Here is a 230,686-nt window from a genome sequence, read left to right as displayed (position 1 = left end):
CTAGCGCGTTCCCAATTGCGAAGCCTAAAGGCTGATCCATATCGCTAATAACAGCAGCCGTATTTCGGCCGACCTCTGTTCCAATGTTAACCATCGCCTGTGCGAGCAGCTCTGAATCCTCCAGCGTCTTCATAAACGCGCCGCTGCCCGTTTTGACATCAAGCACGATCGCATCCGCGCCTGCTGCAATTTTTTTGCTCATGACCGAGCTCGCAATAAGTGGAATGGACTCTACAGTAGCGGTAACATCGCGCAGTGCATAAAGCTTCTTATCCGCTGGCGCAAGATTTCCGCTTTGGCCGATAACGGCGAGTCCAATTTCATTTACTTGGTTCATAAACTTTTCGCGTGAGAGCTCTGTACGAAAGCCTTCGATCGATTCAAGCTTATCGATTGTGCCGCCGGTATGGCCTAAGCCGCGTCCGGACATTTTCGCTACGGGAATTCCTACAGAAGCTACTAAAGGCGCAAGAATTAACGTCGTTTTATCACCAACGCCGCCCGTACTATGTTTATCTACTTTAATCCCGCTAATAGGTCCAAGATCAACCTGATCGCCTGAGTTCGCCATTGCAAGCGTCAGCGCAGCTGTCTCCCGAGGAGTCATTCCTTGAAAAAACACAGCCATCGCCCATGCTGACAGCTGATAATCGGGTATATCACCGCGAGAGTATCCGTCTATCAAAAATGTTAACTCCGACGCGGTCAGCTCGCCGCCATCTCTTTTCTTCTGTATAAGATCTACCGACCGCATAGTTCCCTCTCCATTCGCCAAACCGTTATTGATCTGTTTATAACGCACGTCGTTCTCTTTGCACCTGGACAATAATCTCGTCAAGCGATTGGCTTAGCACGAGCACGTCCAAATGCTGAAGGCTTTCATTCAACAGAGCTGTTTCAATCATCTTTTTACGCAACTGCTCCATCTGTGTGAGTAATTGCTTGTCCATGTTTTTTTCCACTCCATCTTTCTTTAATCATGGACATTATACGACGAATCACAAAAAAAACACTGTCATATTGAGTCGACGCAAATATTACAATTGTGTTACAAAAAACCTTAAACTGCTGCGATTAAAGCAGTTACTAGTCCCAAAAATTGGGACTTTACGCGTTCCGTCGTTTCCATAACTTCAGCATGCGACAACGGTTGATCCAAAATACCCGCTGCCATATTGCTAATACAGGAAATGCCAACGACTTCGATTCCCGAATGACGAGCGGCTATCACTTCGGCAACAGTCGACATTCCGACAGCATCAGCGCCAATGACTCTCAGCATTCGAATTTCTGCTGGCGTTTCATACGTAGGTCCAAGCAGACCCGCATAAACGCCTTCACGAAGCGTAATTCCTTGTGCTGCTGCAATATCGCGAGCGATAGCGCGTAGACGTTTGCTGTAAGCTTCCGACATATCAGGGAATCGAACGCCCAGCTCATTGTCATTTGGACCAATCAGCGGATTTTTGCCGGTCATATTCAGATGGTCGGAAATAAGCATCAAATTGCCCGCTTCATAATCGGTATTCACGCCGCCGGCAGCGTTTGTAACAAGCAATGTTTTGACGCCGAGCGCCTTCATCACGCGAACCGGAAATGCGGTTAGCTCCGGACCGTAGCCTTCATACATGTGAAAACGGCCGCGCATCAGGATAGCCGTTTTGCCCAATAACGTTCCGATCAACAGCTCTCCTGCGTGACCTTCGACTGTAGAGATGGGAAAGTGCGGAATGTCGTGATACTGAATCGTCACCGCATTTTCCAAATAATCTCCCAGTACACCAAGCCCCGAACCCATAATCAATCCGATTTCCGGTCTTTGCTCCGTTTGTGCCGTAATAAACTTTGCAGCTTCTTTAATATGCGCTGCCGTAAGACCCGCTGCTGTTATCGTACTCATCATAATTCCTCCTAAATTAAATTTAAAAACGATTTAATATGAAAGGCTGCTGCTCTTCATTAAAGCTCAGACAGAAAGCTTGTACCATTCGGAGGCGCTTGAATCCCGAAATTATCGGCGATGGTCGCTCCAAGATCAGAGAAGGTCGAACGTGTGCTGAGCTGTTTAGGCTGCTTAAAGGATGGGCTATACAATAAAATAGGGACGTATTCACGGGTATGATCAGTTCCTGGATGTACGGGATCATTTCCGTGATCAGCTGTAATAATCAGCAAGTCCCTCTCGCCAAGCTGGCGCTCCAAATCGGGAACAGCTCGATCAAACTCTTCCAATGCAGCTGCATAGCCAATAGGATCACGGCGATGGCCGTAAAGCGAATCAAATTCCACGAGATTAGTAAACAGCAATCCTTTAAATGGCTGCTTTAGCTGCTCAATCGTTTTTTCGATGCCATCTGCATTGCTTTTTGTTGGCAAGGATGCTGTAATTCCTTCTCCGTCGAATATATCGTTGATTTTTCCAACGGCAATCGAATCAAAGCCAGCGTCCTTCAAAGCATTCAGAACGGTTGGCTGCGGAGGCTTCACAGCGTAATCATGCCGATTCGGCGTACGTTTGAAATCGCCCGGCTGGCCAAGATAAGGCCTTGCAATAACCCGGCCTACGGTAAAGCGTTCATCCATCGTTAGCTCTCTCGCAATTTCACAAGCACGGTACAGCTCCTCGAGCGGAATGACATCCTCATGCGCCGCGATTTGAAATACGCTATCTGCTGACGTATAAACGATCCACGCGCCTGTTTCCATTTGCTCTGCTCCGAGCTCATCCAAAATGTCGGTGCCGCTAGCCGGCTTGTTCCCGATCACTTTGCGGCCGGTGCGCTCCTCGAATGGGCCAAGCAGTTCAGGCGGAAAGCCCTCGGGAAACGTTTGGAAAGGTACGGTCAGCTCCAAACCCATCAGCTCCCAATGGCCAGTCATCGTATCCTTGCCTACTGACACCTCGGCCATTTTCCCATAATAAGCTGCTGGAGCTTCCTTAGACGGCTGCCAATCATGAATAGACGCTATACGATCAAGACCCCATCTACGCAAATGGGGAAGCTTTGTTCCAGGCACTCTCTCCACAATATGTCCAAGCGTGTGCGAGCCTACATCACCAAATGCTGCTGCATCAGGCAGCTCGCCTATCCCTACGCTGTCAAGGACGATAACGGCAATACGATCAAATTTCATATGTATAACTCCCTCCTGTATCATTGGATGCATCTCGCCATGCCGTTAGGCGCGCGGATGCGCGCGGTTGTAAGCTTCCTTCATGCGCGTTTTGGGAACCTGTGTATATTTGAGCGTAGTCGAAATGTCCGCATGCCCTAGCAGTTCCTGAACGGCACGAATGTCCGCGCCATTGTCCAATAAATGTGCCGCAACCGAATGCCTAAGCGTATGAGGCGTAATCTCCTCAGCAATCCCGGCTTCCTTTGCGTACTTCTTTATCGTCTTCCAAAATCCTTGCCTTGTCAATCGCGTGCCTAAATGATTTAGAAATAACGCCGACTGAGACTCTCTCTGCGTGAGCAATTCATCTCTGCCCGTATGCATATAATCCGTCAACGCCTCAGCTGCCAGCCGTCCGAATGGAACGAGCCTCTCCTTCTGATTTGATCCGATGCATTGCACAAATCCGAGCTGCATATTAACATGCTCTACATTAAGCGATACTAGCTCCGTAACTCGTATGCCTGTTGCATAAATAAGCTCCAGCATCGCTCTATCGCGCTTGCCGGCGGCACTTTCACGGTTTGGCGTTTCAAGCAGCGTGCTTGTGGCATCGACACTCAATATGCTTGGCGGCTTTTTCTCTTGCTTCGGCGCCTCCATATAAATGGTCGGATTATTCGCGATTATCCCTTCCGTTAGCAAATAGTGAAAAAAAGCACGAACAGAAACGATATGACGCGAAAGCGTCGCAGCCTTCCTTCCCTGTTCCTTCAAATGAAGCATATACCTTGAAATATGATGCCTTTGCACGTCGGCAGGCTCCGATAGGCCATGATCTTGCATATATATGATAAATTGATTCAAATCCCTTTCGTATGATGTTAGTGTATTTGCCGACAACGCTCTCTCCAAGCTTAGATATTGAATATATCGAATTAAATGATCTTTCATTGGGCTTCCTTTCACTTATGGCACGTTTCTGCTGGCTTATTCTACAAAACCATTCAACATTCGACGCTTAAAATCCTGCTTGCCCCCATTATTCCCCGTACCAGTAAAACCAGCGCAATCGATCAGCAGCGTTTTTGCTGTCAGGCGAGTTCGGATCGTTAACAAAAACTTTTAAGGCAGCACCTCTAGGCTCCCTATAAGGATGGATTGGAGATATTGCATCGGCAAGCCAGCGATAGCCGCCTGTAACGACAAACAGCAATACGGTAAACACAACAATAAAAACGATGCGGCTCGTCCATCTCCGAATCGAGAAAACCATACAAACCAGCCTCCTTATGATGCCAATACGATTGTCCATCCGTATCACCATATGAGGAGGCTTATCCGAATATGCCATCAACCCTGAAGACTGTCGTAGGATACGCTGTCCAACCATTTCTCAAGCGAAGTGTATGGCAATTGCACAGCGCTCGCGACCGGCTCGTAAGTTACATGGCCTGCATGCGTGTTGACTCCTTTTTGAAGAGGAATGCTTTTGCGTACAGCTTCCATGCCGTGATTCGCCAGGTCTAGTGCATATGGTATCGTGACATTGGTCAAAGCAAATGTTGAAGTGCGAGGCACGGCACCCGGAATATTGGCAACTGCATAGTGAACGACTCCGTGCTTCACATAGATCGGGTCTTTATGGGTAGTTGGCCGGTCAACGGTTGCGATTGAACCGCCTTGATCAACGGCAACGTCTACGATAACCGATCCTTTCTTCATATTTTGAACCATCTGTTCAGTCACCAAATGCGGGGCTCTCGCACCTGGAATGAGAACAGCTCCGATCAGCAAATCCGCTCTGGAGACGGCTTCGGCTATATGATAAGGACTCGACATCAGCGTCCGGACTCTTCCTCCGAAAATATCGTCCAAATATCTCATGCGATCCGCGCTTCTCTCTAAAATGATGACATTGGCTCCCATGCCAAGCGCAATTTTCGCAGCATTCGTACCGACTATGCCCCCGCCAATGATAACTACCTCCGCAGGGGGAACGCCCGGCACGCCGCCAAGCAGGACGCCTCTACCGCCGTTAAATGCTTCTAGAAATTGCGCGCCTACCTGTACGGACATTCTGCCGGCAACCTCGCTCATCGGGGTAAGCAGCGGCAAACTGCCGTTTGCAAGCTGAATTGTCTCGTAAGCAATGCCTGTTACTCCCTTATCAACCAATGCCTTCGTCAGATCAGGAGCTGCTGCCAGATGCAGATACGTAAACAGCAGCAACCCATCGCGAAAATATCCAAACTCCTCGGACAGCGGCTCCTTAACCTTCAAAATCATTTCCGCCCTTGCCCATACCTCCGCAGCCGTACTAATTAACTCAGCGCCCTCGCGCTCATAATCACTATCCTCGAAGCCGCTCCCGTTCCCTGCTCCCGACTCAATGAGCACCTTATGACCTGCCGCTACCAGCATCGTAACGCCTGCAGGAGTTAATGCAACTCGGTATTCGCTTTGTTTAATTTCCTTCGGTACTCCTACGATCATGACCATTTCCTCCTCCTTCGCATTTTTCGCCTTCGCTTCATAAACATTGTCTTTCTATGTTGTATGAACGATCGGAGTGGAATGATCGTCCTTTTTTGTATCTTTTTACGGTGAAAACAACCCAAATGCAAGCATCCTTTTTATGCTTTGTTATATTTCAAAAAATATGTGCGATTCTGGCTACCACCCATACGGAAACGTCGTTCCTGCCATAAACTGGTTGAGAAAAATGCTGGTGTAGGAGGTTCTTAGTCCATTGTCTAATCTCAGAGCCATATTAAAAAGCTGTGCGACTTGCAAACCTTCTAAGCATACTTATCGAAAGCTCATCACGTTTCGCTCAGCGAAAGCCTATAAGCGCTGCTTAAAGCAATTGAAAGTAATAGGAATTAAACCATTCAAAACCGTTTCACGCAGCCGGATCATCGGTTGCCATTTTCATAAGAGCATGTCATGGCAAGACTTAGCTAACCATCCTGAGGTTAAGCTAATTGAAAAAGACTTCAAAATCCGCGCTCATGGCGCAGTCCGATACAAGCCTGTCAAGCTGGGCGGCAGGTCACTCCCCTTGCTGACGCCCGCAACCTCGCCTGCTTTCGCGACATGGAATATAAGACGCGTTAAAGCGCCTGAGGCGTGGTCGACTACACGAGGAAAATCAATAAAAGTCGCCATCATCGATTCCGGTATTGCCAATCATCCAGATTTGCGAATTGCAGGAGGAATCAACACCATTAACGGAGGCTCTTACGCCGATGATAATGGACATGGTACCCACGTAGCGGGAATTATAGCCGCTGCCGGCAATGGCGGAAAAGTAATAGGCACTGCCCCAGAGGTGAGTTTGTATGCGGTCAAGGCGTTGGATCAATTCGGAGATGGATTTGTATCAGACATCGTTGATGGCATCAATTGGTGCATCGCAAACCGAATGCATGTCATAAACATGAGCTTTGGCATTCTCGACTCCAACAGCAGCGGTACTTTGCATGAAGCAATCAAACGGGCTGCGAAGCAAGGCATAGTCTTGGTCGCGTCAGCCGGTAATTCTGGAAAAACCAGCAAGCAAATCGATGTTCCTGCTACATTTAAAGAGACGATCGCCGTTGCTGCTTCCACTAAAGCGAATAAAGTGGCTGACTTTAGCAGCAGAGGCAGAGGAATAGAACTTACCGCACCAGGTGACGGCATTTTGTCTACATGGCTGAATGGCATGTATCAGCGGCTTTCCGGCACAAGCATGGCATCTCCGCATGTTGCGGGCGGTGCCGCATTGCTGCTGGCAGGAAAACCCGGCTTAAGTCCAAGAGCGGTCAAAAAAAGGCTGAAGAGGCGTGCGCTCAAGCTGAAAAAATTCAAATCACGAGCACAAGGCGCAGGACTGATACAGCTGGCTCGCATTTTTAAAGCCAAATAGAACCTAAAAATGCCAAAACGGCTTTGCCGTCCAGTTATGCTGGGCAGCCAAGCCGTTTATGATTGATTTTCAGTTGGGTTTGCGATATCGTTCTTCTCTTTGCAGCGGCGGCATATGCCTTGAAAATCAAGGCGATGATCGACTACAAAAAATCCATATTCCTGCTCAAGCCGCTCTTCTAATGGCAAAAGCCAGTCTTCCTTAATCTCATCCATTGATCCGCATTGGACACATATTAAGTGATGATGATGATGCTTGTTGCTATCCGTACGAAGATCGTACCGTGCTACTCCGTCGCCGAAATTCAATTTTTCGACAACATGCATTTCGCTTAGCAATTCCAATGTCCGATAAACCGTTGCAAGCCCGATTTCTGGAGCTTTATCCTTAACTAGCATAAATACATCCTCAGCGCTTAAGTGGTCATCTTCATTCTCTAGCAAAACACGTACCGTTGCTTCCCGCTGCGGGGTTAATTTGTAGCCCTGCGACTGCAACTGTTGTTTTATCTTCTCAATCCGGGCTTCCATGATTTCCCCCCTACCACATGACTGCGCCTTTTTCAGGAAACGTTTGCTTTCATTATAGGTGCTAACCTGTAATAAAGTCAAACATTTTGGTGTCATATTGTGGCGTTAGCAGACGAAAGAAGCGGGGAAACCCAGCCGATTAGAGTCGGGGAAATATAGGCTTCAAACAGCGCTGCACCTGCAAAAAGAATCAGCATTAGCATGGCGGTCGACGTGAAGGAACCTAGCTGAGGCGCAAGCTCTCCTGTCTGCCGAAGCAGCCTGTTTTTGATCACAAAAAGGGAGAAGGAAATGGCCGCTGCACTCGTAATAATCATCGCCGGAACTGCAATGATATTTTGAGGTGCGATGGACACCAGCGAGAAAAGCACTCCCTTCCATGCATATTGATTGATCAGCGTTCCAACCGAAAAGCCAACCAACGCTCCCTTTAAGAAATTAAGCGCAAGCACACCCGGTATTCCAACGACCGTAATGCCAAGCAGCCATAAAACGAGCAGCCATTTGCTGTGGAAAAAGAATCGCTCCCAGAACGAATGCGCTTCTCCCGAGCCGATTCCCTCGTTCATTAGCTGAACGTATTGATCCACGTCCTGTGCCAGCTCCTGCTGCTGCTCCAGCGTAAGTGCATTAACCATGAGTGCCCCGAATATGGCGCCAACTACAAATAAGACCGATACGAATACATATAGTGATAATTGATTTTTGATCATCGTCACTCATCCTTTCAGCTGCTGCAGCCCGAGCCCTTGATATGAAGGGTTTCTACCATGCCTTCAAAGGTTTATTTTTAATGGCAACTTTTAAAACCAAAAGCTATTTTTAACAAACCGTATCCCTTATTCTACAAACCATAACCCACGAACCCCTTAAGGGATTTTCGAACCCTCCCAAACCCTCCCTTCCAAGGGAGGGCCCCAAGGGTTGCACCCTCTGGACACCCGCAAATAGACTAACGTATCAGGAACAGAGGTGGATGTGAGAAACACCTTCGTTAAGGAGCGCTTTCGTCCCTTCGGGACACGCTGGAAGTCTGAGCACCCGGGTTACCTCCTCAATATCTGAGTACCGTTGGCGATCTAGAGTCGGTTTTTGTTTGGTTTGCTTAGGAGCGCTTTCGTCCCTTCGGGACACGCTGGAAGCTTGAGCACCTGGGTTACCTCCTACATATCTGAGAAACGCTATATCCGAGATGCGTTGGCGATCATTCTGGTTGATTAAGGAATAGTTTGTTAAACTTTTATGGCTTTTGAATAGAGCTAAAAAATAGATCTATTTAGCTTTTTCACATGAAGTTCAATGGAATAAATCTATTTTCTAGTTCTATTACAGCTGTTACATATAAAAATGCGTCGAATAACTCTTGAACTGACAAATTGATCTTATAATTAGATTTATTTAACAAGGATGTTTAAATGTTGACAATATAGGTTTAAAAAATAGATCAATGCAAAATTAATCAATTCATGCAGTTTACTTATTTAAACAGATCATTTCGATGTGGCGCTTCCATAATTAGGGTTGTCTTACTCTTGTATTGTATGAGGAGTTTCAAAGAGGTATGACGGCTATGTTGGGGGAAGACAGGGCCGGCTAAAGCCGGCCTGTCAGAATATATAGTTTCCATGCGTAGACGGCTAGAATGGTTTTGGCGTCGCTGATGCGACCTTCTTGTATGTAGGCTTCAGCCTGTTCGAGGGTAATCGCTTCTACCTTTAGATCCTCATCCTCATCAGGATTTTGTACGCCCTGCTCAACTTTGTCGGTGAAGTAGATGTAGAGCTTTTCATCGGCAAAACCAGGCGAAGTGTAAAAAGCGCTTAGAAGCTTAAGATCGTTTGAGCGATATCCGGTTTCTTCCTCCAGCTCGCGTGCTGCCGCGGTTAGCGGGTCCTCACCGGGATCGAGCTTTCCAGCCGGAATTTCAATTTGAAATTTTTCGAGGGGCTTGCGGAATTGCTCCACGACAAGCAGCTTGCCATCTAGCAATGCCATAACTGCAGCGGCACCCGGATGCTTCACTATTTCTCTAGTAGCGGTTCTACCATCTGCCAGAGCAACGGTATCTACTTGCAGCGTTATCATTTTACCTTCGAAGATCGGTTCAGTCTTAATCGTTTCCTCACGCCATAGCGCAGCTGGTTGTTGTTCTTCCAATCGTGATCGCTCCTTTTAATATTGCATGCTTACCCTCGCATAACTTGTCCTGCACCTGCATAACTATCATTATATCAAAACGACAGGGGCGAATAATATGAAACAATATGTTGCGGTTAATCATTTGCGATTAGTAGGTAAAGGCTGGGAAATCCGTCATCAGCTGCGCAAGTTGTCTGCTTCCACTCTTTCCAGAACTCCAATGTCCGAATATACGAACGTCATCAGCGTGCGCCGCTTACCCTTAGATAAAACGAATTAACCGCGTTCATATAAACCTTCAATATTCAGACAAAAACCCTCCATCCACCTTCAGCTTATGCTGAAAGATCGGATTGAAGGGCTTTCTGTCATCCAGCGGCAATCCATGCCGTTACAGCATCAACTTGATTACTCTACTGTCGCCGCTTGTTTGATGATTTCTACGACAAGCTCTGTCGTTTTGACCAAATCCTCCACTTTAATCTGTTCTTTGGTCGTATGAATATGCTCATAGCCAACAGCCAAATTGACGGTAGGAATGCCTAAGCCGTTAAAAATATTCGCATCGCTGCCGCCGCCGGAATGGAACGTGCGAGGCGTGCGTCCGATTGCGACGATCGCTTTTTTCGCCAGCTGTACGACGGAATCCTCATCATCATACTGATAGGCTGGGTAAATAACTTCGCTCTCCAGCTCGCCGCGCGCTCCAAATTCCTCAGCTGCGCTTTCCACTGCCTTGCGCATCGCCTCGATTTGATTGTCCAGCTTATGCTGAACAATACTTCTTGCTTCTGCATCCAGCTTCACGAAGTCGCAAACGATATTGGTAGCGCCGCCGCCCTCAAACCGCCCGATATTAGCAGTAGTTTCATTATCAATGCGTCCTAGCGGCATTCTCGCAATCGCTTTGGCTGCTACTTGGATCGCACTGATGCCATCCTCGGGATTGACGCCTGCATGCGCGGAACGACCGTACATTTTGATCGTTACCTTCGCTTGCGTTGGGGCTGCTACTGCAATGTCGCCGATCGCACCATTTGAATCCAGCGCATAACCAAACTTCGCCTCCAGCTTCGATGCATCAAGCGAACGCGCCCCAAGAAGACCCGATTCCTCGCCAACCGTAATGACGAATTGAATGCGGCCATGTGGAATGGATTGCTCCTTCACGACACGAATAGCTTCAAATATAGCCGAAATGCCTGCTTTGTCATCAGCGCCAAGTATAGTCGTGCCGTCGCTTCTTATATAACCATCTGCATCAAGCTGTGGCTTAATGCCAACGCCAGGCGTTACGGTATCCATATGGCAGGTGAAAAAAATCGTAGGCGCTGCAGCGTCCGCACCCTCTGCTTCCCAAATGGCAAACAGATTTCCCGCTCCATGCCCCGTCTTAGCTGCCGCATCATCCTCGCTGATTTGCAAGCCAAGCGCTTCGAACTTTTGCTTTAGCACGCGGCTTATTTCCTGCTCATGCTTCGTTTCGCTATCGACCTTCACCAATTCCATAAATTCATTTACTAAACGATCTTTTTCAATCATTAACGTTTCCTCCGTCCATTACTTTCGTATACAATAGAGTAAATGACAAGCTCTCAGCGAGCTGTGATGTTCCAACTCATGAAAGGGGTTTTCCATATGCGCAGACAACGATTGATTCGAATTGTTGCCATTTTACTCGTATCCGCACTCGTTTTATCGTCCTTGTTGGCTGGTCTTGGATCGCTATTTCTATACTAGGTCCAGCTCACAATTAAATTCCTTCACAAAATGAGGGAGCAGCTCCTTTGCCGCTTCCTCAACCGATAGCTCAAGCCCGGTCAAATCATTGAAGGAGGTCACGCCGAATTGCTGAATGCCGCAAGGGACGATTCCGCTAAAGCCTTCCGCAGCTATTCCTGATTTGATATTAAGCGCAAATCCATGACTCGTTATAAAGCCCCGGCGATGCCGGGCTTTATTAAATTTCACCCCGATGGCCGCAATCTTCTGATCGCCTACCCATACTCCAGTATATTCTGGTTTTCTGCCCGCTTCTATACTATACTCGGCTAGCCAATTCATAATGACCTGCTCCAAGCTGCGCAAATAAGCATGCAAATCAAGTCCCTCTGCTTCCAAATACAATAGCGGATAGCCCACGAGCTGTCCAGGCCCATGATAGGTAATATCACCGCCGCGATCGATTTGGAACAGCGTAATGCCGCGTTCCTTAAGCTCCGCTTCATCCAAAAGCAAATGCTCTGGATGCTTGTCAGAGCCCATCGTATAGGTTGGCGGATGCTGAAGAAGGAGAAGCGACTGTTTGCGCTCCTCCTGATCAATTTGCTTTACGTATGCTTTTTGCAGCTCCCACGCCTGCGCGTAATCGAGCATGCCTATATAGTGGGCGTCCAGCCGTCTTAAGCCATTTGCGTTTACCGCTTCAGCCATGATGGTGTTCCCCTTTTCTAATACAATTTGCTTTCTAGATTAAAGCTCTCCAAATTATCCTTCACGCGCTGCAAGAAGCGTCCGCATATAACGCCGTCCAAAATCCGGTGATCAAGCGATAGGCATAAATTGGCCATCGAGCGAACAGCGATCATATCGTTAATAACTACAGGACGCTTCACGATGGATTCAAAGGTGAGAATAGCAGCCTGCGGGTAGTTAATAATCGGATATGACAAAATCGAACCGAAGGACCCGGTATTATTGACCGTGAAGGTTCCGCCTTGCATATCGGACAGCGTCAGCTTGCCTTCTCTTGTCTTGCGGGCAAGCTCTTCGATTTCTTTGGCAAGTCCGGCAACGTTTTTGTGATCGGCGTTCTTGATGACCGGTGTAAGCACGGAATCTTCCGTACCGACAGCAAGCGCGATGTTGATATCCCGCTTCACGATAATTTTGTCTACTGCCCACATGGAATTCATAATCGGCACATCTTTGATCGCATTGACCACAGCCTTGAGAAGGAAAGCCAAATAGGTCAAATTAATGCCCTCGCGCTTCATGAAATCATCCTTAAGCTTGTTGCGAAGAAGAACCAGATTCGTTACATCCACTTCAATCATCGTCCATGCATGCGGAATCTCGGTTACGCTCTGCTTCATATTGCGGGCAATCGTATTCCGAATTGGCGTCACATCAATAAAGTTGTCGCCTCGTCCAGCTCCCGTAGCGCCTTCCACCTCAATTTTTGGAAATCTAGGCGTTTCCGTCAAATGAAGGCCGGAGGAACGTACTTGCGCTGCCGCATCCACCCTATGTGGCGCTGGCACAGCCGCGTTGCCGCCAGATGTATTGCTAGCTTTAACCGCACCTAATGCAACGTAAGCTAGCACATCCTTGCGCGTGATGCGTCCGCCAAGACCTGTTCCGGGAACATCGGTTAAGCGAATAGCATGCTCTGCCGCAAGCTGCTGTACTGCCGGCGAGAAACGATTGCGCATAGGAGCGTCTTCCGATACGCTCTCGGCTTCTGGTGTAGCGGCAGCAGCTCCCGCGGATTGGGATTGTGCAGGTGCGTCTCCAGAAGGAGCCGCTGAGCCTTCAACCTCGATAATACAGATTGGCGTACCGACTGGAACAGTCTCACCTTTGCCAACCAAAATTTGAACAAGCTTGCCCGCTACTGTCGAAGGCAATTCCGCATTAACTTTATCTGTAATAATTTCACAGACAGGCTCGTAAATATCAACCCAATCACCTGGCTGCTTCAGCCATTTATCAATGGTGGCCGATACGAGTGATTCCGCAAGCTGCGGTACGACGATTTCCGTCATTGTTTTCATAGTTCACATCTCCCTACTGGCCCAAGGCGTAAACGGCTACCGCCGTCCTCTGGCGGCGCAGCATACGTTTCGCGGTGACATATCAGCCTCGTATAAAATCAACTCTTATACTTACTTATATTAATAAAGTGCTAATTGCCGCATGGCTTCTTTCACTTTTTCTTTGTTGAGCATAAAAAATTTCTCGCCCGGCGGGTTAATCGGCATAGCCGGTACATCCGGACCGCATAGACGCATGATCGGAGCATCAAGCTCATAAAGCAGCTCTTCTGCGATAATCGCCGACACTTCGGCTCCAACGCCGCCTGTTTTGTTATCCTCGTGTATGATAAGCACCTTGCCCGTTTTGCGAACCGCCTCAAGAATACCCTTCTTATCAAGCGGCTGAAGCGTCCTTAGGTCTAGAATATGTGCGCTTATGCCCTCGCCTTCAAGCTCAGCTGCTGCCTGCTCGACAAAGTGAAGCGGAAGACTATAGCCGATAACGGTGATGTCTTCTCCCTCGCGCAGCACGTTTGCAACTCCGATCGGAACGATATAATCGTCATCCGGAACCTCGCCCGTAACGAGCTTATAGCATTTTTTATTTTCAAAATACAGCACAGGATCTGGATCGCGCACGGCAGCCTTCAAGAGGCCCTTCGCATCGTAAGCCCGATAAGGAGCAACGATCTTTAAGCCTGGCGTGCCGAAAAACACGGATTCTGGGCATTGTGAATGATACAAACCGCCAAATACACCGCCGCCGATTGGCGCGCGTATAACGAGCGGGCATGTCCAGTCATTGTTCGAGCGGTAACGGATTTTGGCCGCCTCGCTAATGATTTGATTGGTAGCAGGGAACATAAAGTCTGAATATTGCATCTCAGCGATCGGCTTCATGCCAACCATCGCCGCTCCGATTGCAACACCTGCTATCGCAGATTCTGCAAGTGGCGTATCCATTGCGCGAAGCTCGCCGAATTGCTCTTGAAGACCCTTCGTTGTCGTGAACACGCCGCCTTTGAGACCTACGTCCTCGCCAAGCACGAAGACGTCTTCATCACGTTCCATCTCTTCCTTCATCGCCTGGCGAATAGCATCAATGTATTCGATTACTGCCATTATTCCGTTCCTCCTTGCTCAGCATCATCCGCATATACGTGCAGCAATGTTGATTCCGGCGTCGGGAATGGCGCTTTATCGCCATATTCGGTAGCCTCGTCAAGCAGCTTGCGTATTTTAGCTTGCAGCTCTACTTCTAGCTCTTCGGACCATATACCGCAATCGATCAGATACTGCTTATATTTAGGTATGCCGTCCTTCGCACGATTGGAATCAACCTCTTCCTTCGTACGATAAGCGAGATCGTTATCTGAAGTGGAGTGAGGCGAAATGCGGTACATAAGCGCTTCGATAAGCGTTGGTCCCTCACCTGCTATTGCGCGCTCACGCGCTTCCTTCACCACTCGGAACACTTCAAGCGCATCGTTGCCGTCAACCTGATAGCCAGGGAAGCCATAACCGAGCGCACGATCAGCAACCGTACCAGCCAGCTGCTTATGGATAGGCACGGAAATAGCATATTGATTATTTTCACACATAAAAATAACTGGCAGCTTATGTACGCCCGCAAAGTTACAGCCCTCATGGAAGTCTCCCTGATTGCTCGATCCTTCACCGAATGTGACAAAGCTGACTAGTGGCTTATTTTTCATTCGCGCCGCAAGCGCAATACCTACCGCATGTGGAACCTGAGTCGTTACCGGGCTTGAACCCGTTACGATCCGCAGCTTCTTTGAGCCGAAATGGCCTGGCATTTGGCGTCCGCCAGAATTCGGGTCCTCCGCCTTCGCGAACACCGACAATAGCAAGTCGCGCAGCGTCATGCCTACTGAGAGCACAAAGCCGTAGTCTCGATAGTAAGGCAGGAAATAATCATTTTCGCGATCAAGCGCATAAGCTGCCGCTACCTGAGCGACCTCTTGGCCGACGCCAGAAACGTGGAAGTTTATTTTGCCTGCGCGCTGCAGAAGCAGCATTCGCTCGTCAAACTTGCGTGCAGTCACCATCGTTGCATACATATCAATTGCTTGCTCGTTGCTAAGCCCGAGTTCCAAATGACGAACATTTTGCCCAGTAGAAGCAGGTTGGGTCATAAGGTGTTCCTCCTTTTTTTACGCACTATTATAACCTGGTACTAAGACTTGATCATATACATTATAACTCCAATTGTTCCAAAAAGAAAACTGTCTTGCTTAGAACGAAATTGCTTTGCCGTCAACTGCAAGCATCGCTTCGCCCAGCGCCTCTGCAAGCGTCGGATGCGGATGGATCATTTGGCCGACTTCCCAAGGTGTAGCATTAAGCACGCCTGCCAGCGCAGCTTCAGAAATAAGATCCGTCGCATGGGCTCCAATCATATGAACGCCAACGATATCATTGGTCTTCCGATCGGCAATAACCTTCACGAAGCCGTCCTTCTCGCCTAGCACGAGCGCTTTGCCAATCGCTTGGAACGGAATTTTCCCCGTCTTGATGTCATGCCCCTTCGCGCGCGCCCCGTCCTCAGTCAGCCCGTAAGATGCAATCTCGGGGCGGGAATAGATGCACCTAGGAATCAAATGCGGCTCAATGGCAGCAGGCTTCCCACCGCTAATATGCTCAGCAGCAATTAATCCTTCATGTGCGGCTGCATGCGCGAGCTGAACGCCCCCGATTACATCGCCTATCGCATAAATATGAGGCTCGCTCGTTTGGCCGAATGCATTAACCTCAATTGCTCCGTTAATTGTGCGAATATCTGTATTTTCAAGACCGATGCCTTCCACGTTCGGCTCGCGCCCTACGGAAACAAGCAGCTTCTCTGCTGTCAGAACAACATCACCGTCTGTCGTTACGGCTACGATAGAAACCTCACCGTTTTCTCCCTTATATTGATCCGTTTGAAGCTGAACGCCTGTCAGAACGCGTACGCCGCGCCCTCGCAGCACTCTTGTCAGCTCAGCGGAAACCTCTGTGTCTTCACCAGGCAGCAAGCGGGAGCCCGCTTCCACCAGCGTTACCTGAACGCCAAAATCATGCAGCAGCGATGCCCACTCTACCCCAATTACGCCGCCGCCTACAATAATGATAGAGCTTGGCAGCTTGTCCATTACAAGCGCTTCATCGCTAGTCAAAATATATTCGCCATCCGGCGTCAACCCCGGCAATAGGCGAGGTCTCGAGCCTGTGGCAATGATCAAGTTGGTTGAAACCACGGACTCCATTTCCCCATCTGGCAATTCAACGGCAAGCGAGCCGCTCTTTGGTGAGAAAATCGAAGGACCGATCACTCTGCCCTTGCCTTGAATGATCTGAATGCCATTTTTTTTCATTAAGCCTTGAAGTCCTCGGTAAAGCTGTTCTACCGTTTGATCCTTGCGCTGCTGCACTTTATCGTAATCGAGCGAAATAGCCCCTTCAGCAACCTGAATGCCATAGGAGCTTGCATGTAGAAGCGTTGAGTATACCTCTGCGCTGCGAAGCAATGATTTGCTTGGAATGCAGCCTTTGTGCAAGCATGTGCCGCCGAGCTTATCCATTTCGATAATCGCAACCTTTTTGCCTAGCTGAGCAGCCCGTATAGCCGCCGTATAGCCGCCAGGGCCGCCCCCGAGTACCGCTATGTCCACTTGTATAGCCATAAATATCATTCCTTCCGTAATTGCCCTCAATATATGCTGGTAAAGCCTATTCATTCGAGTCTCAAGCTTGACCATTCGCATTGTAACATGACATTCATACCTATTGTACCTGTTTTTACCGATGATGGCATCGTCCATTTACGAAATAGACACTCCACTCTTAAAAAGGTATGATAGAGCTAACTGTATATTTTGACCGATAAGGAGACACCGTATTTATGAAATTAGTTGCTGCCCGTTTTATCGCGATTCTCATGCTTGTCATACCAGGCCTGCTCGCTTGCTTCGGCTTTCTCAAAATGAAAGATTCCGTCTTTGTCTATTTTTCAGATTTTGGAAATGAAACGATTACTCCCGACTTCGATTGGTTGAAATTTCTGCTTGGATTTATTATGTTCGCCGCTGGCGCAGGCTTCATTGCAGGTTGGACCTTTTTCCGCGACCGCAAGCGTAATTATGTCGCACCGCGCTTTAAAGAAAAACGCCCGCGCCCGCCAAAGCCGCAAAGCTAGCCTGTACATTTCCATTCCTATTTACTCAGCATACATAACCGCAGCGCAGTGAATCAAACCCGATTCACGCTCTGCGGTTTATTTCATTATTCCCCGTGCATCCATGCAGCTTATTCCTCATATTCGAGCATTTTCATATAAGCCTTCGGCACCATGTAGGTAGCAGCCAGCTCTGTCTTATCGGACATTAGAAACATTCTGACAAGCGAGCTGCTCGTTTGCATGTAATGCGTATAAGGAGATAAATAGATCGTATCAGCCATCGTCGTATTGCGAATATATTGCTCAAGCTGAAGCTCGTATTCAAGATCCGTTGCATTTCGAATTCCCCGTATGACCACGTTAATATCATGCTCATTAATGTAATCCGCAACAATACCCCCATAAGGAATAATTTTAATTTTTTCATCCTGCTGAATCGATAAAGAGACAAGCTCCGTTCGTTGTTCTATCGTAAAATGGTGCTTCTTTGATCGATTATTGGCGACGATAATATGTACCTCGTTAAACAAATGGAACGCTCTCTCGATAACAGATACATGTCCAAGCGTAATGGGGTCAAAGCTGCCTGCATATACGGCTTTCATCCTGCCACCTCAAATCGTTTATTTTACATTGCGATAACGCTTTTGATATAAAATTACATTCATCCTGATCTTATTTTATCATTCCATAATACAACTTCACTATGATTAAAACATCAAAAGAAAAGAGGTGCGCACTTGAAAATCGTTTTTGACGTTACCGTAGATGGAAAAGTAAAAGAGACGATCCAGCCGCAAAGCCAACGCCTGAAAGAAATTCGCAGCTTTATCCAAACAGAAGCTTCTGGATTAATCGAGAAATATGGCAGCAACGTTTATTTAAACCGCAGAGTGGTTTACAACTGAGGCATCCAATGATGGCCTTTTTTTGTTTCAGATCAATTCAATACAAGCCAGCAAGCTCCGCCCTCTCCTCATATGATCAACCTTCCTTACCATGTGACTAGGCTTATAAAGTCAATTTCTCTTTTCACCAACCCAAATAGAACGAAAAAAATAAGTTAAATTACACCCTTTCAACCTCTTCTCTGACCTGATTTGTTCGCATTCCAGCAGCATGGTAAACTATTGGAAATGTTCGAATAAATGGGGGGAGACATCCATGAGTCGCAGGAAATTGCAGGATAGACTCAAATTAAAAAAAGTTGAGACGCAGCATGGCGAGCAATTTAACAATTTATTGCGTTATGTATTTCAAGTAACCAATCGCGACTTGCAAACCTTTGGGTGGGAAAATAGGGAGATCGCGAAATCCAAGCTGCCGGTTCTTGTCCATGCCGACGTCCTAGGCTGGTTTGACGGCGAGAAGCTCATTTCTCAGCTTGCCGTTTACCCGTTTCAAGTTAACATTTTTGGTCATATTTATGAAATGGGCGGACTAACCGGAGTTGGAACCTATCCCGAATATGCTAATTTAGGATTAATGAATAAACTGATGCTAACGGCTTTAAGTAAAATGAGGGATCGGAAGCAATCCATCTCGTACTTGTATCCGTATTCGATTCCCTATTATAGACGTAAAGGCTGGGAAATCATTTCAGATAAAATTTCTTTTGAAGTTCCTGATACCCAGCTGCCTAAGCTCAAAAACGTGCCTGGCAATGTGGAACGAGTAACGATAGAGCATCCGGATATAAAAACGATCTATAAGCAGTTTGCTTTGCTGCATCACGGAGCTATGCTGCGGAACGAGCTGGCTTGGGAAGAGTATTTGCGCTGGGATTTGGATGATATGACCGTGGCTATTTATTATGATAGCAGCGATTCCCCTATGGGCTACTTGCTGTATTGGATCGCAGAGGAAGTATTTTATATAAAAGAGATGGTATACATCAATGAAGAGGCCCGGACTGGGCTATGGAACTTTGTCAGTGCCCATTTCTCCATGATTACGCTTGTCAAAGGGGACATCTATAAAGATGAGCGGCTTGCTTTCATGTTAGATGATGGCGATATTAAGGAAACGATTGCGCCTTACTATATGGCCCGAATTGTCGATATCGTTTTATTCATCGAGCAATATCCGTTTTTAAGCCCGGCGAAAGAATGCCGGCTAGTTATTAATCTGCATGATCCGATGCTGGAGTGGAATCAAGGCATATTCACTTTAACTGTAGATGCATCCGGAAAAGGAACCTTAAAGCAAGGCGGCTTCGAGCCGAGTGTTGTCATTGACATTCCTACACTTACGACGATGTTAATGGGTTATAAACGTCCGGCTTATCTTGCTCGCATCGGCCGTATTCAATCCGACAACGATTCTATATGTATGCTTGAACAATTGATCCATCAAGAGAAGCCATATTTTTCAGATTATTTCTGATAAAAAATACCACTTATTTTAAGGTTTGAAGCACCCATTAAAATAAGTGGTAGGCATGGAGTGATTGTACAGTACAGTTGACCATCGGGTAGAAAAAACGAATCCGTTAATCTTCCCCCTTTCAGCTAACCTTATGCTCGATCCGCAGCTTATCAGCAACCATCGCGATAAACTCGCTATTAGTAGGCTTCGATTTGCTAATGTTGATTGTATAGCCGAACAGGTGAGAGATGCTGTCAATGTTGCCGCGTGTCCATGCCACTTCGATGGCGTGGCGGATCGCGCGCTCAACACGGGATGGCGTTGTTTTGAATTTTTCGGCAATGGCCGGGTAAAGGGTTTTTGTAATCGCACCCAAAATTTCGATGTTGTTATATACCATCGTGATTGCCTCACGCAGGTATTGATAACCTTTAATATGAGCAGGCACTCCGATTTCATGGATGATACTCGTAATATTAGCATCCAGGTTTTTGCCTTTGGCAATCGGCACGACATTCGATTTGAGCGATGAGGAGCCAGATGTGAAGCTGCCAGTTGAGGAATACGTCGGGTTTCCAACAAGCTGACGAATACGATTTGCTAAAATATCCATATCAAATGGCTTCAAAATATAATAAGAAGCGCCAAGCTGTACCGCTTTTTGAGTGATGTTTTCTTGGCCAAATGCAGTCAGCATAATGATTTTGGGCATTGGCGATATGTTCATTTCTTTCAGACGCTCAAGAACACCTAGTCCGTCTAAATGAGGCATAATAATATCAAGGATAAGTACATCTGGAACCTTTCTTGTTTCTTCCAAATGTCTTAGAACCTCTTCTCCATTATACGCGACTCCACTTACACTCATATCACTTTGTTCTGATATGTATTCCGATAACAGGTTGGTAAATTCACGGTTGTCATCTGCCAATAATACTTCGATCTTATGCAAGTTGTAGTCCTCCCTTAAATGTGTTGATGTTTTTCGCTCACTAGTTGTCTGCTTAAAGTTTTCGACATGTGGAGTTGAATTCCTTCTGTCGAAAATTATTTTTATAGATTTTTTTACGGCATTTCGATATAATTAAAAATTTGTTACATGTAACGATCCCATTCGTTCTTCTTCGACAAAATTCATCGCTCTTTTACTGAGCTGCGCGTTTTTTAGTTTTTATCAAAAAAAAAACGTCTGCTCCAGCCTCACATTCAGCTTAAGCAGACATTTCTCTATGGCTAGCTCTTAACTTTAAGCAGCATCCCCTAATCGGCCATTTGCCGATTTCAGTAATACGCCTGCATCCTGAAGCATCCACTCGATAAAGCATCCATAACCCGAGGATGGATCATTAACGAAAACATGAGTTACAGCTCCGACTAATTTGCCGTCCTGGATAATCGGACTTCCTGACATGCCTTGAACGATGCCTCCGGTTTTGCTCAATAAACGCTTATCTGTTATTTTAATGACCATACCCTTCGTTGCTGGCCCAGATTGCTTCGATACGTGAACAATCTGAATATCAAATCGTTCAACCTTCTGTCCATTCACAACAGTCAAAATTTGCGCTGGCCCTTCTTTGACATCTTCGGCAAATGCTACCGGCAAAGATTTATCACTATAGCTATGCGTAGGAACTTCATTCATTTTGCCGAAAATGCCAAAAGGAGTATTACGCTCAACATTTCCTAATATTTTGCTTTCTTTCACAAAATGCGCTCTTTTTTCTCCTGGCTCACCATTTTGACTCTTGTTAATGGACGTTACGCTTGACTGCAAAATCTGCCCTTCGCCTACATCGATCGGAGTCTGGGTGTCCATGTCAGTAATAACATGTCCAAGTGCTCCGTATACACCTTGATCAGGAGCATAAAATGTTAATGTACCAACACCTGCTGCTGAATCGCGAATGTACAAGCCGAGCCGCCAAGCTTTATCCTCTGCATCAAAGACAGGATTTAGCTGCGTCTTGTTCAATTGTCCGTCTCGTTTATAAATAACTTCAAGCGGCTTCTTATCGTTGCCAGCCTTCTCACTTAGCTCTGCAACCCTGTGTACTTGGTTGATGCTCGTTCCATTGATCTTGACGATCAAATCGCCTAGCCGCAGTCCTGCGGCTTCACCGGGCGATTGCTTCAAGCCATCGCTGCCAGCGACCTGATGATGTCCGACAACTAGGATGCCTGATGATTTAACCTTGACTCCAATCGTTTGACCGCCTGGAATAACACGAAGATCAGGCACAACATTTACTTTAACTGTCTTGAATGGAATTTTACCAAATAATTTCACTTTCATCTTGGTTTGACCGCTTTGACTTGACTGCAGTGACAATGGTTCGTTCAAATTTACGGATAATGAATGACTTGTTGATCCGTTAATCTGAAGCATTTGAGGATCGACCGTTACTTCTGCATGAACGGGCACTCCGTATTGTAGTCGTTTCAGTTGCCCGGAGAATAAACGAAGTTCATTCGGGATTGCGGCAAAGTGTTGAAACGGGGTGGAGCTTCCGATCATGCAAATGAAGAAAACGAGAACTAGGCCAAACCATCGCTTCCTTTTACTGGAGTTCAATGATTTCACGCTCCCTGTTATTCCATCGCATGACGTAGAAGGCTATGTCGCCATTGGCGTACCTTTAAGTTACCCTCACCCGGTCGTTTTATGTCCGCAAAAACATTCCCTAATTGGCTTCCATTACGCTCCCTTCTGCCTGTGCGCCAAATCAAGCATTTCTTGTGCATGGTGCCTCGTTTTTTCTGTAACTTCCACCCCGCCAAGCATACGCGCAAGCTCTTCGATCCGTACTGTTCCCAACAGCTCAGAGACAGACGTTGACGTTCTAGCTCCAATAACCTGTTTCCGTATTTCATAATGATGGTCAGCCATGCATGCTACCTGAGGCAAATGCGTGATGGAGAACACTTGGCACTTCAAAGCAAGCTTTGACATCTTCTCTGCAATAGCTTGTGCTGCGCGGCCGCTTACGCCGGTATCAACCTCATCAAATATAAGAACAGGAACTTGATCGATTTCCGCGAAGATGCTTTTAAGTGCTAGCATGATCCTTGACATTTCGCCTCCGGAAGCAATTTTGCTAAGCGGCTTTAACGGTTCTCCCGGATTGGTGGAGAGCATAAATATGGCTTCATCCATACCATTTATGTGCAGTCGAATTTGCTTCGTGCTGTCGGCTCCTCCGACCGTCGTATCGATTTGAACACGGAACTTGGCCGAAGGCATTTGAAGCTGAACGAGCTCATTCTCGATAGCTTCAGACAGTTTTGTAGCCGCATGCTCGCGCAGCTGCGATAGCTCCTGCGCGAGCTGCAAAGCCTGGTCATACAGCTGTATTTCTTCATTTCGAAGCTCTTCGAGCAATTGATCGCGATTTTCAATTTTGTCCCGATCTGAAATCGTTCGATCCAAATAAGCTAAAATCTCAGGAATGGATTCCCCGTATTTGCGCTTCAAGCCATTGATCAAATCTAATCTGTCATCAACCTGCGACAGCTGGTCTGGGTCAGATTCGATTCCGTCGCGGTAATCACGAAGCTGGAATGCCGCGTCCTCCGCTTGATAAAAGGCCGATTGCAGCTGCTCCAGTAAAGGACCTAACTTTGCTGCATCGTAGGATTGAATGTCAATTAGCTTTGCAACCGCTTTGCTGACCATATCAAGCCCCTTTCCTCCGTACAACAGCGAATACGCTTCAGACACTGCATCCATTCTTTTCCCCGCATACATTAGCTTGCGCCGCTGTTCAGTCAGTAATTCATCCTCCATCGGCTTAAGCTGGGCGTTCGTAATTTCTTCAATTTGAAAACGGTACAAATCAAGCATCTGCACATTTTGCCTCGTTGAATTTTCCAGCTCCCGCAGTGATGTTCTAACCTGCTGCAGCTGGCTAAATATCGATCGATAATTTTGCTTGCGCTCAATTAGCAGATCGCCTGCGAACAAGTCCAGCCACTCCAAATGCTGCTCTGTCCGAAGCAAAGATTGATGCTCGTGCTGACCATGAATGTTAACGAGACATTCGCCAATTTCTCGAAGCATCGTCATCGTTACAAGCTGTCCGTTCACTCGGCTGCTGCTCTTCCCATGCGAAGAAAGCTCGCGCCTAATGACGAGCATCTCCTCGGAGGAGGCATGTACACCAAGCCTGCTTAACACATGCCAGACAGGATGGCTGACGGAAAGATCGAACATTGCCTCCATCTCGGCTTTGTCACATCCGTACCGTACCATGTCTGCGGAGCCTCTGCCACCGACCAGCAAGCTTAGCGCATCAATTAGTATTGATTTACCTGCACCTGTTTCTCCTGTCAAAACATGAAATCCATGATGAAATGTAACGTTTACTTCTTCGATTACCGCTAAATTCCTAATAGACAACTCACGCAGCATGGTTTAATACCCTCCCTAATTCAATAGCTCGAGCAATCGCTCAACAATTTCACCGCTTTGCTTCTTCGTGCGACAGATCATTAGGATCGTATCATCGCCGCAGATTGTTCCCATTACCTCTGACCATTCCATATTATCGACCAATGCACATATTGTATTAGCCGTTCCTGGAAAACATTTCATTACGACCAGATTATCGGTAAAGTCGATATGTACAAAATGGTCAAGCAGCGCTCGCTTAAGCTTGTGGATCGGGTTCGGACGCTGTTGTTCCTGCGGGATCGAATATTTGTACTTCCCTTCGCCTGCAGGTATCTTAATGAGCATTAACTCCTTCATATCGCGTGATACCGTTGCCTGCGTAACCTGCATGCCTGAATCACGAAGCGCCTCCACAAGATCCTCCTGCGTCTCGATCACTCGGTTCGTAATTATTTCCTTGATTCGAAATTGGCGAATCCCTTTCATGAAAAAAAACCTCCATTAGATATTAGTCTGAGATGTGAAACGTAATTTTACGGATGATCTTTTCCCTCGCGTCTACAAACAACACGCCTTCGCATTCAGGCAAAAGCAGTGAATAGACGAGCAATCGATCTCTAACTCCGCTGGCCGTCCAATCCATCGGCATCCGATCACGTGCTGTTTTCACGATATACGTACTATTATCCATTACCGCAATGTAATCAATATATAACCGACTTCCCTTACCAAGGGGCACATCGTCCAGCTTGATTGGAATCGGTACCAAATGTTTTCCTGAGCTTACCTCATATCCCGCCTGCTCCAGCAATCGAATGTTCTCATCATCTGCAGCGAGCACGCCTCCTTTGCCAAGCTTCAGGCGGTTAACACTTGCCGGCTCATGCAGCCACCGATGAAACAGCCTAAACATCCAAAATACAAACAAGCAAGCTGCAACCAGCATAATGAACCAGTCTCCGTACGTACCCACCAGCATCCCCCATTCGCAAATGGATTGTTTCTTTAATCGTTCGCTATGCTGGGGGCATATTCCTGTTTGTCGGACTTACCGAACGTTTGTTTGCTTTTCTATAGTTTATCAAAACGTGCTGCCCGCTGTAAAGAAAAAAAGATGCCGGGCAGCTACAACTCTGCTCGGCACCTTTCTGGTTTCACCATTTATTTGTTTGTCGTAAAGGTTTCGTTCGCTTGTTTGACCAATTCCGCTAACGCTGCGTCATCTGGAAATGCTGCATTCGGTTCCGCTGCCCATTTCCAATAGGCCAAAAACTCGATATTGCCTTCTCCGCCCGTAATTGGAGAGAACGTAATATCCTGCAGCGAATATCCAAGCTCTGCGGCCGCACTGAGAACGGTCCTAAGCACATCCCTATGCACGGCAGGATCACGAACAACGCCTGATTTGCCTACCTTTTCGCGGCCAGCCTCGAATTGCGGCTTTATGAGAGCGACAATTCCAGAGTCAACTGCAAGCAAATGAGATAATGCAGGCAAAATAAGCTTCAACGAGATGAACGATACGTCAATGGAAGCAAAGGTTGGCGAAGGACCTACCAAATCAGCCGGCTGTGTGTAGCGAAAATTTGTGCGCTCCATGACATGAACGCGCTCATCCTGTCTAAGCGACCAGTCAAGTTGATTGTACCCGACATCAATCGCATATACATAGGATGCGCCGTTTTGAAGCGCGCAATCGGTAAAGCCGCCCGTTGACGCGCCAATATCGAGCATGACACGTCCCTTCAAATCGATATCGAATTTCCGTATGGCCTTCTCAAGCTTCAAGCCGCCGCGGCTGACATAAGGATGCAGAGCTCCTTTAACTTTAATATCTGCCGTACGCGGCACTTTCATTCCGCTTTTGTCAACCGGCTCGTCATTCACAAGCACTAAACCCGCCATCAAAGCCGCCTTTGCTTTTTCTCTGCTTTCATAAAACCCGCGCTCCACAAGCAGCACGTCAATTCGTTCTTTCGGTGTTGTTGTCATCTTTCTCCCTCAAAACGTTACTGTTTTCCAGTAACCCGTTTCATACGCTTCGGTTGCATGGCTTTCATCTCGGATGCCACTCTCTCCGCTGTCAAACCAATTTCTTGCCGTTGCTCCTTAATCGTACCATGCTCCACAAATATATCCGGCACGCCGATAATGCGAATCGATAAGCCAAAGATGCTTTTGAGCGAATAGAACTCAAGCACAGAGCTTCCTAATCCGCCGAGCTCCGATCCTTCCTCAAGCACAATCATATGCTTTCCTTCAGAAGCGAGGGATACCAGCATCTCCTCGTCTAACGGCTTTATAAACCGCGCATTCACGATCTGAATGCTGAGACCTTCGCGCTTCAGCAGATCAGCCGCTTCCTCAGCAACCTGAAGCATAGGGCCGATAGCCAAAATAACGCCCGAATCGCCTTCGCGAACCGTTTCCCATGAACCGATTGGCAGAGCTTGCGGATTAGCTTCCATCTCAACGCCTAAGCCTGCAATCCGTGGATATCGAACGGCAATAGGCCCGTCGTCATAATCAACTGCGGTTTTAAGCATTTGTCGAAGCTCATTCTCATCCTTTGGCATCATAATAACCAAATTTGGAATATGTCTTAAAAATGCTATATCATAAACCCCATGATGGGTCTCACCATCCGGGCCAACAAAGCCCGCACGGTCGATTGCAAAAATAACGTTTAAATTTTGACGACAAATGTCATGCACGACTTGATCGTATGCCCGCTGCAGGAAGGTTGAATAAACCGCAAAAACGGGCTTCATCCCTTCAATTGCAAGCGCTGCAGACATTGTTGCAGCATGCTGCTCGGCAATTCCCACATCAATCATTCGGTTAGGGAACCTCGCGGCAAATTTGAGCAAGCCAGATCCACCCGGCATAGCAGGAGTGACTGCGATGATCCGATCATCCTTCTCAGCTAATTCAATCAGCGTTTCGCCGAATACATCCGTATATACTGGAGGACCGACCGCTTTCAGCACTTGACCGGATTCAATCTTGTATGGCGTAATGCCATGCCATTTGAACGAATCCGCTTCGGCTGGCGAGTAGCCTTTCCCTTTCACGGTAAGCACATGAACGAGAACAGGACCCGGCATCGAATCCGCCTGGCGCATAATATCAATAACTTGCTCGATATCATGGCCGTCAACGGGACCAAGGTACGTAAGTCCAAACTGCTCGAACAGAATGCCGCTTACGAGCAAATATTTCAAGCTATCCTTGAAGCGCTCAGCCGTCTTGGCAAGCTTGCCGCCAATAGCCGGTACTTTGTTCAACAATTGTTGAAGCTCGTCTTTAGCCTTATGATAATGTCGATCAGTACGAATTTTTCCTAAATAATGATGCAAAGCGCCAACATTCGGAGCGATAGACATTTCATTATCATTCAAAACGACTATCAAATCTTTTTTCTCATGTCCGATATGATTTAATGCTTCCAGTGCCATTCCGCCCGTTAGCGCGCCATCACCGATAACCGCTACCACACGATTGCTCTCGCCTTTAAGATCACGGGCAAGCGCCATCCCCATGGCAGCTGATAAGGAGGTGCTGCTATGTCCGGCTTCCCAAACGTCATGCTCGCTTTCCGCTCGCTTGACGAAACCGCATAGCCCTTTGTATTGCCTTAGCGAATCGAACCGGTCCATGCGGCCGGTTAAAATTTTGTGTACATATGATTGATGCCCGACGTCAAAAATAAACTTATCCTCGGGGCTGTTGAATAAATAATGCATGGCTAGGGTCAGTTCTACAACTCCTAGGTTAGGAGCGAGATGACCACCCGTAACGGAAAGCTTCTCAATAAGGAACTGACGGATTTCACCAGCCAGTTGCTCTAGCTGAGCGGTTGTCAAAGCTTTCAAATCTTGAGGTCCGTTAATCTGGTCAAGCAGCACGTTACTTTCCTCGCTTTCGCGGACAGCCTTAAACTGCCGTCCCATGTACATCTACATTTTTCCTATTATAGCATACTGAACTTTGTTTCCCAACCAAAATGGAAAAAGCATTGCATTCTCAATGATCGCGCCCAACGAGATAGTCCGCAATTTCAAGCAATCGATCTGGTGCAGTAAACCCTGCTTCCAGCACGGCCGACTTTGCTTCCTGTGTCAATCGTTCAACCTGAGCCTTGCTCTCTTCTATTCCGATAAGGAAAGGATACGTAACTTTATTTTGCTCTACATCGCTGTTTGTTTTCTTGCCAAGCTTTTGCTCATCGCCGATCAAGTCTAAAATATCATCCTGGATTTGAAAAGCAAGACCGATATTCCGTCCATAACGGGCCAGAAGCTCAAGCTGCCTATCGTTTGCTCCACCGATTCTGCCGCCTGCTGTTACAGAGAAAACAATCAAATCGCTTGTTTTGTGAAGATGGATATATTCAAGCTCAGCGATGGAAGTAATTCCTTGTTCGCCAAGCATATCGGCGACCTGCCCGCCAACCATCCCAGGAGCGCCTGCAAGTTTAGCCAAATCCTCAACGATAGCAAGTGCGACCTCGGCTGAAATTCCGCCCTGACGAGCCGCCTGAGGGATCAAATGGAAGGCGTGAGTGAGCAGCGCATCACCAGCTAGTATCGCCATTGCCTCACCAAACACTTTATGGTTGGTTAGCTTGCCTCTGCGATAATCGTCATTATCCATAGCAGGCAAATCATCATGAACTAATGAATAGGTGTGTATAAATTCGACAGCACTGGCAACCGGCAAAGCAGCATCGAAGGCTGACGATTTGCCAAGTACAGCTTCGGCAGCCGATAATACGAGCGTCGGTCTCAGACGTTTGCCGCCAGCTTCAAGCGAGTACTGCATCGCCTCGCGCAGTCGCACAGGAACATCCCATGAGCTCGGAAGCGATTGTTTAAGCGAAGCTTCGATAAGCCCCGCGCATTGCGATAAATACGCTTTTATTGCCGCCCTCTCGTTCAAGCTTATTCCCCTTTATCTTCGTTCACATCCGCAAACGGTTTTTTCTGGAAGCCTTGCTCCGTTTCGATCAACAATTCAATTTTGCGCTCGACTTGCTCAAGCTTGCCGCCGCATAGCTGGGATAGCTTCATGCCTTCCTGAAACAACTCAATAGCCGTCTCAAGCGGCACATCGCCATTCTCAAGCTTAGTTACGATGGAATCTAGCCGCTCCATTGCCTGTTCAAAAGTAAGCTCAGGCTCCGTTTTTTTTGTTGCTGCCATCGATTTGATCTCCTCTCAATGAATCTACATGACAGTCAAGCTGACCGTCTGCTACCTTCACCTTAACGATGTCGCCTATCTTCACATCGTGAATCGATTTAATTAATCGTTGTTCTTGCTCGTCATAGGCTAGGCTGTAGCCTCGTGACATCACCTTTAATGGACTTAAAGCATCCAGCTGTCTAATCGTGCTGTGCAGCTTATGCTTTCGTTCTTTGACATTCATATTCATCGCTTGCTCAAGCTGCTTATTAGCCGACTGCAAACGCTTTGCCGCGAATGCCACTCGATCGCCGGGATGATGGCCGGCTAGCGTCGTCTGCAACCTTGCAAGACGCGTATGCCCACGTTCCGCGATTCGTTTTGTCCGCTGCTCAAGCTGCTCTGACAGCCGGTCAAGCCGCTCTGCCTGCTCTAGCAAGTATTTTCGCGGATACAGGAAGAACGGCGAACGCCGAAGGCGCTGAAGCTTCTTATTCTCATCTTGAACGCGGTACCGAATGCTTTGAACTAAGCGCCGTTGCTGGCGTTGCAGCTGTTGCTGTAACTCGGTGATGCTTGGAACAGCAAGCTCAGCTGCTGCAGTTGGAGTTGCAGCACGCAAATCAGCTGCAAAATCAGCAATCGTGAAATCCGTCTCATGCCCAACTGCGCTTATTATCGGGATGCCAGAGGCAGCTATGCTTCGAGCGACCGCTTCCTCGTTGAACGCCCATAGCTCTTCGAGCGATCCGCCGCCTCGCCCAACAATTAATACGTCAGCTTCGCCGAATCGGTTCATTGCTTCTATCGCTTTAACAATAGCAGGTGCTGCTTGCGTGCCTTGAACAAGTACGGGATAAACATAAATAGGGATTAACGGATAACGCCTTTGCAAGGTAATGATAATATCCCTCACCGCTGCTCCAGTTGGTGAAGTAATGACACCAATGGCTCGCGGAAAAAGCGGTATTGCGCGTTTGCGTGACTCGGCGAACAGCCCCTCTGCACTGAGCTTGCTCTTGAGCTGCTCGAATGCAAGATACAAGCTCCCGATACCGTCAGGCTGCATGGAGTTGACATAGAATTGATAATTGCCATCTCGTTCATAGACCGATATATTCCCTCTAGCTATTACTTTAGCGCCTTCTTTCGGGATGAATGGAAGGCGCTGGTTATGGGATGCAAACATAATCGACTTTATTCGGCTGTCGCTGTCCTTCAGGGTAAAATACATATGCCCGCTGGAATGATGCGTGAAATTAGATATCTCGCCGCGCAGCCAAACATCGCCTAGCAGTGAATCCGACTCCATCTTCATTCGAATATAACGATTAAGTTCTTTTATGGAATAAATGCGAGGCTGATCCGCCATGCCTGTCCTCACTCCTTACTTCCGTTTGCCCTTTTTGCAGCTGTAATCGTATTTTTCATGAGCAGCGTAATCGTCATGGGTCCAACTCCGCCCGGTACCGGTGTAATGTAGCCGGCCGTATCCAGGCAATCGTCAAAATCAACGTCCCCCGCAAGCTTGCCGTCAGGAAGACGGTTAATGCCTACGTCTATGACAATCGCGCCTGGCTTGACGAATTTGCTGTCAATCGCTTTTGCTTTTCCAATTGCGACGACAAGAATATCTGCTTGCTTCGCGATCTCTTCCATATTGGCCGTACGCGAATGGCAGATGGTGACCGTCGCATTCTCGCGCAAAAGCAGCATCGCTACCGGTTTGCCGACGATGTTGCTTCTGCCGATAACCACAGCATGCTTCCCAGAGATGTCAACACCGCTTCGCTTGATAAGCTCAATGACGCCGGCTGGCGTACATGGCAGCAGGCTGTCATCGCCGATAACCAAATTGCCGACGCTTTCCGGATGGAAGCCGTCCACATCTTTATCTACATGAATGGCATCGATAACCGCCTTCTCGTTAATATGCTTAGGCAGCGGCAATTGTACGAGAATACCGTTAATCGTTGCTTGCTTGTTCAAACGATCAATAACAGCAAGCAGTTCTTCTTCGCTGGTGTCAGCCGAAAGACGGTGCACCTCGGAATAGAAGCCAAGCTGCTGGCACGCTTTTTCCTTAGAGCCTACATAAACCTTAGAAGCAGGATCTTCGCCTACGAGTACTACAGCCAATCCGGGAATAATTCCTTTTTCTTTTAAGGCTGCAGTTTCCGTAATCATTTCCTCACGGATCAGGTCGGATATTTTCTTTCCTTCAATGATTTGTGCGCACATAGCTCCAGTCTCCTTTTACATCTTTGAATGTTTGGGTTGCTTATGATCTAACGCTATTAAGATTTCAATTCTTCAATCTCAAGCAGCAATTTACCGAGTACGCCGTTAACGAATTTGCCGGATTCCTCTGTGCCAAAATGTTTGGCAAGCTCAATCGCTTCGTTAATGGTTGCTTTTGGCGGTACATCATCACGGAATACCATCTCATAGCAAGCCAGTCGCAGAACTTGACGGTCAACCCGCGATAACCGATCGATATGCCAGCCTGTCAAAAACTGCTGCAGCATGCCGTCAATGGCTTGCTTATGCTCCATTACGCCTGAAACAATCTCACGAACGAATTCGTCCGTACTGCCGATATCCGATGGGTCAGCACCTATTTCGTTTTCTTGACGAAGCTCGTCCATTAGCATATCAACCGCTTCTGTTGCCGAAACCTCATTCATTTCCATTTGGTATAAGCTTGATACCGCAATTTCTCGTGCTAATCTACGTTTCATGTGACCTCCGCGGCAGCTTTCTGCCGATAAAATGGTTAAATTCTTGTTTACTTGTCATTCCAAAAAAAACCTATGATCTCCTCCCTGCCCCGAATTAGCGGCTTTCCGAAATCCGGAGAACGGAGGAGACCACAGGATCATTTAAACGGTCGAAATCTTTCTAGCAATGCATACCAAAGCCGCTGCCACGGAAAAATAGGCCCATTGCTTGTTTCCTTCTGCAAGCCGATCCAATAACCTATGGAGACAAGCAGCCCTACAAAGAGCATGTCCCAAAAACCGACAAAACAATATAGCAACCCAAAAAACAATCCTATCGCAGCGCCAGCAGCGCGCTTCCCATAGATGGCTAAGAACTCCCTCCACATGAGCAAACTCACCTCTATTCCACGCGGCTCTTAAATGTCCCCGTTTGAATGATGTTCGCAACATAGACCGCAACATTCGTTACCGGAATGCCGGCGATATCCTCGACATGCTCTTTCACGGCGCGCTGAATTTCCTCAGTCAGCACGGGTATGGAGCTTTCGCCGTCAACAACCGCGCGAATAACGATATCGAGCCCGGCATCCGTCGCACGAATGCGAGCGCGTAAATCTTTCACTCCGCGCTGGCGGGAAGCCGCCTTCAATGCCAAATTCTCGATGGTTTCAAGCGAAATGCGAATGTCGCCGAAGTCCGTTCTTTGGTCAATAGACGGAGCAGAAGCCGAACCGCGATGAAGCGATACAATGATAAATCTTAAGCTGAGTATGAAGAAGATGACAGCCGTAACAATAAGCGTGATTTGGAAAGGATCATTGCTGTATAGATCGCTAATCCAATCGCCTAATAGATCTTCTGTTATCCCGCCAAATCCAATGGCTAGCAGAAATATAGAAAAACAACCAATTACGATGCTGTACAAAAACAAAAGCAGCTTGTCCACGACTTTAACCAACGTAGCGCCTCCTCCTGCCAAGCCGAATGAAAACCCCCTTGCGCCGAGCGGCATGCCCATTCACGAGGGGGTTGTACGGAATTAGATTAATCAATCTTATATTTATTTTACGCGGTTTTGAATCTCTTCTTCTTCCGGTTTATCTGGCGTCTTGAAATGTACATCGTGAATATGTACGTTCACTTCAACAACGTGGAGTCCCGTCATCATTTCGATAGAACGTTTCACATTGCGTTGAATCTCCGAAGCGATCTCGGGAATACGGTTACCGTACTCTACGATAATAGACACATCTACCGCAGCTTCACGCTGACCGACTTCAACCTTGACACCTTTGGATAAATTTTTGCGGCCAAGAAGCTCAACGATGCCTCCTGCAAAACCGCCGCTCATTCCAGCAACTCCATCCACTTCAATCGTCGCTAGTCCAGCGATTACCTCGATGACTTCAGGTGCAATTTGAATTGTGCCAATATCCGTTCTCTCATACTCCGCAGCGATTGTACTCATGATAGCTGTACACCTCCTTAAAGTTGCGCGTACTTGACATTAAGCCAAGCAATAAACCGCATCTTGTTAATATACTATAACATTCGGCAAGAATTATGACAAACGCTAGTACTTGTTCACATCTTTGTCGTAATTCTATTCCGGAGCATTGATATCATGCTCTTCAAGGAACTTAATGTCGAAGTCTCCGCTTACAAATTTGGGATGATTCAGCAGCTTCAAGTGGAACGGAATCGTTGTCCGAATACCTTCGATAGCAAACTCAGACAAAGCCCGTTTCATTCTTGCGATCGCTTCCTCGCGAGTTGCTCCCCAAACGATAAGCTTCGCAATCATCGAATCATAATGCGGTGAAATAGTATAACCCGGATATACCGCGCTATCGATACGTACTCCCGCGCCGCCTGGCGGTAAGTAAAACGGAATATGGCCTGGCGACGGCATGAAATTCCGCTCGGAATCCTCCGCGTTAATTCGGCATTCGATGGACCAGCCGTTGATTTTCAGGTCGCTTTGCGCAAAGGAAAGCGGATTGCCTTCCGCAACGGATATCATTTCTTTTATCAAATCCACATTCGTGATCATCTCGGTTACGGGATGCTCAACTTGAATGCGCGTATTCATTTCCATGAAATAAAAGTTTTCGTCAGGTCCAAGCAAAAACTCCAATGTTCCTGCGCCGGAGTAATTGACGGCCAGCGCTGCACGGACAGCTGCCTGTCCCATTCGCTCGCGGAGCTCGGGAGTGAGGACCGAGCAAGGCGCCTCTTCAACCAGCTTTTGGCGTCTGCGCTGAACCGAGCAGTCGCGTTCGAACAGATGAACTGCATTGCCGTGCTTGTCGGCCATAATCTGAATTTCAACATGCTTCATGCCCGTCAAATACTTCTCTAGATATACGCCGGCGTTGCCGAATGCCTTCTGGGCCTCCTGCTGAGCCGTCGTAATTTGCGCGACAAGCGTCGTCTCGTCATCCGCGATTCGGATGCCCTTGCCACCGCCGCCTGCAGTCGCTTTAATAATGACGGGATAGCCGATTTCCCTTGCAACGCTGATCGCTTCATCCATGCTCTCGACAAGACCGTCGGAGCCAGGAATGATTGGCACGTCAGCCGTTTTCATCGTCAGCTTGGCAACCGCTTTATCGCCCATTTTATTAATCGCTTCTGGGGATGGACCGATAAAGGTGATGTTGCATGACTCGCAAATTTCTGCGAAATCAGCGTTTTCAGCGAGGAACCCGTATCCCGGATGAATCGCATCACATTCGGTTATTGTAGCGACACTCATAATATTCGTTAGATTTAAATAGCTGTCTTTCGATGCAGTCGGCCCGATGCAATAAGCTTCATCGGCTAGACGCACATGAAGCGAATCGCGATCCGCTTCCGAATATACAGCGACAGTGCTTATACCAAGCTCGCGGCAAGCGCGAATAATTCGAACCGCAATTTCGCCGCGGTTTGCAATTAATATTTTGTGAAATTTCACGTAGGAACCCCTTTCAAACGACAGTTTCCCTGTTCGGACGTTAACTCACTACATTATTCAGGTTTAACAAGAAACAAAGGCTGGCCGTACTCGACAAGTTGTCCGTTAGAAACCAAAATTTCCACGATCTCCCCGCGAACTTCTGCTTCAAGCTCATTCATCAGCTTCATCGCTTCCAAAATACATACGACGCTTTTATCGCTGACGCGATCGCCGATTTTGACGAATGCAGCTGCCTCCGGTGTTGGCGAGCTGTAGAAAGTGCCTACCATAGGCGAAACGATTTGATGCAGATGATCTGTCGAAGGACGTGCTGGCGCCGCTTCTTGCGCGGCTTGCGGCTGCGCTGCAGGAGCAGACGGCTGAGCTTGCAGTGGTGCAGGCGCGTATGTATGCGTAATTGGGGCTGCTTGCATATTCACCACTTCTGTTTTGCCGGGCTTGCGGATGAGCAGGCGAGTCCCTTCGTTTTCGATTTCCAGCTCATGAACGGAAGTTTGATCAACCAATTTGATCAACTCTTTGATCTCGCTCAATTTGAACATGAATATTTTCACTCCTTAAATTTGCGATAGCTCGATGGCTTCCATAGCGTGAAAGCATAAGTAGTTTCCATACTAATATAAACAATTCTTTCACATAACGTTTAACATTATATCATAAACAAGGCTGAACACGAATCATTTTTTGTACAACCGTCTGGGCCGGCATAAATAAAGACCCTGCCGCCCCCCGCTTGCATGCAGGGAACGACAGGGCCACAATGAAGGGCTAGCGCATTTTTATCCTTTAGGAATATAGCGTACGGATACTTGATCCGCATCCACATCAAGCGTGCTCATCACCAATTTAATGATCTCAGCCGCTTGCTTCTTCTCCAGCTTTTCGCTTGATACGACGACATTGAACTTGTCGTTAGCCTCATCGATGACTACATTTTCATATTGCTTCTGCAGCTCTGATTCAATGCCGGTCAGTTTCGAATATTTCTCCTCCAGCATATCAAGCTCGGCAACTGCAGCCACAGATTCCTCGTCTTTTGTTGGCGTTTCAGCAATCGCCGCCATTATCCGATTTTCTTCCTCCGTATTTTTCATTTCCCGCTTCGCCAGCAGCTCGCTGAACAATCCGCCTGCCGCAAGTCCCTGCTCCTCAACTAGGTTCAGCGCCTCTTTATCAGCTTCGCTGAGAACAGCGCCATCAGCTGGCTGCTCCACTTCATTTACGACAAGCGCATCGCCATTTGTAGCCGCCTCCGTCGCATTTTGCGCCGCTTGCTCCGTTTGGGTGCCGTCAGTCAGCACTTCCGGCGTTTCCACATCCTGCGTAAATAAGTAGTAGGCGGACAATACCACCATCAAGCTGAGCATTGATACGAGCCATACCGTTTGTCTTTTCGTGTTCATGTGAACACCCTCCCCAACAATTGAATTTGGTTTATTGCTTGCTTGGCACTACCGAAATTCGATTAACCGGCACATTGATGCCCTTTTCGACTGCATTGACGATGAGACGCCTGACCGTCGCATTTTCAGCTCCTTTGGCGACGATCAAAATACCGCGGATGCGCGGGTTAATCGTTTTGGTCACGATGGGCTTCTGGTCACCCGAAACCTCATACAACACGACCCGTCCGTCTTTCGTTATCGAGGTAATATGCCGCCTGCCGCCATTAGGATCATTCTCGTCGGTTACCTGCTGCGAATCCTGGCCTTCCTTCTCTACGACAATTTCTTCCGTAGAATCGACCGTGATGAGCACGTCAACCGTACCAACGCCAACGATTTTCTCCAAAATCTCTTTCAGCCTAGTCTCCATCGAATGCTCGATCACGGCAAACACCGATCCTGACGACGAAACCGAACCGCTCCAAGCTTCTTCCGTTTGAGGCGGCGGATTCGGGTCCTGAGCCGAGGGTTCAACTTGCTTATAAGTTAAAAATGAATTCATAATCATTAGCGCCGCGCCAATCCCCCCAACGATTAGCAAAATTCGCAGCGTCCGCACACGCTTCGGACCACTGGGACCGCCGCCAACCGCTGATTCTATGCCTTCCAGCCATTTGGCCACCGCGCCTTACCTCCTCTCCATGCCTAGCCTCTCACTTCGCCGCTGCACCGGCTGTCTTACGACGATCTGATCCGCATCAACACCCCACCCTTTCGTAATCAGGCTGCTGATTGAGGAAGCTGTGGCAGGGTCTGCTCTCGACCATTTGCCCTCCGCTTGCGCTGCTTCCTCAGCCTTTCCGGTTTCGCCATTTGAATTGTCGCCGCCTTGGGGTGTAAGCTCACCACTAATCGGATCGATCTCCACATCAACGATAACCGGCTGGACTGCTTCTACAGCTGAATCGTTTGCAGATCCGCCTTGGTCGTCCAATGCTTTGAGGGTGACTACAACTTGACTGATGTAAGGCGTCTGCTCCCCCGATACCGTCACCCATTTCAGCACCGCGTCTACCTCTGCCACCGGCGCTTCCGTACGCTCATTCAGCTCATTTTGGATCGATGCCTCCAGCGTTCGCTCCGTTAGCCTTGCGGCATCGAGGCTGCGCTTCTGGCGCATCGCTTCAGCATCCCGCGTAATTTGGTTCAATCCGGTCATCTGCACTTCCCTCGACATAGCGGTTTCACTCCAGCTCTTCATTCCTTCATCCAGCTTCGCTCCTATATCGCTTTGAATGAGCTTCAATATCGGAGAGAGTATCGTCAGCAAGATGAACAAGCCGACAACGAGCCGCGCATAACGCTGCATCGCTTTGTTTGGGAGCAGCAGTTCGACGAACACCGCCAGCAATATGATAGCGATGATGTCTCTCAGCCAGTCGCTTAACCAAGCCATCACAGCTCTCGTCTCCTTCCTTACCTCACCATCAAAGCCGCATTTCCTGCAGTCAAAATGATCGTAACCGCAAGGAAAAACATGAGACTGACAGCAGCCAAGGCTGCAAAAACATAGATCATCGTCTTGCCAATCGTCGTGAGACAGGTTACTATCGGCGAATCTCCCAGCGGCTGCATGACTGCAGCGGCAATGTTGTAAATAAGCGCCAGCGTCAATATTTTAATTGCAGGGAACGCGCTGATGAAGAGCAATATAATAACGCCTGCGAGGCCGATCGCGTTTTTGGCGAGCATGGATGCCGAGATGACCGTATCCGCCGCATCGGAGAACATCCTTCCTACGACGGGGACAAAATTGCCTGTCACAAACTTGGCCGTTCGAAGCGTAACCCCGTCCGTGACCGCGCCGGTTGCCCCTTGTACCGATATGACTCCGAGAAAAACGGTCAGCAGAACACCCAACACGCCTACCCCAATATTACGAAGCAGATTTGCAAGCTGCGTGACCTTGAATTTCTCCGATAGCGCACTCGCGATATGGAGCACCGCCGAGAAAAAAAGCAGCGGAAATACGAGCGTATAAATGAGCGTGCCGACTGCGTGGATCATAAATATGATGAGCGGATGCAGGACGGATACCGTTACGACGTTGCCCATTGAGGCAAGGAGCGTTAAGAGTAGAGGCACCATCGCCAGCATGAACTGAATCATGCTTTCTATGGCTCCCTTGGCATAGCCCATTGCGACGTGAAAGCTGTTGACTGCGATTATGATGAGTACCATATACGTGATGGAATAGGCAACCTTGCTGACTGCATTTCGCTCGAAGGCGTTTTGCATGGTCTCCAGCACCATGCTGAACACCGTCAGCATGACGATGGTGACGAGCAGCTTTCCATTGTAAAGCACCTCATGCCACAAGTACTTTACTATTCCTTGCAGCATATCCGTAAACTTTAGCCCTTCGCCGCCCGGAACGATCATCTCCATAAAGCTAGGAATACGCTCTTCTGGAAAAAAACCGCCATATTCGCTCCGAAGCTTGTTCCAGTAAGACTCGACTGCTTCCGTCTCCAGGCCGCCCAATTGCTCGGCTGCCAGCTCCTTGGATAGCTGGTCCGCTCTTGCTTGGTCGTCCGCAGCGGGGATTTCGCTAGTCCCGCTTAATGCGTATGCGATATTTGGAGCAAAGGAGAATAGAATCGTTGCTGCAAGGATGAAGAGCAGCAGCTTGGCCCGGTCACTAGCAGGAGTGAGCTTGATCATACGCTTCACCCCCCCTCCGGCAGCAGCCCGATAACCGTCTCGACAATTACGCTAATAATCGGAACCGCCATGACGAGAATAAATACTTTTCCGGCAAATTCAATTTTTGATGCGATGCTCTCTTGGCCTGCGTCTCTGACAATTTGCGCCCCAAACTCCGCAATGTACGCTATCCCGATTATTTTCAAGATCGTCTTCAAGTAAATGGAAGGGATGCCCGATCGATTAGCCAGATCCTCTAGCACCGAAATGACGATTTCGATTTTGCCGATCAAATACAGGAAGATGAACAAGCCCGTAAATGCGGCGAGCAAAAAAGCGAACATCGGCTTCTGCTCCCGAACGACAAGTATGAGTACTGTAGCCATCAGACCAAGGCCGACGATTTGAATCATTTCCAATTCGCTCACCTGCTTGCCCGCACGTCCGACTGAAGACGTCTACTGGAACAAAAAAATCGTTTTTATTTCCTGAAACAATTCATTCAGGAGCCGAACAACCATAAATAACACGACGACAAAACCAATGACCGTAACCCAATGCGCCATATCTTCCTTTCCCATTTGCTTAAGCACCGAATGTATCATCGCGATAACAATTCCGATTCCGGCAATTTGGAAAATGGCGCTCACATCCATGTCCATCTATGCGGCACCCCACTACACCATCAAAATGACGACCAGCACAGCGATCAAAATACCGAGACTTTTCCACATCTTCTCGTAACGCCCCTGATCGTCTCTCGCTGCGTCCTCCTCTGCCTTCAACTGCAATAACGCTAAATGTATGTGCTTCATTTGATCTTCCTTGTCGCTGATACCAAGCGTTGAGCCTAGCCTCATAAGAATGGCCTGCTCGTTTTTCCGCATCGATGTCGCATCCCATTGCGATTGAATGGCCGACTCCCAGCTATCGCGGAAGGTGAAGCTCTCTGTCTCCCAAATGCCGCTTGCCGCCTTGCGAAAAATCGTCGCGAGCGGCTCAGGCGTTGCCGATGCGGTTCTCTCTAGCGCCTCCGGCAATGGGGTGTGTCCGTAACCGATTTCCGTCTCCAGCCGCTGCAGCGCATGCGCAAGCTGTCTTAGCTGCCTAGGTCGCTCTGCGAATTTCGCCGCTTGCTGGAAGCCGATCATCGTACCTGCAAACAAGACCAATACAGCGCCCAGCAGCTTGATCACGGATCATCAGCTCGATGCCGACCAGCGATAGCATGCGCCGTATCCGCGCGATGAGGAGAGGAATGTTCTCGGGCTGTCCGTAAAGCGATCGCTTCAGCAGGCACAACACGGTGCATAATGCCTTGATCCGTGCGCTTTAGTTCAACAACGTACGTAAAAGCACCTTCTTCCAGCAGCTTGAGCAGCACGGGCCTGCCTCTAGCATCCTGCAAATCGTAGGCATGCGCAGTGGCAACGACACTGATGCCGGCATGGCTTGCCTCGCGAATCGCTTCCCCATCCTCCGGCCTGCCGATCTCATCGGCGATCAGCACCTCTGGCGACATCGACCGCAAAAGCATCATCATGCCCTCCGCCTTCGGACAGGCATCCATCACATCCGTTCTCGGACCTACGTCGAATGTCGGGATGCCGCGGACGCATGCCGCAATCTCTGATCGCTCGTCAACGATGCCAACCTTTCTTCCTTGCCAGCCGCTTGCTTCAAGCGTAGGCCACAAGCCATAGCTGACGGATCTTGCAATGTCACGCACAAGCGTTGTTTTACCCTGCTGCGGTGGTGCGAGTATAAGCGTGGAATGCAGTGTTTTTCTCGTCTTGTCCATCAGCTTGGGAAGCAAATGGGTGCTTGCGCCAATCACTTCCCTGGCTACCCGAATATTAAAGGCGCCAATATCGCGAATGCCGCGGACCACTCCGCTGTCCAAGATCGTTCTGCCAGCCAGTCCAATCCGATGGCCTCCCGAAACGGTTATAAATCCTCTGCGCAGCTCCTCCTCCATTGCGTACAACGAATAGTTGGTAATGCGCTCGAGAAGCTTGCGGCAAGTGTCTGCCGATGGCTTGTATGCTCCGTCGGCAGCTTGGTGCAGCGACCCGTCAATCATCATAAATCGAGACTGGCCGCGAAAGCAGATTTCAAGCGGCCGCCCCTCTCGAATCCGAATTTCTTCAAGCTGCTCCTGCATGTGTTCAGGAAGGCGCTCCAGCAGCGTCTTCAGCTCTAGAGGCAATAAATGCGCTACGCGTGCCAGCATGTCATCATCACTCCCGGATGTTTGTCCTTCGTAGTTCCTATTTGTATGCTTGCGAGATAAAAATATGACTGCTTCACTTCACAATTGCTAGAGTTAAATCTATTATTTTTTCAAAATGCCTATCATCAAACAAATGACGCCCGCTCCTACCCATAGAAACTTAGACGGAGACAGCTTGTCAGACATCCCGACGAGTCCTACCGTTGTTGTAGCGATCAGAATGAGCGGACCAACCAAAGCAAGCGATGAGTTAACGACCAGCGCTTTGTCGATTTGGTTTAAGCGAAGCATCAGCAGAGCAGCGCAGATTTCTATCGTTCCCGAAGTAAGGCGCAGCGACGCCATAGTCAAAACGATTTTGTTCAGCATGATGATATGACCTCCCTTCAAAATTCAAATAGCTGCTTATTTATATGCACGCTTGTCTACCTTTCATGACGGCACCTGCCCATAGGCATTCGCATATAGTAATGCATGGAATGAGAGAAGGGCGGAATATCGAGCATGCAAGTACAGGTTATTTCAAGTGTGAATGAAGCCAGTTCAGCGCGATTTCATCATAAAACGGCCATCATTATCGACGTGCTGAGGGCAACTAGTACGATCGTCACAGCGATCGCTGCAGGCGCATCATGCATCATCCCTGCTGAAACCGTTATGGAAGCGCGTGCGCTGCAGCGTCCGGGGGATTTGCTCGGAGGCGAGCGCTTCTGCCGGAAAATCGCCGGATTTGACTTAGGCAACTCGCCGGATGAGTATACAGAGCAGGTCGTTGCAGGTAAAAGAATCGTGCTGACAACGACAAACGGCACGAGGGCTATCCATAAATCCATGCGTGCGGACCATGTGCTGACCGCTTCGCTACTTAATGCAGAGGCATGTGCCCGAGTGGCTGTCGAGCTGCGGAGGGATATCGTTATTTTGTGCGCGGGCAGCCATGATGAGTTTGCGATTGAGGACGGCTTATGCGCGGGTCTTGTGCTTGATAAGCTTCATGCATTAAGTCACATTACAGTTGAAATGGATGACTTTGGATCAGCGATGCTGGCTCTATATCGGAATCGCTCGAATCATGTCAAAGATACGATTATGAATGGAATGACGGGAAAAAAACTACTGAAGCTGGGGATGAGGAAAGATATTGATGCTTGCTCTGCGATTGACATTTATAATGAGGTACCTCGATTGAATGGTGATCAATTAACGAGAATTTGATGGTAGTGCAGTGCATACAAAAAAAGGCATGCTCCGAAATAACGGAACATGCCTTTTGCCTTTGTAAGAACCAAATCTATTAACGGCGATCTTGAGGGCCGCCCACGAATGCTTGCTCAGCGGTATCGAGAGCGTATGCAGTATGAAGCGCGCGCACAACATCGTTCAGCGGCTCAGACGTAATGACGCATGAGCATTTGATTTCCGAGGTGCTTACCATCTTGATGCTTACGCCAAGCTTAGAAATCGTTTCGAACATTTTTGCGGCTACGCCAGGATTGCTAACCATGCCTGCACCTACGATGGATACCTTCACAAGGTTCGATTCCGAAGTCGTTTCACGATATGGAACAGTGCTGCGGATACCTTCGATAACCGAGATCGATTTATCCACGTCATCGCCGGAAACGGTAAAGGAGAAGTCGGCTTTTCCATCCTTCACGCCGCTTTGTACGATGATGTCGACGTCGATGCCGTTGCTTGCCAACGCGCCAAACACATTAGCGAGCACACCCGGCACATCCTCAACACCCATAATGCTTATTCTAGCTACATTTTTGTCAAACGCGATGCCGCGAACGACCACGCCTTGCTCCATGACCGCTTCCTCCTTCACACTTGTACCTTCGTTTTGGGTAAAGCTCGAACGCACGACAAGCTTTACATTGTTGTGCTTGGCATATTCCACCGCACGCGGATGCAATACGGCAGCGCCCAAATTAGCGAGCTCTAGCATTTCATCATATGAAATTTCGCTCAGCTTGCGAGCGTTTTTGACGACGCGGGGATCGGTTGAATAAATGCCGTCCACATCCGTATAAATCTCACAAACATCCGCGTTCATCGCTGCTGCCATAGCGACAGCTGTCGTATCGGAGCCGCCACGGCCAAGAGTCGTAATTTCTCCGTCTTCTGTCATCCCTTGAAAGCCTGCAATAATAGCTACATTGCCCTGCTCCAGCGCTTTGAACACACGCTCAGGATGAATATTCGTCATCTTCGCCTTGCCGTGCACCGCTTCTGTGCGAATGCCTGCTTGCCAGCCGGTAAAGGATACAGCTTTAGCTCCAAGCTGATGAACGGTCATCGACAGCAAAGCGATCGAAATCTGCTCGCCAACCGTTAATAGCATATCCATTTCCCGCGCCGGCGGATTCGGATTAAGCTGTTTGGACTGATCGATTAAATCGTCAGTCGTATCTCCCATGGCAGAAACGACGACAACGATATCGTTGCCCTCCTGCTGCCGATCAATTATACGTTTTGCTACACGCTGCATCCGCTCCGGCGTACCAACGGAGCTGCCGCCAAACTTCATCACGATTAACGACAAAGCTGATTCACTCCCAACCCTGACATATACATACAAGTCAATATTATACCACAACAGGCGAACTTATGGGTATATCCGCCTGCAAAAAAACCGTCCGAATGAATCGGACGGTTCAATCAAGCAGCCTGCTAAGCGCGCGAGATGTATTTGCCTTCACGAGTATCGATTAGCAAAACGTCGCCTTCGTTAATGAACAGTGGAACTTGAACGTTAAGGCCAGTTTCAACCTTAGCTGTTTTTGTTGCGCCTTGCGCCGTGTTGCCCTTCACGCCTGGCTCCGTTTCAATTACTTTCAGCTCAACGCTGTTTTGCATTTGAATACCAAGAATTTCGCCTTGGTAGCTTGAAATGTTGACGTTCATGTTCTCTTTCAGGAAGTTAAGCTCCCATTCAAGCTGCTTCTTGTCCAAGTTGAATTGGTCAAACGTTTCATTATCCATGAATGTGTACTCCGAGCCGGAGTTGTACAGGTACTGTACTTCACGGTTCTCGATAATGGCACGGCCGATGCTCTCGCCCGCACGGAACGTTTTCTCAACAACGTTGCCGTTGCGAAGGTTTTTCAGCTTGGAGCGAACAAATGCAGCGCCTTTACCCGGCTTAACGTGTTGAAAGTCAAGAACGGTGAAAATATCGGAGTCAACTTGCACGGTCAAGCCTGTTTTAAAATCGTTTACTGAAATCATTGCTGATTCCCTCCTGAATGAATAGTCCTTACCCCAGAGTGATTAGATCCTTCGGGGATGAGGTTAATATTTTAATACCGGTTTCCGTAATAACGATATCATCCTCAATGCGTACGCCGCCAAAGCCTGGTACGTAAATGCCGGGTTCAACCGTGACCGTCATGCCGGGGGTTAAAATCGTTTCGCTTAATTTGGACAATCTAGGCGCTTCGTGGATTTCCATGCCAAGGCCATGTCCAGTGCCATGTCCGAACAGATCGCCATATCCGTACTTCGTAATAATATCGCGGCACAATGCGTCAGCCTCGCGACCAGTCATGCCCGGCTTAATATGCGCAAGCGCGTGCAGCTGTGCTTCGAGAACGATATTATAAATTTCCAGATGCTTAGCTGTTGGTGTCCCTACTACGACTGTTCTCGTCAAATCAGAGCAATAGCCATTATAGTAGGCGCCAAAATCAAGCTTCACAAATTCGTTATCGCCGATGATACGATCGCTCGCTACACCATGCGGCAATGCGGAGCGCTCGCCCGATGCAACGATGGTGTCGAAGGAAGAGGATGTTGCGCCATGACTGCGCATATACACTTCCATTTCAAGCGCGATATCGGTTTCACGAACGCCTGGGCGAATGATCTTCAAAATATGGTTGAAGGTGCTGTCCGCAAGGTCAGCGGCCTCTTGCATAATTTGCAGCTCTGCCGCGTCTTTAATGATGCGAAGCTTTTCGACCAAGCCCGATGCAGGCTCCAGCGTAATGCCGCTCAACGTTTTTGACCACGCGGTGAATTCACTGTATACAACATGATCCTGCTCGAAAGCCAGCTTAGTCAGCTTTTCTTGCTTCAGCAGCTCGTGCACGTTCTCAAGCGGGCTTGGCCCATGCTCGATAATTTGAAAGCCTGCAGCTTGCAGCGGCGCTTGCGTACGATAGCGGAAATCAGTAAGCAAATAGCTATCGCTTTGCGTAATCAACACCATGCCTGACGAGCCAGTGAAGCCGCTTATGTAGCGACGATTATGCTCGCTCCCAATTAATATCGCTTCAAAGTGATGTTCTTCCATCAGCTTTCGCAATCGCTTTACTCTAGCGTTTGGCATAACCGCTTCACCCTTTCTTTAACAACCGTTTACGATTTTTGCAAATGACGTGCCAGCGCAGTTAGGCCGAGCTCGTAGCTCTGAGAGCCAAAGCCGGCAATTTGTCCGACCGCGATCGCGGCGACGACGGATACATGCCGAAACGATTCTCTCTTATGAATGTTCGACATATGCACCTCGACAATCGGCAGCCCTACGGTGCTGAGCGCATCGCGCAGCGCATAGCTGTAATGCGTCCAAGCGCCAGGGTTTATGAGAATACCGTCTGCCTTTCCGTAAGCACTATGTATGCGATCAATCATATCGCCCTCATGATTCGTTTGGAAAAACTCAACGGAGACGCCAAGCGCCTCGGCTTTATCCCTCAAGAGCGATTCAATGAAACCAAGCGTTTCTGTCCCGTACACACCAGGCTCGCGGATACCGAGCATGTTAAGGTTCGGTCCGTTCAAAACAACGATTTTGTGCATGAATGCACCTCCCAAGCAACCGAATCCATCATAGGTTCAAAGATCAATAGCCATTTTACCACAAATGTCCGCCGCTTGAGAAGTAGAACTCATTAATGTGCGTTTATCGGCTCCCGTGAAGCTTCATCCGTAAACTCAAAGGCAATCGAATAACCGATAAATACCCCCCATAGCAAAAAGACGCAAAGCTCGGTGTAAAGCGTATTCCAGCCAGCTTTCCTTATGCCCTCCATAATGCCAAGCATCGGGCCGACAACTGCAAAGAGAATTGCCCACCACGCTGCGCCATACAAAATACCTGGCCACGGCCCTCGCAAACGGCCGAGCGCAACCTTATAAATTAATGCTGCAGCTATTGAAAAAAGGACGAAAACAGCAACACCTACTACTTCTCCCCATGCTGTTTTCAGAAAGGAGGCTTTGAAGAAAGGATCAGCCGCAAAGCCGGGAAGGATGCTCGTAAACTTCATCTCATAGAACATCCAGCGAACGATGCCCCAGATTAAGCCAGCGAAGAAGCCGATTTTGATCGAAAAAAGCCACGGGTTCGTATGATGGTCCTCATATTCGTTTTTCTGTTTCTGTTTTCCCATGTTGATGCCTCCATTCTTGTATCGATCGTTGCCTAGCTTAGTATGCGAAATAAATCCGATCCATAACCGCCGACTTCCATTAAAGCATTCCGTTTCCAACATGCTAGCGTTGGCAATTAGCCAATAGATAAAGTACAATAGACTTACAAAGTTTCAGGTACATTCGTCGGCTCAACTAAGACGATATTCCACTCAAGGAAGGTGACAAGCTCTTGCCGCAAGACTCCCGAAGCATATATGGCGGACAAGCGGTTATTGAAGGCGTAATGTTTGCTGGCAAACACGTTAATGTAACAGCTGTCCGACGCAAAAATGATGAAATCGTATTTTATGAGGTGCCCCGCACATCCAAGAGCTGGATTCAAGCCTTAAAAAAAATTCCGCTCGTTCGAGGCGTAGTCGGCATTTTGGAATCCAGCGCCAAAGGCTCGCAGCATTTGAACTTTTCAATGGAGACCTATGCAGAGGATGAAGCCGGCGAGGAGAAAGATGCCGCTTCGGCTGACCAACCGGTCAAGGCGAAGGATGAAAAAAAACAAGGCTGGAGCCTTAGCATGCTGGTTGGCGTAGCCGTAGCGGGTGTGCTTTCGTTTATTTTCGGAAAGCTTATATTTACGGCAGCTCCTGCTGCACTTGAAGAATTGCTATTCTCAGGGGTATTTGAGAACAAGATCGGTCATAATTTGTTAGAGGGACTTATCAAAATTATTTTATTGCTTGCTTATTTATATTTCATATCCATGACACCGCTTATCAAGCGTTTGTTCCAATATCATGGTGCTGAGCATAAAGTAATTAGCGCCTATGAAGCGGGCGAGGAACTTAGCATAAGCAATGTACAGAAATACAGCCGTCTGCACTATCGCTGCGGCTCTAGCTTTATCGTATTTACGGTTATCGTAGGCGTTGTCGTCTATTCGCTACCGTTCTTCACTTGGGATTCCATTTGGGAACGTGTCTACATCCGTATTCTCCTGCTTCCGCTCGTGCTTGGCATTTCTTACGAGGTGCTGCGCTGGACAAATGCTTTGCGTGAGATTCCTTTTCTCCGCTACCTCGGTTATCCGGGATTGTGGCTGCAATTGCTTACGACAAAAGAGCCGCGCGATGAGCAAGTAGCCGTTTCCATCGCTTCCTTCAAACGGATGCTAGAGCTTGATAAACAAATGAAATAAACGATATTTAAACAAGGAAAGGCGGTATTACAATGAGCAGAGTACCGAGCAAATGGAATATTTGGTCCATCACTTTACTCGCGTTGCTGGCAATTGGCCTCGTGTATAGTGTAGTTCAAAGCCCAGCAGCATTTATTATTCCGATCGTGGTGCTTGGCGGTATTTTCCTGCTTTATAAATATCCGCCTGCCTTCTTAAGAGGAGCCAGCACACAGCGTGGCCGAACCGAGGTCAAGCAAAGCCGAGCTACCGCTGCCAAAATGAAAGCCAATAAACCTCGCTCAAAAACCGTGCCCTTCCGTGTAATCGAAGGCGGCAAGGATGACGATGATTTGCCAAAATATCATTAGCAAACAAAAAGAAGGTCTGCGGCATAATAGCTGCAGACCTTCTTTTTGTTTGTTAGAACCTACACCTTATGTATTACTCGCTGTCCATTTCCGCACGAACAGCGCGAAGCTCGTCCATTCTTTGAGAGTCGCGGCGAAAATATTCAACCAGCGTCTCAATGCAAGTAATTGAATCCCAGCTTAAATGGTGCTCGATGCCTTCAACATCCTGATAAATATTTTCATCCTGTACGCCGATTGTGGTAAGGAACGATTCCAGCAGCTGATGCCGGTCGACTAGCCTTTTCCCCATCTTCTTGCCTTTATTGGTCAGGACAAGCCCGCGATACTTTTCATAAATCAAATAATTATCTTTGTCGAGCTTTTGAATCATTTTGGTGACCGACGAAGGATGCACCTCTAGTCCTTCCGCGATGTCCGAAACGCGCGCATAACCTTTTTCATCAATCAGCTTATAAATTCTTTCCAAGTAGTCTTCCATGCTCGGTGTCGGCACTGAAGAACCCCCTAACCATACTTCTTCACCTTGTCTCTTAGGCGTTACTCTATGTATCATACACTGTTCATTATGCTCACTGCAACCTGTTCGCGATTCGATAACCGATTAAGAAGCGTAAACCACGCTTGAACTTACCAGTTTGAGCCGCTCTTCTCCTTCACACAATAAGTTGATTTGATTGCGATTTATGAACAGGAGGAATGACTGATGAGTACAGCCATTATTGATCGGCCCAAACCGGATCGTTCCACCCTCTCCTTCGTTCCAGAGCTCGTTTATTTTGAACCGTCTGCGCTCGATTATCCAAAAGGTCAGCGAATTTTCGAATGGGTCAAGAAGGAGGGCATTCCATACCGAATGACGACCTCCCACAACCGCATTACGAATCTGCCCGGCGATACCGAGCTCGAGCAATATAAAATCGCAAAGCGCACGCTAGTCGTCGGCATTCGCAAAACATTGAAGTTTGACACCTCCAAGCCTTCGGCCGAATATGCGATTCCCATTGCAACCGGCTGTATGGCTCATTGTCACTATTGTTATTTGCAGACGACTTTGGGAGCCAAGCCTTATATTCGAGTATACGTCAATATGGACGATATTTTGGAAGCAGCGCGAGGCTATATTGACGAACGAGCCCCGGAAATTACCCGCTTTGAAGCGGCTTGTACGTCTGATCCCGTTGGACTTGAGCCCATCTCGGGAAGCCTGCGCGAGCTCATCGAATTTATGGGGGCACAAGAGCATGGCAGGCTGCGTTTCGTAACCAAATTTCATCATGTGGATTCCCTGCTTGACGCAAAGCACAACGGCCATACGCGCATACGCTTCAGTGTCAATGATAAATACGTTATTAAACATTTTGAGCCTGCTACGTCAAAATTCGAACAACGGATTGAGGCCGCCGCTAAGGTAGCTAAGGCAGGTTATCCAATGGGCTTCATCATTGCCCCGATTATTTGGCATGAAGGCTGGGAGGAAGGCTATGGCGAGCTTATATCGTCGCTTGCAGCAGCACTCCCGCTAGAGGCAACGAAGGAGCTCACCTTTGAACTGATCCAGCATCGGTTTACCAAAACGGCTAAAGCGGTAATCGAAAAACGCTATCCGCGTACAAAGCTTGAAATGGATATCGAAAAACGAAAATACAAATGGGGCCGCTGGGGACAAGGGAAATATGTATACCCTGATGAACAAGCAAATGCGCTCCGCATGTATTTATCGGAGCGCATCTTTGAGCATTTTCCAGATGCGAAAATTGAATATTTTACGTAAAATCGTTGTTTTTAAAAAGCGAGCCATTCCGGCGTAATGACATTCAGCCAAATCGTTATTTTGGTCATTTGATCGGTAAACAGCAAAATACCCATCAGTATCATTACGGCTCCGCCGATCTTCATGACGGTTGCGGAGTATTTCAATATCCATCTCGCCGTTCCAAGGAAAAAGGCAAGGACAAAAAAAGGAATGGCGAAGCCGAGCGCATAGGCAGACGTCAATCGAAACCATGTTCCGGGCTCCGTCGCCGCTAGACCTAATATAGCTGTAAGTGCAGGACCCATGCATGGCGACCAGCCTGCCGAAAAACCGATTCCAAAAATAAAGGAGCTGATATAGCTCGCTTTCTTCGGGATAAGGTTCATTCTCCGATCTTTCATAAGCAGCTGCGGTTGGAATAATCCAATAAGAAAAAGTCCCATTAAAATGATTAAAATAGCAGATATCTGCCTAATCAGCTGCCTGTACTCACTAAAAAACTCGGCAAACACATTCGTTCCGTAGCCCAAAGCGTAATACACGGTACAGAAGCCCAAAATGAAAAACAGCGTATGCGACATCGTGAGCATACGTTTTTGTTTTGCATTCGTATTTCCTTTGAGGTCCGCTACCGATATGCCCGTTATGTATGATAAATAAGAGGGATATAGCGGCAAGCAGCAAGGTGAAATAAACGATGCAAAGCCGGCACCGAATGCCAGCCAAATGTTAATATCAGACATGCGTGTTCACCCCAATTCGAATCAACTGCCTGCTCGAACACCGCGGCGGAAGACGAGCAGCAAAAGCAATACCGCGATAAGCAATAAAACAATCGTGCCGCCCGGCGCTAGATTCCATACGCCTGCCATGAGCAGTCCGATAATGACAGCCAGCTCGCCAACGATCACGACCGTAATGACGCTTTGCCGGAAGCTTCTGGCAATGATCAAGCTGCATGCAGCAGGTATCGTAAGCAAGGCGGATACGAGCAGCGCGCCCACAATTTTGATAGAAACGCTAATAATAAGTGCGGTAAGCACGCTAATCATAACATTATAAAATTTTACGGGCAAGCCGCTTACCGCAGCCGCATCCTCGTCAAACGTAATGAGAAACAGCTCCTTGACCTGCAGCCATATTGCAGCAAGAACGATAAGCGTAACGCCTCCTATTACATAAAGATCGTTGCTGTTTAGCGTGTAAATGCTGCCGAACAAATAACTGTCCACATTTTTAAACCCTTTCCCCATTGTGAAAAACAGCGAGGCAAGGGCAACGCCGCCCGACATAATAATAGCGATGGACAGCTCCGCATAAGATTTGTAGGCTTTCCTAAGCTTCTCTATCGCAAAGGATGCTGCGATGGCGAACAAGAGCCCTACCGCAATCGGATACACGCCAATCAAAAATCCGAGCGCTACGCCGGCAATGGAGACGTGAGATAAGGTGTCCCCAATCATGGACAGTCTGCGCAGCACAAGAAATAAGCCCATTAGCGGGGCAGTTACGCCGATGAGCAACCCGCCAATAAGGGCTCGTTGAAAAAATTCGCTAGTTACGATCTCCAATCAAAACAACCTCTTTCCTGCTCTCCATTTGCTTCCGCAGCCCTTTTAAGCTGTGCGCCAGGTCATTTTCCACGCAGTCCTGCGTTTCATGCGAATGCTTAATGTGAAACTTAAGCTTCCCGTTTTTTGCAGCCGGCTCTTGGCCTAGGTAGGAGCGAATCATATCCAGGTCGTGGGAAACCATCAGAAACGTAATATTATGATGCTGATGCATATGCTTGATCATATGGAAGAAGCTCTCCTGCGTCTCCGTATCAATCCCAACCGTAGGCTCATCCAAAATGAGCAATGACGGACTATTGATCAGCGCCCTTGCTAGAAATACACGCTGCTGCTGACCGCCTGACAGCTGGCCGATTCGCTTATCCTTCAAGTCCTCGATGCCCATCGCGTGAAGCGCATCCTCGCACTTGATGAAATCCGCTTTGTTCATTTTCTTAAACAGCTTGCTCCGTCCATAAAGCCCGGATAGCACAACCTCTCGCACAGTAGCCGGGAACAGCGGATTTAATGCATTTTTTTGCGGAACGTATCCGATACGCTCCCATTGCTTAAACTTGTCTATTCGTTCTCCAAATAAACGGATCGTGCCGCTTGTAGGCTTCAGCAAGCCAACAATCATACGCAGCAGCGTCGTTTTTCCAGCGCCATTCGTACCAATTAAGCCAATGAAGTCCCGTTCCTTCACCGCAAAGCTTAAATCCGAGATGACCGTTTGCTGCTGGAAAGAAAAGGAGACGTCCTCCAATGAGATAACCTCTTGGTGGCAGCTAGCGTCGGCAATAGTTATTCGATTCGATTGCGCCATAACTTCTCTCCTCACAGCAATACAGAGCTGCAGCAGCTCTGTAGGATTGCCTTTTGTTCTATTGTAATGCTTGCACAAGATTTTGCAAGTTGCGTTCCATCAGTGTTAAGTAGGTTTGGTCATCCTTTTCTTGCTCTGGCGTCAAGCCCTCCAGCGGGTTAAGCACCATCGTCTCGACATCAGCTTCACTTGCTAGCGTCTGTGCAAGCTGATCGGACACCAGCTCTTCGAAGAAAATATATTTGACGTTGTTTGCTTTAACAAACTTCGCGATGTCCAGCAAATCCTGCGCGCGCGGCTCTGCATCCGGGTTAAGCCCCATGATGGATACTTGCTTCAAGCCATAATCGCGAGCTAAGTAACCAAATGCTTCATGGGAAGTAACGATGTTTTTATTTGGTACTTGAGAAAGCTTGGCGGTATAGTCAGCATCGATGGCTTCCAGCTTCGTAAGCAATGCCTCATAGTTTTTCTCATAGTCTGCTTGGTTTGCGCTATCGACTTCAATCAAACTATTTTTAATATTTTCAGCTAGCTTAAGCGCTGATTTTGGGCTAACCCACGTATGCGGATCAGCACTGCCATGCTCATGCGCTTCTTCATCGGCATGTTCTTCTTCATGCTCTTCTTCATGCTCTTCCTCAGAGCTTTCGATAAGGGTTATGCCTTTACTAATCTCTTTGGTAGCAACCGCGCTGTCCTTGGACAAGCCCTTCAGAAAATCATCTACCCAACCCTCAAGGCCTGCTCCATGATACAGGAATAGCTGTGCCTTCGAGGCGGTGCTCAAATCACGGCTCTTCGGGGTCCAGTCATGCGGCTCTACGCCGGCAGCGATTAGATTTACTGCCTTAATATGCTCTCCGCCGATTTCCGATGCTAGAAAGTATAAAGGATAAAAGCTAGTAACGACGCTGATCTGATCAGTATCAGACTTGTTCGTTGCAGCCGTGTTATCATTCGCTGAATCAGCTGGCGTGCCCGCATTGTTGTTATTGCCGCAAGCTGCCATCACAAACAGCATAGCGATCAGCAGCAGGCTTAGCGCCGATAAACGTATCGATGATTTCCATTTTGAATCTTTCATTGGTGTTCTCTCCATTCTGTTTCTCTCTCTTCTTCGTAATCGTTATGATTACGTTTTGTATTATACGATGCCTTTAAATAGACTGTCAACCTTATTTCAAAGGAAAAGTTTCGCTAATATGCAGACATGATTGCTATCGATTACTTGTATTGACGAAATTTAAGCGAAATATGACAAATCACATTCGTCAAAGGTGAAACAGTAGATTCATAGGCTATAAAAATAAGGGTGCCCAGGAAGTCATCGAGACTTCTGGAGCACCCTCTTTTACTCAGCTAATCCTAAATCATTTATTTGACAACCGCGCCATTTGGCATGTCTTCTGGCACTGTAGCCAGCGTCAATTGATCGCCATGCGAAGCGGCAAGAATCATGCCTTGCGACCATTCGCCGCGCAGCTTGACCGGCTTCAAGTTCGTTACGCAAATAACTTTACGCCCAACCATTTGCTCCGGTGTATAAAACTTGGCAATGCCGGAGACGACCTGACGCTGCTCATAACCTAGATCCAGCTGCAGCTTAAGCAGCTTATCGGCTTTGTTAACAGGCTCTGCCGCAATCACCTGAGCAACGCGGAGCTCCACTTTCGCAAAGTCATCGATCGCTATTTCTTCCTTCGACTCACCAGCAGCTTGCGGCGATTCAACTGCCTTCGCGTCCGCAGCAGCCGGTTGATCCGCCGCTTGCTCTGGCTTCGCTCCGCCGCCCATTTCATTCGCGATAAAGGCTGCTTCTTCCGTCGTATCCAGACGAGGGAACAATGGCGTGCCTTTGCTCACTTTCGTTCCTCCAGGCAGCGAACCGAATTGCTTGGTGCTCTCCCATGACGTCAGCTCGCCTTCCGCAAGGCCCAGCTGCTTCCACATTTCACGCGGAGCATGCGTTAAGAACGGCTGAAGAAGGATCGAAACGATGCGAAGCGATTCTGCCAAATGGTACATAACGGATGCAAGCTCTCCGCTCTTAGCCTCATCCTTGGCAAGAGTCCACGGCTGCGTTTCATCGATATATTTGTTTGTGCGGCTTACTAGCTGCCACAACGTTGCCAGCGCCACTGAAAACTCCATCGTTTCGAGTGCAGATTCCACCTGAACGATCGTTTCACTCGCAAGCTTCTGCAAGGAATCGTCGAAAGCAGTTACTGTGCCTGAGAAATTTGGAACGACGCCTTCAAAATATTTGTCAATCATTGCGATTGTCCGATTAAGCAGATTCCCAAGGTCATTGGCGAGATCAAAGTTAATCCGCTCGACGAAGTTTTCCGGCGTAAATGTACCGTCTGCTCCGAACGGCACCTCGCGCAATAAATAATAACGAAGCGCGTCCAATCCGTAACGTTCGATCAGCATAACCGGATCAACGACATTGCCCTTCGACTTCGACATTTTGCCATCCTTCATCAGCAGCCAGCCGTGCGCAAATACCTTCTTAGGAAGCGGCAGCTCAAGCGCCATCAGCATAATTGGCCAATAAATCGTATGGAAACGGACGATTTCCTTACCGACCAAATGGACGTCTGCAGGCCAGAAATCTTGGAACTTCTGATCCTTGCCCTCATTGCCGTAGCCGAGCGCAGTAATGTAGTTCGACAATGCGTCGATCCATACATAAACGACATGCTTCGGATCTCCTGGCACTTTAACGCCCCAATCAAACGTCGTGCGCGATACAGCCAAATCCTCAAGGCCAGGTTTGATGAAATTGTTGATCATCTCGTTTTTGCGTGATTCCGGCTGTATGAAGTCCGGGTTGTCCTCATAGTACTTAAGCAAGCGGTCCGCATATTTGCTCATCCGGAAGAAATAGCTTTCCTCCTTAACGAGCTCAACAGGACGTCCGCAGTCCGGACAATTGCCGTCAACGAGCTGGCGCTCAAGGAAAAAGGATTCGCATGGCGTACAATACCAGCCTTCGTAAGTGCTCTTGTAAATATCGTCCTGCTCCAAAAACTTGGCGAATATTTTCTCGACAACACGCTTATGTCGATCTTCCGTCGTACGAATGAAATCGTCATTGGAGATTTCAAGCTTTGCCCATAGATCCTTAATGCCAACGACGATATCATCGACGAATTGCTGCGGCGATTGATCCTTTTCCTTCGCTTTCCGTTCGATCTTCTGTCCATGCTCGTCCGTACCTGTCAAATACCATACGTCATAGCCGCGAAGGCGTTTATAACGCGCCATTGCATCACCCGCAACCGTCGTATACGCATGGCCGATATGAAGCTTATCGCTCGGATAATAAATCGGCGTCGTAATATAAAACGTATTTTTGCTTGTCATGTGAATCCCCCTATTTCATTTTTTTTAACCTAAAAAAACGCAAAAAACTCCCGTCCATCATGGGACGAGAGTTTGAACTCACGCGGTACCACCCAAATTTCAATCTTGAAGCAGCCGGTTAGACTGGTCTCCTCAAGAAAGCTTCGTGTGCCGCCTACATGGCGGCTATCGCCGTTAACGCCAGCTTCGCGCCGCTCCCTTACCCAGCCCTTGCTTCAGCTGCAGCTTGAAAGCGAATCCTCCCGGACCATTTTCCAATAGTGTCTCCTGCCGGCTTCCACCATCAATCCCGGCTCTCTGCGAAAGTTCTTCTATTGTACTTATCCATTCCTCGGACATATGGAGAAAACTAGAAAACTTGATTAGTTTATAAATCAAAATATACCGAAATAGATCCCTCTCTGTCAAGGAGCATCTATCGCGTCGTTTTTTGCTGGCGGCACAGGATCGTACCCTCCAGCGTTAAACGGATGGCAGCGCGCGATTCGCTTCACCGCGAGCCACGAGCCTTTAGCAGCTCCATGCTTCTCGATCGCCTCCAGCGCATACATTGAGCACGTCGGATAAAAACGGCATGAGGGCGGGGTAAGCGGAGAAATGACCTTGCGGTAAAAATGAATCGGCGCCTGCGTCACCCGTCGCATCATTCGTTGTTTCGACATTAGGCTTCGCTTGCAGCCGGCTCATCCTGAACACATTCCTTGCAGTAGCCGAACACCTCGAATTTATGCTTTACGACCCGGAAATCCTCAGGAACGTTAGTTTGCTCCATCGGGCAGAAAGTAATCGGATAGGTCATGCCGCACTGCAAGCAGATCATATGGTGGTGATGGTCATTCTCTCTGCAATGAAGCTTGAACTTGCCGCCATCCTCGAAAATAACCTGCTCCAGCACGCCCAGCTCTTCCATAACACGAAGGTTTCGATAGACGGTGTCAAAGCTAAGGCCCGTATAGGATCTTCCCATATATTCATAAACTTCCTTCGGAGCCAAATAGCCCTGCGTCTCCGAAAACAGCTTCGCAAGCGTCTTTCTTTGATCCGTTATCCGCAACCCTTGACTAGACATGCGTCTTATAATGTCTTCCATTGTATGCATATGTCGAACCTCCGGACTCTATATTGTCTATCTCCATAATGACGAAAAAAAAAGCTCTCGTCAATGAGAGCCTCTTAACCGTTTAAACGCATGTTAATCATAAAGCTTGCCGACATCGCGATGAACAGCACGATACTAAGTAAGCCAACCAGCTTGCGCCTAGCATTCAGCCTTTTGATGAGGGCAGCATCACTTGATTGCCGCTTCGTTTCCGAATACGAGCGTTGCATAAACAAAAAAGTAATAATAGAAGTGACAAACAGCATGTTGACGATAAACCAAATGACTGTCCAGAACAAGCCATTACCTCCGGTCGTGATCAGCTATAGAGATGCTATAGATACCACTTGTTTAGTATAAACATAAATACGATGAAGCTGACGACCGCCCCGCCGAAGCTGAACCAGCCTGTACGAAACCGCTGCTGAAACATGCGTAAAATCCCGAAGCTGAGCAATCCGAATACGAGCATTATGAAAACGATACCGAGTATGAATAACGAAGCAGACACGCTGCTTACATCGACTAGTGACACCGAACACACTCCCTTTTTTGCTAATATGTACATGTTCACTAGACATTATAAGGGATAGACGCGCCATTAGCCAGTCGCAAACCCTGTCGATTTCGTGACAAAAAGAGCACACCTTTCTTCGAAGTGTGCCCTTCCTGCTTCAACGCCATCTATTAAAAACGCACGATTGCCTCATGATAAGTACGATTGGTCGGCCGCTTCTGCAGCTTAACGTGAAGGACGGATTCCTTCACAAGCGTTTTGCAGATGCGCGGCTTTACCAGCTTCGGCAGCTTGATCGTCTCGCTCTTGCCGCCCGGCAGGCCATCCAAACGCATCCGGTCCTCGCGCACGAACAATCTCAGCAGCTCTTTGTCATAACCATCAGGCAAATTTATTTTAACCTGAATAAAATGGCGTGTTTCAGAGAACGTTGCCGAACCTCCTCCAATTAATACGCCCGCTGCTTCGGGCAGCGCCTTTGTCATCATTTTGCGAACATATTGCTCTACCCATTCCGGCTCGCGAAGCAGCTCAAACCCTTTAGGAAGCTGCTGCCTCTCCATCCATTTCTCCATATCATCCCATTTGGATGCCACAAGCAAACACCCGCCTTCCAGCACTTCTACCATCATATGCGCCTAGCTTCACTCGGGATACTTTCGCTTTGGGAACCTCTGGGCGAATGCCGCATAAGATATTGTACGCTCAGCTAGTTGATTTATAAATGCTTACGAAGAAGGAGGCTGCTTATGCCAGCTGTCGTCGGTTTTGTCAAAATTGTTAGCGTCGGTTCCGGCTCCATCGTTCAATTCGGTGACACTTTGGAAGTGTCTCCGAACAGTAGTTCCAAGACATATGCGGGATCAGGCTCGTTCCTAACTGGCAGCTTAACAAACTCTAATAATGCCGTCAGTGCTACGAATACCCTTGATCCGGATGTGCAGGACGCTTCGAATAATCAAGTGAGTGCGTTATGAGCTTAACGATCCATCAGCAAATCACCATTCACCTGCTGCGCGTTGACAGCGTATCGAACAGCTCCGTCCTGCAGGTCGGAAGCGCAGGCTCGATCCGCTCCTTATCACAAATGTTTAATACCGGCGGGTTCACTGAGCCCGCTCCGGAGCTAGGAGGCGATAATCCGCTTTCCTTCGTGCCTCTGCCGAATCCTTCCTAGAAGGCATGAATGAACTCATTACAAGAAGGAGGAGCAGTCTCATGCAGCAGCCTAATCCGCTATCCCCTTGGCAAATGTGGTCACTTGAAGTGCAGCATAAGCTCAAAGAGCAGCAAGAGCAGCTCGAAGCGCTTGAAGCGAAGGTATCCGCTTTGTGTGAGCAGGTAAAGCAGCTTGAAGCACGCCCTACTTACAATATAGAAAGCATTGAATACCATTTTGACCAATTGAAGGTTGAAAAGCTGGACGGGACGCTGAATATCGGCATGACTGCTCCAGGTACGGGAGATGATGCTTTTCCAGGCAGCATTGAACAAATATCGGTATCAAAGCCGCAGGTTTTTCCTTCTGCCGGTCCAACGATCACGCCTCCAAGCGGGGTGTACAATGATATTTCCGCCGATATGAATCGTTATTTGGATGACGAGGCTCCGCAAAGACTGCTTTCTTTCGAGAATGAGCTATGTATTCCACTCGACCCCTATCATAGACGCATTATCATAGAGGATATCCGTAAGCAGATGCCCACCCGCATTAATTATTATATGCACGAAGCTGAAAAAGGCACCGCGGATCAGCTTTCCGCAACCGATGATGCATCGGTTGCAGCTAACGTACTTGCAAAAACAAGAAGGGATGCCGACGCAGCGCTGCTTGCATATATGCGGCAGCTGCAGAGCGGCACGCCTTCGTCAGGAGGAATGGCATAAATGCTGCAATTCAAGGTGATAAATCATAATTTGAACGTTGGCAAGATCGAAATTCTCGGCGTATCCAGCGCATCCATGATGCAGGTAGGCGATACCGATACGGTTTCCTTATATTCCGTATTCGACACGCCGCCAGAGTCGGTCATCGTTGGGCCGTCGGTTCCTCTCCCGCTGCCAGATACGGTTGACGAAACGTAGGCATAAAATGACAAACACATACCCGATACGAACGGCAAATGTTGGCGGAATTTGTATAATCGACGTCTCCATTGCAGGTATTGTACAGCTCGGAGATCGAGCAGAGACAAATGCCCGTTTAAAGGCTCTGGCTGTTCAGAGGCAAGAGGACCATACAACGGCTGGTGACGTGTTTTTTGAATCTTATAATATGTTCTACCGCCCTCGGCCTGTTCTCAACGACCCTGATTTTGACAACGGACAGGTCATCCAATTAATTCGAGACAATCGCTGCCCTTCTATTACGGTCGGAAGCATTCATGTTATTGCAGTCGGTGCTTCCTCCAGTCTACAAATCGGCAATGGAATGTGCTTAACGAACGAATCACGGATTAAGCATATCCGGCAATATCCTCGGCGGAAAGCTTTACCTCCCATTGGCTGTTGATCTGCGTAGCGCTTGTAAGCTTACATGTAAGGCCGCATGGACGTTTGTTTGCATGCGGTCTTATTCCGTCCTGCCAAGATTACGCCAAATGAAAGCCGTATATGAGCAGCAATCCTAGAACGCTTAACAATAGTGAACCAATCAAACCCGCAACAAACGTTTTTTTGCCGAGCCGTTTAAACAGGACAAGATCAACTCCAAGGCCAAGTCCAGCCATGGCCATAGCAATCAGCATGTAAGCCGCAGCGATAAGCTGCTCGGCTATCGCTTCCGGTAGAATACCTGCCGTATTAATGGCGCTCATAGCCAGAAATCCAACAATAAACCATGGAATTGAAACATTTTTTAAGCGCTGTTTCTTCGAATGGCTTACCTGGCGGTTATTCCATAGGCCAATGATTATAGCGACTGGGACAAGCATCGCAACCCGCGTCATTTTGACAATTACGGCAAGATCCACCGCCTCTCGCCCGCCTGGAGCGGCTGCGGCAATGACATGGGCGATTTCGTGGAGCGTTGCACCTGAGAATATTCCGTATCCACCTTCACTCAAATGCAGGACGGGATAGAGAAATGTATAGATCAGCGTAAACAGCGTTCCGAGAATAGCAACAGTTGTAGCGCTGATCGCCGTTTCATTATCGCTTGCCTTCAATTGTGGAGCGATAGCAACCACAGCGGCTGCACCGCAGATTGCCGTTCCGCAAGCCGTCAAAATGCCTAGCTTTTTATCGATTTTCAGCCATCTGCTTAGTCCATAAACAACAAATATCGTAACAGTGATATTGATTATGGCAATGGCTAACACCTTTGGACCGGCGATGGCAATGTCGAACAAATTTAGGCGCAAGCCCAGCAAAATAATACCGAAGCGCAGCAGCCTTTTGCTCGAGAATGCAATTCCGCCTACCGCATGCTCCGGTACGCCCGCAACTCTTTTGTATGCGATCCCGAGCAGGATGGCAATGACAAGCTGCCCCATTACGCTTAAAAACGGGAGCATCGCGATATATTTGGCTGCAACGGCAATAACCATTGTTATGACTACGCCTAGCAAGAAGCCCGCACCCTTATATGAATGGACGGTTGTCGCATTTTTTATAATCATTCTCTTCACCTCAGCTATTCGAATAAAACGTTTGACGTAAGTTATGAATTCACTATACGGCTTGAGCAGCAGGAAGAGAAATACTTAATCGCTATCCTTATCATTACAATAACTTATGATTGAAATTGTAAAACATCGATATGTACGCTACTATTGAGTAAAATGAAACTATTTCACATCCAATAATGAGGGATTGTAATGATAATTGAGGCACTTCGTGTTTTCGTTACCGTAGCGGAACAAAGCCATTTTTCAAGAGCGGCCGAACTATTGAATATTTCTCAGCCAGGGGTAAGCCAGCATATTCGCAATTTGGAGAATGAGCTTGATGCCAAGCTTCTTCACCGCTCACCTAAGCATGTCCGTCTTACCGAGGCCGGTGAAATGATGTACAAAACAGCAAAGCAGATTTTAGCTTTATACGAAGGAACGATACAGGACATTCATCGGCTGCAGGATAAAGTGACGGGAATGATTCAGATTGGAGCGAGCTTTACTATCGGGGAATACGTTCTTCCTAAACGGCTGGCGGAATTTGCTGCACAATACCCGCTCGTTGCGATGCAGGTCACCATCGGAAATACAGAGGAAATAGTCCAAGCGGTTCGAGCCAATGAATTGGATATCGGACTCATTGAAGGAGATGCAAATGCCGCTGACCTGGTCATCACGCCATTTATGAAGGATGAAATGATTTTAATTGCTCCCTCTGCCCACCCGCTTGCCGCTGCTCACTTCGTCGATGCGGATATGCTGCAGAACCAGGTATGGGTGCTGAGAGAAAGCGGATCGGGTACGCGTGCTTATAGCGATCAGTTTATTCAGGACGCCAAAATAGCCCAAAAGCGTTCTTACGTATTCAATAGCAGCCAAAGCGTCAAAGAGGCCGTGATTGCTGGACTTGGAATCGCCATGCTATCGCGCTGGGCCGTCCGAAGAGAGCTGGAATCCGGCGAAATGAGCGAGTTGCGACTGAATAAGGATCGTTTTGAGCGCAGCTTCTCTATCATTCGTCATAAAGAAGGCTCGTCTACGATGGCAAGCGATGTATTTGTTCAAAGGCTGTTCATGGCAGCCGATTAAGGTTCATGCTCAATCTATCGCTGCACCTCGACTGTTAACGATTACCAGAGCATATACATATAGCAACTAAGGTTGCAAAGGATGAATAAGCCAAATGGATATGAATCGAATTCGTGCACGAATAGATGAAATGACCGCTGATTTGCTTAGGCAGCAGTCACGGGACGGCGCTTGGCGATTGTGCTTTGATTCTGGTACGGCTACCGACAGCTATCTTATTATTTTGCTGCGTCTGCTGGAGTGGCCGGATGAACACCTAATCCGAATGCTTGCAGCTCGGATAGCATCGATGCAGCAGCCAAATGGTGCTTGGAAAGTTTATCCGGACGAAACCGAAGGCAATTTAGAGGCTACTGCGGAAGCCTACTATGCTTTGCTGAGCGCGGGATTCTATCATGCAGCCGATCTGAGAATGGTAAGAGCCAAGCAGTTTATTTTGAAGCAAGGCGGTTTAGCTGAGGCGAAAAACCTGCTCACTCAAGTCATCTTTGCCGCTACGGGTCAGGCGGAATGGCCACGATTATTGCGAATTCCGCTCGAAGCCTTTTTCTCTGATCTTGGAATCGGATTAGATCTGTTCTCGCTCTCCGGCCACGCACGCGTTCATTTAGTGCCGACATTAATTATGGCGAATAAGCAATTTGCACGCCGCACGGCTTCGATGCCTCTTTTATCCGATTTATTTGCCGGCCCATCGCGTGCCTTCACGAATGATACGACTTGGATATCGGCATTGAATGGCTTTATTGCCAGCTTGCCCTTAACCAGCCTGCTTCCGGCAAGCTCGCCAACCGCTTTAGAGCGGGCTGAGGCATTTATGTTCGAGCGAATAGAGCCCAATGGCACGCTGCTCACCTTCTCAACCGCAACGATTTTGATGATTTTATCGCTGCTTGCACTCGATTATTCACCTCAATCGCCTGCTGTCAATCAGCTGCTGTCAGGTACGATTTCATTGATTTGCGTCGATCGGCCGCATCTTCAAGTAGCATCCTCGGAAGTGTGGGATACTGCTATGCTTAGCTACGCTCTACGGGAAGCAGGATTGACGCCAAACCACAACGCATTGGAGCGGGCAGGCCGCTATTTGTTAGAAAGGCAGCAAATCCGTTTTGGCGATTGGGCTCGTCGGCTGCCCGATACGCCTGCTGGAGGCTGGGGCTTCTCTGACGTGAATACGCTGTATCCCGATGTCGATGACAGTGTAGCGGCGCTTCGTGCCATACGACCCTATGCAACAGAAGAAAACGGTTTTTACGCCAATTGGCAAAGAGGCTTGAACTGGGTGTTAGCGATGCGCAACGACGATGGCGGCTGGCCTGCTTTTGAAAGGGAAGGCATGCAGCTGCCAGCCAGCTTCTTTACATTCGAAGGCTCTGCCGATATTTCAACCGATCCTTCAACGGTAGATTTGGCCAGCCGGGTTCTGGGCTTTCTCGGCAATGAGCTCGATATGACGATCGGCAACCAGTGGCTCGATGACAGCGTGCAATGGGTGCTCTCGCAGCAAACGAGGGACGGAAGCTGGTATGGCCGCTGGGGAATTTCTTTCATCCATGGCACCGGTGCTGCCATTCAAGGAATGACTGCCGTTGGCATGCCTAACGACCATCCTGCCATCAAGAAAGGAATCAAGTGGCTGCTGGATATCCAAAATGAAGACGGCGGCTGGGGAGAATCCTGCCATAGCGATAAAGCGAAGCATTACGTTCCTCTCCATGCCAGCACACCCTCACAAACCGCATGGGCGCTTGATGCGCTGATGGCTGCTAACGCAAAACCGACAGCTGCGATTGAGCGGGGAGTTGAAGCGCTCCTGCAAACGCTTGAGAGACGGGATTGGACCTATTTCTATCCAACAGGTGCCGCACAGCCAGGCAGCATGTACGTCTTTTATCCGAGCAACAACTATATATGGCCTTTGCTCACCCTATCGACTATTTTGAAAAAATACGGCTCATAAAGTTCACTGCGCATACATGAAAAAAACAGCCTGCATGCTCGGCTGTTTTTTCATATATGCTATACCCATTTTTGCTGAAAAGCTGCAATATTCGCGTATTCCTCCGTTAACAAACGAGAAACACGGATATAAATCCGCATGAGCTCGGCGTAGATTTCGGCGTTTTGCTTATTCGGCAAATGAAAATGCGATCCCCCGACCATGTCGGCAACGACATCGAGCGAATCTATCTCGCCCAAGCTGTACAACCCAAGAATGACAGCACCGAGGCAAGAGCTTTCAATGCTTTCCGGCACATGCAGCTCCTGGTCAAAAATATCAGCCATCATTTGGCGCCACAACTCAGATCTTGCAAAGCCGCCTGTCGCTTGAATTTTTGTAGGCTTGCCCGTTAATTCCTCCAGCGCCATAAGCACGCTGTACAAATTATAAATAACGCCTTCTAGCGCCGCGCGAATAAGATGCTCCTTCTTATGATGCAGACCAAGCCCAAAATAAGAGCCTCGCGCATTTGCATCCCATAGCGGAGCTCGCTCTCCGGCTAAATACGGATGGAAAATGAGTCCGTCTGAGCCCGGCTTCGCTTTCGCTGCAAGCTCCGTGAGCAGCTCATACGGATCGATGCCAAGCTGCTTGGCTGAGGCAATCTCCTCCGTACCGATCTGATCGCGCACCCATCTGAAGATCATGCCTCCGTTATTGACTGGACCGCCGATAACCCAGTGATTCTCCGTCAGCGCGTAACAAAAAATTCTGCCCTTCGGGTCTGTGACCGGCTTGTCCGTTACCGCTCGAATAGCGCCGCTAGTGCCGATGGTGACCGCGACAACGCCTGGCTGGATCGCATTGACGCCAAGATTGGAAAGCACGCCATCGCTAGCGCCAATTACGAACGGTGTGGAAGGAAGCAAATTCATTTGCTTCGCAAAGTGCTCCTCCAATCCCTCCAGCTTGTACGTTGTAGGAACCAGCTCCGACAGCCGATCTGCCGTTACTCCGGCAACATTTAGCGCTTCCTCGTCCCATTGCAAATTTTCCAGGTTAAACATGCCAGTAGCAGAGGCAATCGAATAATCGATGACATAACGACCGAACAGCTTGAAAAACACATATTCTTTGATGGAAATAAATTTATAAGCACGGTCGAACAGCTCCTTATGGTCATAACGCAGCCAAGTGAGCTTTGACAAAGGAGACATCGGATGGATTGGCGTGCCCGTACGCAAATAAATGTCATGGCCATTCCATTCGTTTTTAATTTTATTGGTCCATTCCATGCTCCGATTGTCAGCCCATGTAATGCATTTTGTAAGCGGCTTTCCATCCAAATCCACAGCAATGACGCTGTGCATCGCTGAGCTGAAGGACACGCACAAAATATCGTTTGCCTGTACGTTGCTTTTCGTAATGGCTTGTCCAATCGTTGCAAGCACGGCGTTAAAAATTTCATCCGGGTCCTGCTCTGCTACTGCTGGAGATGGCGAGTGAAGCGGGTATTCAATGCCATGGCTGGCTACGATTTCGCCTTTGGAAGTGAAGAGCACCGACTTCGTGCTCGTCGTTCCGATATCAACACCGATTACATATTTTGTATTCATCCTTGTACCTCCACATACATTTGCCAATCAACATAGCTGGCTCGTATTCGTACACCCTGCTTTTCTAACAATACCTCTCTTCCAGCATTTATTCAATCAGTCGGAAGAAGAGCTTACTACGCTATGACCCCCGAATTCATTGCGCAGTGCCGCAACGACCTTGCCGGAGAACGTATTCTCCTCTAGCGAGCGGTATCTCATCATTAGCGACAACGCGATAACCGGCGTTGCCGTTTGCAGATCCAGCGCTGTTTCCAGCGTCCATTTGCCTTCGCCAGAGGAATGCATGATGCCCTTTAGGCCATCCAGACGAGCATCCTTAGCGAATGCATTTTCCGTCAGCTCCATCAGCCACGATCTGATAACCGACCCGTTATTCCACACCCGCGCGACCTTCTCAAAGTCAAAATCGTACGCGCTTTTTTCCAGCAGCTCAAACCCTTCCGCAATCGCCTGCATCATGCCGTATTCCACGCCGTTATGGACCATTTTCAGAAAATGTCCGCTGCCGCTTTCGCCAGCATGCAAGTAACCATCCTTAACGCAAATATCCTTAAACAGCTGCTCGACCGATTCGAAGGCCGCTTTATCTCCTCCAATCATCGTGCATGCGCCGGATCTGGCACCGGAGGTACCGCCGCTCGTGCCAACATCCAGAAAGTGAATGCCCTTCTCAACAAGCTGAGCCGCTCGCCTTGTCGTATCCTTATAGTTAGAATTGCCGCCGTCTATCAATATATCCCCGGATTCCATACAGCCGGCTGCCTGCTCAATAACGGCTTCTGTCAGCTCGCCTGCCGGAACCATCATCCAAATGACGCGTGGCGTATCTAGCGATTGCACCAATTGCTCAATGGATTTTGCCCCTTGTGCCCCATCCGCTTCGGCTTTCACAATCGCCTCGGTATTGACATCGTAAACAACTGCTTTGTGATCATGCTCCATCGCATTCAGCATCAAGTTATAACCCATTTTCCCTAAACCAATAATACCCATTTGCATCGTTTTCCATCTCCCAATCCATTTTGTAAACTAAGTTTTTATTTAAGTACAGAAGCAAGAATATAGGATCAACATTCCATTTATGTTATACTTCTCGTGAAATAAGCTGCTACGCGAGGGGAAGCAACGAACATGGTGCAAAACATGCTTGGAAAAATCCGTTCATATTATGCTAGATTCAGTGAAAAGGAAAAAAAAATTGCGACTTATATTTTAAATAATCCCGAAAAAATCATTCATAGCACCATCAATGAGGTGGCCGACGATTTGAATGTCGCAGAAGCAACCGTGTTTCGTTTCTGCAAGCATATCGGCTACAAAGGATACCAAGCGATGAAGATCGCGCTTGCCTCTGAAATTATGACGCCGACTCAACAGATTTATGAAGAAATCAATGAGCATGACGATGTGAAGACAATTGCCGAAAAAGTGTTTAAATCCAACATTCGAACGCTCGAAAATACGTTTCAAATTTTAAACGGCGAGGGCTTCGCCAAAGCAGTAGCTGTCATTGCCGCTGCGAACCGTGTTCATTTTTACGGTATCGGCGGCTCTGGTGTCATTGCGATGGATGCGTTTCATAAGTTCATTCGATCTGGAAAGCAAGCTTTTGCTTTTACGGATGCGCATTTCCAGCTCATGTCGGCCGCTCAGTTGACCAAGGACGATGTCGCTGTCGTCATCTCCCACTCGGGAACGAATAAAGATACGATTCGTATTTTGCAAACAGCAAGGGCCAATGGCGCAAAAACGATTGCGATAACCGGCTTTCCAAAATCGCCGATCAGCCAGCATGCCGACGTATCGCTCCACACAAGCTCCGACGAGACGGAATACCGATCTGAAGCGCTGGCTTCTCGAATCGGACAGCTGAGCTTAATTGATGCCCTCTATGTCAATGTCATGATCATGAACAAAGAGAAGGCGAAGGCATCGCTCGAAAAAGTACGTGAAGCCATCTCGGAAACACGAATTTAATCGTATTTCATCTTATCGAAGAAAGGTGAGCCATTGACTGCGAGGTCATCGGTTCACCTTTCTTTTGTTTCATTACACGAAAATATCGACGACAAGAATAAGGGCCAGCGCTACAACAGAAATAATCGTTTCCAGCGCTGTCCATGTCAGGAGCGTTTCTTTGACCGACATCCCAAAGTACTCCTTGATCATCCAAAAGCCTGAGTCGTTGACATGAGACAAAATGAGCGATCCTGCTCCCGTTGCGAGAACGAGAAGCTCAAGATTGGCTCCAGGCACGATCGCTGCGATCGGCGCAACAATGCCGGCCGCTGTCATCATCGAGACGGTAGCTGACCCGGTCGCAACCCGAATGAGTGCAGCAATCCCCCATCCCAGCATAATCGGGGAAACATTTGAAGAAGTGGCAAGTTCGGCGATATACTCGCCAATGCCGGAATCAAGCAGTACGCGGTTGAATGCTCCGCCTGCCCCAATAACAAGCAAAATCGTCGCTGTAGGCGCTAAGCAATCATTCGAAAACTTCAGCACCTTTTCTCTGCTGAGGCCGCGGAAGTAGCCTAAGCTGAAGAAGGAATACACGGTGGCGATCAGCAAAGCGGTTACCGGATCACCGATGAAGCGCAGCGCTTGATACAAGGAGCTCTCCTTCGCAAGAAACAGCTCTGCAATGGAAGCTGTCAGCATGAGAATGACCGGCACTAATACGGTAATTACCGTATTAAAGAAGCCTGGCAGCTTCCTGTTAGGGTCAGCCTCTGTCAGCTGTTCCCCGATTTCCTTCGGTACCGATTTGTGAATTCGCTTGCCAATCCACTGCCCATATAATGGACCCGCGATGATGGCCGTCGGAAGACCGACGATAATTGCATACAAAATGGTTAATCCAACATCGGCGTTAAAAATGCCTACCGCTGCCATAGCAGCCGGATGCGGCGGCACTAATCCATGCACAACCGATAGTCCAGCGACAAGCGGCACGCCGATTTTGACAAGCGACACGCCCGTTTGCCGAGCGATCGTAAATACCAGCGGAATCAATAACACGAAGCCGACCTGGAAAAAGACCGGAATACCAACGATGAAGGCTACGAACATCATTGCCCAATGCACATTTTTTTCGCCAAAACGTTTAATTAACGTTTGAGCGATTTTCTCTGCACCGCCGGACTCCGCCATCATTTTGCCGAGCATCGTACCTAAAGCTAGTACAATGGCCAAGAAGCCAAGCGTATTGCCCATTCCTGTCTTAATGGAATCGATAATGCCCGTCCCGCCTGTTTCTGTTGTGAACAAAGGCATTCCTGTTGCAAGTCCCACACCGATCGCCGTTACGATCAGCGATACGAACGGGTTAAGCTTTGCCACTGTAATGAGCAGCAACAGCACTACAATTGCTGCTAATACGATAAGTAATAACATGGTTTGCCCTCCTAAGTTGTGTGTTCATAGCGTGCTGAGCAGCTTTTCAATTATATGAAAAAATTTTTCTCAAATCAATATCAATGACAGAAAAATATTTTATTATAACTTTCTCATATTCGTTTATTTATTATGAGTATTAATTTCCATTTCATGCGGACGTCCGTTTATTTCGTTAAAACACAAAAAACCTGTACGCTCAATGAGAGCGTACAGGTTTTTTCTAGTCCTTTTCACTTATGCAGAAACTTATAATAAACCGTTTGCCTCTGCTTCCAGTCGAAGCCGCTTATACTTCTCCGCATACTTGCTCACGCTGTGCACAACCGTTGCATGAGACCACGTAAGCGGCGCCACAGATAAAGGCGAGCCGTCATATGGATTTAGCTGCTCCGGCAGCAAGCCGCTCTGAAGCGCATGATCCGATACCCATTGCAGCGTCCGCCGCGGGCCTTCCAGCTCTTCAAGCGTCTTAGCTGAATCAATCTCAAAGTTAGCTACCCAAAGGGTGCAAATAATCCATGGGTTGCCGGGAACCTTATCGATTTCACCAGATTGCTGGAAGTAATAATCGTTCGTATAACGAGCGACGCCTCCAATATGAGTTTTTACCTGCAAGCCTTCCTTAATCGCCAGCATCGTTTGCACGACGCGGTAATCGTCAACAGGCAGCACGCCAAACTCAAGAACGCCAAACAAGCTGCTCTCAAGCGTCATATCCTTCACCCAGCGATTGTCCTTCTGAATTAGGCCTCGTGCAAAGCGGCCAGCTTCTTCATCCCACAGGTGAGTAACAATGCCGTGTTTTATCATTTCTGCAGTGCTTTTGTAATGATCGCTGCGCTCATAATCACCGAACAGATCGGTGAAGAAGGAAGCCGCCATCAAACCGCCGTAGACTGAAGCTGCCGTATACGTCCAAATGCCATAGCGCTCTTCCCACAAGTCGTAGCTGGGCTTAGGCAGCGACAAGGAGGGCTCCATATAGGAGCTTAAGAAAGTAGCAGCCTTGCGTATTAAATTGCTGTACAACGACTGAGGGAGCTCAATGACCTGATTTCGCGAGTAATCCTTCCACAAGGCAAACAGGACAAGGGCTGTCTCATCCTCTTGTATCGGCAATCGCCTGCTTCCCTGTACAATATACGGATGCCAGCTGGAGCCTACCGTGCCGTCCGGATTGTATTTGTGGTACAGGTATCCTTCTGGCGATAGGGCTTGCGCGCAGAAATTAAAAAATGGAGCAATCACGCTTTGATACCCGGCCATCGACATGGCGTCTGCAATTAGTGCGCCGTCACGCGGCCACATATAGCTGTAATGGTCGCGGTTGTACTGCAAAATATCGGTATCATTCGCAGCCAATATGGCTCCGCGTTCATCGACCTGCGTTCTGACGAGCAGTAAGCTTAGCTTGAACATCTTCACGACATCATACGGCAAATCGCCAAGATCGGATTCTGCGCGGCGAAGCCAGTGCTTCCAGTAAATGACCATTCGGCTGAGAAGCTTCTCCGGGTGATTGTCCTGCACGTATTGGTTCAGCTCTTTTACTTCCTCGAGATTTTGGCCGATCGACATCCAATAATATACCGTCTTGTCGTTATTCGGCTGAACGACCGTACGGAAGCTGATCGTGCTGTCTACGGAGCCTTGCGCAATCGAATTGCCCATCAGCACGCCATCCTCCGCATCGCGCCAAGTTCCCTCTGCAGATTGAAATCGCTTAATGCCTGTCGAGTACTGTGTCATGCCGCCTTCATCGGAGAAGCCGTTGAACATAAAATAATTGTTCCGTTTGTAATGATAAAGCGTATGATTCTCTGGATAATAAACGGCGGTATCGCCAACCTCCGTCCCATCGATCATCAGATCCTGATGGAAGAACAAGCGAACCTCTTTTTGATCGTTTGTCTTGTTGCGGATGACAACCCGTTTGATGTAAATGCACTCGCGTTGATGAATGCCGTCATTCATATGAAGCTCGATCCCTAGCCCATCATGTTTCGCCGTGATATTGGTGACTAAGGAATCCTCGATATAATCCAGATCGATTTTCCAATCCGGCTCATCCAGCCAGCTAAAAGCGCCTTCTACCCAAACACCTAAACGACAATACTGTCCGCCCACATGATTTAACTGTCCAACGAACGGATAATAAATATCGCGAATGAAACAATGCTGATCCAAATTAAGAAGCATCTTTCCGTTGCCGATTACAAGATGACGGGCCATGATTCCTTCTCCTTTCGATGCGCTGCAAGTTGTGAGTAAACGGATATATATGCTTTGGCGGAACGGTTCCAGCTATAATCCTCCTTGTTGCCGTTAAACACAATTTGCTTCCAAGCTTCCTCATTACGAAATAGAGCTAACGCTCTGCGTACGGTATACATATAATCGTGCGCATTGTAATTAGTAAAGCTGAAGCCGTTACCTTCGCCAGTATATTCGTTATAGGCTTGTACCGTGTCCTTTAGTCCTCCTGTCTCGCGAACAATCGGGACGGTACGGTAGCGCAGCGCAATCAATTGGCTCAGACCGCAGGGCTCGAACTGAGAAGGCATAGCAAACATATCCGAGCCTGCATAAATGCGGCGTGCAAGCCTGTCATCATAGCCTATCCACACGGCAACCTTATCAGGATGGTGATAAGCCGCATCATTTAGAAAGTGCTCATATCGCCCTTCTCCGGCACCTAAAACAACAAATTGAACATCCTCTTGCAGCAGCTCCTCGAAGGTAGCGGCGATAAGATCAAAGCCCTTCTGCTCGACCAGCCGCGATACAATTCCGATGAGAGGAATCTCTTCGGATTGTGGGAGTCCCAGCTCGCGCTGAAGCTCTACTTTATTTTTTCGCTTGCGGCTAATCGAATTTCGATAGGGCACTTCTAGCGCGCTATCATTCATCGGATCAAACAGCTCGTCATCGATGCCGTTCACGATGCCGATCAAATCTCCCGAACGGTATCTAAGCAGCGAGTCCAGCCTCTCTCCAAAGTACTCGGTTTGAATTTCCTGTGCGTAGGTGCCGCTGACCGTTGTGAGCTTATCTGCATATACGAGACCGCCCTTCATGCAGCTGCCGGCACCATGAAACTCCAAGCTGTCGGTAAGAAACATATCATCTCCCGCTCCAAGCAAATCCTTCAACAAATCGATGCCGAACAAGCCTTGATATTTCAAGTTGTGAATGGTGAATACCGATTTGGTATAGGCCCAAGCCGGATCGTGATAGTATCGAGTCTTTAGCAAAAACGGGATAATGCCGGTTTGCCAATCATGGCAATGGACGATATCAGGGTGAAATTCCATGTAGCGGACGGCTTCCATCACTGCAAAGCAAAAAAATACAAACCGTTCCGCATCGTCCCCGTAACCGTAAAGCCCTTTTCGCTTAAAATAAAACTCGTTATCGATTAAATAATAAATCGTGCCGTCAAACTCGGCTTTTAGCAGCCCGCAATATTGATTGCGCCAGCCAAACGATACGGTGAAATGAGCGATCAGCTCGAACTGCGAGCTAAGCGCAGCAGGAATTTCTTCATATTTTGGCAATACGACTCTGGTATCAACGCCCCGCTTATTCAGCGCCTTAGGGAGCGCCCCTGCAACGTCTGCGAGACCACCAGTCTTCGCAAGCGGCACCGCTTCAGAGGTTGCGAACAGTATGTTCATAGGATTCTCCTTTCTTATTGACGCCGCCTTCTCGCGGCTTCCGATTGCATGAAAGCTATAGTTACGAGGCATACGCATTTGGTAAATAAACGGATGGCTTAATAAGCCTATTGAATTAAATAATTTTTCTCTTGCCTGCTAAAAATGGCGAGCTCGCAGCGCCTCTAATGTCTCGATCCGCTTCGACGCGAACATCTTTATCCAAAATGCTGTGCTGCAGGAAGCTATTTTCCCCGATAACGCCGTTTTGCATAACGATGCTGTTGCTCACGACTGCGCCTTTTTGAACGTGTACGCCGCGGAACAAAATGCTGTTGGTAACCGTTCCTTCAATGCGGCAGCCGTTCGCGATTAGAGAGTTTGTAACCTTGGAGCCTCCTAGATAACGAGCCGGAGGTTCATCCTTAACCTTTGTAAAGATCGGACCCGGCTGGTAGAAGAGCTCCTTCCAAACGTCCGGATCGAGCAAATTCATATTGTTGCGGTAATAGCTGCTTACCGTATTTACTACACCTAAATAGCCTTCGTACATATAGCCATAAACGTTCAGCTTGTCGAGTCTGGATAAAATCGCGTGCCGAACCAAATGGTCCTGGCCTTGCGCAAGCGAGGTTTCAACCAGCTCCATAAGCAGATCCTTACGCATGACGTACATTTCCATGGAGCTGATGTCGCTGGACATGCGGCCATAGTGGTCTTGGATGGAGGTGATTCGGCCTTCATCATTCATGCGCACCTTGCGGGCTTTGCCCGTGAGCAAATCCTCCTGCTGCTTGCACACAACCGTAATATCGGCTTCTTTCTCCAAATGAAATTGAATGACCTTCTCAAAATCTATATTACACACCATGTGGCTGCGAGTAATGACAACGTATTCCAACGACGAGCGATTAAAATAATCGCGCTGCTGATAGAAGTGATACAAATCGCCCCGACTTATCTCTTGGATATCGTCTGTTGCCGGCGGTAGCACAAATAATCCGCTTTGACGGTGCTGCAAATCCCAATGCTTGCCTGAACCAAGATGATCCATTAGCGAACGGTATTTTGTATGGGCAAATACGGCTACCTTCGAGATGCCTGAATTAACCATGCTAGACAATACAAAATCGATTAAGCGATAACGCGCGCCAAAGGGTACCGTTGCGAGGCACCGTCCCTGCGTAAGTCGTTCAAGCTCATCGGTCTCATGAATTAGATTGATGACGCCCATGACTTTGTGCTTCATGAGTGCTCCACCTCCTGCAGCAAATGATCGTTCGTCACGTATTGATCAACAGCAATGACAGTAATCGCATCATCATCCGGGCTTCCAATCGTAACACCCGCTTGAATGACTGCTCCTTCACCGATAATAGCTCTATAAATGCGCGCACCTTCACCTATGCGGACGTTAGGCATAACTACGGACTCGGTTATAATTGTATCTTTGTCAGCTTTGACGCCATAGAACAAAACAGAACGGTCCACAATGCCTTCAATCATGCAGCCTTCCGTTATCAGGGAAGCAGATACCTCTGCGGAGGACCCGATATGCTGTGCCGGTTGATTGGGGCTAACCGAGTAGATTCGCCAGTCGGCATCAGCGAGCTCAAGCGGCGGCTCCTCCGCAATGAGATCCATGTTCGCTTCCCATAAGCTCTCGATCGTGCCGACATCCTTCCAATAGCCCTTGAACGGATAAGAATGGAGTCGTTTGCCGTCCCTCATCATGGCAGGAATAAGGTCCTTGCCAAAGTCATGGCTGGAGCTGCGGCTTGCCTCATCATAGATCAAATATTTCTGAAGCTCGGACCATGTGAAAATATAAACACCCATCGATGCGATGTTGCTGGTCGGATTTTTAGGTTTTTCCTCAAAGGCAGTTATGCGATCTTCATCGTCGATATGCATGACGCCAAAGCGGCTTGCTTCTTTCCAATCCACCTCAATGCCGGCGATTGTCACATCGGCGCCGGAGCGCTTGTGATGCTGCAGCATGAGCTCGTAATCCATTTTATAGATGTGATCACCCGAAATGATAAGGACGTATTCCGGATTATAAGGCTCAATGAACGACATGTTCTGATAAATGGCATTCGCCGTTCCCTTGTACCAAACGCCGCCCTTCTGTTTCATGAACGGTGGCAAAATCGTCATGCCGCCATCACGGCGGTCAAGTCCCCAAGGACTGCCGATTCCAAGATAGCGATTCAGCTCTAGCGGCTGATATTGCGTTAACACGCCCACCGTATCAATTCCCGAGTGCGCGCAATTACTTAATGTAAAATCAATAATTCTGTATTTCCCTCCAAAATAGACAGCTGGCTTTGCTAAATCCTTCGTGAGTACGCCTAGCCTTTTCCCCTCGCCTCCTGCAAGCAGCATAGCGATCATTTCTTTTCGGCCCATGGACACCAACTCCCTCTCTAATGTGTGTTCCCCAGATCTAAGGTGATGAACTGGAATGTAAAGGGGGCTAAATGAAGCGAAATGCTCTGATTGTGACCATGCCAAGCGACGTTTTCGCTGCTATAGCAAAGCTGTGTTTGTGTTCCTGTTCCACCAAATTGCTTGTCATTGCTATTTATGAAAGAGCGATAAGAACCTGGCTCTGGAACACCGATACGAAACGGCTTATAGTCGTTTCTTGAGAAATTGGCAATGATGATAGAAAAGTCAGATTTACCGCGGCGGATAAAGGATATGACAGATTGAGCCGCATTATGTACATCGATCCATTCAAAGCAAGACGGATCGCTGTCTTTATCCCAGAGAGAAGGTTGTTTCACATACATGTGATTAAGCGACTTCACATAATGGTGCATGCTGCGATGCATATCGTAATCAAGCAGCATCCAATCGAGCATGTCGCCGTCTTTCCACTCGTCGAACTGCCCCCATTCACTGCCCATAAATAGCAGCTTCTTGCCGGGATGCGTCATCCAAAATCCATAAAACAAGCGTAATTGAGCAAATTTCTCTTCATAGCTTCCAGGCATTTTATTTAGGAGCGAGCGTTTGCCGTGTACAACTTCGTCGTGCGATAGAGGTAGGACATAGTTTTCAGAAAAAGCGTAAAGGAGCGAAAATGTGATGAGATGGTGGTGGTGCGAGCGTTCGGGCGGATCCAGCGCCATATAGCGCAGCATATCGTTCATCCAGCCCATATTCCATTTAAAATTAAATCCAAGGCCGCCTTTGTAGGTTGGTGCTGTGACTGCGGGCCAAGCGGAAGAATCTTCAGCTAGCATAAGGGTATCGGGGTAATAATGAAACACCGTTTCATTGAGCTTCTTGATGAAGCGAAGAGCATCTAGGTTGTCAGGGCCGCCAAGGTAGTTGTAGGTATGCATTTCTGGCGGTTTGTCCATATGTAAATTGATCATGCTGGCGACAGCATCGACTCTTAAACCATCGATGTGATAGAGATCCATCCAATACATGGCATTGGAAATAAGAAAGCTTACGACTTCATTTTTGCTGAAATCAAAGGAAAGTGTTCCCCAGAGCGGCTTCTCGGCTCGCTTTGCATCAGCACCCTCGAAGATCGGCGTTCCGTCAAATAGCCGCAAGCCATGATCATCCTTGCAGAAATGTCCCGGCACCCAGTCCAAAATAACGCCGATTCCGCTCTGATGGCATTTGTCAACAAAACGCATCAGTTGCTTTGGTGTTCCATAACGGCTTGTTACGCCATAGAAGCCTGTTATTTGGTAGCCCCAGGATTGATCCAGAGGATGCTCGGAGATAGGCATCAGCTCGATATGGGTATATCCCATTTCAGCTGTGTACGGAATTAAATCATCTGCCAATTCATCGAATGTAAAAAAATCTTCTTTGCCCTTAATCTTCCAGGAACCGGCGTGAACCTCATAAATCAGGAGCGGGTTGGAGTATGCTGGTAGCTTGCGTTTCTCGAGCTGCCATTTTTCATCCTCCCATTCATAGCCTCTTAGTTCCGTTACGATAGATGCTGTTCGAGGCCGACGCTCGGCATAGAAGGCATACGGATCAGCCTTTCGAATAATGCTCCCATCGGCAGTTACGATCTCGTATTTGTACAATTCTCCTTCACTGATATTCGCAACGAATAAGGTGAAGAGGCCTGTCGTACCGATTCGTTTCATAGGATGAAGCTTCCCATCCCATTTGTTGAAACCACCGATAACACGAACTTTTGCTGCGTTAGGAGCCCATACTGTAAATCGGACGCCGTCATTTCCGTCCACACGAACGAGGTGCGCACCCATAAAACGGTAGCTGTGATAGGAGCTGCCTTCATTGAATAAATATAAGTCCTTGTGCGATAATCCGTTAGGTGTCGTTTGAACCATTGGTGGTTTCACCTCCCTGTTGGATGATCTATGAGCAATCAAAATCAACTGTGCCTGATTTACTGTAACCACATTATACATGGTTTGATGAAAAAAACACAGTTGTTTTCATAGATTTCGACAGCTTAATTTTTAACTCATGTCAGATTTCGTAACATCAACATTACCTGAGCCCAAAACGCGCTGAATGTAGTAATGCTTGGAGCAAAAACCTTTCGTAATCGAAATTTTAGCGCAATTTACCCATTTGCAATTTGGGACTTGCTTCTCTCTACGCGGCCTTACGGTATGAGGATCTCCGTGACGCAACAATCGCTGATGATGCATTGCGCACAAATCCTTTGCTTTAATCGGCTTCATACAGTTTTCTATGCTGCAATGATTCATAATTCGTCTCCCCTGTGCGTTTGCCTGATAGCTCATACCTATTTGATAAAAGATGTCTGCTATCCATATTATCGGGAAAGTGGATTAGAATAAAGCCTGCTGTACGTTTATTAGGAGCGATTAAGAACAATTATGACCCCAAATACACGTGATAGGTATGGATTAAGCTATCGAGTTTAATTAATTAAACTTAATTCGCTCATTTGAATCACTGCAACAATCAAACTGTCAAAATCATGGACTTGTTTGTTCACCATCAGCTATTTTATACTTTTACTTGATTGCTTGGTGCCGGAATGGAAATCAGAGGAGTGTTTGTTTTTGTCGATTTATAGTCAAATCTTTCAAATCATGGGTCAACCGATGATCCTATTGAGCCAAAATGATCGCGAAGTACGGATTGAAGATGCCAATCAAGCCTTCCTGCGCTTAACCGGTTACACACTAGCAGAGCTGCAATCCAAAAAAAGCAGCTATCTGCTTAAAAAATATAGGATTGATAATGCAAGACAAGTGTTAAAAAGTGAAGTAGGAATCTATACGAAGCTGGAGCGTCAAATTTCGGTACGAATTGATCAGCAGCCCTTGCCAACATGCAGCCAAGACGGTACGATTCGCGCAGTTATTACGTTCGAGGATTTGAGCCCGTATAAATGGATTGATCAGCAGGCGGAAAAAAACAAAGTGATGATCAGCGGGATCGTAGACAGCCATCAGCATGTCCGATTTTTGAGGGATGGGCTCGCCCCCCTGCTATTTGAACCTGACCGCAAGCTAAATGACGAAACGCTGATGCAATTCATTGCCGATACGGATCATGGATTAATGAGGGATGTTATACAGGAAACTTATCTGCATAAGAAAGAGAAAAGCATAAAGCTAAAGACAAGCAAGCAAAGCGGCATTGAGCTTGAGATGTCGGTCACGTTTGCCCCCATCCTCGACGGTTATGGTGAAGTGTCGGAGTTTGCTTTCGTCATCTGGGATTTGCGTCCGGTAGACGAAAAAATCGAAGCCTCCGTAAAGCTGCGCATATGGATGGCCAAAAGAGACGTAACGGCCGGCCACCTTTCTGCTTCAACCGGCATTTCCATTCAAACGATCTCGAAGCTGCGAAACGGAAAAATTTTAAAGCCCCAAAGACTCACAGCAGAGCTGATCGCTTCGGAGCTTCAAATTGAGGTTCATGAAATATGGTCAGAAACTAGAAAATAAGACTACTGGATAAATGACGTGAGCTCATCGGTATAAAACAGATGCAGCTCATGCATCGCTCTCGTGCATGCAGTATAAAACAGCTTTCTCTCGCTTTCTTGCCCATAGCAATTTTGGCTTGCATTGCTAATCAGCACAGCATCAAATTCGACACCTTTCGCAAGATACGAGGGAATGACAATAATACCTTTTTCAAAAGTAACCGTTTCTTTCTCGACAAGTCGAAGCTTTGGAAGATAGATCTGCAAGGCTGCATGCACGCGGTTGCTTTCGGCAGCCGTTTTACATATGACCGCTATCGATTGATAACCCGATCTCACCAATTGATCGATTCGTTCCTTCATCTGCTGCACAAGCTGCGAATCATCTTCTGCCTTCGTTATTGTTGGCTCTTCGCCATCTCGGTTGAAAGGCTCGATCTGGTCGCCCCCTTCAATCATTCGGCTCGTGAAGGCTACGATTGGCCGAGTTGAGCGATAGCTTCTTGTAAGAACAATCTTCTCCGTTTCTTCCTCGCTATAAAGCTCCGACAACGGTTCAAATCCATTGCCAGCGACAGCATGTGCGAATATCGACTGATTTAAATCGCCAAGCACGGTCATTTTACAGTTAGGAAAAATCCGCTTAAGGTAATGATACTGAAACGGCGAATAATCCTGAGCCTCATCAATAAATAGATGCTTTACCGACGTGTTGGTATGAAAGCCTTCCAGCTTTTCTTTTAAGTACAAGTACGGCGTAGCATCCTCATAGAAAATATTGCCGCTGCTCAGCATGGCGATCGTTTGCTTGCTTATTTCCTTCCACTTATCTGGAAGCTGATGCTCGCTTGCCTGCAAGCGATCCAATAATATTTGATTATTGTCGAACAAACGCCGATAGATTGCCGGAACGTCAAGAAATGACAAACGCTTCACTCTTCTGCGCAGCTTTTTGAATTTCGCCTGCACGACCATAGCAGCCAAATAATCATGCTCCGCATCAAAATCATCGAAGGAATTGCCCGCAAACCGATTTTTTCGCTGCAGCTCTTCAAAGGCTTTGGCATACGCCTCTTGATCGAGCAGCTCAATCTGCTCCTTCACCCAATCCTGCTCACGTTCCAGCCGGCTAAGCTTAGTCAGCTCCTTCAGCATCCATTCCGCCGTTAAGCGCATGCGGTTGCCGATCGAAATCGAATGATCGCATTTATAAAATTGCTCTGCAATATCCGACTGAGAAATCAACGTGCGTCCTTTAAATGTAACAGCTTTAAACACCAGGCCTTCATGACCGAGCGCTGCTGCATAACCATCGATCAGATGCATGAAGGCTGCACTGGACTTGTAAGTAATCGCTGCAATTCGAGCTTCATATTCGTTATCGCGGTCAGCAGCCAGCGTGTATTCCATCTGCGAAAAAGGATCTTCAAGCGCAAACGTGTCACCGAGTCTATGCTCTAGGTATTGCTGGTAGGTCGTTTGCTGCATATTTTGCTCGCCAAGCTCAGGCAGTACCGTTGCAACATAGCTGTTGAACATCGGATTGGGGGAAAACAAAACGATTTGGTCGGCGTTCAGCCAGCCCCTATACCGATACAGCAGATAGGCTACGCGCTGCAGAGCGGCTGACGTTTTACCGCTTCCCGCAGCTCCCTGTACGATGAGCAGCCGGGCCCGTTCGTTACGAATGATGCGGTTCTGCTCCCGCTGGATCGTCGCAACGATACTTTTCATCTGAGCGTCGGATTGCTTTCCTAATACCTCTTGAAGCAGCTCGTCGCCTATGGTGACGCCTGTATCGAACATGCTGCGAATTTGTCCATCGCGAATAATATATTGACGTTTGAGCGACATCTCGCCGTTAATCGATCCGCTCGGCGTCTCATATTGTGCCGGACCCGGGCCGTAATCATAATAAAGGCTGGAGACTGGCGCACGCCAGTCGTAGATTAAGTAATCATAACCGCTCTCATCAAGCAGCGATCCGACACCTAAATAAATCGGTTCCGGCTTCGCTTGCCCTTGCTCTACAAAATCGATTCGGCCGAAATACGGGGAATGCTCCAGCTTTAACAGCGTTTTGAGCTGCTCCTCCGCATGCCGGTGGCTTCTTTCACGTTCAGACAGTACTTCTGCCTGCTGCTTCATGCTTGCGTGCGACTCGGCAGATTCTGCCGCATCCTCGAAATTAAGCGTTACATCGTCCCAAAAATTACGGCGTATATCGACAATATCCTCACGCATACCGCCAACCTGTTTTTGAAATTCCTCTATACGTGAGCGGATGATTCCCGTCACATCATTTACACGCTGCTGTTCCTGCTGCAACTGTTCATTTGGATTCGTCATGACAACACTCCTTAGCTATTTAGTAAGGTTGACCAGTTCATAATCATACCATGCTTAAAACGGAACATCCATTCTACCATCTTCTGGCGCTCAAGTGAAACGCCTATGAAAATCTATTGCCGCACTCATAAGAAGCGTTTATAATGACAAAGGCAGAAAAACAAGTCAATAGTTACACTATTCTTGCAATCCGCGGTTCGAAAACTCCCGCGTTATCAAAACTAGGAGGTTATTTGCAGTATGTTTAATTTGTGGTTCGGCGCGATCTTTATGCTCGTGCATTTTTCATTATTCCTTCTGTCCTATCGTTTTTTTGGGCGAATAGGCATATACGCTTGGATCGGCATGGCCACCGTGCTAGCTAATATTCAAGTTGTAAAAACAATCGACATCCACGCATTCGGTATCGTAATAGCGATTACGCTTGGGAATACCATGTACGGAACGATTTATTTGGCCTCTGACCTATTGAATGAGAAATATGGAGAAAAAGCTGCAAAAAAGGCCGTGTGGTTCGGTTTCTTCACGCTCATTGCCACTACTATTATTATGCAAATGGCACTTCTCTTTAATCCGCTGAATGAACCATTTCCGCTTGAGGTGCAGGGCGCGCTGGAAACGTTGTTCGGTCTAATGCCCCGGATTGCTTTAGGCAGCTTATGCGCATATTTTGTCAGTCAGTTTCTTGACGTTAAAATCTATTCTGTATTAAAGCGTCTATGTCCTGCCCCGAATCAGCTATGGATTCGCAACAACGGAAGCACTGCCGTAAGCCAGCTAGTTGATACGTTCATCTTTTGTACGATCGCCTTTGCCGGCGCAGACGGCTATGATCATAAGCTTTGGCTTTCGATTTTCTTGTCGACTTACGTCATAAAATTTATCGTATCGCTTTGTTCGACACCATTTTTGTATGCGGCAAGAAGCTTCACCTTTAAAGCGGATGAGGCAGGTACGGGCAGTTAAGCCAAATCAGGATACAAAAGCGGGACTGCCTTCTGCCAGGCATCCCGCTTTTTTTTCGTACTTATGGCATAAACCCAATATCATCGAGCATCACTTTTCCAGGACCATTAACAAATCGGAACGTAATCCGGCTTATTTCCTGAACAGCAATTGCTTTCTCCTCTGTGCCGAATTCCTCAATGGGCAGCACATAGGTTTGAAACACAGGCTCGGTAGATTCCTTGTACTTCTCTTCCTTCATTCGCTCTTCAAGCCATGACAGAGACATAAAGGCCGTGTAAGAAGGAGGCGAAACCGGCATAATATCGGCTAGTTCCAGCTCCCTGCTTTCTCCATCCTCTGTTATTAGCTCGATTTCAACTTCCGGCAGCGGCGGCAGCACTACATCCTCTTCCGTATCATTAGTCACCTCTGCCTTGCCAGCTGCTTCCGCTTGTGAGATGAGATCACGCTCTAGGTTCGCCATGGAGAAGACAAAATTGCCTTCTGCAATGCCATCCGCTTCTGTTCTCATGCTAAGAGGAATTTCCAGCTCATACTCTGCACCAGGCTTACTCCACTCCAATTCCATTCCTTTTGTGCCCTTGTTTTTTCGGTCCCGGTCCTCTGCAGATACGATCTGCCACTCCTTCATTCCGGTCGCACTTGCCTTTCCGCCGTCCTTTAAAACCGTTTTTCGTTTGCCATCGTCGTAACGAGCGATTTCGGTAAATGACGCTTTCTCATACCGATTCGTATATAGGGTATCCGGCAGCCATGCCAGTCCGGTCCGATAATCTCTAAACAAAGGCTCGTAGCGCTCATCGCCAAGCAATGTCGCCTGCAGAAATGCCGACACATAAACCTTGGATATTTGACGCTGCTCCTCCGCTTCCAATAGATTTTGGCGATTCAAAAACAAGCCGCCCGGCGGACGCTCGTCCATTCTTCCCCAGTCTGAATTGAATTGGCTATGGTTTGCATCTCCAATATATAAGGCTGCTTTAAACTTGCCTAATTGCCCCATGAAGGTTGTTCGGCTATATTGTCGGTCACCGTAAAAATTGTTGACATCGGCATCTCTGGCTCCTTGAAGCGTCAAGTAGTTAACATCGGTTAACCGTGCCGATTTATCGTCAACCTGCTTGTCCGTCGGCGCTATCGCAATAACGGATTTAATAGCTATGCCTTTTAGGCTGTCCATCGTTTTATCTTCATTAAACCATCGTTCTGCATCCGCAGCCATCGCAACGGCCTGACCGCCTCGTGAATGTCCAATCAGAGCCACCTGCTCAAAATCTACTCGATCCGAAAAAAGGTTTCCTGTTGCTTCGTTTAACTGCTTAATTTGCTGCAGATGCTTCAGCAGGAGCCATGCCCGCACCTTCATATCATTATTCGGAATGCCTGACCACACGGAATAATTGAGAAAGTTCTCATCTACAGAAACCGCAATTATGCCTTTGCTTGCAAGCATTTCACCAAGGTAGCCATATCCGCCATCTGAGAAATATTCCATAAGATGATTGCCATGAACGATTAGCGCAATTGGAAAAGGGCCAACACCCTCAGGCATCCATACCCGGCCATTTAAAGGAAGATCATGCTCATCGAAGCCCCAAAACCGCGTCTTGAGTGATGACCATTTCGTAATATAAGTTGACGCATCGACGGCTGCAGACAGCACATCGGCCCCATCCGCAAAAATCGCTCGATGCTTGTCCTTTCCACTTCCATAAGTAAAAGCTTGAAAGGCGAACTTTCCTGGTTCGGCTGGATTAGGCGCCTCCAATGCAGCAACGCTGTCGGCTGAAGCTTGATCGTTTTGAACGCTCTCTCTTTGCGGCAAAGGAGCCGGCCCCGCCCAATCCATAGTTGCGAAGGCAACAGCAATAATACAGGCAAAACAAAATGCAAGAATGGCCTTGCTCCCTGATCTTATTTTCATTTTGATTAAGATGCCAAGCAAGCAGCCAGCGAGAGCGCCCGTTAGCGAGAACGCCAATGAGACAATAATCGACATAAGAATGCCGAGCTCTGCAAAATATAAAATAAGATAGGTCTCGACCGACACGTAAAGCAAAACTGATGTGAATCTAAGCGGCAAAGACAAATACATAAGATTAAGAAGGAAGGATAGCAATACGGCAGCTAAACTCATAGCAGCAGTGTTAATGGCCAAGAATACGATAATGTCTATTGCAGTACCTAATCCTGTCGGCATCCCGAGCACAGCAGCCAGCATCGATAAGGATCCGAATAATGCGGTGCTGCCTGTAGCGATTCGCCATACAAAATGATCATGGGCGTTCCTTGTCGAATAGCGGAGGCTTAGCCAAATCTTCATTTTTTCCCATTTGCTTGGCTCGGGCAGCTGCTGCTCCGTATCTTGTATGCCTAATTCCATAAATCCCCCTTCACAGACAGCCAATTCCTCCCGTCTCGGCTCTGAATATCTACCGGCACCTCAAAAAAATCACTCATTAATGTCGAAGTCAGTACGTCTTTTGTCTCGTCGGCCGCAAAGACTTGTCCATCCTTAATTAAGAGCGTTTTCGTAAACACGGGCAAAATCTCCTCGACATGATGCGTTACATAAATAATTGTGGGTGCATTCTTCTCCGCTGCAACGGCGGCAACCATCTGCAGCAGCTGCTCGCGGGCAAATACATCAAGACCGGTGCAAGGCTCATCTAAAATCAGAAGCTTTGGCGATGCCATAAGCGCCCTTGCAATTAACACCCGCTGTCGTTCGCCTTGAGACATTGTATCATAGGTTCTTTCCATCAAAGCTGTACAGCCCAGCGCCTTCATCAAAGCTTCAGCTCGCTTCATATCCTCGGTATCGGTCTGATCGTATAAACCAATTGTAGCAAACTTGCCGCTTAGCACAATCTTTATCGCGGTTTCGCTGCCGTACAGCTTCTGCTGCAGCGATGTGCTGACCCAGCCGATGTTTTTGCGAAGCTCACGCAAATCAAATTCGCCAAATGTTTTGCCGAGCACCGCCATGCTGCCTTCAGTTGGCCAAATATAACCGTTAATCATATTCAGAAGGGTCGTTTTTCCAGAGCCATTCAGCCCAAGCAGGCACCAATGCTCACCTTCGTTTACTTGCCAGTTAATATTTTGCAAAATCTGTATTTGGTTTCGATCCCATGATACGTTTTGGATGTCTATAATCATCGTTAACTCTCCTATCTGTTGACAGCACCGTTTCCCTTAAATTTGACTTGGCCAATAATATCGACCATTATAAGCATATACATAAATGTTAGTTCAGGAGTGATCTGCAATGAAAACCAATCAGCTAAAGCAATGGGCTCATTTTTTTCTTACCTATAAATTTGCGCTGGATGCCGTAGAAACGAAACTTAACATTTTAAACGAGGAATTTCAATTTATTCATGACTACAATCCGATCGAGCATATGAAGACTAGAATTAAAGCGCCGGAAAGCGTCATGCAGAAGCTTCAACGCAAAGGGCTGGAAATAACGCTTGAAGATGCTAAAGAGCATATTCGCGATATTGCAGGTGTACGCGTCATCTGCTCCTTCTCAACCGACATTTATCAAATCGTCGATATGATCAGCAAGCAAAGCGACGTACGAGTCGTTGAGGTTAAGGATTACGTCATCAATCCAAAGCCTAACGGCTACCAGAGCATTCATTTGCTAATCGAAATCCCTGTCTTCCTGACCGATCGGACAGAAAACGTTCTCGTCGAAATTCAGATTCGCACAATTGCGATGGATTTCTGGGCGAGCTTGGAGCACAAGATCTATTATAAATTTAATGAACAAATTCCGCCACATATTCAGGAGCAGCTCAAGGGCTCGGCCGATATGATCCATTTGCTCGACAGACAAATGCTAGCCTTGAATGTAGAGGTGCAGAAGCATCGCGAGCAAGCCTTGAAATAAACAAATAAGCTCCCTCCCATTTACTGGGAAGGAGCTTATTTGTTTATTCCATTTAGGTAATCGCGTAGTAAAAGGGCACGATAATTAAATTTAAAGCAAGAGCAATAAGTCCGATCGCCATAGCCCAACCACCGAGTCCGCGAGCGCCTTGTCGATATGCAATGAAACCAAGCACTGCTGCTGTAGCTCCCATCAATATCGGCCAAATAAACCATGACGCAATCGCAAATACGAGCGACACCCAACCAAGCGCATATCCGCCTGTACGGGCATCTGCACGTTCCGTTCGTTCAACGTACCGGTCTTCTCTCCGCTCCGTGTGCACAGCTGGATTGCTAACAGCAAAATCTGCTGCCATTTCTTCATTTACATCAGGCAAGCTATCCGTCCCCATAACAGGATGGCTTGTTTCTGCTGAGTGATCCCGATCATCCAACAGCTTCCTATAATCGTCTTCATATTTACCCATCGACCATCACTCCTTTGGTTTAAAGGTAAGGCAGCACGTTGATTTGGATTTATCAGCTTCATCCTGATGTAGTCGTCCCAGCTCTTCGCCAGCAAATTCTTCATTGATATTGGCACCTGCATGCTGATCAATTTCGATATTGATTGCACTTGCTCCGCAATTGTTGCCTTCCTTCCAGAAGCTGCAGTTAGCGACGCTACAAGTTACGCCTTTTGGCATAAAAAAAATCACCTCCACTATCAAGTTTCCCTGACCGGAGGTGATTCATTCTGCCTTATTTTTGTCCTTGCATGCGGCGCTGCGTCATGTAATCATTTTCGTAGTAAGCCAACTCGTCACGCAGTTCCTCGAAAATTTTTGAAATGTTAAGTACGATATCGCGGGAATCGCGGCTCGGCTTAAAGCGGAAGCGAATCGCATCCTGTCCCGTATAGGCGTAGCGACCGTCCTCGGAGTAGCATTCGTTTTTCGGATAGAAAAACGCGCTTACGCATTGATGGTAAACCTCATACAGCACGCGTTCCGCATAATCTGTATCAAAATTGGGCCGTCTGAGCAAAACTCCCAGCTTTTCAACTGCGACTTCAGAAAACACCAATAAATGTCTCAAATCGGATAATAGTCCTTTATAGAACGTTTGTGCTTCTTCACCTTGATCTTCATTCGTTAATGTGAGCAATGAATTGTTATTCAGAAACGGTTCAAGCTGATTTACCGCATCCTTTAGCTTCGTGCGGGTTGAATCGGTTAGCGCTTTGACGTTAGCAGATGGCATATAGGTAGTTCCCCTTTCATAGTCCAAACACGCGTAAAAACTACAATCATCATTATCGTACCACAAATTACATGGAAGTGGTACTGGCGATTCACTCTTTTGTCCGCATATTTTCCGCTTTGAAACCCGAACCTACAGATTAGACTTAGCTCAAATTAGAACGATCAATGGAGGTCTCAAGCATGTCTAGAAAATGGATAGGTGCCCTAACAATTTTAGCCTTAGTCGCCTTGCTTATACCTACATCACGTATTATTGCTCCAAAGGATGTTAAAAAAGCGCCTCAAACATCAAGCTTTTCCGCCAAGCGCGAGCATACGCTCAAATTAGCAACCCTTCAGGATGACATGAAGGCAACAGCTATGCTTTGCTCAACGGAATGCTCCAAAGATTTTCAAAAGCTTATGAGCGTGAGCATGGGCTCAAAAACAGCTGCCGATCAACAGATCAAGCATATGATGCATGAGCATATGCACATGTCCTATATTAGCTGGATATCCGGCAAGCGGAGCGTTAACCGCGGCACCCTGCCATCAACTGATAAGGGTCTAGCCGAAGCTTATGTCGCAGAAGCCAAAGCTCAGGTAAGCAAAGGAGCGAAATATGAGTCGCCAGCCTTTTCTGCAAAGAATGGCAGCCGGTATATGGTTCTTGGAGTACCTGATTCCAAGCATGTCAGTATCGGTGTTGTTGGTGTCATCAAGCAGGATATCGTAAAATCAGTCGAGAAGCACCAAATGCGCAATCTTCGGCTCATTCCCTATCCGGCAGAAGGCAACTACAAAATTGAATCCGTAAAGCCGAATTCAACGATTGATACGACCGTTCGTAACGGCGAGGACAACGGCAACGCAAGCCATTATCATGTACGCGATGTTGTCGTCCATTTCACTAAGCCACTGACGCCGGACGAGATGGATCGCGTAAAGAAGGACATCCAAGCTGAGTCGGTCAAGCAAATCGGAGATACGTTCGTATTCCGTTCCAAAAGCATTGAAGCCGATAAGCTTGTCCATTATTTCAAGCAATCTTGGAATACAGAGTATACGGAGCCGCATTACTTGTATTTGACGAATGAAACAGATTCCATCATTCCAAATGATGCTCTTTATTCGGAGTATCAATGGAATTTGCCGTCTATCGAAACGGAGAAGGGCTGGAATGTATCGAAGGGCAGTGACCAAGTCGTAATAGCTGTGCTTGATACGGGTGTACAAAGCAACCATCCCGATTTGAAAGGCAAACTCACTGAAGGGACAAACATAGTAAATGAAGGTACAGATCCAGATGATGATGTAGGACATGGTACGCATGTATCTGGCATTATCGGCGCGTCAGTTAACAATGGCGAGGGAGTAGCCGGATTGTCTTGGTATAACAAAATTATGCCCGTCAAGGTGCTCGACAGCAGCGGTGCAGGTTCCACCTACTCCGTTGCTCAAGGTATTATCTGGGCAGTTGACCATGGCGCCAAAGTCATTAATATGAGCTTGGGCAATTACGCACAAGCAGATTTCCTGCATGATGCCATCAAGTATGCTTACGAGCATGACGTCGTTATGATCGCAGCCAGCGGCAACGACAATACCGATCGGCCAGGCTACCCAGCTGCCTATCCTGAGGTGTTCGCAGTAGCAGCAACGAACAGCAGCAAAGAAAAGGCTTCCTTCTCCAACTACGGTGACTACATTGACGTTGCAGCGCCTGGGGACAGCATCGCAAGCACCTATCCCGGCAGTCAATATGCAGCATTGTCAGGCACATCTATGGCAAGTCCGCATGTCGCTGCGCTAGCTGGCTTGATCCGTTCCGTCAATCCAGAGCTATCAAACGTCGAGGTTATGGAAATTATGAGGAAATCAGCCATTGATTTGGGCGACAAGGGCAAGGACAATTATTTCGGTTACGGTGAAATTGACGTCGACAAGGCGCTTCACGCCGCTTCAAAATTCGGAGGCGCTCTTCAAACGTATCCAGATCAAGTTAAACGCAGACTAGATCGGATCGCTTCCAAATACGACAAATAATAAATCAGATAAACACAATAAAGCACCCATCGCATGCGATGGGTGCTCTTTGTTGTTGTAGTTTGTCGTGCGGAAAGTTTGCCGTAAGCCGGGTTCTGTACTTCTGGTGGTCCAAACGGGAACGACCCTCCCACGATGAAGCGACAATCATCTATCTAGGCCGTACATTGCTGCACGGCTCCAGCAACCAACCCGGACGCGCCTCAGGCTAAGGCTGCAGCTTAGGGGCTGCGGCGTCCTCTCGGTCTTGCTCCAGATGGGGTTTACCAGGAACATAGTCACCTATGCTCCTCGTGGTCTCTTACACCACGGTTCCACCCTTACCTGTACCGGCTGTAAAGCCGGCCATCGGCGGTCCATTTCTGTGGCACTATCCTTCAGCTCGCGCTGACTGGACGTTATCCAGCATCCTGCCCTGCGGAGCCCGGACTTTCCTCTCGCGGCAACAAGGCCGCCAGCGATTGTCTGTCAAACTTTCCGTGGCATCGTTAAGTATACAAGGTATTTCGCAAAAGCTCAACCCTGAAGTAAATGCCAACTTATCCATCCAACCATTTATTTATTTTTATACAAAGGTAAAGGGCTCTGTATTCAGTGATGAAGGTATCGCTTCCGTTTCGGATTTGCTGCTGGCAAGCTGCTTATTCAGCCAATCGGCGACCTGCTGCTTCATTACCTTCTCGATGTTGTGGCCAGGATCAATAATGGTCATGCCCGCAGCGAGCGCATCATGGGCCGTATGGTAATCAATATCCCCGGTAATAAGCACATCCGCTCCGGCAAATACCGCATGACGAACATATTTGGCACCCGCGCCTCCAAGCACGGCAGCCTTCCGTACGACGCGATCGAGCGAACCGACTACACGAACGGTTGGTACATCAAATATTTGCTTAGCACGCTCAGCAAGCTCGCCTAAAGTGACAGGCTGCGCTAGCTTGCCTGCTCTGCCGAGACCAAATGACCGTCCCTTCAAATCAATCGGATATAGATCATAAGCAACCTCTTCGTAAGGATGCGCTTTAAGCATGGCTTGTACCGTTTTGCGGTGAACGCTATAAGGCACGATCGTTTCAATGCGAATTTCGTCAACCTTTTCAAGTTTGCCTTGCGCTCCTATATAAGGGGTCGTGCCAGCACCTGGAACAAAAGTACCCGTTCCTTTTATATTGAAGCTGCAGTTGCTGTAGTTGCCGATCTCGCCTGCGCCAGCGCGCCAAATCGCCTCATGCACTTGCTCTTGGTGGCTCTCCGGTACGAATACGACAAGCTTATAAAGCTTGTCCGTATGTACCTCTTCCAAGCATTGACGACCATCCGGTACGATACCGATAAGATCAGCAAGCCAATCATTGATGCCCCCGTCGGCAACATCGAGATTCGTATGCGAAATGTAGACGGCAATGTCATTTTTAATAAGCTTCTCATATAATCGGCCGGCAGCCGTTGATGTATCCAGCTTCGCAAGCGGCCGATAAATAATCGCATGATGAGCGATGATCAGTTCAGCGCCATGCTCAATTGCCTCGTCAACTACGGCGTCCGTTACGTCCAAAGCAACAAGTATCTTCGTAATCGACTTATTTAGCGTACCGAGCTGAAGTCCGATTTTATCATTTTCCACCGCATAATGCTTTGGGGCAAGCTGCTCCATCAATTGAATGACGGTTTGTCCGTGGGCAAACATAACAATACCTCCTCAATCACATGCTTCTCCGCTTGGAATTGCTCACGCTTGCTTGCCGATTCCGGCAGCTCTGAGCCAGCAAGCTGCTCGCAAATGCGTTCTAGCTTACTCAGCTCATGACGCCACTTTTTGAATAGCTCAGGCTTTGGATGACGGAGCAAATGCGGCCCCATCTGCTTCAACACTTTAAATGCCGTATCCGCATCAAGCTTGAGTTTCAAAAAGCTCCCATCATACAGCTCGCTATTGCTGGATTTGGCGTCCGAAGCTCGAATGGCATGCATAACCTCATAAATTTTTCCGTCTTCCTCAAGGATACTCTCCGCGGTTAAATGCCAGTCATGCTTTAGCAGCCATTCACGCACCGCTTCTTCTCCTACATTCGGCTGCAGCACAAGCTCCTTGACGCCTTCCAGCTTCCCTGCTGCTCGTCCAGCCTCAAGAATGCTGCTCATTAAACTGCCGCCCATTCCGGCAATTGTGACCGTATCGGCTTCGCCGGGCTGCAGCACATTTAAACCATCGCCTTGACGAACCGTCAGTCGAGCGGTAAGTCCAGCATCGGCACCTTGCTTTTTTGCCGCCTCGAAGGGACCAAGATTCAGCTCGCCTGCAATCGCAGTAGGGCATTTATCAACCTGAAGCAAATATACGGGAAGCATCGCATGATCGGAGCCGATGTCAGCGACTCGCGAGCCCTCAGTTACATAATTTGCAATTTGCTGCAGACGTCTAGAAAGTTTTAACATTATACAACCCACACCATCCATTTTTTTCGCATAGAAAATAATAATGCGCCGCCTACTGCAATCTTCACAATAAGCTGCACCTGAAGCCAAATCGCGTCATCTACGAACATCATCGCATACAGCTCGGGCATAAACCAAACCAGCGCACAGGTTAAAAACAGAATTGCCGATACCTGCTTCGACCATCGATTGATGAACCAGCTGCTCCAACCGAACAAGCAAGCAATTGGAAGCCAGTAAAGCTGGACCTCATACCATTTTGAATCCACCATAAATTGCGACAACAGCCAAGCATACACGAGTATCGCCGCCAGCCAGCCGCAAAGATGAAGCACAGGAATGCGGGCAGCTATCCCATAAATAATCCAAAAGAGTGAGCACAAAGCGAGCAGCCCTGTTTTCCAGCCCCATTGATCGAGGCTATGAATATTGAGCATATACAATCCGCCGCCTAGAAGCAGCAGCATGCCCGTGCTGGTTATTGCCAATCCAGCCGCTTCATTTCGCTTGCGAAGCCGCTGTCCGATTTTGAGAAAAACACCCGCACCGCCTACCACGACGGCCATTTGCAATAACGGATGAAATTCGTTAAAATAAAGCACAACAAAGGAAATTAAGGTAAAAGTTCCAAATGTAAGCAGCCATTGCATGCCTGTAGCCCGTGAAACGGCAGCAATCGCTTTTCCTACTGTATGATGCTGTTCTTTGGTCGTTTGGATCGCATCCTGATCAGCATATAAATTCATCAGAAAATCACAATATTGATCAGGCAGCAGCTTGCTTCTTCGCCAATGATCAATTTCTTTCACGATAATTTGCCGACGATCCTGATTCATTGAATTCCGCTATCCTTTCGGTCACTCGCTTGTCGGCAAGTCTTATGTATAAGGTCTGTTTCTTAGAAAAAAGACCTCGCTGCACGTGCAGAAAGGTCACATATTTGTCTTACATCTAAGTTTTATTCGAGGAAATCCTTCAATCGTTTGCTGCGGCTTGGATGGCGCAGCTTGCGCAGAGCCTTGGCTTCGATTTGACGGATACGCTCACGCGTAACACCAAATACTTTGCCAACCTCTTCGAGCGTTCTCGTGCGGCCATCATCGAGCCCGAAGCGAAGACGCAATACGTTCTCTTCTCTTTCGGTCAATGTGTCAAGCACGTCTTCAAGCTGTTCCTTAAGCAGTTCATATGCAGCTGCGTCAGCTGGAGCAAGCGCTTCTTGGTCTTCAATGAAATCTCCAAGATGAGAGTCATCTTCTTCCCCAATCGGAGTTTCGAGCGATACCGGCTCTTGAGCGATTTTCATAATCTCGCGAACCTTCTCGGTGCTAAGCTCCATTTCAGCGGCAATTTCCTCCGGTGTCGGTTCGCGGCCAAGCTCTTGAAGCAACTGACGGGATACGCGAATCAGCTTGTTAATCGTCTCGACCATATGAACCGGAATCCGGATCGTCCGAGCTTGGTCAGCAATCGCGCGTGTAATGGCTTGACGAATCCACCATGTCGCGTACGTACTGAATTTAAAGCCCTTCTGGTGGTCAAACTTCTCAACCGCTTTGATAAGACCCATGTTCCCCTCTTGAATCAAATCAAGGAACAACATCCCTCTACCGACATAACGCTTCGCGATACTGACAACTAGGCGCAGGTTCGCTTCCGCAAGTCTCCGCTTTGCTTCCTCATCGCCATTCTCAATACGCTGTGCAAGCTCTACCTCATCATCCGCAGAAAGAAGCGGAACTCGGCCGATTTCCTTTAAGTACATCCGTACCGGATCATTAATCTTAATGCCCGGCGGCAATGCAAGATCATCATCGAAGTTGAAGTCGTCTTGTTCGCGCTCCTGCTCTTCCCCTTGGGCTGCGAGTGGATTTTCTTCATCGTTTTCGTTCAGTACCTCAATCCCAAAATCATCGAGCTGTTCGAAAAATTCATCAATTTGTTCCGGGTCTTGATCGAACGGAGCCAACTTATCCATAATTTCTTTATACGTCAAAGAAGATCTCTTTTTGCCTTGCTCGATCAATTGATCCTTCACATGATCCAGTTTTTGTTCGGTATCTAGTTCAGTATGTTGATCATTCGCCATGTTCCGACTCCCTCCCCCCTAGAAACGATCTTCCTGTCGCCCTTTAAGCTGTCTCTCTAGGGTTATAATCTCACTTGCTATTTGTGCTGCTGCCAAAAAATCGCCGGTACGCTCAGCACGTACCATTTCTTCTTTCTTGCGCTCAATATCCCGATATTGCGGTACTTTAATAATATCCTGGATATAAGCGTCCATCGTCGTGTCGTCGAACGGGAAGTCACCATCCATCATCAGTATAGATGCAGCTGCGCGTTCTAATCGATCATCGTGCAGTGTTGCAATAAATCGGCTGACATCCGGATCGTAGCCCTGTGCAAAATAAGCGTATAAATAAGCAGCAAGCGCTGCATGATCCTCAACATTAAACGCATCGCCCAATCTCTCGTGAACCGCTTGCGCCACTTCCCTGTCTCGCATCATTACATGCAGCAACCTTCGTTCGGCATGCGTGTATGCAGGCATAAGTGTGGGCGGTCCAGATTTTCTGGGCTTTTCATTCCTACCATTATTCCACGAATTGTCGTTATTATCCCCTTGCGGTTTCTTTTTTTGCAGCTCCTGCCTGATTTGATGACAGTCCTGCTTCAAGGCGTCAAGGGAGATATCGAACTCTCGGGATATTTCCTTTAAGTAGACCTCGCGTTCCGTTGAAGAATCAAGCTCGGCAACAATTTGTACTGCTTCAAGCAGATAATTTTTTCTACCTTCTTCTTTTAGCAGTATATGGTTTTTCCGTGAATATATAAGCTTAAATTTTGTTACAGATACCGGCTGGTCCATCGTCTCTCTCAAGAAAGCTTCCGGTCCGTATTCGCTTATATAATCATCGGGATCCTTTCCTTTCGGAAGCATCGCCACCGACACTTTTAAGCCTGCGCTTTCAAGCATCGGAATTGATTTGAATGCTGCTGCTTGTCCGGCGTCGTCTCCGTCATAACAAACGATGACCTCCTCGGCCTGCCGTTTAAGAATAGCGCAATGCTCATCGGTCAATGCCGTCCCCATCGTCGCGATTCCGTTTTTCACGCCTGCGCTCCATGATTTGATGACGTCCATGTAGCCTTCAAACAATACGACTTGCTTGCTCTTGCGGATGGCTGGCCGCGCATAATGCAAGTTATATAGCGTTCTGCTCTTCGTAAAAAGCATCGTCTCCGAGGTGTTCAAGTATTTCGGCTGTCCTTCGCCTATTATGCGACCCGCAAACGCGGTAGCTTTGCCGTCTCGATCCCATATCGGAAACATAATGCGATTGCGAAACCGATCCACATACCCGCTCCCGTCTGATTTAGCCGAAAGCAAACCGCCTTTTTCCATTAACGCTAAATCAAAGCCGCGATTCGTTAAAAACCGAGCCAACAAGTCCCATTCCTCAGGAGCATAACCGATCATAAAATGATCAATCAGCTTATCGCTGAGTCCACGCTCTCGCAAATATTGCTTTGCCGTCTGTCCTTGTTTGGTGTTATTGAGCACATGGTGATAAAGCTTAATGGTCAGCTCATGCGCTTCAATGATCTTGGCTCGATCCGCATCATGCGGCGTCGATTTGCCTCCGTCGGGCGTAGCCCAAGTGACGGGCATTCCTGCATCCGAAGCCAGCACGCGAACCGCTTCAGGAAAGGAATACCCTTCCATTTCCTCGACGAAGCGAATCACATTGCCGCCTTTGCCGCAGCCATAGCAATGGTAAATTTGGAGCTCCGGCGTAACCGTAAACGAGGGAGTCTTCTCCGAGTGGAACGGACATAACCCCTTCATATATTTGCCGTGCTTCGTGAGATGAACATATTTCCCGACCGTCTCTACGATGTCATAATGCTTGCGAACCGCATCAATGACCTCTTCCGGTATTTTATTACCGTATGTCATCGTTCATCACCTTCATCCTAGTAACACGTAAATAATATTCGCTATACGTCATGGTTCTCCTGCTCATTTCGTAAAACTTTTGTCAACTTTTGTTGAAAACGATCACGATCGTCATTATTCATCGCTTTCGGACCTCTAGTTTTGCCTCCGGTTCGGCGACGCTTTGCAAGCTCATGTCTCCGCTCCATCAAATAATCGATGTTTTCGTCCGAGTATTGCTCTCCCCTAGGAGACAACACGATGGCGCCTTTGCCGATTGCGATGCATGCCAGTCCAAAATCCTGCGTAACGACAATATCTCCGCGTACAATATGGTTGACAATATACAGATCAACCGATTGATTGCTCCGATCCACTTGAACAATTTCTACGCCTGGCTGCGGCTCAAGTCGATGGTCATGAGAGGCCACCATCAGCACGCGAACAGAGAAAAGTCTAGCCGTTTCGCCTATTTCAGCTTTTACCGGACATGCGTCCGCATCGACCACAATGGTTGGTTGCATTAGTCGAATATGAGATCACCGCTCGATTTCAATTTCTTATCCTGTACTATTATATACGGCATAACTATAAAAAATCCTGCCTCCTGCCGCTAAGGCATTCGCACATATTCCATTATTAAGCTTGCCGTTTCTTCAACAGCTCGATGTGATACGTCAATAACAACGCAGCCGAGCTGCTTCATAATTGTATCCGCATAATGGAGCTCCTTCTCTATACGATCAGGAGTGGCATAGGATGCATTATTCGGCAAGCCAAGTGCCTTAAGGCGCTCCTTACGAATCGTGTTTAGATAAGGCACTCCGATTGTAAGTCCAATTATTTTGCGTTTTGGAATCTTAAACAATTCATCAGGCGGCTTCAATTCCGGAACCAGCGGAACATTCGCCACTTTAAACTTCTGATGAGCAAGGTACATGGACAAAGGTGTCTTTGATGTTCTCGATACGCCTACAAGTACAATATCAGCTTTTAGAACGCCGGATGTATCTCTTGCATCATCATACTTAACGGCAAACTCGACAGCTTCCACCTTTCGGAAGTAATCCGCGTCAAGAACATGGTTAAGACCAGGCTCCTGACGGGATTTGCGTCCTGTTCGCTGCTCCAGCGTTTCGATAAAAGAGCCCAACAGATCGATGGCGACGATGGCGTAAGTCTCAGCCAGCTTCCGCATGCTATCACGAAGATGCGGCATAACTAACGTAAATAACACAATTGCATCGGCTTGCTTAGCCTGCTCGGCGATTCGCTGTAGACTGGCCTCATCCGTAATAAAAGGAGCTCTGCGGATATCCGCATTAATCGGGTGAAACTGGGCGATCGCCGCGCGTACGACAAGCTCCCCTGTATCTCCTGCGGCATCCGATACAACATATACAATCACTTCCGGATTAGAGCGAGACATGATCCATCATCCTCCTAACTGGGCATATTACCAAACGAGCTTCGAGAAATCTGCAACAATCGCAATATCCTCTGCGATTCCGGCAAGGGTAGACAAGCGGTTAGCCCGTACAGCCTCATCCGGCGCCATAACCATCACATTTTCAAAATAAGTATGAATATAAAGCTTCAATGATGATAAGCTTTCTACTGCTTTAGCCATATCGCCATCCTCAATTGCCGCTCTAAACGCCGGGCGCTGCTGCAGCCATTTCTCATAGAGCTCTGCTTCTACTGGCTCTGCAAACAAAGCGGAATCGACCGTCGTATCGGCGGCTTTCGACCCCAAATTGCTAACGCGGTTAAATTGTTCCACCGTCTGCTTGAACGACGAACGGTCCTCGCTTGCAGCTAGAGCTTGCACTACGGAAGCACGTTCGATAGTCGATTTCAGATCGGCAAAGCCTGAAGCCATAACCGCGTCAATGACATCATAACGAACGCCTTGCTCAGACAGTACATTTTTGACGCGGAGCGCGAAGAAGTCGGAAAGATCCTTGCGAATATCTGCGGCGTCGCGCTTAAGACCGCGTGCTTCGTGCACAGACAAGGCCGCATCGTACAATTCGTTTAGTTGAAGCTTCAAGCCATGCGCCAAAATGATCTGTACAATACCAGCCGCTTGTCTGCGAAGCGCGTATGGATCCTGAGAGCCAGTCGGAATAATGCCGATGGAGAAGCAGCCTACGATCGTATCTATTTTGTCCGCTAAGCTTACGATAGCACCCGTTATTTCGGAAGGCGCTAGATCGCCGGCAAAGCGTGGTTGATAGTGCTCATTAATGGCTTTCGCCACTGATTTGCTCTCTCCTGCTCTAAGGGCATAATCTTCGCCCATAATGCCTTGTAGCTCTGGGAATTCATAAACCATTTGCGACACGAGGTCGAATTTGCAAATGTCTGCGGAACGGCTAATTTCTTTGGAAACCTGCTCATCTAATAGCAATTGCTTGCTTAACAAGTCGGAAGTGGCGCGAATCCGTCTGACCTTGTCGGCTACGGAGCCAATTTCTTCATGGTAAACGATATTTTCCAGCTTCGAGAGCGCATGCTCGATCGTGAGCTTATGGTCTTCCTCATAGAAAAACTTCGCATCGGACAGTCTTGCGCGAAGAACCTTCTCATTGCCTTTCGCAACAAGCTCGATCGATTTCAAGTCGCCGTTTCGAACGGTTACGAAGAAAGGCTGAAGCTGACCTTCGCCGTCAAACACTGGGAAGTATCTTTGGTGCTCGCGCATCGAGGTGATAAGCACTTCTTGCGGAATGTGAAGGAATGCCGGATCGAAGCCGCCAAACAATACATTCGGATATTCAACTAAGAAAAGCACCTCTTCAAGCAAATCTTCCTTGATCGCGATCTCCCAGCCTTTTTCTTTCGCTAAGCGATCAATCTGCGAAACGATCAGCTGCTCACGCTCAGAAACGTCTGCGATGACATGCTGTTCACGCAAGCGTTCCACATATTCAGCGGGCTCCTGTACATTTGCATCATTGCCAAGAAAGCGATGTCCGCGGGATACTTTCCCAGTCTTCACGCCCGTAATTTCAAATGGAATTACGTCTTGGCCAAACAATGCCACCAGCCATCGGATCGGTCTTACGAATTTTAGCTCATGGCTTCCCCAGCGCATATTTTTCGGGAATGACATCGACGTAATAAGGGAAAGCAAGCCATCAGGCAGTACAGCTGCTGTTTCAGCGCCGATGCTGCTTTTATTCGCATATACATACTCAACGCCTGCAAGCTCTTGGAAATAAAGCTGTTCAGGCTCGACGCCTTGGCTGCGGGCGAATCCGAGCGCTGCCTTGCTCCAGTTGCCTTGATCGTCTTGTGCGATTTTGCGCGAAGGTCCTTTGGCTTCCTCATTCATATCGGACTGCTTCTCAGCCACTTGATGAATCAGTACCGCAATCCGGCGAGGAGTGGCGTATACATGAACATCTCCATGCTCAATGCGGGAATCCGATAGCCACTTCACCATTTTATCCTTAAGCTGATTCATAGCGCCGCGCACGAAACGAGCCGGCACTTCCTCTAGTCCAATCTCAAGCAACAAATCTCTAGTCATGCTGCTCCACTCCTTTCTTCAGCAACGGGAATCCAAGACGTTCTCTTTCTTCAAAATAAGTCGATGCGCAGGCACGCGCCAAATTTCTTACCCTTGTAATGTAGCCCGTTCTTTCCGTTACGCTGATCGCGCCGCGCGCATCGAGCAGGTTGAAGGTATGCGAGCATTTCAAAACGTAGTCGTAAGCCGGAAATACGAGATGATGCTCCATCGTTTTTTTGGCTTCTTCCTCATACATGTTGAATAGGGAGAATAGCATCGCCGTATCCGAAGTTTCAAACGTATATTTGGAATGCTCGTACTCTGGCTGCTTGAAGACATCTCCGTATGTTACGCCCTCTACCCATTCCAAATCGAATACATTCTCTTTTTGCTGAATGTATGAAGCTAGACGCTCCATGCCGTATGTGATCTCGACTGCAACAGGGTTAGCATCGATGCCGCCAACCTGTTGGAAGTACGTAAACTGCGTAATTTCCATGCCGTCGAGCCATACTTCCCAGCCTAGACCCCATGCGCCAAGCGTAGGAGACTCCCAGTTATCCTCAACGAAGCGGATGTCATGATCGTTTGCATCAATGCCAAGCTGCTTCAAGCTCTCCAGATACAGCTCTTGAATGTTGTCTGGCGATGGCTTCAAAATAACCTGAAATTGATGATGCTGATAAAGACGGTTCGGGTTTTCACCATAACGGCCGTCTGCCGGACGACGGGAAGGCTCCACATAAGCGACATTCCAAGGCTCCGGTCCAATAGAACGAAGGAACGTCATCGGGTTCATCGTTCCTGCACCCTTCTCCACGTCATAAGGCTGTACTAAAATACAGTTTTGTTCCGCCCAAAATTGCTGCAGCGTCAAAATCATTTTTTGAAAATTCATTTTTGACCCTCTCCTTTTTCCTTTTATTTTGTCCGTATCCAGACATTCTCTCGGCAAAGGCGAAGACATGCAAAAAACTCCCGTCTCTACGCCTGCTGCCAGACGTAGGGACGAGAGTTATAATCCCGCGGTTCCACCCTACTTGGTTCGCTCCATATGAGCAAACCCTCTTTGTTCGATACGGCTCCGGAGTGCCCTTTCACCGCTATGTCCATCCGGGCTTTCACTTTTCCCGGCTCGCTAAAGTTGTCGACATGAAGCGATTACTTTCTCCATCACTGCCCAATATTCATATTGCATCATTTTATGCTTCTTTATGGCAATTGTCAAACCCGATGTTCAGTCTTCTTGACCTATAGCTTAGTGGCCGCGAATCTCCTCGGCAGGAATTGCTTTGACGGATTGCTTGCCGATGATGTCCTTCATGCCCGCATTGCCCATCATAAGGACACAAACTAAAGCTAAACCTGCTGGAACGATCGACCATAGGAAAGTAACGGATACCGATTCAGACAAGGCTGCGACGATTTTTTCCATGATAGGCGGCGGAATTTCCGCACGCTTCTCAGGGGATAACAGCTCGCGGGCATTTTCCGTCATCGGGCTTGCTCCTTCGCTTCCAGCAAATGCATCCGCCATTCCGCTCGTAAAATGATTGCGTTGAATGATGCCGAATATCGTAATACCGACAGTCATTCCTAGCGAACGAACGAATGACATCGTCGAGGTCGCGCTTCCCCGCTGCCTCATGTCAAATCCATGTATGGACGACATGCCAAGGACAGAGAAGGAGAAGCCGATACCGAAGCCTGTTAGAAACATATACACAGACAGCATAAAACGGGTTGTATCTGGCGTGATCGTCGATAGCAATACAATGCCGGCGATGAAAATGACAGCGGATAGCGTCATGACGTTGCGATACGGCATTTTGTTTGCTAGCACGCCGCCTAGCTGCGCGGCGATAACGGAGCCCAGCGTCATAGGCAGTAGCGTCAAGCCTGCGCTAACCGCTGTTCCGCCAAATACACCCTGCACGAACATCGGGATGTACAAAGCTGCCGTAATAAATGCCGCACCATAAAATAATCCTGCTCCCGTACTCGAAGCAAATAGTCTCTGCTTAAACATGCTGAAGGAAATAATCGGCTCTGCTGCTTTCGTTTCCACGAACAAGAATACGCCAAGCAATACGGCAAAGCCGGCAAACAAGCCAATAATTTGCGCAGAATCCCATGCGAATTCCGAACCTCCAAGCTCGAGAGCGAACATGAGGCAGACGATTGAACCAACAAGCGTCGAAGCGCCCCACCAGTCGATTTTTTGCTTGGAGTGCGCATGCGATTCCTTGTAATAAATAATGATAAAAGCAAGCGCGACCAGCCCAATCGGAACATTGATATAAAATATCCAGCGCCAATTGATGTATTCCGTTAAGTATGCCCCGGCAAGCGGTCCGAACAAGCTTGAGGTGCCGAACACGGCCCCAAACAAGCCTCCCATCTTTCCGCGCTTCTCTGGAGGAAAAATATCGAACACGATAGCAAAAGCAATTGGCATCATTGCGCCGCCGCCGATGCCTTGAATGGCACGGTAAATCGTTAGCTGCGTAATCGACTCAGCCGTACCGCAAAGCACGGAACCAAGCAAAAACAATGAAATGCCCAATACGAAAAAACGTTTTCTTCCGTACATATCCGATAGCTTCCCGAAAATAGGCATACCCGCCATTTCCGTTACGAGATATGCAGATGTAACCCACACATATTTGTCCAAACCGCCTAGATCGGAAACGATAGTAGCCATGGCAGTCGATACGATCGTGTTATCGATCGAAGCGACCAAAATGCCAAGTAGAAGTCCGGCGACTACGAACCCCAGTCTATTTTGCCCTGTAGACATCAGGTAAATCCCTCCAATTAATTACTAGTCTCAAACGACATCATTTAGCATAAATCAATCCTTCCATTCATGTAAACATGCAAAAGTAGGAGCATGATCTAAGACCTCAGATGTAGAAAAAAACCATATAAATCCATATACTATGTCTTACATCAGCTTATCCAACTGATCAAGAAAATTACGCGATTTTAGCTGCAAGCCAAGATGGGTGTCCATTAGCTTGCGCATGGCTAGCTTAAGCTCTTCCTTAGTCTCCGGTTTAACTTGAATGGAGCCAAGCCTTCTCATATCCATTCTGCGAAATAGTCTTAGCAGCTTATATGCGCCTTCTCCAAGCAATACCGCATGCGGGTCTTTGCCTGAGCATCTAGAGCATAATATCCCTCCCGCATAAGGCGAGAGCTTAAAGGGACCTACAACATTGCCGCAGCTTACGCATTCATCTAGCGCCGGCGCATAGCCAGACAAGTCCAAAATACGCATTTCGTACAAATGAGTCACGATTTGCGGATCTTTCCCCTCTTGGAATGCTGATAGACATGCCTTCAGCTGTTCAAAATGAAAGCCGGTCGCCTCATCATCCTGTAAAGAGCGATCAGTCAGCTCCGCTACATAAGAGGAATATGCCGCCAAATCAAGCTTCTCACGCAAAACATGGTGAGATTCAATAATCTCACCATGATTCAGCGTGCCGAGTCCGCTGCTGCGGAAATAAGCGAACTCTCCATATGTAAACGGCTGCGCGAGCGAAGAGTGCTTGCTCTTCACTTTTTTCGCGCCGCGTATAAGTACTCCCGCTTTGCCGTTTGTCTTCGTGAGCAGTGTAACAATTTTGTTGCCTTCCCCATAATCCATGCTTCGAATGACGATTCCCTCGACACGATACAGCATTTTGCAAACTCTCCCCTGAAAGCAAAAGCGTGAGGTTCGCCGTCCCATGGCAGCGAACATCCGCTTAGCGGTTAAAAATAAGCATAGCAAAGGCTGTGAATATAGGCCCGCTTATCTTTTCAAACCTTTTATTCGTGATATCCGATTCAATAATACCTTCGATTCATTAGCCCGATGTGTCTTCCAACTCCATCATGGCAAGCTCGTCTTGCTCCAAAGCTAAAGCATTGGAGTCATCGGCTCCAAATTGATTGATTTCCTTGTAAAGCATGAAGGACTCGACATCCCCGGTCAACGTAAAATACTTCCACGAAAAATTTCGCATACGTATTCATCCCTTTCCGTCCCAAGAAATGCTGCTCCAGACGGTAATAGGATGCGATAATCCGATTCAATCTATCCTTAACAAAAAACGTCAATTTGTATTAATCGTGTCGATAGCCAAGATCCTTCAGTACGCGCTCTTGATTGCGCCAGTCCTTCTTCACCTTCACCCACAGCTCAAGATAAATGCGTGAGCCCAGGAGCGCTTCTATATCCTTACGCGCTTGTTTTCCGACTTCTTTGAGCAGCTCGCCTTTTTTGCCGATGATGATTCCTTTTTGTGAGTCTCGCTCGACAAATATGACCGCTCCGATATATACCACGCCATTTTCCTTTACGCGCATATCCTCAATCGTAACCGCAATGGAGTGCGGAATCTCTTCGCGTGTCATATGCAGTATTTTCTCGCGAATAAGCTCCGAGCATACGAATTGCTCGGGGTGATCTGTAATCTGATCCGCTGGATAGTACTGCGGGCCTTCCGGCAAATAACGGGAGAGCTGCTCAAGCAGCGTTTCTACATTATTCCCTTTGAGCGCCGAGATCGGAATAATTTCCGCAAAATCATGAAGCTCATTGTATTGCGTAATCATCGGCAGCAACTGCTCCGGCTCTACCTTGTCAATCTTGTTCATAACGAGAAAGACAGGTGTTTTTACTTTTTTGAGCTGCTCGATAATGAAGCGGTCGCCGCCGCCAAGCCCCTCGGATGCATCGATCAAAAATAACGCCGCCTCAACCTCGCGTAGCGCACTTTCTGCTGTTTGCATCATGTAGTTCCCAAGCTTTGATTGCGGCTTGTGAATGCCCGGCGTATCAAGAAACACAATTTGCTTTTCATTCGTCGTGTATACGCCGTGAATTTTATTCCGTGTCGTCTGAGGCTTATCTGACATGATGGCAATTTTTTGACCGATCAGATGGTTCATCAGCGTGGATTTGCCGACATTTGGTCTTCCTATAATAGCGACGAACCCCGAACGGAATTTTTTGCTGTCACGTTCATTTGATGTTGTACGATTCATATGTTATTTAACGCTCCCCATTTTCTGCTAGTGAAGCCGGTGTGAAAGCACCCGGCAATATGTCTGCTACGGTCGAAATCGTCCATTGACCGTTTAAATTCCCCATGATGACGGGCATGTCTGGCGCACATAGCTCAACCATCACCTGACGGCAAACGCCGCAAGGCGCAATTGGTCCATCCGTGCTTCCAATAACGGCAATGGCCTGGAATTGCCCCGGACGCTTACCGTCTGCAATTGCGCGATGCAGAGCGGTACGTTCCGCGCAGTTCGTAGGGCTGTAAGCTGCGTTTTCTACATTGCAGCCGTAATGGACATGACCCTCGTCGTCGAGCAGCGCTGCTCCAACTTGAAAATTGGAGTAAGGCACATATGCACGAGACATCGCTTCCTTAGCTGCAAGCATCAGCTTCGTGTAAGACTCCGACAACCCTTCGTATACCATTCAGACCATCCTCCTCAATAAAATTCAGCTTATTTCGCAATTAAATGCCATAAGGGCGGCCCAAGGATGAGCAGCCCTATAATAGCTGAGATTGCTGCCGCAACTAAAACGGCTCCTGCCGCAACGTCCTTCGCAACTTTCGCTACCGGATGAATGTCCGGGCTAGCTAGATTGACGGCTTGTTCGACAGCCGTATTAATCATTTCCGCACTTACAACAACAGCGATGGCAAGCAGAATAATGGCCCATTCAAGCGGCTTAAGCGATACGATTAGCCCTAAGCAGCATGCGATCAACCCCGCAATGGCATGAAATCGCATATGGCTTTGTGTACGAAGAGCGAAGCCGATCCCATATATCGCAACGGCGAAGCTGTGGATAAACTTTCTCATTACCGAGAGAGGCCGGCTTGCTGCAAAATCGCTTCCTGTTTCGCGGTCATTTCCGCTTCCGCAGCGTCGTCCTGATGATCATAGCCGATCAGATGCAGAAAGCCATGTACAAACAAAAAGCCGATTTCGCGCTCCAAAGAGTGACCATACTCCTCGCTTTGTGCTTCAGCCGTGTCGACACTAATAATAATGTCGCCAAGCATACCGGAAATCGGATCAACCTCGTCCTCGCTTTCAACCTCGAAGATGATGTCCAGCTCTTCTACCCCGTCATCTTGCATAGCAAACGACAGGACGTCCGTTGGACGGTCGATGCCGCGATATTCGCGGTTCAGCTGATGAATCTCCTCATCGTTCGTAAACGTCAGCGATACCTCGCCACCAGTAATACCCTCTGCTTCGCCTGCAAGCTGCAGCAGCTGTTCTAATTTTGTTATCCAATGCTCAGGTATTTCCAGTCTCTCCTGCTCGTTGCTCCATCCCAGCTGCAAGCTCATGCCAAGCGCTCCTTTGTTTTCACATCATCCGGATACTCAATACGTGAATGGAATATGCCAATTACGCTTTCCTTAAGAGATTGCGCAATTTTGTCCAGCTCCTTCAACGTCAAATCACATTCATTGTACTGATTGTCGTCCAGCCTGCTCTTAATAATTTTGTGGATCATCGCCTCCACCTGCTCCACAGTCGGGTTACGCAAGCTGCGCACCGCCGCCTCCACGCAATCGGCAATACCGACGACTGCCGCTTCCTTCGATTGCGCCTTCGGACCTGGATAACGGAAATCATCCTCGGTAAATGCGGGCTCAATTCCTTGCTCCTCCGCCTGCTTAACCGCTTTGTAATAAAAAAACTTCAGCGACGTTGTCCCATGGTGCTGCTCGGCTATATCCCGAATCGGCTTAGGAATATTATGTCCCTTAAGCATATCGACACCATCTCTCGCATGCGCTACAATGATCGATTTGCTAAGCTTCGGATCGATCGTGTCATGCGGATTTTCAATATTGGTCTGATTTTCGATAAAATAATTTGGCCTTTTCGTTTTCCCGATATCATGGTAAAACGAGCCCACGCGGCATAGCAGACCGTCGGCCCCAATGGCCTCGGCCGCCGCTTCGGACAAATTGCCGACCATTACGCTGTGGTGATAGGTTCCAGGCGTTTCCGTAAGCAGCTTGCGCAGCAGTGGATGGTTCGGATTCGACAGCTCCACAAGCTTAAGCGCCGATAAAATGCCAAACGTAACTTCAAAGAATGGCATCAAGCCGATCACGAGCACGGCTGTTATTAGTCCGCTGGCGAATGCGAAGGCAACGGAATAAATGAATGGCACGCGATCCATCTGCTCAGACAGCAGCAGAATCGTAATGACGGATAACGAGCCGAACAAGCTTACCATTATGCCGGCCTTCAAGATGGTAGACCGCTGGCTCGCTCTGTGTATCGAGAAAATTGCGGCAAACGATACGACAATAATGACGAAGCCGTATTGGAAATCGAAAATTTGATGCTGGCCGGTATTTAATATAATGCTTCCCATAATCGCAAATAATATGGAGCTGATCATCGCTAAATGCATATCAAGCAGCAAAGTGATAAGCATCGTTCCAAGCGCAGCAGGCGCCAAGTAGCCCGCATAGGGCGCCGCATCCGTCTGCGTCAATGAAATGATTTGCATCGTAATAATATTTATCAAGAAGATGAGCCAAAGCATAAGGAGCGATGCATTGTTGTATTTGGGCTTAATTCCATTGATGCTCCCTGACTGATGCAAGTAAGCGTACAGCACGACGATGAACATCAAGGACATGATCAAAAGCCCAAGCTGCGGCCAATAATTTTTTTTATCCTGCAGCAGCGAAGAATCAACCAGCAGCTTGTACAAGTCAGGCGTTATCGTCTGACCGCGCTTTACGATCAACTCGCCTTCTTTAATGATGACTGCCGGCGTGTTTTGCTTCGCCTGCACCTTAGCCTCGTCCGTCGCCTCTTTATCCAAAAACTTATTCGGCATAATAACGAATCGCGCCAGCTCCTGCACGATCTCTCTGCTTGTCCTGCTGGATAGCGAGCTAGCATTCACGAGCTCGGCAACCTGCGTTCTCGCGGTCTCCGCCTCGCGAAGCTGCTCTACGGTAAGCTTACGCACAATATCCCGAGCTACTTTGCGCATCTCGGTTAAGGTTTCGGAAGTTAAGTTCGGCATTTTGTAGAAGGTTTCTTCCGGAATCGTATATTGCTGCTCTTTGGTAATGAGCGACATTTCATCCAACAGCGCATCATTGTAGGTGCCTTTACCCTTGTTCAGCTTCACGAAGTTGTCAACGTATTCGGAATACCGACCCGGAATTTCATTGCGATAAATATCGATCTTATTTTGAACGGTGACTTGATCGTCCAAATTCAACTGCTCGATCCGCACAAAAATTTGCTCGACCAGCGCATCGTTGCGCAGCGGCACGATCGAATAGATATCGTCGACCTTTTCAGCGGCATCCTCTTCCGCCTGCCTTGTCGCCTTCTCGTCTTTTATTTGGAAGGGCGCTTTAATATCCTTCTCGCTTATCGCGCCCTCCTCAATATCATAGGTCTCGGGAACAAGATGCGGAGCCAAGCTGAAATAGAACAGCAGCACAAACATAAACATCAGCACCCAGCGAACGGCTGCGCTTTGCTTCCACCCCGTCATCTTAGACGGCCGCAAGCTCTCCTGTTTTCCGGACTGGTTTTGGTTCATGCAGCAGACATTCCTTTCTAGGCTTTGTTTTCAGCATCCCAGTTGTAGGCTACAATTATTTTTTGCACTAACGAGTGACGCACAACATCCTGCTCAGAGAAAAGGATGATGCCGATTTCCTCTATGTTTTTCAAAATACGCTGCGCTTCGATCAAGCCCGAGTTTTTGCCGCGAGGCAAATCGATCTGCGTAACGTCGCCTGTAATAACCATTTTAGATCCGAAGCCAAGTCTTGTCAGAAACATTTTCATTTGCTCCGGCGTAGTGTTTTGCGCTTCATCCAAAATAATAAATGCATCATCGAGGGTACGCCCGCGCATATAAGCAAGCGGTGCGATCTCGATCATGCCGCGCTCAATCGCTTTGACCGTTTGATCAGGACCAAGCACTTCATGCAGCGCATCATATAATGGACGCAGGTATGGATCCACCTTTTCCTGAAGGTCGCCCGGCAAAAATCCGAGATTTTCTCCCGCTTCCACAGCAGGCCTCGTCAATACGATCCGCTTCACAGAGCCTTCCTTCAGGGCTGCAACGGCCAGTACGACAGCAAGATACGTCTTGCCCGTACCGGCAGGCCCTATTCCGAATACGATATCACGTTTGCGAATCGTCTTCACATAATGGCGCTGCCCAATCGTTTTCACGCGAATCGGCTTGCCGCGGTACGTAGTCGTAATTTCTTTCTTAAACAAGTCTAGCAGCTCTTCGGCCTGCATAGACCTCGCGAGTTCAAGTGCATATGCTACATCTCTCTCAGAAGGCTGATAACCCCCGCGTACGAGCTGTATGAGCACATTGTAAAGCTGTTCTAATGAATCAACCTCTTCCGATGGACCTGAAATGACAATTTCAGCTTCGCGTGATGTAACAGATGATTCTACTTGAGCTTGTATTAATCGCAAGTAATTGTCCTGGGGGCCGAATACAGCCAGTCCCTCCGCTGCGTTGCCTAGAGGTATTTTTACTATTTTCGTCTCAATTTGCAACAATCCTCATTCTCCCTGCATCTGGACTAGTGGCATTTCATTTACGATAGATTGCTCGACCTCAAAAAGAACTTTCATATAAACTTTACCATTGTCCGCCTTTTCATGCAAAACAATTTCATCTCGGATGACCGCATCGCTGCCTGCTTTTATAAGCACATCGGCTTTTGCCTGCAGGATGCCTGTGCTCTTCGCCTCTTCCTCCGTCAGTGTCCTCTCCTCCATGCGCGTCTCCATGATGGTTTCCTTCATGCGTCCGATTGGCAGCGACCAATTGCGCCAGGATGCCTTCTCCTCATGGCGAATTGCTTCAGAGGCGCTGTATGGATTATCGCCATATCCGCTTACTTGAAGCGCGCGCGAGCCTATCACCGCAAACCATTTTGTCTTCTTTTCGCCTGTGTATACTTTTACGTGCTGAACCAAAGGTGAAGATATTTCGAACTCATACCAGACGAGCCCTCTGACTTTGCCTTTTGCAACGATTGTCCGTGAAAATTCTTCTCCGCCGATTGTTCCTGAGATCAGCGTCTGGCCTTTCTTCACCTTTGTATTTTTCCTGACGACGGGCCTTCCCGCCTCTGCAATAATTTCAGTAACGACGGCATCTGCCGAGGCTATCAAATGACGTGGCGTCTGCAAGGACGCCTGCTCGGGAATAGTCGATTCCACTACTTGAATGATTACCTTCGTGCCCTTCTTCTCTACGCCTACCCAGGTCGAACCAGGCAGCTTTTGAACGAGCTGCTTGGACATCTTGTCCGCATCGGCAAGGCGAAATGACCACTGCATCGGATATAACCCTTCCTGCTTGGCTGCAAGGCGGATTTGCTCCTCGGACAGCTTCACATTGCCTTGTACCTCGATGCTCCACACCAAAGAGGAAAGCATAAATATAATCGCAAAGAACAATACGATGCCGGCTGCAAATAGCTTCCTGCGCTCCGCCTTTACGAGCAAAAACGGCAAGCCTTTGCGCTTCGTAACATGGGCTCGGCAGCCTGTCTCCTTTAAATACGGACGAAGGCCAAAGAAGTCGCTTACCGAAAGCTCAAACTCAAGCAGGCCGCTGCTTGTCCATCTTATAGAAGACAGCTGCAAGCCCCCAGAGAGCGCGCGGTTGACGAGCTGCTCTGGTTGTCCTCCCCTTATGTGAACGGTAACCATTCCCTTTAACCAATCCGCACCTTGTCCGCTCATTCCGTTCGCCTCCAATACTTTTTTGTTTTTGCAAAGCAAGCTAGCTTCCTTTTATATTAGGGGATCAGTTGAATGTTCGAGATTTGACCCTCTACAAACACTTCCTCCGTCCATATTGTACGAATGACGAGCGAGCTGCCTGTAACCTCCAGCTCTCCTTTGCTTAAAGCGAGTCGCAAGCGCTCGCTGGAGAAATGAACGACTCCTCGATGATTTTCAATATATAATTGGCAATCGCCGATCATCGTTAGACGCGGCAAATCAAATATGACATCATGCGGCATATCCAGTAGCTCTGCTGTCACTTTGCGAAATTTCTTTTTTATACGGCGCATGGAAGAATCTTTGCCTCCTTCAAGGTTTGTTGAGCAAACCTGCTATGTAAGCAAGCAGACGCTAAGCCTTGCCAGAGCAAAGCAAAGGAGTGGCGGTTTTCATGTACTGTACCAAAATATGCGAACGGTAAAGCTTTTATGAGATGAATCTAGCCGCTAGCGTTTATAACGGGGGAAAAACAAAAAAACCGCCGAAGCGGTATGCTCGGCGGTTCATTGTTTATTTTCGATAGTGCCTCTTGGCGCGGGGTGGACCTAAAATTTCTGCCCATATGACCGCTTTGCGCAAATCATCAGCTTGCACAGTTGCAGCAATCGCACTCTGGCCTGCTGGTTTGCGTTCTGCTGCGGCCGGAGCCATTGCTTTACTTGTCGCTGCCCTCTCAAGCGAACGTTGAAGAGCGGCTATCTGAGGCGCTCCTGGGAGCAACTCGGATTCACTTGTCGGTAAGGTCGGATTCGCAGCGTGCTGACGCTCCTGCTCGGGTTGGGAACGATAGACAGGCTGACCCTCCGTCCGCTCCTGCAAGGGACGGTCTTCGCGTGGTTCTCTCTCGCTTGCTTGAGGGTATAAGTTACGCGGGAGCCCTCCGCCGCCAAAGTCCGGCATTTGACTTGGCTTCTTCTTCGAGCCTGCTTTGCCAAACAGCGAAGCAAGCGCTCCGAAAATAATGACAACGATAAAGATGTTATTCATCAAAAACTCAATAATTTTCAAAATGCCTTCACCTCCAAGGAGCGGTCAATCTAGTCGCAGCAATTGATTGGATCAATGGCACTAGCGGCCTTCTTTGTTGTCAGAGGAATTATCCTGCTTGCCAATGGTGCTGCGCATTTGCGTATCGGCCTCGATGTTTTTTAAGTTCATATAATCCATAACGCCGATTTTTCCGCTTCTGAGCGCTTCAGCCATCGCAAGCGGCACCTGTGATTCCGACTCGACTACTCGAGCTTCCATCTCGACGACCTTCGCTTTCATTTCCTGCTCTTGCGCGACAGCCATTGCACGGCGCTCCTCCGCTTTCGCCTGAGCGATCTTCTTATCCGCTTCGGCTTGCTCGGTTTGAAGATGTGCGCCAATGTTTTTGCCAACGTCTACGTCCGCAATATCGATTGATAAAATTTCAAACGCTGTTCCAGCGTCGAGCCCTTTGCCAAGTACCGTACGCGAAATCATATCTGGATTCTCAAGCACATCCTTGTGGGAATTCGCCGAGCCTACTGTCGTTACGATCCCTTCACCGACACGCGCAATGATCGTTTCTTCACCCGCACCGCCGACTAGACGGTCGATATTCGCACGAACGGTTACGCGAGCCTTTACCTTTACTTCGATACCGTCCTTCGCTACCGCAGCAACGATTGGCGTCTCAATAACACGCGGGTTAACGCTCATTTGAACCGCTTGCAGCACGTCGCGACCAGCCAGGTCGATGGCAGCCGCACGTTCGAAAATGAGTGGAATGTTCGCGCGCTGCGCGGCAATCAGAGCGTTGACAACACGGTCAACGTTACCTCCAGCTAAGAAGTGGCTCTCTAGCTGATTAATGTTAAGCCCAAGACCCGCTTTTGTCGCTTTAATTAGCGGATTCACGATTCTGCTCGGTACAACCCGGCGAAGGCGCATTGCAACGAGCGTAATAATACCTACTCTTACGCCTGATGCCAATGCCGAAATCCATAGCATAATCGGGAAAAAGCTTAGAAATACAGACAGTACGATTATAACGACGACAGCCAAAATTAAAATGGACACCAATGGATCCAATTGCATTTGTTCCAACCTCCATGTATTTATATTGTCAGCACTATTTTACGATTTCTTTGACGACAACCCAAGTCCCCTCAGCCTTAACGACTTTAACGGAACGATTTGTGTCAATAAATTCGCCCGAGGTGACTACATCTACGCGGTTATCGCCGATTAGAACAGTTCCTGCCGGGCGCAGCGGCGTAATCGTCGTGCCCTCCAGCCCAAGCAGCGAATCCTTCACATCCGCTGACAAGTAGCCTTGCTCCGTTGTCAGCTTATCGCGCAAAATAAACTTGTTCCAGATGCCGCGCTTTTTGTTCATTCTTACGAATATGGTGATCAGAATGATCGCTGCGACTAGCGCGATGACGATTGAGATGAACGCCGTCATCGGATCAGATGCTGCCATAACCACACCTGTTATTAATGCCGCGCTTCCAAGTATGCCTAGAATACCGAAGCTCGGCACAAATACCTCGATAATGAGCAGGGCAATTCCGATTACGAACAGGACAACCGATTCCATCCCCGCAAATCCAGCCACGTAGTGACCGAAGAAATAAAGGCCAAATGACAGTAGGCCAATGATCCCTGGTGCGCCAAAGCCCGGCACAAGCATTTCAATGACGATGCCTGCAATACCGAGGATGAGCAGCACCGTCATGACGACTGGATTGATGAGCCATCTGGCTGCATTTTCCGCCAGTGATGGTACCACTTCAATCTGCGCCCGTCCTTCAAGGTCCAGCCATTTGACCACTTCGTCAACGGATGCAGCCGTATGCTCGGAATAGCCGACCTTCTCCGCCTCGCTCGCCGTCAATGTGAGGATTTCGCCCTTCAGCTTGTCTCTGCCGATCTTATCCTTTAATGACAATTCCACATTCGGATCAACCATAGCTACAGCAATGCTTTTGTCGCGTCCCTGCAAGGCTGCCGACTCGCTCATTTCGGAAGTCCAGAATGAGATCGTTTTCGGATTTTCGATGAGATTTCCCGAGCCGTCTACAACCGCAGCCGCACCAATCGTGCTGCCGGGCTGCATAACGATGTTATCCGCATTAAGCGCAATATACGTGCCGGCAGATACCGCCTTGCCCTCAACAAATGCCGTTGTCGGAATTTTATTTTCCCGAATAAAATGGCCGATGCTCTCTGCGTTCACCACCTTGCCGCCAAGCGTATTGATAACGAGTATGACATGCTCTGCTTTCGCTTCCTCAGCCTCTTTATAGGCTCTTTCCAGAAACGATTGCAGCCCGGATTCAACCGTCTGCTTTACCGGTATGACATAAACGGCAGGGCCTGCTTCACTCGCTGCCCTCGCTTGCTCCATCCGGGGGCCGAACAAGCCTGCAAGCGTAACCAGCAATAATGCCGCAAGCAAGGCAATAGGAGTAGCGGACAACCTTCTTCGCCATCGGTTCATGTGCAAGAAGCTCCCTCCTTCTTTTCGTGTATTGTTCCCTACTACGTGCAGCAAGCTCAAATGTTTCAAGTAACGTAATCCATACTATACCATTTGAACCATCGCCTACAAAAAAACACCCCGGTTAAGGGGTGTTTTGTGAGTCCGAATGTTTAGTTAGTTGAGATGTTGCTGTACGAGCTGATTTACTAGTTTACCGTCAGCGCGTCCTTTTGTTTTAGGCAAAAGGGCACTCATAACTTTTCCCATATCGGCTTTGGAAGAAGCACCGAGTTCATGGATGGTCTGCGTTACTATCTCTTGAATCTCTTCTTCAGTCAGCTGTTCGGGAAGGTATTGACTAATAATTTCAATTTCGACCTCAAGACCCGCTACTAAATCATCACGGCCGGCTTTTTTAAATTCTTGGAGGGAATCTTTACGTTGTTTGATTTCGCGACTCAATATATCAAGCACTTCGTTATCGTCCAAAGGACGCTTGAGATCGATTTCCAAGTTTTTCACTGACGCGCGCATCATACGAATTACGGAAAGCTTAAACTTGTCCTGATTCTTCATGGCTTGCTTCATATCGTCGGTCAATCTTTCGCTCAGGTTCATTATGGAAGGATCCTCCTAAAACTTTCTCTTGCGCGCAGCCTCAGACTTCTTCTTGCGCTTCACACTTGGCTTTTCATAATGCTTGCGTTTTTTCACCTCAGCTAGAACTCCATCTTTAGCGATGGAACGTTTAAAGCGGCGAAGCGCAGCATCAATAGTTTCGTTTTTGCGAACTTTAGTTTCAGACACCAGTTTTCCCTCCCTCCGAAACAGACCGTCCAGAGCTATAACACGGTTTATCAAATTTCATTATATGTCAAACCAAAAGGCAGTGTCAACTTTGGATATCTACGAGCAGCGGAGAAAGTTTTGTTCCCCCTAGCAAATGGATATGCAGGTGATAAACGATCTGTCCGCCATCGGAATTTACATTGTTAACTAGTCGGTAGCCAGACTCCGCAATTCCTTGCTCCTTGGCAATTTGGCGGGCTACCGAGAACAGCTCGGCTACGACCGGATCATCCTCATCGGTTACGTCATTCATGGTTGGAATATGTTTCTTCGGAATGATGAGAATATGTACCGGAGCAGCTGGCTGTATGTCGTGAAATGCGAGAATTCTGTCGTTCTCAAATACCTTCTTCGACGGAATAGCGCCTTCGATTATTTTGCAAAAAATACAGTCCATGTGATTCACCCCCTGTCCACTCATCTTCTCTTATCATAACGAAAAAATGAGTGCTAGTCCAATGGAATACCAGAGAGCTGATTCTGCTTTATTTAGAGGTGCTCGTCATCGTCTGCTGAAGCTCAGCGGCAAGATCAATCCACTCGAGACCGCTCGACAAGCGGATTAAAGCGATACGGTTATCGGCGATATTGGTATTGAAGCCTTTCAAAATGCCAGACATCGCTTCAAAAGTACCTTTTATTTTGAGAATATAGGCATGCTCCTCATCGTTTAATGGCTTATCGTAACCACCAATCGTTTTTAAGCTCTTCTCATTCTCGCTTAAGTATTGCGATACCAATTCCGAATTCAATTTCTCCGGTTGAGCAGAAATGCTTGCCGCTTCATCTATGAGCTGGACTAACGCCTCTCCATTAGCGGCTGCCTTACCGGCTGCAAATTTAAAGTCTAGGCGCTCCTCCAAGCTTTTGCTTTGAAGCATAGCATCAAGCACCGGAATCATTTCGTCCACATATTGCTTCGACTCTGAGGCAGCCGCAAAAATTCTCTGACCCTTTACAAATTTCTTCTCTTGCTTATGCTGTAAAAATTGCGAGTACAAAAAAACATTGCCGATTAAGCTGAATACGAGAATAACAAGTGTAATCGGCAGTGCGATCGAGCGCTTGCCCGTTTGCTGCTGTTCCAACTTCGCAGCCTCCTTTTATGCTTTGTTCATTTGTTTCAGCTCAACCGATTGCCCGCCGTCGAAGAAGAAGACATGGCATTCATCCACTTTGCGGCCGAGCACTGATTCGATCGCTTCCGCGTATAGCTCCAGTTGAAACCGATGTCTCTCTGCCGCTTCAGCCCACTGCTGCTTGTTGATCCGGTCGGTCTTATAATCGAGCAAGACGACGCCCTGCTCATCCTCAAACAAGCAATCGATAACGCCCTGAATTAAGATCGGTTCCTGCATCAGCGCCTCTCCGGAATCCGGATATACGCGACTCGCGGGGAACATGCAGCTGAACGGGACTTCCCTTCGGACCCATTCCGAGCTGAGCAGACGCTGGCCAAGCCCGCTTTTGAAGAAAGCGGCTACGGCTGGCAGATCAATCGCTTCCGACTGCTTAGCCGTCAACAAGCGGCGTTCGATCATGCTATCGAGCGTATGCTTCAGCATCGCTTCATCAGCAGGCTCAGTGAGGGATACATGCTGCATCAGCAAATGATTGACGGAGCCTTTCTCCGCTGCTGTAAGCGACTTCTCCTCCATGAAGGCAGGACGGCGAAGGCGCATAGTGTAGTTAGCCGCTAGTGCGGCGATAGGGTCCTCTTGGTCCGCAAACTCCTTATTCATCGGCTCCTCCAAAGGAACCGCATCCTCCATGACCTCCGCATGCAGCCTCTTCATCTCTGTTACCGAAGTTTTGGCTGCCAGCCTTGCTGCCGCATGATGCGGATATTGCCATTCCAACCGGGACCTGAGCTGTTCATCCTCCTCAATTTGCTCGAGAAGCGACAAGGAGGTTATCGCTTGCAGTCTTTCTTCTTTAGCCAAATCCTGCTGATCCGGCTCCTCGGCTGCAGCAGCAGCTTCTATGCCGAATAAGGATGCCGAAACGATGCCAGCATGCCACTGCGGAGCGTTCTCGTCTGCATTTTGCTTATCCGCGATTTGCCTTGCGGCGAGCGGCCCAAGCCAGTCGATAAAGGATCTGGCGGATGCTACGCGGAAATCCGGCATTCTGCCGTTCGCATCGACAGAAGCCAGCCAGCGTCTCAGCTTTGCTTCCGCATCCGCTACCGTCGCGACAAGATACATTTTTTCCTTTGGCCTTGTCAAAGCAACGTAAAGAATCCGCATTTCCTCGGCGAGCATCTCCCTTCGCATCACCCTCCGAATAGCCAAATAAGGAAGCGTTGGATAACTGATTCGGAGAGCCGGATCTACAAAGCGCGGCCCGAAGCCAAGCTCCTTATGCTTCAAGAAGGCGCTCCGAACGTCCTGCTGATTGAACAGCTTACCGAGGCCTGCTACGAATACGACCGGAAATTCTAGCCCCTTGCTCTTATGAATGGACATGATGCGCACGACATCCTCTTGTTCGCCGAGCGCTCTCGCCGTCCCTAGATCGCCGCCGCTATCGCGCATCCGCTCGATAAAGCGCAGGAACCTGAACAGTCCGCGAAACGATGTCGCCTCATATTGCCGCGCACGGTCATGCAGCGCGCGCAAGTTCGCTTGTCTTTGCGTCCCGCCTGGCAAACCGCCTACAAAATCGTAATAGCCCGTTTCGCGATAGATCTCCCAAAGCAAATTCGCAAGCGAGCCTTGCCTTGCCTCCTCGCGCCAACGATCCAAGCTTTCCAAAAATAAAGAAAGCTTTCTGCGGGTATCCTCCCCCAGGAGCAAATCGCCTGCCGCTAACTGTACCGCATCGTAATAAGTCGATTTTGCCGATTGAATGCGAATACGCGCCAGCTCTTCCCCGTTCAGTGCGAATAATGGCGAGCGCAGGGCAGATGCGAGCGGGATATCCTGATACGGATTGTCGATGACACGAAGGAGCGACAGCATAGACTCTACTTCAACCGCGTCGAAGTACCCGCTGCTCAGCTCTGCGTATGCCGGAATGCCGCTCCCTTGCAGCTCCTCGATAATGATTGGCGCCCACTGCTGCGTCGCGCGCAGCAAAATGACGACATCCCGCCACTGCATAGGCCGGTTTTCGCGCCGCTTCCCATCATAAACCTGAAAGCCGCTGTCGATTAAAGCTTTCAGCTGCTGGGCAATCCAGCGAGCCTCGAGCTGCGCAGCTTTAAGCTCTGATGGCGATTCAGCTTGCGCCGCAGCATCTCCATGCTCGCGATCATCCGCAGGCTCGGAGGAGTCCACATCCGCATTTTCTGCGCCATCTTCCTCTACGTCGTCCATATCGCCTTTATTCAGCACGGCGAACTCGACTTGACAGCGGTCCGCCGGCACAGGTGTGGGATAAGACGCTCCGCATACGAGCTCCGCGCGCTCGTCATAGTCCATCTCTGCCACATTCTCGCGCATAATGGCACGGAACACGGCATTTACCCCATCGACAACCTCCGATCGGCTGCGGAAGTTTCGCGCCAAATCTATGCGCAGAGCATGAGGCGTATCCGAATCAGGCAGCTTGCCAGCATCCTTGCGCGAGAGGTAGGATTTATACTTTTGCAGGAAAAGCTTAGGCTCCGCAAGGCGGAAGCCGTAAATGCTCTGCTTGACATCGCCTACCATAAACCGGTTACCTGCACCTGGCCGCTCGATTAACGATACGATGGCCTCCTGCACCATATTGGTATCCTGATATTCGTCCAGCAAGATCTCATCGAATTGCTGCTGGAATTCAATCGCTGCAATAGAAGGAGACATGCGATCCGGCGTCGATGCAGGATCACGCAATATACGCAGGCAATAATGCTCCAAATCGCCAAAATCAAGCAGCCCTTTCGCACGCTTCGCCGCTTCGTAGCCTTGTCCAAATTCAATGACAAGCTCGGCTAGTGCGCGCATCAGCGGCGCCAGCTCTTGAAGCTCCTCCAGAAATTGCTCGGCATCTCGGCCGAACAATTCCTCGGCAAGCGATGTGGTCAGCTTCTTCGCTTGATCGCGAAGCTCCTTCGCCTGCTCTTGCAGCGACTTATCATATTCATCGCCGCGCATCATCTTCAGCTTTCCGAATTGAATCGCTTGAAAAGATTGTATCCAGTTCTCCCAAGGCTGCGAATGAATGATATCCGCAAGGCCGCCAACCACTTGCAAATCCTCATCAAAGGTTGCTGCATAAGGCGCAGGCCCGGCAGGCTGACGCGTCAATTCAAGCGCTTGATGGAGAAGCGAGCCCGCTCCTTCCAAAGCGAGCTGAATATCCCTCTTCAGGCTGGCTACCCATTCGCTGCTCTGAAGAGCTGATACGTCAGCAACGTCAAAAGCTCCAGCTGTTTGTCGCAGCCAATGTTCCGGCCAAGGATGGCTTTGCGCAAAATCGTACAATTGCTGAACGAGCCGGTATAACGGTTCATCGCCGCGTTCGCCGCCGTAGCGGTCAGCTAAACGGAGAAACGCGCCGTCATCGCCAGCACCCTCGTACTTTTGTTCAAACAACTGATCGAGCACATCAAGCCGCATGAGCTCGCTCTCCGTCTCGTTCGCAATTCGAAAGCCGGGATCGAGTCCGATTAAAGGATAGTAGCGTCGAATGACATCCAGGCAAAAGGAGTGCAGCGTCGTAATGGATGCACGGTTCATCAGTGCCAGCTGGCGGCGCAAATGCTCGGAATCAGGCTCCCGTTCTAGCTCCAGCTCAAGGGCAAGCCGAATCCGGTCCTTCATCTCTGCTGCCGCGGCCTTGGTAAAGGTCGCTACGAGCAGGCGGTCGACGTCGGTATTCGCCGATATTTTCCGAATAATCCGTTCAACCAGCACCGCTGTTTTCCCGGAGCCAGCTGCCGCAGCGACGAGAATGTTGGAGCCGCTCGTGACGATGGCATCCCACTGATCATCGGTCCATGTGCTATTTTCCGGCTTCGGGGTATCCTTTGCAGTGTGCATACTCATCACTCCTTCTCCAGCTGCTGCCAAATCTCTTCCTTAGATGGCTTGCCCAGTTTTCTATATTCATTTCCATCGAACTGCGCATCAAACTGGCAGACCGCTTTGTAGTCACAATATTGACATGGCGTTTTTGTACCCATGCGATAAGGCTCAATGGATACCTCTCCCGCTTGAATCGAGCTGCCGATCCGGCTGATCGTGCTTCTGACGGAATGCCTAAGCACATCCCACTGCTCATTCGTAACGACCGACGAGCTGCTGTAGAAGCTTCCGTCGCGCTTCAGCGCAACCGGGAGCAGCTCTGAATACCCAGTCTCTAATTCATCATCCATCAGCCTGACGGTTTCCGAATCCGCCGTAACGAGCCCGCGCATTTTGAAACGCTTCAGAAGCTGACCGCTGACCTCGGCTGGCGTGATGCTGTTCGTCAGCGCCAGCAACGGATTATGAACGTGAAAATAGAGAACGCCAGCCGGAGAAGCGGGCTGCCCCAGCCATGCGGATGCATGCGTGACGAGAACATCGAGATAGGTCAGCATTTGCAGGGAAAGCCCAAATGCAACCTCCTCGAGCCGCAGCTGCGTTGAGCTTGATTTGTAATCGAGCACGCGCAGCAGGAGCCCCTCCTCCGTCTCAGCCGCATCAACCCGGTCGATCCTCCCGATAATTTCCATAACCCCGCCGTCCTCAAGCGGAATGTGCAGGGAAGGCAGCGTGCCGTCCGGACCAAAATCAACCTCTGTTCCGACAGGGTGAAATTGCGCTCTGCGCGCGTGCTCGCCCAGCATGAGCGCGGCTTGTCCAACAATTTCCTTCAGCTTGCGGGCGATATATTGGAAGCGGCTGCTGCTGAGCAAAATTTGCGATTGAAGCTTTGGAGCCAGCTCATCGACCGTTTGCGAGGCGACTGCTTTCAGTTCAGACTCAGGCATCTTGCCCCAACGCTCTCCTAGACCCGTTGCCATGCGGCTGAGAGCGGCGTGGAACAGCTGCCCGACATCAGGCGCTTCCAGCCGGTAAAGCTTTCTCTCGCGCAGCTTTAAGCCATGTATCGCAAAATGCTGAAATGGACAAGATACAAATCGTTCCATCCGCGATACACTGACCTGCAGCCGAGCTCCGTATAGCTGCCTTGCCGTATCCTTCGAAAGAAGCTGCTCCTGATTCTCATAAGTCAAAGAGCCGGTTAGAAGCTGCAGCTTATGCTGCCATTCCGGTCGAACCGCAAACCAATTGTACATATCCCACCAAAAAGGGGGGATTGAAGCGCCTTGCTGCCATTTCCGAATAGCCGCAATTAAATAAGAAAGCGTTCGTTGAGGCTGCGACACGAACATTCTCTGCTCCGAGACCGGCAAGCTTGGGGACGGCTCTGCCGGGGCGCTTTGAACAGGAATGCCGGGAAAGAGCTGTCGAACATGCCTTACAATCTCTGAGGGAAGCAGGCTTTTGCCTTCCTCATCGGCTTGGGCCCAGCTTAACCATAAATGCCTGCTTGGCGTCGTCAAGGCGTTATAAATCATAAACCGCTCATCGAGCAAGCGGCGGCGAACGCCCGGCGCCATAGCCATCCCATCCTCGGCAAGCTTTTCCCGCTCAGGCTCGGTTAAAATGCCGTCTTCCTTCACCCTCATCGGCATAATACCGTCATTGGCGCCAAGCACATAACAGACCTGAACGTGTCCGGATCTCGTCCGGTCCATGCTTCCGATCAGCACTTGATCAAGCGCAGGCGGCACTGCCGCAAGCTTCAAACTGTCTAGCCCTGCCTCGACCATGCCTGCGAAGAGCTCCGGGGACACCGTTTGCTTGCCAGCCAGCTCAACTAACTGATCAAGCAGCTGCATTACGCTGTCCCACAGCTGCCTATGGCTTCTGGCTCGCTGCGTTTTTCCAGCCTGTGTGTCTTGCAGGCTCCAGCGCTCCAGACGATCTGCCGCATCCGATTGATCGAGCAGGCGATAGAGCGCCTCGCACATTTCTTGTACGTTTTCCGCTTTCTTCAGCGCATCGCCAAAGCGGCGGAGCGGCGGAACGACAGCTTCTCGTGCAGCTAGTACGATATCGAATTCCCGCTGCGCCTTGTCGCTGATTTTTGTATCCATTTCCTCATCATCATCAAGCGAAATAGGAACTAATGGATGCCAGCGCTTCTTATCAAGCCATTTCCAGCCGTCGATCCCTGCCGCTAAAGCAAAGTTTTCCAGCATATCGAACCATTCCCGCAGCAGGCTGCCATCCATCGGAAACAGCATCTCCGTCTTCACGCAGCGGAACACCGCGTCGTAACGCCAACCGAAAAGCACCGTTTCGAGCGCGGACCTTATAAATTCAACAAGCGGATGATGGAGAGCCTTCTCCTTCTGATCGACAAAGAAAGGTATGCCGTAATCGGCAAATACGAGTCCGATATAGTCGGTATAATCTTCGCTATTTCTAACCATAACCGCGATATCTCGCCAGCGGAGCTCGTCCTTCTGCGCTCTGCGAACGATATCGCGCGCGACTGCCTCAACCTCGGCGCGCCGATTCGCGGCGGCATGCAGCGACACCCCGCACCGCCTATCTTCATGATTCATCGTAGCCTTATCCGCAATCAGCATCGGTACCCGCTCGCTGTAATGCTTCTCAAGATGTGCAAGCATCGGGCTGTGCTTAAAGCGGATTGGCGGATCTTCTGCCAGCATCGTTGGCGCCAGCACTTCTACATCGTACTTGGCTGCCAGCTCCATCAGCTTATTGTAAGTTTCTGCCGTCGGATGAAAAAGCTCTAGCTCATGCGGCAGCTCTCCTGCTTCGTAGGCTCGGTTAAGCGTCAGCGTTACCGTAACCTGCGCAGAAGAGGCGATTAACGCCCCTAATGCCTCGTATTCGGTCGGCGTAAAGCCAAAAAAGCCATCCACCCATATTTGAGCGCCTTGCATGGAGGCAGCATCCGCGAACCCATTTTGCAAATAACGCAAATAATCCTCGGCGTCGATGTACATGCCCGCGAGTTCCTGCTCCATCTGGCTATAAATGAGCTGCAAATCATGAAGCTTGCGCTTTAATAACGTGGATTGGTCAGCACCTCCATCTGCCGCCGCTCGCCTTTCCTGAAGCAGCTCCGAATCGATGCCATACCGTTTCCACTCCGTCAACAGCTCCGCGAGCCTGTCAATGAATCCAGGCTGCTCTGCCCCGCTTTGAAACAGCTCTAGCTGGGTGCCCAGCCGGTGAACGATCTTATAGAGAAGCATATGCTTGCCTGTATCGCCGATAGGAACAAGCGCCGTTCCGCCTGTTTCCTGCATGACCCGAAAAGCCAGACGCCGAAAGCTAAGCGCCTGAGCCCTAATCGTGCCATTTAAATCGCCGCTTTGAAGCAGCGCATATTCCGTTTGAAAGGTAGCCTGCTCCGGCACGAGCATGACGAGCGGCGGCCCGTCCGGTTGAACGCGCAGCTGCTCCCTTATTTCATTCAAGCAGTAGGATGTTTTACCGGTTCCCGAGCGCCCGATGACAAAGCGAAGCGACATGTGCAACTCTCCCGTCTATTCGTAAATTGTCGTTTATTTGCTTCTTACTTCAAAGATCGCGAATTTTAAATAATGGCCTTCATTAACGCCAAGCAGCTCTGGATGATCTTTGCCCGCCGCGCGCCATTCGACTAAACGGAGCATCTTGCCTGCATCCACAGCCGCTTCTTGTATCGTCTCCAAAAATAATTCAGGCTTCATATGGTACGAGCAGCTAGCCGTAACAAGATATCCGCCTTCATTAACTAGCTTTAGCCCTTGCAGGTTAATATCCTTATAGCCTCGGCATGCACCAGCCACAGCGCTCTTCGTCTTGGCGAATGCGGGCGGATCAAGAATGACGACATCCCATGTCCGTCCTGCGGCGACTTCCAGCTTCTTCGACGTATCCACGCCGCCAAGGCCGCGCTGCTTCCGCTCGTCGATTCCTTTTACCTGTGCGCGTAAATATTCAAAAGCATCCGCAACCACAAATTCGACGCGGTCTGAAAAACCATTGCGCTCGACGTTGCGCTTCGCGGTTTCGATGGCATGCTCGGAGACATCAAGGCAAGTTACCTTCTTAGCTCCGTATTTGCAGGCATGCAGCGTGAAGCTTCCGGTATGGGCGAAGCATTCTAGCACCGATGCGCCATCCCAATACGGGAAGGTAACGATCTTGCCGTTTGCATTAACCGGTACAAGGTTGGCTGAATCTGCAGCCTTATTTGCTGTATTCTCGCCCGACCCTGCCGATCCTGACTCCGCATCTGCGCGATCTATTAGTCGAATGCCGCTGCGTTCACCCCAGCCGTTCATAAGCGGCGCGATAGCTGCGCGATTCTCCCGTTGATCGAAGAAATAGCCCGTCTTTTGGCCTTCCACTATATCAACCTCTAGCTTCAAACCGTTCTCCTCGATTTCTATGATTGAAGGACAGTCGCCATATAGCACGCCCGTACGCTCCTCCAACCCTTCAAGCGCACGAACGCTGACATCGCTGCGCTCATAGATGCCTTGCGGCTGGAACACTTCGACAAGCGCTTCAATTAACGCTTCTCTTCTCGCATCCATGCCCAGTGTCAATAGCTGCAGCACCAGCACATTGTCGAACCGGTCTACGACAAGACCTGGCAGGAAGTCCGCTTCACCATAAACCATGCGGCAATCGGCATCTTTCACGAAACGGCGACGGTGCTTCTGACACTTACGAAGCCGATCACGGAAAAAAGCAGCGTCCATCGCTTCAATCGGCTGATAGGAAACGACTCTCACCGTAATCTGCGATTTGGGATTCCAATAACCCGTTGCCAAATACCGTCCTTGATGGGTAACGATATCAACCAAATCACCCGGCTGCGCCTCGCCTTCCAGCCGATCGATCTCGGTAGCATAGACCCAAGGATGACCTTGCTCCAGCCTTTTCTTTCTCGCTTTTAGAAGAACTATTTTTGGATTACTCACGTTTGTCTCTTCCCCTCATTGAGCTTGCTTGTCATGCTTGTCTGCTTGGCGGCATATGTATACTTACGAAACGAACTTCTCACTAACAAATAAGGAGACCGTCTAATGGTTCATACGATTCTTATTCCAATGCTGCTCGGTTTCGCCGTTTTCATGTGCGGCATGAAGCTGATGGAGCTGGCGCTCCACCGATTGGCGGGTCCCTATTTGACCCGCTTCCTTGCTCGTTCAACAGCAACGCCGATCCATGGGCTCGCAATCGGCACAGTTTCGACTGCTTTTTTGCAGAGCAGTACGGCTGTAACGGTTATTGCGATCGGCATGGTCAATGCCGGCTTGCTTACTTTCCCGCGGACGCTCGGCATCATACTCGGCACGAATATCGGAACCTGTATAACGACAGAGCTGATCGGCTTAAATTTAAATAAACTCGCCATGCCTTTGCTAATCGCAGCGGTAGGAATGTGGCTGATTACAGCGTTGGTTGGCGAAATCCGGCTGTTCCCTGCCATACGCGGAGCGCGCTGGCTGGATACGCTTCGGTCATCCTCGGTCGTGCTTTGCGGCTTCGCCTTGCTCCTGACTGGCATCACCATGATGCAGGGCGTAGGCCCTGCCGTACAGGAGAGCTCCATGTTCGGCTGGTTTCTAGCTAAAGCAGACGATAGCTTATGGTGGGGACTAGCAGCTGGTGCTATTCTTACCGCCGTTGTTCACAGCAGTGCTGCTGTAATTGGCATCATCATGGGCTTTGTCTCTATCGGCGCTATGCCAATCGAGCTCGGAATCGCCGTCGTGCTTGGCGCAAATATCGGCACCTGCGCAACCGCTCTGCTTGCATCCATCGGAGGCACGAAGGCCGGACAGTACGTGGCATGGTCTCATGTCGTTCTGAACGCAGGAGGCGCATTGCTGTTTATGCCATTTCTAGGCGAGCTTTCTCTATTGTCTGAATGGGTATCCTCGTCTGCAGCGGGACAAATTGCCCATACGCAAACGATATTCAACATTCTCAGCTCCTTGCTTGCACTGCCCTTCTGCTACCTCGGCAAATTTCGCAGGCTAGACCCGGTCACTTAGGCTTACGTTTATTCTGTAGGCAGTCCTAGCAATTGGAACGCTCCGGCTACGATGCGATGATTGTTGTCATATCCCGATTGCTTCTGGCGCTTCCACGCTTCTTGAGGATCAAACCAATCGACGCCGCGGATTTCTTCAACCTGCGCCTGCAGCGAGCCGCCAACAGCCTCAACTAAGTAGTAATGAACCTCTTTATCTACCGTTCCTAAGGCTTCATGCTCATATTTATATTTGATTTGGTCTATCGGAGCAATGATAACTCCTTCAAGGCCGGTTTCTTCTACAATTTCCCGCAACGCGGTTTGTTCTACGGTTTCGCCAGCCTCCATCTTCCCTTTTGGCAGCGATACTTTTCCATAACGATCTTGAATGAGCTGAATTTGCAGCTTGCCTTCCTCGGTGCGGCGGTAAACGACACCGCCTGCTGAAATTTCCTTCATGTCCGATTCCCCCTTGCAGCGTTTAATGATTGGTATATGCAGCAAAGGATTCCTCCATCTTTTCCATAAAAGGAATCGATAAGCAAAGGAATCCCCGCATTCGTTAAGCTTATGCTATGCTCTTATTGCTTCTGGACGCTCCAGCACGAAGCTGTGCAGCTCCATTTCGTTCGACTCAGCAGTCTGGTCATCCATTACGCGAACGAATTTAGCACGACACTCATTAACGCCTGCTTCCGTAATTTTGACGCGGCATAATTTGCCGATCAAAGCTTCCGAGCCGTCAAATACTACTTGGATGTAGTTGTCCGTGTAACCCATAACGAGACCCGTTCCCGGTGCGCCCTTGTAATCGCGCTCTGGAATGACGTCAAGCACCTCGCCTACATATTGCTTCGCGTATGCGAGCTGCATCTTCTCGGACAAGTCAATCAGCTTATGGACGCGTTCGTTCTTGATCTCTTCATCCACTTGCTCCTCCATCCGCGCTGCAGGCGTGCCTGTACGCTTGGAGTATGGAAAGACGTGCATTTCCGCGAATTTCAGCTCTTCCATAAAGCGGAAGCCGCTCTCGAACATTTCTTCCGTTTCACCCGGAAAACCAACGATGACGTCCGTTGTAATCGCAACGCCAGGCATCGCCTCATGCAGACGTTTGATCTTGGCAGCAAACTCTGCTGTCGTATATTTACGGCGCATCCGCTTAAGTACCGAATCCTCGCCGGCTTGCAGAGGAATATGAAGGTGACGGCACATTTTGCTGGAACGGTTCAGCACGTCGATCATCGCATCGTCAATTTGACTCGCTTCGATAGAGCTGATCCGAATGCGCTCTAGGCCCTCAATCTTGTCCAAATCCCACAGCAAGCTTGTTAGATTATAATTTTCCATATCGTCGCCGTAACCGCCGGTATGAATGCCGGTAAGGACGATTTCCTTATAGCCCGAAGCGACGAGCTGCTTGGCCTGCTCCAATACGCTTTCCGCGGAACGGCTGCGGGAAAGCCCGCGTGACCAAGGGATAATGCAGAACGTGCAGAAGTTGTTGCAGCCCTCTTGGATTTTTAGGAAAGCACGCGTACGCTCGGAGAAGTCAGGAACGTCAAGCTCCTCGAAATCACGTGTTTTCATAATGTTTCTTACGGCATTTACCGGCATGCGGTCGCCTTGGATTTGATTAATGAAGGTCATGATCTTCTCGCGGTCTTGTGTGCCGATAACGAGATCGACCCCTTCAATCGCCATAATCTCTGCAGGAGAGGTTTGAGCGTAACAGCCCGTCACCGCAATGACTGCATCGGGATTGCGACGTACAGCCCGCCTAATGATCTGGCGGCTTTTTTTGTCTCCCGTATTGGTTACCGTACATGTGTTGATTAAATAAACATCTGCAGTCGATTCGAAATCGACCTGCTCGTAGCCTTCGTTTTTGAATAACTGCCAAATCGCTTCTGTGTCATAGAAGTTTACTTTGCAGCCTAGCGTATAAAATGCGACTGTTGGCATAGTAGTTACGCTCCTCCCATTTCTCCGGATTCATATAATAAGCAGGTTAACCCTACAATACCCGCTGTTTCCGTTCTTAATATTCTTCGGCCTAATCCGACCATAACGGCGCCAGCCGCTTCTGCTTCATTTGCTTCTCGATCCGTGAAGCCGCCCTCTGATCCTACGATGAGCAGCACGCTTGGCTCGCTTGCCGAATCCGAACGCTCGATCCACTCGCGAACTGCTGAGCGGATGCCTCTGCCATGGGCGGCATGCCCTTCGCGCTCAAAGCAAAACAGAACCAAATCATAAGAGCCAAACGACTGGATAAGCTCTCTCCAGCTATGTACCGGCTCAATGCTTGGGATGCGGTTGCGATGCGCCTGCTCGGCTGCTTCCTTCGCTATTTTGGTCCAGCGTTCGATTCGCTTCGCTTCTTTCTTGCCATCGTACTGAACGATCATTCGCTCAGATTGAAACGGCATGAACGCATAAGCGCCAATCTCAGTCCCCTTTTGTATAACCAGCTCCATCTTATCGCCCTTCGGCAAGCTTTGCGCAATGGTGATCGCCCAGCTTGGCTCGGTGTCCGCGCTAAGCATCTCCAAGATTTCAGCCCTAATTAGCATTGGAGTAGCTTCCCGAACAGCGACAAGCGCTGTTCGGGATTGTCCGTCGCTAACGATAAACTTATCGCCTGGCTTCGTGCGCATGACCCGGACCGCATGATGCGCGTCCTCGCCAATGATGCGGATATCGGAGTTGCCAAACTGCTCCGCCGCTACAAAATATCGTTGCATGTTTGCTGCCTACCACCCTTAAACAAATTCCATCCTTCATAATAGCATGTTTAACTTCATGAAATCTATCAGAAACCGTTGCCAGTCATGCTTGACCGGAAAGCATATCAAAACACTTCTTGCATTTAGAAAAAAATCTGGTACACCAAAGCGAAGGTATTGTTCATTAGATCTGCGCCTAAGCCTAATATCGGATCAAGCGTTACTCTGCGAAGCGGTGGGATAAAGACGATCAACAAGAAGATGAACATCCCCCATTGCACATTCTGATCCATTTTGTACCGAAGCTTAAGCGGCATTAAATCAGCGATAATCCGGTAGCCGTCAAGCGGCGGCAGCGGAATTAAATTAAAGATAAACAATAAAAAATTATACCAAATGAAATAATCAAAAAACCGGTCTACCGCCGCGCTGACGCCAACGGAAGCTCCATCCAGAGCGCCGGTGGCGATAAGCGCAACATATATAATAATGCCAAGCGTACCGATAATCAAATTGCTGAGCGGGCCGACAAGCGTCACGATAATGCTCATAATCCTTGGACTGCTGAACTTGCTTGGATTAACCGGAACTGGCTTCGCCCATCCAAAGCCAGCAAATAAAATCAAGAGTGTTCCAAGAACATCTAGATGCACGCGCGGGTTCAGCGTTACTCTTCCCGCATTATAAGCGGTGTCGTCGCCGAATTTATAAGCGCTATAGGCATGAGCGAACTCATGCACCGTAAACGCAATAATTAAAGCTAATACGATAAACGGCAAATCCTCAAGCGGAAATCGAAAAAAGCTTTGTAAGTCCATTAACTCACCTGCGGCTTTCTCGCGACGAATGCGATCCATTCCTCATCGCGGCGCTTCTCGACAATTTCAAAGCCAGAACGGATTAACCCTTCTTCCACATCGGTTTCTTTGTTTTTGTAAACGCCCGATGCGATATATATGCCGTTAGGCTTGAGCGCAGCGTACACATCATCAACAAAGAGAAGAATGATTTCCGCCAAAATATTCGCTACAACAAGATCGACCGGAACGGTTACGGCAGTCGCTTCATGACCCGCATCTGCTCCTTTAATTACACCTAGCAAGTCGCTTAGGCGCACTTCAACTTGCTGCGATAGATCGTTGAGCCTTACATTCTCTGTTGCGCTGGTTACGGCAATCGGGTCAAGGTCAAGCGCTAGCACGCTCTTCGCCCCAAGTCTGCAAGCGCCGATTGCGAGTATGCCTGAGCCCGTACCGACGTCGATGATTTCTTCTCCGCCTTGAATGACTGACTCAAGTGTCTGCAAGCATAGCGCCGTCGTTGGATGAGTGCCCGTTCCGAATGCCATACCTGGGTCAAGCTCAATAATACGTTCATCAGGTCCCGCCTCATACACTTCCCAAGTCGGTTTAATAGTAAGCTTATCCGAAACACGGAGCGGCTTAAAGTATTGCTTCCACGCCGTTGCCCAATCCTCTTCATCTACGACACGCGCCGAATATTCAACGCTTCCGGGATCAATATCAAATTCGCGAAGCTCCTCGACGCGAGGCTTAATCGCAGCTATTAGCTCATCCGTATTTGTGTCTTCGCCAAAATAGCCCTTAATGACAGCTTGGCCTTCCGGAATATCGTTAAGCGGAAGCTCATACCATTGTCCAAGCGACGTATCCCGCTGCTTGCTCAGTGTACCCGATTCTTCAATGGATACGCCGCCTGCTCCCATTTCATGCAAAAAGTTCGATATCATCTCCTGCGCCTCTTCGGTTGTCGAGATCGTAATTTCATGCCATTTCATATGTATTATCCTCCAATGCCAATCGTAAACGGCTATCGCCGACCTCCAGTCGGCTAGACAAACGTTTCGCTATAAAAACCTAACATCTATTGTACACCAGAGTAGTACCTTTGCACAAAAAAATGACGCAAACGACCTATTGCTGCATTTATGCTAAATTCGGCCTGCAACGCAAAAGAGACTGCAGGCTCCTATGCCTGCAGTCTCTTTCGATTAAAAACTCGTCGTATCCACATTACCGCCTATTTGCTGGATTAGATGCAGTGCCCGTTCAGCGACAGCTTCATCTACGGTCGCTGTCAGCAAGCCGCTATCGAACAATCCGTTCACTTCAATCACACGAAGCGCTTGAAGCTTACGAGAAGCTTCGAGTGCAGCACCTTCGTCTTCGAAGGTTGCCTGGATTTCAATCTGACTCATTATTCCTGCTCGTTGCGAGCGTCAGCTGCAGCTGCACGTTGAGCTGCATTGCGATCTGCTTCGTCTGCAAGCTCCTCGGAAAATTCAACGTCCTCGTTTTTCCCTACAGGCAGGATGCCAAAGTTTTGTTTCTCCAGGTTGTTTTGATTGTTTTCATTGTTTTCATTGTTTTGATTGTTTTGATTAGTCATGGTTTAATTCCCTCCGGTTGTTTGTTGATGTATGGTTTTCCTACCCGAATAGAATATGTTTGTCCGCCAAAATCTATACAGCGATAAAAAGAAAAAAAGACGTGCCGGGTTATTCACCGCGGAACGCCTTTTTCATTTTGTCGAATATAGATTCATGATGCTCATGTTCATTAGTTGCAGAATCGCCGCTTAGCCCGCCAAATTGACGAAGAAGCTCCTTCTGATCGTCCGTTAAGCTGGTAGGCGTAACGATTGTAACCTTCACATGCTGGTCGCCTTGACCGTAACCGCGCAGCTTAGGTACACCCTTGCCTTTAAGCCTGAAGTAAGTACCCGTTTGCGTGCCTGCCGGTACTTTCAGCTTCACCTTCTCGGTTAGCGTAGGAATCTCGATCTCATCGCCTAGCGCCGCCTGAACGAACGTTAGCGGAACCTCGCAATAGATATCGTCATTCTCGCGCTCGAAAAACTCATGAGGCTTCACGCGAATGACAATATACAAATCGCCTGCCGGACCGCCGCGAAGACCGCCTTCGCCCTCACCCGTCATTCGGATTTGTGCGCCGTCATCTACGCCGGCTGGAATGCGGATATTGATTTTGCGTTGGCGCTTAACTTTGCCCGCGCCATGACAAGTCGAACATTTGTCTTTAATTACGCGGCCTGTGCCGCTGCAATTCGTACAAGCCCGGCGGTTGACCATACGGCCAAACGGCGTATTTTGTACAACCTCCTGCTGTCCGCTGCCCTTACATACCGAACAGGTTTCCGGTTTAGTTCCCGGCTTCGCACCGTCGCCGTGACAAGTGTCACAGGTCTCCGTACGCGGTATCGTAATTTCCGTTTCTTTGCCGAATACCGCTTCCTTGAACTCGACTGTCATCGTATATTGCAGATCGTTGCCGCGCTGTGGCGCGTTCGGATCGCGGCGACCGCCGCCGCCTCCAAAGAACATATCGAAAATATCGCCGAAGCCGCCGCCAAAATCAGCACCGCCTCCGCCGCCCATGCCTTGATTCGGATCAACATGGCCGAACCGGTCATACGTGGAGCGTTTGCCATCATCGCTTAGTACGTCATAAGCTTCCTTAACTTCCTTGAACTTCGTCTCTGCATCCGCAGCCTTGTTCACATCGGGATGATATTGACGTGCTAGCTGACGGTAAGATTTTTTAATTTCATCTGCTGATGCGTCCTTGCCGACACCAAGCACCTCGTAATAATCGCGTTTGCTTGCCACCTGTTCTCACCTCCGCTATCTATCATATGATTCCATGTGCATATGCGCACGAAAGGAGGTCAAAGCCAGGTAGCGCCTGTCTTTGACCTCTCGCTCGCTACACTTTATTTATTATCGTCAACAACTTCGTAGTCGGCATCTACTACATTGTCTTTTCCTTTAGCTGCGCCAGCGCCCGCATCCGGGCCTGCACCTTCAGCTTGTTGCGCCGCTTGCTCGTAAAGCTTAACGGAAAGCTGCTGAACGATTTCTGTCAGCTCAGCCGCCGCTGCGTTGATTTGCTCAAGATCGTCAGTCGCAAGCGCTGCTGTAACTTTCTCTTTCGCAACGTTCGCTTTTTCGATTTCAGCAGGGTCAACTTTATCGCCAAGATCTTTAATCGTTTTATCAACGGAGTAGATCAGTTGGTCAGCGCTGTTTTTTGCTTCTACAAGATCACGGCGTTTGCGATCTTCTTCAGCGTTAAGCTCAGCGTCCTTCATCATTTGGTTGATTTCATCCTCGCTCAAGCCGCTTGAAGATGTAATCGTAATTTTTTGGCTTTTGCCTGTACCTTTGTCAAGCGCGGATACGTTAACGATACCGTTCGCATCGATATCGAAAGTAACTTCGATTTGCGGTACGCCGCGTGGAGCAAGAGGAATATCGTTCAATGTGAAACGACCAAGCGTTTTGTTGCCGGCAGCCATCGAGCGTTCACCTTGCAGGACGTGAATCTCAACACCTGGCTGATTGTCCGCATAAGTCGAGTACACTTGGGATTTGCTTGTAGGAATCGTTGTGTTGCGGTCGATCATTTTTGTAAACACGCCGCCTGCAGTCTCGATACCAAGCGACAATGGCGTAACGTCAAGCAATACTACGTCTTTCACGTCGCCAGTAAGAACGCCCGCTTGTACGGCAGCGCCAAGAGCAACGACCTCATCCGGGTTAACGCCTTTGTGCGGATCTTTGCCGATCAATTTTTTAACCGCTTCTTGTACCGCAGGAATACGTGTAGATCCGCCTACAAGTACAACTTTATCGATATCGCTGGAAGACATGCCAGCATCGCTAAGCGCTTGACGAGTAGGTCCAAGCGTACGCTCAACTAGCCCTGCAGCTAGCTCTTCAAATTTCGCGCGAGTAAGGCTAAGCTCCAAATGCTGAGGAACGCCGTCAACCATTGTAATAAACGGAAGCGAAATGGCAGATGTTAATGTGCCGGACAGCTCTTTTTTCGCTTTCTCAGCAGCATCCTTCAAACGTTGAACCGCTGCTTTATCTTTGGAGAGATCGATTCCTTGATCTTTCTTGAATTCAGCAACGAGGTGATCGATGATCACTTGGTCAAAGTCATCGCCGCCCAGCTTGTTGTCGCCGCTTGTCGCTTTAACTTCAAAGAAGCCGTCGCCAAGCTCAAGGATGGATACGTCAAACGTACCGCCGCCAAGGTCGTAAACAAGAATGGTTTGGTCTTCTGTTTTCTCAAGGCCGTATGCAAGTGCAGCAGCCGTCGGCTCATTCACGATACGAAGCACTTCAAGACCAGCGATTTTACCAGCATCTTTTGTCGCTTGGCGCTGGCTGTCATTGAAGTAAGCTGGAACCGTAATAACCGCTTGAGTTACCGTTTGACCTAAGTATGCTTCCGCATCAGCTTTCAATTTTTGCAAAATGATTGCTGAAATTTCTTGAGGCGTATAATCTTTATCGTCGATTTTTTCTTTGTGATTCGTACCGATGTGGCGTTTGATCGAGCTGATCGTACGATCCGGATTCGTGATCGCTTGACGTTTTGCCGTTTCACCGACAACGCGCTCGCCGTCTTTCTTAAAACCTACAACCGATGGGGTTGTACGGTTACCTTCCGGGTTAGGAATAACGACAGCTTCGCCGCCTTCCATTACTGCTACGCAAGAGTTTGTTGTACCAAGGTCAATACCAATTACTTTACTCATAGCTATAGTTCCTCCTACATTCATTTGTATTTTAACGCGAGTGCTAGCTTTCTTTGTCTTATCTATATAATGAAGTCATAAGGCTTAGCTGCTAACTTTAACCATGGCAGGACGCAGAACCTTATCTTTCAAAATATATCCCTTCTGCACTTCCTCCACGATAATGCCTTCCTCATGCTCGTCAGATTCAACCTGCATAATGGCTTGGTGGAAATCAGGGTTAAACGGTTCGCCAACAACGTTCATTGCTTTAAGGCCTTCCTGCTCGAGCGTTTGTTCCAGCTGGCGGAAGATCATGTCCACGCCTTTAGCCAGCGATTCAAAATCGCCATTTACCGACGCCGCAGCAACTGCGCGTTCAAAATTATCTACAACCGGCAGAAGCTGACCGATCAGCTTCATCGATGCGTATTGTCCAAGTTCCTCTTTTTCCTTCAAGGTACGGCGACGGAAATTATCGAAATCCGCTTGCGCGCGCAGGAAGCGCTGCTGGTTCTCGTCAGCTAGCTTCACAAGCTCCGCATAACGAGCATCTTCCTCTACAGACTCGCTTACCGATTCCTCGTGAGCCTGCTCTGATTGCTCAGCAGATACTACCTCTTCTACAGCCTCAGCCGCTTCATTTTGTTGCTCCTTCGTACTCATGCAATCACCTCCTTAAAAAGTTTACGAAGTAAACTTGGCATCGTAAGCTTCGGTATAAAACTATTTATACCAGCGGCTTAGAAGAACCGCCATATCCTTGGATATAATATCCAACAGGCTAATGACTTTGCCGTATTCCATTCGTGTTGGTCCTAGAATGCCGATCGTTCCCAGCGATTGGCCATCAATGGCATAGGTTGCTGTTATGAGACTGCAATCGCTAATTGCCTTATGGTCATTTTCTGTCCCGATACGCACTTGTATACCTGACGGAAGGCCGGTAAACATTTTCATAATGGCTGGTGTCTCGTCAAGCAAATCCAAAATCGTCTTCACTTTATCAACATCTTTAAATTCAGGCTGCGTCAGCATATTTGTTGTACCGCCGAGGAATATCCGATGTTCATCCTCATTCTGCAGCGCATGATCCAGCACCTGAAGCAGCTGTTCATAATGATCAACATGCCGCTCAAGCTCTTGCCCAACTTCAGTGTAAAGCTTCGACCTTAGACGAATTAGCGGAACGCCAACGAGTCTCGTGTTCAAAATGTTAACGACCTTTTCCATATCCGCCATTTTGAGGCCTTCCGGAATCGAAATCGTCCGATTCTCAACATGTCCGGTGTTCGTCACGATAATGGCGACTGCCGATGTTTGATCCAGCGGCACTAGTCCAAAATGCTTAAGTGACGTGCTGAACATTTCCGGTCCAAGCAAAATGGATGTATAATTGGTCAAATTAGACAGGATCATCGCGGTTTGCTGAATAACCTGCTCCATTTGATTCATTTTGTCCGTAACGAAAGAGCGGACCATGCCAATGTCGTTCTCATCCACTTCATTAAGCTTTACTAAATGGTCGACATAATAACGGTAGCCTTTCGTGGATGGGACACGCCCTGCTGACGTATGCGGCTGCTCTAAGAAGCCAAGCTCCTCAAGATCCGCCATTTCATTCCGGATAGTCGCCGGACTGAAGCCAACGTCGCCGCGCTTCGAAATACTGCGTGAGCCGACCGGTTCAGCCGAGCGAATATAATCATCCACTATTGCATGCAAAATCATCCGTTGTCGTTCCGTCAGCATTCGAATTCCCCCTACGTAATTGTTAAATCCGTTATTTCGGTTTACCATCGTTAGCACTCAATACAATCGAGTGCTAATCATTACTACAAAAATACCAAACCAGCTTGTCGATTGTCAAGTCGGTTCGGCATTTTTGTGCCCTATTTTCTAATCACCGCATTATACTTTATGCACTCTGCCTGCTTCATCGACTGCAAACTTCTCTCTTCTGACTCGGTTGTCGCCTTGATATAATTCGACAATTCGATTCGGAGAAACGGAGTCATCTATCGTTACTTTCCAGCCATTCGTATTTAGCAAAGCAAACACTTCGTCGAACTCCATCGCTTTAAAACCATAAAAACCGCTTAATCCTGCCCATTTTTTAAGCAGCACCGTCGTGACATGCTTGAGCTTATCTTCTACTGCTACGATTTGATCTTTTCTTTGGCTCATTTTTATTTCTCCTCTATATAACAATAAACATCTACCTTGACTATATACCAAAACGCACGGCATTACTATCAACGAGTTCGGACAAAGTGCCTAAATGCCCTATATGCCGCATAAAACCACTACCCCTTAGCCATAAGCAATCGCTAAAGGAGAGTGGTTTTATTTTTCAGCCGAATGAAGCTTCTTATACCCGATCTAGATTTAGAACAGCATCTTTAATACAGCGATTTCGTCGCAAGCGAGCTGTTTTGGACAGTTGACGCAATCCTTCCAAACCTTTTCAGGGAATATTTCCTTGTCTACAACCTTGAATCCATTTTTCTCAAAAAAGGATACGGCATAAGTTAAAGCCATAATCTTCGGAATTTGCTGCTCTCTAGCCTGTTCGATCAAAGCCTCAACCAGCTTGCTCCCGATTCCGACGCCTTTGTATCCCTCAGACATGCCTAGCGACCGGATCTCTACTAGATCCTGGCCTAGTCTGGTAAGGGAACCGCAGCCTACAACCTCGTCCCCAATCTCCGCTACGACGAATGTATCTATCATATATTCGAGCGCTTCCCGAGTGCGAGGCAGCATAATGCCTTTCTCGGCATAACCTTTAATTAACTGAAATAATGTCTCGATATCGCTTGATGTCGCTTTTCTACATACGACCTGCAATGCCTGCATTTGTGCCTTCGCCTCCACCCGGTGCAAGTTCAAAATCAATATGAATAAATATACACTAGATTGAATATTTTCTCAAGAGTATTTTAGCTGTTATATCCGATAAAAGCACCAAACACTTCATTCCCGAGAAGCACGCCTTTATCCGTCAGACGGTAAATCGTATCACCCTCGGTTTGCTCCGACTCTAGCAGGCCGTCATTGGTTAACTTATCAATAATCTCGCCAAACTTGCCTTCGAGCGTTTGTCCTGGGAATTGCTTAGAAAAACGGGATGCAGGCACCCCTTCCAGCAGCCGAAGCCCCACCATCATCAAATCCTCCATCGCCTCCGCCTCAGGCACCTCAAACGTTTCTAGGCGCGGAAGCTTCTCCGCTGCAGCATCAATGTATGGTGTAATCCCCTTCAAGTTGACATGGCGCATACGGTCCGTGTAGCCATGAGCACCTGCTCCCAAGCCATAATAAGGCTCGTTGCGCCAATAGGTGGAATTATGGCGGCTTTCATAGCCCGGCTTAGCGAAATTGCTAATTTCATAGTGCGCATAGCCGTTTTCCTTCAGCATGTCCATCAGTAATATAAACATATTAAACTCCTCTTCTTCCGGAGGCAAAGGCAGCTCATTGCGTTCATACAGCTTATGGAACAGCGTATTTTCTTCAACCTTTAGGCTATAGATCGAGTAGTGTGGCAGTCCTAGCTCCATTGCACGGCTAACGCTGTCACGCAAGAGCTCAACCGTCTGACCGGGCAAGCCAAACATTAAATCGATTGACAAATTGGTGAAGCCTACTGTACGAGCGTTTTCGATGCTGCGATAAACATCGTCAACGTTGTGTATACGGCCGATCCGCTCAAGCAATCCGTTATCAAAGGACTGAACCCCGAAGCTGATCCGATTTACGCCGCCTGCCTTCATCGCTGTCAGCTTATCAATATCCGTCGTTCCCGGATTCGCTTCCATCGTAAATTCCACATTCGGCGCCAGCGGAAAATAGGTCTGAACAGCCTTCAGAAATCTTTCCATCTGCGGCGGAGTCAATACGGTTGGCGTGCCGCCTCCGACAAAAACAGTGTCGATTTCTACTGGCGGCCATTGCGCAACCGTACGCTGCATTTCCAGCTCCAGCGCATCCAGGTACTGGTCGACCGGCTGCCCTTTCAATACATATGAAGTAAAATCGCAATAGTGACATTTGTTTGTACAAAAAGGGATGTGTATATATAAAGCGCGCGGTGATTGCGTTATAGTCATCGTTAGCATTCTCCTTCAAGCGCAAACGGCTAATACCGATCTTGCGCGGCTTTGCGTTTCGCATTGAAAATATAATTCGTAATTTCTTCCCCTTGCAATAGAAAAGAGGGAGAGCAGCGCCCTCCCTCATCCTCGTACGTCTTAATCCTCGCCGATTTTGAGCACCGCCATGAACGCTTCCTGCGGCACCTCTACACTGCCTACCTGCTTCATCCGCTTCTTGCCTTCCTTCTGCTTCTCAAGCAGCTTACGCTTCCGGCTGATGTCACCGCCGTAGCATTTGGCAAGAACGTTTTTGCGCATCGCTTTAACCGTCTCACGAGAAATAACCTTGTTGCCGATGGATGCCTGAATCGGAACCTCGAACATTTGACGCGGTATCAGCTCTTTCAGCTTCTCGCAAATCACTTTGCCGCGCTGGTATGCACGGTCGCGGTGAACGATAACTGACAAGGCATCAACCTGCTCGTTGTTAAGCATAATGTCCATTTTGACCAAATTGGATCTACGGTAGCCGGTTACCTCGTAATCGAACGAAGCATAACCCTTCGTGCTCGATTTGAGCTGATCGAAGAAATCGTATACGATCTCCGACAGCGGCACTTGGTACGTAATCGTAACGCGATTCGTGTCCAAATATTCCATATTAACGAATTCGCCGCGTTTGTTCTGGCAAAGCTCCATAATCGCACCGACATAATCATTCGGTACAATAATTGCCGCCTTCACAAAAGGCTCTTCGACAAAGTCAAGCTTGCCGGCTTCCGGGTAGTTCGATGGATTATCGATCTCCATGGTTTCGCCATTCGTCAGCGTTATTTTGTAGATAACGCTTGGTGCTGTTGTAATGAGCGGAATGTTGAATTCCCGTTCAATTCGCTCTTGAATGATTTCCATATGCAGCAAGCCAAGGAATCCGCAGCGGAAACCAAAACCTAGGGCAGTAGACGACTCCGGCTCATATCGAAGTGATGCATCGTTAAGCTCAAGCTTCTCAAGCGCCTCGCGCAAATCGTTATAATCCTGTGTTTCGATCGGATACAATCCGCAGAATACCATCGGATTGATTTGGCGGTAGCCTGGCAGACGCTCCGGCGCAGGCCGCTTCGCTTCCGTAACGGTGTCACCGACGCGCGTATCCTTCACGTTCTTGATACCGGCTACAACAAAACCAACGTCGCCTACCGCAAGCTCCTTCACAATCGACATGCGCGGCATGAAGGCTCCAACCTCGATAACCTCAAATTCTGCTCCCGTTGCCATGAAGCGAATTTTTTTGCCCGCTTTAATGCTTCCGTCCATTACCCGCACATAGACGATAACGCCTTTGTATGGATCGTAATGGGAGTCGAAAATAAGCGCTTTAAGCGGCTCGTCCGGATCGCCAGTCGGCGATGGCATCTTGGCCACTACTTGTTCCAATATTTCTTTGATGCCGATGCCGGCTTTAGCCGAAGCAAGAACCGCGTCGCTTGCATCAAGTCCTATGACATCTTCGATCTCCTGCTTCACCCGTTCAGGCTCTGCGCTGGGCAAATCGATTTTGTTGATGACGGGAACGATCTCCAAATTGTTGTCCAGTGCCAAGTATACGTTGGCAAGCGTCTGCGCTTCGATACCTTGCGCAGCATCAACTACGAGCAAAGCGCCTTCGCAAGCTGCCAGCGAGCGAGAGACCTCGTATGTAAAGTCGACGTGTCCTGGCGTATCGATCAAGTTCAGTATATACTCCACGCCATCATCTGCCGTATAAGCCAATCGAACCGCTTGCAGCTTAATGGTTATTCCGCGTTCCCGCTCCAAATCCATTTGGTCAAGAACCTGCTCCTGCATCTCGCGGGATGTCAAAGCGCCGGTAAATTCTAATATCCGGTCAGCAAGCGTTGATTTTCCGTGGTCTATATGCGCGATAATGGAAAAATTCCTAATTCTCTTTTGCCGGTCACGTACGTCAGTCATGCCTAACCCCCACAATTTCCAATAATGCTAATCATTCCTCCTATTATATCAGTTAAGGAGAAGACCAGCAATGTTCATTATCACTTGGTTAAGCCGTCAAATATCGATACGACCATTCGAATGCCTTCGCTTGACATATTTTGGAGCAAACCGGACGTCGAATCAGCGATCCGGTTAACGGCCGGCTGTTCGTTTTCAAGCGGTACACCCGGCAACCGTTCGTTTTCAACCGGCAAGCCTTCATCATGCTCAGAAGCATTTTCAGCTCCCTTAGCTGCAAGCCGCTTCAGCTCCTCAAGCTCCTTCTCGAGCTGGGCAATTTTTTGCTGCTGTACAGTCGCGAGCTCTTTAACCGGGTCAGCCTTCTCCTCCGGCTGAACATTCTCGGTATATTCGTTTCCGCCTTCCATTGGGCCGTAAATACGCTCAATGCCCGCGGAAGACATATCGATGCCGTACATGACGATAATCGCGATGACACCGCCGAGCAATACCCATTTCAGCGTATTTCGTTTCATATGTACATCGTTCCTCTCTTTGGCAAAATGTTAATCGCTAGCTCGCATCGCCCTTGCTTGTTGAAGCTTTCTCCTCAGCCCAATACAAATCCGAAATGACTTCCGCAAGCGCATCCGCTGTGCGGTAACATTCCTCCAGCGTATTGTCTACGCCCCCAACCTCGATCAATACGCTGTCTGCTGCAAGCGACTGATTATATTCCGCATTTCCCGAAGCGGCCGTCTTGCCCCAAATGCCGCGCGAAATGCCTGGATATTGCTTATCAAGCGCCTCATGAATTTTAGTTGCGAACGCTTCGTTTTTCTCCCAATTCGGGTTTTTATGACCAATGATGAAATAAACCTGCGCGTAGCTTTTTCCATTAATATCGACCGTCGTAAATTTACGTTTCTGGGAATCGCGGTGGAGATCGAAGAAAAACTTCAATTCCTTGCTGCTCGCAATCGCTTCCTTCACCGTTTTCATCGAATATTTATAGGATAATTCCCATCTGTAATCTTTTATAGCGGTCGGATAGTCTGTATTGGAATGCTGCGCTCCGACACCGTTCTCCTCCAGCTTTTGCGCAAGCCGCTTGCCAACTAGCGTTATATTTTTTGTGCTTGAGTTCGGGTCCTTTGATTTATCCGTCAGCACGGGATACCAAGATTCCCGATTATGGGAGTGATAAATAAAGGCTACCTTCGATCCGCCTGTTGTCGGTTTCACCGGCTCGCCGTTATCGACTGTTCCATCTGGCTCGTTTGCCTCGGTAGGCTGCGGTTCCGGGTCATTCACAGTCTCGTCCGTTACATCGGTCCCGTCTCCCTCGTGAAGACCGCCTATCGGATCATATGTAATTGGCGCATTGTCCTCCGGCCCCACATCCGTATCTGTGCCAATGCCTTTGCGTATGAGAAAAGCGTCGTTCGCGCTCATGCCCGGCAGCTCGCCTGCAAGCAGGCTTTTCGGATCATTCGGATTGATATCCGTTAATGCTCGCATCAAAAGCGCGCTTATTTGCTTTGAAGTAAACGATTCGGTTTCTTTGCTGCTTTGAAACGCAGGCATCTCCATCTCTAGCATATCCCCAAAAAATCCGCTGGATACAGCAGCAGCGAATCCTTTCATCGAATTAACCGGCGATGCAGTCGTTTGCTTATGCGCCATTCCCGCAACGCCCAGCACGACAAAAAACAGCATGGAGCAAAAAGAGAGCAACGCGAACGTACGTCCCGTTACTAGCAATTGTCTCATCCGTTTACTTTCTCTTCCGATATCCAGCAGCATAATTCTTCGTTTCATTGGCTTTGATACCTCCCGCTTCTTTGCACCAGTGGCTTTTGTTACTACTAAACTATGAGAGTGATAGAGTTCATAGAACCTTATGAATGTGAAAGATTCGTTTATAATAGAGTTTGCTCGTTGAAAAATAGAGTGCCGAGCGGAGGGCGTTCTGAAGGGCGCGCTCAACCATAAGTCTGTTTTCTAGACCTAATCTACTAAACAGGAACCATTCCGCGGTGCAAAAAAAGGAGCTGATCTTCGAGGTCGATAACCTCGAGAGACAGCTCCTCGGTGGAGATATGAATGGCTTGCGCTTAATGGGTGTAGGCTGCTACATTGCTTGTATCAACGGCTTCGTGCAGCGAAGCGTTAAGTCCGCTAGCAATAATGTTGGCAATATCCTCAATAAATTCGTCAATTTCTTTCGGCGTAACAAGTAGATCATGACCGAGCGGGCTCAGCACCTCTCTAACAAGCTGCAAGCGCTCGTTCTCCTCCATCTGATTCACAAGGCCCATAATTTGATCGGAATTGGCGCTTTGCTGCTTGAAGTGGCTGCTCATCATTTCCAGCGTGTTATTGACAATCGTCGAGGCGTACACAACAGTTGGAACGCCGATCGCAATGACGGGCACGCCTAAAATCTCCCGTGTCAGCCCTTTGCGTTTATTGCCGATGCCAGAGCCAGGATGAATGCCCGTATCCGCGATTTGGATCGTCGTATTGACGCGCTCTACCGCTTTGGAGGCAAGCGCATCTATCGCAATGACAAGATCCGGCTTCGTTTTTTCTACGATGCCGTGTACAATTTCACTGGACTCTATTCCCGTTATGCCAAGCACCCCTGGCGCAACTGCGCTTACTGGCCGGTAGCCGGGTGCGACTTGATCAGGCATAAGCTCAAAATAATGGCGCGTTACCATTACGTTTTCTACGACGATGGGCCCGAGCGCGTCCGGCGTAACATTCCAGTTGCCCAAGCCGACAATGAGAACGCGAGCCGTCTTGCTGATTGACAAACGTTCAAGAAAGGCTTCAAAATGCTTGGCAAATTGCGTCGCCACACGGTCCTGAAGGCCTGTATCGCCATTTCGCAGACCCGGCACCTCGATGGTCACATAATTCCCCTGCATTTTGCCGATTGCCTGCGAGCCCTGCTCATTTTGCACTTGGAGCTGTGTAATGGTAATGCCGTTATCCTCTGTTGTTTCCGATTGAATGCCTGGTATTGGCCCGCCGTTTGGCGCTTCTGCCATCTCCTTGGCCTCAAGCGCCAAATCGGTTCTAACATTGTATTTCTGCAAATCAAGCTCGTTTTCCACTGCTCATTCTCCCTTCATACGGATGTTCTAACGTTATTGTTCGCAGATGGTCTTTTTTCATACTCTCCGGCGCTTCTTCCCTTGTAAGGAGGACAGTTGCAACATGACTCTTCCTGCTATTGCTTTTTGGGCATCGGCATGATAATATATTTTAAGTTGTGTTGTCTAGGTTTATTATGTATATGAACCGTTGTAAACAGTTTAGGAGGTGAATTCCATGCCAAACATTAAATCCGCGATTAAACGCGTTAAAACAAGTGAAAAGCGTCGTGCTTTGAATGCATCCCAAAAATCCGCACTTCGTTCGGCCGTTAAATCTGCTGACCAAGCTATCGCTGGCACTGATGTAGATGCTGCTAAAGCAGCTCTTATCGCTGCAACGAAAAAGTTGGACAAAGCAGCAACTAAAGGCCTGATTCATAAAAATGCGGCTTCCCGCAAAAAATCACGTCTTGCTAAAAGACTTAATGCCCTTTCGGCTCAAGCCTAAGCATGATACCGCATAAACGGCTTCTTTCGTCCTTCGACGAAAGAAGCACGTTTTGCACTGAAAAAAAGCTTCACGCTCTCTGAGCAGTGAAGCTTTTTTTTGTATCTATAAACAAAAAAACGGCTCTGGAGATAGCGCTATGCGCCCTTCTCCATGCCGAGTGAAAGTAAATATAGCTCTAAGCCTAATGTTTTGTCGATAGCGCCTGTTTTCATTTGGTAATCGAGATCTGCGAGCGAAGCAAGCAGCCTGCCGAGCCTTGCTGCTTGAAACTTCCTGCTCTTCTCCGCAGCAAGCTTAACAGCATAAGGGTGCAAGCCTAACTGACCGGCCATTTGCTGCGGTGAATAGTGATGCTGCTCCAGCTCTTTGATTTGCAGCATGATTCTTAATTGCCTTGCGATAAGCGCTGCGATCTTAATTGGCTCTTCCCGGCGCACAAGAAGCTCTCTGTACAGTCGAATCGCACGATCAATACGCAGCTCAGCAATCGCATCTACAAGAGCAAATACGTCCTCCTCGACGGTAGCAGCTGTAAGAAGCGAAGCCGTTTCCACATCAATAGTGCCGCCTGCGCCCGCATGCAAACAAAGCTTGTCCACCTCTTGCGATAGCTGCTGCATATTCGCTCCTGCACGAGAGAGCAGCAGATCCGCGGCATCTGCGGTCATCGAGCGATTTTGCTCCGTTGCACGCTTGATCATCCATTGCTTGAGCTGTGCGGCATCCAGCTCTGGAAAAGGCACCAACGAATTACGTTCCTTTAATGTCTTAACGAGCTTTCGTCTCTCATCCAGCTTTTCCGCATTTACGGAAATGACGATGATCGACGATTCGGATGGATACTCCATGTACTGGATAAGCTTCTCAGGGCGATGCTCAAGCTTTCCCCCTTCTTTCCCTCCTGCACAAAGCACGGTTGCATCCCTTATTAGAATAAGCTTGCGCTGCACGAAAAAAGGCGATGTCTCCGCTTCAAGAACAGCTTCATCAATTGAAGTTTCTGCCGTATCAAATTTAACGATGCCGAGCTCGCGTTCTTCTGAAGTAAACATCGCTTCTGTCAGGACGTTAATAAACTGCTGCAGCCGGTAACGGTCCTTGCCGTACAGCACATAGATTGGTCGAAAGCGGCCGCCCTTTATTTCCTTTAATGCTTCTTTCGCATCCATACCTTCACCTCGTTACCAGTAAATTCATTTAAACGGCAACAAAGGGATGAGCCGTTTCTAGGCTTCATCCCTTTGCCGAACATCTATATAAACATTCGCAGGCAGGCCCATGGTGCCGCCCTGCGGATGGTCATACGACGCTATGGCTTCGTCGCAGACACTCTCGTTGCTTATAAGATACGCAATAGCGGAAGAATGTGTGCGAATTATTCTTGTAAAAAACGGCTGGTGTACGTTTTTATTTATCGTCTAAATCAATGAGCTGCCTTCTGCTCCGTAAGGGAAGCCACGTCAATGACATACTTCTCAATTGCACCGTTCTCCACTTGAACCTCATAGGTCAGCTTCAAGCTGTCCTCTGACCAGCTCAAATTCGCCAGCTTGCCGTTTTTGCGCGGCGTTTCATACAAAAGAGACTGATCTGACTTGTCGAACAATTTGATGCTAAAGCCAACTGCTTCCCCGCTATATTTGCCATCGGGAGAATCTACTGCAGAATCCGTGGCTGCGATGCCGAAGCTAGGTTTTTCGTGTTCGCCGACGGAGCCCTCTGACGAATTCGATTCGCCGCCTCCAACGCCGCCGTTCGTATTGTCTTCCGGTTTATCAGCGATAGAAGGAGAACTTCCAGTATTAGAACTTCCAGCATCCGAACTGCCGCCATCAGAACTGCCAGCATCGGAATCCGAATCTTCAGCGGGAGTTGAACGGTTCCCTGTCGATTCATTTTGATACTGATTGATCGAATTCTCCTCCAAAATATCCTGCTTCTTTATGGCTTCCGTACTTACATCCGGTGCGGCTGCCTTGTCGGGTGTAATTGCTTTTAACGAACGCTCTTGAGTCGCTTCGCCCGCCATATCGGCCGCAGCGTTGCTCGATTCATTAGCAGCAAACTTAGAAGTAAGGCTTAAGTCTGGCGCTGAGCCAGGCTTATACGTAACAAGAAACAGTCCTGCAACGATTCCCGCTGCGATTACTCCGCTCATGATGCGCATGGACGGCCAACGTCGATCACGCTTGGCACGGCGAGGCATGGATTCTGTTGATTGTGCGGCAGAATTCGGTTCAATATTAGCCTCAGCTTGACCAAAGAGCTCGATACGTTCCAATTGCGGCATAATCGCATCAACCAAGCTGTAGCTTGGTATTACTTTGGGTAAACTGGTAAGCTCGGCGGATAACAGCTGTAACCGCTCGAACATAGCTGCACAGTCCGGACACTGTCTAGTATGGCTCATCAAGACTTCTTTCTCGTTTTCATCGAGATCGTCGTCTAGCTGTCTTTGCATTAATTCCATCACCTCTTGACAATTCATCCCCGGACACCACCTTTCTGATAATCATGGAGTAACGACTGCAGCTGTTGCCTAGCTCTGAACAAATAAGATTTCACCGTGTTGAGCGGCAGATCAAGCGAATCTGCAATTTCATTGTAAGAGAAATCCTGTAAATACCGAAGGACGACAACCGCACGATGATGCTCAGGAAGCTTGTCGATAGCGGCTTGAATGTCTTTAACAGCATAAGCTGACATTACCTCGTCCTCCACATTCTGTTTCTCGTGGAATACCATGTCATGCTCATCTATTGAGACGGTCGGTTTATTTCTCCGAAACTTGTCAATGCAAATGTTTGTTACAATACGCTGAATCCATGTTTTAAACTGTGCTTTTTCCTCGTACGAGCCTATTTTCGTATAGATGCGAATGAGCGCTTCCTGCGCTGCATCGAGGGCATCCTGTTCGTTATTTAATATATAATAGGCTGTCCGATAAACATGCGTTTCAATCTCTCGCAATAGAGTAATTAAAGCGTCGCGATCTCCCGACTGAGCGGCTCTTATAAGCTCCGGCTCCACCACGAAGGATCCCCCTCTCTTGCAACCATTCTGACGAACTGGTTGCGGTAAAAGTTGCAGATTAGTTAGAAAAATGACTATATTTTTTTTAGTAACAATTGTAAGTGGAAACCATTGTCCCCTTGTGGGACCGAATACGATTCGTTTTGCAAGTAAACAAATATAAAATAATAAGCATGTTCTTAAATAAAGAAGACGTAAAAGCGAAATAAACTCCACATCAAAGGATACCAAATTTCTAGTACCTCGTATATAGAAACTGATCGAATACTGCACGAAGAAGGCAGACCATTGATCTATTTCTCCTGAATCTATACCAAGAGTACCTAAACAGATGAATTAATATCTATTATAGCAGCACGATTGTACCCGTTGAATTAGTGTTTATTGTAAGCATATAGTCCTTTGTCCGTTATGGTAAAACGAACCTCGCCATCTATATCCGTCCGCCAAATGGCCGTGCCTGCATACGCAAGTCTGGATAGAACATCCGGATGCGGATGCCCATAGCTATTTGTTCCACCTACTGAGACCACCGAACCGATCGGCTTCCAATAGTTCAACCACTCCTCGCTCGTCGAAAACCGGCTGCCATGATGCGCAGCTTTCATGACCGATATCGCATTTTGCTCTGCGGCTCGATTAGATCGCTTCTGATCATTACGAATAATGGTGCGTTCCGTTACGGAATTAATATCGCCGGAGAACAGGAAGGTCGAATGGTATAACCTTACGGTCATCACGAGGCTGCTCTCATTCTGTTCCTCGAGCTTTTGAACTTCAGAATCTGTACTAGCGGGCGGCCACAAAACGTTGATCGCAGTTTCATGATCGATCTGATGTTCCAAGCCTGCCTTCACGCCATACATCGGTATTTGCAGCGCCAGCGCCTTGCTAAGCAGCTTCTGCGCATCTTCCGCTTCCTTAACGGTACCATTCCACCATATGCTGCGAACCGGTATGGTGTCCAAAACCGCCAGCAAACCGCGGATATGATCGCTGTCCAAATGCGAGATTACGAGAATATCGATCTCCCTTACGCCTCTTTTCATTAATAAAGGAACAAGCAGCTTTTGGCCAACTTCAAAAGGGTCGCTTCGTTCCCTCCATTCCTCGCCCTTCTTGCGAAAGGATAGCGTCCCCCCGCCATCGATCAATATTTGTTTCCCGCTAGCCGTTCGGATATGTATGGCATCGCCTTGACCGACATCGATAAAGCTAACGGCAGCATGATTGTTGAATGCATCAGGCTTATACGCATAGAGGAGCAGAATAAAAGCAAGGAACAGCAGAGAATAAAGGGCTGCCTTCACCCCTCTATTATTAGGCGGAGGCGTTATCGTTGCAGAAACAGCACCTATCGGGGCTGTTTCTTCCAATACAGCTGCTGCAGCGGCACGAGAATCAGCCAATCGCCCTGTCCAAACGCTGACGACATGAAATAGAGTGCCAAGCAGCAGCAGCCAAGCCGCTACCCACCAGAGCGGCGGGGTAGCCCAAATCGTTCGAAGCGAATCGACCCCGGATAACCGCTCGACAAGCGCAAACGTCCAATCATTCGCATATTGCGAGCCATAGGCGAGCAGCTTGCCTCCTGCCTCCCATGGCACCCCAAGCAAGAGCGCGGCAGCTCCAAGCGGCATGACAATAAAACTTATGAACGGAACGAGCACAAAATTAGCTATCATCGATAAAGCATGAAATTGATTAAAATAATAGATCGTGAGCGGAAAGGATACGAGCTGGGCAACAAGCGTAACAGCAGCCAAATCCAGCAGGTATTTGCCTCTTCGCCATTGCGGCATCGCATGTCTTACGGGCTTTACGCCAACGATTAGACCGATCGTTACAATAAACGATAGCTGAAAGCTTACATTTTCGAGTAAAAAAGGGTCGAATATAAGCATAAGCACTGCGGCGGCGGCTAGCAGATGCAGGCCGTCCTTCAGCTTTCCGATGCGCGCAGCAAGCAATGCCAAAACCGCCATTAGCCCGGCTCGTATGACAGATGGGGAAGCGCCGGCAAGCAGCACATAAAGGGGTACGGAAACGGTGAGAATGAGCAGTATTCTCTCACGGCTTATCCGTGCCGCCCGAAGCAAGCCGCCGAGCGCGTAAATAAAAACGGCGACGTGAAGGCCTGAAATAGCAAGTATATGCGTAAGGCCAAGCCGCGAAAACTGCTGGAATTGCTCGGGGTCGAGGTCCTCGCGGATTCCGAGGACGAGACCTTTCATGTACCCGGACTGCGTGGACGGGTACAGTTCGTCCATTCGCGCGCCAAGCCATGCGCGCGCGGTGTCGACGCGGCCGAGCAAAGCGGCCGCGGTCCACCGGGGGCCAGGCGCTGCCAAGGCGGCGCCTGTGCCCTGCACCTTCAGCAGCCAGTGGATTCTCTGGCTGCTGAGGTAGCGGCGGTAATCGAATCCGCCGCTATTGGATGCGCCAGCCGGCCGCGTCAGCTCGCCGGCGAGGCGCACTTTGTCGCCGCGCTGCCACGCCGCGGCGATCAATTGCTGCGGCTGCGCATCCAGCCGCACATGCACAAGCAGCCGCTCGCGCACGACCCGCGCGGCTGCTTCCCCCTGCACGTGGACGCTATGCGCCTCCACGCGAAAAATCGCCCGGTCGCCGTCAACCTCGACCGGCGACACAATCGTGCCGACCGCTTCCGCCGCATACGCAGCTCGCGGTCCATCCGCCCATGCTGCGGCGAGCAGGGCCGGCAGCTCGGTCACGTTGCGGGCATCCGCCCATATCCGCTCCCCGGCGGCAAGGCCCACTGCTGCCATGCAGGCTGCCGCGAGCTGCCACGACGCCTGCCTGCACAGCACAGCAGCCAGCGCAAGCAGCGCAGCAGAGCCAGCCGCAAGCAAAGCGCCGCGGCTGCTCAGACCCGCAGCCGCAGCGCTCCCAAAAACCCAGCAAATCGCAAACCAAATCAAAGGCCGCCGATTCATCCTTCTCTCTCCACTCCTCGCAATTGCACTCCAAACCATCTAAAGCCGCCGATTCATCCTTTTCTCTCCATTCATCACAATTGCACGCCAAACCCAAAAAAAAGAAACCTCTGACGCATCCTTAGATGCAATCAGAGGTTCCTCCCCCAACTTACTATTTTTAATTGCTCCATACTACGATGTCACATTCATATGCGCCTGAGCTGGCGGTTCAAAATGATCCAAACAGCGGAATTTGATGCCCTTTTGTTCCATGAGATTGCTCACCTTATCGCTATCCTTCGGATAGCTTCGATGATAGACGATTTCAATGACACCGCTATTGGCAAGCATATTGGCGCAGGTCCAGCAAGGCTGGTCAGTGACGTATACCGTTGAACCCTCTCGGTCGGCGCGATCCGTAAACAGGAGCAAATTTTGCTCAGCATGAATCGTTCGAATGCAGCGCTGCTTTTTGAACAGCTGCTCCTTGCCGTCGATTTGCTTCATCTCAACTTCCTCCGATATCATGCAGCCTGCCTCAAGACAATCCTGCACCCCCATCGGCGCTCCGTTATACGCTGTACCGAGCAATTTTTTCCCTTGCACCAGAACGGCGCCGACATGTCTTCGCGGACAACGCGACCGCGTCGATACCATATAAGCGATATCCATAAAGTAGGTGTCCCAATCCTTCCGGACGGCATCCTGCGTTTGGGTATTCATGAATCCAACTTCCCCTCTCATGCTGCATCTGATGTTCTAGCTGCTATTCAGTATATGATTTAGATCTGTTGGCTGGCCGTAATCGCTTGCTCCAAATCAGCCAAAATATCTTCAATGCCTTCTGTACCGATCGACAGGCGAATCATGCCTGGCGATACGCCTGCATTCGTTTGCTGCTCTGCAGACAGTTGAAGATGGGTCGTGCTTGCCGGGTGAATAATAAGCGACTTCGAATCGCCGACATTCGCCAAATGCGAGAACAGCTCCACGGAATTAATCACTTTCTTGCCCGCTTCGACGCCGCCTTTAATGCCGAATGTCAAAATCGCGCCCTTGCCTTTAGGCAAATACTTTTGCGCCAGCTCATAAGTCGGATGGCTCGGAAGACCTGGGTAATTGACCCACTCAACCGCTTCATGCCCTTCCAAAAACTCCGCAACCTTTTGCGCATTCGAGCTATGGCGTTCCATCCGCAGATGAAGCGTCTCAAGACCCTGCAGCAGCAGGAAAGAGTTAAACGGAGATATCGCAGCTCCCATATCACGCAGCAATTGTACGCGTGCTTTAATAATATAAGCGATTGGACCAACCGCATCCGTGTAAACAACGCCATTGTAGCTTGGGTCTGGCTCAGTCAAGCCTGGGAATTTGCCGCTCGCTTTCCAGTCGAACTTGCCACCGTCCACAATTATACCGCCAATCGACGTACCGTGACCGCCAATAAACTTTGTGGCAGAATGGACAACGATATCGGCGCCATGCTCGATCGGTCTGCACAAATATGGGCTTGGGAACGTGTTATCCACGATAAATGGAATGCCGTTCTCATGCGCGATTGCGGCAACAGCTTCCAAATTAATGACATCGCCTTTCGGATTTCCGATCGTTTCTGCGTAAACCGCTTTTGTACGCTCGTTAATGGCGCTGCGGAAATTTTCCGGGTCCGATGGATCTACAAACCTTACGGTAATGCCCAGCTTAGCTAAAGTGATGGAAAATAAGTTGAACGTTCCGCCATATAGGCTTGTTGCAGAAACGATTTCATCGCCTGCGCCCGCAATGTTCAGTATCGCATATGTAATTGCCGATTGGCCAGATGCAACTGCCAAGGCTGCCGGAGCGCCTTCCAGCTCAGCTACGCGTTTCTCAAAAACGTCCGAGGTCGGGTTCATAATTCTGGAATAAATGTTCCCGAATTCTTGCAGTGAAAATAGATTTGCAGCATGATCCGTATCTTTGAATCCGTAAGATGTCGTCTGGTAAATAGGCACCGCGCGCGACAACGTTGTCGGATCGATTTGTTGGCCTCCGTGGACGGATAGCGTATCAAGAGAAAGCTTGCGTTGTTCTGACATTTCCTCGACTCCTTCTAATAATGAAATAATAATGGCTGATGCTAAAATAGAAGCGGTATCAATGACAGCCCGCTTCCTTCCATTCTCTCACAATTATGGACGAGCTACAATGCTCTCTTCAATACCTTGCAGCAATTTCTCTCCTATTCCCTTGACTCGGAGCAAATCATCTACGGAGTTGAATTTTCCATTTTGATCTCTATCCTGAACAATGGCCTTCGCCTTTGCAGGACCAATTCCTTTCAATGCATCAAGCTCTTCGGCGGTCGCGCGATTAATGTCAAGCTTGCTGTCCTCTCCTGCTTGCTCCAAAGCCATCTGCCCATTTTGCCCGACTGTAAGTTCAGCTTCTTTTCCATCTTCTTTTTCATCTTTACTTCCATCTATATTTCCAGCTGTTTTCTCATCGGTATTCTCATCGGTTTTTTCAGTTGTTTTCTCCTCAGCGGCCGCCAGCTCTTCTTCCTTATCATTTGATTGATCAAAAGCAGCAATCGCTGTTTCTACTTTAGCGTTTAACGGTACCCATTCCCCGGTGATCTCACTTTTAGGCTCCAGCAGCGCTGCGGCTAGAAGAATAACGGCTGTTATTATAAGCGTTGCGGCAAACCATAACGGTTTCGAAGAAAGCTTCATTTCGTACCAACCTTTCTGCAAACGACATAATGTTTGGCATATAGTGACATATAAAACAAGTACTACGGAATAAGGTAAGAGAGCAAACGAAAAAATAACGGAAATTTTGACTCGGGATTTGCTCGCGCATGCCTTTAACACTATTTGATTCCGGTTATGCACGCGCCAAACCTATAGGAGGGTTCAGCATGAATGTCGGATTTATCGGGACTGGCACGATGGGAAGTCTGCTCATTGAAGCATTTATTGCATCAGGCGCATTATCGCCAGCACAAATTGCCGTCAGCAACCGCACCTTTGCAAAAGCTCAAGCCTTGGCCAGCCGTTATTCCGGCATGAGAGCCGAATACACGAATGCCGGAGCAGCCTGCGGCTGCGATATCATTTTTTTATGCGTCAAGCCGTTAGAATTCAAAAAGGTCGTCGATGATTTGAAGCCCGTCATTAGACCCAACCAAATGGTCGTTTCCATTACTAGTCCTGTTCTCATCTCTCATCTGGAGGGTGAACTCGATTGCAAGATCGCAAAAATGATTCCGAGCATCACCAACTATGTGTGGAGCGGAGCATCGCTTTGCATTTACGGCCAGTCGATCGATGAGGAAGACAAAGCGCGGCTTGAAAATTTGTTGTCCAACATAAGCGAGCCGCTTCGAATAGATGAAAGCTATACGCGCATCGTATCGGATCTCTCAAGCTGCGGACCTGCCTTCATTTCCTTCCTGCTCGAGCAGTTTGTCGATGCAGCCGTTGAGGAAACGGGAATCGGACGCGAAGAAGCTCTTCGAGTAGCAAGCGCCATGCTGCTTGGCACAGGATTGCTGCTAACCGAAGGCGGGCTTACTCCAGCAGACGTTCAGGAAAGGGTGGCTGTGCCTGGAGGCATTACTGCCAAAGCATTAAATCTGCTGCGCCAAGAGACGGACGGCATCTTCAACCAGCTCATCCGCACGACGCACGACAAGTTCGACGAAGATGTAATCAAAGTTTCGACCGCCTTCATAGGCGAAGAGGTGAACGGTCAATAGCTGTTCTTCAGCTAAAGCCCGTTCACCTCTTTATATTGCATGTTTATATTAATTAGCGACGATGTTGACTAGCTTGCCTTTGACAGCAATCACTTTGCGGATCGTTTTGCCGGCAATCAGCTCTTGAACTTTCTCAAGCTCCTTCGCCAAGCTTTCCATTTCAGCAACGTCCATATCCGCTGCAATGGAAACGCGGTCCGCGATTTTTCCGTTGACTTGAACGACGATCTCTACTTCCTGATCGACAGTCCATGCTTCCTCGAATGTTGGGAACGAAGCATACGTAAGCGAATCCTTGCGTCCTAGCTTCTCCCACAGCTCTTCCGCGATATGCGGAGCGATCGGAGAAATCAATTGCACAAATTGCTCCATGGCCGCAAGCGGCAGCACTTCCGTTTTGTAAGCTTCGTTTACGAAAATCATCAGTTGGCTAATGACGGTATTGAAGCGCAATGCTTCATAATCTTCTGTAATTTTCTTAATGGAACGATGCCAAGTGCGCTTGAAAGCATCGCTTGTGTCGCCATCACCGATTTTAGCGTTTAGGCTGCCATCCTCGTTTACGAACAAACGCCATACGCGGCTAAGGAAACGGTACGTTCCCTCCACGCCGTTTGTGTTCCAAGGCTTGGTCGCTTCAAGCGGCCCCATAAACATTTCGTACATACGGAGCGTATCTGCACCGAATTCATTTACGATATCATCCGGGTTAATGACGTTGCCGCGTGATTTTGACATTTTTTCGTTGTTATTTCCTAGAATCATCCCTTGATTGACAAGCTTGTGGAACGGCTCCTTCGTATCGACTACCCCGATATCGTAAAGCACCTTATGCCAGAACCGTGCGTAAAGCAAATGAAGCACCGCATGCTCGGCGCCGCCGATGTAAAGGTCAACCGGCAGCCATTCCTTTTGCTTCTCTGGAGAGCAGAGCTGCTTGTCGTTTTTCGGATCGATGAAACGCAGGTAATACCAGCAGCTTCCTGCCCATTGCGGCATCGTATTCGTCTCGCGGCGAGCTTTCATACCTGTCTCCGGATCAATAGTATTTACCCATTCCGTAACGCTTGCAAGCGGAGACTCGCCGGTTCCTGAAGGTGTAATTGCATCAACATCAGGCAGCAAGAGCGGCAGCTGGTCCTCAGGAACGGTTTTCATCGTGCCGTCCTCTAGATGAATAATCGGAATCGGCTCGCCCCAATAGCGTTGGCGGCTGAACAGCCAGTCGCGCAAACGGTACGTAATTTTGCCTGCGCCTTTTCCAGAAGCATCCAAATGCTCGATCATTTTTGCAATAGCGTCCACATTAGTCAAGCCGTTTAAGAAGTCGGAATTCACATGCGGTCCATCGCCTGCATAGGCTTCCTTCGTCACGTCTCCGCCTTGGACAACCTCAACGATTGGAAGGTCGAATTGCTTCGCGAACTCCCAGTCACGAGCGTCGTGACCTGGTACGGCCATAATAGCGCCTGTGCCATAGCCGGCGAGCACGTAATCTGCTATCCAAATTGGCGTTTTTACGCCGTTCACAGGATTGATCGCATAAGCGCCTGTAAATACGCCTGATTTATCTTTTGCCAAATCGGTACGCTCTAGGTCGCTTTTGCGCGCTGCAGCTTCTTGGTAAGCTTCGACTGCCGCTTTTTGCTCCGACGTTACGATTTGCGCAACAAGCTCATGCTCTGGCGCCAATACGCAATACGTCGCGCCAAACAAGGTATCAGGACGAGTCGTAAATACGACTAATGCCGAGTCATGACCGTCGATCTCGAACGTAACCTCAGCGCCCTTCGATTTTCCGATCCAGTTGCGCTGCATATCCTTGATGCTCTCCGACCAATCGAGCTCTTCCAGATCATCCAGCAAACGATCCGCGTATTCGGTAATTTTCAAAATCCATTGGCGCATCGGTTTGCGCACAACCGGATGGTTGCCGCGCTCGCTAAGGCCATTGATTACTTCTTCATTCGCAAGAACTGTTCCAAGCGCTTCGCACCAGTTAACCGAAACCTCGGCAACGTATGCAAGTCCTCTATTGTACAATTGGATAAAAATCCATTGCGTCCATTTGTAATATTCGGGATCAGTCGTGCTGATCTCGCGGTCCCAGTCGTAGGAGAAGCCAAGCGATTTAATTTGGCGTCGGAAATTATCGATATTTTTGAACGTAATATCGCGCGGATGCTGACCTGTATCGAGCGCATGCTGCTCAGCAGGCAAGCCAAACGCGTCCCAACCCATCGGATGAAGCACATTATAGCCCTTCATTCTTTTGTAACGGGATACGATGTCCGTAGCGGTATAGCCCTCTGGATGGCCTACATGCAAACCCGCTCCGGATGGATACGGAAACATATCGAGCGCGTAAAACTTCGGTTTGTCCGCGTCTTCTGTCGTTTGAAACGTCTTGTTCTTATCCCAGTATTGCTGCCACTTCGGCTCGACAACAAGCGGATTGTAGCCGTGAAATTGCTGTTCTTGACTCATTTGTTGATATCCTCCTAAAAAATATGTGCTGTACGTATGCATGTTCAAAAAAACATAAAACCTCCCGCCCCTAGCGATTAACGCTAGGGACGAGAGGTTGTTCTCCCGTGGTACCACCCTAGTTAGCGGCAGGCATGCTTTGCCTATCGCTCACTTGTCGCCCTTATCGCAGGCCAGACGGTGCTTTTTTGCAATCGATGCCTCGGCATCGACCTCTTATTCGCACAGCTCCAAGGCGAGCTTCATTTCGCAGCAGGTCCGGCTTGCACCTTAAAAAACGCCGGCTCTCTAGTCCTTGCTTTCGAAATTACTGTTCCTCTTCAACGCTCCATATGCATAAAATGGTTAGTTTCGATTATAAAGATCGCGCGGTACGGTGTCAAGAGATCCCATTATTCATCTCTCTTTTCCGCGTTGTACCGGCATCACTCTATTCGCGCCAGCAACAAGTTGTCAAACCTATGGACAATCTTTGAAATAGATAAATGTTAAAAAATAGTCGGCACCATTCCCCCATCCATACGAATTGGAGAACCTTTAAATGCGGATGCAAAAGGACTGCATACGAATGTAGTTAGTCTACCTATTTCAATAGGCTTAATAAATCGCTGTATTTCAGATTGAGGTAGGTTTTTAGTCATAAAATCTTTCTCTTTTTCTAAAAAAGCCATATTTTTATTAGGGTAAATACCCTCAATGATCTGATGCACATTTTCAGAGAGTGTCGGTCCTGGCAAGATCGTATTGACTGTAACTTCTGTTCCTATTGTTAATTTAGATAAGCTTTTTGACAACGATAATAGCATTGATTTGGTCATTCCATACTGTGGCATTTGGCCTGAAGGCATAATTGCTTCCTCACTCGCAATAAAGATTATGCGGCCATAATCATTTTTCAACATTTTAGGTAAATAAAATTTAGACAAGCCATTTGCAGCGAGAACATTAGTACGGAAGTATTTTACCCACACTTCATCGTCAACGTCCTCATATTGCATAATTTCATAAATGCCCATATTGTTAACCAAAATATCAATATTGGGGTATTTTTCAAATAAAGCTTCTCTTTGCCCAATATCTACAATATCGGCTGCAGCATTTTGAGGAGAGGTATCCGGAAAATCTGATTTAATTTCATTTACAGTTCGTTCTACCTCTTCATAACTTCGCCCATTAATGAGTACATGAACACCTTCTTTGGCAAGCTCAATGGCAATTGCTTTACCTATGCCTTTCGTTGATCCTGTAACCAAAGCTGTTTTATCGTTTAATCCCATATCCATCATACCGTTCTCCTTTTCATTTACTTATAATGACTATAAAAAGTTAAAAACGTTCCTATTCTTCTATAGGTCCGGATAGTGATTATATTACTTTGTCAGGATTGATCAGTAACTAGCCTATTGCGCCAAACTTCTTGTTAAACACGCCAGATGATATAGCTCACTAAATACTAGCTCTGTAGAGTTGGTAGATTGGGAATTCTATTCATGAAAAGCCGGCATTCGATGCCGTCCTTCTGATTTCGAGTTTGTACCAAAATGTTCTGTACGCCAATTTGATGGAGTAACACCTTCCCAAAGGCGGAAGGCGCGATAGAACGAGTTCTGGTCTTCATATCCAATCAAGAAAGCCACTTCCTTAATATCGAGCGAGGGGTCTGCCAAGTACTCTCGAGCCTGCTCATGTCTAGCTTGTGTTAACAGATTCTTGAAGCTTGTGTTTTCTTCAGTAAGCCGGCGCTGCAAGGTGCGATCGCTCAGACTAAGCTCCTTCGCGACAGCCTGAATGTCGGGTCGCCCTCCTGTGAGGCTGCGCTTCATGATCCATTTGACCATATCGGAAATCGAGCGGCTACGCTGCTGATCAACCAACGATTGGTCCAGAACGGGAGTGAGGATCTCCAGCAACTCTTCGTTGTACGAGACAAAAGGACGGTCCAGATCTCTTCGATGCAGCGTTAGCCGGTTACATGTAGCACCAATCTTGATACGGCAGCCGAAGTAAGCTTCAAGGGCCTGTACATCGCCCATTGCGTGTGAAAATTCGACGAACCGCGCCGTTAAAGGTTGACCTGTGCCCCGTCGTCCAAGCTCCAGAAGAAATGCCAGCGTGATACCAACCAGTAACGGCGGACCGGGTTGCTCATTATACAGCCAATCCAGTTCGATTGTACTTTGCTCGCCCTCCTCGGTGATACGTAAGCTTTCGGGGGGACACAGTTTTTTGTACCGAGCCATTCGGTTTAGAGCGTCACGGTAGTCACGAGCGTGGTAAGTCGCTAAGACGGTCGGTGGGTACTTCGCTGTTTCATACACAGTCGCAAGCTTGATGATTCCATTGGCAGTATCGCCAATGAGATCGGAATAAGCCTGCCAGATCGCGAAATATTGGGCGGTGGTGACTAATGGTTCTGTAATAATGGTGAGCGGCAGTTGTGCTTTGCGAGCTACGTCGTGGGGGGCAATCCCTAATTGACGTAATCCTGCCCAAAATCCTGGCGGGAATTTAATACGGTCAGAGGTATGATACTTCATACATATGGACCTCCTTTAGCTACTTACATATTCGTTCGTTTGGTTGTGATGGGACTAGGGGTACTGTTATGTTAATGGGATAGCGGTTATCGTTCGCTTCCCATGTCGGTCTTTAACTAGCAGAATGTGACAAATCACTTCCTTATTACGCCGATTTTTAAGTACACATAAGAATACTCTTAAGTCCGCTAAGGTGTCTATATTAACGTAATAAGCGGTGCAGCTGCATTAAAAAAGTCATAAATAAACGAAGTTTTGTAGTTGTGTTGATCCTCGTCCGTTTAGCCTAATCTGCCCTTTCGGTTTAACAAAAAAAACAGCCACAATAGCTGGCTGCCTCTAAGTCAATATTCCATTTCTCCTTATATTAACGCCCATGCTGATAGGCGTACATAGCAAAGCGCATGCCGATGTCGGCATGCGCTTCTAAGGCTAAGAAAGTTTCTTATTCTACTTTAGCCGTTTCCGCATATTTTTTGAAGTTGTCTAAAATCGCTTGCCATCCGGCTTGCTGCATCTCGATGGCGTTGGTCTCTTCCGCTTCGAACGATTCGATGATTTTCGTGTCATTCTCTTGGCGAATAAAAGCGATTTTTACTTTTCTACCGTCGCCGATCGTATAGGAGATGCTCTCGTTAAAGCTCACCTCGTCGTATACTCCGCCGAAATCAAATCCAAAGCTGCCGTCTTTGGCTTCCATTCTCGAGACGAATTTACCGCCGACCTTCAGATCATTCTCGGCAAATGGTGTGTGCCAGTCATCGGAAGCCTTATTCCATTGCTTGATATGCTTCGGTTCCGTCCAATACTTCCACACGCTTTCGACGGGGGAATGAACGATCGTTTCTACTGTTATCATTACCGGATTACCTGTTCCCATTTGATAACCTCCAATTATGAATATATTATTCTCACAAATAATACCATCATCATTCACTAGAAGTCGATATGAATGAGGTGCCATGACTAAGGTTTCTTCGAAATTCAAACTTTTATGTCGTTAGCAGCCAATCTTGGTAAAGTCGGGTAACGATTGGCTTAATAGGCCAATCGTAATCAGATTTCGAGTATCGTACCCGAATTCAACGCCATCCTCCATATCGTAACGCTCCAGTACGGACGGCACGTAAAGACCAAAAGGCACGAAACGGGCCAAGCTTTCAAGCTTTGCGTTGACTTCTTTTCCATCGATCGTCATTCTCCTCTCGAGCAAACAGACGAAGCGCATGAGGGATATGTTTCTCCATCATCTATTAATGGCGAAAACAAACAGAAGCCGCATTTTGCAAGCATGCTGTTCTTCTATGTTGATAAGTTTTCCATGAGTCAAACTTTATATAAGTCCCATACCTGCCTTATTGTTGTTTCTGACTCACGCGGTACCAATATTCATACTGCGGCACAAAACCAATTTTATCGTAAAGCCGATTGGCGGGCGCATTGTTTTTCACCACGAGCAAATAACCTTCCTTCGATCCCCGTCCTTTGCCCCATTGCAGCAAATGCAAAATAAGCTGCTCCCCATACCCTCTGCTCCGATTGCCAGGGTCTGTGACGATATCATAAAGTCCAACATAGCCGTCTTCCATAACAGCGAACCCGCAAGCGACCGGAATTCCGTTGTCATGCAAAAGAGCAAAGCATTGGTCAAGCGGCGATTGATCAAGCATTTTCCGAGTAATCGCCCTTTGCTTGTCCGTTAATCCGCTGAACACCGTTATTGCATCCAGCCATGCTTCTGTCGGCTTGCTTTCGAGCCAGACATCTGCATGAGAGGGAGACAGCACATCGGATAAGTGAACCGTCTTAACAACCGTATGATCGATAAGCGCGTAGCCGCGCGAAGACAGTTCTTCATCCAGTGAGGCTGGCTGGCTGAAGGGCGTAATTTTGAATGTTGTACGAATGCCCTCTTTCTCATACCGCTTCTCGCAGGCGCGTATTTTGGCATCCAGCTCCAACGTATGGCTGTAGATCGGATTAATGGAGTTTGACCGCTTCGTATAGCCGTCCGCAAATCGAAGCAGCCATCCGTCATATACGACCGTTTGCAAGGCAGGCCATCCGTTCAAGCTCATTTCCTCGATACGAAAGTGCAGCAGCCTTTTAATGGGCTGAATATGATGCTGATCATGCCAAATAAAATCGTTCATATACTGCGACATCTGGAAAGGATGCCCATCCGCATCTATATAGGATGCATCATATTGCTCATTCGACAGCTTACCAATCGTATCTATTATACGCTTACGACTCTGCACCGCTTGATGGGTTAGCTCTGCGATCGATGTCGTCTTTCCGTAAGCCTTCGCATTTTCGTTGAACTGATCATAGTCGAGATGTTTTACTGTAAGCGGCATGCCTTCGGCTGCCTTGGCAATCGCTTCTTCATAGAAATAATCATCCCATCGCCAAATATGCGCCACGACCTCGCGAACGGACCATTTTCCAGCTGCTACGCTTTGATTCCAAATCCGCTCACTAAATTTAGCCAAATCCGTTACAAACGTTATCCATTCGCTAAAAGCCTGCAGCAGCCGTTCTTTTTCATTATTCATCTTCAAGCTCCCTCTTCCCGTAAAATATGTAAACATTTCCATGCGATATTCTTATCTTACTGGAAGCAACGTTTACGTGTGAGAACATTTTTTGTTGTCATGCCAAAAAAAATAGCCACTCCATGAGCAGCCATTTGCGTTACCTATTCTCATAGCATGCCGAATCTCTCAAGCTGCTCAATTTGGTTCGCCTGCTTTAATACTTCGCGCTGCTTCGGCCCAAGCAGATCGAAATGCGGGTACTCCGACCGCGCGTGAATATACCGAGGATTGAGACCATGATCGAGACACCAACGGGACAGCTTCTCCATATTGGCGCAGCCGACCTTCGTTACTGTCCGCATATCTGGAAACCTCGGATCTAGCCAGTAATGCGTAAGAAATGCGATCTCTCCGCGCGCTACTGCCGCTTTCCATTGATTCATCTCTTGCCTCTTGATGCCGAATGCCATGGTCCCCCTCCTTTATGGCTGCGCAATAATATTTTTCACGCGTCCGACTTGGCCGTCGGCCAGCCTCACTTTAATGCCATGCGGATGCTTTGGAGAATTGGTCAAAATATCCTTTACGACACCTCGTGTCAGTTTGCCTGTGCGCTGATCCTGCTTCAATACAATATCGACCTCAAGCCCCGATCTAATGGCGGAGCGCTCTGTTCCATTCATCTTTTAACCTGCCTCTGTGCTTATAATGTTGGTTTATAGCATAGCATATGCAAAGTAAAGATGCACATTATAAGGACAGCTGTTATACTTAACATCAAACGATGTTTACGAAAAGAGGAAATGTATTAATGTCAAACGCCTTTAACGCTTTGGGTATCATCCCCAAGCTAAGCGAATTGCTTCATCAAGATGGAATAACCGAGCCGACTCCGGTTCAAAAGCAAGCTATTCCTCTCCTTCTTAATGGACAGGATGTCATTGCGCAAGCACAAACGGGCACAGGCAAAACAATTGCGTTTGCTTTGCCTATTTTGCAACGAATTAATATAGAGAAAGAACAAGTGCAGGCGCTTATTCTAACACCGACAAGGGAGCTTGCCATTCAAATAACGAGCGAGCTCAAGAAGCTTGTGCCTGCTGTAGGCGTTAGCGTTCTTGCCGCTTACGGCGGCCAAGACGTCGATGCTCAAATCCGCAAGCTGCAGCGCTCGCCTCATATCGTCGTTGCGACGCCTGGCCGCCTGATCGACCATATGAAGCGCGAAACGGTTAGCCTAGGCAAGCTGCAAATGCTAGTCCTCGATGAAGCCGATCAAATGCTTCACATGGGTTTCCTGCCAGATGTTGAAAGCATTATCTCGCAAACGCCGAAGGCTCGTCAAACGATGCTCTTCTCCGCTACGATGCCTGATGCCATTCGCAAATTGGCAGCGGATTACATGAAAACGCCAGTCGATATTCGCGTTCGCAGCACCAACGTAACGCTGGATAGCATTACCCAAATTGTGTACGAAACGACAGATCGCAGCAAGCAGCAAACGCTTGTACATTTGCTTGAGCAGCATCAGCCGTATTTGGCCGTTATTTTTTGCCGGACGAAGGTTCGCGCGAAGAAGCTGAATAAGGAGCTGCAGGAAATCGGCATTGAATCCGATGAGCTGCACGGCGATCTGACGCAAGCGAAGCGCGAGCAGGTTATGAAACGCTTTAGAGATGCGCGTCTTCAAGTGCTCGTAGCGACTGACGTTGCTGCACGCGGCCTTGATGTTGAAGGTGTAACGCATGTGTACAACTACGACGTACCGCAGGACGGCGAGCTTTATATTCACCGTATCGGCAGAACCGGCCGTGCAGGACAAGAAGGCGCTGCGATTACGCTGGCAACGCCATATGACAAGAACCATTTGCTGCTCATAGAGCAAAGCATTAACGCTAAGCTGCCTCGCCGTGCAATTGACAGCGAAGGCGTAGAAACAACCGTACGTGCACAGTCAGGCGATCGTCCTGAGAAGGGTCGCAGTTCTGCTGGCAAAGGCGGCGCTCGCGGCGGCAGCGGTAAGCCTGCGGAAGGCGGACGCCGCGGCGGACGCTCCGGACAGCAGGATCGGGGCGCTAAGCCAGGCGGACGCAGAGGCCAGCGCGAGACCGTACGTCCCGCAGCCGGCAAACGTACCGGAAGAACGGCAGAAGTTCGCGGCGAAGCTGTCGAAACGGCTGGTGAAACATCCGGTTGGGCAGCTCGTCGCGGTGAGCGGTTCGAAAGCGGCAGCGCACCTCGCGGCGGCGAGCGCACAGGTAATCGCGACAATGCAGCTCGCGGCGGCGCAAGCCGCGGCGGGGGCTTTGGAAGCCCCCGCGGTGCAGAGCATGTTGCAGGCCGCGCCGCTTCCGCGGTAGAGAGTCCGTGGGAAGCAGGGCGCAAGGATGCCAAAGCAAGCAACGAGCGCGGAGCTGTACGCGGCAAAGCAACCGGTGGACGCGGCGGTCAGCGTGGCAATTCTTCCTCAGGCGGTCGCAGCAGCTCACCTGCAGGTGGGCGCAGCAGTTCACCAGCTGGCGGTCGCGGCGGCAGCTCGACCAATAAACCACGCGGCGGCGGACGCAATCGCTAAGTGAAATAAGAGCAGTCTCTGAGGAGCGAATACCTCTGGAGACTGCTCTTTATTTTGTGTAAAGCATCTAATAAATGGATAAGATTCACCCAACTCTATAAATGAAGCCCCACTATAAATCTTCAAAGCCTACCATAATAAATATCAGTGCACTGACGGATAAAATATGTATAAACGAAATAATAATATGAGAAGAAACAAGCTTCCAATCCATTCTGGAGATTTTAGAGCTAATCGTTAATTTATATAGCGAAAAACCAATTAAATAAGTAACAATCAGAGACTGCACTAACCACGTTGAAACTGTGATAAACGCCGGATTGTTATTTACACTCGGTAATAAAAACCAACTAAGCTCGTATTTCAATGAACAAAGTATGATTAGCCATGCCGCAAAATGAATCGGCAAAGCTATGGCCATGTTTTTACGAATAGTAACACTCCTCTATCTTATAGTCGCTTCTCTAATAAACGAAATGACTCAGAATAATGTTACATATTCTATTTTTTCTAAATTTGGAGAGGTTTTATCGTTTCGCCATTTCTATCGAATCGTGGAATCGCCTTTAGTCCCTCTTCAATCGTCCATTCAGCGAGCGCGACAGACTGGATTTCCGGGTAACCGCGTTTTTCCAATTCCAGCAGCAGCCACTTCTCATCGCGGTTAATGGCGGCTAGCCCCTTCGATTGCGGAACTCCATCCTCAATAATGATGTGGGGCAAATATGCTGGGGAGGTTTGAAGATTTAGATCTGTGCGCTGTACAGCTTCATATACCGATTTTTTCAAAATACTAAGAGCGCCATTCGTCTCGTAGACGGCGTACGCCACATCGCTCAGAGAGAAGACATCTCGCTGCCGAAGCATCATGCGAAGCTCGTCGAAGGCCATGTTATTGCGACGCAGCGCTTCCATATCAATTTCGCCATTTACAATCAGAAGCTCAGGTTTGCCTTCAAGCTGTCTGCGCAGCGGTTTGCCGAATTCCATCATTTTCTCAAATAAATAAGAGAGCCCTGCCCAAAGCGCCAGCGCGAAAATAAGCATCCACGCCGAAACTTGCCCATCGTATATCGTATTGCCGACAATTTCACCCATAATCATAGATGTGATGAAATCAAAAGGAGAAAGCTGGGAGATTTCCCTTTTGCCAAGCAGGCGTGTCACACACCATAGTCCAGCAAAAGCTGTAATCAGCTTTATAATGATTGGCAAGTATACCTCCATATGCAGTCACCTCTTCTTACCGTTTATTATTCTTTACCCCCCGATCATAGATTTATAACGTTATATGGACCATGGATCATGCCCAACTCTTCGTCCTTTTCAAGTAGACATTCAATCTTTCTGAAAATAATAGCATAACAATAGCAGAGACTACGATAAACGACGGGAAAATTCCGATTGTTGTATATGAAGCAAGAAAACCGAGAACCGGAGGCATAAACGTACTGCCCGTATAGGCCACAGCCATTTGATAGCCCATAATGGTCTGGGAGTGCGTTTTCCCGAAGCGGACAGGCGTTTCATGCAGCATGCACGGATAAATGGGCGCCAAGCCTAATCCAACAATCATAAAGCCTGCAAGCGAGAAAGCAGGCGGCAGCGGCAAGAACATAAGCGCCGCGCCAACTAAAGCCGTGATTTGCCCTCCGCGAATGAGGATACGGTTGTTTATTTTGAATGTAATAAAACCGGTAATCAACCTGCCGATCGTGATGCCAGCGTAAAATAGGGATACCCATTGTGCGGCTGTCGCAGCAGGCAAATTCTTCACATTGACAAGAAAGCTGCTTCCCCACAGGCCCATTGTTGACTCGACGCCGCAATAAAACAAGAAGGAGACCAAAGCGAGCTTTACTCCTTTAATCTGCAAAGGCTTTATCTTTTCGGAAGATTGTTCATTTGTTTCTTCTTCTATTGCTTCCGGCCCTTCACTTGAGGCTGCGCTGCTGCCTTTTGCGACCCGTTTCCATAAAGGCAGCGTGAAGAAAAGAATGACAACTAAGGCAAACTGAATAACAGCAACCGTCAGGTACCCGTCTTTCCATTCGTTTTGCCCCGAAATAAACTGCGCCATAACAATGGGTCCAAGTGTCGCTCCGACTCCCCAGAAACAATGCAGCCAGCTCATGTGATGCGCTTTGTAATGGGCAGCAACGTAATTGTTTAAACCAGCATCTACCGCCCCTCCGCCTAAGCCAAGCGGTATGGCACAAATCATTAACCATACAAGCGATGGAGAAACGGCGAATCCAAGCAGAGCACCGGCTGTCATGATGCAGCTGACGAGTGTAACTTTGCCCGTTCCAAAACGATTAATGACGGCTCCGCTTGCCAAGCTGGACACGATTGTGCCGGCAGCGATTATCATAAATAGCAAACCAGCGGTCTCTAGCGCCACGTCAAAGTCCAATTGCATAACAGGCCATGCGGTTCCAAGCAGCGAATCAGGCAATCCCAAGCTGATGAACGCCAAATAGATGATAAATAAAAAGAATGTAGCCATTTTGTTACCCAGTCTCCTGACTCCTATTATATTTTTTTGCCAGAAATCATAAGTTCAAGTCCCAGCTTTTGCAATCCATACAAATAATCATTTTTCCAATTGCTTGCTGTAAGCGCCGGAAGATGCTCTTCCGGGATATAGGAAGCACTCCTAAGAGCAATTTGGTTAATTACAGACTGGTTCAATTCATCGTTACAAAAAATAATAGTATGGGGGTTTATGATTGCTGTAAACGATGCTACCAGCCGACTAATCGCATCGATCCTTTCTTCCTCACGAAAATTCGCGGATTTTGATCCGCTGCCGCCGTTTAAGGCTTGCAAAAAATTGCTATTATCATACTGAGGGACGAATGAAACCTCCCCAGAGAAAAACGTGCTTCCGCGCACTACATCTCCATTAATCATAATGCCGGCACCTGGACCATTTTGACCCAAATATAAGTAAATCATCGAAGAATGTTCTTTGTTTTGCTTATTGTCGTTGAAGCCAAGGACAGCGGCATTCATGTCGTTCTCTACGACGACAGGGATAGATAAACGATCCTCGAAGTATCCTTTCAAATCGAAATGATGGAACTGCTCGTAGTCTGGTATATAAATGATTCGACCATTATTGACCGAACCCGGCACACCGATTGCCAAGGAGCTGATCCTTGGATATTTTACGATGATATCTTCTATGTGCTTCGTTAAGCTTTGAACATCATTCATTAGGACACTTGATGTACAACTTTGTTCTTTCACTTCTCCTAAACAATTAAAAATCGTATAGTTCGTTTCTGTCTTTTCTAAAAAAATAGCCAAGCCCAGCATATATTCCGGGTTGTAAGCATACCTTTGCGCTCTTCTCCCCCCGCTGGAATCATCTAGACCAACTAAAATGAGCTCCCCGTCCTTTTCCATTTGCGACAGGAATTTGCTAATGGTAGGGAAGCTGATACCCAGCGTGTGACTCAGTTCAGCTTTCGTTGCACTCCCAAGCGCAAGCAGGGCAGCACGAATGCCGCGAAGAATAACCTTCTTCATCTCTTTTGGAGTTGCAAGCAACTCATTCACCCTCATCACCACCTCATTATGCGATACTTATTAAACGCATTTAATAAGTTATTACGATGATACCAAAAAGTTAACGTAATGGAAAGAAAAAAACCGCCGGACAGCTATTGATGTCCACGGTTTGTGTTGAGAGCGTGCAGCAGTTTGCTATATAGTCTGACCCTATTCAGCTTAATTGCATCTCATGTTATAAGCTAGTCGGCAAACCGTAAAGGCACATCTGCATACAATCCGTATTTTGTTTTAGTGCTTCAATCGTTTTAGCATGAGGCGATATGTATATTTCCGAATAGTCCAATTCATTGAATTCCGGCCGTACTGCAAAAGCCAATTTTTCTTCGCTTAATGAAAACTCCGCATCTACACCAGCTTTATTACCACGAGCATCTAAGCGTATCCATTTTCCTATGCTATTAATATAGACGGCATTTAGGGCATGGATGCAGTACCCTGTATCTGGTGTATCTCCTAACGTAAGCTTTTGATAACAAAAACCTGTCGGAATCCCTTTGCTCCTTAACAGAGCAGCTAATAAAATAGACTTCGCATAGCAAATGCCTTCTTTATAAAGAAGCACATCCGAGGCTTTATGAGTTATTCGCGAGCTTCTTATATCCCATGAATGATCGATTTCGTCACGCACAAATTCATAAGCCTTCTTCACAAAATCATTTTCGTTATGGGATGCAATAAATAGTTCCGAAGATTTTTCCTTCATGGAAGGGCGGCTAAAATCGATATCTTCGGTTTCTGCCAAATAATCATCTAAAAAGTCCGATTCACATTTCAAGTTCATCCTAAATCCCCCTCTAACCTTGATCGCAGCGCAATTTCATCCTTTTATTTAACTGCAAAATGTTCGCAACGGTATCATTATGCATTAAAACGAATTTTTATACAATACCTGCTTTCCCCCTGAAAAAGGAAAAAGCAAGCACCGCGGCGCTTGCTCAATGATTAATTTAATATTCCCCTATTCTTAATACCATTTCTAGTCCCAAACCTTGGGGCGATCGATGCCTGCCGTTCGCAAATAATCCAGCAGTTGCCCCGTGTGTACGGATTCGTGATAAGCAATCCTCATTAACATATCGCCTAAATTCCGAACATAGCCTACATCGCTTCGATCAATTTTAACATTTGACAAGTCCTCTTGGGTGAACGACTTTACGGTATTTAAAAATAGTTCCCTATACATTTTCGCAAAATTCAGTTCATCTTCTAAAGAAGAAAACACCCTATTTTCAAAAGGAGAATCGTATGAAAGCAAGCTTCCGCGGTTAAGTATGGCAAGATAGTAATAGTGCTCGCTTTCCAGTACGTGCCGGATCATTTCTTTTATGCTTAAGGCTTGTGCATCCGGCTTCCAATCCAGCATATTTTCAGGAATACCGCTCCATACTTTAATACTTCTGCGTCTTACCTCTTCCAGGTTTAAGATAAGCAGGTCTATTCCGTTAATGATGAACACTCCTTTACATTTTTCAATTAATCGAACCTTTGAGTATATTCATGTAATTCAAGTATAAACAAATATAGCGTACATATGTTCTCGCGTAAACGTTAACCTTTACCATTTTCACAACAATTTGTTGATGCAAAAAAAGGACTAATTTAATCGTTTGGGCTTATCGTTCTATTGAAATGCTTGGCTTAACGGTAAGGAACTGTGTGCGGTAGAGCAACAGAATTCCAACATGGAGTATGGCGAGAACGAAATAAATATTGCTGAACAAGTGACCGCTTGTTCCGACATTTAACGGATTCCAATGAACGGATGAACCTTGTTCCGCTATAATACCGTACACGCCGGCAGCTATTCCTTGCGCAATAAAGCTGATCATCGAGAAAAGCCCCATGCCCACTCCAATCTGATCTTTGGGCAATGATCTTGAAATGGAATTGGACATTGCGATCTGCAAGAAAGATTGGCCCACGTTTCCGAAAATCAAAAAGAATGAAATCCAAAGCGGCAAAATTCCTGTAAAGATAGACAATAAGGCAAAACAAGTTATTAATAAACCGGATGCTGCCGAGAATAAATAGGAATTCCCCTTCAAATCCGCTAGCTTCCCGCCTTTCCTACCTAGAATGGCGGAGGCTGCCGCTGCTGGGACCATGGCGAATCCGATCCAATTGGAGCTTAGCTGATGCACTTCCGAAAACAGAATTGGAGTTAAAAAATATAAAGATATGCCAATGCCGCTGATGAGAAATGAAAGCGCTAGTCCGATGGAATACCTTTTATTTTGAAACAATTGGGGATGAATAAAAGCATCTGTTGTATTTCGGATTGTTACGATGAAGAGCGTCAATGCCGCTAATCCGAAAACCACATACAACCAGGCTCGATTCGTAGCCCCTAGTAGAATCAGCGTAACGGATACAGCGAGCAAGCTGCCACCAAGCCAGTCAAATTTTCGCGGAGCTTCTTTTTGCTCATGCTCCAAATATTTTCGATACAATGGAAGCAACAGCAGGATCAACAGCGAAGGCAAAAATAGAAAGCGCCAGCTCGCAAAGCTGACGACAAGCGCGGAAACGACAGGCGCAAGGGCGCTTCCGAGCGCTATCCCGATAGCAGTCATGCTTAAGGCGGAGCCTCTCTTCTCAGGGGAAAAGTACCTTACTGGGATAATGAGTGCAACGGCAGGAACTGCCGCAGCACCAGCTGATTGTATACACCTTCCGAGCAGCGCAAACCAGAATGTTTGGGAAACGAGTCCGATTAGCGAACCAACGGCAAACAACGTCAGACCAAACGTCAGTATGCTCTTCAGTTGGAATCGGTCAGCTAGTTTCCCATAAGTCACCGTCCCAAACGCATAGATAAGCGTATAGGCAGAAGATAGCCAGCTCACCTCCGCAAGGGTAAGATGAAACTCCTTGCTGATTTGCGGAAGCACCACGTTAAACATAAGCGCGCTCATCGAAGACATCATTACGGTGAACATCATTAAGCGCATTAAGATCAGACCTTTTGGCTGACGTGAATCAGAAAACATAGACAATCACTCCTTATCAAATGTGTGCAAGTACATACTTGCATTCATGCTATAAAAAAAGCTAGGGGGTTAAAGCCCTAGCGAATAACCGTACGCTTTCCTCAATAAACTCGTCTAACGCATCTTCTGGTACTGGCTCTTTGGCGCTTAAGTACGTACTGATAAACGCGCCGTAATTCATCCACATGAAAGACATAGCTTCCATCTCTGGCTTCGGCGTCATTGCCTTGTCTTGCTCTGACATAGCAGCCAAATAATTCGTTAAAAGTTTTTTTAGGTGCTGAGGATGCCTCCCAGCTTCTTGATAAACCTCCGGAGGGAGTGTGCTGCTGCCTCTATGAGAAATTAAAAACAGCTTTCTGTTCCGCCTCATTATCTTTTGATACGTTCGGCTGATTAAGAGCAAGTCGGAATGCAGTTCTCCTGCCAGTCCGTCACTAAACAGCTTTGTCATTTCTTCGGCATAATGATAGCGGTGGAAAGCTGATTCAAGCAGCTTCTGTTTTGTTCCGAAATGGCGAAATAACGTGACTTCATTCACTCCAGCCGCAACAGCAATCTCTTTGGTCGTCGTCCCATCATAGCCCTTTTCCGCCATGAGATCGATTGCCGCTAAAAGAAGCTTGTCGCTCGTACTCTGACTATTGCTCATATATCGACCCTTCTTTAATGCAAGTACTTACTTACATTCATATTGTATGCAAGTCAGTGCGTATTGTCAATAACAGGAAATATTTTTTGGGGGGGGAGGTGCATGCCGGATTACAACATGACCTCTAACTGAATATCACGAATTTCCCGTTTATATATCTTCTCATTAATCTCATCAGCTAGAACACATCCCATTTTGCGGTAAAAATGCTGGGTTTCAGCTGCTGGATGCGCACCGATATACAGTTTATCCGCTCCTAATCCCTTAGCCACTTGTTTTGCCTTCGCAAAAAGCTGCTCGCCTACCTTCTGTCCGCGGGCTGAGCGAGTAACATGGATATAGGATAACTCTCGATATATAGACTCATCTCCAAATAGTTCCGCTTCGATAATAGCAAATCCAATTAATTCTGCTCCTTGTTTTGCAACAATGACAGCGCCGCCATCGGCTATGTTACGTTTAAAATGCTGGACAATCTCTCTTTTCCTCTCCAACGTCCAATTGTCCTCAAACGCATCCTCTTTTTCTTTCAATCTTCCCTCTTCGTTGACTAACACCTTTGTTGTCTTCTGAGAACGGTCAAAGGAATCAAGCATATGGGGCAAAACCTCATCGGTTTGTAACACTTGTATATCAAGCATTCGATTTGCTCCTAACCAATCACATATTTTGCAAGTTGAACGGACTGCTCTTGCTAGTTTTTAACCGCCGCAATCATAAGGAATATGGGACGACGGAATTCGTCTTGCATATCGGGATTGTTGCCAGCCATTTCTTCCGACGGTTTTGGCTCGGACAGTTTCGTAATCATGAAGCCCGATTCAATCAGCGCATTCAGATGGGTAGCGACGGTACGATGGTATTTGACGACGTCATTTTCCAAAAACCTTGCTTGCCGCAAGCCTTCAAAGTGGTAGTCATCGACGGGCCAATGCAATCTCTCGCCTTGCGGGCCGTAATGCCAATCTTGTGCGGCGAGCGCAGTGAATACCGGGTGCTCAACGGAGAGTACCAAAGTGCCGCCGCGAACAAGGCAGTGATGGATTTTCCGACAGATGAGTGCGAAGTCTTCGACATAATGAAGCGCAAGCGAGCTTATGACTACGTCGAATTCATCTGCGTTAAAATCGATATCTTCGATTGCGAAACGGCGATAGCTGATTTGTGGATCATCGGTCAATTCTCTGGCGCGCTCAAGCATATTTTCCGAGAGGTCTACCCCTACTACAGAATGAGCCTGCTGTTCACGGGCATATCTGCAATGCCAGCCAAATCCGCAGCCAAGATCAAGCACTTTTTTGCCTTGAAGTTCAGGAAGCATCGCACGCAGGGCATTCCATTCACCAGCAGCGCTCAATCCGCCAATCGAACGGGGCATCTGGCTGTAATTTTCAAAAAATCCAGCATCATCATATTTGTTCTGTCTCATAATATCAGCAGCTCTCCTAACTTATTCGGGTTGATTCCAACCTGATGGATGTAATGCCTATACGTTACCATTAAACCATAAAAAAATTCTAATGTGAGATCTCAGCCTGCTTTTAATATATAATTGAAACATTATTAAATCAGTCTAGGGGGAATTTCAATGGCATTTATAAAAAAGATGACGTCCGATTCAGACATCGCGGAAACCTTTTCCTTGATCAAACAATTACGCCCACATCTTCAAGAAGATGAATATGCTGCAAAAATTAAAAACCTTCAAGACCTTTACGGCTACAATCTGGTTGCTATTGTTGAAGAAGGCCAAATAAAATCCGCTGCGGGTTATAAAATAACCGAATCGCTGGCATGGGGCAAATACTTATATGTTGACGACCTAATAACCGACAATAACAGCCGTTCAAATGGTTATGCTAAGCTGTTAATTGATTGGTTGGAGCTAGAGGCAAAAAACAATAATTGCGAGCAGCTGCACTTGGATTCAGGCGTTCAGCGACATGTCGCTCACCGATTTTATCTCAATCGAACAATGGATATTACAGGGTATCATTTTCAGAAGACGCTTTAACTACAAGCGTCTTCCCCTAGCTGCTTAGTAATAGGCATATTTTTATAAAGCTTGTAATAATTATATTTCTCCTCTTCAATCTCAATCATATCTATAAATTCAAACCCGCATTTTTGGATGACTTTGTTCGAGGGCGTGTTGCGGATCAAAGCTATCGCGATAAGCTCCTCTACATTTGTTTTCTCAAACAAATACTTAATTATGCCTTGTGCCGCTTGGGTCGTATACCCCTTATTTCTATGATTCTTGGATATGGCAAACATGATCTCTCTATTCGGAGGCGGCAATTCTTCTTTTATTCCCGTGCAGCACCAACCGATAAACTCGCCTGTCATCTTCGAAATAATGCCTAATCGCAAACGGAGTTGTCCAATATTTCCGCCCTCCGCTACAGCTTGTAAAAACTGTTTGTTTTCAATCGTTTCGTAGTTTATTAACCAATCTAGCCTTTGCTCCTTCGGCACATTCCAACCCGGCAAAAATTGATAAATTTCCGATTGCTGAGTAAGCGCGTAAAGTTCATCCAAATCCTCGATTCTATATTCCCTCAAAAAAATATCTTCACACTCCATTGTGAACGTGTTGTTTAGTTCAGAAGACGAGCGTGCATTCATATTCCTTCTCCTTTCTAAAATCAATTGCCATTTGAATAAAACAATAGTATCACAACCAATGAATGTCATTTGGGATAACATAGTTAAAATTGTATTCTACTTATCTTTAATAATTAAAAAAAAAGCCCCAAAAGGGACTTTTTTTTGCTATGCAAGCAAGTGAGTGTTAATACAGCTCCTTAAAGCAACAAGTAATGAACTTGAACTACAAATTAATTAAATTGATAACACTAAGCTTCTTCCTACTGTTTCGTTTTTTCTTCACACAGATTTTCTTCTTTTTCCGAAGACATTGCTTACGCTTATTTCGGATACAGCGTTTCTTTTTGATACGTTTTTTCCTCTTTTTCCGGATGCGAGGCGCTGCCGGCCCCGCAGGGCCTTGTGGACCCGGCGGGCCCAGTATGACAACTTCTCCTATTTTTGCAACAAACGCATCCTGAAACACGCCACCTATAGACGTATCAAACGCTCCGGGGGTAGTAGGAAAGTCACTAGAAGTGGTTTGACCTGTCACATACGCATTGGCGAAAGGGTCTAGCGCAATTCCGAGCGCGACATCAATGCCCCCTCCTCCTAAGTAAGAGGAAAAAAGCACGTTGGAGCCAGTCAAGCTAAAACGGGTTATAAAAGCATCCTGAATGCCGTTTAAGGAGGTATCGAATGCGCCGGGAGTGGTGGGAAAATCGGTAGAGTCCGTTCGGCCCGTAACGAATGCATTGCCGAATGCATCTACCGCGATGCCGACACCAAAATCATCATTTTCGCCTCCGAGGAAGGTAGAGTAGACAAGTGCCGTTCCAGTCGGATTTAACTTCGTTACAAAACCATCAAAGCTTCCTGAAGCATTGAAGACGGTATCAAAAGCCCCAGGAGTGGTAGGGTAATCACTGGATTGCGTGAAGCCTGTTACATAAGCGTTGCCAGAAGCATCGATTGCGATGCCGCTTGATTGATCAGCGATACTTCCCCCAATGTAAGTGGAATAAATGAGCGCAGTACCGGCAGCATTCATTTTAGTTATAAAAACATCGGAAATGCCATTGAAGGTCGTATCATAGGCGCCTAAGGTGGTGGGGAAATCGGCGGAGCCGGTATCACCGGCCACATACACATTGCCGGCTCCATCAACTGCGATGGCATTGCCGGTATCACTACCCCCTCCACCGAGAAAGGTGGAGAAGACGAGCGCAGTACCGGCCGCGTTCAATTTCGTCACAAAAGCATCTCCGGTACCGTTCATGATGGTTTGAAAGGCACCGGGAGTGGTTGGGAAATCATTGGATTGGGTGAAGCCTGTTACATATGCATTTCCGGATGCATCCACCGTGATGCCTCCGCCCCGGTCAAGCCCGCTTCCCCCAAGGTAGGTAGAGTATAGCAGTGCCGTTCCGGTCGCGTTTAATTTTGTCACAAAAGCGTCTACAACGCCGCCCAAAGTAGTATCATAAGCACCAAGAGTAGTGGGAAAATCGCTGGATTGCGTCGAACCTGTTACATAAGCATTTCCGAAAGCGTCTACCGCGATGGCATCCCCAGTGTCCGTATCGCTTCCCCCCAGATACGTGGAGTAGACGAGTGCGGTGCCGTCTGCGTTAAGTTTCGTAACAAAAGCGTCCTGACTGCCGGTCAAGGAGATGTCGAAGGCGCCGGGAGTGGTTGGGAAATCGCTCGATTGCGTGAACCCTGTCACGTAAGCGTTACCGGATGCATCAACCGCGATGCCGTTGCCAGAATCAAACGCGCTCCCGCCTAAATAAGTGGAATAAAGAAGTATCGGATCAATCACCAAAGGATAATGATGATCGACCTCCTCCAGCATCTCAAAGCCGATGTTCTGGCTTCCATCTGCTTCCGATCGAATGACGAATCGGCAGTCAATCGATAATCGTTTGTCATCTATTTCTTGATACGCTACCGGACTGACATCCGTCAATGTTCCGAATGGGGTATCGATTAACAGGTTCCCGATATCATCCACCCGGATGCCGTCTGCACCTTCAAACCCGATCCGGATATCATCCACAAGACCGCCTGGCTGCAATAATACATCATATTTGAACATCCCCTGTTTTCCTTGAAACACAACATCAATGCCAGGCCATACCTGCCGATATGCAACTTCTCGGTAAATGGGAAGATTCGTATAATGATTTTGCGGATCGCCGCCTCGCAAGTAATTGATCTTTCCGGTTTCTTGTGCAGCGCCTTCCACGCTCATGTCTGAATGAGCATTTAAAAACCTCCAAATTAAGTTGATTCCCTTTATTCGAGATTCTTTTCCTTGCGCTGCTTGTTCCGGCAAATTCCCTTGGATGATTCCCGTATTCCGAGGAGCTGATGCTAAAGGCCCGACTTCAAAAAAGCTCATCCTTACTTGATCTGTTGTAAAGGCGAACCGAAAGTTTTTTCCTTGCGCGCAATACGAAATACGTTGATCCTCTTGACCGACATTTGGAATAAATACAAGAGGAAGCTTCCCATAAGCTTCCAAAACACTCTGATTCGTTTCTTCCTCTGTCTGCAAAGGTATCCTCCTTGTTTAAAGTGCGTATCGTATTTTTCCCAGTTATTCGGCCGTTTTCAAAGCTTGGAACTTGAAGCACGATCCATGCAGTTCTCCCATATATGGTTATGTTTGGCCTAATGGAATTGCCTGTGCTTATGCCAGCATAAGACGTCCTATATTACTTTCAAGTAACTATATCACTCTAAAGTGCGTACTTTTTATTCATCTCTCCAGGATGCACAATGATGTTGTGACTACTACAAATTAGGAGAGATGTTCTTATGGATACTAAGGAAGCAGCACCACGTAAAACGGCACTTGTCATTGGAGCCAATGGCGTTATTGGAGGAAATCTGATCGAATATTTAGAGCAGCTCCCCGATTGGGATATTATCGGCGTGTCACGCCGAGGTGGGGATTCCAGCGGCCGAGCCCGATATATAGCCGTCGATCTGCTAAATGAAGGCGATACACGCGAGAAGCTAGGCATTCTATCGCAAGTTACCCATATTTTCTACGCTGCCTATCAAGATCGTCCAACTTGGGCCGAACTGGTTCCTCCAAATTTAGCGATGCTTGTCAATGTCGTCAATGCGATCGAACCGAACGCTCCTAAGCTGCAGCATATCAGTCTCATGCAGGGCTACAAAGTGTACGGTGCCCATCTAGGCCCCTTCAAGACACCAGCCCGTGAAACGGATGCCTATCATATGCCTCCTGAATTTAATGTCGACCAGCAGCAGTTCCTCGAACAGCGTCAGCGGGGTAGCAACTGGACCTGGACTGCGCTCCGACCTTCTGTCGTATGCGGATTTGCTTTGGGCAATCCCATGAACCTTGCGATGGTTATCGCTATTTATGCCTCCATATCGAAGGAGCTGGGGCTGCCGCTCCGTTTTCCCGGCAAGCCAGGCGCCTACAACAGCCTGCTTGAGATGACTGACGCTGGATTGCTGTCCAGAGCCACTGTCTGGGCAGCGACAGATGAGCGCTGCGCTAATCAAGCGTTCAACATCACGAATGGAGATCTTTTCCGATGGAATGAGCTTTGGCCTAAGATTGCTTTCAACTTCGGTCTTGAGACAGCGCCTCCGCTGCAAATGTCTTTGGAGGTGGTGATGGCAGACAAAGAGGAGCTATGGAAGACTATGGTGGAAAAGCATGGATTGGTAAGCAACAGCTACAAGGACGTGTCCTCTTGGCGTTTCGGGGACTTTGTGTTTTCTTGGGATTACGATTTTTTTGCTGACGGCACGAAGGCACGCCGTTTCGGCTTCCATGAATTCATAGATACAGAAGCGATGTTTCTGAACATCTTTGATGATTTGAGACGACGCAAGGTCATCCCATGATCGATAGCTGCACACAAAAAACCGGCCACTGTAATCCAGTGGCCGGTTTCTAACTAACCGTTGATCAATTTTCATCCGTTCGTGGTGCACCTGCCAAAATTTTGACCTTATCGCCGTAAACAAGCTCAACATGCCTATCTCCCCATCTGCATAAGAGATGAAGAATCTCTTTCAGGCTCCAGCCGTACTCCGTCAGCTCATACTCGACTTTTGGCGGCACCTGGTTGTATGAAATTCGTGTAACGATGCCATCCTCCTCTAGCTCGCGCAGTTGCTGAGTCAGTACTTTTTGAGTAACCGAAGGCATCAAGCTCATCAATTCACCGTTACGTTTCTTGCCGAACGTCAGATGGAACAAAATGACCTGCTTCCACTTGCCGCCGATCACTTCAAGCGTTACTTCCACCGCCGTATTGTAAGTCTTCCCCGGTTCCAGCATCAGATTTACATCGCCTCCCTGAGTTTACGATATCGTCTTAAACCGATGAGCGCAAGGCATAAATCCTTAACTGGCAAATGCAAGAGGGGCTGGCATCCCAATCCGCTGCCTGAACCTTTGGGGCATTTGCCTAAATATTGCGTAACCGAGACAAATGTCCAATCGCGTGATCTTATTTCACATACAATACCATACACCGAACTACGGGATATCCAGCTAGGAGCCAGCAGCCCAGGGTCGGAATTTTCTAAATAGGGGGAATTAGCATGTCCGGTGTATATGGAGGATTTTCGTCGTTAGGCGTAATTTTGGTATTGTTCATTCTTCTGGTAATCATTTCTCGATCAGTCATTTTCTAAATTACCCATCCGACATCCAACCATAGTGATAAAACCGAGTATTGGACTCGGGTAATGAGGGATGACATATTAAACATCGCAACTTTTAAGGGGATCCCGATAGGTATGGGTCTCCCATATGCTAATAAGCCTTAGAAGCGATTCTAAGGCTTGTTTTCTTTTTCCGGCATAATAGCATTACAGCTTCACACACCAAAAACGTTCAAAAGTTTAAACGGAAAAGCTCCTGTTGATTCAATAAAAGTTTGGCGAAAATCAGGAATAGAAGGAATTTCTCCCGATAATTTTCTGTTTTTCACCTGATTTGGAGTGATTGTGCACATTTAAAGGGAGATTTTCCATCTAAAAGGGTTATTCACCTCTACACCGAACAATTAGAGGGATGTTTTCCAGTTATTTACTTTAAACTCCGCGATGGTTTGTGGCTGCTGCTGCAACTCCTTTGATTCCCGATACGCAAAACAAGCCCTGGAAGCGATCCAAGGGCTCGTTTACTTTATATTGCGCAACGAAGCGTTGTTTTTCTCTTAGCTCCAAGCGTATTCGCGCAGCGCTCTCGCAACGCCATCTTCTGCATTTGAGCGAGCGACCGCGTTAGCCGCCAGCTTGACATCCTCCGGGGAGTTCCCCATCGCGATTCCCATTCCTGCAAATTGCAGCATCGTAATGTCATTATAATAATTGCCTATGGCCAAAATGCGGCTACGGTCAATGCCCCGAATCTCCGCAAGCTGCTGCAGCGCTCTTCCCTTGTTCGCCTCCGCGTGATGAACGTCTATGAAATAATCTCCGCTGCGTATCGAATGGAGGTGCTTCGGCCAGCCGGCCCATTCTGCCTGCACCACATCCATCTTATCTTTGCTGCCGAATACCGTAAATTTCACAAGCCCGCTCGGTAAGCCCATACGGAAATCCTGAATGGAAGGTTTTGCTTCAAACTTGCCATACATCGCTTCTACTTCTGGCGTCATGCTCTCGACCATCATCTCGAAGGCTGTGTTCAAATCAAAATGGATCGCTTGCTCACGGCAATAATTCACGAAGCTTAGCAGGTGGTCTGAAGCCATCTCAAATTGGTGCACAACCGAACGGTCCTCGGAATTAATCGTAACCGCTCCATTATGGGTAATGATCGTTCCGCCTAGTCCTAGCTCCGCCATCACGGGAAGCGCTCCGGAAGGCCCTCGCCCCGTGCATAACACGATTTGAGCCCCTCGGGTCGCAGCCTCTTGTACAGTCTCGCGAATAGACGCTGTCAGCACATGGTCGTCCGTCAGCAGCGTGCCGTCTACATCCAATGCAATTAAATCATATTGCAGGCTCATACTCCCACTCCTATTCCAATCTCTCTGTTTTTTTTCTCTTTGTATCTATATTTTAATTCATGCTTCCTTCAAAAAAAGTGCTATTCCGATGCCCGTCTATGCGTGCGAAGCAGCTCAACTTCGTCATCGGTCAGCTCTCGATAGCTGCCCTCAGGAAGGGATTCATCAAGCATTAGAGGCCCCATTGATACTCTCTTCAAGTATACGACCTTCTTCCCTACCGCCTCAAACATTCTTTTTACTTGGTGAAACTTACCTTCCATAATCGTAAGAGAAATACGTGATAATAGGTCTTCCTCCTGCTGCTCGCTTCCCAGTATCCGCAGTTCAGCAGGCATCGTAACATATCCGTCATCCAAGGTGACGCCGCTTGCGAACTGCTGCTTATCCGCATCGCCAACCTCACCCTGCACAAGCGCTTCATAGGTCTTAGCCACATGCTTTCGCGGTGACAAGAGCTCATGTGCCAGCTGTCCGTCATTCGTTAGTAGCAGCAAGCCCACAGTATCCTTATCTAATCGCCCGACTGGAAAAGGCTCGCGCAGCCGATCCTGCTGCTCCAGCAAATCGATAACGGTACGCTCGCGTCCATCCTCTGTTGCTGAAATTACGCCCTGCGGCTTATTCAGCATGAAGTATACGACATCCCTATAAACGACTGGGTCACCGTCAAAGGCAACCACTGCTAGCTCTGGATCTACAATGAGACCGCTGTCCTTGACCACAGCGCCATTTACTGCTACCTTGCCAAGCTTTACCGCTTTCTTTATTTCGCTGCGTGTTCCGAGTCCCATATGGGCCAGCAGCTTATCAATACGAATTCGTTTGCTCATTCTACATCCATCTCCATCCTGCCGGCAGCTCATTTTTGATCATGCCTCCGGCATATTTCCCCCATCCGATCGGGAAGCCATCCGTGCAGATTAATACATAACCCTTTGCAGGAGCATCCTCATGAATCTGTATTTCCGATTCCTCTATAAATAGCGTTTCCCCTTTGAGAAAACGAATCGTCTGCTCATCATTCGAGCTCCAGCTAATCGATCGCACCGCAGCCTCGCGAGGCAGCCCCATCGCAAGCGGATGGGAGGGTTCAAACCGGCCTCGAACAGCTTCCCCGACATACCAGCCAGCCCTCACCACACGCAAGCCGTCAAGCGAAGGCAGTCCTTCAGGCTGAATATATACGCGCGAGCCGCATGCGACCGCATGTCCTGGCCAGCTTAGAGCGCCAACAACAAATTGCTCCGCATATTGCTGCCACAACGCAATTGGATTTGTTTCCTCCACATTCATCTCGGAGCCGTCACGGCTATTGCGTGCTGCCCCCTTTTGAACGGCACGCTCTATTCCTGCGTTTGCCCAATCATTTCTCGTCTGGCGTTTGCCAGCGCGCCGTTCATCCCGGTGGCTAGGCTTCTTCGCATCCCGCTTGCCGCCACCGCTTGGCGTCTCGCGCTTCAAGCTGCCGCCAGCAGGACGGGATGCAGGCTGGCTCATCGGCGCCGCAGCCAGTATTGCCTCTGCCTGCTCGTCTTCCCGCTCGCCGCGGCGTCTCAGTACGGCCGCATAATGGCCTTCTCCCTCGATTCGATGCGGCCACAGCCTCACCGTCCCTTGAATCGATTGCAGCCGTTCATCATCAAGCTGCGCCGTCTCCGCCGCCAAATCCGCTCTTCCCGCAGACCAGCCATATTGCATCGGCACGGCTTCAACGTAAAAATCATCATGCTCAGCGAGAAATAAAGCGATTTGCTGCTCGTTCTCCTCCGGCGAGAAGGTGCAGGTCGAATAGACGATTCGCCCCCCCGGCGCGAGCATGGCTGCGGCGTGTCGCAAAATGTCACGCTGCATGACCGAGCACCGCTCGATCGAATGCTTCTCCCATTCCGCAATCATCGAATCATCCTTGCGGAACATGCCCTCGCCTGAGCAAGGGGCATCTACGAGAATGCGATCGAACCATGCCGGAAAAGCCTCTGCGATAGCTTCAGGCTCCTCGTTCAGCACAACCGCGTTGCGGACGCCGGCAAGCTCGACATTTTTCGCCAGTGCCTTCGTTCTTTCCCTTGCGTTATCGTTCGTAACGAGCACGCCGCTTCCTTGCAGCTTTCCTGCGATTTGCGTGGATTTCCCTCCAGGCGCGGCGCATAAGTCGAGTACACGGTGGCCAGGCTTCACATCCAGCAATTCAACCGGCGCCATAGCGCTGGGCTCCTGAATATAATAAAGCCCCGCATGATAATGCGGATGCTTGCCGGGACGCTCACCCTCCTTATAATACAGACCATCCTCTGCCCACGGAATCCGCCTTACATCCCCGCTCATGGAAGATAGCTTCAACCACTGCTCTACGCCAAGCTTCAAACGATTGATTCTGAGGCCATACACTCTTGGCGCATCATAGGAAGACATAAAATCGTCAAATTCATCACCTAACAGCTTTTCCATTTTTTCCGTGAAATTACGCGGCAAGTTGCCGATCATGCTCATTTCCTCCTGCCAATTATCATCGATGTCCATGCTCTTACATACACCTACGGCTTTGTTATATAATATATTAAAGTTAGGACATGCTCTTCTTTTGGAAAAAGGCTGTCCAACCTAAACTCGTTTCGGAGGTAGCCCTATTAATGAAAAAGAAAAAGAAAGTCAAAATGATTTATGTGTACATCGGAATCGTAATCCTTCTATTCGGCTTTATCTTCGTTCTGAACAACAGCGGCAAGGATAACCCTTTGTATGGTAAGCCCGTTTCCCAGCTAAACCCGGAAACGCGCAAGCAGCTCGACGATCCCAACTATCAGAATATCATATTACCGGCCGAATTGGACAAGAAGGTTGCGGATAAGGAAGATTTCTTCGTCTATTTATTTGCTTCCGACTGCCCGCATTGCCGGGCAACAACACCAAAATTGATGCCGCTCGCAGACGAGCTGGGCGTTGATTTGCCTCAATTCAACCTGAGGGAGTTTCCTTCTTACTTTAACAAATTCAAAGTCGAATATACGCCAACGCTGGCCTATTACCAAGACGGCGTTGAAGTTGACCGGATTGAAGGCGGCCTTGCCGAGCAAGGCACGACAGGCTACTCCTTAGATGATTTCAAAGCGTTCTTCAACAAACATTCGGGAGCTGAGTCCTCATGATGAAGCGCCAGCGCCTAACGGACGAGCAGATCGCCGAGGAGCAAAAAAGCTCGCGTATTCGCGGTATCATGTATGCCCTGCTGTTAGCATTCGCATTCATTACACTACTCACCGCATGCGGCCTCGCGAATGATGACAAGGCCGGCGCTGAGCACCAACACGGCTCTGAAACTTGGCAAACGACAGCCTCGTATGACGAGCTTCCGTCCTTTCTCGCAGACTATACCCCGCATACGAGCGAGCTGTACAAAGCGGTGCATGAACACGCAGACCTCATGAGCGGCGTTACATGCTATTGCGGCTGCTCGGACGGACTTGCAGTGGAAACGCCGCATGACTCGCTTCTGCGCTGCTACGTGGCCGAGCATCCTGCCGACGAAGGCAGCGTAACTTGGACGAATCACAGCACAAGCTGCGGCATTTGCAAAAAAGAGATGGAGGAAGTGATCGCCTTAAGCAAGCAAGGCAAGACCGCTGATGAAATAAGTAAAGCGATAGACGCTTTATATAAACCAAAAAAAACGAGCGAATAGTCTTGCCCATTTCCGAAATATTTGATGACGAGGGCTGTCCCGCAAGGTCTGATTAGACCTGCTGGGACAGCCCTTCTTGCATGATATATGACCACACCAATCACACAAAAAAGGCGCCTCAGCAGCTTTTTCGCCACTAAGACACCATTTCTCCACAACGATACGATTTTGGATACTTATCCCACTAGCTTTGATTCGCTTTTTTGGCTTTTCCGATTGCCGCTTGAATTTCAAGCGACAGCTGATTAAGCTCATGGTAATCCTCTTTTTCAAACTTCTCGTTGAATTTCATTTGGAACTGTGCGGCTTCACGGACACGATGATAGAAATAGAGGTCCTGTATGCCGTTAAGCACCTTCGAGACGACGTTGGATTGCTCCTCGAACTCCGTCTGCGCATCCAAAATTTCTTTTCGTATACTCGTCATTTCGGTATCGAGCTGCGAGGCGGCTTCCGCCGCTTTCTTCAGCCGATCGCGCACGTCCTCCGGCAAGCTTTCTTTAAACTTGTAATTTAAAGAATGCTCAATCGTCGCCCAAAAATTCATGGCAAGCGTGCGTATTTGAATTTCCGCCAGCACGATTTTGTAGCCTAGCGCCGTTTGCACCGGATATTCTACGATCATATGGTAACTGCGGTAGCCGCTATCTTTAAAGTTCGTAATGTAATCCTTCTCGTATACGAGGGAGAGATCCTTCCGCGTACGAATCAAGCCGGCCACTCGGTGAATATCATCCACGAATTGGCACATAATTCGAATGCCTGCAATGTCCTCAATTCCCGTATCCAGTTGATCCGAGGGGACACTTAGGCGTTTTGCTTTTTCCAAAATGCTAGATATTCGCTTTACCCGGCCGGTGACGAATTCTATCGGTGCGTAAGCTTCTCTTATTTTCAGTTCAACCCGCATCGTCTTAAACTTCACTTTAAGTTCTTCAACCGCTTGTTCATAAGGCTGTAAAAAAAGATTCCAGTCTCTACCGTCCATCCGGCCGCCTCCTGTTCTTAAACGTGATCTGCGCCAACTGCCTCGGCAATATTTCGGTAGCCATCCTTGCGTAAACATTCCTTCAGACCGTTCGTCAATTCCCTAAGCACACCTGGCCCTTTATAGATAAGCGCCGTGTATATTTCTACCAGGGAAGCTCCTGCGCGGATTTTATCGTATGCATCTTGAGCGGTAAAAATGCCGCCTGATCCAATAATCGGCAGCTGCCCGCCAGTCTGTCGGTAAACGGCGCGTATAACCTCGGTTGAGCGATCGCGCAGCGGCTTTCCGCTAAGCCCGCCCGCTTCCCCGGCATTTTCATGCCGAAGGCCAGTCCGCGATAAAGTCGTATTCGTGGCAATGATGCCAGATACTCCGCTTTCCATAATTGTAGCAACGGTAAGCTCAAGCTGCTCATTTGTCATGTCCGGGGCTATTTTGACGAGAACGGGCTTTGCTTTCTTTCCTACTTTCGCCGCCTGCAGGTTTATTTCCTTTTTCACGGCGCTAAGTAGATTTCTCAGTTCTTCTCCGTGCTGCAAATCACGCAGGTCAGGCGTGTTCGGAGAGCTTATATTGACGACAAAGAAATCACCATATGTATACAAATCGCGAATGCAGGTCTGATAATCCTCATGAGCAAGCTCATTCGGGGTCGTTTTGTTTTTGCCGATGTTAACGGCGATGGGTATCCGGTGTATTTTGCGGCGTGATAGCTTCTCTGCCATCGCAGCCGTACCGTCATTATTGAAGCCCATCCGATTGATGAGCGCCTCGTCCGGTGGGAGGCGGAACAATCGTGGCTGCTCATTGCCGGCTTGTCCTTTAGGCGTAACGGTCCCCACCTCAGCAAAGCCAAAGCCTACGCTTGAGAAGCCGTCCGCTGCCTTGCCGTTCTTGTCAAGCCCGGCTGCTAATCCAACCGGATGCGGAAAATGGATGCCGAACAAATCTGTCGCAAGCTCCGGCGACTTTGCTACGCCGTACATTGCATGCATCAATCCATTAAGTCCTGGCACGACTCCCCCTGCGGCCAAGCCGTCAATGACGAGGTGATGGGCTTTCTCAGGATCCATTCGAAAAAAAATAGGCTTTAAAATTGAAGAATAAAGCAACTTACCCACTCCGATCTCAGATGTTTGTTCTACATGTCAGTTTATCGTTTTTGCGGCAAAAAGAAAAGAGCCTGCACGCAAGGTGCAAGCATCCATTATATTGCGGCTTGTCTAGAAAACGATTACAATAAGTTTATATTTATTTTAATTATGCAATAGAGAGGTTGATTGTCGATGAGCTCACCAAAAAGAAAACCGGCAACGATAAAAGCCAAACCGAAGGACGAAGTGAATAAAAAAGCACTCATCTGGATCAGCTCGATCGTTGGCGTTGTCGTGGTTGCGGTTGCGCTGCTTCTAGTTTTTACCTCGTAACACATCTTACGTCAACCATTTATACACCTTCGCGGGATTGGTTTCGTTCTGGCGCGGCTCCAGCTTAAAGCGTTCGGCTGGCTGCTGCACCTTGGTCGGAAGCGTCCCGTTTTTTATTTTGACAACCGTTCCTAGCGGCACCATATCGAACAGCTCTTCCACATCCTCCTTGCTCATGCGCACGCAGCCAAGCGATTCGTCTTTCCCAATGCTGTCTGGCTCGTCGGTGCCATGAATGGCGTATAGGGTGTTTGACAGCGTCATGCCTCTGCTGCCGAAATCGCCATCGTCGCGTCCATTCGGATTTTTCACCTTTTCACTTATGTAGAAGCTGCCCTCAGGCGTCTCATCCCCGCCAAGACCTACCTTATAGCTGCGTACAATGATATTCCCTTGAATGACCGCAAGACGATAGGTTGCTTTGTCCACCACGACTTCAAGCGGCTTGCTCCATTCTTTATCCAATATCCCATTCGTGCCTACGATTAAGCTCTCAGCCTGCTTTTGCTCCGCTTCGTTATCCGGTGCCGGCTTAACGTCTGCTTGCCCAGCAATTGCGGCTTGGCCATTCTTGCGATCTTGCTCGGACTTCAGTCTCGACAACACCTCAGCGAACATGGATCTCATCCCCCCGCGCTCGCCTGCAAGCGCATTATTCGGATAGGGACGGATAAGATCATCCAGCTTTTCCGGCCATTTTTTGTTTTTCCGTTCATAGTGGTAGATAGCGCTGGACAGCGTCCAATGCGTCTCCTGCTCTTTGGTCCAGTTTTTATACTTGAGAGCAGTATCGGAAGCTTCGGGAGGCTCGCATAAGCAGGTTTGGCGATCAAGCATGGCCATCTGTAGCATGCTGCTTGCACTATCCTTCTGGATCGCCATAAGCAGCTTCGTATTTCCCGTCCATTTCCGCCAGCCTGCATCCTCCTCGAGTCGTGCCGCAATGGTCAACAGCGGCGCTTCTTCAGCCGCACTCACGAGTGCATTCAAAGCGCTGCCCAGCGGCTGACGTTCCTTCTGCGGTACAAATACGACTCCGACCGAAGGTGCCTCGTCCTGTTCACCAGATACAGGCTGAGCCGCATTTTCTTTGAAAATAGCGCCGTTTGCCGGAACTAATACGGCTATGAGCAGCAGTAAAGCGGCTAACATTGCCGATCTCGTAGCGAGCTTCTTTTTCTTTTGCCGGTTAGCCCATGCTTTAAGCAATTGCAGTTGATTTTCCGATAAGGGATGGCTTTCATCCTCGAAGGCATCATAAACCTCGCCGGCTTGCAGGAAGCAGTAGTTTGCTTTGCCCTCCTTGCCAGCGAGCAAATACTGCTTCCCTAATAAGTACCATCCCATCTTGTTGTCAGGGTGCTGCTTCACAAATTGCTTCAAATAAAATAGATCCTCTGGAGACTCCATCCCTAACCCTCCAATAAATGATTTACCTTTTTTATCGGCAGGAACGAAGGCGTAATGTATCCCGGCTTTAATTTTTCACGTTGCGTGTGATATGCAAAAAGCTCCTCTTCGCAGCATTATGCATGCGAAGAGGAGCTTTTCTCTAATTCTATAAATTAGTAATTAAACGGTACGTCTGCAATTTTGATTGAATCTGTAGGACAACCGTCGGCTGCATCCTGCAAATCGTCAAATAAATCTTCTGGAATCTCAGTATTGCCTTTGTTTCCATCTGCTTTATAAATAACCTCTGCAAGACCTTCGTCATCATAATCATAAATGTCAGGAGCAGTAGCTCCGCAAGCTCCACAAGCGATGCACGTATCTTTTTCAACCCAAGTAAACTTACCCATGGAAATTCCCTCCTAAAGAAATATATGGAATAATCTCGTCTCTGTACAGTCAAGCTTCACTCATCAATATATAACAAACTATCATCCTTTTGCAAGGATGTACCACGAATTCGTTTATTCCTAATTAAGGTTGACGGGTCATCTCCCAGCATGCCTGCGGTGAGTACCGCGTCTTCGCCATACTTGTCGCGGAGCCGATCCATCGCCTGAGTAAGCGCCTCCTTGCGGGGCTGCTGCTCATAACTGAATAAATCCAGCTGCAGGGCCGTTTCATCGAGCAGCGTCAGGTTTTGGAGCGTGATGCCAAGCAGCCGAATCGGTTCGCCTATTTTCCAATGCCGATCGTACAGCCTGCACGCTTCTCTATAGAAATCTTCTGAGGCTTGGGAAGGCGCAGCAAGCGTATGGGAGCGGGCAATCGTCGTCATATCCGGCTTTCGGATCGTAATCTGCACGGTTGTAGCAACCAGCTTCTGTCTGCGCAGCCTCCGCCCGGTTTGATCTGCCAAATTAAGAAGGACGCGGTATACGTCCTCGCGAGTGGTTATGTCACTTGGAAGAGTCGTCGTATGGCCGATTGATTTATTTCGCTCCCTATTCGGATTGACCTCTGAGTAATCCAGCCCGTGCGCAGCCGATTTCATCCAAGAACCGACTACGCCAAAATGCTTGTTCAGCATCATTTCGTCAGTTGCAGCCAGCTGCCCGATCGTGCGTATGTTCAGCTTCGCCAGCTTATCGGCCGTTTTTTTCCCAATTCCGAACAACGTATCGCATGATTTATCCCACAGCACGCTCTTCACATCTCGAATGCGCAATACGGTTAAGCCGTTCGGCTTCTTCATATCGGAAGCCATCTTCGCCAGCAGCTTGTTCGGGGCAAGTCCAATCGAGCATGGAAGCGACCACTCGGACATGATGCGCTGCTGAAGCGCCTCTGCGATTTCCAGCGGTGAGCCGAACATCTTGGATCCGGTAATATCCATATAGCATTCGTCGATGGAAACGGCCTCAACGAGCGGCGTGTACTGCCTGGCAATTGCCATAAAGCCGTGCGAGTATTTGCGGTATAGATTAAAATCCGGCTTTATTAATATAAGCTCGGGGCATAGCTTTAGTGCCTGTCTAACGGTCATGCCGGTCTTGATCCCTTTGCTTCTTGCCGAATACGAGCAGGTGACGAGAATCCCCTTGCGCTGCTCAACGCTGCCCGAAACCGCAGTCGGCTTATTCTTATATTTCTCTGGTTCCTCTGCTTCATGCACGGAACAATAGAAGGCATTCATATCCAAATGTATGATTACGCGGCCTTTAGCCGGATAATGCTCATTGACATTTTTTATCATCACGCAAAGCACCGCCTATTCGAAGCAAATTGCCCACATAAGCTTAATCATCCCCAGCATACAATTGCAATAGGGCCAAGTCAACGAACCTCGAAAAAGCGGACAAAAAATAATTCCAACCTCTCTACTTTCATTGCGACAAGTGTTATAATAGTAAATTATGATTTGAAAAGGCTATCAGTGAAGGAGGCGTCCCGTTAATGACAACAAACATTTCCATATTTGATACGACGCTGCGTGACGGTACACAAGGTGAAGGGATCAGCCTGTCGGCGGATGACAAGTTAAAAATTGCCCAGAAGCTCGACGCGTTGGGCGTTCATTATATCGAAGGCGGCAATCCGGGAAGCAACAGCAAGGATATTGAATTTTTCCAACGGATCAAAGCATTTAACCTAAATGCCAAAATTACCGCTTTCGGCAGCACTCGCCGCAAAAACAGTCTAGCTGAGCAGGATGCCAGCCTTGTCCGTATCGCCGAATCCGGCGTACCGGCTGCTACGCTTGTCGGAAAGTCATGGGACTTCCATGTACATACCGCCCTGCAAACGACGCTAGAGGAAAATCTGGCGATGATTTATGATTCAATCGCATTTCTAAAGCATAATAGTATGGAAGCGTTGTTTGACGCAGAGCACTTTTTTGACGGTTACAAAAACAATCCGGAATATGCCATCTCCGTGCTGAAGAAAGCACAGGATGCTGGTGCGAACTGGCTCGTTCTTTGCGATACGAACGGCGGTACGCTTCCGAATGAAATCCATGATATCGTAACGCGCGTGAAGCAAGAACTTACAACGCCTATCGGCATCCATACGCATAATGATTGCGAGCTTGCCGTTGCGAATTCGCTCGCTGCCGTAGGAGCAGGCGCTCGTCAGGTTCAAGGTACGATTAACGGCTATGGCGAACGCTGTGGCAACGCTAACCTGTGCTCGATCATACCAAATCTACAAATCAAGATGAACTACGATGTGCTTCCGGAGGAAAAGCTGCGCGCGCTAACCGGAACCGCTCGTTACGTTAGCGAAATTGCCAATGTGCATATGCCAGTTGGCCAAGCTTATGTCGGCAATGCCGCATTTGCCCACAAAGGCGGCATTCATGTCTCGGCGATCATGAAAGACTCCAAAACCTACGAGCATATTCAGCCAGAGCTTGTTGGAAATAAGCAGCGCATTCTCGTCTCTGAGCTTGCAGGCCAGAGCAACATTATTTCTAAAGCCAAGGAGCTTGGGCTGGATGTAACGGCGAACAACGAGAAAACGAAGCTCATAATGGATCAGATCAAAGAGCTTGAGCATCAAGGATATCAATTCGAGGGAGCCGACGCTTCTATGGAGCTGCTGCTTCGCGAAGCATTCGGCGGCGAAGTTAAGGAAGTGTTCAAGGTTGAATCGTTCAAGATGCTCGTCGAAAAAACAAACGGCCAAATGATTTCCGAAGCCATCGTCAAAATAAACGTCGGTGGACAGCAGGTTTATACGGCTGCTGAAGGCAACGGGCCGGTCAACGCCCTCGATAACGCCCTGCGCAAGGCGCTGGTGCAGTTTTATCCGAAGATTGAAGATATCCATCTCTCCGATTATAAAGTCCGTGTAATCGACGAGAAGGACGCTACAGCGGCTAAGGTTCGTGTTCTTATCGAATCGACCGGGCTCGATAATACTTGGAGTACGGTCGGCGTCTCCAGCAACGTTATCGAAGCAAGCTGGGAAGCGCTTGTGGACAGCATTCGCTACGCCCTGCTAGGCATGGATAAAGTAGATAGCGCGCATGTTGATCCGTTAGATCGCGTCGGACTCGTAAATCATTAAACAACAAAAGGGCTGCTAGCACGTCTTCAATGACATGCTGGCAGCCCTTTTGTTCGCTTTTTACATCCACTTCTCAATCAGACGTTCCCATTCCTCATAAGTAATGACGCCGTTGATCCGCTCTCTTATGATGCCTTCGCTATCGATGAGGAACGTCGTCGGAAACGTATCCACCTTGTACTGCTTCGTTACATCTCCTGCACGGTCCATTAAAATCGGAAACGTAAATTCATGCTCATTCACAAAATCTCTTGCCGCCCGTTCTTTATCGTACTTCGTCGCATTGACGCCATAGAGCTGAATTGCATCTCCATACTGCTCATGAAGCCGCTGCAGATCTGGAGCCTCCAGCTCGCAAGGACCGCACCAGGAAGCCCAAAAATTGACGAAAGTAAGCTTGCCTTGCTTTCCGCCTACCTCGTAGGATTGCTCGTCAAGCGCTGGAAGCTTGAAGGCTGTCGCCTCAAATCCCGCCTTCGGCTTAAATCCCGCAGCTGGAGAAGCCATCGTAACCGAATTATTATCATCATTTTTATATTGAAAAACAGCTAATCCAGCAAACACGAATGCAATCGTAAAAAGCGCTATAACGCGTTTCATATCGTACCTTCCTTCTCTCGCAATATCATTATTCCGGTATGCTTCATGGTATCATGCGCCGTATGGAAGCTCAAGGCGCAGGGCATATTAGCCATAAAATCGTCACGTTTTACCAGGTGCCTTGCTGGCCTTAAGCCCATGTACATCTAAACTTATTGTCGGTTATCGCGCTTCCATTCATACCCCAAACCAATAAAGTCCTGCATGCTGAACCGCCCACAAATGTTAGCGCGCCCCGTTTTAATCCGTTATACTTATTTTATCCGTTTTCGAATCAGGGAGGCCTTACTATGACAGAACAGCAATCGAAGGGCTTTATAACCAAATCGGCTTATGAGCAGCTCATACAAATTTGTTTGAAAGCCAAGCCATTTGAGGCATGCGGAATCGTTGTAAGCAGCGAGCCAGACACGTTTCCCTCCGTTGATCGGATTGACGAAGCTCACGCCCAAGTTATTGATACGATCATTCCGATAAAAAATATACATATCGATCCGACTCACTCATTCGCCTTTGATCCTGCGGAGTGGACAGCAGCCTTTTACGACATGCAAAAAAACCGACAAAAGCTTCTCGGCTTATTTCACTCCCATCCGCGCACTGAAGCTATTCCTTCTTCTAGCGACACTGAAGGCTTCCTGCCCGCATCCGAGCTGACCTATTGGATTGTGTCATTACAAAACAGCGAAGTCCCTCACGTTAAGCCTTATCGCCTCTCACAAGGATCGTTTATTCCGCTGCAGCTAGTGCTTGCTTAAATACGCATATAGATCACCAAGCGTCGTAATGTTCCTCTCCAAAATTCTCGCCAAATAGTTTTGCCACAGCTTTGCCGTCATAATCGAATCTTGCAGCGCATGATGCCGCTCCGTAATTGGGATACAGCAGCTCTCTAGCAGCTCGTCGAGGCTGTATCCTTCTAGGTTCGGTTCGAGCCATTTCGCCACCAGCATCGTGTCCAGCACTCTATGGTTTAAATTCACCTTTGAAGTTCTCCAAAGCGCAGCATTAAGAAATTGCTTATCATGGCCAGAAGCATGCGCAATCAGGAGGCGTCTGCCAACAAACTCCATAAAATCATGAAGCACCTGCATCAAATCAGGCGCATCCTGAACCATTTCATTCGTAATGCCGGTCAATTCGATAATTGCCTTTGGGATTCTCCGCTTTGGATTGACTAGACTGTAGAAAGATTCCCCTTCCACAATCTCGCCATTTCGCATCAATACAGCTCCAAAGGAAATGATCTCATCGCCATTTGTTGGGTAGAAGCCCGTTGTTTCAAGATCAAACACGACGACCTCAAGCTCTCGAAGCGGCATGTCGAACATGGATTGCTTGCGCTGCTCTTTATTGACGTTCCGAATAAACGCCATTTGCTGCGCATTTTGCGAGCCTAACATAGAAGCGATGGCAGGCGTAAATCCTCCCATTTTGTATAGGTTCCACATGCGACCAACGCCTTTTTGCTCCTTCATTTCTCCACCGCCCTACATAAGCCTGCCCATAGTTTGCTTGAATACCGCTCGCTGCAGCTTCTTGCCTAGACGCAGACCACTTTTTAATTCATCAGTCAATTCCTTCGTCAGCTTTCGGCTCGACAGCTTGCCATTATTGGCATATAAGCCGTCGTCATTCTGCTCGGTCGTCATTAACCGAAGTCTCAGAAAAATCCGAAACGCTTGATCATATACAGCAGCATCCTCAATAGACATCTTACCCATTTTGACAAGCATTTTGATCCGCTCAAGCGTTGACGTTTCCCGAATTCCCACCTGAACAGCCAAAAGCCTAATGGAATTCACCATAGGGATATAAGCGCCGTATTTGATATCCAAGCTCCCTGCGTCTTCCCCATACTGCTCCTTTAGCAATTGGCCAAAAAAACCAAGCAGCACCTTATGGCGCATCGTATTATCGAGCATGCGCTGCAGGATGATCTGATGGTTAAGCATATCGGTAAAAAAGAAGTCCTTTAACTCGTCAATCAGCCTATGTTCGCCATAAACGCATCTTCCATCCGCAATGATGAGCAAATACCTAACCGCTTCCCATGCCGGCTCCTCAAACCAATGATCCAGCTTAGCTCCCCACTCCGTTAATGATAAGCACCATTCGGGGTTGCTGCTCAGCACATTCCCTTCACAAGGCGGGTATCCAACCTTCTGAAGATTGAATACAACAAGCTCGCATAGCTCTTTAAAATAATTTTTCACTTCCGCTGAATCAGCCACTGGATCCTCGTAGACAACTCCGCTGTCTTGATCGCTTGACAATGTCTGCTCTTTCCGACCGCCGCTGCCGAACAATATATATGCGTAAGGCACGGGGGGAGATCCCTTCCCCAACCGTGCCATTTCCGCTTCTGCAAGGATTATCGCGCGTTGAATTACCGCATCGTGCACCTCATTCAATTGTTCGTTAAACTGTTCGACCGGACGCGTTGGGAGAAGAGCTTCCATCTGCTCGTGTACTTGATCCCGCAAGCCTCGCAGCCCTTCCACATGATCGGCTGTGCCAATCTGCTTGAGCAGCTGCAATCGCACCGGATCACTCATGCGACGCCCTCTCCCTTCGGTCAGTACTTCTTGACCAATCCGTTATCCTTGAATGTTTTGGCCTGCTTTTTTCATTTGCTCAGGATAACCATAAGCGCCATGCTCACTAAGGTCAAGACCGATAATTTCTTGCTCTTCCGTAACGCGGAAGCCCATGATAAGTTTCATGACACCAAGGATAAGGAACGAAGCTGCAAGCACGAATGCGCCAACGACTACAACGGATTCGAATTGTACCCAAAGCTGCTTCCAGCTGCCTGTGTCGATCAAACCGCCTGTACCTATGCCAACTTTATCCGCAAGCGCTTGAGTAGCGAAGATACCGTTCGCAAGCGTACCCCAGACACCAGCTGCGCCGTGAACAGACAAAGCATAAATCGGATCATCCACTTTGATTTTCTCGAAGAACTTCACGCTGTAGAATACTAGAACGCCAGCCACAAGGCCAATGACAACCGCCGCCCAAGGATCAACGAATGCGCAGGATGCTGTAATAGCAACTAGACCTGCAAGTGTACCGTTTAGCATTGCAGTAATGTCCGCTTTTCCTGTAACAGCCCAAGAAATAAGAAGTGCTGCCACGCCGCCTGCGCCTGCTCCAAGCATCGTGTTGAAAGCTACATATCCGAAGAAGCCGTCGCCGATAGCTACTGTGCTGCCTGCGTTGAAACCGAACCAGCCAACCCATAGAAGCAATACGGAAAGCGCAGTGAACACTTGGTTATGTCCCAAAATTTCATTTGCGGAGCCGTCTTTGTTAAATTTACCGATACGCGGTTTAAGCAATACGGTAGCTGCGAATGCTGCAAGTGCACCTGTTAAGTGAACGACCGTGGAGCCTGCAAAGTCTTGCGCTCCGTCTTCAGCAAGCCAGCCGCCGCCCCAGATCCAGTGAGCAACAACCGGATAAATGATAGCGATAAAAAATACTGTAAATACAATATAAGAGGAAAGCTTTGCTCTCTCTGCGAATCCGCCCCATGCAATGGAAAGCGAAACCGCTGCAAACGCGAGTTGGAACAAGAAGAATACAGTGCTTGGATAGTTATCGCCATCACCGGCAGCTACTGCTGGATCGAAGAAGAAGTTGCCCCATCCGAACAAGGCGTTTAATCCGCTATCGCCGCCGAATGCAATGCCGTAACCGAATGCCCAATAAATAAGTGCCGCCAAGCCAGTTGTGAAAATGGTTTTGCCGGCAACGTGACCCGCGTTTTTCATTCGAGTGGAACCTGTTTCAAGAAGAATAAATCCGCCTTGCATAAGTAGAACTAGAATGAATGAGAGCATAACCCATAGCGAGTTTAAACCCATGTTCAACGTTGCGGCGGAAGGATCCTCAGCAAACGCCATAACCGGAAACAATAAGGTGAAGATTCCTAAAGCTAACATCGTTTTCTTAATCATTACGACCACTCCCTAAGTGTTATGTTTCCTTACATGAGAGGAAAGACTTAATGTCATTATAGTCAGTAGTGCTCAATTTGACAATACGTTTTATGTAAATTCACAAAAAAAATCAAACATTCGGCATGAAATCTAACACGAACGTTAAGAATTTGAACAAATCAACATGAAAATCCACTATCGTACCTGCTGATTCTTCGCATTTTTACTTTTTATAGGCATAGTTTCCTACTTATTTAAATAATGAACATTTAGCAGGAATGGTCGAGCATCAGTTAGGAAATAAAAAATGATATATATATAGAAGAAATAAAACAACTCGCATTTATTTCATAGAAAAAACGGCTGGTCATGATTACACTGCATGTAACACGTTTGACTGTATGGTTACTTTACTATTATCATTAGAGGTAACAGAACCACCACATATTGTGATAGCGACATTGCATCATATTTCGAGTAAAATATAAGTTTAGGGTATGAACGGAATTTTACTTTCTTATATTTTTTTTTACGAATGGAGGAAATAAAAATGTATCGTATCGGAGAATTAGCCAAGCTGTCTCAAATCAGTCCACGAACCATTGACTATTACACTTCAATCGGCTTAATAGAACCTGCGGAGCGCTCGGCCAAGAACTATCGCCTCTATGCCGATGAAACCTTACAGCGTCTAGAACGTATTGAACAGATGAAAAAAGATAAATATACGTTAGATGAGATTAAAGCCAAAATTGAAAGCTGGAGCAAAATTACGCAAGAGGAGCAAGTCTCCCGCAAGCTGACGGATCTGCAGCATCATCTAAGCCAGCTGGAGCGGGAAGTGAAGGAGCTTGAGCCCGTCATCAAGAAGCTTAAGCCTCGTCAAGCCAATCACCTCTACACCCGTCTCATGCCGCAGACCGCTGCATGCATCGAGGCTCTAATGCTTCTTATTAACAAAAGCTCCCTCATGTAGCGATTATATTTCATCAATATAATGGAGGAATGACTCAATGACGTTTATCTACATTCTAATCGTACTTGCTTTTATATTAACGATTTGGGCACAATTCCGAGTTAAAGGAACCTTTAAGAAATGGACTAGCGTGCAAGCCAACAGCGGTTTAACCGGTTATCAGGCAGCAAGGCGAATGCTCGATTCAAACGGACTGCACGATGTGCCAATTGAACCTGTACGGGGCACGCTCACAGACCACTATGACCCGATTCACCGTGTTGTACGTTTATCAGAGCCTGTGTACTATGAAAATTCAATCTCAGCCGTTTCAGTCGCCTGTCACGAGGTCGGCCATGCCATCCAGCATGCGGAGCATTACCCGATGCTAGTGCTGCGCCACCGCATCTTCCCGGTCGTAAACTTCGCTTCCGGCGTTGCCCCTTTCCTTTTCATTGCCGGCATTCTATTCTCGGCATTGAACCTAATCGGACTGGGCATCATATTTTTCTCGGTCGCAGTAGCCTTTCAAGTGATTACACTTCCGGTCGAGTTTAATGCGAGCAATCGCGCAAGAGACATCATGATCGCAGAAGGCTTCATTACGAATGATGAGGAACGCGGCGTTGCCAAAGTGCTTAACGCTGCAGCATTAACCTACGTAGCCGCAGCACTCTTGTCGTTGCTCGAGCTCGTTCGATACATTTTAATTTTTGTAGGCGGAAGCCGGCAAGAATAATAATCAGCCATAAATAAAGAGGAGCTGTTCCGAACCAGTCAATGATGACTGATCGGAACAGCTCCTTCTTTTATTTAAACTAATTCGTTCTTCGAGGCCAGATCTTCATGAAAATACCGAAGTAAAAAGCCATGGAATACTTTGGCCACCAGCGGCAGCTTCTCATTCGAACGGCGAATGAGACCAATTGTACGGGTCACCTGGGGCTCAGTCACGCGCACCTTCGTTGGCTGTAAAGGACCTGTGTAGTGAAGCGCCATCTCGGGAAGCAAACTCACACCCATGCCCGCCGCTACCAGACCGCGAATCGTATCCGTTTCTTCGCCTTCAAAGCCAATTTGCGGCGTAAAGCCTGCTTGCTGACAAGCCTCCCAAACGATTGGCCGAAGCGAGTAGCCCTCTCTGAACAAGACGAATGTCTCATTCTCCAGCTCCTTCAGCTCAATCGATTCCATATTTGACAAGCGATGCCCTGGCGGCAGTATCGCGTACAACTCTTCCGTAAGCAGCACTTCGCCGCAGACGAATTCATGCTCATCAGGAAATGGAGAAATAAACGCCAAATCGATCTCACCCTTAATCATGTCACGAATAAGCGAAGGATACATACCCTGCTTAAATCGAAATTTCACATTCGGGTGAAGCTTGCGGAATGCGGCAACGACCTGAGGGATTAACGAGATCCCCAAACTATGCGGAAAGCCAAGTCTGATTTCGCCCTTCTCAGGGTCCAAAAATTCATGTATTTCAATGACAGCACGTTCCAAATCAGCCAATATAACTTCAGCACGCTTTAGAAAAAGCTGGCCGACTGGCGTAAGCTGCAGGTTTCTTCCTTTTTGAACGAAAAGCTTCACACCTAGCTCTTCCTCAAGCTGGTGGATTTGCCGGCTCACTGCCGACTGTGCCACATGCAGCTCTTCAGCCGCCTGTGTAACATGTTCTTTTTTTGCTACTTTCACGAAGTAATGAAGCTGACGAAGTTCCATACCGGTTAGATTCTCTCCCGTATATACATAATTTTCATTCTACGCGCTGTTTCTGCGCGTCTTCAATCGATCGAATACGCGGTACAGAAGAAAGCCGGCTAATGCACCTCCAACATGCGCCCACAAATCAATCCTCGGCACAAGAAAGGAATAAACAACCCCAAAAATTAATATCGTGTACACCGTTTTACGCGAGCTCTCATCAAGCTGCGATTTTCGGAACAAGGAAATGTACAGAAACGCACCGTAAATGCCGTAAATCGCACCTGAAGCCCCCACACCTATATGCCATGTGGGATCACCTTCAATAACATTCATTGCAGCACTCATTCCATTGCCTGCAATGCCGCAAAGCAAATAATAAAAAGCATATCTTACGCTATTTAGAAGGCGCTCCAGCGGCGGCGCGAATACAAGCAAAGCAAACATGTTATAGAGCAGATGCTCAATGCCTGAATGCATGAAGATCGACGTAATATAACGCCACGGCTCAAGCATTCCATACGGATTGATATCCGGGACGGTTACAAATGCGCCAAAATTAATCGCGTGCAGCCCATTGTTTGGATCGCCAGTTGATGCTACCACAATAAAATAAATAATATTTAAAGCAATCAACGCAGACGTTACGGGATATAGCTTTAAATAGGAACGAAAGCTTTCATACCGCAAAAAAATCATTGCATCAACCCCTTTTCTCTCCAATAATTGGACAAGGTCGTTTCATAACGATTATAATAAATCTGGTATTGACCACCATTCCATTTAGAGGAGGAAATTCACACATGACACAAGAACGTAATGGAGCTGCCACTTTTAAGGGCAATCCGATCACATTAGTTGGTCCAGAATTGAAAGTAGGAGACAAAGCTCCTGATTTCAGCCTCAACAAATCGCTCGTAGAAAACGTATCCCTTAAGGATTACGCTGGGAAAATCAAATTAATCAGCGTTGTGCCTTCCATCGATACAGGCGTTTGCGACGCACAAACTCGTCGCTTCAACGAAGCTGCTGGTTCGCTCGGCGACAACGTTGCTGTGCTTACGGTAAGTGTTGACCTTCCTTTCGCACAAGCACGCTGGTGCGGTGCTGCAGGCATCGACAAAGTCGTATTGCTATCTGACTACAAAGCACACAGCTTTGGCGAATCATATGGCGTATACATTAAAGAGCTAGGCCTTGATCAACGTTCAATCTTCGTAATCGATGCGAACGACACGATCCAGTATGTGGAATACTTGCCGGAAATGACAGAGCACCCGAATTATGAAGAAGCGATCAACGCAGTCAAAGCGCTCGTATAATACGTACTTTTATTGAGCTCAAAAATACACAGATTGCAAACAAAGCGAGTGAAGGATATCCTTCCTCGCTTTGTTTATGTATTAACTATTAACTTTAAAGGCTGCAAGCTTCTTATCAAGTGTGCGGTACAAATCCAGAATGACTCTGTAATTAGAACCAAGATCCCCAAGAGATCCGCGGGATGCTGAATAAATATCGACTGCCGATTGTAGCGGATTAACGCTAATCACGGAAACCGTAATGTCCATCGTTCTTCCAAATGCCGTGCGCTTCTCGAGTACAATCTCACCAACAGATTGCACCTCATGCAGCACTTTATAACCTTGCATTTTCTTAAGAGTCGATATCACTTCTTCCCAAGCCTTATCTTTGGAAAGCTTGTAGAAATGAGATTTGAGCATTGGATCCTTGGCTTTGTCACCAGTCTGTTCATGACTGCGCAGTAGCCCGATCAAGGTCCGCTTCAACAACAACGATCTCCCCCTCCGGCATCTATGTACATTACTCTATATGATACCATGATTTGTCCCATGAAAAAAGAGCTATCACTGGATTTAACCAGCAAATGCTCTTCATTTAAAAATGAGAACCCGCCTATGCCGTCCGACTCACATGTTTCTGAACCCGCTTACGCAGGTGGGTGACCGCAGAACCGCTTTTGAGATCCCCTTTCGGGGGCATGTCAGCTACGCTTCGATATTGGTCTCCCGTGAAACAGCCATTGGTTCAAAACAGCGTAAAGCCGTAACGAGCATCGCAGGAGGTATTGCTATTATAGACCGAACAAAAGAAAAAGTAAACTTTGATCGACTGTTATTTACTGGACCCGTTCGAATCATCCTTAACGAGATCGATCCGGTCAAGCTCAGCAGCCTTCTCCGCCTCTTCTTCCTCCGCCAAACGCGCTTTCTCCGCTTGATCCTGCAGCTTCTGGTAAATCAAGTGGAAGTTCCAGAATGCCAGGTAAGCAATGATGCTGCCCATAAAGAATGGAATAAGAAACGTAAACTTCGTGCTGAAATACATAACCGCACCGCTCATAATCGCAGTGGACAAGGAACGGAAAGGTTTGCCGATTGTAATGAGGACGGCATTTTTCAGCAATTGAAACGTTTTCATATGATAATGGACAAGCATGGAGAAAAAATTAAATAGCGATACGATTAGCAGCACTAGAAAAGCAATAAAGATGTAGGAAAGCAAATTCAATTGCTCACGGTATACGATAAAATCAACGATCATAATCGCTAGCAATATCGTATAAATGATACCGCCAAGCATACTTTGCTTATAGTTCTCCTTGTAGCCGCGGAAAAAAGTTTTGAACAACGGTACATCGCCTTCGCCCATTACCCATTTGCGGGCAACCGCAAACATGGCTGCAGTAGCTGGAAACAAGGTAAACGGCGCAACGACCGCCATAGCAATAAGAGCGGAATACACTTGATTGACATCCTGTGATAAAACCAATCCCCACGCGAAGAAAACGAATGGAACTGAACAGACCAACCATAATACATTGATAACCGATAACCGCATAATCCATTCAGAAATTCGGTAAAACCCACCCATTAGCCCTCTTGGTTCCATCGGATCTGCCTCCAGAAAAGTAAGATTACTCCCACCAGACCAACTTGCATAGTGACATGTAACCGCCCAATTTCCGCTTCCTAGGCTAGTGTCTAAACGGCATAAACCTATTCACAAAGGATATAAAGCTTCAGCCTTCACTATTATGAAGTTCAAAAAGAGGTTGCTGCTACAAAAGCGCAGCACGGTTAATTCACCTCTACAGGTTACAATCTCGTTATGTTTATTCTAAATGTTAATCTCAGCAAATCTAATTATTACCAAGATACATTATAGATTAACAATAAAAGAACCGAGGACGACCGGATGCCCGTTAGGGACACGGACTTCCTCGGTTTTTTTTGGAAAACTTATGGGTAAAGCTTAATTAGTTATTTACGTAGCCATCGGAAGAGCTTTTTGGACGACGGTTTTCAGTACGCCCTTCGCTGCTTCTCTTGCCGCCGTAACCGCCGGTGCTGCTGCTGCTGCCGCCACGGGACTCATAGCCACCGCGTGAGCTGCCGCCAGTGCTGCTGCTACCACTGCTGCGTCTGTCATCGCGACCGCGATAACCTCCGCCGCTGCCGCCAGTACCGCCGCTGCGGTTGCCGCCGTAAGAAGAAGAGCCGCTGCGGTTGAATGGACGACCGTTCGAACGAATGTCCGGCTTGCGTTTCTTAGCGCGAAGCGGATCTTCCGGCGTCAATTCGATTTCCACGTTTTTCTTCTCGCCAGTCAGCAATTTGATTGCTGCGGAAAGGAGGTGAACGGAATCATATTGCTCAAGCAATTGAATGGAAATCGCTTTGTATTCTGAGAACTCATCGTTTTGAACGACTTCAAGAAGACGCTCTGCCGTTACGCGTTGTTTGCCCTCAATCGCTTCTGCAATGCTTGGAAGCGGCTTGCGGCTCATCTTCTGACGCGTAACTTTCTCGATGAAATGCAGATGATCTGTCTCGCGCGGCGTCACGAATGACCAAGCTGTACCTTCTTTCCCTGCACGGCCGGTACGACCGATACGGTGAACGTAGCTCTCAGGATCCTGAGGAAGGTCAAAGTTGATAACATGCGTTACGCCAGATACATCGAGACCACGTGCAGCAACGTCAGTCGCTACCAGCACATCGATGCTGCCGTCACGGAATTTGCGCATTACGCTATCCCGTTGGTTTTGTGACAAATCGCCATGCAAACCGTCAGCAGTGTAACCACGCTTTTGAAGCGCTTCGCTTAGCTCATCAACCCGGCGTTTTGTGCGGCCGAAGATGATTGCAAGCTCAGGCGATTCCATATCAAGCAAACGGCTAAGTGCTTCGAATTTCTGGCGCTCGTGCACTTCAATGTAAGATTGCTCGATAAGCGGTGCTGTGATTTGTTTCGGAATAACCGATACATGCTCAGGGTTTTTCAGAAATTGTTGTGCTAGCTTCTGAATGTTAGCTGGCATTGTAGCGGAGAACAGCATCGTGTGACGCTCATCAGGCACTTGCTTCAGGATGGATTGAATGTCATCCATGAAGCCCATGTCGAGCATTTCATCCGCTTCATCCAAAATAACCGTTTGCACATCTTCAAGACGGATCGTCTTGCGGTTGATGTGGTCAAGCAAACGACCAGGCGTACCAATAATAATTTGAGGCTTCTTCTTCAGTGCACGGATTTGACGACCAATTTCTTGTCCACCATAAATCGGCAACGAGCGAAGACCTTTGTATCGAGTTAACTTCCCGATCTCGTCAGCCACTTGAATAGCGAGTTCACGGGTTGGCGTCATTATTAATGCGACAATGCGTTCCTCGCTTGTCGGAATTTTGTTAATGAGCGGAATTCCGAATGCCGCTGTCTTTCCAGTACCCGTTTGAGCTTGGCCAATTAAATCTTGCCCAGCCATAGCAATAGGGATCGCTTTGTCTTGAATCGGGGTAGATTCCTCGAATCCAAGTTCGGTAATTGCTTGCAACACTTTTGGTTCCAAGCCAAATTCAGCAAATGTTTTCAAACTTTTCTCAAACTCCTTTTATCTGCAGCCTACTTAAGAATATCCAAATCATTATAGCACACAATCATTCATGAATACCAGCGAACCAATTAAAGCCATACTAATCGTGACAAAATGAAGCAAACAGTTACGTCGGTTGCATAGGAGCGATTGCATTGAATCCGCACTCCCTGCGTTACCTTTATACGGTGCCGGTCATGACGGCAGGAGCCTTCCTTATTGCGCTTGGCTTCAATCTTTTCCTCATTCCGCATCAGCTGCTGGCCGGGGGCATATCCGGCATTTCCATGATGATTGGCTATATAACCGGCGGAAATATCGGATGGCTTTATTTTATCCTCAACTTGCCGGTTCTACTATGGGGATGGTTCGTAGTAGGCCATCGGTTTATTATTTGGAGCATCTACACCGTCATCGCGTCTACTTTTTTTCTGCAGCTCCTCCCCATCGTCAAAATAGTCGATGATATCGTGCTTGGCGCCGTTTTTGGAGGAATTATCATCGGGTTCGGAAGCGGCTTGGCTCTGCGTTATGGCGGTTCCTCGGGCGGCTTCGATATTATTGCCTCGATCGTAACGCGAAGGCGCGATTTGCCTGTAGGAATGATTATTTTCATATTGAATGGCGTCGTCATCGCCCTGCTCGTTCTTTTCACAAAAAACTGGAATTCTGCCCTTTACTCGCTTGTCGCCATTTTTTCCGCTGGAAAATTAGTAGATCTCATTCATGTGAGGCATATTAAGCTAACAGCCTTTATCATCACGACTAAGACCGATGAGCTGCTGGCGAAGCTGCTCCTGCACCCGCGCGGCATTACCATTATCAAAACACGCGGTGCTTATTCATCGTCTGAACGCGATATGCTGATGACTGTAAGAACGAAATACGAAATTGCGGAGCTAAGCAAAACCATAACCACGATCGACCCGCATGCATTCATAAACATCGTGGAAACGGTGGGCGTCATTGGCGACTTTTCGAGGCCAAAAGACTAATCCATATACGCAGGAATGGATTTTGCACCGTATCCCTATGTTTTTGAAAATGATCCTGATATAATGTTTGTATCCCGTAGCTTTGGTTTCTTGCCATATGATTTCCCCTAAACATTCGATATGAAAGGGTGATGCTCAATGGATATGGAAACGGTCAAATTGTCTCAAATTGTAGAGAAGCTTGCCCCAGAGCTTAGTCCTTTTCTTACTGCACGTGAATTGGACATCAGCATCGTGCTGCGCGACGGTCTAGCCTTGCTTGAACCCGCTGACGCAATGGAAATTGTGCAGCACAGCATTTGCAATCAGCAGAGAGAAGCTTTGTTACAATGACAATGCGGGACACACGGATTATTTATGCGCCAGTCGAGACAAACTCGGCTGGCTTTTGTTTTTTTAACAAGCATAACCGCTGTAAAAGCGCTTCTTTTTCGCACCCTAAATCAGCAAACAAAATGATCCTTTCTTGCTCCATTGTCACATATACTTTGTTATTCCTTCAAAAAAGTTAATGACCCAGCATGCCATCTGCTTTATAATTTGAACAGAATAGCTAACGGGGAGAGAGCAAAATGGACATCATCATTTCAACCTTACTGCTGCTGTACAGCTTGCTCACAGGAAGCGGAGAAGAAAGCGCCGCAGCCAAGCAGCTTGCAATTGCCTACCTAAATTCCGCAGCTGGTCAAACCATTATTCAACCGGATTCAACTTTGGCCGGAGGCAAAAAACCAGGTACCACTGACGCTGGGCCTATCAAGCAGGATCCGCAGCCGGATACACCGCCGATAAAGGGAATCTATGTAACAGCCCACAGCGCGGGCGGCGCACGCATGGAAACTTTGTTGAAGCTGCTGGATGACACCGATTTAAACAGTATGGTAATCGATATTAAAGATGATAACGGATACATTACATATCCTACAACGACACCTGAGCTGCAGGAGGTTGGTGCTTCCAAGAAATATATCCGGGATATCGACCAAATGATGATAACGCTAAAGCAGCACAAAATTTATCCGATAGCAAGAATAGTCGTGTTCAAGGATACGGTGCTTGCCCGCAAGCAGCCGGAGCTCTCTTTCCTGCATCAGGACGGAACGATATGGAAAAATGGCAGAGGCGAAAGCTTCGTCAACCCCTATCGCAAGGAGGTTTGGGATTACAACATCGCCGTGGCTAAGGAAGCGGCTAGACTTGGCTTTAAGGAGATCCAATTTGACTATGTGCGGTTTCCCGAGGGCTTCGAGAAAAAAGCAGCCTCGCTCACCTTCAGCAAAACAGAGCAAAGCCGGGTTGACGCCGTTGCAGGCTTCGTAAAATATGCGCGCGAGCAGCTTGAGCCGCTTGGCGTACGCGTCTCGGTCGATATTTTCGGATATGCAGCATCCGTGCCGGCAGCCGAAGGAATCGGGCAAGACTTCGTGAAAATATCGAATGATGTGCATGTCATATCGCCTATGATCTATCCAAGCCATTACAGTACGGGTTGGTTCAAACAGAAAGATCCCGATCGAAGCCCTTATGAGACCATTAAAGGGGCTATGCTCGACACACACAAGAAGCTCGATCCTATCGTGGAGCTAAAGCCGATCATTCGCCCGTGGATTCAGGATTTCACAGCAAGCTGGCTGGGCAGCGGCCACTTCATCAAATATGGGAAGACAGAGGTTGAAGCTCAAATAAAAGCACTTCATGATACAGGAGTTAAGGAGTATCTGCTCTGGAATGCCGGCAATAAATATTCGCCTGGCGTTGCTTACAAATAAGCAAACAGCCTTTAGCAACAAAAAAGTCCACCTGCGCTTTGATTGCGTTGGTGGACTTTTTTTGTTGCGATGCTGCTATTCGAGCGATGACAGCAAGGATCATCTGTGCTGCTCGCTTGTATTATTGGGATAAACGAAGGGCCAAATCATACATGGTCATGTCAAAAGGCTTCTTCGTGTTTACCACAGTATCGATGTCAGTTGTAACAAGCTCACCACGAACTACGCCGCAAGCTTTGCCTGAATCGCCATTCATAAGCTGTCTTACTGCAAAATCGCCAAGGCGGCTTGCCAAAATACGGTCGATTGCCGTTGGCGTTCCGCCGCGCTGAATGTGGCCGAGCACCGTTACGCGCGGTTCAATTCCGCAGTGTGAGGTAATTTGCTGCGCGACATCCTCGCCTTTGCCGGCGCCTTCTGCGACGACAATAATACTATGGCGCTTCCCTTTGGCAAAGTTCGTTTTCATACGCTCGGCAACCTCCGTAAGCTCGAACGGAACCTCCGGCACAAGAATCGTTTCAGCACCGCTCGCAAGACCAGCGTGAAGCGCGATATCTCCGCAATGACGTCCCATAACCTCAACGATCGACGAACGCTCGTGCGAGGACATCGTATCGCGGATTTTGTTAATTGCGTCAACAACGATGCTTACCGCGGTATCGAAGCCGATTGTAATATCCGTGAACGGGATATCGTTGTCTATCGTTCCCGGCAGGCCCATCGTCTTGATGCCAAGCTTGCTTAGCTTGTTCGCGCCCTGATACGAGCCGTCGCCGCCAATAACGACCAAGCCGTCGATGCCTCTTGCACGCAGCACTTCAGCGCCGCGCTGCTGGCCTTCAGCGGTAACAAACTCCTTGCATCTAGCCGTTTGCAAAATAGTGCCGCCGCGCTGAATAATATCGCCTACGCTTCGCAAATCCATTTGGCGCAAATCATCGTTAATAAGCCCTTGATAGCCCCGCTGTACGCCATACACATCTAATCCATAAAATAGTGCACTTCTTACGACAGCACGAACGGCTGCGTTCATTCCTTGCGAATCTCCTCCGCTTGTCAGTACTGCGATTGATTTGACTGCAGACATGTTCCATTCCTCCACATTTTTCATTTATAGTTAAGCCTGTTGCTTCCGAATCCAGATGCTGTTTATAAGGAAAAACAGGCGCGTCAGCGGACTGTTCTTCATTAGCCTCCTCGATACATCTCTAACATCCGCCTGGTGACGGACCTTCGGGTCTGATAAATACAAGGCCAGCAGCCCTTCAATAATCAAACGATGAAAACGGGAAGCAGGAAGCTGCTTCACATCCTCACGCGCGCGGTTCACGATGGTTCCGAGACGCTCAACAAGCAGACCTTCATTATCATAATAATTGCAAAAATTTAGGTCGCCGCCTGCATGATCCTCTTCCTGATCGATTAAGTAATCGAGTAAAATATGGAGGCCGCATACATGCGGAAAATAAATATTTTTGATCGCGGCTGCATCCTGCTCCGATAACTGATCTTCGCCCGCCGCCAAAAAAAGCATGAACATGCCGAGTGTCGAGCCAGTTGCCGCAGCAAATTCATTCCATCGCAGATTAGGGTAATCGCTGCGATGCAGCTCCCACCATGCAAGCAAATGCTCCTCGCGCAAATCCTTATGAATATGCTTGTACACCTGCAAATCGCCGTACAAGCCAACTAGCCCGGTTACATGCTCCTGTACGCTCCTGTAGGATGGCAGCTGCGAAATTTGAAGCTGGCAGGTGCGAACGAGATGATGCAAATAACCGCCATCGTCCTTTTCATTGCGAAATGCATAATAATCCTGAAGCTTTGCTTCGGGATTGACGGCATCAAGCATCGATTGATGCAACATTCGAAAATCATCCGGATCAAGTGAGGTGCTTCGGTCGCAAAGATTGTCCAAGTAGTCACTTATCGTCTGCAAAGCGACAATAAGCGGAATGAGCACATGTCTGCGCTCCAGATTCGCAGCCGCATATACGCCGCCGCCTTGGCAATGAAACTTTTTGCTATCCATACTGCTCAGAGCCTGTGTTCGAAGCTCTGCATCAGGTATTCGCTGCGCCAGAAGACGGAGCCCTTCGAGCTCTCGATCCACAGCTGGCAGCACATACTTATATACGCGATGCATTAGCCTAAGCGGACTCTGCGGCACTCGTTTGCCAGATAAAGTCGTCAATCTCACGACGCACTCCTCCTCGAAAGCATGATCATGAATGTCGGCGTGATTCTAATTGCTGATCGATGCGATACCAAATATGAAGATCGTTGATCCTACTTGCATAATCGGCAATTTCATAGTTTAGTATACAGGATTGCTCAAAGCTATCTTCTTCAAACAGCTGAGCTTGCTTTTCATTAATGAGCTGTTCAAGCTCCATGACGCGATCAGGAATCGTTCCGCGTATAAGCTCCCACTGCTCGACGATCGTAAGCTGCACAGTTGTTTCATACTGCTCCCATTCCATTTCCAGCACGGGAATACGGATCCGAAGCCGTTCATTCCAGTCAAAACGATAAGCTCCCATTGTAAACCTCCACCTCTAAATGTACCATTTCGAATCATAATAATCCAGCTTCAAATCTCATTGGTACGAATGCTAATCCATGCTATACTGTTATCCATATTGTTTAAGATAGAGATGGAGTGAGCATTCAACGATGGATAGACCAGATATTGCCAAAGCAGAGCGCTCTTCGACAGCTCGCAAGGAGACATTTTCCCTGCGTGTCTATAGCTTCTCCGCCTATTCTACAGCGGCGATGGTCGTCTCCTTTATCCCGCTGTATTTTCTGGATAGAGGCTTTTCGGAGCAGCAAATCGGCATCATTTATTCAACTGGACCCTTTATATCAATCTTCGCCAACATCATACTCGGAATGGCAAGCGACAAATACAGGACGATCAAAAAGCTGTTGATGCTGCTCTTATTTGGACAGCTCGTCATGATTTCGCTGCTATTTCCTATAGAGAACTTTGCGCTTGTATGCCTTGTCATGATGGGCTTTTATTTTTTTCAGACACCCATCAACCCGCTGAGCGACAGCTTGCTGCTATTATCAAGCCAGTATACAGGAACGCCTTACGCACTAATACGTATTTTCGGATCGCTTGGCTTTGCTGTTACCGCATATACGTTCGGACTTATATTAAAGGAAATAGGCTCACAATGGACGCTGCCGCTTGCCCTTTCCACAATTGCAATCACGCTTCTCTTGACAACGCGAATCAAGGATTACCAAGGAAGCGCCCGCAAGATCGACTTCTCAGGCTTCTTCAAACTGCTGCGCCAGCGCGATGTGCTGCTGTTCTTTTTAATCATTTTGACCATATCCATCCCTCACCGGATGTACGAGGGCTTTCTTGCGGTAACGATGCGTCAAATGGGCGCAAGCGACTCGCTTGTAGGCCTTGCATGGCTGGTGTCTGCTATGAGCGAAATTCCTATTCTTTTTTTGCTCGGCAAATACGGGCATAAATTCAAGGAGCTTCCGCTTCTCATGATCGCATCCATTATGTACGCGGTAAGGCTTTGGCTGCTCAGCGATATTCAAGATCCGCGCTGGGTTATCGCTACGCAAGCGATGCACAGCGTCTCATTCGGCATTTATTTCTCTACCGCCCTTCGCTACCTGTCGCATCTTATTCCAGACGAGTTCCGCGCTTCCGGCCAAGCGGTTTATGCCGTCGTCTGGACGGGGCTTGCCGGTGTAATCAGCGGGATGTTCGGCGGCTATGTTTATGAGCATTTTGGTCGTGAAACGTTCTTCCGCATGGGTGCCGGCTTTGCGATTGTCGCAGCGGCGGCCTTCCTTGCCCGCTACTATTTCAGTCGAACAGATCGTTTATAATCATTATGAACAAACAGGGCTGCTTCCTTCTACGTGTACAGCACGCGAAGGGAGCAGCCCTATTGTCTTATGTTAGAGAGAATTGTTACTCCGCAATTTCGAAATTAGAATAAACATCCTGTACATCGTCATTGTCTTCAAAAGCATCCATCATCTTAAGCAGCTTTTCCGCGTTTTCGCCTTCAACCTTAACGATATTTTGCGGCAACCAGCGTACGCCGGCATTGACGAACGTATAGCCATCCTTCTCCAGCGCGTTCTTCACCTGCTCGAACTCATGCGGGTGCGTTAAAATTTCAAAGCTGTCGTCATTGACGACAACGTCCTCAGCCCCTGCTTCAAGCGCGATCATCATCATGGAATCCTCGTCGGTCTCATGCGCTTCACGATCCACAACAAGCAGCCCCTTATGATCGAACATATAGCCTACGCAGCCGCTCTCGCCCATGTTGCCGCCACGTTTGTTGAATGCCGACCGAACATCTGCAGCGGTACGATTGCGATTATCCGTCAAGCATTTCACCATGATCGCTACACCGCCTGGGCCATAGCCTTCGTACATGATATCCTCGTATTCAACGCCATCACCAGCGCCTGCTGCCTTCTTGATCGCCCGCTCGATGTTATCGTTCGGCATTTGCTCTGCTCTTGCGTTAGCAATCGCCGTCTTCAAACCGAAGTTAGCATCGGGATTAGGTCCGCCTCTGCGCGCTTGAACGTAAATTTCACGTCCAAGCTTAACGAACTTGTTATTTTTAGCCTGATCGGCCTTACCTTTACGGTCTTTGAACAATTTAAATTTCATTATGCTCGCTCCCCTGACAAAGTTTCCAAGCAACAGTTTATCACCGCAGGTAGGTCTTGGTCAATGAAAGCGAACAGCAGCATAAAAAGGCCCCCTGTGCCAGGGAGCCCTCTTCAATCGTTCATTCGCACATCATACTATAGTTTAGTGACGTTGGCCGCTTGAGCTCCGCGGTTACCCTCAGTAATGTCGAATTCGACCGCTTGCCCTTCATCTAAAGATTTGAAGCCATCGCTTTGAATCGCAGAGAAATGGACGAATACATCTTCTCCACCCTCTGTTTGGATAAAGCCGTAGCCTTTCTCCGCATTAAACCATTTAACTGTACCTTTCATTCAAACAACCTCCTAAATATTACCGCCTTTATGTAATGGCGAGTAAAATAATTATATCTATCCAAAATTCAAAAAGCAATTACATCGAAATTTTCAAATAATGACTAGACTTGGGGATAAATGGGAGATCAGAAGCGATTAGCTCTGCCCTGCCTTTATATAAAGAAATCACGTCCATTAGCTCCTCAAGCTTAGGGTAAGGCTCCCAATTAAGCGAAATAAGCGGATATATACGTATTTGGCCGCCTGGCTTGCAAATGCGCATCAGCTCTAAAATAGCTTTTATATGAAATTCATGTCCGAATTGGTCTGCATACAAAAACATAAAATGACTGCAAAGCACCAGCGAAAACTGATCATCGGAAAATGGCAGCTCGGGCAGCATCCCATAAATATAGTGGTTGGTAACGTTATGATGCACATGTTCAGCAAATCGCTGAATAGACGCCTCGCGGCTGGCTCTGTGATTTTCAAGCGAGCCATAATAGCTCCAGTCAAAATGATCTTTCACTTTGGCAAGCTTGGCCGTTGACGTATCAATCTCCTGCTTGGCCTCGTTGATCCATTCTTCCATTCCCGCGCCATAGCGCGGATCCACTGCAAATGCTGAATAACCTCTTTCGTTTGCCTCCGCAGTAAAGGAGGAACCTCCTGCCGCTACATCCAGTACGGCACCAATCTTCAGTTCGGATTGCTGCAAACCAAACATTTTTACATACTCCTCGAAGCTTCTGCATGTCATCGCAACACCGATTTGCTCATAGCCCTGCTTGCTCATTCGTTCAACTCTCCTCGTCTCATCTCATCTCATTAAATCTTTACCATTCTCGTCTCTTCTGAGCTTGCTTCTTATGCTGTCGTATTGATTACAGCCTCCATAATGGCTATGATGATAAGAATACCATAATTAACTACTAAAAGGATGGAAAAATGTATGTTCAAAAAACATGAAATTTACAAGACCGACAAATACAATATGCTGACGGTTGAAGTACAAGGAAAAACGCTTATCGTTCGAGAAATATCCGATCAATGGGGAGAAGACACCCATACCTTCATCAGCAGACCAGAAATGATGCATTGGGCGCAAAATCGCTATCGCGCTTCCGACTTTGTCGGCCGCGAAGAAGAATTAGAAGCCATTATGCAAGCATTGAAAGAAGTTTAACACCCGCTATTATTGAAATGCGGCAGGAAAATTTACCCTATGCGGCGAACATATCGTTACTGGTCGGCGCATAGGTAAAATGATGAAGCTGCTTTTTAGGCCAGCTTATTGTCAGGAGGCTTTACCAACAGATGGACCCTACTGCTTCAATTATTTTTATTATTGCAGCCTTCTCGCTTGGAGCAATCGTCATCATGAAACGTGACTCCTTGCCCGCCGGTCTGCGACGCGGACTTGCGCTTGTATCTATCGCGTTCATTGCGTTTGCGTTTTTTTTAATTGTTTATGCCTTTTTTACGATGGGTGCAGCTTAGCCTGCAGGCTGCTGAATATTCGAAATCACGTTCGGACATAGTAAACACAAACTGTGTCCCGAGGTGATATCTGGATGAAATGGCTCCCCCTGCTGCTTGCATTAAGCCTTGTACCCAGTGCTGCAGCTTCCAATGACGAAGCAGCAGCGACTCGCAAGCATGCATTACCAACCTTATCCGTACCAAGGAGGAATTCGATGAATCACGTACCAAAACGTTCAGAATCCGCGCCTGAGACTCGCTGGAAACTAGAGGATTTATTTGAAAGCCAAGCGGCATGGGACAAGGAATTTGCGGAAGCGAAGGCATTGATCAAAAAACTCCCTGAATTCCAAGGCAAGCTTGCCGACGTGTCACAGCTTAAAGCGTGCTTTGAGCTTGAGGATGAGCTGTCGATGCATGTGGAACGGCTTTATGTATATGCGAATATGAAGCATCACGAGGATACAGCAGAGCCAACCTATCAAGCTTTATCCGATAAATCAAAAAAAATTAGCGTTGAATCTGGCGAGGCGCTCTCCTTCATCACCCCAGAAGTGCTAAGCTTGCCGGACGATAAGCTGGAAGCAATCATTGCGGATGAGTCGGTAGCCAAATTCCGTCATACACTCGAAGAAATGCGCCGACAAAAGGCTCATATCTTAACGAAGGACGAAGAAGCGCTGCTTGCTCAGGTCGGCAATATGAGCTCCGCTCCAGGTACGATCTTCAACATGCTTAACAATGCGGACTTAAAATTCCCTAAAGTAAAAAATGAAGACGGCGAAGAAGTCGAACTGACACACGGCCGCTACATACAGTTTCTCGAAAGCAAAAATCCAGATGTGCGCCGCGAGGCATTTAAAGCGGTATACGATACGTACGGCAAGCTAAAAAATACGCTCGCTTCTACGTTAACCTCTAACGTTACAAAAAATATTTTTTATGCGAAGGCTCGCAAATATGACTCTGTGCTCGATATGTCCCTCTATGGAGATAACATTCCTCAGGAGGTCTACACGAACCTGATCAATACGATCCATAAGCATCTCCCGCTCATGCACCGCTACATGGAGCTTCGGAAGAAGCTGCTTGGTCTGGATGAGCTTCATATGTACGACTTGTTCGCTCCGCTCGTTGATGAGTTCAAGATGGACATTACGTATGAGGAAGCTAAAAAAACAGTAAGCGAAAGCTTAAAGCCGCTTGGCGATGATTATTTGAAAGTGCTGCAAGAGGGTTTTGACAACGGCTGGATTGACGTTTACGAGAATGAAGGCAAACGCAGCGGAGCTTACAGCTGGGGAGCTTTCGGAACGCATCCATACGTGCTGCTTAACCACAAAGACAATTTGAACAGCATGTTCACATTGACGCACGAAATGGGCCATGCGCTGCATTCCCACTACTCGGATACGAATCAAAATTACCGGGATGCGCAATATACGATTTTCTTAGCTGAGGTCGCTTCTACGTTAAATGAAGCTTTGCTAATGGACTATCTTCTTGGCAAATCGACTGATCCGAAGGAAAAAATGTATTTGCTCACTTATTACGCAGATCAATTCCGCACAACTGTGTTCCGTCAAACGATGTTTGCGGAATTCGAGAAAATTATACACGAACGCTCCGAGCAAGGCGATTCGCTGACTCCGCAAGAGCTCAGCAAAATCTACTATGATCTGAACGTCCAATATTATGGTCCAGGTATGGTCATCGATAAGGATATCGAAATGGAATGGGCGCGCATTCCCCATTTCTACAACAGCTTCTACGTGTACAAATATGCAACGGGCTTCTCGGCGGCAACCAGCTTCTCCAAACAAATTTTGGAGGAAGGCCAGCCGGCAGTCGAGCGTTATCTTGGCTTCCTGAAGAGCGGCGGCAGCGACTTCTCTATCAATATTTTGAAGAAGGCCGGCGTTGACATGTCGTCTCCTGAGCCGATCGAGCAAGCGATGAGCGTGTTCGAAGAGCTTATAGGTCAGATGGAGCAGCTGACGAAGTAGCGCAGTGAAATAATGGTTTAAAAAGCGTCAAGCACGCTTGGCGACTATATGTTCTTCTGAACAGTCTCATACGCAAAAGAAAACGAGCCTCTAGATTCCTTCTGAGGCTCGTTTTGCGTTGTAGGAATTTCGTTTAAATCCCCTAGTTTCTTATGTGTATCCTGACATGATAGCTGGTGAACTGGAATAACTGGAAAATATCCATCTAATTTATCTGATATAGCAGCAAAAAGATCGTTTAGCTGGAAAACCTCCTGTTAGTAGTAGCGATTCCACCCCATTTGGAAAAAAATTTAAAATTAACGGGATAGAATCCTTCTAACTCTCGATTTCGCTCGTAATTGTTTGAATTAACAGGAGCTTTTCCCGTTAATCTTGCTGCCAAAGGCTTCAATCACAACTTCAGCCCAAAGCTTAAACCATAGGCTCATTTCCCTTCGTATCTACATACGCCAAATGTCCCCGAACCCAACCGCACATGCTATCGAGTTCAGCAATCAGCGATTTGCCATGCTCTCCAACGGGGCAGCGCACACAACTATCTACTTGATGATGACCAGCTATACAACAAGCACGTTATTCCCTGACGGAGGTTACAGTTTGCGCTAATGCAAGTCTCGATAAAATAAAACGGCTGCACTGCGGAAGCCTTTTCAATCGTCAGCTCACAACATGCCTTTTCTTAACTTTTCTATACTTTTGATTACATAATTGTTGTTCTCCTCATTGTTCATCTCGGTTCTCGCATGTCGAAGCGCAGGCCTTAATGATTCAACCGATTGCCCAAAATGCTTCATCCATTCGTAACGCGGAACCATCCACAGATGAAAATGATGTGTAGTGTCTTCATTGTAAAAGTAATATACATGATCAATTTTTAGCTCATTTCTTTGAACTTCACGTATCCTCCTTATCAGCTGTATATATCGACTAGATTCCTCCTCCGTTAGCTCATCCATACAATAGAAATGCCGCTTTGATGCCAAAATAACTAAACCAGGGATTGGATATGCCACATCCTGATGGGCATGAAAAAACTCATCCTCGTATATGACGCCACCTGCTGGCTCGACTATGCCGGAAGTAACTGCGCAGCTTAAGCATTCGACCTCTATCGGAACTCCATTTGCGAGTATTACCTGTCTCATAACAGCCCTCCTGAATTCACTCTCTATCGTTGCAGCGTATGACACCTCACCATTAGTGCAAAATAAAAGGCAACCAACTCTGGTTACCCTAAAAACAAAACTCTATACGTTAACCTTATAATTAAGCTGAAGCTCATCTCCAGGCAAACCACGAATTCCCCAATTCGATTTAGGTGTTTCGAAAATGGTGATTTCTATATCCTGCGGCGATATATTCAACTGATTATTTAGGTTTTCAAAAAGTAATCGAATGAATTGTTTTTTCGAATCTGCCGAGCGTCCTTCAAAGATGCTTATTTCAATAATGGTATAGGCCTCCGTTCGACCTGGGGCGTAGTAAAAATCTTCGCTATCCATAGGGAAAAACCGATGAAACTTTTTATCCGCCGGAAATTTAAAAGCTTCCACTACACAGGAGTGAACGATCTCCGAAAACCTTGCTTTAATAGGATTCAGACTTTGTTTAAGGCCATAAATTTTGACTTGAGCCATGCTCCTCATCTCACCTTTCTCATCTCAGCTATTCACAGATTAACTTTTTCCAATATCATCCTAATTATAGCATGACTTTTTAGATATGGAACACTATATCGCAATAAGCAGAAAATGAATTCACTTCAGTACATAACCTTTTTCCTTATTTGCTGAAAGAGGAATACAACGATTAAATACACAACCATGTTTATTATAAAATCTTTCATAAAGTCAACGGTAGTATAAGAATACCAATACACAACCTCTGTTTGATGGGAATAAAAAGGTTCGACACCTGCAATATGAATAAGTTCCCTTGAATTATCAATTTGAGAATTAGGCTCAGCATTCATTCTTGTTGTGGCGATTTTTATAATACTAAGATGAACAATCGGTACGATTAGAGAAAGGAATACTCCAAGCAAGATTACCAAACCTTTTCGCATTACATTCCTCCAAGCTCTAAACACACATCAGTAATTAAGAGAGCGGACCGCCGACAATTACGACCCACAATTCGAGCGAGATTAAGGCAAAAGAACCGAAAATCGCGAGGATAGATTGGCTCGCTGACCGCCCATTTTTAACGCCCCCAAGTCCTGCTACACTTAAAAAAAACACAAGGACAGCCGAAATCAAAATGACGAAATGTGGATTGAATTCATTTTTTGATGATGATAAAGCTGCAAAGAAAGCTGCCCAACAGAACAGCATGATCAAAAATGACACTAGATTTAGTTTAGCTGCTACTCTCTTCAAGCCTCCTTATTCAGTTGCCGCAAACTGCTTCACGATTCGTTTAGGAGCAGCACGCAAATAAGCTTCTTTGATCAGGATGCCCATCTCTTCCCAATCTTGAGGATCGCTAATAGATACCCATCCTCGATGGCCGATATAAGCTGGCTTGAAAAATCGCTCCTCCTGCAGTAAGATCTCCTGATTCTCCAGATCCGACTTAAAGGTAATCCCATAATCGCTCATAATAATAAACGACTTGTCTTTTACTTTGAACGTATTATGTCCATGCCCGTCAATCAACTCTACGACCTCAGGCAGCTCCTTGCAGATGCTGCGGACCTCCTCAAGCATTTTAATTCCTTTCGTCGTTTTTATTCCACTCAAATCATGTCCCATAATAGCCCTCCTCAAAATATTGCTCGTTATACTTCTTTCGTGCTGATAGCTGATATTACCTTTTCCCGCTTCTACAAGTTAACTAGTACTCATACTGGGTATAGGATCATTTAAATTCTGTAAGTGAGCAATGTTTTTCGTTCACTCAAACCTAATTAACGATTATCCATCCATATTACCATAATTATCTAAATTATCATTATCCCTAATAAAATAAGCAAAGGCCCTGCCTTAAAGGGCAGAGCCTATTATTCATCTCTTTTTCTGAATGAAAGGAAATTCTAACGCTGACCGCGTACAGGTTTCGCTGAATGTTTCGTGTTTCCATAGGCAGTTTGAAGCAGAAAAGCTATGTCAAGCACTCCCCTCTTATTCAGAAAGGGCTGCCTCGCATACTTCAGTATAGCATCTGCCTCGATATATTTATTATTTTTCTTTATTTATATTATTTATAACTGTTATCCCAACGACTAGAGTCACGACAATAAGCACTATAAGAAATACAGTTTCATCTGTTGAGTGAACAGTATGAATGAAGTTCATAAAATATCCTAGTTCGATAAGTAACAGGACTACCCAAATAAAAATTGCTGAAGAGCGATTAATCATTATATTCGCCTCCTTATTTACCTACACTTTTCTTTGGGACTTGAGAAATATAGCTGTGCAAGATCATGCCAATCATGACGACCACCATCCCTATCATGGACAACAGGGTAGGCAGCGAGCTTCCTAGCATGAGCTCTCCCGCTACGACAAATAAAACTTCCGTAGATTGAGTGGCTTCAACCACAGCCAATTGCTGCATATTCCCTCTCGCCAAATCGGTTGCGCTAAAAAAGAGCACTGTCGCGATGACACCGGAGCAAATGGCGATAATAACAGATTGGCTTATTTGCCCGCCACTCGGTAAACCATCCGCAAAAAAGCCACAGATTGAAAGAATGAGCCATAGTGGCAAGCTAGCTAATGTCATTCCTAATACACGCTGATAGGCATCTAATCGTCCTTCACATAGCTCCATCATTTTACGATTGCCGAGTGGATAAGCAAATGAAGCAATAACTACAGGTACAATACCTAACCATACATCAAGGGTAGAAAGCTGGTTGGCATGTTCGAGTTGCATCAACACGATGCCGAGAAGGATGATGATCGACATCATTAATCCTTTAAGCGGTATCCTTTTTCTAATTTTGATAAAACCCTCATGCGTTTGAATATTCTCGTAAAATAAAGGAGTTATTAGGGCACCTGAAATAATCGTAATTTGCCAAGTTCCAGCGGTAAGCCATCCTGGACCATAAGCTGCCGCAAAACATAATGGAGCGTAGAAAAGTCCGAATCCTACAAAGCTCCACAGCAACCATGCGCCTGGATGCTTCCGCATCTCTTGAATAAGCGGACCTAAATTTTTTCTGCTTAGGACAAGGATTAGAAGGAGAGGAATCATAAAAATATATCGCAATGAAGCACTCCATAACCATGACCCTCCGGACAATTCCATCTCTCGGTTTAATACAAATGTAAAAGCAAAAAACAAAGCGGAGCAAATTCCTAAAAAAATGGGACGCAACTACATTCACCTCAACTAATCTGTTTTGTTCGAAAATCTTAAATCTTTTACTCATTTTCTTCGTCCATTCACCTACTCAGTTCAAGAAGAAGAAGGGTCCTCAGAAATCTGTTTGGCATAGTTAGCTAGCGATCGCTGATATCTCGTCATATGACGGGACAACGCAGACAAGGCAAGCGACACAGCTTCACGCTCTCGCCCCATATCAACAAGAGCAAGCGCGAGGAAGGCACTGACCGCATCATCCAAATGATCAGATTCTGCGTTTATCTCGGCTGTCAGCAATGCGACGCTCTCTTGTGCCTGGCCGATGTTGCGCAACGAGCTAGCCATCTGGATGACCGCCCGGCGCCTGCGCTCACCCTGCAGCCCAAGCTCAAGTGCCTGCCGATATAACGGCACCGCTAGCTCGGAATGTCCGGTCGAGTCCAACGATCCCGCACGTTCGAACACCGCTACTGCGCTGTCTGCAGGGAGCTCAGCCGCGAGCTCCTCCATTCGAGCCAAAAATTGTTCCTCGCTATAGTTACTAATGGAGGCCCATAGCTCCGATAGACGCTGCTCCCACTCGTCGCTGATAAATCCTTCCACTTTGCTTAAGCTCTGATATTCAGAAGCTATTTTAGTTAGCTCGTTTTCTGACATATTTATCTCTCCTCTATCTGGAATGCGAAGATCGTTTCCCCATAAAAAAAGAAGCTGGCCATTTAGCTGCTCCTCCAAAATGACATGCCATCCGCCTATTCATAATCGTATCCCATCGCTTCTTTATAACCCTCCTATTCTAAAGACGGAATATCCTGAAATTTGTTGCGTTAATCCACCCTACAACAAAAAACAAAATAAAAACAACCCTTCACAGTATAATGTAAAGGATTGGCTCGATGTGTTCGACAAGTAGACCGGATTCAGAAGCGGAATGAGGACATGTCCGACTTCTGCAATGTTCCCTCTCTACTCCTCCTATTTTAACCTCTGAACGATTTAATTAGTTCCTCAAGAGAGTAGCCATTAATGGTCACGCCAGCAATATCACAATCGCTTATTTCCAAATTCGTTAAATTGCAATTTCGTATTTGAACATTTCTAAGGTCGCAATTTTGAAAGCTTATTGGTTTATATTGTTGTTCCGGATTGTAATTGCCATCACCCTGATGGGGAAGCACGACGTTATGAAATTCTGCGCCAAATAAATAGACATGATCCATTTTTATATGGCTTAAGTTAGCGTCTTTTATGACCGAGCCCGTCAAGTTCGCATCTGAGATGCTCGTCTCGGACATGTTGACGTCATGTAGAACTATACTGCTCAGATTCCCATTGTTAATTTGCGTTTTGGCTAGACTAACATTGTCAAAATGTAACGCCTCCGCTTTCACCATTTCAAACCGCGAACCAGAAATATCAGTGTTCTTGTACGTTAACTTTTCAGCTTTTAAATTCATTTGAATTTCTCCTTTTATTTAAGATTCTTCTCTATCTTAAATAGATGCCGTGGATAGCAAAAATCTATCAACACCCACTCTTAATTTCTGAATCAACGTTTGCCACTTTGGCAAGCTTATGCTTCCAATTTAAAAAGCCCTTGATTTTCAAGGGCTTTTCCGAAACGCCAATTGATTTTAAAACGTGTCGTTCTTTCATTCAAGATCCTCGTACTCCCATATTTGCAGCGCCGCACCGATCATGCCGCTCCAATTGCCTCTGTAGGCCGCTTCTATCCGGACACCCTCCGCGAGCGATGGCATCGAACGGCGGCTTACCTCCTCGCGCAGCCGTTCCATCAGCAGTTTGCCGGCTTCCGCCACGCCGCCGCCGACGATGATCAGTTCCGGGTTAAACAGATGGATCAGCGATGCAATAGCCGTGCCAAGCGCAGCGATCGTTTCGTTCATCACGTCAGCTGCTAGCGGATCGCCGGCCTCCCAGCGAGCGAAAACCTCGCGCGTGTCCAGTTGTTCAGCCCTGCCGGTCGACGAGAGCCGCTCCCGCATCCGCCGGGCAATGCCCGTACCGGACGCATATTGCTCCACGCATCCCCTTGCACCGCAAATGCACGGTATGCCCTGGAAGTCGACCGACATATGGCCGAGCTCTCCGGCCCCGCCCCATGCGCCGTGCACAAGACGGCCGTCAGCGACAATCGCTCCGCCCACTCCCGTCCCGAGCGCGAGGCAAATCATATTGCGCACGCCTTGCCCGGCTCCGAGCCGCTTCTCTGTCAGCGCAAGCACGTTGACGTCATTGTCCACTCTGACCGGAAGCCGGAAGCCATCCTGCAACATACGCTTCAGCTTCGTTCCGCTGTATCCGACGATGAGCCCGGAGGCATGCCGGATGCTGCCATCTTCCCAGTCAACCTGGCCTGCGCTCCCGACACCGATACCCTTATAGCGGATGCCCGGCCGTTGATTCCGCGCCTCTGCCAGAAGACCCTTAACCGCCTCTTGCACGCGGCCGGCCGTATTCGCCTGGCCGGCCAAGGTGCCGAGGCTATGCGTCAGCAGCACTTCCCCTCCTTCAGTCACGATGCCTGTATTGATTTTCGTCCCGCCGATATCCACGCCAATCGCATATATCGACGAAGGATCAAATATCTCTGTTGACATGGTTCCGTCTCCGTTCTTTTATCCGTGTATCTTGCTCAATGCCCGAGTGAAACGGGTCGCAATGAGCTGAGGACGCGTGATCGAGCTGCCTACGACGACATAGGAAGCGCCCGCGCGCATTGCCTTCGCAGCTTCCTCCGGCGTCCAGATGCGGCCCTCCGCCATAACCGGAACTTGTAAAGCTTCGCACAGCCGCTCGATCAGTTCAAAGCTTGGCCCCTCCTTCTGTGAGCTGTAGGGCGTGTACCCGGAAAGCGTCGTTCCGACGAAATCTACGCCGAGCCGCTCCGCCGCAAGCCCTTCCTCAAACGTCGAGATGTCCGCCATGACGGCAGCGCCGTGCTGCTGCGCATAATCGATGAGCGGAGCTGCCGCTTCCAGTCGTCCCTCCCGGTCCGTCACATCAAGCGCAACGATGTCGGCACCCGCAGACACGATCGCTTTCACCTCGTCCAGCGTCGGTGTAATATAGATGTCCGAGCCTGGGATAGCTCGCTTAATCAACCCGATAACCGGCACACTGACGGTTTGTTTAATGGCAACAATATCGAACACGCCATTCGTGCGGATGCCGACTGCGCCAGACATAACCGCCGCTTTTGCCATCTTGGCCATCGTGTCGCCTCCGTAGAGAGGCTCATGCTCAAGCGCTTGGCACGATACGATCAAGCCCTTTTTTGAAAAAATGTTACTTCGTCTAGCCATATAAGCCCTCCGTTACTATAGTTGCTCCGGTACAAAATTCAATAATCTGTACAGGAAGACGGCCGCTTCAGCGCGGGTAGAATGGTTAAGCGGTTTGATCATTTCTCCGTCACCTTGGATCAGGCCCTGCTCGATTATGCCTGCAATGCTGCCTGCCGCATAACCGGATACCTTTCCAGCATCCTTGAAGCGGTCAAGTACGGTGAGATCTCCCGCGATCTCCGTTGCTTTCGCCGCCATCAGCGCCCGCGCCGCCATCACGATCATATCTTGGCGTGTAATCTTTGCCTTCGGCGCGAATCGCTCGCCGTCGATGCCGGTAACGATACCCAATTGCTTAGCAATGGCTGCAGCCTCGTAATAATAATCTTGTGGTTGGACATCCGCCCATGCGCCGCCTGCCTCAGCCTGCAAATCTAAAGCTCTGACGAGCATTAAGACAAAGTCTGCCCGGCTTACCTGTCCGTCCGGACTGAAGGTTGCAGCCGAAGTTCCCTTTACGATATCTAAGGCAGCCAGCTTCTCAACGGCTTCCCGCGCCCATGGATGCTTGCTGAGATCCTCAAATAGCGATGCCTGCTGCGCATAATATACCGCATAGGTGCCTGTATGGCCTGTATCGAACCTGATCTGCTTAGCGGAATCGGAATAGGCCGCATCCGCAATCGCTGATGCTTTGCCTTGATCGTTAATGGACACGATGCCGATTCTCGACACAGTCTCACGGTCGGAACGCAAATACGGAACAGTAACGGTAATCGGCGCTTCTTCATTCCTCCACTCATAAGCCTTGCCATCCATTTCCGCCGACAGCTCGACGATCGGTCCCAAGAGTTGATCGTCCACTTTCAAAGACTTCCCGTCACGCTCCCCCATTACAAAACGAAGTTGCTTGCCAGTCTCTGCTGATTTCGGGAGCATCTGTCCGGATAGCAAAACTGTCGCTTTAGGATAGCTCACCTCAATGAGCAGATTAGGATGCTCGGACAAGAAAACCGCTGGAAGATCCACTGCATATTTCGCTGTCCCAAAGTTGCTCCTAAGCACAATGCTCACCTTCTGCTTACCGTCTTGATCTGCTTTTGCTTTAGCAATCGCCTTTAGCAGGTCTTGCTCGCTGACCGCGCCAACGGCCGTTCCTTTAGAATCAAGCTTTGAATGAATTTCCGCTTTAACGGAACCATCAGATTGCGGCTGAAACAAGTCAGGCAGAGCTGCTCCAGGATTTCCCCCGCCTCCGCCTGTCACGGGCCTCTTATATTCGAAAGTTACTTTCTCCGGCTGGCTCATATCGTCCGTTGTTAGATACGCCTCATAGGTCCCCTCTTTTTCACCCGTAAGCATAAATACGAATTGGAAGCTTCCCGCCTTTGTACTAGCCGTCTGAGCCTCATAATGAACCTTTCCTTTCGGATCAAGCACTTTCAAGCGCACATTAGCAAGTTCGCCATTCATCATTAATCCGTCCAGCGTTACTTTTTTGGATGCCGCGTCTACCGCTGCTTTAATGCCGTCAATTGCCGATACTTCTTCGGCTCCCGAAAGGTGATATACCCCAAATTCGTAGAAGGAATATCCGTAAAAAGTATTTCTTTCAATCCCTTCGAATTTCAAGTATCTGGCCTTGACCGGATCAAAATGAACGGTTTCTTTTCCGTCTTGCGCCGTAATTGCACCGCCATTTTCCTTGATCACACTTGTCCAGTTTTGCTTATCGTCGGAAACGGTTAATTTGTAGGTCTTGGCCCGCGCATATTCCCAGTCAAATCTTACCGTATCCATCTCCCTCGCTTCGCCGAGATCGATCTGGAACAAGACGTTGTCAATCGTCTCGCTAGACCACCTTGTAGCAGGGAATCCGTCAACCGCTTTTTCGGCAACATAATTAGGATTGGAAGCTTCTACCGAAGAGGATTCCACGGCTTTATTCAGCGCCATATTCCCCAATAGGTAATAGACGCCTTCCTTCAGTGTGTTGTACGCCCCATCCAAAATCATTTGATCTTTCTTTAGAAGGTCCAACTTGGCGTTGAAGCCTTTTAAATACTTAGTTGCCTTTGCCTTGTCGGTTCCCTCGAAGCGCTTTATCATTTCCAAATAATTGTTCAGGGAAATGGGCGCTTCCTCCTTCGTGAATTGTTTTTGTTCATCGTACCGTTTAACTAACATGGCCATATCGGAAGCGCTGGTTGCCGCTTCAACCACATAGGATGTTTTTTGTGACTTGCCTGCTGCCACGGTGACCACGAGCTCATGCTTTCCTGGCTTGCCTGCCAGATCGATGACGCTCCCTTCCGTATAAGGCTTGCCGTCAAAGGTAGCGGTAACTTTCGTCAGCCCGCTCCCATCATCATTTTTTACCTCCCATTCAAACTGAACAGACTCCGTAAAGGGCACGACTGCACCGCTTTGGAGCAATTGGCCGTTCATTTGTACAACGGCCTCTGGAGGCGTGGCATTGTTCATTTGATACGTTCCGTTTACGAATTGATAGAGCCAATCATATAAAATGCGCGTAGCAGGATCGGCGCTCGCCGAAGTATCAAATACCGCATTATTGCCTTGGTAGTAAGCTTTAAAACCTGCTTGCATAAGACCGGTTTCTACGCCGCTGTTCAAATAATCAATATACCTTTCACGGAAAATCCCATCCGTCAGCATACGGTCATCAAACTCTAGCTCAAGGCCCATTCCGTACTGCTTAGCTATGTTGGAAGCGTCTTCAAGACGGTCAATGCTCAATTCCTCGAAAAAATAGTTGGGCTGGTAGGCTGCGGCATCAATCCCAACCTCCTTCCACATATGGCTTTTGTAAGCCAAAGAGTGCGGGATCCAAAATAGCTTCATGTCCATTGCGTGCACGCTTTCGCTCGCCGAACGAAGTAAGTCAGGCCCAGTGGCGCTTGTGCTAATCTGTTCTTCTAGCCAGTACATGCCAACTAGCTCAAGATGGGAGTAATTTTCCGCTGCCCATCTTTGTTCCACTTCATTCAACCACCATTGTACCGCTTTCACTCGATTTGCAAGCGCTGCCTCTTCTCCAACTTCAGAAGCATTGAAGCTTTCGGATACGCTGTCGCCATCAACATCTCCAAAATCATTCAAATATTCGCCTGGGTCCGGGATCATCAAGACGACCTTTTCCTTATAATCAGGCTTATTCAGCTTGGCGCCGACTTCCATGGTCGCATCATTCAACTGCCGCATATCGCCTGCTGCCGCAAAGGTTTTGTCCAAATACCATTTCCAGTCCTCAAGGTTTGCGCCCCCGTTATACCCATGTCCGTTCGGAGTAGTTAAGCCCAGATATAAAACCCCGTCAAACAACCAATCAACGGGCTCCCCTGTCTGATCTACGTAGCTGATATTAGGAATAATCCGCTCCTTCGACCAGTCCCCCTTGCCATTCGCGTAATGTCCATTATAGAGCAGCCCTAGATTCCGAATGCCGCCTGTCGCTTCGCCCGGCTCAAGCAAGGCCGGCTGTTCTGCCGCAACCTGCTCCGCTCCCTCAACCTTTCCATCCGCGCCCCAGATTTCAACCTCATCAATGAAGGCCCAAGCTCTGGTATGCATCGAAAAGGTTACTTTCACATAACGGGCATAAGCCACCGCGGCGGCGGAATTTCCGCTTTTGATTCCATCCCTGCTTCCAACCCAGTCGAAAACCTCTTCCCTTGGCGGTCCATCACCCCAAAGCAGCTTGGTGGATTGATGGGTAAGCGTTCCCCAATTTTGTTTGTCGTCAGAGACGTACATCGAGACCGTCAACGGCACAAGCGTGGAGCCCGTAGGCCAATCCTGCAAAAATCTTGCTCTAATGCTCGAGATCGACTTGCTCTCGCCTAAATCAAATACGACTTCGCGCGTCATCTTCTTCACGTGGCCTACCCACGCCGGATCCGACATATCCAATTTGCCAAAGGCTCCATCCGTCAGCTTATTGCGATCATCCGGATGCGTTGCTTCCGGCGCTTCCGACCATTCATAGCCAAGTCCGGCAGCAAGATTGCGCATCGCCGGCTGCCCCTCTTCCGCTTGAGCGAGCGGAACCATTGTCAACAACATAACCGTAATCATTGCGATGGCTATCCAACTTTTATTCAATATCATAACTGGCAGCTCCCTTTCTATTTTTGAGTAGAGTAACAGCTGTCCTCCTTTCCATGATTCTCCCGCGATAAAAGTAGATGCTAATGGCGATGTCTGTACTGTAACAATATGAAACTTAGCCGTAGTTTCAAAGAGATAACTTCTTACTTTTATATACACTTATTTACCTGCCTCCGGATTGTTGAGTATCCGCGCAAAAAAGCCGCTGCCACTAGGAATAATCCTAATGGCAGCGGCGATTTTTGGGGATGGTACGGCAAACTTAATGGATTTATAGCGGCATTTCTTCTTTTCTTTCCATATCGGAAAGCTTTACGGCTAACCCCTCATGCAATCTCGAATGCTCGGCTGCAAATGCCATCAGATGGCTTTGCAGGGACGCCGTCGCAGAAGTCAAGCCATGTGAAGGATTGCTGTCAAACGCCCGAACATCGCGCAGAAATGCGCTTACCATCCGTTCATCGCCGCCCCCATGGCCGTCTCCCTCCACATTGCAGCGAATCTCAAGCTGTTCCCCTGTTGCATAGCGGTATAACGAAAAAGCTCCCTTATCCATATCACCGATGATTTCGCCATGCGTGCCCATAATTTGAACCCGGCGCGTGCCGCTTTGCGTCAGCCCTGACATAATGAACGAGGCGTTCGCACCATTGGCGAATGCCAGATTAACTACCTGATGGTCAACGACATTGTTATCGCAGCGGTATACGCAGCGCCCAAACGGTCCTTCCTTAAGAGCCTTTAAAATGCCTTCTTGAGATAAATCATTCGTCATATAACGTGCCCAAGGGTGATCCGGAGGCTGCATGTACATTTTCAAAGCCGAAAAAGCGCATTCTTTCTCGACCTCGCAGCCGTCGATGCAGCGGTCCGCCGAGCCTTCCGGAGCATTTTCCGGTCTAAAATGAAGCAAAGAGCCGTACGAGCTGACGCTTGTGCAGGGCTGCTTCATCAGCCAGGAAATGATGTCCAGATCATGGCAGGATTTAGCCAAAATCATCGGACTCGTCTCCTCTGCGTTACGCCAATTCCCGCGCACATAGCTATGCGTCATATGGAGATAGCCGACGTTCTCGGTTAATTGAATCGTACCCACGGTTCCGAGCTCGCCATCGTCGATGCATTTTTTGATGCCCGACCAGAAAGGAGAATAACGCAGAACATGCGTGACAACGAGCAGCCGCTTCAACCGGAGCGATGCCTGCTCCAATTCGATGCATTCCTCCAGAGAGGGAGACATCGGCTTCTCGAGCATGACGTGATAACCCAGCTCCATTGCTTTCATCGCCGGTATATAATGCATCCGATCCAGAGTACAAATGATCATCACATCTGCAATTCGGCCTCGGTTAAATGCTTTTTCCCATGAATCGTAAACATGCTCCGGGTCAATTCGATGAATCTCTGCAAACCGGTTTCTGCGCTCATCGTCCGGCTCGGCAACCCCAACGATTTTTAATTCATGCGGAAATTTTTCGGCATAGGGTCCATAAATGTATCTCCCTCTGCTGCCGGCGCCTAGTATAACGGCCGTTAATGTTCTCAAGGCTTTTCCTCCTCCTGTACGCCTTCTGCACTTCAATTGTATAAGGACAGATCGGGAGGCGAAAGAGATCGTTGCTTACATTTCATATACATTTATTGACCTTGATTTTGGGTTTGACAGCGTGCCGTACGGAAGTCCTGCGGCGTCGTTTCGTTCTGCTTCTTGAAAAAGCGAATAAAGGCAAGCGCCGAACTATACCCTAGCACAGCAGCGATTTCATTTACTTTCATCGAAGTGTTCAGCAGCATATCTTTCGCCTTCAGATTCCTGTAGTCGTTCATATATTTCGATAATCCGACACCCGTCATTTGCTTATAGAGTCTGGATAAATACGATGGATTGAGGCTCACGTAATCTGCTAGAGCCGTTAAGGAAATATCGGTAGAGATATGCTTCTCGATATAGCGATGCACTTTGTCAACAACCTCCGTCGGCAATGGCGTGCCCCGCAGCGTATTCCATTCGAAAAAGCAGTCGGCCATATGCCAATAATATTGAATCAGCTCCGGCCATGAAGTCGAATCGTCGTAACGAAATAACTTATCAAGGTCCAGCTGCGTATTTACGTAATCGCAAACTTCCCGATTTTTATGAATATAGAACAGAAACACCGCCGAAATCGAATGGTACAATTCGATCTTCCGCTCATTAGGGGTTCCCGGATCATTCCATATAGCCGTTAGCTCGACATACAGCTTGTTGAATTGCTCCCGATGATTATTCTCAAGGCAACCCATGAGCAATTGAACCTTGGCATGATAAAAGCCGTCTTGATAGCTTCCGGCTTTGGCGCCCGCCCCTTCTTTCCGGATGTCCTTATCTGTCATAATGACTTCATGAAATAATCCATTCCCTTGTACCAAACCGTATTTGATGGAATGAAACCGATCCGATAAATTATTCCATGTTGTTGCCTCGCTTCCCAGAAGGAAAGAAACCGGGAGTCCCAGCAGTTTCTTGCATGTTGCTTGAACGGTCTCCAGAATACCGCTCGTGTAACGATGGGCTCGAGTCCACCCCACGCTGCCGGGATCGGCGGATATCTCATCAGAGGCTTTCGGTTGAATCATCCAGACGATCTTTGACAGCTCGAATACGACAGAATAGCTTCTTACTTGCGACGACAAATACTCGTCGCAAATATTTTGCAGCGCGTAGGTCAACAGAGCTTTATCCGGCGTTGTAAACATCTCTTTCCAGGCATCTATTCTTCCAATAAGCAAATAAACCGGCATTGCGGCATCGAGAGGAATATCAATTTCTCTAAATATTTGTCCGAGCTGGCTATCCGTTGCTTGCTTGCCTTGGAAGAGTCCCCACATATACTCTTTTTGCAGCGAGGGCAATGCCATTCTCATTTTAGATTGCGCTCTCGCGAACATCTGCGCTTGATCCTGCTCTTCCTCGATTTTTTCGATAGCCCGTTCCACGGATTGAATAATTTTCTCGTCGCTTTCAACCTTCAGAATATAATCGAATCCGCCGTAAGTAATGGCGTTCCTCGCATATTGGAAATCATTATAGCCGGTAAGAAATATAACCTTGCAGGCAGGCCATTGCGATTTAATTTCCTGCAGCAGCTCGATCCCTTCTATTCCCGGCATCTTAATGTCGGAAACCACAATATCAATACGATGATGATACAGAATTTCCAAGGCCTCTTCTCCGGAATAAGCTTTCATCACATCGAGCTGCAAATGCTCGATCTGTTCGAATAACTCAAGAAGACCATCGACGATTATGGGCAGGTCATCGACGATAAGCAGTCTGTACATGCTGATTCCTCCTCTAGTTCACGCTCAGCCTCATTCTGACCTGCAGCCCGCCTAATTCAGACCGTGACAGCGTAATGCCGTATTCCTCTCCGTAGCGCAGCTGAATTCTGCGATGCACATTCATCATTCCTGTCGTTGCCTCGATCCAATTCGCGGAGTGGCGCAGCTTCTTCCGAAGTAGCTCCATCTCTTCATCCGTCATGCTTCGGCCGTTATCTTCAACGAAAATAGACAATTCATTTTCCTTTTGCTTCGTATGAACCCACAGCTCGCCAGGCTGTAGCATGTTGCCTAACGCGTGTTTGTAAGCATTCTCGATAATCGGCTGCAGAATCAGTCTTGGAACGTAAATAGCAGGAACATCTCCTTCAAACAAAACTTGTATGCGTTCCCCGTAACAGATCGATTGCATCTCAATATAAGTGCGGGAATGCTCTACCTCAAGCTCGAACGGGATGTTATCCTCATCATTGCGGGTAATGAACTGAAAGTATTGCCCGATATACAAACAAAATTGATAAGCCTTTTCCTTCTGGTTTTCGGATTTAATCAACCGGCACAGCACAAAAAAACAATTATATAAAAAATGAGGATTAATCTGCGATTGCAGCCGTTTCAGCTCTGAACGCTGATTCCGGATTTGCTGCTCGTAATTTTCCTCGATTAGTTTTTTCAAGGATCGCACCGTATCGTTAAAGGCTTGGTACAAATAACCGAATTCATCGGCTCCGCGGTCGATCACGATCGCCTCCAGCCTGTTCTGCTGAACGCGGCGGAAGGAATGCACCAGCTTCATCAATGGCCGGTAAATAAATCGCAATAAAAAATAAGTAAAGAACAGCACGATACAAACGGAAAGCGCGCAAGCCCACCAGAATAAGGACTGATACATCTGCAACGAACCGAGTACCATCTCCTCGGGTATGCAGGTGATCGAATGGGAGTTCCACAGGCTGGAATATTTATAGACGGTAAGATATCGCTTACCGTTATAAATAATCGTTTCGTAGCCTTCATCGGATTGCGATTCCCGCTTTTCCAATGCAAACGCCTTCATTTTCTCCAGCCAAGCGGGGTCCGCCTTGCTTTCAATGACCCAGCCGCGTTCCGAATTCAGCAGCACGCTCTGCCCGCCCCGCGCACCGCCAATTTGCGACAACGTTTCTTTGATCTTGGCAGTGGATAGCTCAACCCCTACAATATATAACGGATTTTTAACCGTATTAATGGGATATTGCATCGTAATAAACAATCGGTCTTCCCAGTAAATAAACGGTTCTACATACAATTTCGCATTATGCTGCATCGATAAAAATTCCGTTTCATTCAAACCGGTTTCGAAATTATTGCTCAAAATCGTACGCTCGATTAAGGGGATATAAGCCTTCGCCTCTTTAATAAAGGGGCTTGAATTTTTCATCAGCTCCAACCGTCTTTGGATATCCAATATTTTGCGCGTCCGCTCATACGGACTTATCTCATGGCCTGTCGTTGCAATTTCCATCAAATCTTTGTCCATCACATAGTTTGGCAAATAACGGCTAATCCGGTCCGCTTCCTTGTCCAGCGAATCCATATAATACCGCGTTGTATTCAGAACCGATTCCGAGATTTCGCTGCGGATATGGTCCGAGCCTTTCTCGATAATCATCCAAGTAATCGCCATCAGCGGCAGTAAGGCCGCCAGAAAGGCTACCATCATTTTTTTGAATATGGAGGAATCGCGCAATAAGAATAAGCTTTTCATCGTCTGTTCTCTCCTGTTTGCGCTCCGATCTATTCTTTTACGCTTCCCATCACGATTCCTTTGATGAAAAATCTCTGCAAGAAAGGATAGACAATAAGAATCGGAAAAGCCGCTACGAAAATTTGTGCCGCTCTGCTTGTACGGTCAGACAGCTTGAGCATCAATTCGGCGTTCTCCGCTTTAATAAAGCGAAAATCCATCTTGATAATGACAGTCTGTAAAAACGTTTGCAGCGGATAATTCTCAGTATGATTCATATACAGCATGCCGTCAAACCAACTATTCCAATGTCCCACTATCGTAAATAGACCCGTCGTTGCCAAGGCCGGCAGTGATAGCGGCACATATATTTTCCACAGCGTCGTAAA

General features: G+C 48.0%; 232 protein-coding genes, 2 other RNA genes and 1 other annotated feature (2 of these 235 cut by a window edge). Of the genes, 44 read left to right on the top strand and 190 right to left on the bottom strand.

Annotation, left to right across the window (positions count from 1 at the left end; all coding sequences use genetic code 11):
* The 7 genes from HI950_RS01710 to ald form a co-directional block, all read right to left on the bottom strand.
* Positions 1-754, bottom strand: partial view of a pyrimidine-nucleoside phosphorylase gene (locus tag HI950_RS01710; RefSeq protein WP_169081869.1) — the 5' portion only. Its footprint begins 578 nt before the window's first position; only the first 754 of its 1,332 coding nucleotides appear in the window; it begins with the start codon at positions 752-754; its stop codon lies off the left edge, out of view.
* A 37-nt stretch (positions 755-791) separates the two neighbouring features.
* Positions 792-950 (bottom strand): aspartyl-phosphate phosphatase Spo0E family protein, encoded by a 159-nt coding sequence (locus HI950_RS01705; protein ID WP_169081870.1) that lies wholly within the window; start codon positions 948-950, stop codon positions 792-794.
* Positions 951-1,060: 110 nt separating this feature from the next.
* Entirely contained in the window at positions 1,061-1,900 is an 840-nt protein-coding gene (locus tag HI950_RS01700) for a purine-nucleoside phosphorylase (RefSeq protein WP_169082242.1), read from the bottom strand.
* Between the two features lie 59 nt (positions 1,901-1,959).
* Positions 1,960-3,135: a phosphopentomutase gene (gene deoB, locus HI950_RS01695; protein ID WP_169081871.1), complete on the bottom strand. Its 1,176-nt coding sequence runs from the start codon at positions 3,133-3,135 to the stop codon at positions 1,960-1,962.
* Between the two features lie 45 nt (positions 3,136-3,180).
* Positions 3,181-4,071: a site-specific tyrosine recombinase XerD gene (gene xerD / locus HI950_RS01690; protein WP_169081872.1), complete on the bottom strand. Its 891-nt coding sequence runs from the start codon at positions 4,069-4,071 to the stop codon at positions 3,181-3,183.
* A gap of 88 nt (positions 4,072-4,159) precedes the next feature.
* Positions 4,160-4,393, bottom strand: coding sequence for a DUF4227 family protein (locus HI950_RS01685; RefSeq protein ID WP_169081873.1), 234 nt, complete (start codon positions 4,391-4,393; stop codon positions 4,160-4,162).
* Between the two features lie 77 nt (positions 4,394-4,470).
* Positions 4,471-5,613, bottom strand: coding sequence for an alanine dehydrogenase (gene ald, locus HI950_RS01680; protein WP_169081874.1), 1,143 nt, complete (start codon positions 5,611-5,613; stop codon positions 4,471-4,473).
* A gap of 256 nt (positions 5,614-5,869) precedes the next feature.
* On the opposite strand from ald, the gene HI950_RS01675 reads away from it, so the two are divergent.
* Positions 5,870-7,030 carry a S8 family peptidase gene (locus tag HI950_RS01675; RefSeq protein WP_169081875.1) on the top strand — a complete coding sequence of 387 codons (1,161 nt, stop codon included), beginning with the start codon at positions 5,870-5,872 and terminating at the stop codon, positions 7,028-7,030.
* A 56-nt stretch (positions 7,031-7,086) separates the two neighbouring features.
* Here HI950_RS01675 and fur read toward each other — a convergent pair whose 3' ends face one another.
* The 3 genes from fur to HI950_RS01660 form a co-directional block, all read right to left on the bottom strand.
* Positions 7,087-7,560, bottom strand: coding sequence for a ferric iron uptake transcriptional regulator (fur, locus tag HI950_RS01670; RefSeq protein WP_169081876.1), 474 nt, complete (start codon positions 7,558-7,560; stop codon positions 7,087-7,089).
* Positions 7,561-7,652: 92 nt separating this feature from the next.
* The gene (spoIIM, locus tag HI950_RS01665) at positions 7,653-8,273 is read right to left on the bottom strand and encodes a stage II sporulation protein M (RefSeq protein ID WP_169081877.1); all 621 of its coding nucleotides are present in this window, start codon (positions 8,271-8,273) and stop codon (positions 7,653-7,655) included.
* An 880-nt stretch (positions 8,274-9,153) separates the two neighbouring features.
* Entirely contained in the window at positions 9,154-9,717 is a 564-nt protein-coding gene (locus HI950_RS01660; RefSeq protein WP_317618279.1) for an NUDIX hydrolase, read from the bottom strand.
* Positions 9,718-9,814: 97 nt separating this feature from the next.
* Here HI950_RS01660 and mciZ point away from each other — a divergent pair, with 97 nt between their 5' ends.
* On the top strand, positions 9,815-9,979 hold the full coding sequence (gene mciZ, locus HI950_RS36600; protein WP_169081878.1) for a Z-ring formation inhibitor MciZ: 165 nt from the start codon (positions 9,815-9,817) through the stop codon (positions 9,977-9,979).
* A 128-nt stretch (positions 9,980-10,107) separates the two neighbouring features.
* On the opposite strand, the gene HI950_RS01650 is transcribed toward mciZ, so the two are convergent.
* A complete protein-coding gene (locus HI950_RS01650; RefSeq protein WP_169081879.1) occupies positions 10,108-11,241 on the bottom strand; it encodes a M20/M25/M40 family metallo-hydrolase in 1,134 nt (377 codons plus the stop codon).
* A gap of 96 nt (positions 11,242-11,337) precedes the next feature.
* On the opposite strand from HI950_RS01650, the gene prli42 reads away from it, so the two are divergent.
* A complete protein-coding gene (gene prli42 / locus HI950_RS01645; protein ID WP_169081880.1) occupies positions 11,338-11,439 on the top strand; it encodes a stressosome-associated protein Prli42 in 102 nt (33 codons plus the stop codon).
* Here prli42 and lipB read toward each other — a convergent pair.
* The 5 genes from lipB to lpdA all read right to left on the bottom strand — a co-directional run bounded on the left by lipB (position 11,431) and on the right by lpdA (position 17,140).
* Positions 11,431-12,132 carry a lipoyl(octanoyl) transferase LipB gene (gene lipB / locus HI950_RS01640; RefSeq protein WP_169081881.1) on the bottom strand — a complete coding sequence of 234 codons (702 nt, stop codon included), beginning with the start codon at positions 12,130-12,132 and terminating at the stop codon, positions 11,431-11,433. The two genes, prli42 and lipB, sit on opposite strands and share 9 nt — an antisense overlap.
* 17 nt (positions 12,133-12,149) lie before the next feature.
* Entirely contained in the window at positions 12,150-13,475 is a 1,326-nt protein-coding gene (locus tag HI950_RS01635; RefSeq protein WP_169081882.1) for a dihydrolipoamide acetyltransferase family protein, read from the bottom strand.
* A 120-nt stretch (positions 13,476-13,595) separates the two neighbouring features.
* Entirely contained in the window at positions 13,596-14,579 is a 984-nt protein-coding gene (locus HI950_RS01630; protein ID WP_169081883.1) for an alpha-ketoacid dehydrogenase subunit beta, read from the bottom strand.
* Complete coding sequence (locus HI950_RS01625) at positions 14,579-15,613, bottom strand: thiamine pyrophosphate-dependent dehydrogenase E1 component subunit alpha (protein ID WP_169081884.1); 1,035 nt, start codon at positions 15,611-15,613, stop codon at positions 14,579-14,581. Before HI950_RS01625 ends, HI950_RS01630 begins: the two co-directional genes overlap by 1 nt.
* Positions 15,614-15,712: 99 nt before the next feature.
* A complete protein-coding gene (gene lpdA / locus HI950_RS01620) occupies positions 15,713-17,140 on the bottom strand; it encodes a dihydrolipoyl dehydrogenase (RefSeq protein ID WP_169081885.1) in 1,428 nt (475 codons plus the stop codon).
* A 218-nt stretch (positions 17,141-17,358) separates the two neighbouring features.
* On the opposite strand from lpdA, the gene HI950_RS01615 reads away from it, so the two are divergent.
* Positions 17,359-17,652, top strand: coding sequence for a DUF2627 domain-containing protein (locus tag HI950_RS01615; RefSeq protein WP_169081886.1), 294 nt, complete (start codon positions 17,359-17,361; stop codon positions 17,650-17,652).
* Between the two features lie 110 nt (positions 17,653-17,762).
* On the opposite strand, the gene coaD is transcribed toward HI950_RS01615, so the two are convergent.
* Positions 17,763-18,239 (bottom strand): pantetheine-phosphate adenylyltransferase, encoded by a 477-nt coding sequence (gene coaD, locus HI950_RS01610; protein ID WP_169081887.1) that lies wholly within the window; start codon positions 18,237-18,239, stop codon positions 17,763-17,765.
* A 135-nt stretch (positions 18,240-18,374) separates the two neighbouring features.
* Here coaD and HI950_RS01605 point away from each other — a divergent pair, with 135 nt between their 5' ends.
* Together HI950_RS01605 and HI950_RS01600 are read left to right on the top strand one after the other, a co-directional pair.
* On the top strand, positions 18,375-18,542 hold the full coding sequence (locus HI950_RS01605; protein WP_169081888.1) for a mechanosensitive ion channel protein MscL: 168 nt from the start codon (positions 18,375-18,377) through the stop codon (positions 18,540-18,542).
* A gap of 256 nt (positions 18,543-18,798) precedes the next feature.
* The gene (locus HI950_RS01600) at positions 18,799-20,019 is read left to right on the top strand and encodes a GNAT family N-acetyltransferase (RefSeq protein ID WP_169081889.1); all 1,221 of its coding nucleotides are present in this window, start codon (positions 18,799-18,801) and stop codon (positions 20,017-20,019) included.
* 121 nt (positions 20,020-20,140) lie between these two features.
* Here the strand turns inward: HI950_RS01600 and spo0A are convergent, their stop codons facing one another.
* The 26 genes from spo0A to HI950_RS01470 all read right to left on the bottom strand — a co-directional run bounded on the left by spo0A (position 20,141) and on the right by HI950_RS01470 (position 41,958).
* The gene (spo0A, locus tag HI950_RS01595) at positions 20,141-20,953 is read right to left on the bottom strand and encodes a sporulation transcription factor Spo0A (protein WP_169081890.1); all 813 of its coding nucleotides are present in this window, start codon (positions 20,951-20,953) and stop codon (positions 20,141-20,143) included.
* 294 nt (positions 20,954-21,247) lie between these two features.
* On the bottom strand, positions 21,248-22,576 hold the full coding sequence (gene spoIVB / locus HI950_RS01590; protein WP_169081891.1) for a SpoIVB peptidase: 1,329 nt from the start codon (positions 22,574-22,576) through the stop codon (positions 21,248-21,250).
* 123 nt (positions 22,577-22,699) lie between these two features.
* Positions 22,700-24,412 (bottom strand): DNA repair protein RecN, encoded by a 1,713-nt coding sequence (gene recN / locus HI950_RS01585; RefSeq protein ID WP_169081892.1) that lies wholly within the window; start codon positions 24,410-24,412, stop codon positions 22,700-22,702.
* Between the two features lie 15 nt (positions 24,413-24,427).
* A complete protein-coding gene (gene ahrC / locus HI950_RS01580; RefSeq protein ID WP_169081893.1) occupies positions 24,428-24,880 on the bottom strand; it encodes a transcriptional regulator AhrC/ArgR in 453 nt (150 codons plus the stop codon).
* 22 nt (positions 24,881-24,902) lie between these two features.
* Positions 24,903-25,373: a hypothetical protein gene (locus HI950_RS01575; protein WP_191296594.1), complete on the bottom strand. Its 471-nt coding sequence runs from the start codon at positions 25,371-25,373 to the stop codon at positions 24,903-24,905.
* Positions 25,374-25,555: 182 nt separating this feature from the next.
* Entirely contained in the window at positions 25,556-26,386 is an 831-nt protein-coding gene (locus HI950_RS01570) for a TlyA family RNA methyltransferase (RefSeq protein WP_169081895.1), read from the bottom strand.
* Between the two features lie 17 nt (positions 26,387-26,403).
* Complete coding sequence (gene dxs / locus HI950_RS01565) at positions 26,404-28,353, bottom strand: 1-deoxy-D-xylulose-5-phosphate synthase (protein ID WP_411268053.1); 1,950 nt, start codon at positions 28,351-28,353, stop codon at positions 26,404-26,406.
* Between the two features lie 67 nt (positions 28,354-28,420).
* Entirely contained in the window at positions 28,421-29,335 is a 915-nt protein-coding gene (locus HI950_RS01560; RefSeq protein WP_169081896.1) for a polyprenyl synthetase family protein, read from the bottom strand.
* Positions 29,336-29,337: 2 nt separating this feature from the next.
* Positions 29,338-29,598, bottom strand: a complete 261-nt coding sequence (xseB, locus tag HI950_RS01555; protein WP_169081897.1) for an exodeoxyribonuclease VII small subunit — start codon at positions 29,596-29,598, stop codon at positions 29,338-29,340.
* On the bottom strand, positions 29,570-30,952 hold the full coding sequence (xseA, locus tag HI950_RS01550; protein ID WP_169081898.1) for an exodeoxyribonuclease VII large subunit: 1,383 nt from the start codon (positions 30,950-30,952) through the stop codon (positions 29,570-29,572). Before xseA ends, xseB begins: the two co-directional genes overlap by 29 nt.
* Before the next feature lie 8 nt (positions 30,953-30,960).
* A complete protein-coding gene (gene folD / locus HI950_RS01545) occupies positions 30,961-31,821 on the bottom strand; it encodes a bifunctional methylenetetrahydrofolate dehydrogenase/methenyltetrahydrofolate cyclohydrolase FolD (RefSeq protein WP_169081899.1) in 861 nt (286 codons plus the stop codon).
* Between the two features lie 56 nt (positions 31,822-31,877).
* Positions 31,878-32,321, bottom strand: a complete 444-nt coding sequence (nusB, locus tag HI950_RS01540) for a transcription antitermination factor NusB (RefSeq protein WP_169081900.1) — start codon at positions 32,319-32,321, stop codon at positions 31,878-31,880.
* 137 nt (positions 32,322-32,458) lie between these two features.
* Positions 32,459-32,689, bottom strand: coding sequence for a DUF2273 domain-containing protein (locus HI950_RS01535; RefSeq protein WP_169081901.1), 231 nt, complete (start codon positions 32,687-32,689; stop codon positions 32,459-32,461).
* Positions 32,690-32,703: 14 nt separating this feature from the next.
* Positions 32,704-33,261, bottom strand: coding sequence for an alkaline shock response membrane anchor protein AmaP (gene amaP / locus HI950_RS01530; protein WP_169081902.1), 558 nt, complete (start codon positions 33,259-33,261; stop codon positions 32,704-32,706).
* Between the two features lie 102 nt (positions 33,262-33,363).
* Positions 33,364-33,771, bottom strand: coding sequence for an Asp23/Gls24 family envelope stress response protein (locus HI950_RS01525; RefSeq protein WP_169081903.1), 408 nt, complete (start codon positions 33,769-33,771; stop codon positions 33,364-33,366).
* 135 nt (positions 33,772-33,906) lie between these two features.
* Entirely contained in the window at positions 33,907-35,262 is a 1,356-nt protein-coding gene (accC, locus tag HI950_RS01520) for an acetyl-CoA carboxylase biotin carboxylase subunit (protein WP_169081904.1), read from the bottom strand.
* A 53-nt stretch (positions 35,263-35,315) separates the two neighbouring features.
* Positions 35,316-35,807 carry an acetyl-CoA carboxylase biotin carboxyl carrier protein gene (gene accB, locus HI950_RS01515; RefSeq protein WP_169081905.1) on the bottom strand — a complete coding sequence of 164 codons (492 nt, stop codon included), beginning with the start codon at positions 35,805-35,807 and terminating at the stop codon, positions 35,316-35,318.
* A gap of 237 nt (positions 35,808-36,044) precedes the next feature.
* Positions 36,045-36,668 carry a SpoIIIAH-like family protein gene (locus HI950_RS01510; RefSeq protein WP_169081906.1) on the bottom strand — a complete coding sequence of 208 codons (624 nt, stop codon included), beginning with the start codon at positions 36,666-36,668 and terminating at the stop codon, positions 36,045-36,047.
* A gap of 31 nt (positions 36,669-36,699) precedes the next feature.
* Positions 36,700-37,332, bottom strand: a complete 633-nt coding sequence (spoIIIAG, locus tag HI950_RS01505; protein ID WP_169081907.1) for a stage III sporulation protein AG — start codon at positions 37,330-37,332, stop codon at positions 36,700-36,702.
* A gap of 6 nt (positions 37,333-37,338) precedes the next feature.
* Positions 37,339-38,106, bottom strand: coding sequence for a stage III sporulation protein AF (gene spoIIIAF, locus HI950_RS01500; protein ID WP_223285107.1), 768 nt, complete (start codon positions 38,104-38,106; stop codon positions 37,339-37,341).
* A 20-nt stretch (positions 38,107-38,126) separates the two neighbouring features.
* A complete protein-coding gene (gene spoIIIAE / locus HI950_RS01495) occupies positions 38,127-39,374 on the bottom strand; it encodes a stage III sporulation protein AE (RefSeq protein WP_169081909.1) in 1,248 nt (415 codons plus the stop codon).
* A gap of 5 nt (positions 39,375-39,379) precedes the next feature.
* Positions 39,380-39,775 carry a stage III sporulation protein AD gene (spoIIIAD, locus tag HI950_RS01490; protein ID WP_169081910.1) on the bottom strand — a complete coding sequence of 132 codons (396 nt, stop codon included), beginning with the start codon at positions 39,773-39,775 and terminating at the stop codon, positions 39,380-39,382.
* A gap of 39 nt (positions 39,776-39,814) precedes the next feature.
* On the bottom strand, positions 39,815-40,018 hold the full coding sequence (gene spoIIIAC / locus HI950_RS01485; protein ID WP_138753401.1) for a stage III sporulation protein AC: 204 nt from the start codon (positions 40,016-40,018) through the stop codon (positions 39,815-39,817).
* 15 nt (positions 40,019-40,033) lie between these two features.
* Positions 40,034-40,552 (bottom strand): stage III sporulation protein SpoIIIAB, encoded by a 519-nt coding sequence (spoIIIAB, locus tag HI950_RS01480; RefSeq protein ID WP_169081911.1) that lies wholly within the window; start codon positions 40,550-40,552, stop codon positions 40,034-40,036.
* Positions 40,549-41,589 carry a stage III sporulation protein AA gene (gene spoIIIAA, locus HI950_RS01475; RefSeq protein ID WP_169081912.1) on the bottom strand — a complete coding sequence of 347 codons (1,041 nt, stop codon included), beginning with the start codon at positions 41,587-41,589 and terminating at the stop codon, positions 40,549-40,551. Before spoIIIAA ends, spoIIIAB begins: the two co-directional genes overlap by 4 nt.
* 102 nt (positions 41,590-41,691) lie before the next feature.
* Entirely contained in the window at positions 41,692-41,958 is a 267-nt protein-coding gene (locus HI950_RS01470; protein WP_169081913.1) for a YqhV family protein, read from the bottom strand.
* Positions 41,959-42,093: 135 nt separating this feature from the next.
* Here HI950_RS01470 and HI950_RS01465 point away from each other — a divergent pair, with 135 nt between their 5' ends.
* Positions 42,094-42,804, top strand: a complete 711-nt coding sequence (locus HI950_RS01465; protein ID WP_169081914.1) for a 2-phosphosulfolactate phosphatase — start codon at positions 42,094-42,096, stop codon at positions 42,802-42,804.
* Between the two features lie 79 nt (positions 42,805-42,883).
* Here the strand turns inward: HI950_RS01465 and HI950_RS01460 are convergent, their stop codons facing one another.
* The 5 genes from HI950_RS01460 to HI950_RS01440 form a co-directional block, all read right to left on the bottom strand.
* Positions 42,884-44,137 (bottom strand): aspartate kinase, encoded by a 1,254-nt coding sequence (locus HI950_RS01460; protein ID WP_169081915.1) that lies wholly within the window; start codon positions 44,135-44,137, stop codon positions 42,884-42,886.
* 128 nt (positions 44,138-44,265) lie between these two features.
* Positions 44,266-44,823 carry an elongation factor P gene (efp, locus tag HI950_RS01455; RefSeq protein ID WP_076266942.1) on the bottom strand — a complete coding sequence of 186 codons (558 nt, stop codon included), beginning with the start codon at positions 44,821-44,823 and terminating at the stop codon, positions 44,266-44,268.
* A gap of 28 nt (positions 44,824-44,851) precedes the next feature.
* Positions 44,852-45,925 carry a M24 family metallopeptidase gene (locus HI950_RS01450; protein ID WP_169081916.1) on the bottom strand — a complete coding sequence of 358 codons (1,074 nt, stop codon included), beginning with the start codon at positions 45,923-45,925 and terminating at the stop codon, positions 44,852-44,854.
* A 29-nt stretch (positions 45,926-45,954) separates the two neighbouring features.
* Positions 45,955-46,395: a type II 3-dehydroquinate dehydratase gene (gene aroQ, locus HI950_RS01445; protein WP_169081917.1), complete on the bottom strand. Its 441-nt coding sequence runs from the start codon at positions 46,393-46,395 to the stop codon at positions 45,955-45,957.
* Positions 46,396-46,487: 92 nt separating this feature from the next.
* On the bottom strand, positions 46,488-46,988 hold the full coding sequence (locus tag HI950_RS01440) for a YqhR family membrane protein (protein ID WP_169081918.1): 501 nt from the start codon (positions 46,986-46,988) through the stop codon (positions 46,488-46,490).
* A gap of 212 nt (positions 46,989-47,200) precedes the next feature.
* Between HI950_RS01440 and HI950_RS01435 the strand changes: the two genes are divergently transcribed.
* On the top strand, positions 47,201-48,163 hold the full coding sequence (locus tag HI950_RS01435) for a DUF1385 domain-containing protein (RefSeq protein WP_187768010.1): 963 nt from the start codon (positions 47,201-47,203) through the stop codon (positions 48,161-48,163).
* A gap of 32 nt (positions 48,164-48,195) precedes the next feature.
* Entirely contained in the window at positions 48,196-48,513 is a 318-nt protein-coding gene (locus tag HI950_RS01430) for a hypothetical protein (RefSeq protein ID WP_169081919.1), read from the top strand.
* Between the two features lie 73 nt (positions 48,514-48,586).
* Here the strand turns inward: HI950_RS01430 and mntR are convergent, their stop codons facing one another.
* Positions 48,587-49,009, bottom strand: coding sequence for a transcriptional regulator MntR (gene mntR, locus HI950_RS01425; protein WP_053376766.1), 423 nt, complete (start codon positions 49,007-49,009; stop codon positions 48,587-48,589).
* Between the two features lie 210 nt (positions 49,010-49,219).
* Between mntR and splB the strand changes: the two genes are divergently transcribed.
* On the top strand, positions 49,220-50,287 hold the full coding sequence (gene splB / locus HI950_RS01420; protein ID WP_169081920.1) for a spore photoproduct lyase: 1,068 nt from the start codon (positions 49,220-49,222) through the stop codon (positions 50,285-50,287).
* Positions 50,288-50,298: 11 nt separating this feature from the next.
* Here the strand turns inward: splB and HI950_RS01415 are convergent, their stop codons facing one another.
* The 10 genes from HI950_RS01415 to HI950_RS01370 all read right to left on the bottom strand — a co-directional run bounded on the left by HI950_RS01415 (position 50,299) and on the right by HI950_RS01370 (position 58,268).
* Complete coding sequence (locus tag HI950_RS01415; RefSeq protein ID WP_169081921.1) at positions 50,299-51,012, bottom strand: cytochrome c biogenesis CcdA family protein; 714 nt, start codon at positions 51,010-51,012, stop codon at positions 50,299-50,301.
* A 21-nt stretch (positions 51,013-51,033) separates the two neighbouring features.
* Complete coding sequence (locus tag HI950_RS01410) at positions 51,034-51,840, bottom strand: metal ABC transporter permease (RefSeq protein ID WP_169081922.1); 807 nt, start codon at positions 51,838-51,840, stop codon at positions 51,034-51,036.
* Complete coding sequence (locus tag HI950_RS01405; protein ID WP_169081923.1) at positions 51,824-52,648, bottom strand: metal ABC transporter ATP-binding protein; 825 nt, start codon at positions 52,646-52,648, stop codon at positions 51,824-51,826. The genes HI950_RS01410 and HI950_RS01405 overlap by 17 nt, the downstream gene beginning before the upstream one ends.
* A gap of 58 nt (positions 52,649-52,706) precedes the next feature.
* Positions 52,707-53,735 carry a metal ABC transporter solute-binding protein, Zn/Mn family gene (locus tag HI950_RS01400; protein ID WP_169081924.1) on the bottom strand — a complete coding sequence of 343 codons (1,029 nt, stop codon included), beginning with the start codon at positions 53,733-53,735 and terminating at the stop codon, positions 52,707-52,709.
* 290 nt (positions 53,736-54,025) lie between these two features.
* Positions 54,026-56,020 carry a methionine--tRNA ligase gene (gene metG / locus HI950_RS01395; protein WP_169081925.1) on the bottom strand — a complete coding sequence of 665 codons (1,995 nt, stop codon included), beginning with the start codon at positions 56,018-56,020 and terminating at the stop codon, positions 54,026-54,028.
* Between the two features lie 404 nt (positions 56,021-56,424).
* Entirely contained in the window at positions 56,425-56,664 is a 240-nt protein-coding gene (yidD, locus tag HI950_RS01390; RefSeq protein ID WP_411268063.1) for a membrane protein insertion efficiency factor YidD, read from the bottom strand.
* A gap of 17 nt (positions 56,665-56,681) precedes the next feature.
* Positions 56,682-57,119 (bottom strand): Fur family transcriptional regulator, encoded by a 438-nt coding sequence (locus tag HI950_RS01385; protein WP_169081926.1) that lies wholly within the window; start codon positions 57,117-57,119, stop codon positions 56,682-56,684.
* Positions 57,120-57,193: 74 nt separating this feature from the next.
* On the bottom strand, positions 57,194-57,418 hold the full coding sequence (locus HI950_RS01380; RefSeq protein WP_169081927.1) for a hypothetical protein: 225 nt from the start codon (positions 57,416-57,418) through the stop codon (positions 57,194-57,196).
* 35 nt (positions 57,419-57,453) lie between these two features.
* Positions 57,454-57,654 carry a hypothetical protein gene (locus HI950_RS01375; RefSeq protein ID WP_169081928.1) on the bottom strand — a complete coding sequence of 67 codons (201 nt, stop codon included), beginning with the start codon at positions 57,652-57,654 and terminating at the stop codon, positions 57,454-57,456.
* Between the two features lie 152 nt (positions 57,655-57,806).
* The gene (locus HI950_RS01370; RefSeq protein ID WP_223285063.1) at positions 57,807-58,268 is read right to left on the bottom strand and encodes an Hsp20/alpha crystallin family protein; all 462 of its coding nucleotides are present in this window, start codon (positions 58,266-58,268) and stop codon (positions 57,807-57,809) included.
* 117 nt (positions 58,269-58,385) lie between these two features.
* Here HI950_RS01370 and HI950_RS01365 point away from each other — a divergent pair, with 117 nt between their 5' ends.
* The 5 genes from HI950_RS01365 to HI950_RS01345 are packed head-to-tail and all read left to right on the top strand — an operon-like array spanning position 58,386 to position 60,148.
* Positions 58,386-58,613, top strand: coding sequence for a spore germination protein (locus HI950_RS01365; RefSeq protein ID WP_169081929.1), 228 nt, complete (start codon positions 58,386-58,388; stop codon positions 58,611-58,613).
* The gene (locus tag HI950_RS01360; RefSeq protein ID WP_169081930.1) at positions 58,610-58,813 is read left to right on the top strand and encodes a spore germination protein GerPB; all 204 of its coding nucleotides are present in this window, start codon (positions 58,610-58,612) and stop codon (positions 58,811-58,813) included. The genes HI950_RS01365 and HI950_RS01360 overlap by 4 nt, the downstream gene beginning before the upstream one ends.
* Before the next feature lie 41 nt (positions 58,814-58,854).
* On the top strand, positions 58,855-59,523 hold the full coding sequence (gene gerPC / locus HI950_RS01355) for a spore germination protein GerPC (protein ID WP_169081931.1): 669 nt from the start codon (positions 58,855-58,857) through the stop codon (positions 59,521-59,523).
* Entirely contained in the window at positions 59,524-59,721 is a 198-nt protein-coding gene (locus tag HI950_RS01350; RefSeq protein ID WP_411268052.1) for a spore gernimation protein GerPD, read from the top strand.
* Between the two features lie 7 nt (positions 59,722-59,728).
* Positions 59,729-60,148, top strand: a complete 420-nt coding sequence (locus tag HI950_RS01345) for a spore germination protein GerPE (protein ID WP_169081932.1) — start codon at positions 59,729-59,731, stop codon at positions 60,146-60,148.
* Positions 60,149-60,227: 79 nt separating this feature from the next.
* Here HI950_RS01345 and HI950_RS01340 read toward each other — a convergent pair whose 3' ends face one another.
* A complete protein-coding gene (locus tag HI950_RS01340) occupies positions 60,228-61,250 on the bottom strand; it encodes a YeiH family protein (protein WP_411268062.1) in 1,023 nt (340 codons plus the stop codon).
* 204 nt (positions 61,251-61,454) lie between these two features.
* Between HI950_RS01340 and HI950_RS01335 the strand changes: the two genes are divergently transcribed.
* Together HI950_RS01335 and HI950_RS01330 are read left to right on the top strand one after the other, a co-directional pair.
* The gene (locus HI950_RS01335) at positions 61,455-62,339 is read left to right on the top strand and encodes a LysR family transcriptional regulator (protein WP_169081934.1); all 885 of its coding nucleotides are present in this window, start codon (positions 61,455-61,457) and stop codon (positions 62,337-62,339) included.
* A 94-nt stretch (positions 62,340-62,433) separates the two neighbouring features.
* The gene (locus HI950_RS01330) at positions 62,434-64,302 is read left to right on the top strand and encodes a prenyltransferase/squalene oxidase repeat-containing protein (protein WP_223285062.1); all 1,869 of its coding nucleotides are present in this window, start codon (positions 62,434-62,436) and stop codon (positions 64,300-64,302) included.
* A gap of 59 nt (positions 64,303-64,361) precedes the next feature.
* Here HI950_RS01330 and gntK read toward each other — a convergent pair whose 3' ends face one another.
* Together gntK and gnd are read right to left on the bottom strand one after the other, a co-directional pair.
* Positions 64,362-65,900: a gluconokinase gene (gene gntK, locus HI950_RS01325; RefSeq protein ID WP_169081935.1), complete on the bottom strand. Its 1,539-nt coding sequence runs from the start codon at positions 65,898-65,900 to the stop codon at positions 64,362-64,364.
* Positions 65,901-65,996: 96 nt separating this feature from the next.
* A complete protein-coding gene (gnd, locus tag HI950_RS01320) occupies positions 65,997-66,902 on the bottom strand; it encodes a phosphogluconate dehydrogenase (NAD(+)-dependent, decarboxylating) (protein WP_169081936.1) in 906 nt (301 codons plus the stop codon).
* A 132-nt stretch (positions 66,903-67,034) separates the two neighbouring features.
* On the opposite strand from gnd, the gene HI950_RS01315 reads away from it, so the two are divergent.
* Positions 67,035-67,880, top strand: a complete 846-nt coding sequence (locus HI950_RS01315) for a MurR/RpiR family transcriptional regulator (protein WP_169081937.1) — start codon at positions 67,035-67,037, stop codon at positions 67,878-67,880.
* A gap of 72 nt (positions 67,881-67,952) precedes the next feature.
* Here HI950_RS01315 and HI950_RS01310 read toward each other — a convergent pair whose 3' ends face one another.
* From HI950_RS01310 to glgB, 6 genes are all read right to left on the bottom strand, one after another.
* On the bottom strand, positions 67,953-69,302 hold the full coding sequence (locus HI950_RS01310) for a GntP family permease (protein ID WP_169081938.1): 1,350 nt from the start codon (positions 69,300-69,302) through the stop codon (positions 67,953-67,955).
* 249 nt (positions 69,303-69,551) lie between these two features.
* Entirely contained in the window at positions 69,552-71,537 is a 1,986-nt protein-coding gene (locus tag HI950_RS01305) for a glycoside hydrolase family 15 protein (protein ID WP_169081939.1), read from the bottom strand.
* Positions 71,519-72,982 (bottom strand): glycogen synthase GlgA, encoded by a 1,464-nt coding sequence (gene glgA, locus HI950_RS01300; protein WP_169081940.1) that lies wholly within the window; start codon positions 72,980-72,982, stop codon positions 71,519-71,521. Before glgA ends, HI950_RS01305 begins: the two co-directional genes overlap by 19 nt.
* A 115-nt stretch (positions 72,983-73,097) precedes the next feature.
* Positions 73,098-74,210 (bottom strand): glucose-1-phosphate adenylyltransferase subunit GlgD, encoded by a 1,113-nt coding sequence (gene glgD, locus HI950_RS01295; RefSeq protein ID WP_169081941.1) that lies wholly within the window; start codon positions 74,208-74,210, stop codon positions 73,098-73,100.
* Positions 74,207-75,373: a glucose-1-phosphate adenylyltransferase gene (locus HI950_RS01290; protein WP_169081942.1), complete on the bottom strand. Its 1,167-nt coding sequence runs from the start codon at positions 75,371-75,373 to the stop codon at positions 74,207-74,209. Before HI950_RS01290 ends, glgD begins: the two co-directional genes overlap by 4 nt.
* A gap of 17 nt (positions 75,374-75,390) precedes the next feature.
* Positions 75,391-77,298: a 1,4-alpha-glucan branching protein GlgB gene (gene glgB / locus HI950_RS01285; RefSeq protein WP_169081943.1), complete on the bottom strand. Its 1,908-nt coding sequence runs from the start codon at positions 77,296-77,298 to the stop codon at positions 75,391-75,393.
* A 708-nt stretch (positions 77,299-78,006) separates the two neighbouring features.
* On the opposite strand from glgB, the gene HI950_RS01280 reads away from it, so the two are divergent.
* On the top strand, positions 78,007-78,900 hold the full coding sequence (locus tag HI950_RS01280; protein ID WP_169081944.1) for a PAS domain S-box protein: 894 nt from the start codon (positions 78,007-78,009) through the stop codon (positions 78,898-78,900).
* Positions 78,901-78,902: 2 nt separating this feature from the next.
* On the opposite strand, the gene helD is transcribed toward HI950_RS01280, so the two are convergent.
* Positions 78,903-81,230, bottom strand: coding sequence for an RNA polymerase recycling motor HelD (helD, locus tag HI950_RS01275; RefSeq protein ID WP_169081945.1), 2,328 nt, complete (start codon positions 81,228-81,230; stop codon positions 78,903-78,905).
* A gap of 240 nt (positions 81,231-81,470) precedes the next feature.
* Between helD and HI950_RS01270 the strand changes: the two genes are divergently transcribed.
* Positions 81,471-82,196, top strand: coding sequence for a queuosine precursor transporter (locus HI950_RS01270; protein ID WP_169081946.1), 726 nt, complete (start codon positions 81,471-81,473; stop codon positions 82,194-82,196).
* Positions 82,197-82,257: 61 nt separating this feature from the next.
* Here HI950_RS01270 and HI950_RS01265 read toward each other — a convergent pair whose 3' ends face one another.
* Positions 82,258-84,582, bottom strand: a complete 2,325-nt coding sequence (locus HI950_RS01265; protein WP_169081947.1) for an alpha/beta hydrolase — start codon at positions 84,580-84,582, stop codon at positions 82,258-82,260.
* Positions 84,573-85,361 carry an ABC transporter ATP-binding protein gene (locus HI950_RS01260; protein WP_169081948.1) on the bottom strand — a complete coding sequence of 263 codons (789 nt, stop codon included), beginning with the start codon at positions 85,359-85,361 and terminating at the stop codon, positions 84,573-84,575. The genes HI950_RS01265 and HI950_RS01260 overlap by 10 nt, the downstream gene beginning before the upstream one ends.
* A 109-nt stretch (positions 85,362-85,470) precedes the next feature.
* Between HI950_RS01260 and HI950_RS01255 the strand changes: the two genes are divergently transcribed.
* Positions 85,471-86,100, top strand: coding sequence for a GTP pyrophosphokinase (locus HI950_RS01255; RefSeq protein WP_169081949.1), 630 nt, complete (start codon positions 85,471-85,473; stop codon positions 86,098-86,100).
* Positions 86,101-86,152: 52 nt separating this feature from the next.
* Here HI950_RS01255 and HI950_RS01250 read toward each other — a convergent pair whose 3' ends face one another.
* From HI950_RS01250 to HI950_RS01240, 3 genes are read right to left on the bottom strand one after another with little or no spacing between them, the layout of a single operon-like run.
* Positions 86,153-86,569, bottom strand: a complete 417-nt coding sequence (locus HI950_RS01250) for a DUF4190 domain-containing protein (protein WP_169081950.1) — start codon at positions 86,567-86,569, stop codon at positions 86,153-86,155.
* 6 nt (positions 86,570-86,575) lie between these two features.
* The gene (locus tag HI950_RS01245) at positions 86,576-86,788 is read right to left on the bottom strand and encodes a DUF1540 domain-containing protein (protein ID WP_169081951.1); all 213 of its coding nucleotides are present in this window, start codon (positions 86,786-86,788) and stop codon (positions 86,576-86,578) included.
* Between the two features lie 55 nt (positions 86,789-86,843).
* The gene (locus HI950_RS01240) at positions 86,844-87,344 is read right to left on the bottom strand and encodes a YpuI family protein (protein ID WP_169081952.1); all 501 of its coding nucleotides are present in this window, start codon (positions 87,342-87,344) and stop codon (positions 86,844-86,846) included.
* Positions 87,345-87,526: 182 nt separating this feature from the next.
* Here HI950_RS01240 and HI950_RS01235 point away from each other — a divergent pair, with 182 nt between their 5' ends.
* Positions 87,527-89,371 (top strand): S8 family peptidase, encoded by a 1,845-nt coding sequence (locus tag HI950_RS01235; RefSeq protein ID WP_169081953.1) that lies wholly within the window; start codon positions 87,527-87,529, stop codon positions 89,369-89,371.
* Positions 89,372-89,440: 69 nt separating this feature from the next.
* Here HI950_RS01235 and rnpB read toward each other — a convergent pair.
* From rnpB to HI950_RS01080, 31 genes are all read right to left on the bottom strand, one after another.
* Positions 89,441-89,848: RNase P RNA component class A (gene rnpB, locus HI950_RS01230), an RNA gene on the bottom strand.
* An 88-nt stretch (positions 89,849-89,936) separates the two neighbouring features.
* Positions 89,937-91,058 (bottom strand): Nif3-like dinuclear metal center hexameric protein, encoded by a 1,122-nt coding sequence (locus tag HI950_RS01225; protein WP_169081954.1) that lies wholly within the window; start codon positions 91,056-91,058, stop codon positions 89,937-89,939.
* Positions 91,025-91,807 (bottom strand): tRNA (adenine(22)-N(1))-methyltransferase, encoded by a 783-nt coding sequence (locus HI950_RS01220; protein WP_169081955.1) that lies wholly within the window; start codon positions 91,805-91,807, stop codon positions 91,025-91,027. The genes HI950_RS01225 and HI950_RS01220 overlap by 34 nt, the downstream gene beginning before the upstream one ends.
* A complete protein-coding gene (locus HI950_RS01215) occupies positions 91,807-92,643 on the bottom strand; it encodes a hypothetical protein (RefSeq protein ID WP_169081956.1) in 837 nt (278 codons plus the stop codon). The genes HI950_RS01220 and HI950_RS01215 overlap by 1 nt, the downstream gene beginning before the upstream one ends.
* Before the next feature lie 122 nt (positions 92,644-92,765).
* Positions 92,766-93,896, bottom strand: coding sequence for an RNA polymerase sigma factor RpoD (gene rpoD, locus HI950_RS01210; protein WP_053376806.1), 1,131 nt, complete (start codon positions 93,894-93,896; stop codon positions 92,766-92,768).
* 18 nt (positions 93,897-93,914) lie between these two features.
* The gene (gene dnaG, locus HI950_RS01205) at positions 93,915-95,768 is read right to left on the bottom strand and encodes a DNA primase (RefSeq protein ID WP_169081957.1); all 1,854 of its coding nucleotides are present in this window, start codon (positions 95,766-95,768) and stop codon (positions 93,915-93,917) included.
* 41 nt (positions 95,769-95,809) lie between these two features.
* A complete protein-coding gene (locus HI950_RS01200) occupies positions 95,810-96,271 on the bottom strand; it encodes a YaiI/YqxD family protein (RefSeq protein ID WP_169081958.1) in 462 nt (153 codons plus the stop codon).
* An 89-nt stretch (positions 96,272-96,360) separates the two neighbouring features.
* Positions 96,361-97,176 (bottom strand): pyruvate, water dikinase regulatory protein, encoded by an 816-nt coding sequence (locus HI950_RS01195; RefSeq protein ID WP_169081959.1) that lies wholly within the window; start codon positions 97,174-97,176, stop codon positions 96,361-96,363.
* 27 nt (positions 97,177-97,203) lie between these two features.
* Complete coding sequence (gene glyS / locus HI950_RS01190; RefSeq protein WP_169081960.1) at positions 97,204-99,285, bottom strand: glycine--tRNA ligase subunit beta; 2,082 nt, start codon at positions 99,283-99,285, stop codon at positions 97,204-97,206.
* Positions 99,278-100,165 (bottom strand): glycine--tRNA ligase subunit alpha, encoded by an 888-nt coding sequence (gene glyQ / locus HI950_RS01185; RefSeq protein WP_053376811.1) that lies wholly within the window; start codon positions 100,163-100,165, stop codon positions 99,278-99,280. The genes glyS and glyQ overlap by 8 nt, the downstream gene beginning before the upstream one ends.
* Before the next feature lie 360 nt (positions 100,166-100,525).
* Entirely contained in the window at positions 100,526-102,067 is a 1,542-nt protein-coding gene (locus HI950_RS01180) for an MDR family MFS transporter (protein WP_169081961.1), read from the bottom strand.
* A gap of 147 nt (positions 102,068-102,214) precedes the next feature.
* Complete coding sequence (gene recO / locus HI950_RS01175) at positions 102,215-102,958, bottom strand: DNA repair protein RecO (protein ID WP_169081962.1); 744 nt, start codon at positions 102,956-102,958, stop codon at positions 102,215-102,217.
* A gap of 166 nt (positions 102,959-103,124) precedes the next feature.
* On the bottom strand, positions 103,125-103,283 hold the full coding sequence (locus HI950_RS01170; protein WP_169081963.1) for a YqzL family protein: 159 nt from the start codon (positions 103,281-103,283) through the stop codon (positions 103,125-103,127).
* 100 nt (positions 103,284-103,383) lie between these two features.
* Positions 103,384-104,307 (bottom strand): GTPase Era, encoded by a 924-nt coding sequence (gene era / locus HI950_RS01165; protein ID WP_169081964.1) that lies wholly within the window; start codon positions 104,305-104,307, stop codon positions 103,384-103,386.
* A 7-nt stretch (positions 104,308-104,314) separates the two neighbouring features.
* Entirely contained in the window at positions 104,315-104,752 is a 438-nt protein-coding gene (gene cdd, locus HI950_RS01160) for a cytidine deaminase (RefSeq protein ID WP_169081965.1), read from the bottom strand.
* Positions 104,753-104,781: 29 nt separating this feature from the next.
* On the bottom strand, positions 104,782-105,144 hold the full coding sequence (locus HI950_RS01155; protein WP_169081966.1) for a diacylglycerol kinase family protein: 363 nt from the start codon (positions 105,142-105,144) through the stop codon (positions 104,782-104,784).
* Entirely contained in the window at positions 105,144-105,641 is a 498-nt protein-coding gene (gene ybeY, locus HI950_RS01150) for an rRNA maturation RNase YbeY (RefSeq protein ID WP_169081967.1), read from the bottom strand. Before ybeY ends, HI950_RS01155 begins: the two co-directional genes overlap by 1 nt.
* A complete protein-coding gene (locus HI950_RS01145; RefSeq protein ID WP_169081968.1) occupies positions 105,638-107,884 on the bottom strand; it encodes an HD family phosphohydrolase in 2,247 nt (748 codons plus the stop codon). The genes ybeY and HI950_RS01145 overlap by 4 nt, the downstream gene beginning before the upstream one ends.
* Before the next feature lie 17 nt (positions 107,885-107,901).
* Complete coding sequence (locus HI950_RS01140) at positions 107,902-108,873, bottom strand: PhoH family protein (RefSeq protein WP_169082250.1); 972 nt, start codon at positions 108,871-108,873, stop codon at positions 107,902-107,904.
* Positions 108,874-108,879: 6 nt separating this feature from the next.
* Positions 108,880-110,073 (bottom strand): sporulation protein YqfD, encoded by a 1,194-nt coding sequence (gene yqfD / locus HI950_RS01135; protein WP_169081969.1) that lies wholly within the window; start codon positions 110,071-110,073, stop codon positions 108,880-108,882.
* Positions 110,074-110,129: 56 nt separating this feature from the next.
* Positions 110,130-110,408: a sporulation protein YqfC gene (gene yqfC / locus HI950_RS01130; protein WP_169081970.1), complete on the bottom strand. Its 279-nt coding sequence runs from the start codon at positions 110,406-110,408 to the stop codon at positions 110,130-110,132.
* A 220-nt stretch (positions 110,409-110,628) separates the two neighbouring features.
* Positions 110,629-111,126 (bottom strand): hypothetical protein, encoded by a 498-nt coding sequence (locus tag HI950_RS01125; protein ID WP_169081971.1) that lies wholly within the window; start codon positions 111,124-111,126, stop codon positions 110,629-110,631.
* 60 nt (positions 111,127-111,186) lie between these two features.
* Positions 111,187-112,182, bottom strand: coding sequence for a flotillin-like protein FloA (gene floA, locus HI950_RS01120; protein WP_317618278.1), 996 nt, complete (start codon positions 112,180-112,182; stop codon positions 111,187-111,189).
* Between the two features lie 34 nt (positions 112,183-112,216).
* The gene (locus tag HI950_RS01115) at positions 112,217-113,590 is read right to left on the bottom strand and encodes an NfeD family protein (RefSeq protein WP_169082252.1); all 1,374 of its coding nucleotides are present in this window, start codon (positions 113,588-113,590) and stop codon (positions 112,217-112,219) included.
* Positions 113,591-113,746: 156 nt separating this feature from the next.
* Positions 113,747-114,190, bottom strand: a complete 444-nt coding sequence (locus tag HI950_RS01110) for a GatB/YqeY domain-containing protein (protein ID WP_056627487.1) — start codon at positions 114,188-114,190, stop codon at positions 113,747-113,749.
* 15 nt (positions 114,191-114,205) lie between these two features.
* Entirely contained in the window at positions 114,206-114,379 is a 174-nt protein-coding gene (gene rpsU, locus HI950_RS01105; protein ID WP_005547957.1) for a 30S ribosomal protein S21, read from the bottom strand.
* A gap of 85 nt (positions 114,380-114,464) precedes the next feature.
* Positions 114,465-114,818, bottom strand: a complete 354-nt coding sequence (locus HI950_RS01100; RefSeq protein WP_169081972.1) for a histidine triad nucleotide-binding protein — start codon at positions 114,816-114,818, stop codon at positions 114,465-114,467.
* An 88-nt stretch (positions 114,819-114,906) separates the two neighbouring features.
* Positions 114,907-115,509, bottom strand: a complete 603-nt coding sequence (locus HI950_RS01095; RefSeq protein ID WP_169081973.1) for a hypothetical protein — start codon at positions 115,507-115,509, stop codon at positions 114,907-114,909.
* 15 nt (positions 115,510-115,524) lie between these two features.
* The gene (addA, locus tag HI950_RS01090) at positions 115,525-119,391 is read right to left on the bottom strand and encodes a helicase-exonuclease AddAB subunit AddA (RefSeq protein WP_169081974.1); all 3,867 of its coding nucleotides are present in this window, start codon (positions 119,389-119,391) and stop codon (positions 115,525-115,527) included.
* Positions 119,392-119,396: 5 nt separating this feature from the next.
* Complete coding sequence (addB, locus tag HI950_RS01085) at positions 119,397-122,912, bottom strand: helicase-exonuclease AddAB subunit AddB (protein WP_169081975.1); 3,516 nt, start codon at positions 122,910-122,912, stop codon at positions 119,397-119,399.
* Positions 122,913-122,945: 33 nt separating this feature from the next.
* Entirely contained in the window at positions 122,946-124,355 is a 1,410-nt protein-coding gene (locus HI950_RS01080; protein ID WP_169081976.1) for a class I SAM-dependent rRNA methyltransferase, read from the bottom strand.
* Between the two features lie 105 nt (positions 124,356-124,460).
* Between HI950_RS01080 and HI950_RS01075 the strand changes: the two genes are divergently transcribed.
* Positions 124,461-125,435 carry a Na/Pi cotransporter family protein gene (locus HI950_RS01075; protein WP_169081977.1) on the top strand — a complete coding sequence of 325 codons (975 nt, stop codon included), beginning with the start codon at positions 124,461-124,463 and terminating at the stop codon, positions 125,433-125,435.
* 8 nt (positions 125,436-125,443) lie between these two features.
* Here HI950_RS01075 and HI950_RS01070 read toward each other — a convergent pair whose 3' ends face one another.
* From HI950_RS01070 to gpr, 18 genes are all read right to left on the bottom strand, one after another.
* On the bottom strand, positions 125,444-125,875 hold the full coding sequence (locus HI950_RS01070) for an NUDIX hydrolase (protein WP_169081978.1): 432 nt from the start codon (positions 125,873-125,875) through the stop codon (positions 125,444-125,446).
* Positions 125,876-125,989: 114 nt separating this feature from the next.
* Positions 125,990-127,381, bottom strand: coding sequence for a tRNA (N(6)-L-threonylcarbamoyladenosine(37)-C(2))-methylthiotransferase MtaB (mtaB, locus tag HI950_RS01065; protein WP_169081979.1), 1,392 nt, complete (start codon positions 127,379-127,381; stop codon positions 125,990-125,992).
* 5 nt (positions 127,382-127,386) lie between these two features.
* Positions 127,387-128,163: an RsmE family RNA methyltransferase gene (locus HI950_RS01060; RefSeq protein WP_169081980.1), complete on the bottom strand. Its 777-nt coding sequence runs from the start codon at positions 128,161-128,163 to the stop codon at positions 127,387-127,389.
* A gap of 125 nt (positions 128,164-128,288) precedes the next feature.
* Entirely contained in the window at positions 128,289-128,963 is a 675-nt protein-coding gene (locus HI950_RS01055; protein ID WP_169081981.1) for a site-2 protease family protein, read from the bottom strand.
* Entirely contained in the window at positions 128,963-129,943 is a 981-nt protein-coding gene (gene prmA / locus HI950_RS01050; protein WP_169081982.1) for a 50S ribosomal protein L11 methyltransferase, read from the bottom strand. Before prmA ends, HI950_RS01055 begins: the two co-directional genes overlap by 1 nt.
* 213 nt (positions 129,944-130,156) lie before the next feature.
* Positions 130,157-130,363, bottom strand: coding sequence for a hypothetical protein (locus HI950_RS01045; RefSeq protein WP_169081983.1), 207 nt, complete (start codon positions 130,361-130,363; stop codon positions 130,157-130,159).
* Positions 130,363-130,554 carry a YfhD family protein gene (locus HI950_RS01040; protein WP_169081984.1) on the bottom strand — a complete coding sequence of 64 codons (192 nt, stop codon included), beginning with the start codon at positions 130,552-130,554 and terminating at the stop codon, positions 130,363-130,365. The genes HI950_RS01045 and HI950_RS01040 overlap by 1 nt, the downstream gene beginning before the upstream one ends.
* 109 nt (positions 130,555-130,663) lie before the next feature.
* Positions 130,664-131,794 carry a molecular chaperone DnaJ gene (dnaJ, locus tag HI950_RS01035; RefSeq protein WP_169081985.1) on the bottom strand — a complete coding sequence of 377 codons (1,131 nt, stop codon included), beginning with the start codon at positions 131,792-131,794 and terminating at the stop codon, positions 130,664-130,666.
* 104 nt (positions 131,795-131,898) lie between these two features.
* Positions 131,899-133,734 (bottom strand): molecular chaperone DnaK, encoded by a 1,836-nt coding sequence (gene dnaK / locus HI950_RS01030; protein ID WP_169081986.1) that lies wholly within the window; start codon positions 133,732-133,734, stop codon positions 131,899-131,901.
* Positions 133,735-133,818: 84 nt separating this feature from the next.
* Positions 133,819-134,379, bottom strand: a complete 561-nt coding sequence (grpE, locus tag HI950_RS01025) for a nucleotide exchange factor GrpE (RefSeq protein WP_169081987.1) — start codon at positions 134,377-134,379, stop codon at positions 133,819-133,821.
* Between the two features lie 60 nt (positions 134,380-134,439).
* Positions 134,440-135,465 (bottom strand): heat-inducible transcriptional repressor HrcA, encoded by a 1,026-nt coding sequence (hrcA, locus tag HI950_RS01020; RefSeq protein ID WP_169081988.1) that lies wholly within the window; start codon positions 135,463-135,465, stop codon positions 134,440-134,442.
* A gap of 159 nt (positions 135,466-135,624) precedes the next feature.
* Positions 135,625-135,900: a hypothetical protein gene (locus HI950_RS01015; protein WP_169081989.1), complete on the bottom strand. Its 276-nt coding sequence runs from the start codon at positions 135,898-135,900 to the stop codon at positions 135,625-135,627.
* Positions 135,901-136,101: 201 nt separating this feature from the next.
* Positions 136,102-136,572 carry an N-acetyltransferase gene (locus HI950_RS01010; protein ID WP_169081990.1) on the bottom strand — a complete coding sequence of 157 codons (471 nt, stop codon included), beginning with the start codon at positions 136,570-136,572 and terminating at the stop codon, positions 136,102-136,104.
* 83 nt (positions 136,573-136,655) lie between these two features.
* Positions 136,656-137,825: a radical SAM family heme chaperone HemW gene (hemW, locus tag HI950_RS01005; RefSeq protein ID WP_486187800.1), complete on the bottom strand. Its 1,170-nt coding sequence runs from the start codon at positions 137,823-137,825 to the stop codon at positions 136,656-136,658.
* Positions 137,826-137,966: 141 nt separating this feature from the next.
* A complete protein-coding gene (gene lepA, locus HI950_RS01000; RefSeq protein WP_169081992.1) occupies positions 137,967-139,784 on the bottom strand; it encodes a translation elongation factor 4 in 1,818 nt (605 codons plus the stop codon).
* Between the two features lie 80 nt (positions 139,785-139,864).
* Positions 139,865-140,302 carry a DUF3679 domain-containing protein gene (locus HI950_RS00995; protein WP_169081993.1) on the bottom strand — a complete coding sequence of 146 codons (438 nt, stop codon included), beginning with the start codon at positions 140,300-140,302 and terminating at the stop codon, positions 139,865-139,867.
* 37 nt (positions 140,303-140,339) lie between these two features.
* The gene (spoIIP, locus tag HI950_RS00990; protein WP_169081994.1) at positions 140,340-141,587 is read right to left on the bottom strand and encodes a stage II sporulation protein P; all 1,248 of its coding nucleotides are present in this window, start codon (positions 141,585-141,587) and stop codon (positions 140,340-140,342) included.
* Positions 141,588-141,883: 296 nt separating this feature from the next.
* Positions 141,884-142,825, bottom strand: coding sequence for a GPR endopeptidase (gene gpr, locus HI950_RS00985; RefSeq protein ID WP_411268061.1), 942 nt, complete (start codon positions 142,823-142,825; stop codon positions 141,884-141,886).
* A 283-nt stretch (positions 142,826-143,108) separates the two neighbouring features.
* Here gpr and rpsT point away from each other — a divergent pair, with 283 nt between their 5' ends.
* Complete coding sequence (gene rpsT, locus HI950_RS00980) at positions 143,109-143,381, top strand: 30S ribosomal protein S20 (protein ID WP_053376847.1); 273 nt, start codon at positions 143,109-143,111, stop codon at positions 143,379-143,381.
* A gap of 137 nt (positions 143,382-143,518) precedes the next feature.
* Here the strand turns inward: rpsT and holA are convergent, their stop codons facing one another.
* The 7 genes from holA to HI950_RS36595 all read right to left on the bottom strand — a co-directional run bounded on the left by holA (position 143,519) and on the right by HI950_RS36595 (position 152,211).
* Entirely contained in the window at positions 143,519-144,553 is a 1,035-nt protein-coding gene (gene holA, locus HI950_RS00975; RefSeq protein ID WP_169081996.1) for a DNA polymerase III subunit delta, read from the bottom strand.
* A gap of 254 nt (positions 144,554-144,807) precedes the next feature.
* Entirely contained in the window at positions 144,808-145,854 is a 1,047-nt protein-coding gene (locus HI950_RS00970) for an anti-sigma factor family protein (RefSeq protein ID WP_223285104.1), read from the bottom strand.
* A 14-nt stretch (positions 145,855-145,868) separates the two neighbouring features.
* Positions 145,869-146,417, bottom strand: a complete 549-nt coding sequence (locus tag HI950_RS00965; protein WP_169081998.1) for an RNA polymerase sigma factor — start codon at positions 146,415-146,417, stop codon at positions 145,869-145,871.
* 374 nt (positions 146,418-146,791) lie between these two features.
* Positions 146,792-149,374, bottom strand: a complete 2,583-nt coding sequence (locus HI950_RS00960) for a DNA internalization-related competence protein ComEC/Rec2 (protein WP_169081999.1) — start codon at positions 149,372-149,374, stop codon at positions 146,792-146,794.
* A gap of 174 nt (positions 149,375-149,548) precedes the next feature.
* Complete coding sequence (locus HI950_RS00955; RefSeq protein WP_169082000.1) at positions 149,549-150,079, bottom strand: deoxycytidylate deaminase; 531 nt, start codon at positions 150,077-150,079, stop codon at positions 149,549-149,551.
* Between the two features lie 59 nt (positions 150,080-150,138).
* Positions 150,139-151,434 carry a homocysteine synthase gene (locus HI950_RS00950; protein ID WP_169082001.1) on the bottom strand — a complete coding sequence of 432 codons (1,296 nt, stop codon included), beginning with the start codon at positions 151,432-151,434 and terminating at the stop codon, positions 150,139-150,141.
* A gap of 93 nt (positions 151,435-151,527) precedes the next feature.
* A complete protein-coding gene (locus tag HI950_RS36595) occupies positions 151,528-152,211 on the bottom strand; it encodes a ComEA family DNA-binding protein (protein WP_169082002.1) in 684 nt (227 codons plus the stop codon).
* Positions 152,212-152,258: 47 nt separating this feature from the next.
* Here HI950_RS36595 and comER point away from each other — a divergent pair, with 47 nt between their 5' ends.
* Entirely contained in the window at positions 152,259-153,098 is an 840-nt protein-coding gene (gene comER, locus HI950_RS00940) for a late competence protein ComER (protein WP_169082003.1), read from the top strand.
* Positions 153,099-153,146: 48 nt separating this feature from the next.
* Here the strand turns inward: comER and leuS are convergent, their stop codons facing one another.
* The 8 genes from leuS to HI950_RS00900 all read right to left on the bottom strand — a co-directional run bounded on the left by leuS (position 153,147) and on the right by HI950_RS00900 (position 161,345).
* Positions 153,147-155,585 (bottom strand): leucine--tRNA ligase, encoded by a 2,439-nt coding sequence (gene leuS / locus HI950_RS00935; protein ID WP_169082004.1) that lies wholly within the window; start codon positions 155,583-155,585, stop codon positions 153,147-153,149.
* 82 nt (positions 155,586-155,667) lie between these two features.
* Positions 155,668-155,918, bottom strand: a binding site (T-box leader).
* A 155-nt stretch (positions 155,919-156,073) separates the two neighbouring features.
* Positions 156,074-156,868, bottom strand: coding sequence for an SDR family NAD(P)-dependent oxidoreductase (locus HI950_RS00930; protein ID WP_169082253.1), 795 nt, complete (start codon positions 156,866-156,868; stop codon positions 156,074-156,076).
* A 201-nt stretch (positions 156,869-157,069) separates the two neighbouring features.
* The gene (locus tag HI950_RS00925) at positions 157,070-158,122 is read right to left on the bottom strand and encodes an AraC family transcriptional regulator (RefSeq protein ID WP_169082005.1); all 1,053 of its coding nucleotides are present in this window, start codon (positions 158,120-158,122) and stop codon (positions 157,070-157,072) included.
* A gap of 445 nt (positions 158,123-158,567) precedes the next feature.
* On the bottom strand, positions 158,568-159,002 hold the full coding sequence (locus HI950_RS00920) for an SRPBCC family protein (protein WP_169082006.1): 435 nt from the start codon (positions 159,000-159,002) through the stop codon (positions 158,568-158,570).
* Between the two features lie 120 nt (positions 159,003-159,122).
* Positions 159,123-159,320 carry a hypothetical protein gene (locus HI950_RS00915; RefSeq protein ID WP_169082007.1) on the bottom strand — a complete coding sequence of 66 codons (198 nt, stop codon included), beginning with the start codon at positions 159,318-159,320 and terminating at the stop codon, positions 159,123-159,125.
* A 157-nt stretch (positions 159,321-159,477) separates the two neighbouring features.
* On the bottom strand, positions 159,478-160,680 hold the full coding sequence (locus HI950_RS00910; protein WP_169082008.1) for a GNAT family N-acetyltransferase: 1,203 nt from the start codon (positions 160,678-160,680) through the stop codon (positions 159,478-159,480).
* Positions 160,681-160,829: 149 nt separating this feature from the next.
* Entirely contained in the window at positions 160,830-161,132 is a 303-nt protein-coding gene (locus tag HI950_RS00905; RefSeq protein WP_169082009.1) for a hypothetical protein, read from the bottom strand.
* Between the two features lie 12 nt (positions 161,133-161,144).
* A complete protein-coding gene (locus HI950_RS00900; RefSeq protein WP_169082010.1) occupies positions 161,145-161,345 on the bottom strand; it encodes a YwbE family protein in 201 nt (66 codons plus the stop codon).
* Positions 161,346-161,473: 128 nt separating this feature from the next.
* Here HI950_RS00900 and HI950_RS00895 point away from each other — a divergent pair, with 128 nt between their 5' ends.
* Entirely contained in the window at positions 161,474-163,237 is a 1,764-nt protein-coding gene (locus tag HI950_RS00895; protein ID WP_169082011.1) for a DEAD/DEAH box helicase, read from the top strand.
* 510 nt (positions 163,238-163,747) lie between these two features.
* Here the strand turns inward: HI950_RS00895 and HI950_RS00890 are convergent.
* The 9 genes from HI950_RS00890 to HI950_RS00850 all read right to left on the bottom strand — a co-directional run bounded on the left by HI950_RS00890 (position 163,748) and on the right by HI950_RS00850 (position 171,890).
* Complete coding sequence (locus HI950_RS00890) at positions 163,748-164,464, bottom strand: DUF421 domain-containing protein (RefSeq protein WP_169082012.1); 717 nt, start codon at positions 164,462-164,464, stop codon at positions 163,748-163,750.
* Positions 164,465-164,540: 76 nt separating this feature from the next.
* Positions 164,541-165,746 (bottom strand): MFS transporter, encoded by a 1,206-nt coding sequence (locus HI950_RS00885; protein WP_169082013.1) that lies wholly within the window; start codon positions 165,744-165,746, stop codon positions 164,541-164,543.
* Between the two features lie 26 nt (positions 165,747-165,772).
* Positions 165,773-166,804, bottom strand: coding sequence for an ROK family transcriptional regulator (locus HI950_RS00880; RefSeq protein WP_169082014.1), 1,032 nt, complete (start codon positions 166,802-166,804; stop codon positions 165,773-165,775).
* Between the two features lie 187 nt (positions 166,805-166,991).
* Positions 166,992-167,600: a transglutaminase-like domain-containing protein gene (locus HI950_RS00875; protein ID WP_169082015.1), complete on the bottom strand. Its 609-nt coding sequence runs from the start codon at positions 167,598-167,600 to the stop codon at positions 166,992-166,994.
* A 195-nt stretch (positions 167,601-167,795) separates the two neighbouring features.
* Positions 167,796-168,266 carry a DinB family protein gene (locus HI950_RS00870; RefSeq protein WP_169082254.1) on the bottom strand — a complete coding sequence of 157 codons (471 nt, stop codon included), beginning with the start codon at positions 168,264-168,266 and terminating at the stop codon, positions 167,796-167,798.
* A 166-nt stretch (positions 168,267-168,432) separates the two neighbouring features.
* Complete coding sequence (locus HI950_RS00865; protein WP_169082016.1) at positions 168,433-169,809, bottom strand: MFS transporter; 1,377 nt, start codon at positions 169,807-169,809, stop codon at positions 168,433-168,435.
* 61 nt (positions 169,810-169,870) lie between these two features.
* On the bottom strand, positions 169,871-170,461 hold the full coding sequence (locus tag HI950_RS00860) for a TetR/AcrR family transcriptional regulator (RefSeq protein ID WP_169082017.1): 591 nt from the start codon (positions 170,459-170,461) through the stop codon (positions 169,871-169,873).
* A gap of 110 nt (positions 170,462-170,571) precedes the next feature.
* Complete coding sequence (locus HI950_RS00855) at positions 170,572-171,102, bottom strand: GNAT family N-acetyltransferase (RefSeq protein ID WP_169082018.1); 531 nt, start codon at positions 171,100-171,102, stop codon at positions 170,572-170,574.
* Positions 171,103-171,155: 53 nt separating this feature from the next.
* Positions 171,156-171,890: a class I SAM-dependent methyltransferase gene (locus HI950_RS00850; protein WP_169082019.1), complete on the bottom strand. Its 735-nt coding sequence runs from the start codon at positions 171,888-171,890 to the stop codon at positions 171,156-171,158.
* Between the two features lie 159 nt (positions 171,891-172,049).
* Between HI950_RS00850 and HI950_RS00845 the strand changes: the two genes are divergently transcribed.
* The gene (locus HI950_RS00845) at positions 172,050-172,475 is read left to right on the top strand and encodes a GNAT family N-acetyltransferase (RefSeq protein WP_169082020.1); all 426 of its coding nucleotides are present in this window, start codon (positions 172,050-172,052) and stop codon (positions 172,473-172,475) included.
* On the opposite strand, the gene HI950_RS00840 is transcribed toward HI950_RS00845, so the two are convergent.
* The gene (locus HI950_RS00840; RefSeq protein WP_169082021.1) at positions 172,472-173,089 is read right to left on the bottom strand and encodes a GNAT family N-acetyltransferase; all 618 of its coding nucleotides are present in this window, start codon (positions 173,087-173,089) and stop codon (positions 172,472-172,474) included. The two genes, HI950_RS00845 and HI950_RS00840, sit on opposite strands and share 4 nt — an antisense overlap.
* A gap of 205 nt (positions 173,090-173,294) precedes the next feature.
* Positions 173,295-175,616, bottom strand: coding sequence for an SBBP repeat-containing protein (locus HI950_RS00835; protein WP_169082022.1), 2,322 nt, complete (start codon positions 175,614-175,616; stop codon positions 173,295-173,297).
* 263 nt (positions 175,617-175,879) lie between these two features.
* Here HI950_RS00835 and HI950_RS00830 point away from each other — a divergent pair, with 263 nt between their 5' ends.
* The gene (locus HI950_RS00830; protein WP_169082023.1) at positions 175,880-176,950 is read left to right on the top strand and encodes an SDR family oxidoreductase; all 1,071 of its coding nucleotides are present in this window, start codon (positions 175,880-175,882) and stop codon (positions 176,948-176,950) included.
* Positions 176,951-177,014: 64 nt separating this feature from the next.
* Here the strand turns inward: HI950_RS00830 and HI950_RS00825 are convergent, their stop codons facing one another.
* Complete coding sequence (locus HI950_RS00825) at positions 177,015-177,389, bottom strand: winged helix-turn-helix transcriptional regulator (RefSeq protein ID WP_169082024.1); 375 nt, start codon at positions 177,387-177,389, stop codon at positions 177,015-177,017.
* A 266-nt stretch (positions 177,390-177,655) separates the two neighbouring features.
* On the opposite strand from HI950_RS00825, the gene HI950_RS35515 reads away from it, so the two are divergent.
* On the top strand, positions 177,656-177,748 hold the full coding sequence (locus HI950_RS35515) for a sporulation protein YjcZ (protein ID WP_169082025.1): 93 nt from the start codon (positions 177,656-177,658) through the stop codon (positions 177,746-177,748).
* Positions 177,749-178,275: 527 nt separating this feature from the next.
* Here HI950_RS35515 and HI950_RS00820 read toward each other — a convergent pair.
* The 3 genes from HI950_RS00820 to HI950_RS00810 form a co-directional block, all read right to left on the bottom strand.
* Positions 178,276-179,073 carry a Cof-type HAD-IIB family hydrolase gene (locus HI950_RS00820; protein ID WP_187768008.1) on the bottom strand — a complete coding sequence of 266 codons (798 nt, stop codon included), beginning with the start codon at positions 179,071-179,073 and terminating at the stop codon, positions 178,276-178,278.
* Positions 179,074-179,153: 80 nt separating this feature from the next.
* The gene (locus HI950_RS00815) at positions 179,154-179,906 is read right to left on the bottom strand and encodes a pseudouridine synthase (protein ID WP_169082026.1); all 753 of its coding nucleotides are present in this window, start codon (positions 179,904-179,906) and stop codon (positions 179,154-179,156) included.
* Position 179,907: 1 nt separating this feature from the next.
* On the bottom strand, positions 179,908-181,596 hold the full coding sequence (locus tag HI950_RS00810; protein ID WP_411268050.1) for an RsmB/NOP family class I SAM-dependent RNA methyltransferase: 1,689 nt from the start codon (positions 181,594-181,596) through the stop codon (positions 179,908-179,910).
* A 110-nt stretch (positions 181,597-181,706) separates the two neighbouring features.
* Between HI950_RS00810 and HI950_RS00805 the strand changes: the two genes are divergently transcribed.
* Together HI950_RS00805 and HI950_RS00800 are read left to right on the top strand one after the other, a co-directional pair.
* Positions 181,707-182,222, top strand: a complete 516-nt coding sequence (locus tag HI950_RS00805; protein ID WP_223285061.1) for a thioredoxin family protein — start codon at positions 181,707-181,709, stop codon at positions 182,220-182,222.
* Positions 182,219-182,755 carry a PCYCGC motif-containing (lipo)protein gene (locus HI950_RS00800; RefSeq protein ID WP_169082028.1) on the top strand — a complete coding sequence of 179 codons (537 nt, stop codon included), beginning with the start codon at positions 182,219-182,221 and terminating at the stop codon, positions 182,753-182,755. Before HI950_RS00805 ends, HI950_RS00800 begins: the two co-directional genes overlap by 4 nt.
* Positions 182,756-182,939: 184 nt before the next feature.
* Here the strand turns inward: HI950_RS00800 and yjbM are convergent, their stop codons facing one another.
* Together yjbM and HI950_RS00790 are read right to left on the bottom strand one after the other, a co-directional pair.
* Positions 182,940-183,743 carry a GTP diphosphokinase gene (gene yjbM / locus HI950_RS00795; RefSeq protein ID WP_169082029.1) on the bottom strand — a complete coding sequence of 268 codons (804 nt, stop codon included), beginning with the start codon at positions 183,741-183,743 and terminating at the stop codon, positions 182,940-182,942.
* A gap of 17 nt (positions 183,744-183,760) precedes the next feature.
* On the bottom strand, positions 183,761-184,858 hold the full coding sequence (locus HI950_RS00790) for a quinone-dependent dihydroorotate dehydrogenase (protein WP_169082030.1): 1,098 nt from the start codon (positions 184,856-184,858) through the stop codon (positions 183,761-183,763).
* 174 nt (positions 184,859-185,032) lie between these two features.
* On the opposite strand from HI950_RS00790, the gene HI950_RS00785 reads away from it, so the two are divergent.
* Entirely contained in the window at positions 185,033-185,173 is a 141-nt protein-coding gene (locus HI950_RS00785) for a hypothetical protein (protein ID WP_169082031.1), read from the top strand.
* Positions 185,174-185,179: 6 nt separating this feature from the next.
* Here the strand turns inward: HI950_RS00785 and HI950_RS00780 are convergent, their stop codons facing one another.
* The 3 genes from HI950_RS00780 to HI950_RS00770 form a co-directional block, all read right to left on the bottom strand.
* Positions 185,180-186,583, bottom strand: a complete 1,404-nt coding sequence (locus HI950_RS00780; protein ID WP_169082032.1) for a L,D-transpeptidase — start codon at positions 186,581-186,583, stop codon at positions 185,180-185,182.
* A gap of 155 nt (positions 186,584-186,738) precedes the next feature.
* Positions 186,739-186,975, bottom strand: a complete 237-nt coding sequence (locus tag HI950_RS00775) for a ferredoxin (RefSeq protein WP_056627358.1) — start codon at positions 186,973-186,975, stop codon at positions 186,739-186,741.
* A gap of 56 nt (positions 186,976-187,031) precedes the next feature.
* Positions 187,032-188,321 carry a DNA polymerase IV gene (locus tag HI950_RS00770; protein ID WP_191296636.1) on the bottom strand — a complete coding sequence of 430 codons (1,290 nt, stop codon included), beginning with the start codon at positions 188,319-188,321 and terminating at the stop codon, positions 187,032-187,034.
* 200 nt (positions 188,322-188,521) lie between these two features.
* Between HI950_RS00770 and cimA the strand changes: the two genes are divergently transcribed.
* A complete protein-coding gene (gene cimA / locus HI950_RS00765) occupies positions 188,522-190,138 on the top strand; it encodes a citramalate synthase (RefSeq protein WP_169082033.1) in 1,617 nt (538 codons plus the stop codon).
* Between the two features lie 60 nt (positions 190,139-190,198).
* Here cimA and HI950_RS00760 read toward each other — a convergent pair whose 3' ends face one another.
* Entirely contained in the window at positions 190,199-190,738 is a 540-nt protein-coding gene (locus tag HI950_RS00760) for a TlpA family protein disulfide reductase (RefSeq protein WP_169082034.1), read from the bottom strand.
* Positions 190,739-191,028: 290 nt separating this feature from the next.
* Between HI950_RS00760 and HI950_RS00755 the strand changes: the two genes are divergently transcribed.
* Positions 191,029-191,496 (top strand): M67 family metallopeptidase, encoded by a 468-nt coding sequence (locus tag HI950_RS00755; RefSeq protein ID WP_169082035.1) that lies wholly within the window; start codon positions 191,029-191,031, stop codon positions 191,494-191,496.
* On the opposite strand, the gene HI950_RS00750 is transcribed toward HI950_RS00755, so the two are convergent.
* The 3 genes from HI950_RS00750 to HI950_RS00740 are packed head-to-tail and all read right to left on the bottom strand — an operon-like array spanning position 191,482 to position 194,703.
* Positions 191,482-192,216 carry a 3'-5' exonuclease gene (locus HI950_RS00750; protein ID WP_169082036.1) on the bottom strand — a complete coding sequence of 245 codons (735 nt, stop codon included), beginning with the start codon at positions 192,214-192,216 and terminating at the stop codon, positions 191,482-191,484. The two genes, HI950_RS00755 and HI950_RS00750, sit on opposite strands and share 15 nt — an antisense overlap.
* A gap of 12 nt (positions 192,217-192,228) precedes the next feature.
* Positions 192,229-193,296, bottom strand: a complete 1,068-nt coding sequence (locus HI950_RS00745; RefSeq protein ID WP_169082037.1) for a DUF294 nucleotidyltransferase-like domain-containing protein — start codon at positions 193,294-193,296, stop codon at positions 192,229-192,231.
* Between the two features lie 42 nt (positions 193,297-193,338).
* Positions 193,339-194,703, bottom strand: coding sequence for an ammonium transporter (locus tag HI950_RS00740; RefSeq protein ID WP_169082038.1), 1,365 nt, complete (start codon positions 194,701-194,703; stop codon positions 193,339-193,341).
* 532 nt (positions 194,704-195,235) lie between these two features.
* Between HI950_RS00740 and HI950_RS00735 the strand changes: the two genes are divergently transcribed.
* Both HI950_RS00735 and HI950_RS00730 read left to right on the top strand, forming a co-directional pair.
* Positions 195,236-195,661 carry a MerR family transcriptional regulator gene (locus HI950_RS00735; RefSeq protein WP_411268049.1) on the top strand — a complete coding sequence of 142 codons (426 nt, stop codon included), beginning with the start codon at positions 195,236-195,238 and terminating at the stop codon, positions 195,659-195,661.
* A gap of 37 nt (positions 195,662-195,698) precedes the next feature.
* Positions 195,699-196,379 carry a zinc metallopeptidase gene (locus HI950_RS00730; protein ID WP_169082039.1) on the top strand — a complete coding sequence of 227 codons (681 nt, stop codon included), beginning with the start codon at positions 195,699-195,701 and terminating at the stop codon, positions 196,377-196,379.
* A 74-nt stretch (positions 196,380-196,453) separates the two neighbouring features.
* Here HI950_RS00730 and gltC read toward each other — a convergent pair whose 3' ends face one another.
* Both gltC and HI950_RS00720 read right to left on the bottom strand, forming a co-directional pair.
* Complete coding sequence (gene gltC, locus HI950_RS00725) at positions 196,454-197,368, bottom strand: glutamate biosynthesis transcriptional regulator GltC (RefSeq protein WP_169082040.1); 915 nt, start codon at positions 197,366-197,368, stop codon at positions 196,454-196,456.
* Between the two features lie 39 nt (positions 197,369-197,407).
* Positions 197,408-198,049, bottom strand: a complete 642-nt coding sequence (locus tag HI950_RS00720; protein WP_169082041.1) for a rhomboid family intramembrane serine protease — start codon at positions 198,047-198,049, stop codon at positions 197,408-197,410.
* 104 nt (positions 198,050-198,153) lie between these two features.
* On the opposite strand from HI950_RS00720, the gene tpx reads away from it, so the two are divergent.
* Positions 198,154-198,672 carry a thiol peroxidase gene (gene tpx / locus HI950_RS00715; RefSeq protein WP_169082042.1) on the top strand — a complete coding sequence of 173 codons (519 nt, stop codon included), beginning with the start codon at positions 198,154-198,156 and terminating at the stop codon, positions 198,670-198,672.
* A gap of 81 nt (positions 198,673-198,753) precedes the next feature.
* On the opposite strand, the gene HI950_RS00710 is transcribed toward tpx, so the two are convergent.
* The 4 genes from HI950_RS00710 to cshA form a co-directional block, all read right to left on the bottom strand.
* Positions 198,754-199,143: a DUF1499 domain-containing protein gene (locus tag HI950_RS00710; RefSeq protein WP_169082043.1), complete on the bottom strand. Its 390-nt coding sequence runs from the start codon at positions 199,141-199,143 to the stop codon at positions 198,754-198,756.
* 113 nt (positions 199,144-199,256) lie between these two features.
* Positions 199,257-199,439: non-coding RNA, 6S RNA (gene ssrS, locus HI950_RS00705), on the bottom strand.
* Positions 199,440-199,486: 47 nt separating this feature from the next.
* Positions 199,487-200,263 carry a YesL family protein gene (locus HI950_RS00700; protein WP_169082044.1) on the bottom strand — a complete coding sequence of 259 codons (777 nt, stop codon included), beginning with the start codon at positions 200,261-200,263 and terminating at the stop codon, positions 199,487-199,489.
* Between the two features lie 367 nt (positions 200,264-200,630).
* Positions 200,631-202,247: a degradosome RNA helicase CshA gene (gene cshA, locus HI950_RS00695; RefSeq protein WP_169082045.1), complete on the bottom strand. Its 1,617-nt coding sequence runs from the start codon at positions 202,245-202,247 to the stop codon at positions 200,631-200,633.
* A gap of 197 nt (positions 202,248-202,444) precedes the next feature.
* On the opposite strand from cshA, the gene HI950_RS00690 reads away from it, so the two are divergent.
* From HI950_RS00690 to HI950_RS00680, 3 genes are all read left to right on the top strand, one after another.
* Positions 202,445-203,242, top strand: a complete 798-nt coding sequence (locus tag HI950_RS00690) for a YitT family protein (protein ID WP_169082259.1) — start codon at positions 202,445-202,447, stop codon at positions 203,240-203,242.
* 138 nt (positions 203,243-203,380) lie between these two features.
* Entirely contained in the window at positions 203,381-203,575 is a 195-nt protein-coding gene (locus tag HI950_RS00685) for a hypothetical protein (RefSeq protein WP_053376908.1), read from the top strand.
* A gap of 239 nt (positions 203,576-203,814) precedes the next feature.
* Complete coding sequence (locus tag HI950_RS00680) at positions 203,815-205,011, top strand: putative glycoside hydrolase (RefSeq protein ID WP_169082046.1); 1,197 nt, start codon at positions 203,815-203,817, stop codon at positions 205,009-205,011.
* A gap of 121 nt (positions 205,012-205,132) precedes the next feature.
* Here HI950_RS00680 and pfkA read toward each other — a convergent pair whose 3' ends face one another.
* The 3 genes from pfkA to HI950_RS00665 all read right to left on the bottom strand — a co-directional run bounded on the left by pfkA (position 205,133) and on the right by HI950_RS00665 (position 207,557).
* Complete coding sequence (gene pfkA, locus HI950_RS00675) at positions 205,133-206,101, bottom strand: 6-phosphofructokinase (RefSeq protein ID WP_169082047.1); 969 nt, start codon at positions 206,099-206,101, stop codon at positions 205,133-205,135.
* A gap of 30 nt (positions 206,102-206,131) precedes the next feature.
* On the bottom strand, positions 206,132-207,160 hold the full coding sequence (locus HI950_RS00670; protein WP_169082260.1) for a tetraprenyl-beta-curcumene synthase family protein: 1,029 nt from the start codon (positions 207,158-207,160) through the stop codon (positions 206,132-206,134).
* Positions 207,161-207,239: 79 nt separating this feature from the next.
* On the bottom strand, positions 207,240-207,557 hold the full coding sequence (locus tag HI950_RS00665; RefSeq protein WP_169082048.1) for a hypothetical protein: 318 nt from the start codon (positions 207,555-207,557) through the stop codon (positions 207,240-207,242).
* Positions 207,558-207,690: 133 nt separating this feature from the next.
* Here HI950_RS00665 and HI950_RS00660 point away from each other — a divergent pair, with 133 nt between their 5' ends.
* Complete coding sequence (locus HI950_RS00660; RefSeq protein ID WP_169082049.1) at positions 207,691-208,881, top strand: MFS transporter; 1,191 nt, start codon at positions 207,691-207,693, stop codon at positions 208,879-208,881.
* An 85-nt stretch (positions 208,882-208,966) separates the two neighbouring features.
* On the opposite strand, the gene HI950_RS00655 is transcribed toward HI950_RS00660, so the two are convergent.
* The 3 genes from HI950_RS00655 to HI950_RS00645 all read right to left on the bottom strand — a co-directional run bounded on the left by HI950_RS00655 (position 208,967) and on the right by HI950_RS00645 (position 210,799).
* Positions 208,967-209,686 carry a YebC/PmpR family DNA-binding transcriptional regulator gene (locus HI950_RS00655; RefSeq protein WP_169082050.1) on the bottom strand — a complete coding sequence of 240 codons (720 nt, stop codon included), beginning with the start codon at positions 209,684-209,686 and terminating at the stop codon, positions 208,967-208,969.
* A gap of 137 nt (positions 209,687-209,823) precedes the next feature.
* On the bottom strand, positions 209,824-210,021 hold the full coding sequence (locus tag HI950_RS00650) for a cold shock domain-containing protein (protein ID WP_053376915.1): 198 nt from the start codon (positions 210,019-210,021) through the stop codon (positions 209,824-209,826).
* 79 nt (positions 210,022-210,100) lie between these two features.
* Positions 210,101-210,799, bottom strand: a complete 699-nt coding sequence (locus HI950_RS00645) for a class I SAM-dependent methyltransferase (protein WP_169082051.1) — start codon at positions 210,797-210,799, stop codon at positions 210,101-210,103.
* Between the two features lie 156 nt (positions 210,800-210,955).
* Between HI950_RS00645 and HI950_RS00640 the strand changes: the two genes are divergently transcribed.
* The 3 genes from HI950_RS00640 to pepF all read left to right on the top strand — a co-directional run bounded on the left by HI950_RS00640 (position 210,956) and on the right by pepF (position 213,491).
* Positions 210,956-211,189 carry a hypothetical protein gene (locus tag HI950_RS00640; protein WP_169082052.1) on the top strand — a complete coding sequence of 78 codons (234 nt, stop codon included), beginning with the start codon at positions 210,956-210,958 and terminating at the stop codon, positions 211,187-211,189.
* Positions 211,190-211,320: 131 nt separating this feature from the next.
* Positions 211,321-211,503 carry a hypothetical protein gene (locus HI950_RS00635; protein WP_169082053.1) on the top strand — a complete coding sequence of 61 codons (183 nt, stop codon included), beginning with the start codon at positions 211,321-211,323 and terminating at the stop codon, positions 211,501-211,503.
* A gap of 197 nt (positions 211,504-211,700) precedes the next feature.
* On the top strand, positions 211,701-213,491 hold the full coding sequence (gene pepF, locus HI950_RS00630) for an oligoendopeptidase F (protein ID WP_223285060.1): 1,791 nt from the start codon (positions 211,701-211,703) through the stop codon (positions 213,489-213,491).
* Between the two features lie 665 nt (positions 213,492-214,156).
* Here pepF and HI950_RS00625 read toward each other — a convergent pair.
* The 16 genes from HI950_RS00625 to HI950_RS00550 form a co-directional block, all read right to left on the bottom strand.
* The gene (locus HI950_RS00625; RefSeq protein ID WP_169082055.1) at positions 214,157-214,639 is read right to left on the bottom strand and encodes an HIT family protein; all 483 of its coding nucleotides are present in this window, start codon (positions 214,637-214,639) and stop codon (positions 214,157-214,159) included.
* A gap of 102 nt (positions 214,640-214,741) precedes the next feature.
* A complete protein-coding gene (locus HI950_RS00620) occupies positions 214,742-215,131 on the bottom strand; it encodes a tautomerase family protein (protein ID WP_169082056.1) in 390 nt (129 codons plus the stop codon).
* Between the two features lie 125 nt (positions 215,132-215,256).
* Complete coding sequence (locus tag HI950_RS00615) at positions 215,257-215,559, bottom strand: hypothetical protein (RefSeq protein ID WP_169082057.1); 303 nt, start codon at positions 215,557-215,559, stop codon at positions 215,257-215,259.
* A gap of 34 nt (positions 215,560-215,593) precedes the next feature.
* On the bottom strand, positions 215,594-215,872 hold the full coding sequence (locus HI950_RS00610; protein WP_169082058.1) for a hypothetical protein: 279 nt from the start codon (positions 215,870-215,872) through the stop codon (positions 215,594-215,596).
* A gap of 6 nt (positions 215,873-215,878) precedes the next feature.
* Entirely contained in the window at positions 215,879-216,247 is a 369-nt protein-coding gene (locus HI950_RS00605) for an MmcQ/YjbR family DNA-binding protein (protein WP_169082059.1), read from the bottom strand.
* Positions 216,248-216,673: 426 nt separating this feature from the next.
* The gene (locus tag HI950_RS00600; protein WP_169082060.1) at positions 216,674-216,856 is read right to left on the bottom strand and encodes a hypothetical protein; all 183 of its coding nucleotides are present in this window, start codon (positions 216,854-216,856) and stop codon (positions 216,674-216,676) included.
* Positions 216,857-216,869: 13 nt separating this feature from the next.
* Positions 216,870-217,823, bottom strand: a complete 954-nt coding sequence (locus HI950_RS00595) for a DMT family transporter (RefSeq protein ID WP_169082061.1) — start codon at positions 217,821-217,823, stop codon at positions 216,870-216,872.
* 81 nt (positions 217,824-217,904) lie between these two features.
* On the bottom strand, positions 217,905-218,468 hold the full coding sequence (locus HI950_RS00590) for a tetratricopeptide repeat protein (RefSeq protein ID WP_169082062.1): 564 nt from the start codon (positions 218,466-218,468) through the stop codon (positions 217,905-217,907).
* Positions 218,469-218,791: 323 nt separating this feature from the next.
* Positions 218,792-219,268: a pentapeptide repeat-containing protein gene (locus HI950_RS00585; RefSeq protein WP_169082063.1), complete on the bottom strand. Its 477-nt coding sequence runs from the start codon at positions 219,266-219,268 to the stop codon at positions 218,792-218,794.
* Between the two features lie 195 nt (positions 219,269-219,463).
* On the bottom strand, positions 219,464-220,432 hold the full coding sequence (locus HI950_RS00580; RefSeq protein ID WP_169082064.1) for an ROK family protein: 969 nt from the start codon (positions 220,430-220,432) through the stop codon (positions 219,464-219,466).
* Positions 220,433-220,450: 18 nt separating this feature from the next.
* The gene (locus HI950_RS00575) at positions 220,451-221,137 is read right to left on the bottom strand and encodes an N-acetylmannosamine-6-phosphate 2-epimerase (RefSeq protein ID WP_169082065.1); all 687 of its coding nucleotides are present in this window, start codon (positions 221,135-221,137) and stop codon (positions 220,451-220,453) included.
* Between the two features lie 15 nt (positions 221,138-221,152).
* Positions 221,153-225,250 (bottom strand): DUF4855 domain-containing protein, encoded by a 4,098-nt coding sequence (locus HI950_RS00570; RefSeq protein WP_169082066.1) that lies wholly within the window; start codon positions 225,248-225,250, stop codon positions 221,153-221,155.
* A 271-nt stretch (positions 225,251-225,521) separates the two neighbouring features.
* The gene (locus HI950_RS00565) at positions 225,522-226,796 is read right to left on the bottom strand and encodes a Gfo/Idh/MocA family protein (protein ID WP_169082067.1); all 1,275 of its coding nucleotides are present in this window, start codon (positions 226,794-226,796) and stop codon (positions 225,522-225,524) included.
* A gap of 92 nt (positions 226,797-226,888) precedes the next feature.
* Positions 226,889-228,571 carry a response regulator transcription factor gene (locus tag HI950_RS00560; protein WP_169082068.1) on the bottom strand — a complete coding sequence of 561 codons (1,683 nt, stop codon included), beginning with the start codon at positions 228,569-228,571 and terminating at the stop codon, positions 226,889-226,891.
* A 13-nt stretch (positions 228,572-228,584) separates the two neighbouring features.
* Positions 228,585-230,318 carry a sensor histidine kinase gene (locus HI950_RS00555; protein WP_169082069.1) on the bottom strand — a complete coding sequence of 578 codons (1,734 nt, stop codon included), beginning with the start codon at positions 230,316-230,318 and terminating at the stop codon, positions 228,585-228,587.
* 29 nt (positions 230,319-230,347) lie between these two features.
* Positions 230,348-230,686, bottom strand: partial view of a carbohydrate ABC transporter permease gene (locus tag HI950_RS00550; RefSeq protein WP_411268060.1) — the 3' end only. 516 nt of this gene lie beyond the right edge of the window; the window shows 339 of its 855 coding nt (coding positions 517-855); its start codon lies off the right edge, out of view — the gene reads right to left on this strand; its stop codon occupies positions 230,348-230,350.

It is taken from the genome of Paenibacillus sp. PL91, from assembly GCF_012935325.2.
Taxonomy (GTDB): domain Bacteria; phylum Bacillota; class Bacilli; order Paenibacillales; family Paenibacillaceae; genus Pristimantibacillus.
Note: the sequence above shows the minus strand (reverse complement) of the source record. Positions and strands in the feature narration are given on the sequence as shown.

Excerpts from the sequence above, each read along its gene's own strand:
- HI950_RS01705 (WP_169081870.1), bottom strand. The coding sequence starts at position 950 with ATGGACAAGCAATTACTCACACAGATGGAGCAGTTGCGTAAAAAGATG.
- HI950_RS01700 (WP_169082242.1), bottom strand. The coding sequence starts at position 1,900 with ATGAGTACGATAACAGCAGCGGGTCTTACGGCAGCGCATATTAAAGAA.
- deoB (WP_169081871.1), bottom strand. The coding sequence starts at position 3,135 with ATGAAATTTGATCGTATTGCCGTTATCGTCCTTGACAGCGTAGGGATA.
- xerD (WP_169081872.1), bottom strand. The coding sequence starts at position 4,071 with ATGAAAGATCATTTAATTCGATATATTCAATATCTAAGCTTGGAGAGA.
- HI950_RS01685 (WP_169081873.1), bottom strand. The coding sequence starts at position 4,393 with ATGGTTTTCTCGATTCGGAGATGGACGAGCCGCATCGTTTTTATTGTT.
- ald (WP_169081874.1), bottom strand. The coding sequence starts at position 5,613 with ATGATCGTAGGAGTACCGAAGGAAATTAAACAAAGCGAATACCGAGTT.
- fur (WP_169081876.1), bottom strand. The coding sequence starts at position 7,560 with ATGGAAGCCCGGATTGAGAAGATAAAACAACAGTTGCAGTCGCAGGGC.
- spoIIM (WP_169081877.1), bottom strand. The coding sequence starts at position 8,273 with ATGATCAAAAATCAATTATCACTATATGTATTCGTATCGGTCTTATTT.
- mciZ (WP_169081878.1), top strand. The coding sequence starts at position 9,815 with ATGAAACAATATGTTGCGGTTAATCATTTGCGATTAGTAGGTAAAGGC.
- HI950_RS01650 (WP_169081879.1), bottom strand. The coding sequence starts at position 11,241 with ATGATTGAAAAAGATCGTTTAGTAAATGAATTTATGGAATTGGTGAAG.
- prli42 (WP_169081880.1), top strand. The coding sequence starts at position 11,338 with ATGCGCAGACAACGATTGATTCGAATTGTTGCCATTTTACTCGTATCC.
- lipB (WP_169081881.1), bottom strand. The coding sequence starts at position 12,132 with ATGGCTGAAGCGGTAAACGCAAATGGCTTAAGACGGCTGGACGCCCAC.
- HI950_RS01635 (WP_169081882.1), bottom strand. The coding sequence starts at position 13,475 with ATGAAAACAATGACGGAAATCGTCGTACCGCAGCTTGCGGAATCACTC.
- HI950_RS01630 (WP_169081883.1), bottom strand. The coding sequence starts at position 14,579 with ATGGCAGTAATCGAATACATTGATGCTATTCGCCAGGCGATGAAGGAA.
- HI950_RS01625 (WP_169081884.1), bottom strand. The coding sequence starts at position 15,613 with ATGACCCAACCTGCTTCTACTGGGCAAAATGTTCGTCATTTGGAACTC.
- lpdA (WP_169081885.1), bottom strand. The coding sequence starts at position 17,140 with ATGGCTATACAAGTGGACATAGCGGTACTCGGGGGCGGCCCTGGCGGC.
- HI950_RS01615 (WP_169081886.1), top strand. The coding sequence starts at position 17,359 with ATGAAATTAGTTGCTGCCCGTTTTATCGCGATTCTCATGCTTGTCATA.
- coaD (WP_169081887.1), bottom strand. The coding sequence starts at position 18,239 with ATGAAAGCCGTATATGCAGGCAGCTTTGACCCCATTACGCTTGGACAT.
- HI950_RS01600 (WP_169081889.1), top strand. The coding sequence starts at position 18,799 with ATGAGTCGCAGGAAATTGCAGGATAGACTCAAATTAAAAAAAGTTGAG.
- recN (WP_169081892.1), bottom strand. The coding sequence starts at position 24,412 with ATGCTGCGTGAGTTGTCTATTAGGAATTTAGCGGTAATCGAAGAAGTA.
- ahrC (WP_169081893.1), bottom strand. The coding sequence starts at position 24,880 with ATGAAAGGGATTCGCCAATTTCGAATCAAGGAAATAATTACGAACCGA.
- HI950_RS01575 (WP_191296594.1), bottom strand. The coding sequence starts at position 25,373 with ATGCTGGTGGGTACGTACGGAGACTGGTTCATTATGCTGGTTGCAGCT.
- HI950_RS01570 (WP_169081895.1), bottom strand. The coding sequence starts at position 26,386 with ATGACAACAACACCGAAAGAACGAATTGACGTGCTGCTTGTGGAGCGC.
- dxs (WP_411268053.1), bottom strand. The coding sequence starts at position 28,353 with ATGTACATGGGACGGCAGTTTAAGGCTGTCCGCGAAAGCGAGGAAAGT.
- xseB (WP_169081897.1), bottom strand. The coding sequence starts at position 29,598 with ATGGCAGCAACAAAAAAAACGGAGCCTGAGCTTACTTTTGAACAGGCA.
- xseA (WP_169081898.1), bottom strand. The coding sequence starts at position 30,952 with ATGGCGGATCAGCCTCGCATTTATTCCATAAAAGAACTTAATCGTTAT.
- folD (WP_169081899.1), bottom strand. The coding sequence starts at position 31,821 with ATGTGCGCACAAATCATTGAAGGAAAGAAAATATCCGACCTGATCCGT.
- nusB (WP_169081900.1), bottom strand. The coding sequence starts at position 32,321 with ATGAAACGTAGATTAGCACGAGAAATTGCGGTATCAAGCTTATACCAA.
- HI950_RS01535 (WP_169081901.1), bottom strand. The coding sequence starts at position 32,689 with ATGTGGAGGGAGTTCTTAGCCATCTATGGGAAGCGCGCTGCTGGCGCT.
- HI950_RS01525 (WP_169081903.1), bottom strand. The coding sequence starts at position 33,771 with ATGAGTACAATCGCTGCGGAGTATGAGAGAACGGATATTGGCACAATT.
- accB (WP_169081905.1), bottom strand. The coding sequence starts at position 35,807 with ATGTTCAAATTGAGCGAGATCAAAGAGTTGATCAAATTGGTTGATCAA.
- HI950_RS01510 (WP_169081906.1), bottom strand. The coding sequence starts at position 36,668 with ATGAACACGAAAAGACAAACGGTATGGCTCGTATCAATGCTCAGCTTG.
- spoIIIAF (WP_223285107.1), bottom strand. The coding sequence starts at position 38,106 with ATGGCTTGGTTAAGCGACTGGCTGAGAGACATCATCGCTATCATATTG.
- spoIIIAE (WP_169081909.1), bottom strand. The coding sequence starts at position 39,374 with ATGATCAAGCTCACTCCTGCTAGTGACCGGGCCAAGCTGCTGCTCTTC.
- spoIIIAC (WP_138753401.1), bottom strand. The coding sequence starts at position 40,018 with ATGGACATGGATGTGAGCGCCATTTTCCAAATTGCCGGAATCGGAATT.
- spoIIIAA (WP_169081912.1), bottom strand. The coding sequence starts at position 41,589 with ATGCTGGCACGCGTAGCGCATTTATTGCCTCTAGAGCTGAAGACGCTG.
- HI950_RS01470 (WP_169081913.1), bottom strand. The coding sequence starts at position 41,958 with ATGCTGAACAAAATCGTTTTGACTATGGCGTCGCTGCGCCTTACTTCG.
- HI950_RS01465 (WP_169081914.1), top strand. The coding sequence starts at position 42,094 with ATGCAAGTACAGGTTATTTCAAGTGTGAATGAAGCCAGTTCAGCGCGA.
- efp (WP_076266942.1), bottom strand. The coding sequence starts at position 44,823 with ATGATTTCAGTAAACGATTTTAAAACAGGCTTGACCGTGCAAGTTGAC.
- HI950_RS01450 (WP_169081916.1), bottom strand. The coding sequence starts at position 45,925 with ATGCCAAACGCTAGAGTAAAGCGATTGCGAAAGCTGATGGAAGAACAT.
- aroQ (WP_169081917.1), bottom strand. The coding sequence starts at position 46,395 with ATGCACAAAATCGTTGTTTTGAACGGACCGAACCTTAACATGCTCGGT.
- HI950_RS01440 (WP_169081918.1), bottom strand. The coding sequence starts at position 46,988 with ATGGGAAAACAGAAACAGAAAAACGAATATGAGGACCATCATACGAAC.
- HI950_RS01430 (WP_169081919.1), top strand. The coding sequence starts at position 48,196 with ATGAGCAGAGTACCGAGCAAATGGAATATTTGGTCCATCACTTTACTC.
- splB (WP_169081920.1), top strand. The coding sequence starts at position 49,220 with ATGAGTACAGCCATTATTGATCGGCCCAAACCGGATCGTTCCACCCTC.
- HI950_RS01415 (WP_169081921.1), bottom strand. The coding sequence starts at position 51,012 with ATGTCTGATATTAACATTTGGCTGGCATTCGGTGCCGGCTTTGCATCG.
- HI950_RS01405 (WP_169081923.1), bottom strand. The coding sequence starts at position 52,648 with ATGGCGCAATCGAATCGAATAACTATTGCCGACGCTAGCTGCCACCAA.
- HI950_RS01400 (WP_169081924.1), bottom strand. The coding sequence starts at position 53,735 with ATGAAAGATTCAAAATGGAAATCATCGATACGTTTATCGGCGCTAAGC.
- metG (WP_169081925.1), bottom strand. The coding sequence starts at position 56,020 with ATGACAAGCAAAAATACGTTTTATATTACGACGCCGATTTATTATCCG.
- yidD (WP_411268063.1), bottom strand. The coding sequence starts at position 56,664 with ATGCGACGGGTGACGCAGGCGCCGATTCATTTTTACCGCAAGGTCATT.
- HI950_RS01385 (WP_169081926.1), bottom strand. The coding sequence starts at position 57,119 with ATGCATACAATGGAAGACATTATAAGACGCATGTCTAGTCAAGGGTTG.
- HI950_RS01370 (WP_223285063.1), bottom strand. The coding sequence starts at position 58,268 with ATGATGGTAGAAGTGCTGGAAGGCGGGTGTTTGCTTGTGGCATCCAAA.
- HI950_RS01365 (WP_169081929.1), top strand. The coding sequence starts at position 58,386 with ATGCCAGCTGTCGTCGGTTTTGTCAAAATTGTTAGCGTCGGTTCCGGC.
- HI950_RS01360 (WP_169081930.1), top strand. The coding sequence starts at position 58,610 with ATGAGCTTAACGATCCATCAGCAAATCACCATTCACCTGCTGCGCGTT.
- gerPC (WP_169081931.1), top strand. The coding sequence starts at position 58,855 with ATGCAGCAGCCTAATCCGCTATCCCCTTGGCAAATGTGGTCACTTGAA.
- HI950_RS01350 (WP_411268052.1), top strand. The coding sequence starts at position 59,524 with ATGCTGCAATTCAAGGTGATAAATCATAATTTGAACGTTGGCAAGATC.
- HI950_RS01345 (WP_169081932.1), top strand. The coding sequence starts at position 59,729 with ATGACAAACACATACCCGATACGAACGGCAAATGTTGGCGGAATTTGT.
- HI950_RS01335 (WP_169081934.1), top strand. The coding sequence starts at position 61,455 with ATGATAATTGAGGCACTTCGTGTTTTCGTTACCGTAGCGGAACAAAGC.
- HI950_RS01330 (WP_223285062.1), top strand. The coding sequence starts at position 62,434 with ATGGATATGAATCGAATTCGTGCACGAATAGATGAAATGACCGCTGAT.
- gntK (WP_169081935.1), bottom strand. The coding sequence starts at position 65,900 with ATGAATACAAAATATGTAATCGGTGTTGATATCGGAACGACGAGCACG.
- gnd (WP_169081936.1), bottom strand. The coding sequence starts at position 66,902 with ATGCAAATGGGTATTATTGGTTTAGGGAAAATGGGTTATAACTTGATG.
- HI950_RS01315 (WP_169081937.1), top strand. The coding sequence starts at position 67,035 with ATGGTGCAAAACATGCTTGGAAAAATCCGTTCATATTATGCTAGATTC.
- HI950_RS01310 (WP_169081938.1), bottom strand. The coding sequence starts at position 69,302 with ATGTTATTACTTATCGTATTAGCAGCAATTGTAGTGCTGTTGCTGCTC.
- HI950_RS01305 (WP_169081939.1), bottom strand. The coding sequence starts at position 71,537 with ATGGCCCGTCATCTTGTAATCGGCAACGGAAAGATGCTTCTTAATTTG.
- glgA (WP_169081940.1), bottom strand. The coding sequence starts at position 72,982 with ATGAACATACTGTTCGCAACCTCTGAAGCGGTGCCGCTTGCGAAGACT.
- glgD (WP_169081941.1), bottom strand. The coding sequence starts at position 74,210 with ATGAAGCACAAAGTCATGGGCGTCATCAATCTAATTCATGAGACCGAT.
- HI950_RS01290 (WP_169081942.1), bottom strand. The coding sequence starts at position 75,373 with ATGGGCCGAAAAGAAATGATCGCTATGCTGCTTGCAGGAGGCGAGGGG.
- glgB (WP_169081943.1), bottom strand. The coding sequence starts at position 77,298 with ATGGTTCAAACGACACCTAACGGATTATCGCACAAGGACTTATATTTA.
- helD (WP_169081945.1), bottom strand. The coding sequence starts at position 81,230 with ATGACGAATCCAAATGAACAGTTGCAGCAGGAACAGCAGCGTGTAAAT.
- HI950_RS01270 (WP_169081946.1), top strand. The coding sequence starts at position 81,471 with ATGTTTAATTTGTGGTTCGGCGCGATCTTTATGCTCGTGCATTTTTCA.
- HI950_RS01265 (WP_169081947.1), bottom strand. The coding sequence starts at position 84,582 with ATGGAATTAGGCATACAAGATACGGAGCAGCAGCTGCCCGAGCCAAGC.
- HI950_RS01260 (WP_169081948.1), bottom strand. The coding sequence starts at position 85,361 with ATGATTATAGACATCCAAAACGTATCATGGGATCGAAACCAAATACAG.
- HI950_RS01255 (WP_169081949.1), top strand. The coding sequence starts at position 85,471 with ATGAAAACCAATCAGCTAAAGCAATGGGCTCATTTTTTTCTTACCTAT.
- HI950_RS01250 (WP_169081950.1), bottom strand. The coding sequence starts at position 86,569 with ATGGGTAAATATGAAGACGATTATAGGAAGCTGTTGGATGATCGGGAT.
- HI950_RS01245 (WP_169081951.1), bottom strand. The coding sequence starts at position 86,788 with ATGCCAAAAGGCGTAACTTGTAGCGTCGCTAACTGCAGCTTCTGGAAG.
- HI950_RS01240 (WP_169081952.1), bottom strand. The coding sequence starts at position 87,344 with ATGCCATCTGCTAACGTCAAAGCGCTAACCGATTCAACCCGCACGAAG.
- HI950_RS01235 (WP_169081953.1), top strand. The coding sequence starts at position 87,527 with ATGTCTAGAAAATGGATAGGTGCCCTAACAATTTTAGCCTTAGTCGCC.
- HI950_RS01225 (WP_169081954.1), bottom strand. The coding sequence starts at position 91,058 with ATGTTTGCCCACGGACAAACCGTCATTCAATTGATGGAGCAGCTTGCC.
- HI950_RS01220 (WP_169081955.1), bottom strand. The coding sequence starts at position 91,807 with ATGTTAAAACTTTCTAGACGTCTGCAGCAAATTGCAAATTATGTAACT.
- HI950_RS01215 (WP_169081956.1), bottom strand. The coding sequence starts at position 92,643 with ATGAATCAGGATCGTCGGCAAATTATCGTGAAAGAAATTGATCATTGG.
- rpoD (WP_053376806.1), bottom strand. The coding sequence starts at position 93,896 with ATGGCGAATGATCAACATACTGAACTAGATACCGAACAAAAACTGGAT.
- dnaG (WP_169081957.1), bottom strand. The coding sequence starts at position 95,768 with ATGACATACGGTAATAAAATACCGGAAGAGGTCATTGATGCGGTTCGC.
- HI950_RS01200 (WP_169081958.1), bottom strand. The coding sequence starts at position 96,271 with ATGCAACCAACCATTGTGGTCGATGCGGACGCATGTCCGGTAAAAGCT.
- HI950_RS01195 (WP_169081959.1), bottom strand. The coding sequence starts at position 97,176 with ATGTCTCGCTCTAATCCGGAAGTGATTGTATATGTTGTATCGGATGCC.
- glyS (WP_169081960.1), bottom strand. The coding sequence starts at position 99,285 with ATGACTAGAGATTTGTTGCTTGAGATTGGACTAGAGGAAGTGCCGGCT.
- glyQ (WP_053376811.1), bottom strand. The coding sequence starts at position 100,165 with ATGAATTTTCAAAAAATGATTTTGACGCTGCAGCAATTTTGGGCGGAA.
- HI950_RS01180 (WP_169081961.1), bottom strand. The coding sequence starts at position 102,067 with ATGTCTACAGGGCAAAATAGACTGGGGTTCGTAGTCGCCGGACTTCTA.
- recO (WP_169081962.1), bottom strand. The coding sequence starts at position 102,958 with ATGCTGTATCGTGTCGAGGGAATCGTCATTCGAAGCATGGATTATGGG.
- HI950_RS01170 (WP_169081963.1), bottom strand. The coding sequence starts at position 103,283 with ATGCGAAATTTTTCGTGGAAGTATTTTACGTTGACCGGGGATGTCGAG.
- era (WP_169081964.1), bottom strand. The coding sequence starts at position 104,307 with ATGAATCGTACAACATCAAATGAACGTGACAGCAAAAAATTCCGTTCG.
- cdd (WP_169081965.1), bottom strand. The coding sequence starts at position 104,752 with ATGGTATACGAAGGGTTGTCGGAGTCTTACACGAAGCTGATGCTTGCA.
- HI950_RS01155 (WP_169081966.1), bottom strand. The coding sequence starts at position 105,144 with ATGAGAAAGTTTATCCACAGCTTCGCCGTTGCGATATATGGGATCGGC.
- ybeY (WP_169081967.1), bottom strand. The coding sequence starts at position 105,641 with ATGAGCTTGCAGCTGGGATGGAGCAACGAGCAGGAGAGACTGGAAATA.
- HI950_RS01145 (WP_169081968.1), bottom strand. The coding sequence starts at position 107,884 with ATGAACCAAAACCAGTCCGGAAAACAGGAGAGCTTGCGGCCGTCTAAG.
- yqfD (WP_169081969.1), bottom strand. The coding sequence starts at position 110,073 with ATGAGCGGACAAGGTGCGGATTGGTTAAAGGGAATGGTTACCGTTCAC.
- yqfC (WP_169081970.1), bottom strand. The coding sequence starts at position 110,408 with ATGCGCCGTATAAAAAAGAAATTTCGCAAAGTGACAGCAGAGCTACTG.
- floA (WP_317618278.1), bottom strand. The coding sequence starts at position 112,182 with ATGCAATTGGATCCATTGGTGTCCATTTTAATTTTGGCTGTCGTCGTT.
- HI950_RS01115 (WP_169082252.1), bottom strand. The coding sequence starts at position 113,590 with ATGAACCGATGGCGAAGAAGGTTGTCCGCTACTCCTATTGCCTTGCTT.
- HI950_RS01110 (WP_056627487.1), bottom strand. The coding sequence starts at position 114,190 with ATGAACCTGAGCGAAAGATTGACCGACGATATGAAGCAAGCCATGAAG.
- HI950_RS01100 (WP_169081972.1), bottom strand. The coding sequence starts at position 114,818 with ATGGACTGTATTTTTTGCAAAATAATCGAAGGCGCTATTCCGTCGAAG.
- addA (WP_169081974.1), bottom strand. The coding sequence starts at position 119,391 with ATGCACACTGCAAAGGATACCCCGAAGCCGGAAAATAGCACATGGACC.
- addB (WP_169081975.1), bottom strand. The coding sequence starts at position 122,912 with ATGTCGCTTCGCTTTGTCATCGGGCGCTCGGGAACCGGTAAAACATCC.
- HI950_RS01075 (WP_169081977.1), top strand. The coding sequence starts at position 124,461 with ATGGTTCATACGATTCTTATTCCAATGCTGCTCGGTTTCGCCGTTTTC.
- HI950_RS01070 (WP_169081978.1), bottom strand. The coding sequence starts at position 125,875 with ATGAAGGAAATTTCAGCAGGCGGTGTCGTTTACCGCCGCACCGAGGAA.
- mtaB (WP_169081979.1), bottom strand. The coding sequence starts at position 127,381 with ATGCCAACAGTCGCATTTTATACGCTAGGCTGCAAAGTAAACTTCTAT.
- HI950_RS01060 (WP_169081980.1), bottom strand. The coding sequence starts at position 128,163 with ATGCAACGATATTTTGTAGCGGCGGAGCAGTTTGGCAACTCCGATATC.
- HI950_RS01055 (WP_169081981.1), bottom strand. The coding sequence starts at position 128,963 with ATGGACTTACAAAGCTTTTTTCGATTTCCGCTTGAGGATTTGCCGTTT.
- prmA (WP_169081982.1), bottom strand. The coding sequence starts at position 129,943 with ATGAAATGGCATGAAATTACGATCTCGACAACCGAAGAGGCGCAGGAG.
- HI950_RS01045 (WP_169081983.1), bottom strand. The coding sequence starts at position 130,363 with ATGAGTCAGATTGAAATCCAGGCAACCTTCGAAGACGAAGGTGCTGCA.
- HI950_RS01040 (WP_169081984.1), bottom strand. The coding sequence starts at position 130,554 with ATGACTAATCAAAACAATCAAAACAATGAAAACAATGAAAACAATCAA.
- dnaK (WP_169081986.1), bottom strand. The coding sequence starts at position 133,734 with ATGAGTAAAGTAATTGGTATTGACCTTGGTACAACAAACTCTTGCGTA.
- grpE (WP_169081987.1), bottom strand. The coding sequence starts at position 134,379 with ATGAGTACGAAGGAGCAACAAAATGAAGCGGCTGAGGCTGTAGAAGAG.
- hrcA (WP_169081988.1), bottom strand. The coding sequence starts at position 135,465 with ATGCTGACGGAACGACAACGGATGATTTTGCATGCAATAGTGGATGAT.
- HI950_RS01015 (WP_169081989.1), bottom strand. The coding sequence starts at position 135,900 with ATGAGCCAAAGAAAAGATCAAATCGTAGCAGTAGAAGATAAGCTCAAG.
- HI950_RS01010 (WP_169081990.1), bottom strand. The coding sequence starts at position 136,572 with ATGCAGGCATTGCAGGTCGTATGTAGAAAAGCGACATCAAGCGATATC.
- hemW (WP_486187800.1), bottom strand. The coding sequence starts at position 137,825 with ATGACTATAACGCAATCACCGCGCGCTTTATATATACACATCCCTTTT.
- lepA (WP_169081992.1), bottom strand. The coding sequence starts at position 139,784 with ATGACTGACGTACGTGACCGGCAAAAGAGAATTAGGAATTTTTCCATT.
- HI950_RS00995 (WP_169081993.1), bottom strand. The coding sequence starts at position 140,302 with ATGAAACGAAATACGCTGAAATGGGTATTGCTCGGCGGTGTCATCGCG.
- spoIIP (WP_169081994.1), bottom strand. The coding sequence starts at position 141,587 with ATGAAACGAAGAATTATGCTGCTGGATATCGGAAGAGAAAGTAAACGG.
- gpr (WP_411268061.1), bottom strand. The coding sequence starts at position 142,825 with ATGGCAGAAGCGCCAAACGGCGGGCCAATACCAGGCATTCAATCGGAA.
- rpsT (WP_053376847.1), top strand. The coding sequence starts at position 143,109 with ATGCCAAACATTAAATCCGCGATTAAACGCGTTAAAACAAGTGAAAAG.
- holA (WP_169081996.1), bottom strand. The coding sequence starts at position 144,553 with ATGGATGCGAAAGAAGCATTAAAGGAAATAAAGGGCGGCCGCTTTCGA.
- HI950_RS00970 (WP_223285104.1), bottom strand. The coding sequence starts at position 145,854 with ATGGAATTAATGCAAAGACAGCTAGACGACGATCTCGATGAAAACGAG.
- HI950_RS00960 (WP_169081999.1), bottom strand. The coding sequence starts at position 149,374 with ATGAATCGGCGGCCTTTGATTTGGTTTGCGATTTGCTGGGTTTTTGGG.
- HI950_RS00955 (WP_169082000.1), bottom strand. The coding sequence starts at position 150,079 with ATGAATACCCAAACGCAGGATGCCGTCCGGAAGGATTGGGACACCTAC.
- HI950_RS00950 (WP_169082001.1), bottom strand. The coding sequence starts at position 151,434 with ATGTCAGAACAACGCAAGCTTTCTCTTGATACGCTATCCGTCCACGGA.
- comER (WP_169082003.1), top strand. The coding sequence starts at position 152,259 with ATGAATGTCGGATTTATCGGGACTGGCACGATGGGAAGTCTGCTCATT.
- leuS (WP_169082004.1), bottom strand. The coding sequence starts at position 155,585 with ATGAGTCAAGAACAGCAATTTCACGGCTACAATCCGCTTGTTGTCGAG.
- HI950_RS00930 (WP_169082253.1), bottom strand. The coding sequence starts at position 156,868 with ATGGATATGGGATTAAACGATAAAACAGCTTTGGTTACAGGATCAACG.
- HI950_RS00925 (WP_169082005.1), bottom strand. The coding sequence starts at position 158,122 with ATGAAGTATCATACCTCTGACCGTATTAAATTCCCGCCAGGATTTTGG.
- HI950_RS00920 (WP_169082006.1), bottom strand. The coding sequence starts at position 159,002 with ATGGGAACAGGTAATCCGGTAATGATAACAGTAGAAACGATCGTTCAT.
- HI950_RS00915 (WP_169082007.1), bottom strand. The coding sequence starts at position 159,320 with ATGACGATCGATGGAAAAGAAGTCAACGCAAAGCTTGAAAGCTTGGCC.
- HI950_RS00910 (WP_169082008.1), bottom strand. The coding sequence starts at position 160,680 with ATGAATAATGAAAAAGAACGGCTGCTGCAGGCTTTTAGCGAATGGATA.
- HI950_RS00905 (WP_169082009.1), bottom strand. The coding sequence starts at position 161,132 with ATGGCATTCGGCATCAAGAGGCAAGAGATGAATCAATGGAAAGCGGCA.
- HI950_RS00900 (WP_169082010.1), bottom strand. The coding sequence starts at position 161,345 with ATGAATGGAACAGAGCGCTCCGCCATTAGATCGGGGCTTGAGGTCGAT.
- HI950_RS00895 (WP_169082011.1), top strand. The coding sequence starts at position 161,474 with ATGTCAAACGCCTTTAACGCTTTGGGTATCATCCCCAAGCTAAGCGAA.
- HI950_RS00890 (WP_169082012.1), bottom strand. The coding sequence starts at position 164,464 with ATGGAGGTATACTTGCCAATCATTATAAAGCTGATTACAGCTTTTGCT.
- HI950_RS00885 (WP_169082013.1), bottom strand. The coding sequence starts at position 165,746 with ATGGCTACATTCTTTTTATTTATCATCTATTTGGCGTTCATCAGCTTG.
- HI950_RS00875 (WP_169082015.1), bottom strand. The coding sequence starts at position 167,600 with ATGAACTTGAAATGTGAATCGGACTTTTTAGATGATTATTTGGCAGAA.
- HI950_RS00865 (WP_169082016.1), bottom strand. The coding sequence starts at position 169,809 with ATGTTTTCTGATTCACGTCAGCCAAAAGGTCTGATCTTAATGCGCTTA.
- HI950_RS00860 (WP_169082017.1), bottom strand. The coding sequence starts at position 170,461 with ATGAGCAATAGTCAGAGTACGAGCGACAAGCTTCTTTTAGCGGCAATC.
- HI950_RS00855 (WP_169082018.1), bottom strand. The coding sequence starts at position 171,102 with ATGCTTGATATACAAGTGTTACAAACCGATGAGGTTTTGCCCCATATG.
- HI950_RS00850 (WP_169082019.1), bottom strand. The coding sequence starts at position 171,890 with ATGAGACAGAACAAATATGATGATGCTGGATTTTTTGAAAATTACAGC.
- HI950_RS00845 (WP_169082020.1), top strand. The coding sequence starts at position 172,050 with ATGGCATTTATAAAAAAGATGACGTCCGATTCAGACATCGCGGAAACC.
- HI950_RS00840 (WP_169082021.1), bottom strand. The coding sequence starts at position 173,089 with ATGAATGCACGCTCGTCTTCTGAACTAAACAACACGTTCACAATGGAG.
- HI950_RS00830 (WP_169082023.1), top strand. The coding sequence starts at position 175,880 with ATGGATACTAAGGAAGCAGCACCACGTAAAACGGCACTTGTCATTGGA.
- HI950_RS00825 (WP_169082024.1), bottom strand. The coding sequence starts at position 177,389 with ATGCTGGAACCGGGGAAGACTTACAATACGGCGGTGGAAGTAACGCTT.
- HI950_RS35515 (WP_169082025.1), top strand. The coding sequence starts at position 177,656 with ATGTCCGGTGTATATGGAGGATTTTCGTCGTTAGGCGTAATTTTGGTA.
- HI950_RS00820 (WP_187768008.1), bottom strand. The coding sequence starts at position 179,073 with ATGAGCCTGCAATATGATTTAATTGCATTGGATGTAGACGGCACGCTG.
- HI950_RS00815 (WP_169082026.1), bottom strand. The coding sequence starts at position 179,906 with ATGAGCAAACGAATTCGTATTGATAAGCTGCTGGCCCATATGGGACTC.
- HI950_RS00810 (WP_411268050.1), bottom strand. The coding sequence starts at position 181,596 with ATGGACATCGATGATAATTGGCAGGAGGAAATGAGCATGATCGGCAAC.
- HI950_RS00805 (WP_223285061.1), top strand. The coding sequence starts at position 181,707 with ATGAAAAAGAAAAAGAAAGTCAAAATGATTTATGTGTACATCGGAATC.
- HI950_RS00800 (WP_169082028.1), top strand. The coding sequence starts at position 182,219 with ATGATGAAGCGCCAGCGCCTAACGGACGAGCAGATCGCCGAGGAGCAA.
- yjbM (WP_169082029.1), bottom strand. The coding sequence starts at position 183,743 with ATGGACGGTAGAGACTGGAATCTTTTTTTACAGCCTTATGAACAAGCG.
- HI950_RS00785 (WP_169082031.1), top strand. The coding sequence starts at position 185,033 with ATGAGCTCACCAAAAAGAAAACCGGCAACGATAAAAGCCAAACCGAAG.
- HI950_RS00780 (WP_169082032.1), bottom strand. The coding sequence starts at position 186,583 with ATGGAGTCTCCAGAGGATCTATTTTATTTGAAGCAATTTGTGAAGCAG.
- HI950_RS00775 (WP_056627358.1), bottom strand. The coding sequence starts at position 186,975 with ATGGGTAAGTTTACTTGGGTTGAAAAAGATACGTGCATCGCTTGTGGA.
- HI950_RS00770 (WP_191296636.1), bottom strand. The coding sequence starts at position 188,321 with ATGATAAAAAATGTCAATGAGCATTATCCGGCTAAAGGCCGCGTAATC.
- cimA (WP_169082033.1), top strand. The coding sequence starts at position 188,522 with ATGACAACAAACATTTCCATATTTGATACGACGCTGCGTGACGGTACA.
- HI950_RS00760 (WP_169082034.1), bottom strand. The coding sequence starts at position 190,738 with ATGAAACGCGTTATAGCGCTTTTTACGATTGCATTCGTGTTTGCTGGA.
- HI950_RS00755 (WP_169082035.1), top strand. The coding sequence starts at position 191,029 with ATGACAGAACAGCAATCGAAGGGCTTTATAACCAAATCGGCTTATGAG.
- HI950_RS00750 (WP_169082036.1), bottom strand. The coding sequence starts at position 192,216 with ATGAAGGAGCAAAAAGGCGTTGGTCGCATGTGGAACCTATACAAAATG.
- HI950_RS00745 (WP_169082037.1), bottom strand. The coding sequence starts at position 193,296 with ATGAGTGATCCGGTGCGATTGCAGCTGCTCAAGCAGATTGGCACAGCC.
- HI950_RS00740 (WP_169082038.1), bottom strand. The coding sequence starts at position 194,703 with ATGATTAAGAAAACGATGTTAGCTTTAGGAATCTTCACCTTATTGTTT.
- HI950_RS00735 (WP_411268049.1), top strand. The coding sequence starts at position 195,236 with ATGTATCGTATCGGAGAATTAGCCAAGCTGTCTCAAATCAGTCCACGA.
- HI950_RS00730 (WP_169082039.1), top strand. The coding sequence starts at position 195,699 with ATGACGTTTATCTACATTCTAATCGTACTTGCTTTTATATTAACGATT.
- gltC (WP_169082040.1), bottom strand. The coding sequence starts at position 197,368 with ATGGAACTTCGTCAGCTTCATTACTTCGTGAAAGTAGCAAAAAAAGAA.
- HI950_RS00720 (WP_169082041.1), bottom strand. The coding sequence starts at position 198,049 with ATGATTTTTTTGCGGTATGAAAGCTTTCGTTCCTATTTAAAGCTATAT.
- tpx (WP_169082042.1), top strand. The coding sequence starts at position 198,154 with ATGACACAAGAACGTAATGGAGCTGCCACTTTTAAGGGCAATCCGATC.
- HI950_RS00700 (WP_169082044.1), bottom strand. The coding sequence starts at position 200,263 with ATGGAACCAAGAGGGCTAATGGGTGGGTTTTACCGAATTTCTGAATGG.
- HI950_RS00690 (WP_169082259.1), top strand. The coding sequence starts at position 202,445 with ATGACGGCAGGAGCCTTCCTTATTGCGCTTGGCTTCAATCTTTTCCTC.
- HI950_RS00685 (WP_053376908.1), top strand. The coding sequence starts at position 203,381 with ATGGATATGGAAACGGTCAAATTGTCTCAAATTGTAGAGAAGCTTGCC.
- HI950_RS00680 (WP_169082046.1), top strand. The coding sequence starts at position 203,815 with ATGGACATCATCATTTCAACCTTACTGCTGCTGTACAGCTTGCTCACA.
- pfkA (WP_169082047.1), bottom strand. The coding sequence starts at position 206,101 with ATGTCTGCAGTCAAATCAATCGCAGTACTGACAAGCGGAGGAGATTCG.
- HI950_RS00670 (WP_169082260.1), bottom strand. The coding sequence starts at position 207,160 with ATGCATCGCGTATATAAGTATGTGCTGCCAGCTGTGGATCGAGAGCTC.
- HI950_RS00665 (WP_169082048.1), bottom strand. The coding sequence starts at position 207,557 with ATGGGAGCTTATCGTTTTGACTGGAATGAACGGCTTCGGATCCGTATT.
- HI950_RS00660 (WP_169082049.1), top strand. The coding sequence starts at position 207,691 with ATGGATAGACCAGATATTGCCAAAGCAGAGCGCTCTTCGACAGCTCGC.
- HI950_RS00655 (WP_169082050.1), bottom strand. The coding sequence starts at position 209,686 with ATGAAATTTAAATTGTTCAAAGACCGTAAAGGTAAGGCCGATCAGGCT.
- HI950_RS00650 (WP_053376915.1), bottom strand. The coding sequence starts at position 210,021 with ATGAAAGGTACAGTTAAATGGTTTAATGCGGAGAAAGGCTACGGCTTT.
- HI950_RS00645 (WP_169082051.1), bottom strand. The coding sequence starts at position 210,799 with ATGAGCAAGCAGGGCTATGAGCAAATCGGTGTTGCGATGACATGCAGA.
- HI950_RS00640 (WP_169082052.1), top strand. The coding sequence starts at position 210,956 with ATGTTCAAAAAACATGAAATTTACAAGACCGACAAATACAATATGCTG.
- HI950_RS00635 (WP_169082053.1), top strand. The coding sequence starts at position 211,321 with ATGGACCCTACTGCTTCAATTATTTTTATTATTGCAGCCTTCTCGCTT.
- pepF (WP_223285060.1), top strand. The coding sequence starts at position 211,701 with ATGAATCACGTACCAAAACGTTCAGAATCCGCGCCTGAGACTCGCTGG.
- HI950_RS00625 (WP_169082055.1), bottom strand. The coding sequence starts at position 214,639 with ATGAGACAGGTAATACTCGCAAATGGAGTTCCGATAGAGGTCGAATGC.
- HI950_RS00620 (WP_169082056.1), bottom strand. The coding sequence starts at position 215,131 with ATGGCTCAAGTCAAAATTTATGGCCTTAAACAAAGTCTGAATCCTATT.
- HI950_RS00615 (WP_169082057.1), bottom strand. The coding sequence starts at position 215,559 with ATGCGAAAAGGTTTGGTAATCTTGCTTGGAGTATTCCTTTCTCTAATC.
- HI950_RS00605 (WP_169082059.1), bottom strand. The coding sequence starts at position 216,247 with ATGGGACATGATTTGAGTGGAATAAAAACGACGAAAGGAATTAAAATG.
- HI950_RS00600 (WP_169082060.1), bottom strand. The coding sequence starts at position 216,856 with ATGATTAATCGCTCTTCAGCAATTTTTATTTGGGTAGTCCTGTTACTT.
- HI950_RS00590 (WP_169082062.1), bottom strand. The coding sequence starts at position 218,468 with ATGTCAGAAAACGAGCTAACTAAAATAGCTTCTGAATATCAGAGCTTA.
- HI950_RS00585 (WP_169082063.1), bottom strand. The coding sequence starts at position 219,268 with ATGAATTTAAAAGCTGAAAAGTTAACGTACAAGAACACTGATATTTCT.
- HI950_RS00580 (WP_169082064.1), bottom strand. The coding sequence starts at position 220,432 with ATGTCAACAGAGATATTTGATCCTTCGTCGATATATGCGATTGGCGTG.
- HI950_RS00575 (WP_169082065.1), bottom strand. The coding sequence starts at position 221,137 with ATGGCTAGACGAAGTAACATTTTTTCAAAAAAGGGCTTGATCGTATCG.
- HI950_RS00570 (WP_169082066.1), bottom strand. The coding sequence starts at position 225,250 with ATGATATTGAATAAAAGTTGGATAGCCATCGCAATGATTACGGTTATG.
- HI950_RS00560 (WP_169082068.1), bottom strand. The coding sequence starts at position 228,571 with ATGTACAGACTGCTTATCGTCGATGACCTGCCCATAATCGTCGATGGT.
- HI950_RS00555 (WP_169082069.1), bottom strand. The coding sequence starts at position 230,318 with ATGAAAAGCTTATTCTTATTGCGCGATTCCTCCATATTCAAAAAAATG.